The organism is Variovorax sp. 38R (genome assembly GCF_014843395.1).
Classification (GTDB): Bacteria; Pseudomonadota; Gammaproteobacteria; order Burkholderiales; family Burkholderiaceae_C; genus Variovorax; species Variovorax paradoxus_H.
The window spans coordinates 1,421,884-1,652,569 of sequence record NZ_CP062121.1 but is presented as its reverse complement, the minus strand read 5'-3'; the positions used below and the strand labels follow the sequence as shown (position 1 = coordinate 1,652,569).

The window sequence follows — 230,686 nt, the reverse complement described above, 5'->3', positions numbered from 1 at the left end:
CCGCCAGCAGCGAGTAGGCGGCGTCGATGGTGCCGCGCGCCAGGCCCAGTTCCTGGGTCAGCGCGCGCGCCGAGGGAACGCGATCGCCCGGCTTGAGCAAGCCACTGGCGATGGCGCTGCGGAAACGCTCGTAGATCTGCCGGTAGAAGGGCTCGGCCGCCGAAGGGTCCAGCGGTGAGAGGTCGTGGGTCTTGCTGGCGGTCATGGCTGTGGAGGCCCGCTCTGAATGAACGCGCCGTGGTGATGACGCCAGATTATGGCTCACCACCAATCTTCATTCATGGCTCTATGGCCTAGGCCATGTACTTCCTAGACTTCCCATTTCACAAGCACCGAAGTCGCCACCATGAAGATCCTGCATGTCGTCTGCAGCCCCCGCGGGGAAGCCTCCGAGAGCCTTCGGCTCTCTCAACAAATCATCGCGCGGCTCATGGATCAAGCGCCAGCCGCCACGCTGGTGCGCCGCGTGATCGGCGGCAACGCCCTGCCCCACATCGACGCGAACTACGCGCTGACCCAGCACTCGGCCACGGCGGACACCACGCAGGACGGCTCCGTCGCCCGGTCCGACGAACTGATCCGGGAGCTGGAAGATGCCGATGTCGTGGTCATCGGCACGCCGATGCACAACCTGGGCGTGCCCTCCGCGCTGAAGGCGTGGATCGACCACGTCGTCCGGGCGCGCCGCACATTCAACACGGGCGCGGGCGGCAAGGTCGGCACGCTGCGCGACCGCCCGGTGTTCATCGCCATCGCCTCGGGCGGCAGGTTCATGGGAGAACACGCGCGCCAGCCGGATTTCCTGACGCCCTACCTCACTGCCATCCTGGGCATGGTCGGCCTGAAGGACCTGAGTTTCTTTGCCGTGCAAGGCACCGGTCTTGGTGAGCAGGCCGTCGCCGAAGCCCGCACGCAGGCGGACCACGCGCTGCAAGCGCACTTCGCCGCGCGCGTTGGCTAGATCGCTTCCTGGATCGCCTGCTGCATGCAGCGCGTGATGCCCCGCACCGCCACCGAATCGGGCCGACCTGCAAAGCGCAGCGCGCGCACCGGCACGGGAATGTGCGGTTCCAGCGTCAGCACCTCGACCTTGGTGCGGTCGGCCGAGCGCGCCGTGCAGCCGTCGACCAGCGCCACGCCCAGCCCGTGGTGCGCCATGGCCAGTGCCGCGTGATACGTCTGCACCGTGACGACGGCCTGCTGGAAACCCACGCCGGCCTGCCGGCAGGCCTGGCTCAGGCTGGTGCCGACCGGGTCGCGGCCGTCGAGGCCGATCACCGGGCGGTCGATGAGGTCGTGCAGCGCCACCGAGCCGTTGCGCACCAGCGCGCGCGGCAGCATGCCCTTGGGCGCGACGCACACCATGCGGCTGTCGGCCAGCGTTTCCTGCGTGAGCGACGGATGCACCGCGGGGCTGAAGGCAAAGCCCACGTCGGCCTCTTGCAAGAGCAGCGCCGACATGATCTGCGGCGAGTGCAGCGACTCGACCGTGATCGCATAGCCCGGATGCATCTCGCGAAAGGCCTTGAGCGCGCGCGGCAAGATTTCGTAGCTCAGCGCGAGCACGCTGAGGATGCGCAGCTCGCCGGTGTCGTTGCCCGCGCGCAGGTTCGCCGCCAGGCGCTGCACCTCGTCGAGCTGCGCAAACAGCCGCTCGATGTGCGGGTACAGCGTGAGCGCCTCGGTGGTCGGCGTGAGCCGCCCCTTGGTGCGCTGGAACAGCGGAAAGCCCAGCTGCAGCTCGGCGTGCTGCAGCGTGCGGCTCACGGCCGGCTGCGTGATGTTGATGAGCCGCGCAGCCGCGCTCACGCTGCCCGCGAGCATGATCGCGTTGAAGACCTCGATGTGGCGCAGCCGCATGGCCAACAGTCGTCGGGGGCGGTCAGCGAACGGTGGTCTTGCCGGTGGCGATGTCCATCACCATGCGCACGCCCAGATAGAGACGCGGCTCGATCGAATCGATCAGCACGTACTCCGCGTCGGCCGAGTGCGCGCCGAAGCCCTGCAGGCCGAAGCGCTCGATGACCGGCGCCTTGGTCTTGAGCGAGGCAAACGCCGCGTCGGTGCCGCCACCGGCGGCCTTGTCGTCGGCGCCCAGCGGGCGGCCCAGCTCGTCCTTGTAGATCGCCTGCGCATGCTTGGCGAGCGCGCGCGACGCGTCGGTGGCCTCGAGCGGCGGACGGCGGCGTTCGAACTTCAGCTCGACCTTGGCCTCGGGCACCAGCTGCTTCTTCACGCGTTCGTTCACCTGCTGCTCGATGCGGTCGTAGTCGGCCACCTTGAGCACGCGCACATCGGCGCCTGCCGTGGCGCTGGCCGGGATCACGTTGCGGTTGGAGCCCGACTTCGAGATGGTCCAGTTCATCTTCAGGCCCGTGGACGGGTCGGACAGATCGCGCATCTGCAGAATTTGATGCGACAACTCGTACAGCGCGTTCACGCCCAGCTCGGGCGCCGAGCCGGCGTGCGAGGCCTTGCCCGAGACGTTCAGCGTGACCGAGGCGATGCCCGCGGTGGCCAGCGAGAGCTTGTCGTCCTTGATCGACGCGCCTTCGAACGACAGCACCGCGTCGTGCTCTCCGCCGAGCTTGGTGAGCAGCGCGCGCGAACCGGGCGAGCTGATTTCCTCGTCGCCGTTGATCAGCACGGTGAGCGTGCCGTAGTCCTTGAACTTCAGCGTCTGCAGCATCGACACCAGGTGCGTGATGACGGCCACGCCCTGCTTGTCGTCCGAAATGCCCAGGCCGTAGGCCTTGTCGCCGTCGATGCGGAACGGCTGCTTGTTGAGCATGCCGATGGTGTAGACCGTGTCCATGTGCGCGATGAGCATGATCTTCTTCGTGCCCGTGCCCTTGAAGGTGGCGCGCACCACGCGGCCGATTTTCTCGGGCGTGTCTTCCATGCGGTAGGCGTCGGCGCTCGGGTCGATGAGCTCGACCTCGCCGCCCAGCGCCTTGAGCTTGGCGGCGATGAGGTCGGAGATTTTCTCGAGGCCTTCGAGGTCGCGGCTGCCCGACTCGATGGAGACCAGCTCCTTCAGCGTCTCGAGCAGGGCCGGCTTTTCCTTGGCGGCAAGCGCGGCGATGCGGGCATCGGGCGCGGCGGAGGCGGTGCCGAGGAAGGCCGCGCAGACGGCGGCGAGCAGGAAGGTGCGGGGCTGGAGTTTCATGGACGTGCTTCTTCTTTCTGTCGTTTGTCTCGGGGGTCGTGCGAACGTGGATCGATGGGGATCAGTGGGCCTTGTCCCAGTTGGGACCGACGCCGATCTCGGCGAGCAGCGGCACCTTGAGCGCCGCCACGCCGGCCATCAGGCGCGGGATTTCGGTGCGCACCCATTCGACCTCGGCCTCGGGCACTTCGAACACCAGTTCGTCGTGCACCTGCATGATCATCTTGGTGGCGCGCTTCTCTTCGTCAAGCACGTTCTGTACCTTGACCATGCTGAGCTTGATGAGGTCGGCCGCGGTGCCCTGCATCGGCGCGTTGATGGCCTGGCGTTCGGCCGCCTTCTTGCGCGGGCCGTTACCGCCGTTGATCTCGCTCAGGTAGAGGCGCCGGCCGAACGCGGTCTCAACGTAGCCGTGCTCCCGCGCAAACTCCACGGTCTCATCCATGTACACCTTCACGCCCGGGTAGCGCGCGAAGTAGCGCTCGATGTACGAGGCCGCGGCCTTGGTCTCGATGCCCAGGTTCTTCGCCAGGCCGAAGCTGCTCATGCCGTAGATGAGGCCGAAGTTGATGACCTTGGCGTAGCGGCGCTGCTCGCTCGACACCTGCTCGGGCGTGGTGCCGAACACCTCGGCGGCCGTGGCGCGGTGCACGTCGACGCCGTCGGTGAAGGCGCGCAGCAGCGACTCGTCGCCGCTGATGTGGGCCATGATGCGCAGCTCGATCTGCGAGTAGTCGGCGCTGGCAATCACGCAGCCCGCGGGTGCCACGAAGGCCTCGCGCACGCGCCGGCCTTCGGGCGTGCGGATCGGGATGTTCTGCAGGTTAGGGTCGTTGCTGCTCAGGCGGCCCGTGACGGCCACGGCCTGCGCGTAGTGCGTGTGCACGCGGCCGGTGCGCGGGTTGGCCAGCTGGCCGAGCTTGTCGGTGTAGGTGCCCTTGAGCTTCGACAGGCCGCGGTGCTCGAGGATCTTGGCGGGCAGCGGGTAGTCTTCGGCCAGCTTCTCGAGCACTTCTTCGTCGGTACTGGGCGCGCCGCTCGGCGTCTTCTTGACCACGGGCAAGCCCAGCTTGGTGAAGAAGATTTCGCCGATCTGCTTGGGCGAACCGAGGTTGAAAGGCTGGCCCGCGATCTCGTAGGCCTCCTGCTCCAGCGCCATGATGCGCGTGCCCAGGTCATGGCTCTGCGCAGCCAGCGTGGGCGCGTCGATCAGCACGCCGTTGCGCTCGATGCGGTAGAGCGCCTCGCTCGAATCCATTTCGAGCTGGTAGATGTAGCCCAGCTTTTCTTCTTTCTGCAGCTGGGGCCAGAGGGTGCTGTGCACGTCGAGCGTCTGGTCGCTGTCTTCGCACGAGTATTCGGCGGCCTTGGCGATGTCGACCTGGCTGAACGAGATCTGGTGCGCGCCCTTGCCGCACAGGTCTTCGTACGAGATGCCGCTGCGCCCCAGGTGGCGCTCGGCCAAAGACGACAGGCCGTGCGGCTTGTTCACTTCGAGCACGTAGCTTTGCAGCATGGTGTCGTGCGCGTAGCCCTGCACCTCGATGCCGTGGTTGGCGAACACGTGGCGGTCGTACTTGATGTGCTGGCCGAGCTTCTTCTTGTCGGCGTTCTCGAGCCAGGGCTTGAGCTTGGCGAGCACCTCGTCGATCGGCAGCTGCGCGGGCGCGTCGGGGTAGTTGTGCGTGAGCGGAATGTAGGCGGCCTCGCCCGGCGTGACACTGAAGCTGATGCCCACGATCTGCGCGACCATTTCGTCGAGCGAGGTGGTCTCGGTGTCGATGGCCGTGAGTTCGGCCGCTTCGAGCTTGGCGAGCCAGGCGTCGAACTGCGCCCATTCCATGACCGTGTCGTACTTGAGGTTGCTCGCAGGCGCGGCGGCTTCTTGCGCTTCCAGCTCGGAAGGCTCGTCGAACAGGCCGCCCTGGTCGCGGTCGGCCTTGGCGGCCTTCTTCTTGAGGTTCTCTTCGATCAGCTCGGGCGGCACTTCCTGCGCTTCGAGCGACTTGACGAGGCTCTTGAAACCGAACTTCTCGTAGAAGGGCTTCAGCCCGGCCGCCTGCGGCGCGCCGACGGGCAGGCCTTCGAGCGACGGCAGGCCTTCGACATGGCCGTTCAGGTCGCAGTCGGTGCGGATGGTCACGAGGCGCTTGCTCAGCGGCAGCTTGTCGAGCGCCTGGCGCAGGTTTTCGCCGGCGGCGCCCTTCACTTCGGCAGCGCGTTCGACCAGCGCATCGAGCGAGCCGTATTCGAGCAGCCATTTCGCGGCGGTCTTGGGGCCGACCTTCGGCACGCCGGGCACGTTGTCGACCGTGTCGCCGATGAGCGTCTGGTAGTCGACCATGAGGCTGGGCGGCACGCCGAACTCGGCCGTCACGCCGGCGATGTCGCGCTTCTTGCCGTTCATCGTGTCGATGATGGTGATGTGCTCGTCGACCAGCTGGCTCAGGTCCTTGTCGCCGCTGGACACGATCACCTCGACGCCCTGCGCGGCCGCCACCTTGGCGAGCGTGCCGATCACGTCGTCGGCCTCGACCTCGGGCACGGTGATCACCGGCCAGCCGAGCAGCTTGACCACTTCGTGGATGGGGTCGATCTGGCTGCGCAGGTCGTCGGGCATCGGCGAGCGGTTGGCCTTGTACTCGGGGTACCAGTCGTCGCGGAAAGTCTTGCCGGGGGCGTCGAAGATGCAGGCCGCGTAGTCGGCGCGCACCTCGCGGCGCAGCGCGGTCATCATGTTGATCATTCCGCGAATGGCACCGGTGGCCGGGCTCTTCGGGTCGCCGGGCACGGCGCGCAGATCGGGCATCGCGTGGAAGGCCCGGTACAGGTAGCTCGAGCCATCGACGAGCAGCAGCGTTTTCTTGTCGGTCATCGGGGCATTTTGCCGTGCCCGGACCGGCGTCCGGAACGACAGTAGGGTCGGCTGGCGGCCGACACGCCGCCAGCGGGTGCACGCCTACAATCTGCGCATGCCTAGCTCCCCACTCCTGGTCGCCCGCCGCATCCTGCTGGCGCTGGCTTTCGCCACCCCCGTTGCCGCCCTTGCGCAGGCGCCGGCCGCGCCCGCCGCCCAGCCGGCACCGGCGGAACCGCTACAAAATCAGGAGCAGACCGACGGCCGGCGCAACCAGAAGGTCGAGCACCTCCACACGGAAGACAGCGGCGCCTCGGTCGACGAGGTGCGCTACGGCGGCCGCACGCAGAGCATCAACGTCAAGCCCAAGTCGAACATGCCCGGTTACGAAGTGCTGCCCAACGACGGCGGCAGCGCCCGCCCCGGCACGACCGGCGATGCGAACAGCGGCGGCAACGGCCCGCGTGTCTGGAACGTGCTGAAGTTCTGACCGTGACGTCGTCGTTCTCCTTCCCGCCCTCCCTCTTTTCTCCCGCAGCCGCCGTCCGGCGCTGAGCATCGCCATGGCAGTTTTTACCGAAGTCCAGTTCGGCGAGGCAGACGCGCTCGTCCAGCGCCTTGGCATGGGCGCCCTGCGCGAACTGCGCGGCATCGAGGGCGGCATCGAGAACACCAACTACTTCGCCACCACCGAGTCGGGCGAGTTCGTGCTGACGCTGTTCGAGCGCCTGAGCGCCGAACAGCTGCCGTACTACCTGTGCCTCATGAAGCACCTGGCCGGTGCCGGCCTGCCGGTGCCCGCGCCCGTGGCCGACCCCGCCGTGGCGCCGCCGACCGGCCATGCGCTGTCGATTCCCGCGCAGGCGCCCTGCGAGCTGCTGCACCGCGTGGCCGGCAAGCCCGCTGCGCTGGTGCAGAAGCTGTCGGGCCACAGCGAGCTGGCCCCCACGGCCGCCCATTGCGCCGAACTGGGCGCCATGCTGGCCCGCATGCACTTGGCCGGGCGCGACTACCCGCGCATCCAGCCCAACCTGCGCGGCCTGCCCTGGTGGAATGAAACCGCCCCGGTGGTGCTGCCCCACATGGACGAGGCGCAGTCGGCGCTGCTGCGCGCCGAGCTGGCCTACCAGAACCATGTCGCCGAATCGTCGGCCTACGCGGCGCTGCCGCGCGGCCCGGTGCATGCCGACATGTTCCGCGACAACGTGATGTTCGCGACCGACGGCGCGCCCGACGCGCCGCCGCGCCTCACGGGCGTGTTCGATTTCTACTTCGCCGGCACCGACACCTGGCTGTTCGACCTGGCCGTGTGCCTGAACGACTGGGCCATCGACCTGGCCAGCGGCCGGCATGACGCCGCCCGCGCCGACGCCCTGCTCGCCGCCTACGAAAGCGTGCGCGCGCTGAACGCCTCCGAACGCGCCCTGCTGCCCGCGATGCTGCGCGCCGCCGCGCTGCGCTTCTGGATCTCGCGCCTGTGGGACTTCCACCTGCCGCGCGAGGCCAGCATGCTCAAGCCCCACGACCCGACGCACTTCGAGCGCGTGCTGCGCGAGCGCGCCACCCACCCGCACGCCATCGCCCACGTCCTCGAGCCGTTGATGGCCGCCTGACCCTACCCAATGAAACTCAACCTCGTGCCGGCGCGCACCGGCTTCGTCTGGGTCCGCCTCGGACTCAAGACCTTCTGGCGCCAGCCGCTGGCCTTCATCTCGCTGTTCTTCCTGCTGATGGCGATGATCTCGACGGCGTCGATGCTGCCGGTGCTCGGCAGCGTGCTCGCGCCGATCCTGCTGCCCTTCCTGACGCTCGGCCTGATGGTCGCGAGTTCGGTGGCCGCGAACGACAACGCCGACGGCCTGGGCAACGCGGGCGACCTGCAGCGCCCCACGGGCTCGGCGATGTTCATCGCGGTGTTCGACGCCATGCGCACCGAATGGCGCTCGCTGGTGGTGCTGGGCGTGATCTCGGCCGTGTACTTCGTGCTGGCCGTCACCCTGACGGCGCTCATCGACGGCGGCCAGCTCATGCGCGCCTACCTGTTCGACGAAACGGTGACGCCCGAAGTCATGAAGAGCAGCGAGTTTCTCACGGCGCGCACGCTGCTGATGTGCCTGAACCTGCCGCTGTCGCTGGCCATGTGGCACGCGCCCGCGCTGGTCCACTGGCACCGCGTGGAGCCGGTGAAGAGCATCTTCTTCAGCATCGTCGCGCTGTTCCGCAACTTCGGCGCCTACGCGCTGTTCGGCCTGGCGTGGTTCGGCGTGTTCATGCTCGCGGGCATCGCCGTCGGCCTGCTCGCCACCGTGCTGATCGGCGTCGGCGCCATGGGCTCCGACGGCGCAGCCCTGGCGATCGGCAACATCCTGATGATCGGCACGGCGCTGGTGCTCGCGGCCATGTCGCTGGCCTCGACCTGGTTCACCTTCCGGGACAGCTTCGACGCGAACTGAACCCGGTCGGGCCGCTCAGTCGGTTGCAGCCCCGTCCTTGCGCAGGCTCGCGAACAGCGACCACGCCATGCCTGCGAGCAACAGCAGGCCCCCACCCAGCGCCCCCCAGAGCCACCACTTGCGCGACGGATCGTGCGGTGCCGCCTCGGGAACCGGCGCGAGCGCTGCGACAGCGGCCTCGACCGCCGCCACAGGCAGCGTGACCGAAGCGCCGTCCGCTGCGACGGGCTTGTCCGCGGCATAACCCGGGATCAGCGTGGACAACGCGAGCGGCGCACCCGGCACCGCCCCTTGAACCGCGCCCTTGTCGGGTGCCGCACGCCATGCGAGCGAGAACGGTGCACTGCCCTGCGCGAGAAACACCAGCGTGCGCGGCGTGGCCCCCACGGCAATCGTCGGCGGCGTTGCGCCGAGCACGCTCACCGGGCCAGCGGTGCGCAGCCGCAGACGCGAGTACACCGCACCGTCGAGCGCCAGCACCGGCGAACGCGCTTCGCCGCCGGCTTGCGCGAGGCGGTACACCACTGTGTCGAGCAGCGGCGCCTCGCCCGGGCCCGTGGGCAGCGCAGTCGTTCGGCGCTGCGAGTGCCGCAACGCGTAAAGCGGATTGCGCGGCACGAACTGCGGCGGCGTCGCCGAAGCTGGCGCGGCATCGACCAGGCCCGACACGCCGACCTGCGCCAGCGTGTTGATGTCGGCGAGGTCGATGCGCAGGCTCTGCACCGGCAGGCCGCGCGGCAGCAGGTAGTCGCAGTAATCCTCTGCGCAACGCTCCGGCTTCAGCGCGCCGGACCATTCGATCGGCGCGACCGGCTCGACCTCCTGCACGCTGTCGATCTCCACCTTGGCGAGCGGCGCGCCGTGCTGCGGATCGCTCCAGCGCAGGCGCAGGAAGCGCGTGCGCAGGTTGCCCAACTCGACCGCCATGCGCTCGATGGTCTGGCCGCCATGCGCCAGGCGCACCAGTTGCTCGTCGCCGCTGACCGGGCGCCATCGCCGCAGGTCGTCGCTGGCCTCCAGCCGGAAGGCGAACAGGCCGCGCGCATCGGGCGCGACCTCGAAGCGCGCCTGCAGCAGGCTGCCCTTGACCTGGCTCACGTCGATGAGCCACTGCGTCGCGTCGTTCGGCTTGGCGGCGGTCTTGCTGGCCAGCGCCAAAGAGCCGTCGGGGCGCACGGTGAAAGCCAGCGCGGTGTCGCTCGATGCCGTGTTGCCGGGCAGCGCGAAGATCGGCACTGCCTGCGAAGCCGTGCGCGGCGTGGCCGCTTCGTTGCGCAACCAGGCGTAGGGCACGGCATGCCCCGCGGCGTTGTGGACCCGCAGATCGCTGAGGTCGCCATAGGCGGCGCGGCCGTAGATGGCGAGCGGCAGCGTGAGCCGGTGGTACGGCCCGGCGCCCTGCAGCGCGATGGGTGCGGAAGTGATCGGCTGCCCCTGTGCAGCGCCTGCCGCGGCCATCAGCGCGACAAGGACCCCATGAATCGAACGACCGCTCATACCGCACCTCCTTCAACCGGCGCCGGCGTCGGCTCCGCATCTTCCTTCTTCGGTGGCACCGGCGCGAAGTACCCCACCAGCAACAGCAGCACACCCACGGCAATGAACGACACGATGCGGAACAGCCCGCCGCGGTCCGCCAGTTCGACGAAGAACAGCTTGAGCACCACCACGCCGAGCAGCGCGGCACCCGCCATCCACAAGGTCCGCACCCGGCGCCCGTGGCCGAGCACCATCGCGACCACGCCGCAGATCGCCCAGGTGATCGACAGCGCCGCCTGCGTGAGCCAGGAGGCGTAGAGCGCGTCGAAGCGCCATGCCACGCCCGCATAGTGGTGGCAGGTGCGCAGCACCATGCCGGTCAGCAGCGCGAGGCCGGTGAAGCCGACCGCGCCCTTGGCGACCATCGGCTGCACCCGCGCGAACGAACCCTGCGGCAGCGCGCGCCACCAGAGCACCAGCGCGAACAGCACGAGCCATTGCGCGAGTTCGAGCGGATTGAGCAGCGGCACATACGGCAGCGGCGCCGCATCGCCGGCGCTCACGGCGTTGGTGACCCACACCCATGCGAGCAGGTACGCCGCCACCGGCGTCGCGGCCAACTCCAGGTAGGCGCTGCGGTACTCGCTGAGCGGCCAGCGCTGCAGCAGCACGCGCGAGCGCAGCGCCCACAGCACGAGCACCGGCACGAGGGCCCAGCCCAGCAGTTGCCAGCTCGACCACTCGGCACCGATGCGGCCGAGTTGCCACTGGCATTCACGCGCGGCGAGCAGCAGGAAGAGCCAGAAGCCCGCAACATGGAACGGCGTCAGCGTCGAGGCGTCGAGCCAGCGCTTCTGTGCGCGCAGCAGGCGCAGGTGCCACACGAGCGCCAGCGGCCACGCGATCCAGCCGAGCGCGCTCGATGGCACGTAGAACAACGTCGGCCCGCCCGCGATGCCATAGGCAGCGATCAGGCCGAAGCCGGGCAGCGTGGCCAGCGTCGCCCGGCCGAGCTGCGACCAGTCACGCCGGTGCGCCACGAGCGCGGACAGCGCGGACGTCACAAGCACCACCGCCATCGCGGCCGCGGGCACGTAGCTCACCAACGCATGGAGGCTCAACACCCGGACGCTTTCGTCCAGCATGCCGACCAGCCACCAGCCCAGGCCCCAGACCACCGGCGCCCACAGCACCGCAGGCAGCGCGCACCACGCGTTGACCCAGCGCTTGCGCGCCGTGCCGACGACCCCTGCTTCGCGCGGCCGCGCTTCGTCGCGCAGCCAGTCGCCGCCCAGGAGCGCCGTGAGACCCAGCACCACAGGCGTCCAGAAGCCGAGATGCCCGAAGGCGGGACGCAGCACGCGCATGTCGCCGCTCGTCTCCGCCAACACGATGAAGAGGAGCGCCGAGATCGCATGCAGCACGCCCGCGAACGCCGCGAGCGGCAGGTGCGCCATGCGCAGCGCCACCCACAGCACGACGGTGGCCGTCAGCGGCCACAGCAGCGCGGCCTGGGTGAGGCTGATCTGGAACAGCATCGCCAGGTGCAACAGGCCTACGCCCGCGATCACGCCCACCACATTGCCGAGCGACCACACGGGCTGCACGCCGCGCGCCAGTGCCGCGCGGTGCGGTGCGCCTGCAGCATCGACCAGGCCGCACTGCCGAGCACGCTGAGCGCGATCAGGCACGCAGCCGCGGCGCCCTGCCAGCCGCTTTCGAGCGCCTGCTTCGCATCGAGCCCCTCGCCCGCACGGTGCAGCGTGGCAATGAAGCCCGCCACCGCCAGCGCCTGCATGCCGAAGCTCACATACGTGAGCGGCAGCAGCGCGAAGCGCACGGCAACAGCGAAGGTGACCGATGCGAGCACGGCCGTCGCCGCCGCGGCCCAGGGCGGCGTGAACCACTGCCACAACAGCAGCGTGAGCGCGGCCATGCCGAGCCACGGCAAGGCGCTGCCGACGATGGCTTCGAGGCCGTCGCCTTCATCGAGTTTGGCGCGACGGTGCATGGCCCACATCGCGAAGGCACTGACAGCGACCAGCAGCGGGCCGATCACCGAGCCCTGCAGCAGCGGATGCCCCGCCGCCCCGTCGAGTTGCGTGGCTTCGAGCAGCTTCCACACCGCGCCGGCGAACACCAGGAACGAGAAGGCGCGCGCATAGACGCGCCCTTGCCGCGCGCCCAGCCAGTACATGCCGGCCGCCTCGACCGCCCACGCCGCGCCGGTCCACTGCCCTTCGAGGCCGAGCGGAATGGCGAGCGTGCCGAAGATCACGCCGACGATGGCATACGCCTCCGCCAGCAGCGCGAGGCCCTTGGGCTGTGTGGCGAACACCAGCCGGCCCATCACGAGATAGAACGCCGCAAGCGCCATCGCCGAGAAGGCGGCGCCGTATGGCCACGGATGCATCAGCAGGTACTGCATGCCGAAGGCGACCATCGGTGTACCGAACACCAGCGAGCTGTCGACCCGGCCGGCGCGGCGCAGGGTGTCGAGCGCGCGCGTCGCGAGCGGCTGCGCGGGCTGCACCGGTGCATCGAACAGCGTGCGGCGCGCAAAGAACAGACCGATGGCGGTGAACAGCAGGAAGAACACGATCAGGAACGGCTGCACAGTGCCGTACTGGTCGTCGGTGTAGTACTTGTGCGCCCAGCCGGCCGCGAGCGTGAAGGTGCCGACGAAGCCGATCAGGTTCAGCACGCGCCAGGCCTTGAACCACGCGATCAGCACGATGCCCACGTCGAGCACGAGCAGGTACGTGAAGAGGCCCACCGGCTGGTTCGAGCCGGTCGATGCCAGCACCGGCGCCGCGAAGCCTTCGAGCGCGGCGACGATCGCGAGCACAGGCGCGTTCTGCAGCACCGCGAGCGCGGCACTCAGCACCGCCACGCCGAACAGGAAAGCGAAGCCGACACTGGCCGGCAGCAGGCCGCTGAGCTTCATGGCCGCGAGCGTCGTGAGATAGAAGACGCCGATGCCCGCGCCCTGCAAGATCAACGCATAGCCCGCGCGCTTGTGGCGCAGCAGCCAGCCCAGCACCAGCAGGCCCGCGCCCACCAGCGCGACCGCGGCGTAGCGCAGCTCGATCGGCACCGTGACGCGTTCGGCCGTGTAACGCAGCAGGAAGGCCAGGCCGAGGAACAGGATCAGCACGCCGAGCTTGACCAGCATGTTGCCGCCGAAGATCAGGTTGGCGATCGGCGCGGGCAGGCGGTCGCGCAGCGGGACCGGTGGGGGTGGCGGCGGCGGTGGCGGGCGGCGGACCAGCGGCGGCACGGCGACCGGCGGTGGGGGTGCTGCGACGGGTTTTTCAGCGACAGGAACAGCAGGAGTAAGGGGCGCGGCGGGCGTGACCGGCGCTTCCGCAAGGGACTCCTTGGGAACCACGACAGGCGGCGGGACTTGCAGGGTCGCGATGCGCGGCCGCGCCATCTCCGCGGCGCGTGCAGTGGCCGGCGGGCCCAAGGGCAGTGAAGGCGACTCCGCGAGCGGCGTGCCGGCCATGGACGTGGCGAGATCGCCGACCGACGCAGTGACCACCGGGGCCGCAGGCACCTCGCCCGTGCCCAACGCGAGCCGGCGTTCCAGCTGGCCGACACGTGCCTCGAGTTCGGTCACGCGCTGCTGCAGCTTCAGCACGGCGCCTGCCGGCGCAGACGGTGGACTGGCGACCCGGCCGTCCGACAACGCGCTTTCAGCCTCGGTGCGCTGCGGCGCGTCCTTTTTCTTCTTGCCGAACAGCTTCTGGAACGCGAGCGCGCCGACGAGCGCGAGAAGCAACGCCATGGGCAGCGATTCGAGCATCGCCCCAATGAACAGGCCGGCCATCATGCCTACGAACCACATCCCTGACTCCCCTTGTTTTGGCGAGCCCGGAGTGTACGACTGCTTCAGGCGAAAGGCGCTCCAACGCCCGCCCCGCCTTTGCAGTCAGCTACAACTTTTGTAGCAAATCTAAACAGGCGTGAGCTTCGCCACCGACAGTGCCAGCCACTTCACGCCGTGGCGCGCGAACTTCACCTGCGCCCGCGCGTCGTCGCCGGTGCCTTCGAGCGCGGTCACCGTGCCCTCGCCGAACTTGTTGTGGAACACCTGCATGCCCGAGCGCAAACCGTGCGACGGCGCGGTCTTCTGCGGCGGCACGGGCGGGCTGGCGAAGGTGTCCTTGCCGGCGCTGCTGCCGCCTCCGCTGTAGCGGTTGCCGCCGCCCCCACCACCACCGTAGCCACCGGCACCACCGCGCGTGCTGCCGTAGCCGCCGCCATAGCCGAAGGCCGAAGGCGCAAAGCCCTGGTTCTTCGGCGTGAGCCACTTGAGCGCACTTTCGGGCAGCTCGTCGAAGAAGCGGCTCTTGACGTTGTAGCGGGTCTGGCCGTGCAGCATGCGCGTCTGCGAGTGGCTCAGGTACAGGCGCTTGCGCGCGCGCGTGATCGCCACGTACATCAGGCGGCGCTCTTCCTCGAGACTCTCGAAATCGCTCATCGAGTTCTCGTGCGGGAACAGGCCCTCTTCCATGCCGGTGATGAACACGCAGTCGAACTCCAGGCCCTTGGCGGCGTGCACGGTCATGAGCTGCACCGCGTCCTGGCCGGCCTGCGCCTGGTTGTCGCCCGACTCGAGCGCCGCGTGCGTCAAAAAGGCCGCGAGCGGGCTCAGCGTTTCGCCCGTTTCGGCATCGGGTGCCAGCGGCTCGTCGAGCACGGGGCGGGTCAGGTCGATGCCCTGGCTCGCGAGCGACTGGCGCAGCTCGTCGACCGGCAGCGCCACGGCATCGCGGCCGAAGCCTTCCTGCGTGACGAAGCTTTCGGCCGCGTTCACGAGTTCGTCCAAGTTTTCGAGGCGGTCGGCGCCTTCACGGTCGGCCTTGTAGTGCTCGACAAGGCCGCTGTGGTCGAGCACCAGCTCGATGATCTCGCGCAGGCTCACGCCTTGCGTCTGCTCGCGCAGCACGTCGATCTTGGCGACGAAGGCCGTGAGGTTCGAGCCGGCCTTGCCGCCGACCGCGCTCACCGCGTCGTGCAGCGAGCGCCCGGCGGCGCGTGACGCGTCCTGCAGGCTTTCGAGCGTGCGTGCGCCGATGCCGCGCGGCGGAAAGTTGACGACGCGCAGGAAGCTGGTGTCGTCGTCCTTGTTCTCGAGCAGGCGCAGGTAGGCCAGCGCGTGCTTGATTTCGGCGCGCTCGAAGAAGCGCAGGCCGCCGTACACGCGGTACGGCACCGAGGCGTTGAACAGCGCCGTTTCAATCACCCGGCTCTGCGCATTGCTGCGGTAGAGCACGGCCATTTCCTTGCGGTCGAAGCCGTCGCGCACCAGTTGGCGCATCTCTTCGACCATCCACTGCGCCTCGGCAAGATCGGTGGGCGATTCGTACACGCGCACCGGCTCGCCCGGGCCCTGCTCGGTGCGCAGGTTCTTGCCCAGGCGCTTCTTGTTGTGGCTGATCAGCTCGTTGGCCGAATCGAGGATGTTGCTGTAGCTGCGGTAGTTCTGCTCCAGGATGATCTGGTGGCGCACATTGAACTCGCGCACGAAGTCGGTCATGTTGCCCACGCGCGCACCGCGGAAGGCATAGATGCTCTGGTCGTCATCGCCCACGGCGATCACGCTGTTGTGCTCACCGGGCGTGAAGTGGCCGCCGGCGGCGGTGTGGCCCGAGAGCATCTTCAGCCACGCGTACTGCAGGCGGTTGGTGTCCTGGAACTCGTCGACCATGATGTGGCGAAAGCGCCGCTGGTAGTGCTCGCGCACCGGGTCGTTGTCGCGCAGCAGCTCGTAGCTGCGCAGCATCAGCTCGCCGAAGTCGACCACGCCTTCGCGCTGGCACTGCTCTTCGTACAGCTGGTAGAGCTCGACCTTCTTGCGGTCGTCGTCGCTGCGCGCTTGCATGTCGCCGGGACGCAGGCCGTCTTCCTTGGCGCCGGCGATGAACCACTGCGTCTGCTTGGCCGGAAAGCGCTCGTCGTCGACGTTGAACTGCTTCATCAGGCGCTTGATGGCCGAGAGCTGGTCCTGCGTGTCGAGGATCTGGAAGGTCGAGGGCAGGTTGGCCAGCTTCCAGTGCGCGCGCAGCAGGCGGTTGCACAAGCCGTGGAAGGTGCCGATCCACATGCCGCGCACGTTGACGGGCAGCATCGAGGTCAGCCGCGTCATCATTTCCTTGGCGGCCTTGTTGGTGAAGGTGACGGCCAGGATGCCGCCGGCGGACACCTGCCCCGTCTGCAACAGCCACGCGATGCGGGTGGTAAGCACCCGCGTCTTGCCGGAGCCGGCACCAGCGAGGATGAGCGCGTTGCCCGCGGGCAGCGTGACGGCAGCAAGCTGCTCGGCGTTGAGGTTGTTCAGCAACGGCGAGGCAGGGCCGCCCGCATCGGCTGCGGACGCGCCGGAAAACAGGTCGTGAGGGAGCATGGGCTCCATTGTAGAAAGCTGCCCCGCCGCGGGCGCCGCCGGGCCGGGGTGACCTTGCGGGCATGACCTGGATCAAGGCAGCGCCTGCTGGCGGGCGCAGGCCTGCCGCGCTTGCGGCAGATCAAGCGGCGCGGCCCGACGCAGCGGGAGACTGCCTTCCAGTTGCCGGCCCTGCGCGCCGGCCGTCACTGGAAAACAGAACACATGCAAAAGAAACTCGCCCCCGCCTGCATCGCCGCCCTGCTCGCCGCCACGGCGGCCCTGCCGGCCGCGGCACAGGAAACGCAAGGCAACTGGCTGGTGCGCGCCCGCGCCGTGTACCTGAAGCCGGCGAACCATTCGGCCCCGGTGGCCGACCTGTCGATTCCGGCCGACGCCATCACCATCAACAGCAAGACCATCCCCGAGCTCGACGTCACCTACTTCTTCACGCCGAACATCGCCGCCGAGCTGGTGCTGACGGTGCCGCAGAAACAGACGGTCACCGTGCAGCAGAGCGCGCTGGGCGGCCCGGTGGACATCGGCACCTTCAAGCACCTGCCGCCCTCGTTGATGCTGCAGTACCACTTCATGCCGACCGCAAAGATCCGGCCGTACGTCGGCGCGGGCCTGAACTACACGCGCCTGAGCAGCGTCAACCTGCAGGTGCCGACGGTCGGCCGGCTTCAGCTGCAGAACGAAAGCTTCGGCTTTGCGATGGGCGCCGGCGTCGACATCGAGGTGGCGAAGAACACCTACCTCAACCTCGACGTGAAGAAGCTGCGCATCCGCAGTGCCGTGAACATGAACGGCGTGCAGCTGTCGACCGTGAAGGTCGACCCGTGGCTGTTCGGCGTGGGCGTCGGCTACCGGTTCTGACGAAGAACCGCACCCTGGTCGTCGGGTATACGCAGCAACCCATAGGGTCAATACGACCCGGCGACTTGCGCATCGCGACCATGGCCGTAAAATCAATCACCGGGCCCAAGTTTCTTGCGTCCGGTTTTTTTTGGCCGTCATTTTCATGACGCGACCGCGAGAACCGGCCGGACCAAGCGCTCATTCGTTCCACTCAACGATTCCTTTCTGGAGCCTGGTCATGCAAATCTTCGATTACGACAACATCCTTCTGCTGCCGCGCAAATGCCGCGTGGAGAGCCGCTCGGAATGCGACGCCAGCGTCACGCTGGGCGAGCGCACTTTCCGCCTGCCGGTGGTGCCAGCCAACATGAAAACGGTGGTCGACGAGTCGATCTGCCTGTGGCTCGCGCAGAACGGTTATTTCTACGTGATGCACCGCTTCGACCTGGACAACATCCAGTTCGTGAAGGACATGCAGGGCAAGGGCGTGTTCGCCTCGATCTCGCTCGGCGTGAAGAAGCCCGACTACGACACGGTCGACCAGATGGTCGCCCAAGGCCTCGTGCCCGAATACATCACGATCGACATCGCGCACGGCCATGCCGACAGCGTGAAGAACATGATCGGCTACCTCAAGGCCAAGCTGCCGAAGTCGTTCGTGATCGCCGGCAACGTCGGCACGCCCGAAGCCGTGATCGACCTGGAGAACTGGGGCGCCGACGCCACCAAGGTCGGCATCGGCCCGGGCAAGGTCTGCATCACCAAGCTCAAGACCGGCTTCGGTACGGGCGGCTGGCAGCTGTCGGCGCTCAAGTGGTGCGCGCGCGTGGCCACCAAGCCGATCATTGCCGACGGCGGCATCCGCGACCACGGCGACATCGCCAAGAGCATCCGCTTCGGCGCATCGATGGTCATGATCGGCTCGCTGTTCGCGGGCCACGAAGAGTCGCCGGGCAAGACGGTCGACGTCGACGGCGCGCTCTTCAAGGAGTACTACGGCTCGGCCAGCGACTTCAACAAGGGCGAATACAAGCACGTCGAAGGCAAGCGCATCCTCGAGCCCATCAAGGGCAAGCTGGCAGACACGCTGGTCGAGATGGAGCAGGACGTGCAGAGCTCGATCAGCTACGCGGGCGGCCGCACGCTGATGGACATCCGCAAGGTCAACTACGTCACGCTGGGCGGCGACAACGCAGGCGAACACCTGCTGATGTGAGCGCGACGGGCGGCCTGTCCGCCCGTCTCTCTTTTCAGGCCTCGAGCAACTGCACTGCGTAGCGGTGCAGCGCATGGGCCGGATCGGCCAGCGCATCGACCACGCCGAAGTGGTCGAGCCCCGGCAGCACCTCGCACACCGGCACGGTGTGGCGGCCCCAGGCCTCTCGGATCATCGCGTTGTGGCGCAGGAACTCGGCGCTCTCGTTGCCCCCCACCGCCGCATAGAGCTGGCCGCGCGCCGGCGCAGGCCACAGCGCCGGGCTTGCGCACCGCGCGTCGGCATCGGTGAGCTTCAGCGTGTGCTCGAGGAACGGCGTGCGCTGCAGCGGCCGCAGGTCGAACAACCCCGACACCGACAACGCATTGCGCACGAGCTGCGCGGGCAGATCGGGCGCGACCGCCTTCCAGTCGCAGGCCAGCAACGCCGCAGCCATGTGGCCGCCCGCGGAATGTCCGGCGACGGTGATGCGCGACGGGTCGCCGCCATGCGCCGCCACGTGGCGCCAGGTCCATTCGAGCGCCCGCACCATCTGCAGCAGGATGCCCGGCACGGTCACCGGCTGGTCGACCGGGCCCGGGCACAGCGCGTAGTTGGGCTGCACCACGCAGATGCCGCGGTCGTGGAAGGCGGGGCTGATGAACGAATGGTCCTTCTTGTCCATCGCGCGCCAGTAGCCGCCGTGAATGAAGACCAGCACCGGCGCATCGGGCACGGGCGCCGGAAAGACATCGAGCGTTTCGTTCGGACCGGTGCCGTAGGGCACATCGATGCGGCACGGCAGCGTGTCGCGCGCCGCGGCGGAATCGCGGGCCCAGCGCGCGAAGTACGCGGGGTGGTCCTTCACCCGCGCCAGGTTGTTGTACATGCCTTCCAGCCAGGCGGGATCGTGCGCTTCCATGCGGTGCTTGCTCCTAGTTTTTTCCAGCCGGCATCTTGGCACGACAGCGTGCATGGAAATGCGTGGCTGGATAAAATGCGGGGTGTGTTGGGGGGGTAGCTCAGCTGGGAGAGCGCCGCGTTCGCAATGCGGAGGTCGTGAGTTCGATCCTCATCCTCTCCACCAACCGACCCAGCAAAAAGGCCTTGGCAATCGCCAAGGCCTTTTTCGTTTGCAGCTGTGCGTTGTCGACGGGGAATATCAGGCGTCGAGCGTCAGGTGCTGGCCGTGCAGCGCTGCGGCGCCCGGCGACGCCAGGAAGCCGATGGTCTGCGCCGCGACCGTCGTGGAAACCCACTCCGCCGGATTCGCATCAGGCATCGCCTGGCGGTTGGCCGGCGTGTCGAGCACGCTGGGCGCGACGCTGTTGATGTTCACGCCGTGCGGCGCGGCCTCGGCCGCCATCGATTCCACGAGGCGCTGCAGCGCGCTCTTCGATGCGATGTAGGCCGCCATCGCCGGCAGGCCGCGCGCCGCCACCTTCGCCGTCACCGCGATGATGCGGCCCGCGCGGCGCTCGATCATCGAAGGCAGCACGGCCTGCGTCACGGCGACGAACGACCAAGCGTTGAGGTTCATCATCCGGTCCCAGCTCTCGCGCGTGAGCGCATGCGTCGCCTCGCCCATCTCGAAGCCGCCGGCGATGTGCACCAGCGCATCGACGCGGCCGAAAGCCTGCAGCACCTGGCCGGTGAGCGCGGCCATGTCGGGCGCCGAAGTCACGTCACCGGCGAGCAGCAGGTGCTGCGAGTTGTCCAGGCCCGGAAAGACTTCGGCCAGGCGACCCGCGTGGTGGTCGACCAGCGCGAGCCGCGCGCCCTGCTCAAGAAAGTGCTGGGCCACGGCCCGGCCCAGTGCGCCCGCGGCGCCGGTGATCAGGACATGGGGGGTGGTGCTTGCATCGCTCATCGAAAACTCCTCGGATAGGGGGCGGGGCCAGGCCCGACGGTCGCGCATCCTAACGCCCTCGTACAAATGTGCTGAAAGTTTTTGAAGTGCCAAAAAAATTGATATATACTCGTGGTCTTGCCAGAAAACACTAACGGTTTTCAAAGCAAGGGCTCTTAGCTCAGTTGGTAGAGCAGCGGACTCTTAATCCGTAGGTCGAGTGTTCGAGTCACTCAGGGCCCACCAACCAACATCGCGGAAACGCTGAAAAGCCTGCTACCCACAAAGTAGCAGGCTTTTTTCATGGTGCGTTCACTTGTACGTTTGCTTGCGCCAACGCTACCCTTCGCAAGCCTCTCCCCGACATCCCGTGAAGAAATCCAAACCCGCGTCATCGCCGACATCCTTCGACCTCAAGCAGCACTGGCATTGGGGCCGCGGCATGCGCCAGTTGCGCATCGCCGACTTCCTGAAAGACGGCCGCCTTCTCGTCCCCGGTGACCTCACGGGCGAAGGCCCGGCCACCGATGACGGCACCGGCGCGCTGCGCACCGTCGGCGGCGTGCAGGTCGGCAGCGCCGACTACGCCACCGGCCTCATGTGGGTCGGCCGCAAGCTGCGCGAAGGCGATCTGCCGAGCAAGAAGCCCCAGGCCTGACGTCGCTACGGCGCCATGACGCGCCGAAGAAACTGCAGCGAGCGCTCCAGTGCGAGCCGCCCCGGCGCATCGTCGAGGTTGAACTGGTACTCGTGCGGCAACGCCGGCGTCTGGTCGGCGGGGAAGAACAGGCTGTCGACCTGCACGCCCTTCGCTGTCAACGTCTCGGCCATCGAACGCGACTGCCCTTCGAGCGGATCGCCGTTGCCCGCAGTGATGAACGACGGCGGAAAAGCCCCGGTCACATAGCGGCGCACCGACGCGGTCTCGAAGGCCGGCGCATGCTGGAAATTCTTGCTGCCGCTGTACGACCAGAACACGGTCCGCAGAAAGCCGCCGAATGCACCATCGAGCTTCGCCTGCGCGGCGTCGTAGGCGCCGCAGTGCAACAGCAAGCCGCGCAGCTGCTCGCGCGCGATGACAGGTGCAAGGCCGACGGCTTTCGCGTAGCTGGGCACCGCCACGGCATTCGCAACCTGCGCAACGATGTGCGCGCCCGCCGAGTCGCCGGCAAGCACGAGCCGCGTGGGGTCCACACCGAGCCTCGCTGATTCCCGCACGAGATACCCCAGCGCCGAGTTCACCTGTCGCACCGGCACCGGGTAGCCCTGGCCGGGTGCGATCGAATAGCCGACAGCCACCACGGTGAAGCCCTGCCCCGCCAGCACGCGCGCGTAGTTGGCCACGTCGCGCCGATGGCCCGAGACCCAGGCGCCGCCGTGCACCCACACCACCGCGGGCAAGGGCCGGTCGCCCGCCGAGACCGGGCGGAACACGTCAAGGTAGGCATCGGGATCGGCCTCGTCATAGCGCTGGTCGAGCACCGCCGCGATGCCGGGCGGCACGTGCTTCTGCAGCGACTGCGATGCGGCGTCCGATCCCTTGCCGAAGGCATAACGGATCATCAGCACCGACGGCCACGGACTCCACTGGAACGCGGCATAGCCCGCGATCACGAGGCCGGTGATGACGGCGAGGACCGACAGCAGGATGTTCTTGAGCTTCACGGTGGAGCGCCTGCGCCGGTCGGTCCGGCGCTTCAGGAGCGCCCCTGCATTCTGCGTGCCGCAGGGATCACCCCGCTATGCTCGCCTCACATGCCGCCACTGCCCTTCGCTCACAGACCCACGCTGCGCTGCGCCGCACGCACGCTGTGCGTGGCCCTGGTGTTCACGGCGGCGCCCACCCTCGCATCGGCCGCCGCCGGCTGTCTTGCCACGGCCTCGCATATTCCGCCGCCGGCACGCGCCCTCGCGATGGCCGCGTTGGCCCGCCAAGAGCACACCGCCTTCGGCAGCCAGACCATGGACGCCGAAGGCCGGCTCACCGAGTCCGGCTATTCGGAAGCGGAAGACACGCGCTATCCCGCCGGCGCGCTGCCCGCATGGCAACGCGTGCTGAGCTACTGGCGCGCGGTCGATCCGTCGGGTGCGCGGCTGCCGTCTCTCGTGCGCTTCGGCGCCCTGCGCGCAGCCGATCGCACGCTGCTGACCGATGCGCTCAATCGGGCGAGCGCGGCACGCCTGCAAGGCCTCGGCGTCGGCCCCGACCAGGGGCTGGACTCATCGGACCAGCGCGCGATCGAGACGGCCCTGCAACGCGTCGCGGTGATCGACACGCCCTGGTCCGCCGCGTTCATCAGCTGGGTGGCGCGCGAGGCCGGGCTCGGCGCCGACGAGTTCGTCTTTTCCGAGGCCCACGTCGACTACGCGGGTGCCGCATGGCAGGCCGGCATCGACGAGGCGGCGGGCCGCGCAACACCGCAAGCCTTGCGCGCCTGCGACCTGATGCGCACGTCGCCGCGCCCGGGCGATCTGGTCTGCCATGCACGTGGCGCGCGTGGTGCGTCGCTCGAGCGCTTCGCACAGATCGGCGAAGTGCTCGCCGGCCGCCCCACAGGCGGCGCGCCGTTGCCGATGCACTGTGATGTGGTGGTGAGCGTGGACGATGCGGGCTTCGACGCCGTGGGCGGCAACGTGCTGCAGTCGGTCACGTGGCGGCGCCTGGCCTTTGCGCCCGGCACGCGGCTGCTGGACCCGAGCTACTTGCCCGAGGGCTGCACGACGGGCAGCGCTGCGTGCGTCGATCGCCACATGAGCCGACAGCCGTGGTCGCTGCTGCTGCAGTGGCGTTGAGAGAGGGCAACGCACCCCCAAGCGTCAGTCGCGGTAGTACACCTCGACAGCGCCCTTGAGCTTGATCAGCAGCGGATGGCCCTTGCGGTCCAGCGTGCGGCCGGCGGGCACCTTGATCCAGCCTTCGCTGATGCAGTATTCCTCGACGTCCAGGCGGTCCTTGCCGTTGAAGCGGATGCCGATGGGATGCTCGAACACGGCGGGAATGTGGTGCGGGCTGCGCGGATCGGTCGAGAGGTGATCGGGCAATGCGGGCTTGGAGGTGGCTTCGTCGGTCATGGGCAAACAGGTTTCTGAATCGACCCGAATGATAGAACCTGCCGCCCTGCCGCTCCGAGTGCTTCTAGCGGCGCTTCTTCCAGGCCTTGGGCGGTGGCTTCGGCCCGAAGCCCAGCGCGGCCCGTGCGAGCGCGTCGGCCTCGGCGTTGCGGTGGCGCGGAATCCATTGCACGTGCGCCTCGTCGAAGCCCTGCAACAGCATGCGCGCTTCATCGAACAGCGGCGCCATGCGCACGATCGGCCGCACGTCGGCACCGCCGCTCAACTGCTCGACCAGCGTGCTGTTGTCGCTGTAGGCCTGCACCGCCGTGGCGCCGCGCGCCTGCAGCTCGCGCAGCGCAAGCGTGAGCGCCCGCAGCTCGGCCTCGTTGTTGCAGCCCGTGGTGTGCGTGGCCTGCGAGAAGGTGTGGCGCGTGCCGTCGGGCTGGGTGATGACGACGCCGATGCCCATGCGCCCGGGGTTCGGCATGGCGCTGCCGTCGCAGTGGACGACCCACGGGGGAAGGCGCTCGGGCGCGGCAACGGTCATGGAGAAAAAGAAGGAAGCGAAGGAAAGCGACGAACGCGCTCAGCAGTTGCTGCGCTTGATGCCCGCGAGATTGCACGGCCGCTGGCCGGGCGGCGGCCCCGGGTCATGCGGGGGACGCGGTGGCCGGTGGTAGCCGGGGCGCGGCGCGCCGTAGTACGGATCGCCACCCCAGATGTAGGTCGGCCCCGGGTCGACCGCAGGCGCCTCGCCCACCGGATAGCGCGGAATGATGGCCGGGCCCGAGGGCGCAGGCTGCGGCGGCGGTGCGGACGGTGCCGCGTAGTTCGGCCGGCGAGGTGTGTCCTCGTCGCCCGGCGCACGCGACGGTCCAGGCGGCGGCTCGTCGATCCGCAACTGCCGCGACTGCTTGGTGCCCGACGGGCAGGCGCCGTCGGTGTAGACGATGCGGCCGTCGACGTCGGTGCAGCGCACCACCTCCGCCTGCGCGGCCGGTGCGGCCGCAACAAGCCAGAGCAGCGAAACGAAAAGGATGGAGGGCGAACGCATGGAGACGCTCTTTGTAACAGTGCGCGGGCGCGCGAACAAGCGAAAGAAGGAGCCGCAGCATCCGGCAGCCAGACGTTCCCTAGGCGACAGGCACGACCGGCGGACTTTGCCATCATCGTCCGTTCGACTGACGCCCGTCGCCGGGCACACGGAGCCCCCCACAATGACCTCGCCTTTCTCCACCACCGCCCTGGGCCTGTGCGGCCCGCTGCGCCAGCCGCGCCAGATGCTGGCCGACCAGACCTACGACGACCACAAGTCGATCCACGACGACGCCACGGCAGAAAACCTGGGCTTGCGCGCCGGGCCGATCGAGGGACCGACGCACTTCAGCCAGTTCGACCCCCTGCTGTTCCACGTGTTCGGCCAGGCCTGGTTCGAGACCGGCTGCATCAGCGCCCACTACCAGAACATGGTGGTCGAGGGTGAGTCGGTGCGCGCCTTTGTCGACCTGCCCGCGCCCGGCGCCACCTTCGTGCGCCTGCGCGCCGAGAAGGCCGACGGCACGCCGGTGCTGACCGGCACCGCATCGGTCGGCGATGCATCGCAGCATCCGCACGAGCTGCCCCAGCGCATCGCCAAGCTGCGCCCGCCCCAGGGCCTGGTCATCAACCGCGACCTGCGCGTCGGTCAGCGCGGCGCCGTCGTCGAGAAGATCCGCATGGGCTTCGACCAGCACATGGGCGACCACTACCCCTTCACGTTGGCGGACAAGCTCAAGGTCATCACCGAGCCCTGCGGCTGGTACACGCCCGAAGGCGGCAAGGGCTCGCCTTGGGGCCGGGCCATCATCCCGACCGAGATGATCAGCGTGCTGCTCGGCTCCACCAGCGCCGAGGCACAACTGAGCGGCCGCAAGCCGGCCGTGGGCCTGTTCGCCGGGCAGGAGATTCGCCTGATCAAGGGCCCGCTCTTCGTCGACCAGGACTACGAGCTGGAGCGCGAGATCGTCGCGCTGAGTGAAAGCGCGCGCACCGAGTCCGTGTGGATACGCACCCAGGTGTACGAGATGCCGTCGCGCACGCTCGTGGCCGAGATGATCCTCAATGGCGCGACGATGAAGGCGTCGTATCCCACCTACGAAGCCGAAGCCAAGGAGCTGGGGCTGGCCTGAGCGCGGCATCGGCCCCGATCCATCGGGGCAGAATCCGATCTTTTTCCGGGTGCCGTATGCCAGCTGTACTTGAAGGGGGTTGCCTCTGCGGCAAGGTCCGATTCAGCGCGACCCAGCCGCCGCTGCGCACGTTCGCCTGTCATTGCACGTTCTGCCAACGCATGACCGGCACGTCCTTCTACGCCGAGTCCCTCTTTCCGATGGACGCCGTGCGGTTCAACGAAGGCGAGCTTCGGCAGTACGAACATCGCTCGGACGGCAGTCACAAGAAAGTCTTCGTCCACTTTTGTCCCTCGTGCGGCACGACGGTGGGCCTGACCTTCGAACGCTGGCCCGACGTCCGCGCCATCTCGCGCGGGTGCTACGACGATCCGGACGCGGTCGAACTCACGAGCCACATCTGGACGCGTTCTGCGCAAAGCGGCGTGGCCTTGCCGGCCGATGTCGATTGCTTTGCCCGCGCGCGCGCCACGTCCGATGGCCGGCCGGAGGTGGCCTCGCGGCATGAAGTGCCTGTGCTGGCTCGGCAAGACGGCGAGGCCTGAATCTTGGCGTCAATCGGCCATCAGCGTCGGTTCGCTCGACGACGGCGGAACACGACCCCGAGGTAGTAGATCGGGACGCACGTCAAGAGACCGGCGAGCACGGACCACACCGCGCCTCCGCCGATGAGATTGGTTCCATCCGGTGCGATGCAGCTTGACGTCGATGCCTCGATGCAATCCCTGTGCTTGTAGTAACGCTCGTAGAACGCCCACCAGAAGAAGCCCGCCGCCGCCGCGAATGCAACGCAGAGGATGGCGGGCCGGGTGATGGAAAGGGGGCGGGTGGTCATGGGCTTGAATGGCGATGTCGCACCACATCCATAGGAGCAGCGCAGGACTCGACGCGGAGATTATTTCGGAGGAAGTCTGTAACGCCACCAAGGGCCCGCTTGAGACATTGGGCTTTCTCCGAAGCTGACGCTCGCCAGCACGAGATATGCGATGCAAGAGTCATGAATCACGGCGGTTCCAATGGAACTTGCAGGTAATCCGCATACTTGCCAGTGAGCGCATCAACTCGTTCCAGATCCAAAGGAACATGCCGGATGCCGAGCACGTCTTGCAGGAATTTCAATCGTTCCTGCTGAGCCTCATCACCCTCGTCGTCAGGCGCACTGAAGTGCTCGAGCGCCCAGTCCGGGTCATATGCAATCTGCTCGAGCGCGAACCATCCCGTGTAGAAGCCCAGGCCCAAGAACTCATCGAGCGTTTCCGCGACAACGTAGTTGAGCTGATCATTTGCGGGCAACGTCATGACGATCGGGCCGCTTTCACCGTTCAGATTCGGCAGATCCAGGTAGCTGTAGTGAACGCCGTCACCACCCGTACTCGCGAATGTGAAGGCTGTGCCAGGAGTGCACCAGTAGTAGCCTTGAAGTGGAGGACTGTTGAGAATGAGGCCGCACGGATCGAAGACGGCTTCGATTGAACTTCCGAACCGCTTTGCAGCCATCTCGGCTGCTTTGTAGAGCGCCAGAACGGCGTGAGGAATAGGGGGCATTCGTCTGACTGGCTTGTGATGGGGGAGGCAGCAGCGTCGGATATTCATTCAACGCGACTGCCGACTTCATTTTCTACACCGCATCTTCCGGCATGCCATCCACACCAAATGCCACACCGCGCGCTTCCAGCTTCTCGCGCGCTGCATGGTGCACGACGCCGCGTTTGCGGGTATCAGGCTCCAGCAGCCTGCGCAGCGTGGCCTGGCTGACATTGGCATTGCGCACCACTTCCATGCGTACACCCCAGAATTTGTCATTCGCAAAACGATCCAGGATCTCTGCGTCTGCATCCGGATTCATGGCCGCCACGGCGCGTATGGATTGATTGGTGTCCGTCACAAAGGGCTCGAGTTCAGCCGCATTGGCCGCACCACTGGCAGCGATGTAGCGAAGCTCCTCTGCGGCTTTCTGCTCAATTGACTTTTTGGCCATTGCGTTCTTGAACGTATCTGCTGGAGCGAATCCTAGCGGCACTCGTTCCAGTACCCGTCCGGATTCGCCTCCAGCGGCGTGGCGATCCGCTTGAGCGACGCGCGGCCCTGCGCGTCTTTCGCGACACCGAAGATGTGCCCGTCCTGAACCGGGAAACCGTTGCGCAGAAACTTGAAGCCACTGCGCACCGACGAAAAATGAGCTTCGTTGAGTGCGTTGCGCAAGGCGCCGCGGTCGGCGACCGAGCCCTTGGTTTCCTTCAGCGCGCTGTCGATCAAGAGCGCCGCATCGAAACCTTGCGCGGCGTACTGCGACGGGATGCGGCCGTGCTTCTTTTCAAAGGCGGCAACGAACGCCTTGCTCGTCGGGCTGGGCAGGTCGGGACCCCACACCGCGCCGGCCAGCACATCGAGCGCGGCATCCTTGAGCAACGGCAGTGTCGTGCCATCGACCGTGCCGACCGTCAGCAAGGGCACCTTGCTCAGGAGGCCCGAGCGGTTCATCTGCTGGATGAAGTTCACGCCCATCTCGCCCGGCAGAAAGGCGACCACCGCATCGGGCGCGACGCGCTTGATTTGCGCCAGCGCTGCCGCGTAGTCGGTCTGCTCGGGTTTGACGTAGATCTCGCTGACCACCTCGCCCGAGTAGTAGCGCTTGAAGCCCCGCAGCTGGTCTTTGCCCGACACGTTGTCGGGCGCCAGGAACATCGTCTTCCAGTAGCCCTTGTCGACCGCGTACCGTCCCACGATGCCGGCCTGGTACTCGTCCTGGTACGAGGCGAAGACGAACTTGTTGTTGCACTGCTTGCCGGCTATCGGCGCCGGGCCGGCATTCGAGCCGACGAACAACATGCCCGCTCTGGCCATCGGCTTGGCCATGGCCATCATCACGTCGGAGAAGGTCACGCCGGTGATGAAGCTGACCTTGTCGTTCTCGATGAGTTTTTGCGCCAGCTGCGCCCCGAGTTCGGGGTTGTGCTGGTCGTCTTCCTTGACGACCGTCACGGCAACGCCGCCGAGCATGCCTTGGCGTTGTTCGACCGCCAGCATGAAGCCGTCGTACTGTTCCTGCCCGAGCGCGGCGCCCGTTCCGGACAGCGTGCCGATGAAGCCGATTTTTACCTGCGCGGAAGCGGTCAATGCCGCGGCGCCCAGGGTGCAGGCCACGAGGGCCGTGCGGATGCGGTGGATCAAGGTGTTCCTTGTGAATGAGGGGGGCGAGTGGTCAGAAGCAGACCGGGTTCGACCCGGGTCAGTTTGCGGCCTTGGTATTCGACGGCGTTTCAGAGATGGGACTCCGAGTGACCGCTCCCGGCTGGATCAGATCCCGTTCTGTGGCCGCTTGTCATCGCTCAGCAGCCCGTCGAGTTCAGACCAGAGTTCATCGCAGAGGCCTGCCCGAAATGCGGCGGCCTTGAACACCTCGTGCTCACCGCGATAGACGCTCCACAGGTCGCGATTGGCATCGGCCACACAGGCTCGTACGTTCGAGAGACGGTCAGCCACTTTCACGACCAGCGCCAGCTCCTCCGCCCCTGTTACTTTGGCCAGCTTCGCGTAGGTCTTCGACTTGCGCTCTTTCCTGTTCGCGCCGGGTTCGTCAGTGAGGAGTGCGACGCACGCAGCCACCAGGTCGCCGAAGCGCAGGCGCACCTCATCGACTGTCGCGTCCGTGTCTTCGACCACATCGTGCAGATACCCGATGACCTGAGCCTCTTGACCGTACGGCAGAAGGACCCGCGTGACGGCATCCAGATGGTGCGAGTACGGGTGCGTTCCGTACATTTGCGCGCCGTGCATGCTGAGTGCGTAGGCGCGGGCTGCGGAAAGGTTGGAGGTGTTCATGAGGAGTTTGGACGGGGCAGATGGGTCTGGCGTAACGCCGAATTTCGCTCGCGATGTCGGGCTGTCCGACTACCCGGCTTTCAAAGCGCCGGAGACCTTGTAGGCACTGACGAGGATGCCGGACGGCATTGCTTTCGTGCTGACGAGCTCGAAGGCGCGTGGCGGCGTTCCCTGTGCGAAGAAGCGCTTTCCAGCGCCCAGCAGAACCGGATAAACGACCAGCAAGACTTCATCCACAAGACCGTGTTCGAGCAGCGTCGATGTCAGCGTGGAGCTGCCCCAGAGAATCAGGTTCGGGCCAGCCTGCGACTTGATGCGGCGAACGCCCTCGACGATGTCCGGCCCCAGGCTTTCGAACGGGCCCCACGCCAGACTTTCGGGGCGGTGGGTCACGACGTACTTGGTCGCCGCATTCAAGCCGTCCGCCATCGCGCCGCTCGGCGCCTTGGGCCAATAGCCCGACCATATGTCGTAGGTGCGGCGACCCAGCAACAGATCGAAGCGCCCGCCATGCGCGGCGAGCACTTCATCCCGGCCAGCAGGGCTGCGATAAGGCGCGGTCCAGTCTGCGTAAGGGAAAGCGTCTTCGCCAGAGGTCTGGATCACGCCATCCAGCGAGATGTGCTCCATGATTTTCAGCGTTCTCATGCGGGTCTCCGTGCTTGGATTGGAGGGTGCGGCTCTGCTGCCTTGAGCGAAGCATCGCGGTGTGCGCAGTAGGTTTCAGATGGAATGCGCTGCTCAATGGGCCTGCGCATCAAAGTATGCCGTCCATGACAGCGGCGAAGCCTGGAGCCCTTCGGCCCCACGGAATGCAGACATGGCTTTCGCGCGCGTGCCGAAGTTCATCGTTGCGACGCCGAGGTTGAAGAACGTGTTCCGATCGGTGGAGCCGAGTTCGATCGCACGCTTCAGAGCGGATGCGGCCTCTTCGTGCTTGCCTTGATCGGAAAGCACTGCACCCACGCACGTCAGGGCAAGGACATTGTCAGGGGATTCAACGAGCGCCTTCGAGAGCAACGCTTGCGCAGAGGCCAGGTTCGCTTCCCACTTGTCGGGGTTGTTCCATGCGTCCTCGACAAGCGATCGACTGATGGAGATGAAGTCCTCGCTCATAGGCTATTCAGGTTTTTTCGACTCTATTCCGTCCAGCACTCGACTGACCGGCCCCGGTCGATTCAGGTTGCAAGCAGATGTTGAAGCACCGCTCTTTGCACCGGCAAGAGGAGCTTCTTCTGCTCGTAGCCGGCGAAGTGCGGATAGCGACAAGGGTCCACCGAAAGTTCACCACCGACAGTGAACGGTGGCGTTGGCAACAGCACGGGGTTGCCCATCCGAGCCAGGTCTTCGACGGACAGCGGACGGCTCAACTGCTCCGTGCCCCGAGGCCAGCCATCGGTGATGACCACGTCCGCTGCTTCCGGCAAGGACGATGAAAAGGCTACGTTCGGAATGAACTCGTGAAAACTCTCATGGCAGACATGCACCAGCGAAAGGCCCATCACGCCGGCCAGCTCGTGCCATGAACGAAACACGTTGGTCGGCGGCCCCAAAAGGCAGATGCGCACCTTCTGGATCGGACCTATGGTTGTTTCGATGAAGTAGGCATCGGTAAGAACTTCGCATGGATGGCCAGCGTTCGACATCGCATTGACGACGGGCCTGCTGGACGAAGCAGCGAACTCCGCGAGGCGTTCGTGGTTCGATTCCCGGATGACGTAGATGTCATAGAACGGGTCGAGATAGCCTGCGAGATCGCACACGCGTTCGCCGGTTTTCAGAAGATTCGGCAGCTCGATGACGGACAGGCTCAGTTCCCGGAACGCCTTCAGGAACGTCGTGCGCGTGCGAATGCCATTTCCTTCGAACGACCAGGCGGCGGTGCCTTGAACGCTCACGTGGGGCAATGCAGCCAGGCGCCAGATCGCGCGAACATCCCCGGGGGCAAGTACTGACAGGCTGATTAGGTTCATGGCTGGGGATGCATCAGAGGTCCTTCCCACCCTATCAGGCGCGGCTATACGCATGAAGCATCGGGCCTGCACTCTCATTGCGGGCGATGTGCAGCAAGATCGCTTGAGGTAGCTCCACTATCGGATGAGTGGCAGTGCGTTTGCAGAAATCGAAAACCTCATCCAGTGGTTCACTGTCATGCCATGTTGTCACGACGAATCGATCCTCAGGAATGTCCTTGAAGGGGAATTGACCCATGTTCGCCCAGTCAACCGAGTCGTCCCACAAAGTGCAGTCCAGCCCCCACGCCATCATGTAGAGGCAGCCGGAATTCACCAACCAGTTGCTGACATCGTCGCGCCACTCAATGGAGACTTCCTCCTCGATGATCACAACAGCCCGAAAGGGGGCCAAGTATCCGATGTTGGGCAGCGTGGCGCCAGGTTGTATATGGAAGTAGACCGGAAGTTCTGGCATGAAATTTAAGAAATAGAGGACTTGAACGACAGGCCCTGCCCGCCGACGCGAACGTCCGGCTGTGGTCGTCAAGAGCCGTTCCCCCTTGATCGTACCGACCCGCCCCGGACGCCTCCCCAGCAAGCAGTGACAATCACCCAATGGCCCAAGGAAAACGAATTTCTTCCGACATTGGAGACGATGCGATCCAAGCGATCAAGGCGTTCGGTGCTGCTGCCAAGCTGGCGCGCACAACGGCTGGCGAAGGCCAGGCCGTTGCTGCCACGCGCTTGGGCGTCCACGTCCAGACGATCGCCCGGATCGAATCGGGTGAGCCGGGCGTTGCCATCGGGCACGTGCTCGGCATGCTGGCGCTCTACGGCATCTCGACCACGTTGCAGCAACCAGCGGAGAACGGCGAGCGCCCCACCGGTCGGCTCGGCTAGGTATCGCCAACGACAGCACGCAGCGACTGCAGCGTGGCCTCGGCCGTTTCGATGCGCCGCTGCAGCTCTTCATTGACCAGCCGCACGAGCGCGCCGAGTTCGATGCGCGTCGGGTACACGTCGTCGGTGTCGTTCACGTGTTGCGGCACGATGAGTTTCTCGATGCACGCATACGCGCGACGCACCGTGTGAAAACTGTCGAGGTCGTCGCAGGCCTGAAGGGCGAGCGATTCGGCACAGAGAGTTGCCTAGGATTCGGGGAGCAAGGGAGCGAGCGCCATCAGGCCTCCAGGAGGTGAGCGCAGAGGTGCTTCGGGAGACCAAGCCCGGCCGCGCCTCCTCAGGCGCAACGGCCGCAGTATAGCCACGCACCTCCACCCCCTTCGCAGCGCAAAACCGGGGATGCCCCTACGACCCGTGCCCCCTCCCCCGATGCTGGAACAATGGGCCGATCTATGGATGGTCTCGATCTCATCAAAACGTTCCGCGAAGTCGCGTTCCGGCGCAGCTTTTCCCGCGCGGCCCTGTCGCTGGGCATGTCCAAGGCGACGGTCAGCCGCTATGTGGCCGAGCTCGAATCGCGCAGCGGCGTGCGCCTGCTCAACCGCTCGACCCGCTCCCTGAGCCTCACCGACGCAGGCGAGGTGCTGCTGGAGCGCAGCACCGAGCTGGTGACGATGGCCGAGAACACGCTCAACGACCTGCAGGCGCACGGCTCGCACCCGCGCGGACGCCTGCGCATGAGCGCGCCGCACGGGCTGATTGCGGGCTGGCTTTCGGACGTGATCGCGGAGTTCATCAAGCTCTACCCCGATGTGTACGTGAGCCTGAATTTCACCAACCACGACATCGACCTGATCGAGGCGGGCATCGACATCCACCTGACGGGCGGGCGCATCGACGACATGAACCTGATCGTGCGCCGGCTGGTGCGCTTCGACATGGTGGTGTGCGCGTCGCCCGCGTACTGGGCGCAGCGCGGCATTCCGCAGGTGCCCGAGGACATGGCCCGGCACGACGTGCTGAGCTATTCGCCGATGCCCACGACGAGCCTGCCTTTTGAAACCGACGGCAAGCCGCACGAGGTGGCGGTGCACAGCCGCATGGAGGCCAACGACGCGGTCGCGCTGATCGAGCTGGCGCTGCGCGGCGTGGGCGTGGCCTACGTGCCCGAGCCGCTGGCGCAGTCGCACCTGGAACGCGGCGCGCTGGTGCCGGTGCTGCGCGACCACATGCCGCACGAGCACTGGCTGTACGCCGCCTACTCGCAGCGCCGCCACAACAGCGCGGCGATGCGCGCGATGCTCGACTTTCTCGAGAAGTCGATGGGGCCGGTGCCCGAGCCCATGCCCGCGGCAGTGCCGGTGGCGCTGCCGGCCTGTCCCGTCAACGCAGCGACCACTGCCGCCGCCATCGCGGCGCGCAACACACCCGTACCCAACGGAAAGGCCCCCTGACCTCATGACCACGCCCGCGCTCCTGATCCGCCCGCCGACACCCGACGACTTCGCCGCCTGGAAGCCGCTCTGGGACGGCTACAACGCCTTCTACGGCCGCGAGGGCCCCACGGCCCTGCCCGACGCGATCACGCAGGTCACATGGCAGCGCTTCTTCGACGCGTACGAGCCGGTGCATGCGCTGGTGGCCGAGCGCGAGGGGCAGCTGGTGGGGCTGGTGCACTACCTGTTCCACCGCAGCACGACGCGCATCGAGCCCACGTGCTACCTGCAGGACTTGTTCACGCAGTCGTCCGAACGCGGCCGGGGCGTGGGCCGCCAGCTCATCCAGGGTGTGTACGACGAGGTGCGGCGCGCAGGCGGGTACCGCGTGTACTGGCAGACGCACACGACCAATGCGGCGGGGCGGATGCTCTACGACAAGGTCGCGAAGCACGAAGGCTTCATCGTCTACGCGTCGATGGTCTGACGCCCGCGCTGAAGATCAGTACTTGATGGTGACGCCGGCCTTCACGCCGGTGTTGGCCTTGCCGTCCGAATGCGCGCCGCCCGAGAAGGAGACGTCGCCCCCGGTCTTGGCACCGACCGAATAGGTGGGCCGCTTGCCGGACGTGTCGGTGCCGGCTTCGAGGGCGCTGCCGTCCGGGCGCTGCACGCCGACCGTGGCGCCGTTGGTGCGGGCCGAGGTTTCGGTGGAGTTCACATTGGGCGCGATGTAGGCCGTGCCGTTGTCGTCGCTGTCGACGGGCACTCTCACGGGCTCCGCGATGGCCACTACGGCCGCTGCGCAGGCAGCCACCCCCAGGAACGCAAGAATCACTCTGTTCATGGGGACCGATGGTGGGTGCAGCGCGTCGTGCGGGCTGTGGGCGTGGCCTCACGGCGCGCGTAGGACGAAGACGGCATCAATGCCATGACAGGTTGAACAGGAAGAACGCCGCCAGCACCCACAAGAGCAGCACGAGGTGCGTGAGCTGCAAGCCATCCTGCCGAATCCAGTAGGCAAACCACAGGCCGCCCAGGTGCATGGCGAAGAGGAAGGCGGCAAACCCGACGAGCCCCAGGTTGAGCCATGGCCGCGCGACGGCCAGGTCACCACCGACGACCAGCGCCGCGCTGCCGGCCCAGAACGCCAGCGCCGCGCCGAACTGCAGCGCCAGCACCACGCACAGCGCCGCGCGATGCAGCGCCACCGAGCGGACGGCCCGCGTGAGCAAGGGCGTGTCGATGGCGGGCTCGACGCGCAACGGCGCCATCGACATCGTGCCGCCGACCGCGAGCACCGAGCCCGCGAGGCCGCGCCAGTTATTGCGCACGGCAATCGAAAGCCACAGCGCCATGCCCAGCGCGTGGAGGGACTGGAACAGCCAGACGGAGGTAGGGAGATTCATCGGGAAGCCTGCGGCGTTAAATATCAAAGATTATTCTTTGATATTGACGCACCCGCCGGTCGGCGGTCAAAGTCCCTCAACGAAGGTCGAACGCAATGAACACCGCCCTCACCCCACCCGGCCCGTCGCCCGAGGCGCTCGAACGCCTGCTGGCCGCGGGCCGCGACGGCGCCCTGCTGCGCATGAGCCTTGCGCTGGCGCATCACCGGCGCGACGACGCACCCACGGCGCTGATGCATGTCGAGAAAGCGCTCGCCTTCGACCCCGAGTTCACGGCCGCGTGGCGGCTGCAGGGCCTGCTCGCGCTGGCGCTCGGCGACGCCGCGAAGGCCGAGGCCTCCTTCGCGCAGGCGCTGGAGGTGGCGCAGCGGCGCGGGGAGCTTCAGCTGGTGAAGGAACTCACCGTGCGGCTGCGGCGCCTGCGCACTCCGAAGCCGCCCGCCGACTGAACGGCCTCAGGCCGCCGCCATCTTCGCCAGCGGATTGAGCCCCGGCTCGCCCACGCGCGTGAGCGTGTTGCGGTCGGTGTGGTGGAAGGGCTCGGCCTGGCCCTGGATCTGCATCACGGTGTCCTGGTCGTACGACCAGGTGCCGTCGGCGTTGATCTTCACCGTGATGTTCCACGCCAGCGTGGTGAAGGCGCGCTCGATGAACGGGTTCGACACGATGCCGTTCACCAGGCTGCCGTGCTCGGCGCTGAGCGTGAACTGCGTGTCGCCGGGGTTCACGCGCCCGCTGGCCATGGCCACCTGTCCGCGCGGAATGGCCAGCGTGTGGAACACGGTGCCGGTGGCCGGCTCCCACAGCCAGTAGCCGACCTGGTCGTGGTACATCTTGGTGAGGCCGGGCTTGTGGATGTAGGTGTGATAGCGCAGGCCGTACAGCAGCTGCGGGCCGTTGGTCTGCGCGTCGATAGGCTCCAGCTCGTAGTGCTCCACGTACACCTGCGTCTTCGGGCCCTCTTTCTTCGGCTTGACGTCGACGCCCTTCATGCCCTCCCAGATGCCCGCCATCGGCCGCAACGGACCGAGGTTGGCGAGCGTGTCGGGATCGGCCGGGGGTTCGGTGTAGATGTCTTCGGGTGTGGTCATGGTGTTGGTCGTGGGAGAAAGAAAACGGAGAGAAGCTTTTCGGTTCTGATTCTGCTTGAGCACCGCAGCGGTTAGGTCGTCAGAGCGTGTCCCACACCTGCACGAGCCCGACGAGGTGCACCACGCCGTACACGAAGCACACGAGCGAGCTCCACACCCAGAAGGCGTTGAGTCGGCGCCGGTCGAACAGCCACATCGCCACGGCGACGAGCCCGCGCAGCAGGTACACGGCAGTGATGGCAGGCAGCACCAGCGCCTGCGAGGGCAACGGCTGCAGCACGCCGGCGCCCGCGAGCGCGTAGGCGGCCCACACGCCCAACATGCCGGCGATGACCAGCGTGACGGCCACGGGGTACAGGTGGCCGGCCTCGGCGCTCGCGGCCATGCGCTCGCCCGCGCCGAAGAAGCGGTACCAGGACGGACCGCCGAAGATGACGCACACATGCAAGAGCGCGGCGATGGCGCTCAGCACGGCGCCGGCGATCAGGAAGAGGTTGGGGGTCACGCAGGCTTTCTCATGAGGTCAGAGCAGATCGTCGCGCGCGCGGACGGCCTCGCGCACCGGGCCGAACGCGCCGAAGCGCACGGGCAGGCCGCTGAGGGCTTCCACGCGCTGCACCCACTCGGATGCGCTGGCGACGGGGTGCGGGTCGTACAGGGGCTGGGCGCCTTCCAGCAGGCGGGTCAGCGCGTGCTGGTGGTCGAGGTCGGGCGCGTCGCTCAGGGGCAGCGACGACAGCGTGTGGCCGTCGGCGCTGCGGTAGCCGGTGCACCAGCGCAGATCGGCGTTCGCGACCGCGTCGAGGTGGCTGGCGAGCAGGCCGTCGAGTGGCCCGGCGGCGGCGAGCGCGTAGCGCAGCAGCACCGCATCAGGATGGCCACGGCGGAATGCGCCCTGCCAGCCCTCGTCGACGTTGTGCGGCTCGGCCAGCTGCTCATCGAGCCTATGGTCGTGCGTGGGCAGCGGACCGGCGCCATGCCGCGTGAGGTGGCTGCGCAGCACGCCCAGGTGCTGCACGGGCGCCGCGATGCCCGCATCGCGCAGCACCGCTTCGACGGCGGCGGTGGAGACGGTGCTCCAGGTCGTGTGCGGATGAAAGCCGCGCCACTCGTCGAGCAGCACACCCTGCGCGCCTTCGAACAGCACGGTGCCGGGGCGCGCGAGCCGTTCGCCGATGGTGTCGGCACTCGCAGGTGGCGACTGGCGCAGGCAGGGCTGCACAGCGTCGAGCCAACGTTGTGCGAGCGAAGCGTCGGCGAGCACGGCCAGCTCTTGCGCGGCGTCGGCCGACGAAGACCGCACGTTCGCGAACTCGCAGTGCAGCGCCAGGCGCAAGGCTTCTAGTTTGTCGAGCGTGCGCGCAGAGTGAACCAGATCGCCGTAGTGCAGCGTCGTTTCAGGCGCTGCCAGCGCTTGCCGCACGGTCTCGCCCACGCCGACGCCGCAGCTGCCATGCGCCGCCGCGCCGCGTGCCCATTCGCGCAAACGACCGGCAGCCTGATGAAACGGCGTGGTCACACAGCAGCGCGCATCGACGAACAGACGCGCGAAGGCGTCCGGCACGCCCGCGCGCTGCAGCACCTCGGCCTCGACGCGCAACGCGGTCGGGTGCACCACCACCGGGCTCGCAAGCACGGTCGCCACGCCGGCATGGAAACTGCCCGCGCCGAACTGCGAGAAGGTGTGGTGACGGCCGTCGGCCAGCACCACGTTGTGGCCGGCCTGCGCGCCGCCGTTGAAGCGCACGACGGTGTGGGCGCCCCAGGCGCCGCACAGGAAGTCGGTGAAGCGGCCCTTGCCGCAGTCGCCGAAGCCGAGGCCGAGCAGCGAGACGTAGCGCGTGGAAGTCAATGGCAAGTGGTCAGCCGAAGAGCCGCTTCCACCACGAACTGCGCGCGCCGTTGCCCGCGACGGGTGTGGCGCGGCGCGGTGCGGTCGGGTCGAGCAGCGCGGCGTAGCCGTCGAGCGCGTGCAGCACGCCGCCGACCCGCTCCTTGGCCATGCCGGTCGCGCCCATCACGCGGGCCAGCGCGTCGAGGTTGGGCACGGCCTTCTCGGTGAGTGCGACGATGCCGGCGGCCACGGCGCAGGCGTCGTCGGGCGAGTCCATGCAGATCACGTGGTCGCCGAGCAGCTCGCGCCAGCGCGGCTCGCAGCGGCGGCGGCGTTGCGCATCGGGAATCAAAAAGAACAGGTGCGTGGTCTCGGCCGCGGCAGCGATGACCTCTTCGATGGGAATGTCCTCGTCGAGCTTCTCGCCGATGAGCCCTTCGACCTGGTGGCGCGACACGGCCGGGTACGGCAACTCGTCGCCGGTCACGAACAGGTAGCCGCGCTTCTTGCGCTTCACCCAGCAGTCCATGTCGGTGTGCTGCGCCATCACGTAGAAGGCGAGCTCGTAGCTTTCTTCGCCGCTGCCCCCGCCGCCGCCTTCGAGGTAGCTCCAGGTGAGCCACTGGTCCATGAGGTTGGCGGTCGACTCGAACTGGCCCACCTGCAGCGGCGCCTGGTCGGAGGTGGCGTCGCCGATGGCCATGAACAGCAGCTGGGGGTCGGCCACGCCGCAGTCGGTCAGCAGCTTCATGAAGGTGGGCAGCTCGCGGCGCGCGAGGGTCTGCGGGATGTCGCCCATCGAGCCGGTGACGTCGAGCGCGAACACGATGCCCAGCGAGTTCGGGTGGTCGGCGTTGTCGCGCGACTCGCGCACCTTGAGCCCCTGCGGGTTCATGAGCATGTGCGTGGCGGTCTGCGTGAAGACCTCGCTGCCGGACTTGGCGGCACGGTCGGCCACGATGGCCGCGTGGGCGGCGTGCGAATAATTTCCGTAACCCATGGAGGTGCTCCTTCGTGCGGGAAAAAGTGAAAGGCTGGATGGCCGCTGGCTAGCGAACCGGCGTCGGGTCGAAATGAACAAAGCGCGGCGGCCCGAAGGCCTCGCGCGAGGCGGCCGACAACGCCTGCTCGATGCCCTGCGCGCCCAAGCGCTCGCAGGCGATGGCGTCGTCGCCGCATTCACGCAGCAAGGCTGCGAGCGGTCCGGGCACGGCGCTATCGGACAACAGCGCACGCACGCTGCGCGCCGACGCCATCAGGTCGCGCCCGATGGCACCGCCGGACACGTCCTGCTGCGCCTGTGACCAGCCGATGAGCAGCACGCCATGGTCACGCGGATGCACGAGCGCATGCGCGGGCGTGAGCGCGCGGTGCGTCCAGCCGGCGCCGTGCACGAAGGACAGCACCTCGAGCATGCGCCGCCAGAGCCAGACGGCATGGCGCGCGTCGATGCCCTGCGGGCTGTTGGCTTGCTGCACCTCTTGCAGGCTGCCCCAGAAACCGGTCGGGTGGCGCAGCACGAGCGCCTGCCGCTCGCCGTCGCCGAGGCCCTGCGTCACGCCCAGGCCCAGCGGCTGCGGCAGCCGCCGCGTGAAGTAGGCCGCGCCGGCCACCGACAGGGCTTGCAGCGCCTGCAGCACGGCGGCTTCGCGCGCCAGCACGGCGTCGCCGGCCGCGTCGCGCGCGAGCTTGATCGTCACGCGCTCGGGCAGCGCGCCGAGCCGCTCGGCGAGCAGCACCTCGCTGTGCTCGCCTTGGCCCAGCGGTGCAAGCACGCGGTAGTGCGCGCCGCGCCATTGCAGCAGGCGGCCGGTGTCGGTGAGTTGCGGCGCATTGGCGCGTCGCCACGCGGCGCGAAAGCTCTCGCGCTCGACGGTTTCGGTGCCGCGCGTGATGGTGGCGCCGCAGTAGCCGCAGTTGACGGTGCGCCAGCGCGCCGCGCGCGGCAGCGGGGCCGAGCATTGGGGGCAACTCAGTGCAAGCAGCGACAGCATGGCCGCGCCCTCCTCTTCAGTTCTCTTGCGGCGAGGCCGGGTCCGGCGAGGCCAGGATGCGGTCGATGCGGCGCCCTTCGAGCGCCACGATCTCGAAGCACCAGCCCGCGCAGTCGATGTGCTCGCCCACGGCGGGCAGGTGGCCCGACACGGACATCAGCAGGCCGGCCACGGTGTTGTAGCGCCCGCGTTCTTCATCGGGCAGCTCGCGGATGCCCAGGCGCGCGCGCAGTTCCGACACGGGCATGAGACCGTCGAGCTCCCACACGCCGTCGGCGCGCTGGTGGGCCCAGGCGTCGGCCTGCATGCCGGGCTGCAGTTCGCCGGTGATGGCTTCGAGCAGGTCGCGCGGGGTCATGAGGCCCTGCACCACGCCGTACTCGTCGACCACGAACACGAGCCGGCCGGCGCGCGTGCGGAACTGCTCGAGCAGCTCCATGCCGGTGAGCGTCTCGGGCACGAACACGGCGGGCGTGGCCTCCTGGCCCACCACGCCGTCGTGCGCGGAGCCCAGGCGCAGCAGGTGCGCCACGCTGATCACGCCGACCACGTCGTCCAGCGAGTTGCGGCACACGGGGTACCACGAGTGCACGAGGTTGAGCGCCGCGGCGTCGGCCACCTTCTGCAGCGCTTGCGCGACGGTGTTGGAGGCGTCGAGCCATTCGATGTCGGCGCGCGGAATCATGAGCGACGACAGGCGGCGGTCGTCCAGGTGGAACACGTTGCGCACCATCTGGTGCTCGTGCTGTTCGATGACGCCGGCGTCCACGCCTTCTTCGAGGCTGGCCGAAATTTCTTCTTCAGTGACCGAGCGCGCGGCGTTGGCGTCGATGCGCAGCAGCTTCAGTGTGGTGGCGGTGGCACCGGCCAGCAACCACACGAAGGGCTTGGCGCCCTTGGCCAGGCCGCGCATGGGGCGCGCCACGAAGCGCGCCACCGGCTCGGGGTACAGCTGGCCGATGCGCTTGGGCACCAGCTCGCCGAAGATGATGGTGAAGAAGGTGATGCAGGTCACCACCAGCGCGGTCGACGCGATGCTGGCGGTGCCGGCGCCCATGCCGACGCTTTCCATCCACACGGCGAGCGGCCCCGCGAAGGCGGCCTCGCCGACGATGCCGCTGAGCATGCCGATGGACGTGATGCCGATCTGCACGGTCGAGAGGAATTGCGTGGGCGATTCCATCAACTTCAGCGCGGCCTCAGCCCCAGTGTCCCCCGTTTCGGCCAAGGCCGCGAGGCGTGCGCGGCGGCTGGTGGAAAGGGCCATTTCGGACATTGCGAACACCGCATTGAGGGTGGTCAGCAAGGCCAGCAGGAAGACATCCATGAACAGGGGGAGAGAATGAGGGAATGTCACTTTACTGTATCGGCGACGTCCAGGGCTGCGATGCCCCCCTGGGCCGGCTGCTCGACAAGATCGATTTCTCCCCCAGCCGCGACACCCTCGTGGTGCTCGGCGACCTGGTCAACCGGGGCCCCGATTCGGCCGCGGTGCTGCGCCGCCTGCAGGGCTATGGCGCCTCGGCGCTGAGCGTGCTGGGCAACCACGACCTGCACCTGCTGGGGGTGGCGCACGGCGTGCGCAAGGGCGGCCGCAAGGACACGGTGGCCGACCTGCTGGCCGCACCCGACAGCGAGGCGATGCTCGACTGGCTGCGCGCGCAGCACATGGCGCTGCACATGCAGATCGGCGGTGGCGACCTGCTGATGGTCCACGCGGGCGTGCTGCCGCAGTGGACGGTCGGCGAGACGCTCGCATTGGCGTCAGAGGTCGAGTCGGTGCTGCGCGGCCCCGCGCTGGGCGACTTCCTGCACGAGATGTACGGCAACACGCCCAACCACTGGGACGACGCACTCACGGGCCATGCGCGGCTGCGCGTGATCGTCAATGCGCTGACGCGGCTGCGCTACTGCACGCCCGAGGGTGTGATGGAGTTCGAGAGCAAGGACGGCGCGATTCCCGGCCCCGAGGGCTTCCTGCCGTGGTTCGACGTGCCGGGTCGCAAGACCGCCGCGACCACCGTCGCCTTCGGCCATTGGTCGACGCTGGGCTGGCTCTCGCGGCCCGACCTGCTGTCGACCGACACGGGCTGCGTGTGGGGCGGCTGCCTGAGCGCGGTGCGCTTCGGCGCGACGCTGGATGAACGCGAGCTGATCCAGGAGAAGTGCGAACAGGCGCAGAAGCCCGGCAAAGGGTCTTGACGACCGCCCGCACGGCTCGAACTCAGAACCCGTGCGTCATCAGCGCGTAGACCGTCTGCACGCCGGTCATGTAGTTGCCCATGCGCAGGTTCTCGTTCGCCGCATGCTGGTTGTTGTCGGCGTTCACCAGCGGAATGATCGCAAACGGCACCTGCAGCACGCGCACGATTTCCGCCGTCGGCACGGTGCCGCCCATCATGCGGATGCGCACCGGCTCGGGCGTGGTGCCGAAGGTGTCGGTCAGCGCCTTGTAGGCCCACTGGCCGATCGGTGAATTGATCGGCGAGCCCGCCGCGTCGGCGCCCTCGCTGCGGTAGCTGAAGCTCGCGATCTTGTCGTAGCGGGCGCGCTCGTCGTCGGTCGGCGCACCCTTCACGAGGTGGTAGCCCTGCTTGACGATGTGCGCCTCGATGAGCTTGCCCAGGTAGGGCGCGTCGGAGTCGGGCGTGGTGCGCAGGTCCATCTCGGCCTCGGCCTTGTCGGGGACGATGTTCGCCACCTTGTCGCCCACGGCCGCCGAAGCCATGCCGCGCACGTTCAGCGACGGGTACTGCATCGCCTCCTGGTAGTTGGCGCCGACCTTGTCGGTGCGGGCGATGCCCAGGCGGCGCTTGAGCGCGGCCTCGTCGTCGGGCACGGCGGCCATGATCTGGCGGTCGGCCTCGCCGATCTTCACGCGGTCGTAGTAGCCGGGCACGGTGACGCGCCCCGTGTCGTCCTTCATCGTGGCCAGCAGGCTGGCCAGCCGCTGGGCCGGGTTGGGCGCGTAGTTGCCGTAGTGCCCGCTGTGCAGCGGCACCTTGGCGCCGTACACGGTGAGCCGCGCATCGGCCGCACCGCGGTTGCCGAACACCAGCGTGGGCCGGTTGGTGGCGTGCATGGGGCCGTCGTGGATCACGATGGCGTCGCTGCGCAGCAGCTCGCGGTGCGCCTGCATGACCTCGCTGATCGACGGCGAGCCTTTTTCTTCCTCGCTGTCGAGGATCACCTTCACGTTGACCGCCGGCTGGCCGCCGCCAGCTTTCAGCGCATCGATGGCCGCCAGCAGCATCATGATCGGGCCTTTGTCGTCCGCCGAGGCCCGGCCGAACACGCGCCACTCGGGATCGAGCGGGCCGCTGAAGAGTGGGGCCGAATCGATCTCTTCCCACTCGCCCTTGTCCGTCTTGCGCTTGAGCACGGGCGTCCACGGGCTCTTTTGAGCCCACTGCGCGGGAATCACCGGCTGGCCGTCGAGGTGCATGTAGAACAGCACCGTCTTTCGCGCGGGGTCGTTGCCCGGGAACTCGGCGTAGAGCATCGGCTTGCCGCTGTTGGGCAACTGCTTCGTCGTGAAGCCGCGCTTGCGGAAGGCCTGCTCCAGCCAGTCGACGTTCTTGCGGATGTCTTCCGGCACGGTGGCGTCGTTGGGCAGGGCCAGCAGTTCGAAGTACTCGCGGTAGGTGCCCTGCGCATGGCGCTCGGCCAGGGCCGGCGAGAGTTCGGCCGACTGCGCAAGGCCGTGGCCCAGCAGCAGGAAGGCCGTGGGCACCAGTGCGATCAGGCGACGGGGAAAGCGGGGAGAACGAGTGGGCATGGATGGCAGCGCAGAAGGGAGCAGAACGAGGAACGGGGTGTCTGCGCAGCATAAAAAGCGGGCACCTTTTCAACAATTGCTATTTTCTTGAGCTACCTTTGCGTTTCCTGCAAACCTCGCATCACCTCATCCCCTCCCCTATGCCCAGCCGCCGCCTGCAGGAAACCTCGCTGCGCTACTTCCTCGAAGTGGCCCGCACCGGCTCGCTCACCGAGGCCGCCGCGCGGCTGAGCGTCAGCATCTCGGCCGTCAGCCGCCAGGTGGCCGCGCTCGAAACCCTGGTGGGCGAGCCGCTGTTCGAGCGCCGCCCGCGCGGCATGGTGCCCAGTGCCGCGGGCGAACTGCTGGCGGCGCACGCCCTGCGCGGCGCGTTGGAGGCCGAGCGCGTGCTGTCGGACATCCAGGCGCTGCAGGGGCCGCTGAGCGGGCGCGTGCGCATCGCCTGCTCCTCGGGCTTCGCCAACGAGTTCCTGCCGCGCACCATCGCGGCGTTCCGGGTGCAGTACCCGGGCGTTCGCTTCCGGCTCGATGCCACCGGCCCGACGCAGGTGAGCGATGCCGTGCTGCTCGGCGAGGCGGACATCGGCCTCACCTACAGCCGCGCGGCCGTGCGCGGCATCCGGGTCGAGCATCGCCAGCCGGCGTCGGTGTTCGTGATCATGCGGCCCGACCATGCGCTGGCGAAGTCGCGCAGCGTGACGCTGGCGCAGATGCATCCCTTTCCCATCGCACTCAGCAGCCCCGAGAACACGGTGCGCCAGCTGTTCGACGTGGGCTGCAGCAACCGCGGCCTCGTGTTCGAACCCGTGCTGGTCAGCAACCGCTTCGAGGCGATCGCCAATTTCGTGCTGCAGGACGGCGGCCTGGGCATCACGGGCGAGATCACGGTGCGCGACCGCCTGCAGCGCGGCGACCTGGTGGCGGCCGAGATCCGCGAGCCCGGCATGCGCGGGCGATCGGTCGAGCTGCAGACGCTGGCCGACCGCACGCTGCCGGAGGTGGTGCGGACCTTCCTGGCCTACCTGCGCGAGCAGTTGCCGGCGCCGGGCGCGCGCGCGGCGGCGAAAAAAACGCGGGGCACGTCGGACGTACGGGCCCCGCGCCCCCTCACTTCGCCGCGAACGGCAGCGTGATCTCGAAGGTGATGCCGAGGCCGGTCTTGCCGACGCCGCGCTGCGAGCTGAAGTACAGGCGCGTGCCGTCGGGCGAGAGCGCCGGGCCGGTGACCTCGCTGTCGTCGTGGCCCTCCAGGCGCACCAGCGGCTGCGAGGTGCCGGCCTCGATGCGCAGCACGCCGATCTCGAGGTTGCCCGCGTCCTCTGCCACCAGGATGTCGCCGAGCGCGGAGATCGTCAGGTTGTCGGGCTCGTCGATCGAATGCGTGGCGGGGTCCTTGTCCTTGCCGTCGTAGATCACCTCGAGGGTTTCGTTCTGCGTGTCGTAGGCCCAGATGCGCGCATTGAACGAGGTCACGAAGTACACGATGCCGGCAAAGAACCAGATGCCCTCGGCCTTGGTGAAGATGGCGCCCGGCGGCGTGAAGCCCGCGGTGCGCATCCCGCTGCGCACCGTCGATTGCGCCTTGTCGGCGTTGATCACGTCCAGCCACTCCACGGGCTGCGGCTTGGTGTAGTCCTTGAGCGCCGCCTGGGCCGGTGCGGCCAGGTCGAGGTCGTTCGCGATGTCCTTGACCTTCAGCACCTGCAGCCGGCCGGCCTTCATCGCGGCGCGGTCGGCGCCCTCGGGCCAGTCGGTGGCATCGCAGACAAAGCGGTAGACGCGGCCGCCCGAGGCGTCTTCGGTGAGGTAGAGCGTCTTGTGGACCGGGTCGACGCACACGGCCTCGTGCGCGAAGAGCCCCAGCGCGGGCAGGCTCGGCGCGCTGCTGGCGTCCACCCAGGGCTTGGCGGGATCGCATTCCCAGACCTTGCCGCTGGCGTGTTCCTCGCATGACAGCCAGGTGTTCCAAGGCGTGGGACCGCCGGCGCAGTTCGTCGTCGTGCCTTTCAGGATCGGGTACGCATCGACCAACGTGCCGTTCTTGTCGAAGCGCAATGCGCCGACGCCGCCGCCGTTCGCCTTGATTTCCGAGTTGCTGACGTAGATCCAGCCGCCGTCGGAGCCCGGGTACACGGCGCCGCCGTCCGGTGCGCCGTGCCACGTGTAGCCGCTCGCGGCCACGCTGCCCGACCGGGCGACGATGCGCGAGCTGAACCCCTTGGGCAGCATGACGCCGTTGGCATCGGCGGGCTGCAGCTCGGAGAACTCGGCGAACGGGCTCTTCTTGACGGGCGGCTCGACCGGTGCGGGCGCCGGAGCCGGTGCGTCCGGCGCAGGCGGCGGACTCGGCGGCAGGCCCGCCAGGGGCGGGAAGCCGACCGCACCGCCACCACCGCCGCCGCAGGCAGCTAGAAAGGCCGGCAGCGTCACGGCGCCTGCGGTCGCAAAGGAGCGTTGCAGGAAGGCGCGGCGCTGGGGAAGGTCGAGGGGAATGGTGGGGAATGGCGAGCGGGGCTGCGTGGTGTCGGTCATGTTCTTTTCATCGGAGAAGTCAGTCGGTGGTCAGCTTGTGTGACGCAGCGATTCTTCTCAGGCCCGATGGCAGAACGGTGACAGTGGACAGGCGTGATGGCGATCACGCCGATACCGGCCGCGCGCCCTTTCGGACGCGCGCCGCGAGCGGGCCCCGCTCAGTTGCGAGCGGGGGTGGACACCGGAAACCGGATCACCCGCCGCTCCGTCGCACCCGACGGCCGCAGCAGCCCGCGCTGCGTCGCCTCGTGCACGGCCTGCGTGCGCGAATGGACCGACAACTTGCGGTAGATGCTCTTGATCTGGCTGGCGACGGTGCTGTCGGAGCGGTGCAGCGCTTCGGCCACGCGCCGGTTGCTCCAGCCCTGGGCCACGAGTTCGAGCACCTTGAGTTCGCGCGGCGAGAGCAGACCCTCGTCGCAGGGCGCTTCGCGCGCCCCGTCGAGCCCAAGCGCTTCCAGCGCAGCGTCCTCGATGCCGCAAAGAATCTGCCGCGCCGTGCGCGCGGCCGCCCACACGTCGCCGCGCTCGACCGCCGCCATCAGGTTGGCCAGCTCCAGCTGGTTGGCCTGGGCAAAGAGCCGCGCGGCGGCGTTCGCGGCCACGGCGGGGCTCAGGGGCGACCTGTCGTCCAGTTCCGAAATGGCACGCAGCTCGGCGCTTCCTTTGGACATGTCAATGCTCGCTCGGTCGGTCAACGCTCAGGGGGAAAAAGAGAAATTCGCGTCCCGACGGAATGCAATTGCCATGCGGGATGCCTGCGGTGAGCCTGAGGGCGCTTTGTAAACAGCCTTGACCATCCGTCTCAGTTCTTGGGAGAATTCCGCTAAATATGTGATTTTTTAACGCTTAGTTAGTACTAATTGGCGGAACAGACCGCCACAAGCCTTGGCGCTGCTCCGACCTCGCCCATGACATCCAGCGCCGCCACGGCCCCCGAACGCCCCCTCTCTCCCCCGGGCGTGGCGCACAGCCACTTCGATGTGCATGCGGAACCGCCCGACCGGCAGTTCCTGGCCTGGCGCGCGCGCGTCGGCCATGTGATGGACGCGCTGCCCTCGCCCGACGTGCTCGAGCGCCCGTTCCACGCCGCGATCGACCGCTACGACGTGGGCGGCCTTGTCTTCACCGAGTGCCGCTCCGACGCGCTGGTGATGGAGCGCTCGCTGGCGCGCGTGTCGACCGACAGCGTGCGCGACTTCGCCTTCCATGTGTTCGAGCACGGCGGCATGCACGACGTGCGGGTGCGCGCCGCGCCGCGCGCCCTGCGCAAGGGCGAACCACCGCCGGCACCTGCCGGCACGGCCACCATCCTCGCGCTGGACATGAATCAGCCGGTGCGCATGCGGCGCAGCGACTGTCGCGTTCACACCTTCTTCGTGCCGGGCGCGCTGGTGCAGGAAACCTTCCCCGACCCCGAGGCCCTGCACGGCCGCATGCTCGCCTGCACCACGCCGCTGGCGCGGCTGGCGGCCGCGCACGCGATCTCGCTGGCGCGCCACCTCAGCGGCATGACGCCGGCGGCGGCCCAGAGTTCGGTGCGCACGGGGGCGCAGCTGGTGGTGTCGGCCTTCGGCAAGCAGGCGGGCTTCGGCGGCAATGCGCGCGCGGCGGCACGCGCCGCCATGTTCGACCAGGTGCGCCGCCATGTGCAGACCCACCTGCACCGCGCCGACCTCACGCCCGAGAGCGTGCTCGCCGCACTGCAGCTGCCGCGCCCCACGCTGTACCGCATGTTCCAGCACGAAGGCGGGCTGGGCAGCTACATCCGCAGCCTGCGGCTGCGCCAGGCGGCGAGCGACCTGGCGCGCTATCCGCACGTGATGGTGACCGACATCGCCTACGGCGCGGGCTTTGGCAGCGCCTCGGATTTCAGCCGCGCCTTCCGCCGCACCTACGGCATCGCGCCGCAGGACTTCCGCGTGCAGGCGCTCGAAAGGCGTTTCTAGGCCGCCGTACCAAAGCCCGTGTCGAACGTGCCCTTCACGTCGAGCGGCTGCTTGATGAGCCCCACCTGACGGTAGAAATCGGCCGTGCCCTGCTGATCGGCGATGACTTGCGCGTCGATGGCAATCCACTGCTGCTGGCGGCGCTCGAACTGCAGCTTCGCCGCCTCGGGCGGAATGCCGATGATGCGTGCGAGCGTGGCCGAAAACGCATCGACATTGCGGTACGACCAGCGCTGCGCCTTCACCACGCGCTGCAGAAAGTCCTGCAGCACCGGCCGTTTGGCGGCAATGGCGGCATCGGTCGCCGCGAGGTAGCTCAGCCCCGGCAGCAGGCCGCGTCCGCTGACCAGCACGCGCGCATGGCGGCTGATTTCGGCCAGCGCGGTGTAGGGCTCCCACGTGGCCCACGCATCGACCGAGCCTTGGGTGAGCGCGAGCTTGGCGTCGGCCGGCGCAAGGAAGCGGATGTTCACGTCCTCGGGCTTCAGGCCCGCCTCGGTGATCGCCTTGAGCGTGACGTAGTGGCCGATGGAGCCGCGGTTGGTGGCGATGCTCTTGCCCTTGAGCTCGGCGGCAGTCTTGAGCGGTGAATCGGGCCGCACCAGCACCGCCGTGCCGTAGGCGTCGGAGCGGTTCGCGCCGATGGCCTTGACGCGCGTGCCGGCCGCGAGCGCGAAGATCAACGGCGCATCGCCGATCGGGCCCGAATCGACCGCGCCCGCGTTAAGCGCTTCGGCCAGCGGCGCGGCGGCCGGGAACTCCGACCACTGGATGTCGTAGCCGAGCCCTTCGAGCCCGCCCGCCGCTTCGAGCAGCGCGCGCAGCCCGCCCTTCTGGTCGCCGGCCTTGAGCACCGGGCGGCCCTGGGCGCGGACGAAGGCAGGCAAGGTGGCGGTCGTGGCAGCGGCAAGACCGCCGGCAAGCAGTTGGCGGCGCGATCGGTCGAGGTGCGAGGTCATGGTTTGTTCTCCGAGTGAAGCGATGAAAAAAGGAAATCAGTGGATGAAGCCGCCCTTGACGAAGCGCACCGGCTCGGCGTCCATGCGGGCGATGAGCGCGCCCAGGCCGTCGAGCGGCAGCACTGCCCCCTTCGCCGAGGCAGCCGGTGGGCTGTCGCTGCGGCACAGCAGGTCGTCGTCGGACCATCCGGCCTGCCCCGGCAGGCCGCGCACGCGCAACCAGCCGTCGCGGTCGGCGATGAGCTGCATGCCCGCGAGCTGGTCGGTGCCTGCAATGAGTGCCAGCGCCTCCCACGCGGCCGGTGAATCGGCGACGCAATCGGCGGTGGCGTTCGTTGCCTCCGACGCAGGCGGCAGCAGCTGCACCGTCACCAAGCGCGGGTCTTCGCTCGGCGCGACGGTGCCCGCCACGACGCGCACACGCTGCCCGCGCCAATGCGCGAGCGACCGAGGCGCCTGCGCGCCGCAGCGCACCGCGATGTCGGGCAGGCCGACAGGCTGCGGCCAGTGGCCCAGCGCGCGCAGGCTCTGACCCGCACCCTGCGCCTTCATGTAATCGATGAGCGCCCAGGCATCGGCCGCGTCGAGCGCGCCACCGAAGCCGGGCATGGTGGCCGTGCCGTGAAGCACACGCCAGAGCAGGTCGCCATCGGCGCGGCGCCACAGCAACGGGCCCGTGAGGTTCGGCGGCCACATGGCCAGCGAGGCAGCAAGCGGCCCTTCGCCCTTGCCGTCAGCGCCGTGGCAGCTCACGCAATGCTGCGCGTAGAGCACGCGCCCCTGCGCGATGGACGCGGCTGTGAAGCCCGTCGGCGACGCCTGGAAACTCGTCGGCGTCGCAGGCACGAGCACGACGTTCGCATGGGGCCACGGCGCGACGATCAACAGCATCGGCACCAGCGCGAGCAGGTACCAGCGCGGGCGCCGCCAGACCAGCGCGACCAACAGCAGCAGCACAGCAATGCCGACGCACACCAGCGTCCACGCGAGGCTGCGCGCTTGCCCCAAATCGATCAACAGGTTTTCGCCCGACAGCCGGCGCGCCCACGGCCACGCCGGCTGGCCGTGCGCCTGCTGCGCAAGGCCGAGCGCATCGAGCACGCGCAGCAGCTGCAGTTGGGCGCCCTGAAGCAGGCCGATCAGCAGGTTGAGCCAATCGGCCTCGGGCTTGCTGTTCATGTCACCAGGTGGCGTCGAGCCCCAAGTGGCGCAGCGCTTCGTGGCGCAGTTCAGCAAGACGCGCGTGCCCGCGATGGCGCGGGTACGGCAGGTCGACCACGAGTTCCGCCGCGATGCGCGCCGGCCGGTCGCTCAGCACGATCACCCGGTTCGCGAGGAACAGCGCCTCTTCCACGTCGTGCGTCACCAGCAGCGCCGAGAAGCCCGCGCGCTGCCACAGGTTGACCAGCTCGCTCTGCATCGCGATGCGCGTGAGCGAGTCGAGCTTGCCCAGCGGCTCGTCGAGCACCAGCAGCTGCGGGTCGTTGACCAGCGCACGCGCCAGCGCCACGCGCTGCGCCATGCCGCCCGAGAGCTGGTGCGGAAAGGCTTTGGCGAAGTCGGTGAGACCGACGAGCTTCAGCGCCTCGTCGACGCGCCCGCGCTGCGCCTTGAGCACGCCACGCGCCTGCAGGCCGAGCGCCACGTTGTCCCACACGCTGCGCCAGGGGTAGAGCGTCGGGTCTTGAAACACGACGATGCGCGACGGGTCGGGCCGCGTGATGGGTGCGCCGTCTTGCGTGATGCGACCGGCCGTGGCGGGCTCCAGCCCGGCCACGAGGCGCAGCAACGTCGACTTGCCGCAGCCGCTCGGCCCGAGCAGCGCGACGAACTCGCCAGGCTTCACGCCAAGGTCGATGTCGTCGAGCACCTGCAGCGGACCCGCCGGCACATCGAACCAGTGGCTCACGCCGTGGATGTCGATCTGCGCGCCGGCCTGGCGCACACCCGCTTCAGCTTCAACGGTGGCTACCATTTCACGGTCCCCTTCTGCCACGACAGCACGCGGTCGCGCACCTTGAACAGCAGCGTGATCAGGCCCGAGCACAGCAGCGCCATGACGATCAGCGCGGCGTACATGTTCGAATACGACGCCCAGCCCTGCGCCCACGAAAGATAGAAGCCCAGCCCGGCCTTCACGCCCATCATCTCGGCCGTCACCAGCACCGAGAACGCGGCGCCGAGCCCCATGAACAGGCCCACGAACACCTGCGGCAGCGCGGCGGGAATCGCCACGCGCAGCACCAGGAAGCGTTCGCTCGCGCCCATGGTGCGCGCCACGTCGTAGTAGTTGCGGTTGACGCCCGCCACGCCCGACCACGTCAGCACCGCCACCGGAAAGCCCGTCGCCAGCGCGATGAGGAACACGGCCGCCGCGTAGCTCGACGGAAAGAAGAAGAACGCCAGCGGCAGCAGCGCCGAGGCCGGCACCGGCCCCACGAAGCGCAGCACCGGGTGCACCCAGTAGCCCGCGATGCGCGACCAGCCGATGGTCACGCCCGTGAGAAAGCCCGCGAGCGCGCCCAGCACGAAGCCGTGGGCGAGCAGCCGTGCCGAATGCGCCAGGCTTTCACCGAGGCGGCGCCAGTCGTCGATGTACGTTTCGATGAGGCTCTGCGGCGGCGCGAAGAACGGCGTGGGCAGCAGCGCGAGCTTGGCCGTCGCGATCTCCCAGATGGCGAACAGCACCGGCAGCGCGACCAGCCACGGTCCGGCCGGCCGCAGCGTGCGCGCCACGCGGCCCGCGCGCGTGCCGAGCAGCGCCACGAGCAGCAGCGCTGCGCCGATGGCGATGGCAGCGATGCCGAACTCGTCGGTGTAGGCCCAGTCGTTGAAGCCCACGGCCTTGTTGGGCCAGTAGACGGTGAGCAGGCCCAGCGCGACCCAGCCCGCGCTCGCGAGTGCGCCGGTCCGCCAGAAGTCTTCAGCGGGGCGTGCGAACACCGAAGCCGGCGCGGCCTTTTCGATGCCAGGGCGACGCCAGCTTCCCGGCGCTTGCGGCGGTGCTTCCAGCACCCGATCAATGACGGCGCTCATGCCAGCGGATCGAAAGACACGTGCTCGGCGAAGCGCGCCGGGTCGGTGGTCTTCTTCAGCACGCCGACGCTGCGGAAGTCGCGCGCATAGAACTCCACCTCGTTGCGCAGGTTCTTGCCCAGCGGGTGGTGGTTGTGCGTGAGCGTGCCCAGCAGCGCGCGCAGGTCTTCGACCGGCACCTTGGGCGAGTACTTGGCGAAGAGCTTGGCCGACTCGTTCGGGTTCTCGGCCACGTAGTCGGAGGCCTGCGCGATGGCACGCACCAGCGAGGCCACCGTCGCCTTGTCCTTGCGCACCAGCTCGCCGCGCGCGCCGACGATGCAGCAGACCTTGTCCTTGTACTCGCCCGAGAGGTTGCTCGCGAGCTCGACGAAGGTGCCCTGGTTGCGCTTCTCGATGAGGTACACGTTCGGGTCGCCGTCGGCAATGGCGTGGATCTCGCCCTTCTTCACCGCGATGTCGAGCAGGTCGGCCGGGTACTGGCGCCAGGTGACGTCGCGGTCGGCGTCGATGCCGTTCTTCGCCAGCAGGATCGAGAAGAAGTTCTTGCCCGGGCTCGCGATGTCCGACACGCCGATGATCTTGCCCTTGAGGCTCGCCAGGCTGGTAGCGCCCGCGGCCTTGGCGCCCACGAGGCGCACGCAGCCGCCGTGCGAGCTGCCGACGATCTTCACGTCGAAGCCCGATTCGAGCGGCTTGAGCCAGCGGTGGATCATGCCCACGGCCGCGTCGGCCTTGGCGGTGGCCAGCGACTCCAGCAGCTGGTCGGTCGAGCCCGTGTAGTTGACGAGGTCCACCTGCAGGCCGTTGCGCTCGAAGTAGCCGCGCTCCTGCGCCACCACCACGGGCGAAAGGCAGAACGCGGCGGCGTTCCAGGCAAAGGTGAGCTTGCGCGCCTGCTGCGAGAAGGCCTGCGAGGCAATGAGGCCGCCCGAGGCGACCACGGCGGCGGCAGCGCCGGTGCGCAGCACGCTGCGGCGGGAAAGGGATGCGTTCATCGGGGAAAGGCTCCGGGGGTTCGTCGTCGTCAAAGCAGGAGTTCGGGTTCGGCCTCGACCAGGCCTTCGTACAGGCTGTCGAAGGAATGGATGGCGCCTTCGGGCCCGCCGATCTGGCCGTGCGTGTGGCGCGCGGTGGCCTCGTCGATCGGCTGCGGCGTGCCGGCGGCCTCGGCCAGCAATTGCGTGTGGCAGGCGTTGTCCAGCGCGATGTACCACCACGAGGCGGCCTCCACGGTGGGGCCCGCCGTCAGGATGCCGTGGTTCTTGAGAATCGCGCCCTTTTTGTCGCCCAGCGCGCGGGCGATGCGATCGCCCTCGCTGGTGTCGACCACCATGCCGGTGAAGTCGTCGAACAGCGCCACGTCGTCGTGGAACACGCAGGCGTCTTGCGTGAGCGTGTCGAGCTTGCGGCCCAGCGTGGACCAGGCCTTGCCGTAGGTCGAGTGCGTGTGGGCCGCGGCCACGATGTTCAGGTTGTGCTCGTGGATCGCGGCGTGGATGGCGAAGGCGGCCTTGTTGAGCGGCCGGTCGCCGACGACCGTCTCGCCTTTCGAATTGACGAGCAGCAAGTCGGACACCTTGATGCGCGAGAAGTGCACGCCCAGCGGGTTGACCCAGAAGTGATCGGTCAGCTCGGGGTCGCGCGCCGTGATGTGGCCGGCCAGGCCCTGCGCGAAGCCGAAGCGCGCGAACAGGCGGAAGGCGCCTGCGAGGCGCTCCTGCCGGTGGCGGCGCTCGGCCTGCACGGTGGGGCGCGGCGGGATGGGGTCGAACCAGTGCTTCTGCTGCGGGTTCGCGTGGAGCTTCAGCGGCTGGAGGGTGTGGCGGTCGATAGAGAGAACGGCACTCATCGGATTCCTCGTGTTCGGTTTTTGGTTTTTGCTCCTTCCCCCTCTGGGGGAAGGCTGGGATGGGGGCACGACGGCATCAAAGCCATGACGGTGTTCGAGGCCGCTTGCCCCCACCCCTGCCCTCCCCCAGAGGGGGAGGGAGAAAGACACATCAGGCCGCCTTGCGAATGGAAGCTGCGCGCTGCGCAACCAGTTCACGCGTGCGCGGAATCAGCTCACGCCCATAGTCCGTCGCGTCTTCCAGCGGATCGAAACCGCGGATCAGGAAGGTCGTCACGCCGAGGTCGTAGTAATCGAGCAGCGCATCGGCGACCTGCTCGGGCGTGCCGACCAGCGCGGTGCTGTTGGAGCGCCCGCCAATCTCTTGCGCGACCGCCGTCCACAGCCGTTTGTCGAGCCGCGAGCCCTTCTCCGCCGCAGCCAGCAGGCGCTTGGCCCCTTCACTCTGCTGCGGCCCGCCGCGGTTGTAGCCCTGCACAACGCGCAGGCGCTTCGTCTCCGCCAGGATGTTCTCGGCGCGCGCCCATGCGGCGTCTTCGGTTGCCGCGAGGATCGGCCGGAACGACACCGAGAAGCGCACGCTGCGCCCATGCTTGGCCGCCTCGGCGCGCACGCGGGTCGTGAGTTCGCGCGCCTGGTCGAGCGATTCGCCCCACAGCGCGTACACATCGGCGTACTTGCCTGCGACCGGAATCGCGGCCTCCGACGCCCCGCCGAAGTACACGGGCACATGCGGCTTGCCGTTGCGCGTCTGCACCGGCTTCACTTCGGAGAACGCGTTCTGGAAGCGGTAGTGCGCGCCTTCGTGGTCGAAGGGCTTCTCTGCCGTCCACACCTTGTGCAGCACCTCGAGGTATTCGTCGGTGCGGGCGTAGCGCTGGTCGTGGTCGAGCCAGTCGCCGTCGCGCTGCTGCTCTTCGTCGGAGCCGCCCGAGATGTAGTGCACGCCGAGCCGGCCGCCGCTGAACTGGTCGAGCGATGCGAACTGGCGCGCCGCGAGCGTCGGCGCCACGAAGCCCGGACGGTGCGCGAGCATGAAGTGGATGCGCTCGGTCACCGAGGCCGCGTAGGCCACCGTGAGCGTGGCATCGGGGCTGGTCGAATGGTGCGGCACCAGCACGCGGTCGAAGCCGGCGTTTTCGTGCGCCTGCGCGAAGGCGCGCACGTAGTCGCGGTCGAGGGCAGGGCCCTTGGCGGCGTGGATCTCCGAGACCTTCTGGCCCTGGATCATGCCGATGAATTCAACGTCGTTCTGGCTCATGGTGTCCTCGTGGATGCGGATGGAATGAAGGGGTCAGGCGGCGGGCAGCCGCAGCAGGTTTTCGAAGCGGCGGTCCCACAGCGGCTTCACATCGGCGGGGCCGTCGAGCACGCCGATCTTCTGGAAGGTGTCGGCCACGTCCTGGTGGCTGCGCACCACGGCGTCGGTGACGGGGCCGAGGCTGTAGTCGCCGCTGCGGCCGTTGAACAGCTCGACGATGTCGCCCACGGGCACGCGCGTCTCGGCCGACTGCGCACGGGCATAGGCCAGGAAGTTGCCGTTGATCCAGGCGAACGCGCGCTGCAGGCGCTGCAGCAGGTCGCCCAGCGCCGCACGGCGCAGCGTGTCGTCGAGCGCGCGCGGGTTGGCATAAATGGGGAAGTTGCCCGACAGATAACCCACGCCGGTCTTGAGCGTGCGCGCGCCGTACTGGGTGCGCGCGAGCTGGCCGTTGTAGCCGTAGATGGCCCAGGCATCGAGGTCGCCGCGTGCGAAGGCCGAGAGGCCGTCGGCCGGTGTCAGGCTCACGGGCTGGATGTCGGCGAACGACAGCCCCGCCTCGGCCAGCTGCTTGGCCAGGTAGTAGTGCGAGGTGGTGGCGCGCACATAGCCCACGCGCTTGCCCTTGAGGTCGGCAATGCTGCGGATGGCCGAGTCCTTGCGCGCCAGCGTGGCTTGGTTGTTGAGGTCTTCGTGCGTCACGGCCACGAGCCGAACGCTCGACTTCTGCCGCGCCGCGAACACCGGCGGGATCTCGCTGCCCGAGCCCAGGTCGAGCGCATCGCCGTTGATGGCCTCGATGTGCAGCACGCCGTTGTTGAGTTCGCGCCAGTCGATCTTGTAAGGAGTGTCGGCCTGGCCCGAGGCCGTGAGCAGCGGGCGCCACAGGCCCTTGTAGGTGGCCACGCGCAGTGTCACGCCCGACAGGTTGGACGGGTCACGCGACGGCGCGGCGGCCTGCGCCACGCCCGACGCAGCCACGCCCCATGCGGCGGCGGCCTGCAGCAGGCGGCGGCGGTCCAGCGGGAAATCGGGTGTCATGCCTTGTGTTCTTTCTTCTTCACTCACGCTCGAGGAGAAGCGAGACCGTACCGAGACGGGCCCCGAAAACGAACGCAGAAAAACGAATTTGGATATGCGCGATGCATCCTTCGCGTGCTGGCAGCGGGCCTTTACCGTGCGGGCACCATGAGTGCACTCCCCTTGCGCCGCGCGCCGGCCGTTCCCGAAACAGACACCCCGCCCTCCGTCGACCCCAGCGTGCTGGCCCGCCTGTCGGACCAGTTCGCGTCCACGGCGGCCGACCACGACCGCAGCGGCGCCTTTCCGCGGCAGAACTTCGAAGCGTTGCAGGCGCACGGGCTCATCGGCCTCGTCGCACCTGCCGCGTACGGCGGTGGTGGCGCCACGCTGGCCACGGCGCGCCGCGTGATCGCGGCGGTCGCGCGCGGCGAGCCCGCCACCGCGCTGATCCTCACCATGACCTACCTGCAGCACCAGGCGCTCGCGCGCCGCGAGAGCCGCTGGCCCGCGCACCTGCGCGAGCGCGTGGCACGCGATGCGGTGACGCACGGCGCGCTCATCAACGCGCTGCGCGTGGAGCCCGCGCTGGGCTCACCGGCGCGCGGCGGCCTGCCCGGCACCGTGGCGCGGCGCACGCCCGAGGGCTGGCGCATCGACGGCCACAAGCTCTACACGACGGGCATCGAGGGCCTGTCGTGGCTCGCGGTCTGGGCGCGCACCGACGAGCCCGCGCCGCGCACCGGCGTGTTCCTGGTGCCGCGCGATGCGCCCGGCATCCGCGTGATCGCGAGCTGGGACCACCTGGGCCTGCGCGCCTCGGGCAGCCACGAAGTGGTGTTCGAAGACGTCGCCATTGCCGCCGACCACGCCGTCGACCTGCGCGCACCCGCCGACTGGGCGCCCGGCGCCGGCAGCCAGACCGACATCGACGCCCATGCGGCGCAGCAGGCCTGGATGGTCGTGCTGCTGGGCAGCCTCTACGACGCCGTGGCACGCGCCGCGCGCGACTGGCTGGTCGACTTTTTGAACCGGCGCGCGCCCGGCAGCCTCGGCGCGCCGCTGGCGAGCCTGCCGCGCGTGCAGGAGCAGGTGGGCGAGATCGAGGCGCTGCTGCGCACCAACCGCGTGCTGCTCGACGACGCAGCCGCCGCGGTCGACAGCGGCCACACGCCACCCGCCGCCGACAGCGGCCTGCTCAAGCACACCGTGACCACGCACGCGATCCGCGTGGTCGAGCTGGCGCTGCAGCTGAGCGGCAACCACGGCCTCACGCGCCAGAACCCGCTCGAACGCTACTATCGCGACGTGCTGTGCAGCCGCATCCACACCCCGCAGAACGACGTGATATTGGTCGCGGCGGGCCAGCGTGCGCTGCAGGCTTTGGGAGGTGCCGCATGAGCGCGCTGCAACTCTCCCGCCGCGCCTGGCTCGCGCAAGGTGCTGCGTTGTCGCTGGCCGTGGCCAGCCCGCTGCGCGCAGTGGCGCAACCCAAGGCCACGCTGGTGCTCGGCGACCAGGCCGGTGGCCTGCGCTCGCTGTTCGAAGCCTCCAAGGCCCTCGACGACGCGCCCTTTGCCTACCGCTGGGCCAACTTCCAGGGTGCTGCGCCGCTGTTCGAGGCGCAGCGCAGTGCCGCCGTCGACACCGCGATGGCCGGCGACCTGCCCGTGCTCGCGGCGGCCGTCGGCAAGACGCCACTGAAGATCGTCGCCACGCGCGTCGGCAAGGCCGAGTCGCTGGGCATCGTGGTGCAGCCCGACTCGCCGCTGCGCAGCGTGGCCGACCTGCGCGGCAAGACAGTCATCGTCTCGTCGGCGCGCGGCAGCATCTCGCAGTACCAGCTCTACGGCGCGCTCGAAGAGGCCGGCGTGCGGCGCGACGAGGTCACGGTGAAGTTCGTGCTGCCCACCGACGCCGCCGCCGCGTTCGCCTCGAAGCAGATCGACGCCTGGGCCATCTTCGACCCCTACTACGCGATCGCGCTGCAGCAGGGTGGGCGCATCCTGCGCGACGGGCGCGGCATCAACACGGCGCTGGGCTTCATCACCGCGAGCGAGCATTCGCTGGCCGACCCCGCCAAGCGCGAGGCCATCGTGCAGTTTCTCGACCGGCTCGCGCGTGCGGGCGACTGGGCGCTGGCCAACCCCGAGGCGTATGCGCAGGCCTACAGCCAGCTCACGCGGTTGCCGATTGCGTCGGCGCGCCTCATCACGGCGCGCGCCTCGGTGGCGGGACGTCCGGTGAGCGAGGCCGACATCACCGCGCTGCAGACCGTGGCCGACCGCTCGGCGCGCGACGGTATCCTTCCTGTGCGCGTGGACGTGCGCGCCATTACCGACACCCAACTCTGGAAACGCCCCGCATGATTGCTCCGCTGCGCGATTTCGTCGGCGCCTTCGGCCGGCTGCTCGACAGCCAGCCCGACGAGCCGCGCATCCTGTCCGAAGGCGGCGCGCTGCTGCGCACGCTGGTGGCGCGCGACGACTGGCTGCCCGACGCCTTCGCCGTGGCCGACCCGACCTACTACCAGCAGTTTCTGCTGCACGCCGACAGCACCGAGCGCTTCTCGGTCGTGAGCTTTGTCTGGGGGCCGGGCCAGGCCACGCCGATCCACGACCACACGGTGTGGGGCCTCATCGGCATGCTGCGCGGCGCCGAGTACAGCCAGCCTTACGCGCTCGACGCCAGGGGCACCGCCCGGCCCCAGGGCGAACCGGTGCGGCTCGACGCGGGGCATGTCGAGGCCGTGTCGCCCACCGTAGGCGACCTGCACCGCGTGCACAACGCGCATGCCGACCGGGTGTCGATCAGCATCCATGTGTACGGCGCCAACATCGGCGCCGTGCGCCGCCACACCTATCCGACCGAAGGCGGGCGCAAGCCCTTCGTCTCCGGCTACTCCAACACGCTGCTGCCCAACTTGTGGGACCGCTCCGCCGAACTCCGAAACACTGCCGCATGACGACGACCACGACCACTGCCTCCTTTCCCCTGTTGCCTTTCGCCACGCTGCGCGAACGGCTGATCGCGCGCGAAGAAACCGCGCTGCTCGACCTGCGCGAGGAAGACCCGTTCGCGCAGGAGCACCCGCTGTGGGCCGCCAACCTGCCGCTGTCGCGCATCGAGATCGAAGCGTGGCGGCGCATTCCGCGGCGCGACACCTTCATCGTGCTGTACGGCGCGCACGACGGTGTCGATCTCGCACCCGCCGCAGCACACACCTTCGCCGCGCTCGGCTACACGAACGTGCACCTGCTCGACGGCGGCCTCGAAGGCTGGCGCGCGGCGGGCGGCGAGCTGTTCCGCGACGTCAACGTGCCGAGCAAGTCCTTCGGCGAACTGGTCGAGCACGAGCGGCACACGCCGTCGCTGTCGGCGCCCGAGGTGAAGGCGCTGATCGACAGCCGCGCCGACGTGGTCGTGCTCGACGCGCGCCGCTTCGACGAATACCAGACCATGAGCATCCCCTCGGCCACCAGCGTGCCGGGCGCGGAGCTGGTGCTGCGCGTGCGCGAACTCGCGCCCGACCCGGCCACGCGCGTGATCGTGAACTGCGCGGGCCGCACGCGCAGCATCATCGGCACGCAGTCGCTCGTGAACGCGGGCATCCCGAACCCGGTGGCGGCATTGCGCAACGGCACCATCGGCTGGAAGCTCGCGGGCCAGGTGCTCGACCACGGCGCGGGCCGGCAGGCGCCGGCCGCGGTTTCTGAGGCCAACCGTGCGCAGGCACAGGTCGACGCACGCCGCGTGGCCGACGCCGCGGGCGTGCGCCGCATCGCCATCGACGCACTCGACACGCTCGAAGCCCCGGGCCGCACCGTGTACCGCTTCGACGTGCGCACGCCCGAGGAATACACCGCCGGCCACCTGCCCGGCTTCGCGAGCGCGCCCGGCGGACAGCTCGTGCAGGAAACCGACCACCGGGTGCCGGTGCGCGGCGCACGCATCGTGCTGGCCGACGACGACGGCGTGCGCGCGTCGATGAGCGCCTCATGGCTCGCGCAGATGGGCTGGGAGGTGTACGTGCTCGAGGCGGTGCCACCGGCCACCGCGCTCAGCGAAACCGGCACGCCGACGTCGGCCTACCCGCCCGTCGCGGCCACGGTCGCCGAGATCGCACCCGAGGCACTGGCCGCGCTGCTGAAGCAGCAACCCGCCACCGCCGTCATCGACGTGACCACGAGCGCCAACTACGTGAAGCGCCACATTCCAGGCGCCTGGTACGTGATCCGTGCGCAGCTCGCGCAGGCGATCGACGACAAGGCCATCCCGTCCGCGCCACGCTACGTGCTGACTTGCGGCAGCAGCCTGCTCGCACGCTATGCCGCCGCGGACCTGCGCGCCCTGCTCGATGCACGCGGCCAGCGCGATGTGGAAGTGCAGGTGCTCACAGGCGGCAACACCGCCTGGTTCGCCGCCGGGCTGCCAGCCGAAACCGGCGAGACCCGCCTGGCCACCGCCCGCACCGACCGCTACCGCCGGCCCTACGAAGGCACCGACGCGCCCGTCGAGGCCATGCAGGGCTACCTGGACTGGGAGTACGGGCTGGTGGAACAGCTGGGGCGCGACGGCACGCACCACTTTCGCGTGGTCTGAGGCGCAGAGCGCAGACGAAAAAAAACCGGGCACTGCCCGGTTTTTTCTTTCACTGTGCGAGCCACCGGTTCAACCCGGCTCGGCCGCCTTGAACAATGCCGCGACCTTGCGCTTGCTCTTGATATTGCTCGAGATGCCGCGTGCGGGCGAGGCCTTGGCCGACGCTTCCCAGGCCGGTGCGGCTTCGCGCTCGCCCGATTCGTAGGGCTTGTCGAAGAACGGATCGCGCGGCGCCGACGGCGCGCGGTGCGGGCGTCCGCCAGCGCTGCCGCTCATGCTGCGGCGGGGTTCCACGTCGCGGCGTTCGCGCGGCTGGTCGAGCACATCGCGTGCGTCGCCGGCTTCGCCCTCTTCGCGCCAGTGGCGGCGTCCGTCGTTGATGCGACCGCGCGGGCGGTCTTCTTCGAACTCGACGGGTTCGAGCTCGATCTTCTTCTTGATCAGCTTCTCGATGTCGGCCACCAGGCGCGCATCGTTGCCGCCGCTGGCGAAGCTCACGGCCAGGCCCGAAGCGCCGGCACGACCGGTGCGGCCGATGCGGTGCACGTAGTCTTCGGCGTTGAACGGGATGTCGAAGTTGAAGACGGCGGGCACGTCCTTGATGTCGAGGCCGCGGGCCGCAACGTCGGTGCACACCAGCAGGTCGACTTCACCGGCCTTGAACGAGGCGAGCGCCTTCAGGCGTTCGTCCTGGCTCTTGTCGCCGTGCAGTGCGGTGGTACGCAGACCGTCGCGCTCCAGCGAGCGTGCGAGGCGCGCGCAGCCGAGCTTGCTGTTGACGAACACGAAGGCCTGCGTAATGCCGCGCTGCTTGACGATCTGCTTGAGCGCACGGCGCTTGTCGTCGTCGGAGACGCTGTAGAAGTGCTGTTCGACGGTGGAGGCCGTTTCGTTCGGCCGCGCCACTTCGATGGTGACCGGGTTCTGCAGGTAGCTGCTGGCCAGCCGCTTGATCTCGGGCGAGAAGGTGGCCGAGAACAGCAGCGTGGTGCGCTGCTTGGGCAGGTAGCTCAGGATGCGCTGCAGATCGGGCAGGAAGCCGATGTCGAGCATGCGGTCGGCCTCGTCGAGCACGACGTATTCGACCTGGTTGAGCACCGCGTTCTTGGCTTCGATGTGATCGAGCAGACGGCCGGGCGTGGCCACGAGCACTTCGACGCCCTTCTTCAGCTCCAGCGTCTGCGGCTTCATGTCGATGCCGCCGAACACCACCGTGCTGCGCAGGTTGGTGTACTTGGCGTACAGCTTGACCTGTTGCGCGACCTGGTCGGCCAGTTCACGCGTGGGCAGCAGCACCAGCGCACGCACCGGATGCCGCGCGGGCGAGGTGGAGGCGTTTTCGTGCTTGAGCATGCGCTGCAGCAAGGGCAGCGAAAACGCCGCCGTCTTGCCGGTACCGGTCTGCGCGGCACCCATCACGTCCTGGCCTGAAAGCACCACCGGAATGGCCTCTGCCTGGATGGGCGTCATGGTCTCGTAGCCCATTTCGGCCACGGCGCGGGCCAGCGGTTCTGCCAGCGAAAGATTGGAGAAGGACATTGTCATTGAGCCTTCTATTGTCGCATTGCCGCAAAAAACGGCAGTGACAACGAAACGACAACATCCGCGTGGGCCGAATTGCTATTTATTCAATAGCAAAAACCCCAATGAATCCGCGGCTCTCAGGACACAATCTTTACAGACTGCGCGCGTTGAAGGTGTCGCAGGACTTCATTTCACCCGTCTGATAGCCCGTGCCGAACCACCGTTGGCGCTGCGCACTGGAGCCGTGGGTGAAGCTGTCGGGCACCACGGCGCGGCCTGCGGAACGCTGCAAAGCGTCGTCGCCGATCTTCTGGGCGGCGTTCATGGCGGCCTCGATGTCGCCCGGGTCGAGCCACTTCTTCGACTCCTGCGAGTGGTGCGCCCACACGCCCGCGAAGCAGTCGGCCTGCAGCTCGACACGCACGCTGATGGCGTTGTTCTGCGCCTGGCTCAAGCGCCCGCGCATGCCGTCGACCTTGGCGGTGATGCCGATTTCGTCCTGCACGTGGTGGCCGACCTCGTGCGCAATGACGTACGCCTGCGCAAACTCGCCCGGCGCGCCGAGCTGGTTCTTGAGGGTGTCGTAGAACGCGAGGTCGATGTAGACCTTCTTGTCGCCCGGGCAGTAGAACGGCCCCATGGCCGATTGACCGGTGCCGCAGGCCGTGGGCGTGGCGCCGCGGAACAGCACGAGCCGGGGCGCCTGGTAATTGCCGCCGTTCTTGCGGAAGAGATCGGTCCAGACCACTTCGGTGTTCTTGAGCACGGTGGAGACGAAGGCCGCCTCGCGGTCGCCCGTGGGCGGCTTGGGCGCCGGGCCCTGCTGTTGCTGCTGCACCTGGACGGGGTCGCCACCGCCGCTGAGCAGGCTCAGCACGGTGAGCGGATTGATCCCGAAGATCCAGCCCGCGATGAGCGCGACCGCGATGGTGCCGATGCCGATGCTGCGGCCGCCAAACAGGCCGCCACCGCCGCCGCCGCCGCCCCCACCGTCACGGCGATCTTCGACGTTGTCGGATTGTTCGTTGCCTTCCCATCTCATCGCAGTCTCCTTGCCGGCTTGCTGATCGGAGTATTTGCCGGAACGTCGCAGGATGGTACTTGGCCTGACGGCCGGTGGCGTAACCGGCGGTCAGGAGGCGCGCAACAGTGCGTCAGTGCGCGTCAGGTCTTGGGCAGCGTGACGCCGCGCTGGCCCTGGTACTTGCCGCCGCGGTCCTTGTAGCTGGTTTCGCAGACCTCGTCGCTCTCGAAGAACAGCACCTGCGCGCAGCCTTCGCCCGCGTAGATCTTGGCGGGCAGCGGCGTGGTGTTGCTGAACTCCAGCGTCACGTAGCCTTCCCATTCGGGCTCGAACGGGGTCACGTTGACGATGATGCCGCAGCGCGCGTAGGTGCTCTTGCCCAGGCAGATGGTGAGCACGTTGCGCGGGATGCGGAAGTACTCCACCGTGCGTGCCAGCGCGAAGCTGTTCGGCGGAATGATGCAGTAGTCGCCGTGCATGTCGACGAAGCTCTTTTCGTCGAAATTCTTCGGGTCGACCACGGTGCTGTGGATGTTGGTGAAGACCTTGAATTCAGGCGCGCACCGGATGTCGTAGCCGTAGCTCGAGGTGCCGTAGCTGATGATCTTGTGGCCATTGTTCTCGCGCACCTGGCCCGGTTCGAAGGGGTCGATCATTCCTTCGTTTTCGGCCATGCGCCGGATCCATTTGTCGCTCTTGATGCTCATATGCGCTCGCTGATGCTGCTGCGGGGGAATCGGGGCCGAATTGTGGCATGGGCGCCCTGCGCGCCCTCCCCTGGTGCAGATCAGCCCGCCTGCGAAATCACCGTGCGCTCGACCAGCCGGTCGTCGCCCAGCACGATCATCGCGAACAGCAGCTCTTCGAGGTTGTTGGCCAGCGAGGTCTTGCGCGCCAGCAGCGGCGTGGCGGAGGGGTTCAGCACCAGGAAGTCGGCCTCGCAACCCGGCTGCAGGTTGCCGACCACGCCGTCGAGCCCCAGCGAGCGCGCCGCGCCGCCGGTGTGGTGCCACCACAGCCGCGAGGGCGCGATGCTCAGGCCGGGCTTGGTCTGGCCCTCACGGCCCACGTAGTACGCAGCCAGCATGGTGTGGAAGGGGCTGAAGCTGGTGCCGCCGCCCACGTCGCTGGCCAGGCCGTACGGTTGTTCGAGCCGGTCGGCCGCGCCGAAGTCGAAGAAGCCGCTGCCCAGGAACAGGTTGCTCGTGGGGCTCACGGCGGCGGCCGTCTTCGTTTCGTGCATGAGCGCACGGTCGGTGTCGTCCAGGTAGATGCAGTGGGCGTACACGGCGCGTTCGCGCAGCAGGCCGAAGTCGGCGTACACGTCCAGGTAGGAGCGCGACTTCGGGTACAGCTCGCGCGCCCACTTCACCTCGTCGCGGTTCTCGGCCACGTGCGACTGGATCCAGGTGTCGCCGTACTTTGCGGCCAGCTCGCCGGCACCGCGCATCTGCGCGTCGGTGCTGGTGGGCGCAAAGCGCGGCGTGATGGCGTAGCCCAGGCGATCGACGTTGTGCCACTTGCGGATCAGTGCCTCGGTGTCGACCAGGCTTTGCTCGGTGTCGTCACGCACGCCGTCGGGCGAGTTGCGGTCCTGCAGCACCTTGCCGGTGATCATGCGCAGTTTGCGGCGCTGCGCGCTCTCGAAGAAGGCATCGACCGAGGCGACGTGCGAGGTCGCGAAGGTCAGCGAGGTGGTCACGCCGTTGCGCAGCAGTTCGTCGAAGAACACGTCGGCCACCACGCGCGCATGCGCGGGGTCGGCGAACTTGGCTTCCGCCGGGAAGGTGTAGTTCTCGAGCCAGGGCAGCAGGCCGGCGGCGGGCGCGCCGATGATGTCGGTCTGCGGATAGTGAACGTGCATGTCCACGAAGCCCGGCGCCAGGATGCGGCCCGGCAGGTGGGTGGTGTGGGCGCCGACATGGCGCTGCGACACGTCGGCATGGCTGCCGGCGTCAAGCACGCGCTGGCGGCCGGTGCTGTCGGGGGCGACGACCAGCAGGCCGTCTTCATCGAAGACAGGCAGGCCGGCGGCGTCGAATCGCAGGAGGGAGGCGCGGTAGGCTTTTTTCATCGTGGATTCGGAGGGTAATCCAGCCCCGGACGGCGGGAATTGCCCTGCGCGTATGAGTGCTATACGCGGAACGCACTCTTCAGACGCAGAGCAAGGGGGCGGCACTCAGCGGCTCACCCGCCCCTGCACACCCTCGGCCAGCCAGTTCATCTGCAGGACCTGCTCGTCGGTCAGCTGTGCGCCCTTCGCGATCGCGACGCGGCCCTCGTTGTCGCGCACGTCGGTGGTCACCGCACGGAAGGGCTGCAGCTTGCCCGCCGCGATGTCCTGCTGGCGCGCCAGCACCTCCTGCTGCACGGCCTTGGGCACCTTGGTGCCGAAGTCGCCGACGCGGATCATTCCTTCCTTCACGCCCCCCCAGAGGTTGCCGCTCTTCCAGGTGCCGTCGAGCACCGCGCGGGCACGCTGCGTGTAGTAGCCGCCCCACTGGTGCGTGACCGCGACGATCTGCGCGTCGGGCGCGATCTTGCGCATGTCGGAGTGGTAGGCCACGGCCATCTTGCCGCGCTCCTGCGCGGCGGCCATCACGGCGGTGGAGCCCGTGTGGAAAGCGAGCACGTCGGCGTTCTGGTTGAACAGCGCCATCGCCGCGTCGCGCTCCTTCGGCGGATCGAACCACTCGTTGAGCCACACCACGACCACCTTGGCCTTCGGGTTCACCGAGCGCATGCCGAGCGTGAAGGCGTTGATGCCCTGCAGCACCTCGGGAATCGGAAAGCCCGCCACATAGCCGGCCACGTTCGTCTTCGTCATGCGCCCAGCCGCGATGCCCGCGAGGTAGCGGCCCTCGTAGTAGCGGGCGTTGGCGGTGGCGACGTTGGGCGCCGTCTTGTACCCAGTGATCGACTCGAACTTCACGCCGGGAAAGTCCTTCGCGACCTTCAGCGTCGGCTCCATGTAGCCGAAGCTGGGCGTGAAGATCAGCTGGCTGCCCTGCTGCGCCAGGTCGCGGATCACGCGCTCGGCGTCGGCGCCCTCGGGCACGTTCTCGACGAAGGTGGTGTTCACGCGGGGGCCCAGCGCCGCCTCGACGGCCTTGCGGCCCTCTTCATGCTGGCGCACCCAGCCGGCATCGGTGACCGGCGTGACGTAGACAAAGCCGATCTTCAGCGCGTCCTTCGCCAGGGGTGGCTTCGGCGGTGCGGTCTGTGAAAAGGCGGGAGATAAAAAACAGGCGGTCACCCACGCCAGAACGGCGCGGCCCGCGAGGTTTTTGTACATGGTGGTCCTCTACATGGCCCCGGTCGAACAAGAAACCCGCAGCCGGCCGGGACGCCCGGCTGCGGGGGGAAGATTTTAGTGCGCGGCGATCCGTCGGGTGCGGCGATGGGGCCCGCCGCGAATCGGCAGCGCGGCTTTGGCTCCCCGCGCCACACAATCGATTCGCCCCATGACGAACCCGATCCCCCACACCATCCACGCCGCCCACGCGCACTGGCAGCGCAACCTCGCCGTCTGCATGTTCGGCTCCTTCACCACCATCGTCGCGATGACGCTGCTGCTGCCCTTCCTGCCGCTGTACGTCGAGCAGCTGGGCGTGAAGGACCATGCGGCCATCGTGCAGTGGTCGGGCGCGGCCTACGGCGCCACCTTCTTCAGCGCGGCGCTGGTGGCACCGCTGTGGGGGCGCCTGGCCGACCGCTACGGCCGCAAGCCGATGCTGATTCGCGCGAGCCTGGGCATGGCGGTGGCGATGGCGCTCATCGGCATGGCCGGCAATGTGTGGCAGCTCGTGGGGCTGCGGCTGCTCGCGGGCCTGCTGGGCGGCTATGCCTCGGGCTCGATGGTGCTGGTCGCCACGCAGACACCGAAAGATCGCACCGGCTGGGCGCTCGGCACGATGTCGTCGGCCATCATGGCCGGCAACCTCGTGGGTCCGCTGGTGGGCGGCGTGCTGCCGCCGCTCATCGGCATCCGCGCGACCTTCTTCGCGGCGGGCGCGATGATCTTCGTGGCCTTTCTCGCGACTGCCTTCCTGATCCGCGAGGAGAAGAAAGCGCCCTCGGCCGCCAAGCAGCACGGCGCCGCCGACACCGGCTGGGCCGCCATTCCCGACAAGCGCCCGCTGGTCGCGATGCTCTTCACCGGCATGCTGCTGATGCTGGCCAACATGTCGATCGAGCCGATCATCACGGTCTACGTTGCCACGCTGGTCGACGACCCGCAGCGGGTGACGATGATGGCCGGCCTCGTGATGTCGGCCGCCGCGCTCGGCAGCATCCTCTCGGCCTCGCGGCTGGGCAAGCTGGCCGACCGTGTGGGTCACTGGAACGTGATCGTCGGGTGCCTCGCGGTGTCGGCGCTGCTGCTGGTTCCACAGGCCTTCGTCACGTCGGGCTGGCAGCTGGTGGTGCTGCGCTTTCTCATGGGGCTGTCGCTCGGCGGGCTGCTGCCGTGCATTGCGAGCGTGATCCGCCACAACGTGCCCGAGCGCGTGGCCGGCAACATGCTCGGCTACTCGACCTCGGCGCAGTACACGGGCCAGGTGGCGGGCCCGCTGCTCGGCGGCTTCGTGGGCGGGCACATCGGCATGCGCGCCGTGTTCCTCGGCACCTGCGTGCTCATGGCCGCAGGCGCCGGGTGGAACTGGCTCGCGCAACGCGCGGCCGCGTCGTCGGCTACTCGCTGACGACGGCGCTGCGGTAGGCCGCGTCGCCCTTGATCTCGGCTTCGGAGAACGGCACCTTGAGCCACTTCCCGGCGCTGTAGGCGCGGGTGTAGTCGGCGTTGTGCGCCGATGCCGGGTCGTCCGACAGCGAGAACGTCAGGAAGGTGTGGGCCTCCACGCCGCCTTCAGGGAACCGCACGATCTGCATGTAGCTGTTGCCGTTCGGGTTGCCGTCCATGGTGTAGCCGCCCTTGTCGAGACGGTTCTCCGAGCAGGCGATGGTGAAGTAGCCCGGGCCGCCGCAGCCGCCGTACAGCGGGATCTTCTGACCGCCGCGGGTGGCGAACAGGTAGTCGCCGCGCTGCGCGTTCTCGGCAAAGCCGCTGGCCTGCACCCGCGCCACGGCGGCGCCGAAGGCCTGCTGCAGCGCGGGCGCGGCGTCAGGCTTCAGGTCGCGCGGGGTACGGATCGGGTCGGCCGGGTTGAAGGCCACGCTGTACAGGTCAGCCGCAGGGATGCGCGAGGCGCGGCTCCAGAACTCGTCCCACACATGCGCACCGCGCGCACCCGCAACGCCGGTACCGCTCCAGTCCTGCAGCGCGCTGCAGGCTGCAGAGACATCGATGTCGCGGCCGATGGCCTCGCTGGTCAGCGGATCGGTGACGACGTTGATGGTCGACTTCGCGCACACCAGCGGCAGCGCCTGCATCTTGAAGAGCTCGGCCGTCAGCGCACGGCTGTCGAGCACCATGCGCTTCACGGTGTCGGGCGTGGCACCCCGTGCGCCGTGGCTGTCGGTGCCGTCGATGCGGCCTTGCGCGAGCAAGTGGCCCAGTCGCGTGCGGAAGGTCACGGGGTCGGTGCCGGCCGGCCCCATGATGTCCGGGAAGCCGGTGAGTGGCGCCTTCGGGTTCGCCAGCCAGTAGCTGTCGTTCATGTTGGCCACGTAGTCGTCGCGCAGCAGGCTCGGCAGCCGGGCCGCACCGATGGCGCCCTTCTGCGCCGAGTCGGCGTCGGTCTGCCAATCGCACTCGCTCTTCGAGCCGTCGAAGAACGGCACGCGCGGCAGCGAGGCGCCGGCCGCCGTGCCCAGCGGCGTCGTGCAACTGGCCACCTGGGTGGGCGACACGTTGGGAATCGCGCCGATGTCGGCATACCAGGCCTTGGCCGCGCCGCGGCCTACCGCCACGGTGTTGACCCACGGAATGGCCGTTTCCTCGCGCTGGATGGCGATGAACTCGTCGAGCGACTTGGCCTGGTTCCAGCGCAGCCAGTTCTTGAAGGTGCGGTAGTTCTCGCCGTTGATGTCGCGGATCGCGAAGGCCGTGGTCTGGCTCCAGGCGAAAGGCGTACCGAAGGCCGTGAGGTTGACCATCGGCCCGTACTCCGACTTGTAGAGCGTGCGCGTCACCGGCGCCACGCTGCCGTCGGCCTGCTTCACGTTGACGGTGATGTTCAGCGCCTGCATCTTCACGGGCTTGCCGTCGCGCATGTAGCTGGTCGGGTCGCCCGCCGCGAGCTTCAGCTCGTAGAAGCCGAAGCGCCGCGCGGTCGACACCGTGTGGCTCCACGCGACGTTGTCGTTGAAGCCGATGAGCATCACCGGAATGCCGAGGAACGAGGTGCCGCTGATGTTGAGCTGGCCCGGGATCGTGAGGTGCGCCTGGTAGAAGCGGTCGGGCCCGCGCCAGTACCAGTGCGGGTTGCCGAAGAGCAGCGGGCTGCTGTCGCCGGTGGCGGCCGTGCCGAAGCCGATCATGTTGCTGCCCACGCCTTCCTTGCCGCCGACCTGCAGTTCGGGCAGGGGCACATTGATCGCCGCCAGCTGCAGCGCGCCCTTCTTTGCGCCGCTGCGCGCGGCCATCTTGGTGGGCGCTGCCGGCGCGGGTGCGATCGCATTGGCGATGTTCGGCAAGAAGTTGCTGTAGCCACCCGCGAGGTTGGCCGCGTACATGCGGCGGTAGATGTCCTCGGCGGTGATGGGCTTCACCCAGGCTTCGCTGCGGCAGGCTTCGTGCGCGGTGCCGCCGGCCTTCACGTCGCGCACGTAGCGGTTGTAGCCGGCGGCGAAGCCCTCGACCAGCTGCTTCAGGTTGTCGGGCTGGGCCGCGATCATCTTCTGCAGCACATCGGCCGAGATCACCTGCTTGTGGAAGAAGTCGGAGTCGATGTTCTTCGGCAGGCCGATGGTGCTGCTGGCCACGAGCTTCGCATCGGCGCCGAAGTACTGCGAGCGCTCGCCGCGGTATGTGAGGAACGAATCGGCCATGGTGCACAGGTTGTCTTCGGCCTGCGCGTAGCCGTAGCCATAGCCGAGGTCGGGCCAGTCGGCGGCCTTGATGTGCGGCACGCCCATCGCGGTGCGGCGGATCTCGGCCTTGTAGGCATTGTTCTCGGCGGGCGGGTTGCCGCCGGCGCCGGGGAAGAACGGGAAGCTGCTGCCACCGCCTCCGCCACCACCGCAGGCAGTGAGTAGGGCCGCCGTGGCGAGCGCAAGCAAAGCCCGCGGCATGGCGCCGCGCGAGGATGTCTGTCTCATTGTTGATGTCTCCGGTTGATGCTCTCTTGATGGAGCACCACCAGCTTAGGCACGCAGACCTGCTGCGGCTTGAACGCAGCCGCTGTCCTGCGAGCGACGCACTCAGTGAACGGTCGCGTCGCCCCACGCGTGCGACGCGTGCGCGTCGGCCGTCACGCGCACCTGGTTAGCTAGGAAGGACGGCGACAGGCCGAAGTAACGCTGGAAGGTGCGGCTCATGTGCGCCGCGTCGGTGAAACCGCTGACCAGCGCCACGTCGGTCAGCGGGCGGCGTTCGGTGAACTGCTGCACCGTGCGGCGCACCTTGGTCCACAGCGCATAGCGCTTGATCGACACGCCCACCTGCTGCGCGAACAAATGTGTGAGCCGGTCGGGCGAGAGAAAGGCCAGCGCCGACAGCTCGCGCAGCGGAATCTGCCCTGCGCGTGCGCGGATGGCCTGCAGCACACGGTCGATGCGTGGGTCGATCGCGGCCTGCAGCTCGGGGCTCTCGGTGATCGACGTGACCAGCTTCGCGCTCAGCATCTGCAGGCGCCGGTCGGACAGCGCGCCGTGCTGCGCCGGTTCGAAGTCGTCGCGTGCGCGGCCGAAGCGACGCGCGTCGATCGGCTGGATGCCGTGGCCGCCCATGTGCCGCGCAAGCATGCGGTAGGCGCTGGAGGCCGGGTCGAGGTTGAGCGACAGCAGCCCGCAGCCGTCGACGTCGAGGCGACGCGACACATGCGGCCCCACCAGCGCGGCGGTGCAACGCACGCGCGTGCCGTCGACCGCCTCCAGCGTGAAAGGGTGGCCGCTCACCGAGGCCAGCAGCGTGGCCGACGAACGCGCCGTGAGCCCCGACTGGATCGCCGGTGTGATGTAGAGGAACCTGTCGTCCCACAGGTGCAGGGAGTTGTGCCGCGTAATGGTCATGCCGCCTCGCTTGGGTCTTGTCTCTTGCGCTTGTCTTGTCTCTCGCGGCGGATTCTCACGCATTGCGGCCACGGCCCCGGCAAGGGCCCGCGCTCCGCGGGGTCAGCGGGGTTGCACCGTCTGCAGCTGCGCATGCTGGCGCACCGCCTCCAGCAGCAGCGTGGCCAGCCGGCTCGCCGGCGCCTCCGCACGAGCTTGCGCGCGGTACAGCACGAGCGAGATCTGCGGTAGCGCCGGCAGCGAGAGCACCGAGCGGTCGAGCGTGCGCACATGCGAGGGCAGCCCGAACGGCGTGCGCACGGTCAGGCCCAGGCCGGCCGAGGTTGCGGCCCACAGCGCCGCCAGGCTGGCACTGCCGAAGGCCCGCCGCCACGGCAGGCCGGCGCGGTCGAGCGCAGTGATGACGATCTCGCGCAGCGGGCACGGGGCATCGAGCATGATGAGCGGCAGCGGCTCCTTGCTCTTGACCGCGCGAACGCCCGCACGGTGCTCGCGCTCGGTCCACCAGGGCGCATCGACGCGCTCGGGCGCGGTCGGGCCGATCCACAGCAGCGGCAGCCGCGCCACGCGCTCGGCATACGGCGACAGCGGCTGGTCGCCCGCGTCCCAGGCCAGCGCCAGGTCGAGCTGGCCCAGCTCGAGCCGCTCGCGCAGCTCGCCGCTGCGCGCCACGCAGGCCTCGATGCGCACCTTGGGGTGCGCGCGCGCAAAGCGGCCGAGCACGGCCGGCAGCAGCGTCTCGCCGAAGTCTTCCTGCAGGCCCAGCCGCACCCAGCCCTGAAGGTCGACGCCGCGCAGGGCGGCGCTGGCCTCGTCGTTGAGTTCGAGCATGCGGTGCGCGTAGGCCAGCAGCGTTTCGCCGGCATCGGTGAGCGCCAGGCCACGGCCCTCCTTGCGGAACAGCACGGTGCCGGCCTGCGCCTCCAGCTTCTTGAGCTGCGCGCTCACGGCCGAGGTCGAGCGGCCCAGCTTGTCGGCTGCGCGCGCATAGCTGCCGAGTGCCATGCCGGTGGAGAAGGTGCGCAGCACGTCGAGATCGAACATCACCTGGGTCATTGCGGGTCCTTGCGTCGGTTCTTTCATCGTCCCGAATTTCGGGATGGTTTGCCCATTATTTTCTGATTTTCAAAACCTTTGCAGCGGCGGACACTGCGCCGCAACATGACACATTCGACCTCCTCTTCCCCGGTGTTTTCTCGCCGGCACCGCTGGAAGGTGCTCGCCGCCGGCGTCGCCGCCAACGCGGCCTTCTCGGTCGCCTTCAGCGGCATCCCGATGACCGCCGTGCTCATGCGCACCGGCTACCAGCTCGACAACGCCGCGCTCGGCCTGGTGCTTGGCCTCATGGGCCTGGGCATCGCCGTGAGCGAGCTGCCGTGGGGCCTGCTGACCGACCGCTGGGGCGACCGCCCCGTGCTGCTGGCCGGCCTGGGCAGCACGGCGATCGCGCTGGTGGCGATGGCGCTGTGGGCCGCGCCGGGGAACGGCCACATTCCCGGTCTTGGCGTGCTCGGTGCGGGGCTGTTGCTGGTCGGTCTGCTCGGCGGCAGCGTGAACGGCGCCAGCGGGCGCGCGGTGATGACCTGGTTCGACGCCAGCGAGCGCGGACTCGCCATGAGCATCCGACAGACGGCGGTGCCGCTGGGCGGCGGCATCGGCGCGCTGGTGCTGCCTTTCGTCGCCCTGCACTTCGGCTTTGCCGCGCTGTACGGCCTGCTCGCGCTGCTGTGCGCGCTGAGCGCGGCGATGAGCTGGGCCTGGGTGCACGAGCCGCCCATCACGCCGCACCCAAAGACCACGGAGGCCGCCGCGCCGAAGACCGGCCCGCTGCGCGACGTGCGCGTGTGGCGCATCGTGGCCGGCATCGGCATCCTGTGCGCGCCGCAGTTCGCGGTGCTTTCCTTCGGCACGGTGTTCCTGCACGACTTCGGCCATGTGGGCCTGGGCACGATCACCGCCGCCATGGTCTTCGTGCAGATCGGCGCGATGGCGATGCGCGTATGGAGCGGCCGATGGACCGACCGGCGCCGCAACCGCCCGGCCTACCTGCGGGCCTGCAGCGCGCTCAGCGTGGTGCTGTTCGCGGGCCTGGCCGCCCTGGTGATGGCGGCGGGCACCGAGGCGCCGTCACCCGCGCTGCGCGGGGCGCTGATCGCGCTGCTGGCCGTGAGCGGCGTGTGCGTGTCGGCCTGGCACGGCGTGGCCTACACCGAGCTGGCCACGCTGGCCGGCGCGGCGCGCGCCGGTACTGCGCTGGGCATGGCGAACACCAGCGTGTTCCTCGTGTGCTTCGTCACGCCCTTCTCGATTCCGCACCTGCTGGCGCTGCAGGGCTGGCCGGTCGTGTGGCTGGCGGCCAGTGCGTGTGCGCTGGTGGCGGTGCCGCTGCTCGTGCCGCGCAAGGCCGGACCGCGGCCCGGCGCCTGCACAGCCGACCTCGCTCAGAAGGTCGCGAAGACGGCGTTGAGCCGGTCGACGTAGGCGCGCTTGGCCGCCGCGTCGATGAAGCTGCCCTCGAAGCTGTTCGCCGCGAGCTGCCAGGCCTGCTGCACGCCGAGCCCCGTCACTGCGAAGGTCTGCGTGAAGTTCTGGTTCATGTAGCCGCCGAAGTAGGCCGGGTCGTCCGAATTGACGGTGGCGACCAGCCCCGCCTCGAGCAGCGCGCCGAGGTTGTGCTGCGACAGGTCGGGGAACACGCACAGCTTGAGGTTCGACAGCGGGCACACGGTGAGCGGAATGCGGTCTTGCGCCAGCCGCTTCATCAGTGCCGGGTCTTTGGCGCTTTGCACGCCGTGGTCGACGCGCTCGACCTTCAGCACGTCGAGCGCGCTCCACACGTAGGCCGGCGGGCCCTCTTCGCCCGCGTGCGCGACGAGGTGAAAGCCCAGTTCGCGGCAGCGCGCGAACACGCGCGCGAACTTCTCGGGCGGGTGGCCGACTTCGCTCGAGTCGAGCCCCACGCCGATGAACTTGTCGCGGTACGGCAGCGCCTGCTCCAGCGTCTCGAAGGCTTCTTCCTCGCTCAGGTGGCGCAAAAAGCACAGGATGAGCGAGGCGCTCACGCCCAGCTTGGGCAGCGCATCGACGCACGCGCGGTGCAGGCCGTTGACCACCGTGTCCATCGCCACGCCGCGCGCCGTGTGCGTCTGCGGGTCGAAGAACATCTCGGTGTGCACCACGTGGTCGGCGGCGGCGCGCTCCAGGTAGGCCCAGGCCATGTCGTAGAAGTCCTGCTCTTTCAGCAGCACGCTGGCGCCGGCGTAGTAGATGTCGAGAAAGGTCTGCAGGTTGGTGAACGCGTAGGCCTTGCGCAGTTCTTCGACGCTGGCATACGGAATCGAAACGCCGTTTCGCTGCGCGAGCGCAAAGATCAGTTCGGGCTCGAGCGAGCCTTCGATGTGCATGTGCAGCTCGGCCTTGGGCATGGCGCGCAGCAGCTCGGGCAGGCGTTCGGCGGGAATGCGCTGCGCGAAGCTCGGGTCGAACAGGGGGCGGCTGAAATCGGTCATGGGCGTGGGAAATCGACGTTGTGATCGCGCACAGCATAAGGGCAGACACCCTGCGCGGCATTCCCGAAAACGTATACGCTGCCCACCCCTTTTCCCCCAAACTGATCTGGGTCAAATCGGGCCGCGCAGGATGCGATAGGCTTGGACCCCGGCAGGCCCGGCATCGGGTGTGTTCCCTCCAATCCGCGCGCAGCGGCATTTATGCCCTGGCGCCGTCCTTGATCGAATCGCATGACCCTACAAAACGCCTTCACCCGCGAAGACCTGCTGCGCTGCAGCCGCGGCGAACTGTTCGGCCCCGGCAACGCACAGCTGCCCGCCCCGAACATGCTGATGGTGGACCGCATCACCCACATCAGCGCCGAGGGCGGTACCTACGGCAAGGGCGAACTCACGGCCGAACTCGACATCACGCCCGACCTGTGGTTTTTCGCCTGCCACTTCGAGGGCGACCCGGTCATGCCGGGCTGCCTGGGCCTGGACGCCATGTGGCAGCTGGTCGGCTTCTTCCTCGGCTGGCAGGGCCTGCCGGGCCGCGGCCGGGCCCTGGGCTCGGGCGAAGTGAAGTTCACGGGCCAGGTTTTGCCGACCGCCAAGCTCGTCACCTACAGCATCCAGATCAAGCGCGTGCTCAAGGGCAAGCTCAACCTGGCCATCGCCGACGGCTCGGTGAGCGTCGACGGCCGCCAGATCTACACCGCCGAGGGCCTGCGGGTCGGCGTGTTCACTTCCACCGACAACTTCTGAGGGTTTCGCCATGCGACGCGTCGTCATCACCGGTCTGGGCATCGTTTCGTGCCTGGGCAACGACAAGGAGACCGTCTCCGCCAACCTGCGCGCCAGCCGCCCCGGCATCCGGTTCCAACCGGCCTATGCCGAGATGGGCCTGCGCAGCCAGGTGGCCGGCTCCATCGACCTTCCCCTCGAAGACCTCATCGACCGCAAGCTGTATCGCTTCGTCGGCCACGCGGCGGCCTACGCCTACCTGGCCATGAAGGACGCCATTGCCGATGCCGGCCTGACCGAGGAGCAGGTGTCCAACCCGCGCACCGGCCTCATCGCCGGCTCGGGCGGCGCCTCCACGCTGAACCAGATGGAAGCGCTCGACCTGCTGCGCGAAAAGGGCGTCAAGCGCGTCGGCCCGTACCGCGTGACGCGGACCATGAGCAGCACCGTGTCCGCCTGCCTGGCCACGCCGTTCAAGATCAAGGGCCTGAACTACTCCATCGCCTCGGCCTGCGCCACCAGCGCGCACTGCATCGGCAACGCCATGGAGCAGATCCAGATGGGCAAGCAGGACATCGTGTTTGCCGGCGGCGGTGAAGAAGAACACTGGACCCAGTCGTTCCTGTTCGACGCCATGGGCGCGCTGTCCACCAAGTACAACGAGACGCCCGAAAAGGCCTCCCGCGCCTACGACGCCGAGCGCGACGGCTTCGTCATCGCCGGCGGCGGCGGCATGGTCGTGGTCGAGGCGCTCGACCACGCACTGGCACGCGGCGCAAAAATCTACGCGGAAATCGTCGGCTACGGCGCCACCTCCGACGGCTACGACATGGTCGCGCCCAGCGGCGAAGGCGCCGTGCGGTGCATGCAGATGGCCATGTCCACCGTCGACACGCCCATCGACTACCTGAACACCCACGGCACCTCGACCCCCGTCGGCGACGTCATGGAAATGAAGGGCGTGCGCGAAGTCTTCGGCGACAAGGCGCCGGCCATCAGCTCCACCAAGAGCCTGTCGGGCCACTCGCTGGGCGCCGCCGGCGTGCACGAGGCGATCTACTGCCTGCTGATGATGGAAGGCAACTTCATGGCCGGCTCGGCCAACATCGAAGCGCTCGACCCCGAAGTGGCCGACATGCCGATCCTCACTGCGACGCGCGAGAACGCCACCGTCGACACGGTGATGAGCAACAGCTTCGGCTTCGGCGGCACCAACGCCACGCTGGTGCTGAAGCGCTGGCAAGGCGCATAAGCGTTCTTCCGCCTGCCGGCCCCGTCGCGCCCGCGACGATGGGCCCGCAGGCGCTTCGCTAGACTGGGTTTTCCGTGCTTCCATCCACCCCGCGAGGAGACAGACCCATGGCGATCGACACCCTTTCCACCTGGCACCGACTCGTCAAGGCACGCGACGTGGCGGGCCTGGACACCCTGCTGGCCGACGATGCCGTCTTTTTATCGCCCGTGGTGCACCGGCCGCAGGTCGGCAAGGCGATCACGAAGCAGTACCTCGCCGCGGCGTTCCAGGTCTTCTTCAACGAGAGCTTCCGCTACGTGCGCGAGCTCCAGGGCCCGAACGACGCCGTGCTCGAGTTCGAACTCGAGCTGGACGGCATCGCCATCAACGGCGTCGACATGATGAAGTGGAACGCCGACGGGCAGATCACCGAGTTCAAGGTGATGCTGCGACCGCTGAAGGCGGTGAACCTCATCCACCAGAAGATGGCGACGCAGCTGCAGGCGGCGGCGCAGTAAGCCGCACCCTGCGAGTTCAGGGGCAGGCCAGTTCCGTCTTGGCCACGGCACACAGCCGCGCCTTCTCGGCCGCAGGCAGCGTGAGCCCCGGCATCAGCCCGTCCAGCCGCAGCACCGCCGGGTAGAGGCGCGCATCCTGCGGGTTCTTGCGGTAGGCGCGCAGCACCAGTTGCTGGCCTTCCTTGCCGCAATGCTGGCGCTGCTGGCGCGCCACTTCCTTGTCGTGCGCCGACCCGTCGCCGTTGAATTCGCCGGCGAAGTGAAAGCACATTTCCGCGTCGTCGACCGCCTTGCGCAAGCGCTGCTCGTCCTTCGAGAACGTCGGCGGTGCGGCGAACGACATCGACACGGCCAGCAGTGCCGCGCCTGCAACCATGACTCCTTGCAGCTTCATGAGATGAACCTCTTGTCCGAATGAAAAAAGGGCCGTCCGCAGACGACCCTTCTCGTGGCAATCGCCGAAGCGATCGATGGTCGATTGATTACTTCTTGTCGCCGCCCGGCACCTTGCCTTCGACGCCCTTGACGTAGAAGTTCACGCCCGACAGGAACTTGTCGTCGGCGACCGCGTCCTTGGCGATCAGCTCCTTGCCGTCCTGGCCGACGATCGGGCCCTTCCAGATCGAGAAGCTGCCATCCTTCAGGCCCTTCTTGATTTCGTCGACCTTGGCCTTGGTTTCGGCCGGCACGTCTTCGGCGATCGAGACGATGTCGATCGCGCCTTCCTTCACGCCCCACCAGGTCTGGCCCGTGGCCCACTTGCCGTCCAGCGCGTCCTGCGTGGTCTTGATGTAGTACGGCGCCCAGTTGATGATGGCCGAGCCCAGGTGGGCCTTCGGGCCGTAGGCGGTCATGTCGGAGTCCCAGCCGAAGGCGCGCTTGCCCTTTTCTTGCGCGGTCTTGAGCACGGCCGGCGAGTCGGTGTTCTGGAACAGCACGTCGGCGCCGCCGTTGATGAGGGCGGTGGCGGCTTCGGTTTCCTTCGGCGGGCTGAACCACTCGTTCACCCACACGACCTTGGTCGTGATCTTCGGGTTGACCGACTGCGCGCCCAGCGTGAAGCTGTTGATGTTGCGCAGCACTTCGGGAATCGGCACCGAGCCGACCACGCCCAGCGTGTTGCTCTTGGTCATCGAGCCGGCGATCACGCCGGCCATGTACGCGCCTTCGTAGGTGCGGCTGTCGTAGGTGCGCATGTTCTCGGCGGTCTTGTAGCCGGTGGCATGCTCGAACTTCACGTCCTTGCTGTCGTTGGCGACCTTGAGCATGGGCTCCATGTAGCCGAAGGTGGTGCCGAAGATCAGCTTGTTGCCCTGGCCCACGAAGTCGCGGAACACGCGCTCGGCGTCGGCCGACTCGGGCACGCTTTCGACGAAGGTGGTCTTGATCTTGTCGCCGAATTCCTTCTCGAGCGCCTTGCGGGCGTTGTCGTGCGCGAACGACCAGCCGCCGTCGCCCACAGGGCCGACATAGGCGAAAGCGATGTTCAGCGGAGCGGCCGGTGCGGGGGCCGGAGCGGCTGCGGGCGCCGGTGCCGGCGGTGCAGCGGGAGCGGCCGCCTCTTCCTTCTTGCCGCAGCCGATGAGGGCCGCCGAAGCCACCGCGGTGAGTGCCGCGAGCTTGAGCAGGGAACGCTTGTTCAGATCATTCATTGTCGAAATCCTCAGAAGAAAAGGACGGGTTGGCAAAAAAACGAGAACGCGATTATGAGCCGGGGTAGAACGGTTTCCCCATCGACGCCGGCATGTTGATGCGGATGAAGGCGGGGTTGCGCGAGATCAGCGCCAGCACCACGATCGGCGCGATGTACTGGGCCATGCTGAGGAACTGCGAGGGCACGTCGACGCCGCTGCTCTGCAGGTGAAAACCGAGCATCGAAACGCCGCCGAACAGGTAGGCGCCGAGCAGCACGCGGATCGGGCGCCAGGTGGCGAACGTGGTCAGCGCCAGCGCGATCCAGCCGCGGCCGGCAACCATGCCCTCGACCCACAGCGGCGTGTACACGGTCGACAGGTACGCGCCCGACAGCCCGCACAGCGCACCGCCCGCGATCACCGCGAGGAAGCGGATGCGCCGCACCGGGTAGCCCAGCGCATGCGCCGACTCGGGCGACTCGCCCACCGAGCGCAGCACCAGGCCGGCGCGCGTGCGGTACAAAAACCAGATGAGCCCGATGGTCAGCAGCACGGCCACGTACACCATCGGGTGGTGACGGAACAGCGCCGGGCCGGCCAGCGGAATGTCGGCCAGCACGGGAATGGCGAAGGGCGTGCTCTCGGGCAGCTTGGCCTGCACGAAGCTGATGCCGGCAAAGGCCGAGAAGCCGACACCGAACAGGCTCAGCGCGAGCCCCGTGGCGTACTGGTTGGTGTTGAGCCAGATCACGAGCACGCCGAAGAAGGCCGCGAGCAAGGCACCGGCCGCCATGCCGGCCAGGAAGCCGAGCCAGGGGTTGTGCGTGATGACCACCGTCGCAAAGCCCGCGATGGCGGCGCACAGCATCATGCCCTCGGCACCGAGGTTGACGATGCCGGCCTTCTCGTTGATCAACAGGCCCAGCGCCGCGATGGCGAGCACGGTGCCCGCGCTCAGGGTCGAGCCCAAGAGGAGTGCGTAGCTTTCCATGGTCAGTGACCCCCTTCGGTGGTGGCTGCGGGCGCGGTGATCGGCGTGCTGGCCTGCAGCGAGGCCGTGGTCATGGTCGCGGCCTTGGCGCCGGCCTTGCGGCGGATGCGGTAGGCGATGAGCGTGTCGCAGGCCAGCAGCGTGAACAGCAGCAGGCCCTGGAACACGCCGGTGAGCGACTTGGGCAGGCCCAGGCGCGACTGCGCGAGTTCGCCGCCGATGTAGAACATGCTCATCAGGATGGCCGAGAAGATCATGCCCACCGGATGCAGCCGCCCGACGAAGGCCACGATGATGGCCGCGAAGCCGTAGCCCGCGGGCACGTACGGCGTGAGCTGGCCGATGGGGCCCGCCACTTCGAGCGCGCCCGCCAGGCCAGCCGCACCGCCCGAGGTGAGCAGCGCGATCCACACCGCGCGGCGTGCCGAGAAGCCCGCATAGCGCGCCGCCGCGGGCGCCAGCCCGCCGACCTGCTGCGCGAAGCCCGCGCGCGTGCGGAACAGGAACACCCACAGCGCGCCCGCGCCGACCAGCGCGATGATCAGCCCGATCGACACGCGCGAGCCCTTCATGAGCCGCGGAATCTGCGTCACCGCCTCGAAGGTCTTGGTCTGCGGAAAGTTGTAGCCCTGCGGGTCTTTCCAGGGGCCGAAGACCAGGTAGCTCAGCATCAGCGTGGCCACGTAGACCAGCATCAGGCTCACGAGGATTTCGTTGGCGTTGAACTTGTCGCGCAGGAACGCGACGATGCCCGCCCACACCATGCCGCCCGCGATGCCCGCCAGCAGGATGGCCGCGATGATCCAGCTGCCGGTGCTCTTGTCGGCCAGCAGCGCCACGCCGCCCGCCGCGATGGCGCCGCAGACGAACTGGCCTTCGGCGCCGATGTTCCAGACGTTGGAGCGAAAGCACACGGCCAGGCCGAGCGCAATGATGAGCAGCGGCGTGGCTTTCACCATCAGCTCGCCGATGGCGTAGCCACTCTTGATCGGTTCGTAGAAGAACACCTGCAGGCCCTTGACCGGGTCCTTGCCGAGCGCGGCGAACAGCGCCACGCCGATGAGCACGGTGATCAGCAGCGCCAGGATCGGCGAGGCAAAGCTCCAGAAGCGCGACAGCTCCGGGCGGGGTTCAAGCTTGAGCATGCGCGCCCTCCTTCTTGTCGTTCTTGTCGTTCTTGTCGGGCTGCGCCTGCGGCCACAGGCCGCTCATCCACTCGCCGATCTGCGGCAGCGTGGCCGCCGCGCGGTCGATCGAGGGCGACAGCCGCCCCTTGGCGATCACGTGCAGCCGGTCGCAGATGTTGAACAGCTCGTCGAGCTCCTCGCTGATCACGAGCACGGCGCAGCCGGCGTCGCGCAGCGCGAGGATCTCGGCATGGATGAGCGCGGCCGCGCCCACGTCCACGCCCCAGGTCGGTTGCGAGACGATGAAGAGCTTGGGGTTGGCGTCGATCTCGCGGCCGACGATGAATTTCTGCAGGTTGCCGCCCGACAGCGAACGCGCCGCCGCGTTCGGGCCGCCGGCCTTCACCTTGAAGCGTTCGATGATGGAACGCGCCTGCTTGTCGAGTTCGGCGGTGCGAATCCAGCCGCCTTTGCCCACCGCATTGCTGCGCGTAAGCAGCAGGTTGTGCGCCAGGCCCAGCGTGGGCACGGCGCCGCGCCCCAGCCGTTCCTCGGGCACGAAATGCAGGCCCAGCGCGCGCCGCGCACGCGGGCGCAGCCGGCCGGCCGGCTTGTCGAACACGCGCACCATGGCGGACTCGGCGCGCACGTCTTCGCCCGACAGCGTGTACAGCAGTTCCTTCTGGCCATTGCCCGAGACACCGGCGATGCCGACGACCTCGCCCGCGCGCACGTCGAACGAGATGCCGTCCAGGTCGACGCCGAACTGGTCTTCGCGCGCCAGCTTCAGGCCCTGCACGCGCAGCGCCACCGCGCCGGCATGCAGCGGGCGGTGCTGCAGCGGCGGCGGCTCGCTGCCGATCATGAGGCGCGAGAGCGATTCGGTGCTCTCGTTGCGCGGGTTGCACACACCTGTGACCTTGCCGCCGCGCAGCACGGTGCAGGCCGTGCACAGCTCCTGGATCTCGTGCAGCTTGTGGCTGATGTACAGGATGCTGCAGCCTTCCGAGGCCAGCTTGTTCAGCACGCCGAACAGGCGGATGACGGCCTGCGGCGTGAGCACCGAGGTCGGTTCATCCAGGATCAGCAGCTTGGGGTTGGTGAGCAGCGCGCGGATGATCTCCACCCGCTGCATCTCGCCCACCGACAGCGTGTGCACGGGGCGTGCGGGGTCGATGTCCAGGCCGTACTCGCTGGCCTTGGCCGTGATGCTGCGGGCCACTTCGGCCAGCGCGAGCGATTTGTCCAGGCCCAGCCAGACGTTCTCGGCCACGGTGAGCGTGTCGAACAGGCTGAAGTGCTGGAACACCATGCTGATGCCCAGCGCGCGCGCCTGCTGCGGGTTGCGCAGGTTGACCGTCTGGCCGTCGAAGGTGACGGTGCCTTCGTCGGGCTTGACCGAGCCGTAGATGATCTTCATCAACGTTGATTTGCCCGCGCCGTTCTCTCCGAGCACGGCATGGATTTCGCCGGGCTGCACGGCCAGGGAGATGTCGCTGTTGGCCACCACCGCGGGGTACCGCTTGGTGATGTGCGCCAGCTGGAGTCTGGGGGTTGTCATGCCGGGTTTCGTGGGTTTGTCTCGTTCAACTGCAACAAAGCGGGGACAGCTATAAGTTTAATAGCGTCCCCGCGACCATCGGCGCCCGACGGCGCTCTGCTCAGCCTCTCAGTGCCCGCCGATGTAGGCGAACTTGAACAGGAAGATCGCCGCGATCACCCACACCATCGCATGCACTTCCCGTGCCCGGCCGGTGCACAGCTTGAGCACGGCGTAGGTGATGAAGCCGAAGGCCAGGCCATTGGCGATCGAGTAGGTGAAAGGCATGGCCAGCGCAGTCACGGCGGCCGGGATCACCTCGGTCGTGTCTTCCCAGTCGAGCTCGACCAGGTCGCGCAGCATCAGGCAGCCCACGAAGAGCAGCGCCGGTGCGGTGGCGTAGGCCGGCACCGAGCCCGCCAGCGGCGAGATCATCAGGCAGGCCAGGAACAGCACCGCCACCACCACGGCCGTGAGGCCGGTGCGGCCGCCGGCTTGCACGCCGGCTGCGCTTTCCACATACGCCGTGGTGCTCGACGTGCCGAGCAGCGAGCCCGCGAAGATCGCGCCGCTGTCGGCCAAGAGCGCCTTGTTCATGCGCTCCATCTTGCCGGGCACCAGGAGGCCGGCGCGCTTGGCCACGCCCATCAGCGTGCCGGTGGCGTCGAACATCTCGACCAGGAAGAACACCAGCACCACGTTCAGGATGCCGCCCTTGAGCGCGCTCAGGATGTCCAGCTGCATGAAGGTGGGCGCGATGGACGGCGGTGCATCGAACACGCCATGGAACTTGTTGCCGCCGAAGAAGAACGACAGCACCGTCACCGTAAGGATGCCGATGAGGATGGCGCCGCGCACCTTGAGCCGGTCGAGCGCCACGATCATGAGAAAGCCGATGGTCGCCAGGACCACGGGCGCCGAGTGCAGGTCGCCCAGCGTGACGAAGGTGGCCGGCGAGGCCGCGACGATGCCCGCGCTCTTCAGCGCGATGAGCGCCAGGAACATGCCGATGCCCACGGTGATCGCTGTTCGCAGCGACTGCGGTATGCCCGCGATGAACAGCTCCCGCAACCCGGTGACCGTCACGATCAAAAAGAGGCAGCCCGAGATGAACACCGCGCCCAGCGCGACCTGCCACGTGTAGCCCATGCCGAGCACGACCACGTAGGCGAAGTAGGCGTTCAGGCCCATGCCCGGCGCCATGGCGATCGGGTAGTTGGCGTACAGGCCCATGATCAGCGTGCCGATGGCCGCGATCAGGCAGGTGGCGACGAAGACGGCGCCCTTGGGCATGCCCGCGTCCCCGAGGATCGACGGGTTCACGAAGATGATGTAGGCCATCGTCAGGAACGTCGTCAGCCCTGCGATGACTTCGGTGCGCACGGTGGTGTTGTGCTCGGTCAGCTTGAAAAAGCGTTCCAGCAGACCGGCGTTGGCCGGTGCGCCCGCAGCACGCAACGGCGCCGCCTCGGTGGCCCCGGCGGCCCGGGGAGTGGTGGCCTTGGGCACCTCTTCATACCTGTTCATTTCGCTTGTCTCCAGCTGTTGTATGTGGCGGTTCGTTCATCGTTGCCTCGGTCGCGACGCCGGCGCGACGGAGGGCTCAGGGAGGATCGGAAAGCGGTTCAGCCGGCAGGGCTCGGGCGGCAACGGCGGGCGCGGCATCGAAGCCGGGCCGCAGCGACGCCGCCACGCCCTTGATGCATTCGCGCAGCCAGCGCGCGGAGCTCGACGAATGCGTGCGTTCGTGCCAGAGCTGGTAGTACATGAGGCGCGGCAGCGCGGCCGGGCACTCGAGGATCTTCAGGGGCAGCCGTGCGGCGAAGCGCTCGCAGTACTGGCGCCCGGTGGTCAGCACCAGCAGGCTCGACGCCACCATGTCCGGAATGAGGCCGAAGTGCGCGCAGCGCGCCGTGATGTTGCGCTGCCGGCCCAGCTCGTCGAGCATCTGGTCGATGATGCCGCGCCCGCCCGGGTGCATGGGCGTGGGTGCGATGTGCTCGGCCGCCAGCCAGGTTTCCAGGTCCCAGCCGCGCCGCACGGCCGGATGGTCCTGGTTGACCAACGACACCACCTCGTCGCCAAAGAGGCGCGCCATGTGCAGGTCTTCCGGCGGCTTGAGCCAGTTGCCGATCACCAGGTCGACCTGCCCGAGCGCCAGGTGCCCGTGGTAGTCCGAGTCGGGCGAGAGCGCATGGATCTCGATCTGGCACAGCGGCGCCTCGCGCTTGACCTGCGCCACCAGCATCGGCAGGAACAGCGGGTCCATGTAGTCGCTGGCCGCGATGCGGAAGGTGGTGGCCGCCGACTGCGGCTCGAAGCCGCGCGCATCCGAGAACAGCATCTCGGCCGCCCGCAGAATGCTGGCCGCGGGCTCGATCATGCGCAGCCCCGCGTCGGTGGGCACCATGCCCGAGCCCGAGCGCACCAGCAGCGGGTCGCCCGACAGCTCGCGCAGGCGCTTCAGCGCGGCCGAGACGGCCGGCTGGTACATGCCCAGGCGGATGGCGGCGCGCGAGACGCTGCGGTCGGTCAGCACGGTATGAAGCACCCGTATGAGATGAAGATCGATCTTGTCGAAAAGCGCCTGGTCTCTCATGGCTGTTCACACCTTTCTTGTCTGTGCGAACAGTTATACAGCGCAACATTTGGAGAACGGAAGGACGCTCGGATCGTGCGAGCACGGCCGGTGCTCATTCGCCAGAGGCTGCCTGCACCGCGGTCAGGGCGCGGAGGATGGATTCGCTCGTGGCCGGCGCCTTCAGCGGCGGATCGACCCGGTGCCCGCCCGCGGCCGACACGGCATCGCGGATCGCGAAGAACACCGAGAACGGCAGCAGCAGCGGCGGCTCGCCCACGGCCTTGCTGCGGTGAATGGAGTCTTCGACGTTCTGGCCCTCGAACAGGCGCACGTTGAACACGGGCGGGCAGTCGTTGGCCGTCGGGATCTTGTAGGTGCTGGGCGCGTGCGTGGTGAGCTTGCCGCTCGCCGGATGCCACACCAGCTCTTCGGTGGTGAGCCAGCCCATGCCCTGGATGAAGGCGCCCTCGACCTGGCCGATGTCCACGGCCGGGTTCAGCGACTTGCCCGCGTCGTGCAGGATGTCGGCGCGCAGCAGCTTCCATTCGCCGGTGAGCGTGTCGACCACCACTTCGCTCACCGCCGCGCCGTAGGCGTAGTAGTAGAACGGGCGGCCCTGCATCTTGTCCTTGTCCCAACTCAGGCCGGGCGTGGCGTAGAAGCCGTCGGACCACAGCTGCTTGCGGTCGAGGTAGGCCTCGCCCACCACGGTGCTGAAGGCCAGCGTGCGGCCGTTCACTTCGACCTGGTCGTTGGCAAAGCGCACGTCGGCGGCGTTGCCGCCGTGGCGCTCGGCGGCGCAGGCGGCCAGGCGTTCGCGGATCTGGCGCGCGGCATCCTGCGCGGCCTTGCCGTTCAGGTCGGCGCCGGTCGAGGCGGCCGTGGCCGAGGTGTTGGCCACCTTCGTCGTGTCGGTCGCCGTGACGCGCACGCGCTCGAAGCTCACGCCCAGCTCGTGCGCCACCACCTGCGCCACCTTGGTGTTCAGGCCCTGGCCCATCTCGGTGCCGCCGTGGTTCACGAGGATCGAGCCGTCGGTGTACACGTGCACGAGCGCGCCGGCCTGGTTGAAGTGCTTCACGTTGAACGAGATGCCGAACTTCAGCGGCGCCAGCGCCAGGCCGCGCTTGAGCACGACGCTTTTCTTGTTGAAGGCGGCGATCTCTTCACGGCGCAGGCGGTAGTCGCTGGTTGCTTCCAGCTCGGCCACGAGTTCGTGGACGATGTTGTCGGTCACGGTCTGGCGGTACGGCGTGACGTTGTTCTCGCCCTTGCCGTAGAAGTTGACGCGCCGCACGTCGAGCGGGTCGCGCTTCAATTCGCGCGCCACCGAGTCCATGATGTTCTCGATGGCAATGGCGCCCTGCGGGCCGCCGAAGCCGCGGAAGGCCGTGTTGCTCTGCGTGTTGGTCTTGCCCGAGAAGCCGTGCATGCTCACGTTGGGCAGCCAGTAGGCGTTGTCGAAGTGGCACAGCGCGCGGGTCATCACCGGGCCCGACAGGTCGGCCGAATGGCCGGCGCGCGAGACCATGGTGATCTCGGCGCCGAGGATGCGGCCCTCGTCGTCGTAGCCCACGTCGTACTCGTACCAGAAGCAGTGGCGACGGCCGGTGATCATGAAATCGTCGTCGCGGTCCAGGCGCAGCTTCACGGGGCGCTGCAGCTGGCGCGCCGCGATGGCCGCCACGCAGGCAAAGATTGCCGACTGCGATTCCTTGCCGCCGAAGCCGCCGCCCATGCGCCGGCATTCCACATGCACTTCGTTCGAGGACAGGTGCAGCGCGTGCGCCACCAGGTGCTGCATCTCGCTCGGGTGCTGCGTCGAGCAGTGGATGTGCAGCGTGCCGCCCTCTTTCGGAATGGCGTAGCTGATCTGGCCTTCGAGGTAGAACTGTTCCTGCCCGCCGACGTCGAGCGTGGCGCTGTGGCGATGCGGTGCCTTCGCGATGGCGGCGCGCACGGCGGCCTCGTCGCCTTCGTTGGCGGCCCCGCCGCTGCGCACGATGTGCATCGGCGGCACCACGTACTGGCCACGCGCATGCGCGTCCTGCGGCGTGATGACGGGCGGCTGCGCCTCGAGGGTGATCGCGTCCTTGGCCTTGGCGGCGGCGCGGCGCGCGGCATCGCGGGTTTCAGCGATCACGGCGAACACGGGCTGGCCGAGGTAGCGGATCTGGCCGCCGTCGTTCACGGGCAGCAGGATCGGGTCGTCATGGACGATCGAACCGCAGTCGTTGGTGCCGGGGATGTCGTCGGCGGTGAGCACCGCGACCACGCCGGGCATGGCGCGGATGGCGTCGAGCGACAGCGCCGTCACGCGGCCGTTGGCCACCGGCGACAGGCCCAGCGCGCAGTGCAGCGTGCCGGCGAGTTCGGGGATGTCGTCGATGTAGGTGGCTTCGCCGGCCACGTGCAGGTGCGCCGACTCGTGCGGGCGGCTGATGCCCACGCGCATGCCGCGGTCGTGCGCCAGCGCTTCGGCGCCCACGTCGATGCGGGCGGCGGTGTTCTTCAGGTAGTCGGCAAAGGCCTCGGCGGGCTGCAGCAGGCGGGCGTCGATGGGTTTGTTCATGGTCAGAGTCCTTCCGCCGCCACCTTGGCAACGACATGGGGCATCACGCTCCAGACGCTGGTCTCCTCGAGGGACAGCGCGTCCTGCGTGCGGGTTTCGAGCCACAGGCGCTGGATCAGGTTCTGCGCCACCTGCAGGCGGTAGTCGGCCGAGGCCCGCATGTCCGACAGCGGCTTGAAGTCTTGCGCCAGCGCCAGCTTGGCGGTCGCCACGCTGGCCTGCGTCCAGGGCTTGCCGACGAGCGCGGCTTCGGCGTTGGCGGCGCGCTTGACGGTGGCGGCCATGCCGCCGAAGGCCAGGCGCACGGCCTTCACCGTGTCGCTGCCGTCGCCTTCCAGTTCAATGGCGAAGCCCGCGCACAGCGCCGAGATGTCGCAGTCGAAGCGCTTGCTGATCTTGTAGGCGCGCACCTGGCGGCGCATGGCGGCCAACGGCACGGCCAGCCCCTGCACGAACTCGCCGGGCTGCAGCTGGTTCTTCATGTAGTCGAGGTAGAACTCGGGCAGCGGCATGCGGCGCACGGTGTCGCCGCGGCGCAGCTCGATCTCGGCGTCGAGCGACATGAGCACCGGCGGCGAGTCGCCGATGGGCGAGCCGTTGGCGACGTTGCCGCCCATGGTGCCGGCGTGGCGGATCGGCGGCGAGGCAAAGCGCAGCCACACGTCGGCGAGGCTGGGCACGCGCTCGACGAGCGCGCCGAAAGCGGCTTCGAGCGAGGCGCCGGCGCCGATGTAGAGCTCGTCGGCACGCTCTTCGATCGTCTTCATCTCGGCCACGTCGCCGACATAGAGGATGTCGCCGAGGTCGCGGAACTGCTTGTTGACCCACAGGCCGACGTCGGTCGAGCCCGCGAGCAGCTGGGCGCCCGGCTTCTGCACGCGCAGTGCGGCGAGCTGGGCCAGGGTCTTGGGGGCGTGGAAGTGGTCGATGCGGGCGCCGAGCGGGGCCGCGTAGTCGAGGCCGTCGTTCTTCAGCGCGGTGAGCGCGGCCACCACGGGCGCGGTGTCCAGGCGAACGGCCGGCAGGTCGAACATGCGCTGGCCGGCATCGAGGATGGGGCGGTAGCCGGTGCAGCGGCAGAGGTTGCCCGACAGGTCGTCGGCCAGCTGCTGGCGCGTGGGCTGCGTGCCCTCGGCCTGGTGGTGTTCGTAGGTGGCCCACAGCGACATCACGAAGCCCGGCGTGCAGAAGCCGCACTGCGAGCCGTGGCAGTCGACCATGGCCTGCTGCACGGGGTGCAGCGGGTGGACGGCGTGCTTGGCGGTGGGTTCCGTCTTGGGCTTGCACTGCGATGCGCACTGGCCCTTGAGGTCTTCGACCGTGAACAGCGCCTTGCCGTGCAGCGTGGGCAGGAACTGGATGCAGGCGTTGACGGTCTGCAGCTGCAGGCCGTCGACCGCGCCGGGTGCGTGGGCGTCGGTGGCCAGCTCGCCGATGACGACGGTGCAGGCGCCGCAGTCGCCTTCGTTGCAGCCTTCCTTGGTGCCGGTGCAACGCGCGTCTTCGCGCAGCCAGTCGAGAACGGAGCGGGTCGGATGGACCCCGCTGACGTCGACGATCTTTCCGCGATGGAAGAAGCGGATCGGTTGAATCGGATGGCTGCTGCTCTCGGTGCTCATGCTTTTTTCAGGCTCGTGGGCGGCCCGTCGTGGGCCAGTCATGGACGTTAGCGGCTTGCGTGGGGTCTTGCATACGGGCACGCCCATAACGCGTATGTGAGGGTCGGTATGCCACGTCCGGGGAAACCCTTGGATTGACGCTGCAATTCCCGGGCCATGCCGGAAACCGAGGGTTTTCAGCCGTTTTCAGCTGTGTGCGATCGCGCGCCAGGCGGTGGCCAGCAGCGTCACGCCGGCCGCAAAAAGCAGGCCGGCGACCAGCCATTGCAGAGTGCGCGGTTGCAGCTTGTTGGGCAGACGGTGATGCAGCCGCGTCGCGGCGTAGACCACGGGCATGGCGCAGCCGGCGAGCAGCGCCGAGTGCCACGAGAAGTGGCCGGTCGGCACCACGATGACGAGCCGCACGAGCGAGTTGAAGGCGAACATCAGCAGCAGCGCGCGGCGCACGAGTTCGCGGTCCAGCGGCTGGCGGTACATGTGGAAGACGATGGGCGGGCCGGAGGCGGAAAACAGCCCGCCCAGCACGCCCGAAAGCCCGCCGATGAGGGCAAAGCTGGTGCGGCCCGACACCGCCGGCAGCGGCTTGCCCTGCAGCAACAGCAGCACGGCGCAGACCAGGATCGACACGCCCAGCAAGCCCCGCAGCCAGTCCACGGCACTGCCGCTGAGCCACACGAGCAGCATGAGCCCGACGATGACGCCGACGGTGCTGCCGTTGAGCGCGGGCTTCATGAGCTGCCACGGCACGGGGCCGGGGCGCGCGCGGAAGTAGGTCCAGGCGTTGATGAGGCTGAGCACGGTCGCGGCATTGGCCGCGTCGTTCACGCTGGCGATGTCGAGCACCGACACGAGGCCCAGCAGGATGAGGCTGAACGCAAAGCCCGTGAGGTTCTGCGCGTAGGTGGCCAGGCCCACGCAGGCCATGAAGATCAGGACCGGGACGGCCCCGGAAAGAATCGCTTGCACCTCGATGCCGTCAGTGCGCGCCGAGGCTGGCGGGACGGTGGAAGGAGGCGGGGGAACGGGGATGCGGGACGGACATGCGGACGGGGATCGGGGGACTTAGGCGCGAGGCGGGAACGTTTGAGAATAACGCGTGTGTTCGGGGCGCGTGCCCAGGCCACCGGGTACTTCCCTCCGCGAATGTCCCCCGGGCTTCGCCCTCCTCCTTGATTTCGCTGCGGGAAGCACCCAGTGCCCTGTGCACGGGGCACGCTGTGGGTGTGTCCCGGCTGCGGTCAGCCGCGCTCCGAGAACAACGCCACGATCACCTGCCGCAACCACCGGTTGCCCGGGTCGGCCTCGAAGCGCTTGCTCCAGTGCAGCGACACCGTGAAGTCGCGCAGCGGAAACGGCGGCTCGACGATGGCGTAGCCGCCTTCGGCCGCGAAGCCGCGCGCGATGTTGCGCGGCATCACGACCGCGAGGTCGGTGGCGCGCACGATGGCGGGCAGCACCATGAAGTGCTCGGTCGTCAGGCGCAGGCGGTCTTCGAGGTTCAGCAGCTGCAGGATGCGCAAGGTGTCGGCATGGGTGCGCACGGCCACGTAGTCGAGCTCGTGCAGCGCGGCGAGCAGCGCCTGGCCGCTGCGCCGGCGCTTCACGAAGGGATGGTCGTGGCGCAGCAGCACGATGTAGCGGTCTTTCAGCAGCTGGGTGCGCTGGGTGTCCTTCACGTGCGGCAAAAAACCGAAGGCGCAGTCGACCTTGCCGCTATCGAGCGCGGTGGCAATGTCGCCTGGGGCGAGCGGCATGGTCTCCACGCGCACGCCCGGCGCCAGCTCGCGCAGCCGCGCCATCAGCGCGGGCAAAAAACGGCCCTCGCCGATGTCGCTCATGTGGATGCGGAACAGCTTGCGCGACGCTGCGGGGTCGAAGCGCTCGGGCTCGCTCAGCGCCTGCTGCAGCATGGCCAGCGCCGACTGCACGGGCACCGCCAGCCGCTCGGCGCGCGGCGTGGGCGCGACGCCGCCGAGGCTGCGCGTGAACAGCGCGTCGCCCAGCAGCAGGCGCAAGCGCGTGAGGCCGTGGCTGGCCGCCGGCTGCGTGAGGCCCAAGGCCTCGGCGGCGCGGCTCACGTTGCGGGTGCGGTAGACGGCGTCGAACAACCGGAGCAGGTTGAGGTCGACCGCGTCGATATGCACGCCATTCATATTCGATAGCTGGCTCATTGCATTGAAGTATGACGCAGGCCCGCCCACACTCCCGCGTTCTCCCCACGACAAGAAGCACGAGACACGATGGAAGTTTCATTCAGCAAGGAAGTGGAAATGCTGCGCCTGGGCGCGGGCGACACCTTCCACGGCGAGGGCATCCTCGCGATCACCAAGGGCCTGTTGCAGTCGGGCGTGGCCTACGTCGGCGGCTACCAGGGGGCACCGGTGTCGCACCTGCTGGACGTGATGGTGCAGGGCAAGGCGTACATGGACGAACTGGGCGTGCACGTCGAGGCCTGCTCCAACGAGGCCTCGGCGGCGGCGATGCTCGGCGCGTCGATTCACTACCCGCTGCGCGGCGCCGTGACCTGGAAGTCGATCGTCGGCACCAACGTGGCGGCCGATGCGCTGTCGAACCTGTCGTCGCCGGGCGTGACGGGCGGCGTGCTGATCGTGGTGGGCGAAGACTACGGCGAAGGCGCCAGCGTGATCCAGGAGCGCACGCACGCCTACGCGCTCAAGTCGAGCATGTGCCTGCTCGACCCGCGGCCCGACCTGGGCGTGATGGTGCGCATGGTCGAGCAGGGCTTCCAGCTTTCGGAAGCGTCGAACATGCCGTGCCTGATGGAGCTGCGCATCCGCACCTGCCACGTGCGCGGCAGCTTCGACTGCAAGGACAACATCGCGCCCGCCGTGTCGACGCGCGCGCTGATGGACGAGCCCGCGGGCTTCGACTACATGAAGCTCGCGCACCCGCCCGTCACCTTCCGCCACGAGAAGCTCAAGGGCGACGAGCGCATGCCGTCGGCGCGCCGCCACATCGTGGCGAACGGCCTCAACGAGCTGATGCCCGGCCAGCGCCACCCCGACCTGGGCATCGTGGTGCAGGGCGGCCTGTACAACGCGCTGATCCGCAGCCTGCAGCAGCAAGGCCTGGCCGATGCCTTCGGCGAGACGGACATCCCGATCCTCGTGCTCAACGTGACCTACCCGCTGGTGCCCGAGCAGGTGGCCGACTTCTGCATCGGCAAGCGCGCGGTGCTGGTGGTGGAAGAAGGCCAGCCCGAGTACATCGAGCAGGACATCGCCACGCTGCTGCGCCGGCGCGACATCCAGACGCCGCTGCACGGCAAGGACCTGCTGCCGCAGGCCGGCGAGTACGGCGTGGAGGTGCTGTCGGGTGGCCTGGCGGCCTTTGCCGAGCGCTACCTCGGCGCGAGCGAAGCCGCCACATCGGCGCAGGCCTGGCTGGCCGGCAACCGCGAACGCCGCGAAGCGGTGGCGCGCCGGCTCGATGCGCCGCTGCCCAACCGCCCGCCGAGTTTTTGCGTCGGCTGCCCCGAGCGGCCAGTGTTCTCGGCGCTCAAGCTCGCGCAGCAGGAGACGGGGCCGGTGCACATCGCGGCCGACATCGGCTGCCACGCCTTCGGCACCTTCGAGCCGTTTTCGATGGGCCACTCGATCCTCGGTTACGGCATGAGCCTGGCCAGCCGCGCGGGCGTGGCGCCGATGATGAACCGCCGCACGCTGTCGATCATGGGCGACGGCGGTTTCTGGCACAACGGCCTGCTCACGGGCGTGCAGAGCGCGCTGTTCAACGACGACGACGCGGTGCTGCTGATCTTCAAGAACGGCTACACCTCGGCCACCGGCACGCAGGACATCATTTCCACGCCCGACGACGAGATCAAGGAACGCGCGGTCGACAAGCAGCAGAGCCTGGTCGACAAGAACCAGACCATCGAGGCCACGCTCACGGGCCTGGGCGTGAAGTGGATGCGCACCGTCACCACCTACGACGTGGAGCGCATGCGCAAGACGCTCACCGAGGCGCTCACGAGCGACTTCAACGGCCTGAAGGTGGTGATCGCCGAGGGCGAGTGCCAGCTGGAGCGGCAGCGCCGCATCAAGCCGTGGATCGCCGGCCTGCTGAAGAAAGGCAAGCGCGTGGTGCGCGTGAAGTACGGCGTCGACGAGGACGTGTGCAACGGCGACCACGCCTGCATTCGCCTGTCGGGCTGCCCCACGCTCACACTGAAAGACAACCCCGATCCGCTGAAGGTCGACCCCGTGGCCGTCGTCATCGACGGCTGCGTGGGCTGCGGCCTGTGCGGCGCCAACGCGCACGCGGCCACGCTGTGCCCAAGCTTCTACCGGGCCGAGGTGGTGCAGAACCCGAAGTGGCACGAACGCCTGCTGCACGGCCTGCGCGGCGCGATCGTCGGCGCGTTGCGGCCGGCATGAGAAGAAAGAACCGAGACATGGAACAGAACCGTCCCACCACGCTCCTCGTCTGCGCCCTCGGTGGCGAAGGCGGCGGCGTGCTCACCGAATGGCTGGTCGACACGGCGCGGCATGCGGGCTACGCGGCGCAGAGCACGTCGATCCCCGGCGTGGCGCAGCGCACCGGCGCCACCACCTACTACATCGAGGTGTTCCCGGTGCCGATGGCGCAGCTCGGCGGCCGGCGGCCGGTGTTCAGCCTGAGCCCGGTGCCGGGCGCGCTCGACGCGATCGTCTCGTCGGAGCTGCTGGAGACCACGCGCCAGATCGGCAACGGCATGAGCGCGCCGCTGCGCACGCTGGTCATCAGCTCGTCGGCGCGCGTGCTCACCACGGCCGAGCGCATGGTGCCCGGCGACGGCCGCGCCGACGCGCAGCGCCTGCTCGACGTGGTCAAGGCTTTCAGCCGCGAGCACCACGTGCTCGACATGGGCGGCATGGCGCGCGAGGCCGGCACGGTGGTCAGCGCCGTGATGCTGGGCGCGATCGCGGGCAGCGGCCTCTTCCCGTTCCCGCGCGAAGCCTACGAGCACGCGGTGCGCGGCGGTGACACGGCCGCGCCCGACAAGCTCGGCAAGATGGCCGCAGCCAGCCTGCGCGGCTTTGCCGCCGCCTTCGAGGCGGTGCGCGCGCCGCGCGCCCAGGCCGCGTTCGTGCAGGGCGTGCTGGCCAGCGACGACACGCGCGATGCGCCCCCGACACCGCAGGCCCTGCCCGACGACGTGGCGCGCCGCTTTCCGCCCGCCGTGCACGACATGCTCGCGCTCGGCCATGCGCGGGTGCGCGACTACCAGGACGGCGCTTACGCCGCGCTGTACGCCGAGCGCCTCGCGCGGGTGCTCGAGGCCGAGCGCGCCGCCGATCCGTCGGGCGCGCAGGGCTTCGCAATCACGCGCGAAATGGCGCGCTGGCTGGCGTTGTGGATGGCCTTCGACGACATCGTGCGCGTGGCCGCGCTGAAGGGCCGCGCCAGCCGCGCGCAGCGCGTGCGCCAGGAAGTGCGCGCGGGCGACGAAGACATCGTGAAGGTCTTCGACCACTTCAAGCCCGGCGCGCCCGAGTTCGCGGCATTGCTGCCGCCGTCGCTCGCGCGCCGCGTGACCGCCTGGGACCGTGGCCGCCAGTCGCGCGGACTTGCGCCGTGGGCGCTGCCGCTGCAGGTGGGCAGCCACTCGGTGCTCGGCATGGCCTCGCTGCGCGTGCTGGCCTCGCTCACCTGGCTGCGCCGGCGCGGCAGCCGCTTTGCCGAAGAGCAGGCGCTGATCGAACGCTGGCTCGCCGCCGTCGAGACCGGCACGCGCACGCACTGGGCGCTGGGCCGCGAGCTGGCGCTGTGCGCCCGGCTCATCAAGGGCTACGGCAGCACCAACGAACGCGGCAAGCACAACCTGCTGCACGTGATCGACGAACTCGCGGGCCGCGCCACGCTGGAGCCCACCGCGCGCGCCGAGGCGATTGCCGCGGCACGCGAGGCCGCGCTCGCGGACGAAGGCGGCAAGGCGCTCGACGCCGCGCTCACGCGCCACGGCGCCGCGCCGCGCCCGGTACAGGCGCAACCCATCCGCTGGATGAAGCGGCCCAAGACAACGACCACGACCTGAGGAGACAAAGAACCATGACCCCACGCCCCACCGCTGCCCCGTCGCCGTCACACCGCCGCCTGCTGCTGGCGCTCGCCCTGGCCGGCACCGCCTTGTGCGCGCCCGCCGTGCACGCCGACACCTGGCCGTCCAAGCCCATCAAGGTGATCGTCAACTTCCCGGCCGGCGGCGCGGCCGACCAGCTCGCGCGCGCCGTCTCGCAGCCGCTGCAGGAGGCGCTGAAGCAGCCCGTGGTGATCGAGAACCGCGGCGGTGCCAACGGCAACGTCGGCGGCGAGGCTGTGGCGCGTGCGGCGGCCGACGGCTACACGCTGCTCATGAGCTCGGGCGGCATGGTGTCGGTGAACCCGCACCTGTATGCGCGCATGAGCTTCGACCCCGCGAAGGACCTGGTGCCCGTGGCCGCGGCCGCGCGCGCCCTTCGGTCACCGCGCTGCCGCCGACCGAAAGGCATGGCCTACCTCGGCAAGCCGCGTGGCACCTGCGGGCGCTGCAAGATTTGCTGGCCGGCCAGATCGACTACGCCTTCGACCCTGGCATCGGCCTGAACCAGGTGCGCGCCGGCAAGCTCAAGCTGCTGGCCGTGGGCAGCCCGCACCGCTCCTCGCAATTCCCCGACGTGCCCACGCTCGACGAGGCCGGCCTGCGCGGCTTCGACGCCGACACGGTGTTCGGCTTCTACGCCCCGGCCGGCACGCCGCCCGAGGTGGTGCTGCAGCTCAACACGCAGATCAACCGCGCGCTCGCGCTGCCGGCGGTGAAGGAGCGCATCGCGGCCATCGGCGGCGAGCCGCTGCCGGGCACGCCGGCCGACTTCCAGCGCCGTGCGGCAGCAGACTCGCAGCGCTTCGGCGCGCTGATCCGCGAGCGCGGCATCAAGGCCGATTGAGCGCCGGGGACAATCGACGGATGAACAGCACCACGTCTTCCCCCGACGCTTCCGGCAAGGAAGTCGTCTACACCGCGCGCGTCGAGTTCGGCGACTGCGACCCGGCCGGCATCGTCTGGTTTCCCAACTTCTTCCGCTGGATCGACGCGGCCTCGCGCCACTTCTTTGCCGAGTGCGGCGTGCCGCGCTGGGAAGAAACGGCCCAGACCCTCGGCGTGATCGGCACGCCGCTGGTCGACACGCACACGCGCTTCGTCAAGGCGGCCAGCTACGGCGACACGCTGCAGATCGCGGTGCGCATCACCGAATGGCGCGACAAGAGCTTCGTGCAGACCTACCGCGTGACGCGCGGCGACGACCTGATCCTCGAATGCGAAGAGGTGCGGATCTTTGCCGCGAAGCGCGAAGGCGGCGGCATCCGCGCGGTGCCGATTCCGCCGACGATCCGCGCGCTCTGCACGGGCTGAACCCCACCGCCTGCAGGCTCAGGCTGCGTCGCGACGCAGCTGCGCGAGCAGGCCTTCCACGCCGAGGTCGATCAGGTCGAAGGCCTCGATGAAGGCCTGGTGGCCGCCGTACCACGGGTCGGGCACGTCGCCGCCGATGGCCTGCGCAAACTCCGAGAGCAGGCGCACCTTGCGCGCCGCATCGGCCGGCGCACGCCCGCGCAGCGCGGCGCAGTGCTGCTGCGTCATGCCGACGAGCCAATCGAAACGCTCGAAGTCGGACGCACGCACCTGGCGTGCGCAATGCGCGGGCATTTCGATGCCACGCCGCAGTGCCTCGGCCACCGAGCGCGGGTCGGGTGGATTGCCGCGCTCTTCGTCGGAAATGGCGGCGCTGTCGACCTCCACCGCGAAGCCTGCACGCTGTGCCTTGTGGACCAGCAATGCGTGCGCGGTCGGCGAACGGCAGATGTTCCCTGTGCAAATGAACAGGACGGCGGGGGTGCTTGGTTTCATGCGCGCCGACTATAGGCACAGGGACAGGCGTTCGGCATAGGCCGTCCTACCCATGGCATCCCCCCGTCAGGGGATGCACCATGGGCGCAGAGGCCGACAGCGCCGCCCTCTCCTGCGAAGGCTCCCATATCTTCGGTATCGCCTGACACAACTTCTTGCGCTTCACTACGGCCCTTGGTCAATGCAGAGGAGTCACGATGCCCCGACCCAGTCTTCACAGCGCGAGCATCACGCTGAAATTGCCCTTCGACATGAGCGCCGCGCAAGAAGTCGCCGCCCTGCGCGCCGCAGGCATTCCGGTGGACGACCTGGGCAACGCGATATCGGGCTTCTTGTTCGTGCGCTTCAGCGACGGATGGCGCGGCGACACGAACATCTACCGCTGGTTTCCGACCCCCATCGAACGCAGCGCGAACCAGCCCCAGCTCCACGCCACGCAACCGCGACGCAGCCTCTCGCTGCAGGCCAAGGGTTGACGCTGGCAATGATGCGGTGCAACAATCCGGAGATCATCATTTCGGAGCCCCGTGCGTGGACAGTGCCAGTTGGATCAGTGACAAGACGCGTGCCTCGGCAGGCGTGACACCCCCGGCCCTCTAGCGCAGGCAGCTCCCGCGCTTGCGGCCGCCGTGTCCGCAGCGCGAACCCCTTGCCCCTCGGGCAAGCGGCTCCCCCTACCGATTTCCGTTGTTCTTCGTCGCTGACTTTTTCAGTCAGCTTGCGTGCGTCCGTGCGCGAGGCCCTTCAGCGTGAAGGAGCCTTGTCATGCGCCAGTTTCAAATTCGCCCGTTGCATCCGCAGACGCGACCGTCGCACGGTCGCACGTCGGCGCACGCCGGTGCGCCAGCGCCTGCACGCGTGAACCCCGCGCCGCACGTCGACGACGAGCAGGCCCTGGACCGCGCCGCCGCGCTGTGGACCACGCGCCGCATCCGCAGTTTCCTGCTGCTGCTCGAACAGCCCGGCCACGGCACCACGCGCCGCTGAAGCCCGCCCCTGCCACCCCCACAGAACAGGAGGCCACCATGGACCCGGACCCTTGCTTGCGCCGCTGTGCGCCGCCTTCTTCCTTGCCCGATCGATCCCCCATTCACCTCGCAGCCTGCCGCGCTGCGGAGGAGCGCCGCCGTCTGACTGCTGAGTAAGCACGTCGTCACGGGCGTTTCTTCCTTCGCGGCGTGCCGCACCCGAAGGAAAAACTCCCATGACCCGCGAACGCCTGCGGCGTGTCGTGCGGACGGCCACGGCCGCCCGTTCCAACGCCCGCCCCCTTCCCTTCCGCCGCCCCGCACCCAGCCACGCCTGGCTCGCGACCTTGTGCGGCCTTGCCGCCACGCAGACCCACGCCGCCGGCGGACACCATTCGGTGGACGACGCCGCCATCCTCGATCCGGGCCAGTGCCAGATCGAGACCTGGGGCGGCCAGCGCCTCGTGCACCTCGGTCCGGCCTGCCGTGTCGGCCCGGTCGAGCTGGGCCTGAACCTCGAACGTGAGCACAACGCCGACGGCCGCACCGTGCGCGCCGGCCCACAGATCAAGTGGGCCTTCGCGCTCACCGACACGCTGAGCACCGGCGTGCTGGCCTCGGCCTCGTGGCAACGCAGCAACGCCGGCAATGCCTCGCTGCGCCTCACCGACCGCAGCGTGGTGATCCCCGTCACCTGGCAGTTCGACGACGCATGGCGCGCCCACCTGAACCTGGGGCGCGACTTCCATCGCGCACAGCCGAGCACCAGCCACTCGGGCGCGGCGCTCGAATGGGCCGCCCTGCCCGCGCTGTCGCTCGTGGCCGAGCGCTTCCGCGAAGGCGGACGCAACGCCTGGCGCGCCGGCCTGCGCTGGACGGCCACGCCGTCCGTCAACGTCGATCTGAGCCACGCACGCGACCTGCGCCACGACGGCCCGCGCGGCTGGACGCTGGGCCTCACCTGGGCGTTCGCTCGCTGAGCGCCCTCACACAGGAGAAGAAAAATGAAGAACGTCCTGAAGTCCTTTTTCGAAAGCTTCCTGCGCAGCCGCCACATGCTGCATCACTTCGAGCGCTGGCAGACGCTGCTGAGCGCCAAGCCCAGCAGCCTCGGCTCGGCCGCGATGCCGCCCGAGATCGCCAAGGCGCTGGCCGCCGCCTCGCACACCGACGCGGGCGAAGTGCTGGTGCGCCTGAACAGCTCGTCGCAGGGCCTGACCGAAGCGCACGCGCTCGCGCTGCGCAAGCGGCTGGGCAGCAACGAGGTGCGCCACGAGCAGCCCCTGCCGTGGTGGAACCACCTGTGGCAGTGCTACCGCAACCCTTTCAACCTGCTGCTGACGGTGCTCGCGCTGGTCTCCTACATCACCGAGGACACGAAGGCCACGGTGGTGATCGGCAGCATGGTGCTGCTGTCGACCGTGCTGCGCTTCCTGCAGGAGTCGCGCTCCAACAAGGCGGCCGACCGGCTCAAGGCGATGGTCAGCAACACGTCGACGGTGCTGCGCCCCGCACCCGGCGAGAAGGCCGGACGCGCAGGTGACGACGGCTTCGACCTCGCGCACGCCGGCACGCAGCGCATGGAAGTGCCGATGCGCGACCTCGTGCCCGGCGACGTGATCGCGCTGTCGGCCGGCGACATGATCCCGGCCGATGCACGCCTGCTCTCGGCGAAAGACCTGTTCATCAGCCAGTCGGCGCTCACCGGCGAATCGATGCCGGTGGAGAAGTTCGCCGCCACCGCCGCCGGCCACCAGGCCGGCGTGCTCGAACGCGACAACCTGCTCTTCATGGGCACCAACGTGATCAGCGGCACCGCCACCGCGGTGATCGTGCACACGGGCGAGCGCACCTTCTTCGGCGCACTGGCCCAGCGCGTGAGCGCGACCGACCGAGGCACCACCGCCTTCCAGGCCGGCATCAACCGCGTGAGCTGGCTGCTGATCCGCTTCATGCTGGTGATGGCGCCGCTGGTGCTGGTGATCAACGGCGTGACCAAGGGCGACTGGTGGGAGGCGGCGCTGTTCGCGCTGTCGATCGCGGTCGGACTCACGCCCGAGATGCTGCCGATGATCGTGACCGCCACGCTGGCCAAGGGCGCCGTCGTGATGTCGCGCCAGAAGGTGATCGTGAAGCGGCTCGAAGCCATTCACAACTTCGGCGCGATGGACGTGCTGTGCACCGACAAGACCGGCACGCTCACGCAGGACCGCATCGTGCTCGAACGCCACACCAACGCCTGGGGCGAAGACTCCGACCACGTGCTGCAGCAGGCCTACCTCAACAGCTTTCACCAGACCGGGCTGAAGAACCTGCTCGACAAAGCCGTGCTCAGCCACGCCGAAGTGCAGCTCGACGCGCAGCTGCAGACCAGCTGGCGCAAGGTCGATGAGGTGCCCTTCGACTTCTCGCGCCGCCGCATGTCGGTGGTGGTGGCGCACGGCGACGACGAGCACCTGCTGATCTGCAAGGGCGCGCTCGAAGAGATCCTGTCGGTGTGCACCTCGGTCGAACGCGGCGCCGAAGTGCTCGCGCTCGACGCCGACGTGATGGCGCGCATCCACCGCGTGGCCTCGGAGCTCAATGCCCAGGGCCTGCGCGTGGTGGCCGTGGCCAGCCGCACGCTGCACGCCGACGCGCGCAAGCCGGCCTACAGCGTGGCCGACGAGGCCGGGCTCACGCTGCTGGGCTACGTGGCCTTTCTCGATCCGCCGAAGGAATCGACCGCGCCCGCGCTGCTGGCGCTGGCCGCGCACGGCGTCGCGGTGAAGGTGCTGACCGGCGACAATGAACTGGTCACGCGCAAGGTCTGCGGCGATGTCGGCATCGACGCCGGGCGCATGGTGCTGGGCCACGAGGTCGAGCGCATGAACGAGGCCGAGCTGCGGCAGGTGGTCGAAATGCGCCAGGTGTTCGCCAAGCTCACGCCCGCGCACAAGGAGCGCATCGTGCAGGCGCTGCATGCCAACGGCCACGTGGTCGGCTTCATGGGCGATGGCATCAACGACGCACCCGCGCTGCGCGCCGCCGACATCGGCATCTCGGTGGACGGCGCGGTGGACGTGGCCAAGGAATCGGCCGACATCATCCTGCTCGAGAAGAGCCTGATGGTGCTGGAGCAAGGCGTGATCGAAGGCCGCCGCACTTTTGCCAACATGCTCAAGTACATCAAGATCACGGCCAGCTCGAACTTCGGCAACGTGTTCTCGGTGCTGGTGGCGAGTGCCTTTCTGCCCTTTTTGCCGATGCTGCCGCTGCACCTGCTGGTGCAGAACCTGCTGTACGACGTGTCGCAGATCGCGATCCCGTTCGACAACGTGGACGAGGAATTCCTGAAGACGCCGCAGCGCTGGAACCCGGCCGACCTGGGCCGCTTCATGGTGTTCTTCGGGCCGCTGAGCTCGGTGTTCGACATCCTCACCTTCACCGTGATGTGGTTCGTGTTCGCAGCCAACACGCCGGAGCACCAGACGCTGTTCCAGTCGGGCTGGTTCATCGAGGGCCTGCTGTCGCAGACGCTCATCGTGCACCTGATCCGCACGCGCAAGATTCCGTTCCTGCAAAGCCGCGCCGCCTGGCCGCTGCTGGCGATGGGCGCGGCCATTGCGGCGGTCGGCATCTGGCTGCCGATGGGGCCGCTGGCGCACTACTTCAAGCTGCAGGCGCTGCCGCTCGCGTACTTCCCGTGGCTGGTGCTGATGCTGGTCGGCTACGCGACGCTGACGCAGGCGGTGAAGGGCTGGTACGCGCGCAGGTACGGCTGGCAGTAAGACAACAAGAACCACCCGGCGGACGCAGGGTCGCGGCTGTCACACAAGGCCGCTACCCTGCTTCGCACACAGAGGATCAGGAGGATCACTCACCATGGAAGCCATCCGCAACATCAACCTGCACTCGCTGCTGAACACCTTCATCAGCGTGGGCGCGGCCTTTCTGCTCGGCTCGCTGATCGGCTTCGAACGCCAGATGCGCCAGCGCACCGCGGGGCTGCGCACCAACACACTCGTGGCCGTGGGCGCCGCCGTGTTCGTCGACATGGCGGCCCGCCTGGGCGGCCCCGACGGCTCGGTGCGCGTGGTCGCCTACGTGGTCTCGGGCATCGGTTTTCTGGGCGCGGGCGCGATCATGAAAGAAGGCGCCAACATCACGGGCTTGAACACGGCCGCCACGCTGTGGGGGTCTGCGGCGGTGGGCGCCTGCGCGGGCGCCAACCTGCTGGGCGAAGCACTGATCGCGGCGCTCTTCGTGCTCGCGAGCAACACGCTGCTCCGGCCCGTGGTGAACCGCATCAACCGCCGCCCGGTGCACGAGGAATCGAGCGAGGCGACGTACACGGTGCGCGTGATCTGCTCACGCGCGGCACGGCCCGAGGTGATGGACCAGCTGCTGGTGCAGCTGGAAGCCGCGAACTACCCGGTGCGCGACATCGACCAGCACGCCTTCGGGCAGGCCGACACGGAGATTGCAGCGACGCTCTACGCCACCGCGGTCGAGCCCGAAGAGCTCGACCAGGTGATCGCGGAGCTGGAAGCGCTTGAAGGCGTCCAGCAGGCGTTCTGGAACGCCTCCGCCGAAGACTAGTTAAACGCCGAGGATCGAAACGGCCTTGGTGTTCAGGTACGCCTCGATTGCTTCGGGGCCACCTTCCGAACCGTAGCCCGAGTCCTTCACGCCGCCGAACGGCATTTCCGGCGAGGGCGTGGCGGGCTGGTTGATCCACAGCATGCCGAGCTCGAGCTTCTGGCTCAGCAGGTGCGCGCTCTTGATCGACTTGGTGAAGGCATAACCGGCCAGGCCGAAAGGCAGGCGGTTGGCTTCGGTGATGGCTTCTTCGAGCGTGTCGAAACCGCGGATGGCGGCGATGGGGCCGAAGGGTTCGTTGTTGAACACGTCGGCGTCCAGCGGCACGTCGGTGATGACGGTGGGCGCGAAGAAGTTGCCGGTGTCGCCGACGCGGTCGCCGCCGGTGGCGATGGTGGCGCCCTTCTTGCGCGCGTCTTCCAGCACGTGGGCCATGGCCGTGAGGCGGCGGGCGTTGGCCAGCGGGCCGAGGTTGGTGCCTTCGACCAGGCCGTCGCCCATCTTCAGGCCTTCGGCGTGCTTGACCAGCAGGCTGGCGAACTCATGGCGCAGGCTGTTGTGCACCAGGAAGCGGGTCGGCGAGATGCAGACCTGGCCCGCGTTGCGGAACTTGGCGGCACCAGCGGCCTTGACGGCCAGCGCCACGTCGGCGTCTTCGGCCACGATCACCGGGGCGTGGCCGCCCAGTTCCATCGTGACGCGCTTCATGTGCGAACCGGCCAGCGCGGCCAGCTGCTTGCCGACCGGGGTGGAACCGGTGAACGTGACCTTGCGGATGATCGGGTGCGCGATCAGGTAGCTCGAGATCTCGCCCGGGTTGCCGAACACCAGGCCCACGACGCCGCCCGGAATGCCGGCGTCGACAAAGGCCTTCAGCAGTGCGGCCGGCGAGGCCGGGGTTTCCTCGGGCGCCTTCACCAGGAAGGAGCAGCCGGTGGCGAGCGCAGCGCCGAGCTTGCGCACGATCTGGTTGACGGGGAAGTTCCACGGCGTGAAGGCCGCGACCGGGCCGACCGGCTCCTTGATGACCAGCTGCTGCGCAGCCAGGTTGCGCGAGGGCACGATGCGGCCGTACACGCGGCGGCCTTCGTCGGCGAACCACTCGATGATGTCGGCGGCGGCCATCATTTCGACCTTGGCTTCGCCCAGCGGCTTGCCCTGCTCCTGCGTCAGCAGCTTGGCGATGTCCAGGGCGCGTTCGCGGATCAGGCCGGCGGCGCGGCGCATCACGGCGGCGCGCTCGTTGGCGGGCGTGTCGCGCCAGGCTTCGAAGCCGCGCTGGGCGGCAGCCAGGGCACGGTCGAGGTCGACGATGCTGGCGTGCGCCACCTTGCCGATGGCCTTGCCGGTGGCAGGGTTCAGCACGTCGAGCGTCTTGCCGTCGGCGGCGTCGACCCATTGGCCGTCGATCAGCAGGCGGGTGTCGGTGTAGGTGGCGGTCATGGCGAACTCTTTCCTTCGAGGACTGGATGGTGAAAACGAAACGGGAAATCGGGCGCGCGGCGCGGCACCCCGTGGGGGTGCGCATGCGACAACGGCGGCCAAGCGCCGCCGGGGGCCGTAGATTAACCTGAGTTCACAAAGCTTGCCCGAGCCCCCGTTGGGTGCCTGAGCGCGCCTACAGCACGAGGATCGCGCGGAAGTCGTTGACGTTGGTGTTCGTCGGACCGGTCACGAACAGGTCGCCGATGGCGTCGAAGTAGCCGTAGGCGTCGTTGCGGTCGAGGTGATCGGAGAGCTTTTTTCCCTGCGCCGTGGCGCGCGCCAGGGTGTCGGGCGTGACGAAGGCGCCGGCGTTGTCTTCCACGCCGTCGATGCCGTCGGTGTCGGCAGCCAGCGCCCACACCTGCGGCTGGCCCATGAGCGCACCCGCGAGGCCCATGCAGAACTCGCCGGCCCGCCCGCCACGGCCCTTGGCCTGGCCGGGCTGGCGCGGGCGGATGGTGACCGTGGTTTCACCGCCCGACAGGATGACGCAGGGCCGCGCAAACGGCGCGCCGCGCAGCGCCACGGCCCGCGCGAGCGCCCCGTGCACCTTGCCGACTTCGCGCGATTCGCCTTCGATCTCGTCGCTGAGGATGTGCGCCTCGAGGCCCGCGGCGCGCGCGGCCGCGGCGGCGGCTTCGAGCGACTGTTGCGGCGTGGCGATCATGTGCGTGCTGTGGCCGGTGAACGCGGCGTCGTCGGGCTTGGGGGTTTCGAGCGCGCCGCTTTCGAGCTGCGCGCGCACGGGCGCCGGCACCTCGATGCCGTAGCGGTCGAGGATGGCGAGCGCGTCGGCGCAGGTGGTGGCGTCGGGCACGGTGGGGCCGCTGGCGATCACGGCCGGGTCGTCGCCGGGCACGTCGCTGATGGTGAGCGTGACCACGCGCGCCGGCGCGCAGGCCGCCGCAAGCCGGCCGCCCTTGATGCGCGACAGGTGCTTGCGCACGCAGTTCATCTCGCCGATGTGGGCGCCGCTGTCGAGCAGCTGCTTGTTGATGCGCTGCTTGTCGGCCAGCGTGAGGCCCTCGGCCGGCAGCACCAGCAGCGACGAACCGCCGCCGGAGATGAGGCACAGCACGAGATCGTCGGCCGTGAGGCCCTGCGTGAGCGCCAGGATGCGCTCGGCCGCCTGCTGGCCGGCCGCGTCGGGCACGGGGTGCGCGGCCTCGACGAGTTCGATGCGCTGCGGCACGCCTTCGGGGCGCGGGGGAATGTGGTCATAGCGCGTGACGACCAGGCCCGACAACGGGGCGTCGGCCGGCCACAGGGCTTCGAGCGCCTGCACCATCGAACCACCGGCCTTGCCGGCGCCCAGCACCACGGTGCGACCCTTGGGCGGTTGCGGCAGATGGGCGCCCAGCGTGGACAGCGGCAGTGCGCGGTCCACCGCCACGCGGTACAGGTGTTCGAGGAAGGCGCGCGGGGCTTCGCGCGGATCGGGAGCTGTTGCTGAGGGCGAGGTCGATGCGGTCATGGCTTGCGTGTTGTCTCCATTCGGCGATTGTGCGACGACCGGCGGCCTGCCCTCGCAGGCCGCTGCGCCTCTATCTAGTTCGTCTTGGCGCCGGCCTGGAACCAGCGGCTGATGAGCGCCCGCTCTTCGTCGGTGATGTTGGTCGCGTTGTTCATCGGCATGATCTTGGTCACCACGACCTGCTGGTAGATCGCCTGGGCGTGCGCCGTCACCTGGTCGGGTGTGTCGACGCGCACGTTCTTCATCTGCACGGCCGCGCCGTGGCACATGAAGCAGCGCTGCTCCAGCACCTTCTGCACGTCCTGGTAGGCCACGGCGGGCACGGCCTGGGCGGCGCTGGCCGCGACCGGCGCCACAGGCTCGGGCTTCATCCACACGATCGTGAGGCCCAGCACCGCGATGCCGACCATGGCGTAGGGCAGCGGGTTGCCCGCGTTGCCCAGCTTGAAGCGGTGGCGCACCACGAAGAACTGCCGGATGGCCGCGCCGCCGAGCATGATCAGCAGCAGCACGATCCAGTTGTACTTGTGCGTGTAGGTGAAGCTGTAGTGGTTGCTCAGCATCGCGAACAGCACCGGCAGCGTGAAGTAGGTGTTGTGCACGCTGCGCTGCTTGCCGCGCTGGCCATGCACCGGATCGACCGGCCGGCCTTCACGCAGCGCCTTCACGTTCTTGCGCTGGCCCGGGATGATCCAGAAGAACACGTTGCCGCTCATGGTGGTGGCCATCATGGCGCCCACCAGCAGGAAGGCCGCGCGGCCCGCGAACCACTGGCAGGCCAGCCAGGTCGCGAAGACGATGAAGATCGCGATCAGCACGCCGACGATGGTGTCGCCGTTCTTGCGGCGCCCGAAGATCTGGCAGATGCCGTCGTAGACCATCCAGAACACGACGAAGAAGGCCAGCGCCACGGCAATGGCGGCGCCGGGCTGCCAGTCCATCTTGGACTTGTCGATGAGGTACGTGCTCGCGTTCCACAGGTACGACATGGTGAACAGCGCAAAGCCCGTGAGCCACGTCGAGTAGCTCTCCCAGTACGACCAGTGCAGATGGTCAGGCAGCTTCTTGGGCGCCAGCGCGTACTTCTGGCTGTTGTAGAAACCGCCGCCGTGCACGGCCCATTGCTCGCCGCCCACGCCCTTGTCGAGCGATTCCTGGTCCTGCGGCTTCTCGAGGCTGTTGTCCAGCATCACGAAGTAGAAGGAGGCGCCGATCCAGGCGATGGCGGTGATGACGTGGACCCAGCGCAGCAGCAGGTTGGCCCAGTCGAGGTAGTAACTTTCCATGTGCTCTCTCGCAACCCTCTAGACGCGTGGGGCGTCGATGAGGGGTTTCAGCCTGCTCACCACTGCGGGCGCTGTAAGCAGAGAAAGTGCCGCGAACGCAGGTCCGTTGAAAACGACCTCGCTCCGCTGCGGCTTGTTGTGGACCGAAAGTGTATACAATTTTGGCACGAGGCGGGATGCTTTTTGCGGCGTTGCCGCCAAGGGAAAACCCTGTTCAGCCCAGCGATTGCAACAACTGTGCCGCCACGGCGACCGCGATCACCTCCGGCTCTTTGCCCGTGATGCCGGGCACGCCGATCGGGCAGGTGACACGCGCCAGCTCGTCGGCCGTGAAGCCGCGCGCTTCCAGCCGGTGGCGGAAGGTGGCCCATTTGGTCTTGCTGCCGATGAGGCCGATGTAGGGCAGGTCGTTGCGCGTGCGCAAACGCTTCAGGCAGGCGATGACGATGTCCAGGTCTTCGGCATGGCTGAAGCTCATGATCAGCACGCGGCTGCCGGGCGCGAGCGCGGCCACGGCGTCCTGCACGGGCTCGGAGTGCTCGGTGTCGATCTGCGCGGGCAGCGCGTCGGGGAACACGCCGTCGCGGCTGTCGATCCAGCGCACCGAGAACGGCAGCACGGCCAGCAGGCGCGCCAATGCGGCGCCCACATGGCCGCCGCCAAACAGTGCCACGGGCTCGAGCTGCGCGACCAGCTCTTTCTGCAGCGCGGGCGCGTCGGCCGCGCCGATGCGCCGGTAGGTCAGGAACATCACGCCGCCGCAGCACTGCCCCAGGCTCGGGCCCAGCGGGTAGCGCTGCACGCCGTCGAGGCTGCGCGTGCCGGCCAGGATCTCGCGTGCTTCCTGCGTGGCCTGGAACTCGAGTTGCCCGCCGCCGATGGTGGCCGTGAGCCCGTCGGCCCACACGGCCATCCAGGTGCCGGCCTCACGCGGCGCCGAGCCCTGCGTCGATTCGACGCGCACCAGCACGGCGTCTTCATTGCACAGACGCATCAACAACTGATCGACCGCACCGTTCATGACCGATACCTTCGGTTGCCTGCACCTTGAAGACTCACGGTATAACCCCGGCGATGATGACGAACCGCCAGCTTACGCCGCGCCGCCTCGCCTGGGCCGCCACTGTTCTTTCCGCCTTGTGGCTCGCCGGCTGCGGCTCGACGGGCTCGGTGCCCGGCCAGCTGAGCGGCACCAGCAGCGCGCAGGGCAGCGGGCCCGCACCGCGCGCTTCGAGCGCAGCCACCGCGCGCGACTACCGCCGCGATGCGGCGCGCCACATCTACAACGCCAACGCCTCGCGCATCTACAAGGGCCAGATGCCGCCCCTGCTGTACGCGGTCGGCACGCTGCAGGTGAACCTCGACACCGGCGGCAAGGTGGTCTCGATGCACTGGCTGCGCGCGCCCAAGCACGCGCCCGAGGTGATCGCCGAGATCGAGCGCGCCGTACTGCAAGCCGCGCCCTTCCCGCCCGCCCAGCGCCTGGGTGCGGTCACGTGGACCGACACCTGGCTGTGGGACAAGAGCGGGCGCTTCCAGCTCGACACGCTCACCGAAGGTCAACAGCAAGGCGACTGACCTCAGGAGCCGCGGTACGTGGAGTAGCTCCACGGGCTGACCAAGAGCGGCACGTGGTAGTGCTGGTCGGTGTGCGCCACACCGAAGTCCAGCGCCACCTTGTTCAGGAAGTTCGGCTCCGGCAGCGTCACGCCGCGGGCCTTGAAATAACCCGCCACGTCGAACACCAAGCGGTAGGTGCCGACCTTGATCGAGTTGTTGTCGTAGAGCGGGCCGTCGCTGCGGCCGTCCGAATTCAGCGTGAAGCGCTTCACCAGCGTCGCGGCGTCGCCGTCGGTGGTGTACAGCGCCACCTCCATGCCGGCCGCGGGGCCGCCGTGCATCGTGTCCAGTACGTGAGTGCTCAAACCCATGGGGCGTTCCTTCAAAAAATGGTGCCGGATCGGTGAGATCGGGGAGACCAGAGGGGCGGGAAATTCCGGTGGACAAAAGTGTATACAGTTACCGGCTTTGGGTCTATCATGAAAAACATGGAGTCCTCCACCACCCGTTCGATCGTCGATGCCCTCACGAAGGCCATCGTCGAGCACCGCCTTCAGCCCGGCACCAAGCTCGCCGAGCAGAAGCTGGCCGATCACTTCGGCGTGTCGCGCACGCTGGTGCGCCAGGCGCTGTTCCAGCTCTCGCAAAACAAGCTGATCCGGCTCGAGCCGGCGCGCGGGGCCTTCGTGGCCGCGCCCGCCGTCGACGAGGCCAAGCAGGTGTTCGCCGTGCGCCGCATGCTCGAGGCCGAAATGACGCGCGCCTTCGTGCGCAGCGTCACGCCGGCCAAGATCAAGGCGCTCAAGGAGCACGTGGCGCTCGAGAAATCGGCCGTTGGCGGCGAAGACGTGTCGGGCCGCACCGAGCTGCTGGGCGACTTCCACGTGCGCATGGCCGAGCTCATGGGCAACCAGGTGCTGGCGCAAATATTGGGCGAGCTGATCTCGCGCTGCGCCCTCATCACGCTCATGTACCAGAGCACCAGCGCCGCCGAGCACTCCAACGACGAGCACGCCGACATCGTGAAGGCGCTGGCCGCGCGCGACGAAGAACTCGCCGTGCGCCTCATGACCGAGCACCTGGAACACGTCGAGGCCAACCTCACCTTCGACCGCAAGGTCCCGACCAACGACATCTCCCTCGCGTTGTCCTGATCCACACCATGACCGTCTACGACACCACCCAGCCCTACCCACGCGACCTCGTCGGCTACGGCCGCAACCCGCCCCACGCCCGCTGGCCCGGCGGCGCGCGCGTGGCGGTGCAGTTCGTCCTCAACTACGAAGAAGGCGGCGAGAACGCCACGCTGCACGGCGACGCAGGTTCGGAGCAGTTTCTTTCCGAGATGTTCAACCCGGCGAGCTTCCCCGACCGGCACATCAGCATGGAAGGCATCTACGAGTACGGCTCGCGCGCCGGCGTGTGGCGCATCCTGCGCGAGTTCGAAAAGCGCGGCCTGCCGCTCACCGTGTTCGGCGTGGGCATGGCACTGGAGCGCTACCCCGAGCTCACGGCCGCCTTCAAGGAACTCGGCCACGAAATCGCCTGCCACGGCTGGCGCTGGATTCACTACCAGAACCTGGACGAAGCCACCGAGCGCGAGCACATGCGCCTGGGCATGGAAGCGATCGAAAAGCTCACCGGCGAGCGCGCGCTCGGCTGGTACACCGGCCGCGACAGCCCGCGCACGCGCCGCCTCGTGGCCGACTACGGCGGCTTCGAGTACGACAGCGACTACTACGGCGACGACCTGCCCTTCTGGATGAAAGTGCAGAAGACCGACGGCAGCGTGGTGCCGCAGCTCATCGTGCCCTACACGCTCGACGTGAACGACATGCGCTTTGCACTGCCGCAGGGCTACTCGCACGCCGACCCGTTCTTCCAGTACATGAAGGACACCTTCGACGCGCTGTACGCCGAAGGCGATCCGAACGGCGACGACAGCCCCAAGATGATGAGCATCGGCATGCACTGCCGCCTGCTCGGCCGCCCCGGCCGCATCACCGCGCTGCAGCGCTTTCTCGATCACATCGCCACGCACGACAAGGTCTGGGTCTGCCGCCGCGTCGACATCGCGCGCCACTGGAAGCAGGCGCACCCCTTCGAAGCCGGAGCCGCATCATGAGCACCCCTCTCCTCACCCTTGCCCAACTCAACGCCGCGGGGCCGGCCTCTGCCGTCGCCATGCTCGACGGCGTGTACGAACACTCGCCCTGGATCGCGCAGCGCGCGCTGGTGCAGCGCCCCTTCCGCTCGCTCGCGCACCTCAAGCACGCACTGGTGCAAGCGCTGGCCGCCTCGTCGGCCGATGAGCAGATCGGCCTCATCCGCGCCCACCCCGAGCTCGCCGGCAAGGCCATGGTCAGCAAGACGCTCACCGCCGAGTCGACCAACGAACAGAACAAGGCCGGCCTGACCGACTGCACGCCCGAAGAGTTCGCGCAGATCCAGAAGCTCAACGCCGACTACAACGCCAAGTTCGGCTTCCCGTTCATCCTCGCCGTGCGCGGCCCGCGCGGCACGGGCCTGGCCAAGCGCGAGATCATCGAGACCTTTGCGCGCCGGCTGCACAACCACCCGAGCTTCGAACTCGGTGAAGCGCTGCGCAACATCCACCGCATCGCCGAGATCCGCCTGAACGACAAGTTCGGCGCCGACACCACGCTCGGCAACGACGTGTGGGACTGGCAGGAGCAGTTGTCGGTGCACACCGACCCCGGCTATGCCGAGAAGGGCCAGCTCACCGTGACGTACCTGACCGACGCGCACCGCGCCTGCGCCGCGAACATCTCGGGCTGGATGCGCGACTGCGGCTTCGACTCCGTGCACATCGATGCCGTGGGCAACGTGGTCGGCCGCTACGAAGGCGCCAGGCCCGATGCCAAGACCCTGCTCACCGGCTCGCACTACGACACCGTGCGCAACGGCGGCAAGTACGACGGCCGCCTGGGCATCTTCGTGCCCATGGCCTGCGTGCGCGAGCTCAAGCGCCAGAACCGCCGCCTGCCCTTCGCCTTCGAAGTCGTCGGCTTCGCCGAAGAAGAAGGCCAGCGCTACAAGGCCACCTTCCTCGGCTCGGGTGCGCTCATCGGCCACTTCGACACGCGCTGGCTCGACCAGAAAGATGCCGACGGCATCACCATGCGCGAGGCCATGCAGCACGCCGGCCTGAAGGAAGAAGACATTCCGAAGATCCAGCGCGACCCGGCGCGCTACCTCGGCTTTGTCGAAGTGCACATCGAGCAGGGCCCCGTGCTCACCGAGCTCGACCTGCCGCTGGGCATCGTCACCTCCATCAACGGCAGCGTGCGCTACGTGGGCGAAGTCATCGGCATGGCCAGCCACGCCGGCACCACGCCCATGGACCGCCGCCGCGACGCCGCCGCCGCCGTGGCCGAACTCATCCTCTACACCGAGCAACGCGCCGCCAAAGACGGCGACTCGGTCGGCACCGTCGGCATGCTCGAAGTGCCGAGCGGCTCGATCAACGTCGTGCCCGGCCGCTGCAAGTTCAGCCTCGACCTGCGCGCGCCCAACAACACGCAGCGCGACGCGCTGGCGAACGACGTGGTCGCTGCACTGAAGGACATCTGCGAACGCCGCGGCGTGCGCTACGAGCTCGAGGAAACCATGCGCGCCGCCGCCGCGCCGAGCGCACCGGCCTGGCAGCAACGCTGGGAACAGGCCGTCGATGCACTGGGCATTCCGCTCTTCCGCATGCCCAGCGGCGCCGGCCACGACGCCATGAAGCTGCACGAGGTGATGCCGCAGGCCATGCTCTTCGTGCGCGGCATCAACTCGGGCATCAGCCACAACCCGCTCGAGTCGAGCACCAACGACGACATCCAATTGGCCGTGCAAGCGTTCCAGCTCCTGCTGGACAACCTCGCCGCTGAACAAGCCCACTGACCGACTACAGAAGAACAACCACCATGACCGATTACGCCAAACTCGACGCCTGGATCGACGCCCACTTCAACGAGGAAGTGCAGTTCCTGCAGCAACTGGTGCAGGTGCCCACCGACACGCCGCCCGGCAACAACGCGCCGCACGCCGAGCGCACTGCCGAGCTGCTGAAAGACTTCGGCCTCGACGCCGAAAAGCACGCCGTGCCCGCGCAAGAGGTGAAGGACTACGGCCTCGAATCGATCACCAACCTGATCGTGCGCCGCAAATACGGCAATGGCGGCCGCACCGTCGCGCTCAACGCCCACGGCGACGTGGTGCCGCCCGGCGAAGGCTGGACGCACGACCCGTATGGCGGCGAGATCGTCGATGGCAGCCTGTACGGCCGCGCCGCCGCCGTCAGCAAGAGCGACTTCGCCAGCTTCACCTTCGCGCTGCGCGCGCTCGAAGCCGTGGCCAAGCCCACCAAGGGCAGCATCGAACTGCACTTCACCTACGACGAAGAGTTCGGCGGCATCCTCGGCCCGGGCTGGTTGCTCGAGAAGGGCCTGACCAAGCCCGACCTCATGATCGCGGCCGGCTTCAGCTACGAAGTGGTCACCGCCCACAACGGCTGCCTGCAGATGGAAGTGACCGTGCACGGCAAGATGGCGCACGCCGCCGTGCCCACCACCGGCATCGACGCGCTGCAGGGCGCCACGAAGATCTTGAATGCGCTGTACGCGCAGAACACGCTCTACCAGCAAGTCACGTCGAAGGTCGAGGGCATCACGCATCCCTACCTGAACGTGGGCCGCATCGAGGGTGGCACCAACACCAACGTCGTGCCCGGCAAGGTCGTGTTCAAGCTCGACCGCCGCATGATCCCCGAAGAGAACCCGGTCGAGGTCGAAGCCAACATCCGCCAGGTGATCGCCGATGCCGCCGCCGAGAGCGCGGGCATCACGGTCGACATCAAGCGCATGCTGCTCGCCAACTCCATGAAGCCGCTGGCCGGCAACCAACCGCTGGTCGATGCGATCCAGAAGCACGGCGGCGAACTGTTCGGCGAACCCATCAAGGCCATGGGCACGCCGCTGTACACCGACGTGCGCCTGTACGTCGAAGCCGGTATTCCCGGCGTGATCTACGGCGCCGGCCCGCGCACCGTGCTCGAGTCGCATGCCAAGCGCAGCGACGAACGCGTGGTGCTCGAAGACCTGCGCCGCGCGACCAAGGTGGTGGCGCGCACGCTGAGCGACCTGCTCGCCTGACCACTCTGAAACGCGATTGAAAGTACACGCCTTCGGGTGTGAACTTTCATCGCAGTTTCATCGAACCGTCACGACAGGATTTCAGACTCCGGGCTTCTCCGGCGGATGTGCTCTCAAGCAATCCGCCACATTGAAATCCCGAAGCGACGGCCCGCCATGCGCTGGCCGTTGCTGTTTGTGTCGCCATGAAAATCCTGCCTCCCGCACCCCGCTTTCGCACCTCCTTTTTCTCTACCCTCGCGCTCGGCGCCGCCCTGCTGACCGCGTGCGGCGGCGGCTCCGGCGGCGGTGCACCGTTCGCCGGCCTGCCCATCGCTCCGCCGGCCCCAGCACCGGCGCCCTCGCCCGCCACCCCCCCGCCGCCACCGGCCGCGCCGGCCGGCCGCTGGACCGTCGGCGACCTGCACGTCCACACCATCCAGTCGGAGGACACGCAGCAGATTTCCACGCTCGACCAGGTGCTCGCCAAGGCCTTCGACACCTTCGGCCTCGACTGGGTCGCGCTCTCGGACCACCTGCGCCTGTCTTCCTATGACAACGACGGCCGCATGCTCGCCCCGGCGATTCCGTTCTCGCGAGGCATGGCCCTCTATCAGGTGCCGCGCATCAAGGCACTGCAGGCCGGCGGCAAGTACGCCGACAAGACGATCTTTGCGTCCTTCGAATGGGACATGGCCACGCACGACCACGGCAACGTCGGCATCCTGACCGACAGCCCGATGTCCGACGCGGCGCTCAAGGCCGTGAGCCAGTTCGAATACCTGTTCACCAACCGCGACCCCGCGCTGTTCCCGGCCACCGACGTCGCGGCCTGGAACGCCAAGGACGCACGCGCCTTCACGACGCACGAAGACGTGCTCAAGGCCATCGCGTGGCTGAAGAAGAACTACCCCGACTCCAGCTACCTGCAGATCAATCACCCCTCGCGCAGCCCCGGCAAGTACACGGCCACCCAGTTGCGCGAGATGAACGACGCCGCGCCCGACATCGTGTTCTCGCTCGAGGGCATGGTCGGCAACCAGATGGAGCCCGACCGCGGCGGCTACGAAAGCGCCTACACGCCGGCCAACCTGCCCTCGCGCACCTACGGCGGCGTCGACTACCTCGTCGCCAAACTCGGTGGCACCTGGGACGCTCTGCTGTCCGAAGGCCGCCACATCTGGAACACGGCCGATTCCGACTACCACTTCACGACCTCGAAGGGCTTGTACAGCAGCGGCTACGCGCCCGGCGAGTACGCGAAGAACCACCTCTGGGGCGACATCAAGGACCCGAAGTCGCTGCTCACGGCGATGCGTTCGGGCAAGCTCTTCGCGGTCAACGGCAGCCTGATCAACGCGCTCGACTTCAAGGTGCAAAGCGCCAAGGGCGCCGGCGAGATGGGCACCGAAGTGAGCGCCAGGCCGGGCGAAGACCTGAAGATCACCATCCGCTTCAAGAGCCCCGAGCGCAACAACTTCGAGTACCAGCTCGGCAGCGGCGTGTATGCCAACGTGAAGCCCGTGGTCGACCACATCGACCTCATCGCCGGCGACGTCACCGGCCGCGAACTCCCGGGCACGCCCGGCTACGCGCGCGACACCAACCCGACGACCCGCGTGGTCAAGCGCTTCACCCGCGCCGACTGGACGCTCGACACCGAAGGCTACTTCGCAGTGACCTACACCGTGAAGGCCGGCAACAACCAGTACTTCCGCCTGCGAGGCACCAACCTCGGCACCGACGTGCCGAACGAAACCGCCGGCGGCGAACCGCTGTTCGATGCGCGCACGCCCACGCCGGCCGGTGATGACCCGGTCACGCGCTTCAACGCGATCAATGCGCGCAACTACAGCGACCTGTGGTTCTATTCGAATCCGGTGTTTGTGAAAGTGGCCGCGCAGTAGGTCAGCCGTTGCCGATGTGAAGTGCCGCATCGAAGCGGGATCAGGGCACGAGCTTGCGGATCAGATTGTTGCCGTGGTCGGCGACATAGAGGATGCCATTGCCATCGATCGTGATGCCCGCGGGTTCCGCGAACGACGCCGCAGCACCAATGCCGTCAGCTCGCCCGCTCGCCCCGTTCCCTGCCAAGGTGGTCACCACCCCAGCCGGAGTCATCTTGCGAATCATGTTGTTTCGGGGGTCGGCAATGTAGGCATTGCCGTTGCGGTCTGCGGTGATGTCGAACGGAAAGTGAAAAGAAGCTGCAGAGCCGGCACCGTTGGTCGAGCCAGGGGTCTCGCTGCCTGCAAGGGTGCTGACAACGCCAGCGGATGTGATCTTGCGGATCGAATGGTTGTCTCGATCCACGACATAGAGGTTGCCACTTCCATCGAACGCCAGGCCCAGGGGGCCGTGGAAAGATGCGGAAGAACCGGGCCCGTCGGCGCGCCCCGCGGTCCCGGAGCCTGCCAAGGTGGTCACGACACCCGCGGGAGTTATCTTGCGAATTCGATTGTTGAAGGTGTCCGTGACATACAGGTTGCGACTGCCATCCAATGCCAGGCCCACCGGGTAGTTGAACAATGCGGCCAAGCCGGGCCCGTCTGCATAGCCCGCAGTCCCGGCTCCAGCCAGGGTGGAGACGACGCCGGCCGGGGTGATCTTGCGGATCGAATTGTTTTTCGTATCGGCGACATACACATTGCCATCGCCATCCACTGCAATGCCGGCAGGATGATCGAACGATGCGGCAGAACCGAGTCCATCGGCCCTGCCAGGGGCGCCACTTCCCGCCAGGGTGGACACAAGACCCATGGGCGTGATCTTGCGGATCGAATGGTTGTAGTGGTCGGCAACATAGACATTTCCAGCGTGGTCGACCGCAGCACGGACAGGCCCATAGAACTGAGCCGAAGGACCCGTGCCGTCAGCGTTGCCATGAACGCCGCTCCCCGCCCACGTGCTGGTGTGGCCCGACGCCAGGCAAGCGACGCCTACGCCAACAATTTCAGCGCTCACACTGCTGCCGCTGCCGTGGGTGACGACACAACGCTGTCCGCCTGGTTGAGTGCTGACGGTGACCGAATAGCTGCCCATGTAGGCAACGGGCACCGCGAAGCGAAAGCTTCCGTCGGCGTGGGTCGTGAATGCATCAGTGCCGTTGTTGAGCAACGTCACCTGCTGGCCGCTCGCCAGGCCGGTCACCGTGCCGCCGATGTAGTAGATGCTGGCCGAGCAGGTGACCTGAACGTTGGTGATGTTCGCGATCGCCGCAGAACCCACACCACTGCCGTTCGAGACTGAACAGGTCTGACCAGCGGGCTGCGTACCGACGGTGACCGAATAACTGCCCATGTAGGGAACGGCTGTCGAGAAAGTGAAAGCTCCGTTGGAGGTGAGGGTGAGCGCATCACCGCCGTTGTTGAACAACGTCACCTGCCCGCCCGCCAGGCCGGTCACCGTGCCACCGACGGTGTAGGTGTCGACCGAGCAGATGACGCGGACGTTGCTGACGTCTGCAACCACCCCCGAGCCCGCGCCAGTGCCGCCCGCCAAAGAGCAGGTCTGGCCGGTCGGCTGCGTGCCGATGGTGACCGCGTAGCTGCCGTTGTGAGCCACCGGTGCCGGGAAGCTGAAGCCGCCGTCGGCGGCGATGGTGATCGCATCGCCTGCGTTGTTGAGCAGCGTCACCTGCTGCCCGCTCGCCAGGCCGGCCACTGTGCCGCCGATGCCGTAGGTGTGGGTCGAGCAGACGATGCGGACGTTGTCGATGTTCGCCGTGACGCCCGAGCCCGCACCGGTGCCGCCCGCCAGCGAGCAGGTCTGGCCGACCGGTTGCGTGCCGACGGTGACCGCGTAGCTGCCGTTGTGGGCCACCGGTACCGGGAAGCTGAAGCCGCCGTCGGCGGCGATGGTGATCGCATCGCCTGTGTTGTTGAGCAGCGCCACCTGCTGCCCGCTCGCCAAGCCAGTCACCGTGCCGCCGATGCCGTAGGTGTGGGTCGAGCAGACGATGCGGACGTTGTCGATGTTCGCCGTGACGCCCGAGCCCGCACCGGTGCCGCCCGCCAGCGAGCAGGTCTGGCCGACCGGCTGCTTGTCGACCGTCACCGAATAGCTGCCGTTCGCGGGCACCGCGGCGCCGAAGGCGAAGGCCCCTTCAGCCTTGACCGTCACCGCATCGGTCCCGTTGTTGGTGAGGGTGACTTGCGCGCCCGGTGCCAGGCCGGACACCGTGCCGGACACGCTGTAGCTGGCTGGCGTGGTGGGCGCGGGGGGTGCCATCGGAATGAACGACGCAGATCCGCCGCCGCCGCCTCCCCCGCAGGCCGCCAGGATGCCCAGGGCGAGCACGGCAGCCCCGCCTCGAAGGGCAGGCCATCGTGAAAGAAGACGAGAGAGAAGCGCGGGAGGAGGTGTGTGCGGCATGGCGGGTTCGGCTCTGCGAGTGTTATGAAAGCACCGCGAGGCTAGGGACCCGGGGCACCGGGCACATCGGACTAAAGTCCTAGAGCCGTGCAACCCGCCGCTTCGGGCGCCCGATGCGCATCGCGATGCTCGCCAGCACCAGCGATAGGCCCCACAGCGCAATGTCGAACCCCGTGAGGCCCCCACTCTCGCGAAGCCCCAAGACCACGCCGACCCACGGCAGCACCGCCAGCAAGGCAGCGCCCGCGGCGAACAGTTCAATCCACGCGCGGTGAACGGGCCTGGCGATCGCGTAGAGCAGCACCAGCGCCCAGGCGATGAAGAACAGGTGAATCTCCCATTCGCGCCGGTCCGCGAGTGCCAGCGGAAGCAGCCGGTTGCCCCAGAGGAACGCCGCCATCGCCACGGGCAGCCCCGCGATGGTGGCGACGTTGAGCCGCTCCACGAGCCGGAAACCGAACGCCGGCTTGTCAGTGCCCGTCTGCTTCGCACGCCGCTTGACTGTCCACAGGACCAGCCCGGTGGCCACCATCGCCGTTCCTGCCAGGCTCGAGAGAAAGTACAGCCAGCGCGTCGCGGCATCGGCAAAGCGCGCCACATGCAGGCCGTACAGCACGCCGCGGGTTTCGGCCGCGGGCCCGGTTTGCTCCCTGACCTGCCGCAACGTGCCGCTAGCGCCGTCGAACGCCAGGTAGTGCGGACTGACGGACACACGCCCTGCGTCGCCGCGCACGACACGCACCCGCGACGCGGCATCGCCCGGGTGATCGACGATCACCCGCGCCACGCGGTCCGGGCCCCAGCGCTGCTGCGCCTCGCGCACCATCGGGCCCACGTCGGCGAGCGCGCCTGTCGCGCCGCTCCGTGCGCCGGCCGGCAGGAGTGCCGTCATTTCGGCGCGCAGCGCAGGCCGTATCTGCGCGGCCGGAGGCGCGCTGTCGGCGCCCCAAGGCATGTACAGCGTCATGAGCGTCACCAGGCCGGTGTAGGTGATCATCAAATGAAACGGCAGCGCGGTCACCGACAGCGCGTTGTGCGCATCCAGCCACGAGCGCTGGCCCTTGCCCCGGCGGAAGGTGAAGAAGTTGGCGAAGATCTTCTTGTGCGTGATCACGCCGCTGACCAGCGCGACCAGCATGAACATGGTGGCCAGGCCCACCAGCCAGCGCGCCGCCACACGCGGCAGGTAGTGCAGCGAGAAATGAAAGTAATAGAAGAACTCACCGCCGTCGGTCGCGCGCGCGGCCAGTGGCCGGCCCGTCAGCGGGTCGAGCACGGCACGGCCGTCGATCTCGCCGACGCGCCACGACGCGGCGACGACGTTCGTGCGTGCGCCCGCCAGATCGATCACCCATCGGGAAGCATTCGGCGCGAGCACCTGCAAGGTCGCGACGGCCCTCGCGGCGCTGTCGGCCGCCGCCGGCGGTTGCGTGAGCGCCGGCAGTTCGGGGCGCATCCATTGGGAAATTTCTTCGCGGAAGTAGCTCGCCGCACCGGTCAGGAACATCGCGTAGAACAGCCAGCCGAAGAGCAGGCCGGTCCAGGTGTGCAGGCCGGCCATGGCCTGGCGCAGGCGGGGTGCGGCAGCGCTCATGCCGCAGCCTCCGCCCAGACCTTGCATGCCATGGCCAGCAGCGGCAGCGCGACCAAGGCAAGCCCCAGCCACGCCCGCCGTGCGCTGCGTGCGGCAAACACCCAGATCACCGCGCCCGCGTACACGAGGAAGCTGGCCTGCATGCCGGCGAGCACGGCCTCGACGGTGCCCATGGGCAACGCCAGCGCCGCCACGCTGGTCAGTGCGGCCAGCGCATAGCCGCCGAACAGCGCGGCCACGATGCGCGACAGCAAGGCGGCCCGGCTGCGGCGCGCGGGGGCGCGCAACACCGGCATCAGAACCGGTAGAGCGCGCTCAGGTTGGCGGTGCGCTCCGCGCTGCGATAGCAGATGCTCCCGTTGCAGTCCAGCAGCGACTGCTTGTTCAGCAGGTTGTTGAGGTTGAGCGAGACGCGCCAGGGCCCGCGGTCGAAGCCGAGCGCCAGGTCGACCATCGCGATGCTCGGGTTCGTGATGTTGGCGTTGCCGGTGTCCCAGGCCGAACGCGCCTTGCCGAGGTAGCGCACGCCGAGGGCGGCAAACGCGCGGGTCGAGTCACCCACCGGGAACGAATACTTGCCCCACACCGAGGCGCTGTGCTTCGGCGCGCTCATCTGCGGCAGGCCCAGGTCGCCGTCGTTGCTGCGCGTGATGCGGGTGTCCAGGTAGGTGTACTGGGCGATCAGGCTGATGTTGTTCGTCACATCGGCCCGGGCTTCGAGCTCGAGCCCGCGCGACCTGACCTGGCCGGTCTGGATGACTTCTCCGGGCGCCTGCGGCGCGGCCGTGGTCACGTTGCTGCGCACGATGTCGAACACCGAGGCCGTGTAGCTGGCGTTCTTTTCGGTCGGCTGGTAGCGCACGCCGGCTTCGATCTGCCGGCCCTTCGAAGGCTTCAGCAGATTGCCGTTCAGGTCCTTGCCGATCTCCGGCGAGAAGGACGTGGCGTAGTTCGCATAGGGCGCCCAGCCCGAATCGAACAGGTACACGACACCGATGCGGCCGGTGGTGGCACTGGCCGACGTGTCGTAGATCTCGCTGCTGTCGCCGGTCTTGCCGAAGGTGCGGGTGCCCGTGGCGTCCGCCTTGTCATGCCGCACGCCGGCCGTGAGCACCCAGCGGTCCCATTTGATCTGGTCCTGCAGGTAGAGGCCGACCTGCTTCGTCGGCACCCGGTCGACATACGGGTCGGCGGCCGGCGCGAACGGCTGGTGCATGTACACGGGCGCGAACAGGTTCATCGGCGACAGCAAGGGGCGGTCGTACGGAAACTCGTCGGTGGTGCGCGACTTGGCGTAGTCGACGCCGGCCAGCACGGTGTGCTTCAGCGGGCCGCTGTCGAAGCGGGCCTGCACGCGCGTGTCGAGCAGCAGGCCCTTCCAGTGCGTTTCGCGCGGCGAGAAGCTGCGGTTGAGCGTGTAGCCGTCGGCGCGCAGGCCGCGCGGGAACACGTTGGTCTCGGAACGGTCGAGCTCGCTGTAGCGCATGCTCTGCTGCACCGACCAGGTGTCGTTGAAGCTGTGCTCGAGCTCGTAGCCGAGCATCTTGTTGTCGCGGCGCCAGCGGTTGTCGTCACCGCCGACGTTCACGCGCGGGCTCGGCTGGCCGAACACGCCGGGCCGCTCCAGCTGGTTCTGCCAGGCGTAGGCCTGGTTGTCCTTCTGGTAGCGCCCGAGCAGCGTGAGCTTGGTGCTGGCGTTGGGCTGCCACGTGAGGGCGGGCGCAATGAAGAGGCGGTTGTCGCGGTCGTGGTCCAGGCGGGTGCTCGACTCGCGTCCCAGCATGGTGAGGCGGTAGGTCCAGTCGCTGTCGCTGCCGAGCGCGCCGGAAAGGTCGGCTTTCAGTTGCTTGCGGTTGTAGCTGCCGTACTCGACGCCGATCTCGCGCAGGGTGTCGGCGGTCGGCCGTTTGCTCACGGCGTTGACCATGCCGCCCGGCGGCATCTTGCCGTAGAGCACCGACGCGGGGCCGCGCAGCACTTCGAGCCGTTCGAGGCCGTAGGGCTCGATGGGCGCCGCATAGGAACGACCCGACGTGAGCAGGCCGTCCATGAAGACGCCGGCCGTGCCGAGTTCGAAGCCGCGCAGCAGCGAGAACTCGTCGACCGCCCAAGGCTTCAGGTTCGGCGTGACGCCGGCGGTGTAGCGCAGCGCCTCGTCGAGCGACTCGGCCTTGCGGTCGCCGATTTCGTCGGCGGTGATCACGGAGACCGACTGCGGGTTCTCGATCAACGCGGTGTCGGTCTTGGTGGCCGTGACGCTGCGCCGGGCGACGTAGCCGTTGACCCGGCTGGTGGGCGTTTCGCGCTCGGTCGCGGCCGTCACCGTCACGGGCGACAGCGTGGCGGCGGTGTCGCCCGCGCCGCTGCGCACTGGGGCGCTCGCCTTGCGCAGCACCGAGCCACCGCTGCCGCCGCCGACGACTTCATAACCGCTGCCGCGCAGCACCTGCTCGAAGCCTTCCTGCGCGGTATAGCGCCCGCGCAAGCCCGGGCTGCGCAGCCCGGCGAGCGTGCCGGGTTCGAAGATCAGCTGCACGCCGGCGGCGGCCGCGTACTGCGCCAGCACATCGGCGAGCGGGCCGGCGGCAATCGCGAACTGGCGTGCACCGGTGCCCGCCGGCTCGGCCGCGAACACGGGGGTTGCCGCCAGCGCAGCAATGCCGACGGCGCCGCCCAATGCCACGCGAACGGCCGCGTGAACTGCGGTGGTGGTGAGGGCGACCGTGAAGGTCCCGAGGTGCCGGTGCCGGCGCGCGTGCTGCGATCCCATGTGTCTGCGTCCTTTGGTGTCTGTGATGGCGGGAGAGCGCATCGACATCGATGCGTCGTTCCCCTTCACACCGGACGAGACGGAAAAAGTGATCACCCGCGCACGAAATTTTTTCGACCAGCGAGGCGGTCGTGCAGAAAGGCCGCGAACGCCACTAGCGTGGCGCCACGGTGACCCAGTACCGGGTCGTCTGCTCGATGCGCAACGGCAGCGAGCGCGCCAGCAGCGCGAGCCCGGCGTCGGTGTCGGCCAACGACACGGCGCCCGACACCCGCAGTTCGGCGACCGCCGGATGGCAACGCAGCACGCCGCTGCGGTAGCGGCCCATTTCAGCGACGACGTCTTCGAGCCGCATGTTCCGCGCGAGCAGCATGCCCTGCTCCCACAGCGTGGCGCTGTTCTCCACGGCGGCCTCGGGGCCGATGCGACCGGCCTCGAAATCGGCCTGCGTGCCGGCCCGCAGCACGCGCGACGCGCCGTCCACCGGACGGAGGTCGACGGCCTGCTCGATCACCGCGACACGGGTGGTGTGCTCGTCGAGGCGGCGCACGCTGAAGCGCGTGCCCAGGGCCCGCACCGTGCCCTGCGGCGTCTGCACCACGAACGGCCGGTAGGTGGGCGACGGGTCGGCATGCGTGGTGACGAGGATCTCGCCCGCCTGCAGGCGAATGCGCCGTTCGGCGGCGGTGAACACGATGTCGACCGCGCTGGCGGTGTTGAGCACCAGCTGCGAGCCATCCGCCAGCACCATCGACTTGCGCTCGCCCGTGGCCGTGGCGACGTCGGCGCTCCATTCGCGCCAGGGCATGTGCCGCCATGCGAGCCAGCCGGCCGGCGCGGCCAGCAGCAATGCGCCCAGCATGCCCATGCCGCGCCGACGGCTGGGTCTCTGCAGAGCCTGAAAGGTGTCCTTGCCGATGTCGGGCGGCACTTGCGCGAACACGCCCAGCATCGCCTCGGCCCGCGCCCAGGCCTGGCCGTGCGCGGGGCTTTGCTGGCGCCAGCGCTCGAAGTTGGCCTGCGCACGCGCGGCGTCGTCGCCGTAGCGCAGGGTCAGGAGCCAATCGGCGGCTTCGCTGAGCAGCGCCGGGTCGGGCGCGGCGTGGGCCTGCAGCGGCGGCTGGCGGTTCATTGCGCTCGAGCCGTGTGCCGCTCAGGCCACGGACATGCAGGCGACGAGCGCCTTGTGGATGTGGCGGCGCACCGTGATCACGGGCATGGCCACGCGCTCGGCGATCTGCGCGAGCGTGAGCTCGTCGAACTGCGCGAGCAGGAAGACCTGCCGCGTGCGCGCCGGAAGGCTGGCGAGCATCGCCTCGATGCGCAGCAGCGATTCGATGATGAGCATGCGGGCTTCGGGCGAAGGCGCCTGCGGCTCGGGCAGGTGCGCAATCGCCTCGAGGTAGGCGCGCTCCACCTCGCGCCGGCGCCAATGGTCGGCCACCAGCCCCTTGGCGACGTGCGTCAGGAACGCGCGCGGCTCGTCGCCGAGCGGGGCGGTGCGCGAGGACACCATGAGCCGCACGAAGGTGTCGTGCGCCAGATCGGCCGCATCGCAGGCGTCGCCCAGGCGGCGGCGCAGCCACGCCAGCAACCAGCCGTGGTGGTCGCTGTAGAGCGCTTCGATGGGGGTGACGGAAGGTCCGGCCGCGGGCATGGAGGGCAGTTCTGGAGAGCGGGCTTGGAACGACTGAAATGCGAACCGTTCGCAATTGTAATGGTTTAGTTCCTCCGTGGGGGTCGCTCGGGCCCCACCTGCGCGCTGCATGCATCAGGGAATCTACGGATATATGATTCCCCGCATGGTCTTGATTGAGTTCAATTTTTGTATACAAATAACGCACCCATAAAGACGGCGCGAAATTTGCGTCAAAAAGCCCCTCATCCCAACCATGCACGAGGAAAGACCATGAGCACAGTCGCCAGCCATGCCCCCGCCGGGGCCAGCGAAGCCGGCATCGCGCCGCACGCGGAATCGAATGCCCTCATCAAGCCGGGCTACGACCCGCGCCTGACCAACGAGGACCTCGCGCCGCTCAAGAAGCAGACCTGGGGTCAATACAACATCTTTGCGTTCTGGATGTCCGACGTGCACAGCGTGGGCGGCTACATCACGGCCGGCAGCCTGTTCGCGCTGGGCCTGTCGAGCTGGCAGGTGCTGGTGTCGCTGCTGGTGGGCATCGTGATCGTGCAGTTCTTCTGCAACCTCGTGGCCAAGCCCAGCCAGGTAACGGGCGTGCCCTACCCCGTGGTGTGCCGCGCCTCCTTCGGCGTGCTGGGCGCCAACATTCCGGCCATCATCCGCGGGCTGATCGCGGTGGCCTGGTACGGCGTGCAAACGTACCTGGCGTCGGCGGCCTTCATGGTGCTGGCGCTGCACATGGCGCCGAGCCTGGCGCCGTATGCCGATGTCGCGCAGCACGGCTTCGTCGGCCTCTCGGCCCTGGGCTGGGTGGCGTTCATGGTCATGTGGGTGCTGCAGGCCTTCGTGTTCTGGCACGGCATGGAAGCCATTCGCAAGTTCATCGACTGGGCCGGCCCGGCGGTGTACGTGGTGATGGCCGTGCTGTGCGGCTGGCTGGTGTGGAAGGCCGGCTGGAGCAACATCGACCTGAACCTGGGCGGCATCAAGTTCCAGGGCTGGGACGCGCTGCCCGTGATGCTCTCGGCCATCGCGTTGGTGGTGAGCTACTTCAGCGGCCCGATGCTCAACTTCGGCGACTTCTCGCGCTACGGCAAGAGCTTCGACGCGGTGAAGAAGGGCAACTTCTGGGGCCTGCCGATCAACTTCGTGTTCTTCTCGCTGCTGACCGTGATCACCACGGCCGCCACGTTGCCCGTTTTTGGTGAACTGATCACCGACCCGGTGCACACCGTGGGCAAGATCGACAGCACCACCGCCGTCGTGCTGGGCGCGCTGACCTTCATGATCGCCACCATCGGCATCAACATCGTGGCCAACTTCGTGTCGCCGGCCTTCGACTTCTCGAACGTGGCGCCGCAGCACATCAGCTGGCGCACGGGCGGCATGATCGCCGCGGTGGGCTCGGTGTTTCTCACGCCCTGGAACCTTTACAACAGCCCCGAGGTCATTCACTACACGCTCGACGTGCTGGGCTCGTTCATCGGTCCGCTGTTCGGCATTCTGATTGCCGACTACTACATCGTGCGCAAGCAACAAATCGACGTCGACTCGCTCTACACCATGAGCAAGCAGGGCAAGTACTGGTACAGCGGCGGCTACAACCCGAAGGCGATCCAGGCGCTGGTGCCCTCGGCCCTCGTGCCCATCCTGTGCGTGATGGTGCCGACGCTGCGCGGCGCCGCCAACTATGCGTGGTTCATCGGCATGGCCCTGGGCTTCGTGCTGTACGTGCTGCTGAACCGCAACAACAAGACTTGAAACTGTAGAGAGTAAGAAAGGGACCGCGCCGTGCGCATCAAGATCATCAACCCCAACACCACCTGGAGCATGACCGAGAAGATCGGTGCCTGCGCCCGCGCGGTGGCGCACGCCGGCACCGAGATCGTGGCCGTGAGCCCGGCCATGGGGCCGGTCTCCATCGAGAGCCATTACGACGAGGCGCTGGCCGTGCCGGGGTTGCTGCAGGAGATTGCGGCGGGCGAGCGCGACGGCATCGACGGCTACGTGATCGCCTGCTTCGGCGACCCGGGCCTGAAGGCCGCACGCGAACTCGCGCGCGGCCCGGTGGTGGGCATCGCCGAGGCGGCGATGCATCTGGCCAGCATGATCGGCAGCCGCTTCAGCGTGGTCACGACGCTGGGCCGCACCATGGGCCAGGCCTGGCACCTGGCCGAGATCTACGGCATGGAGCGCTTCTGCGCCAACGTGCGCGCCTGCGAGCTGCCGGTGCTCGAGCTGGAAGAGCCGGGCTCCAACGCGCGCGAGCGCATCGTCGACGAGTGCCGGCGCGCGCTCGAAGAAGACGGCGCCGACTGCATCGTGCTCGGCTGCGCCGGCATGACCGACCTGTGCGCGCACATCGAGCAGGTGCTCGGCGTGCCGGTGATCGACGGTGTGGCCGCGGGCACCAAGCTCATCGAATCGCTGGTGGCGCTGAAGCTGCGCACCAGCAAGCGTGGCGAACTCGCAAAGCCTTTGCCCAAGCCGATCATTGGCGCGCTCGAAGGCTTCACGCTCACGCGCTGAGCCACAATCGACGGATGCCCCGCGCCAGTTCCAAACCATCCGCCTCCTCCGCCGCCCCCGTTGCCGCACCGGCCGAGAACGGCGCGGCGCCGGCCGACAAGAACAGTTCCATCGAAAGCATCGCCAACGACATCGCCACCGCGATCGTCGAGAAGCGCCTGCCGCCGGGCACCTGGCTGCGCGAAGAGGCGCTGGGCCGCGTCTATTCGGTGAGCCGCACCAAGGTGCGCGCGGCGCTGCTGATGCTGTCGAAGGACAAGCTCATCGAGATGATTCCCGACAAGGGCGCCTTCGTCTGCCAGCCCACGGTGGACGAGGCGCGCGAGGTGTTCGCGGTGCGCCGCATCCTCGAGCGCGAGGTGGTGCGCCTGTTCATCGCCAATGCGCGGCCACGCGACTACCAGACGCTTGAGCAGCACATCAAGTTCGAACGCGCGGCGCTGCGCCAGAGCACGATGGGCACTGTGCGCGAGAAATTGCTGGGCGACTTCCACGTGGCGCTGGCCGAAGCCACCGGCAACCACACGCTGGCCGAGATGGTGCGCGAGCTGGTGGCGCGCAGCTCGCTGATCGCCATGCTTTATCACTCGTCGAACGACCCGCACTGCTCGTCCGACGAGCACTCCGACTTCCTGCGCCTGTGCCGCAAGGGCGACGTGGAAGCGGCCGCGACCTGCATGATCGAGCACCTCGAACGCATCGAGGCGAGTCTTGAACTGGGCACCGAGAAGCCTGATCGCCAGCTCGACCTGGTGAAGGCGCTGCTGGCCTGAAACGGCCCCTCCCTCGACTCAGCGCTTGGCTTTCGCCGGGCGCTTCTTGGGCTCGCGCGGAGCGGGGTCATCCGGTGCGACGGCGACCTCTTCCAGGCGTTCCGCACTTGCAATCAGTCCGCGCAGGAACACCATGATCAGCCGCCCCGAGGGATCGGGGCGCGTGCTCATCCGCTGCAATGCCAGCCCGTGCGACAGGGCCATGAAGGCTGCGGCCAATTCTTCCGGTGCGGCGGGCAGCGTGCGCCCGAGCTTGTTGAACAACTGGCCGATCACGCCGCCGATTTCGGACCGGTGCCGGTCCCACACCTTCTTGTATTCCTGCGCGAAGCTGCGACTGCGGTTGGCATGCAGCTGAAGCTCGATGGACAGCATGCACCAGTCGGCATCGTGATTGAGTGTGGAAGCCCAGGCTTCCAGCTCGGCAAGCATCTGCTCGGGCTCTTGCCGCTCGTCGCCCATGGCCTTGAAAAGCTGCAGCGCTTCCGCTTCCATGTGCCGCCGCAGCAACTCCAGCAGGACGTCTTCCTTGCTCGAAAAGTTCGAATAGAAGGCGCCTTGGGAGTAGCCCGCCTTGTCCGCGATGTCGCGGATCGACGCGCCGCCATAGCCGTTCGACACAAACAGCTGCTGCGCGGTTTCGATCAGGCGCTCGCGCGTCTGCGCCCTGCTTTCCTCGCGGGTCAGGCGCGTCTTGGCGGTCGTCGGGGTCATGGCCGAAAAGATATCACATGAACTTTGGATAGCAGATGCGTGCCCCCGCCCGCTCGGCGCGCAGCCCGGAATCCACTTTCGAATATCACTTGATATTTAGGAACAGCAACGCTACATTCAAAACTCATTTGATTTTTGAAATTCGATTGATATGGAAAAATCCAAGGCCTTGAGAACCGCGTTCGTCACCGGCGCGACCGGCCTTCTCGGCAACAACCTCGTGCGCGAACTCGTCGCGCGCGGCGTCTTCGTCAAGGCCCTTGTTCGCTCGAAGGCCAAGGGCCAGCAGCAGTTTGCGGGGATGAAGGGCGTCGAGCTGGTGCAGGGCGACATGGCCAATGTGGGCGCGTTCTCCAGCACGCTGCAAGGATGCGACGTGGTGTTCCACACCGCCGCGTTCTTCCGCGACAACTTCAAGGGCGGCAGCCACTGGGCAGAGCTCAAGCGCATCAACGTGGACGGCACCCGGCAGCTCATCGAACGGGCTTACGGTGCTGGCATCCGGCGCTTCGTGCAGACCTCGTCCATCGCGGTGCTGAACGGCGAGCCGGGTGTGCCCATGGACGAGACCTGCCTGCGCGACCTGGCGGATGCCAGTGACGACTACTACCGCAGCAAGATCATGGCCGACCAGGTCGTGCTCGCCTTTCTGGGCACGCACCCGGACATGCATGCGAGTTTTGTCCTGCCCGGATGGATGTGGGGGCCGGCCGACATCGGACCCACCTCGTCAGGACAGTTCGTCAACGATGTGGTGCTCGGAAAACTGCCCGGGCTGGTGCCCGGCAGCTTTTCCGTGGTCGATGCCCGCGACGTGGCACAGGCGCAAATTTCGGCCGCGGAACACGGCCAGCGCGGCGAGCGCTATCTGGCAGCCGGCCGCCACATGACGATGCAGGAATTGGTGCCCCTGGTGGGAAAGATCGCGGGCATCCGCACGCCGACACGCAACCTGCCCTTTCCGCTCCTGTACCTGCTGGCAGCCGTGCAGGAACTCTATGCGCGGGCCACGGGCAAGCCCATCTTGCTCAGCCTGGCCACCGTGCGGCTCATGCGCAAAGAGGCGGGCCGCAGCCATTTCAACCACACGAAGAGCGAGCAGAAGCTTCAACTGAAGTTTCGCCCGGTCGAGCAAACCGTGGCCGACACGCTCGCCTGGTACCGCGGCAATGGCTGGCTGCCCGGTGTGCCGGCCCGAACCGAATCCTGAACGAAAAAAAAAGACCATGACAAACAGATTGATCCTCAAACTCTCGGCGGCCTTCGCGACTGTTCTTTGCATCGCGGCAGCGCCGCAAGCATCCGCGGCCCCAAGCCCTCCGGCCGCCAAGGCCGCGCCCAGCATGGCCGAGTTCTGCAACAAGGGGCAGGCCGAGTATCCGGACGGCGTCGCCCGCATGCACCCTTCGTTCAAATTCAACATCTGCTGGTGGCTCGAGGATGCCGGCATCGAAGCACGCACCTTCGACGACATCGCCGCAGCGTTGCCGGAACACACCGGGCCGTCGCAGGCGGTCTGGCAGGCGACGTTCAACAAGCCCGCCCAACTGCATCTGGAACGCGCCCGCGCATTCGAAGCACAAGCCAACAACCCCGCCGCATCGGCCGAGTACAAGAAAGCCGCTTTCTACCTGCGGATGAACCGGCTTCCCAAGCGTGTGCCCACGCCCGATCTGCAGGCGACCGAACGCGCCCATGCGCTGCTGGGAAAGCCGCTGCAACGCATCGCATTCAAGGCCGGCGCGAAAGAGTTCACCGGCTACTTCCGTGCGCCGCCCGCACGGCCGGGCCGCAACGAGAAGCTGCCGGTGCTGGTGATTCTGGGTGGCCTCGACAACCTGAAGACCGAGATGATCCGGCACAGCGATTACTTCATGGGTCGGGGCTTCGCCACCTTCATCGTGGAGAACCCGGACACCGGCGAGAACCCGCTGGCGTTCCGTCCGGAGTCGCACGTCATGTTCGACGCCGTGGCCGACTACATCAAGACCCGCAGCGACCTGGACACGAGCCGGGTGGCCGTGTACGGCTGGAGCATGGGCGGTTACCTGGGAACGCTCGGCGGGCTGAGCAACGACTTTTACAAAGCCGTCGTCAACGTGGGCGGGCCCAGCGATGTGAGCTTTGGACAAGCGCATTGCAAGGTGGCGCCTGCCTGGATCGTCGCGCCCTACACCGTGTTCGCGAACATGAATCCGCAGACCACGCCGCGCGAAGCGATGTGCGCGTACTACGAAGCCTTCCAGCTCTCACGCCAGTTGAAGAACCCCACCGCGGCGCAGCTGCGCAAACCCATCCTCATGGTGAACGGCGCGCTCGAAGACCTTGTTTCCAGGGACGAGCCCGCCGCGCTTGCGGCGCTCGGCTTCAACGTGACGCAACTGGTCTTCGGGGAAGACGGCCACACGGCGGAATCGAACATGAGCGAGCACTTCGAGTTCACGGCGAACTGGCTCATGCGGCGACTGAAGATGGGAGACTGATTCGGGTTTACCTGAATCTGGATTGCCGCATAAATTGTATACAGTTTCGCGTACACAACTGGTGTGCGCGACGGATCTCCGGCGCGCATCACTGCTCCCGTTCCCCTCGCCGCGCCAGGAGACAACGATGACGGCAGATTCCCTTTCCAGCAACGTCCATCCCGTGGACCAGCGCCTGCCTTCGGGCAAGCTCGCGGCCCTCGGCCTGCAGCACGTGCTCGTGATGTACGCAGGCGCCGTCGCGGTGCCGCTCATCGTGGGCCGTGCGCTCAAGCTCTCGCCCGACGAGGTCGCGCTGCTGATCTCGGCCGACCTGTTCTGCTGCGGCATCGCCACGCTGATCCAGGCGCTGGGCGCCACGCAGTGGTTCGGCATCAAGCTGCCCGTGATGATGGGCGTGACCTTCGCCTCGGTGGCGCCCATGGTCGCCATCGCCAACGCCAACCCCGGGCAGAACGGGGCGCAGCTGCTGTTCGGCGCCATCATCGGCGCGGGGGTCATATCGATACTGATCGCGCCCTTGGTGAGCCGCATGCTGCGGTTCTTTCCGCCGGTGGTGACGGGCACGATCATCGCGGTCATCGGCATCAGCCTGATGCGCGTGGGCATCAACTGGATCTTCGGCAACCCCGTGGGCCCGACGGCGCCCGCGCTGGTCGACCCGGTGTACGCCAAGTGGCTGGCCGAGGTCACCTCGCCGGGCAGCTCGATTCCTGCGGTGCCCAAGGGCTTCGCGATCATGCCCACCGTGCCCAATCCCAAGTACGCCGATCTCTCGGGCTTCGGCGTGGCCGCGCTGGTGCTGGTGTCGATCTTGCTGATCGTGAAGTACGCCAAGGGCTTCATCGCCAACATCTCGGTGCTGCTGGGCATTGTGATCGGCGCGGTGGTGGCGTCGATCACCGGCCTCATGACCTACGAGAAGGTCGGCAAGGCCGCCTGGGTCGACATCGTGCTGCCCTTCCATTTCGGCATGCCGCTGTTCGACCCCATCCTCATCCTCACGATGACGCTCATCATGATCGTCGTGATGATCGAATCGACCGGCATGTTCCTCGCACTCGGTGAAATGACCGACCGCAAGATCAGCCAGAAAGATTTGGCCAAGGGCCTGCGCACCGATGGCCTGGGCACGCTCATCGGCGGCATCTTCAACACCTTCCCGTACACCAGCTTCTCGCAGAACGTGGGCCTCGTGGCCGTCACCGGCATCAAGAGCCGGTACGTCTGCGTGGCCGGCGGCGTGATCCTGATCGTGCTGGGCCTGCTGCCCAAGATGGCCGCGCTGATCGAGTCGCTGCCCACCGTGGTGCTCGGCGGCGCCGGCCTCGTGATGTTCGGCATGGTGGCCGCCACCGGCATCCGCATCCTCTCGGGCGTGGACTTCAAGACCAACCGCCACAACGCCATGATCGTCGCCGTGGCCATCGGCGTCGGCATGATTCCGCTGATCGCCCCCAACTTCAAGCAGTGGATGCCGCATGCCATCCACTCGCTGATCGAGTCGGGCATTCTGCTGGCGTCAATTACCGCCGTGCTGCTGAACCTGTTCCTCAACGGTGCGAAGCACGACGAAGAGGCGGTGATCGCGGCGGCCAAGCACGCTGACGCGCACTGAGCCAGACCGCGCGCTCTAACTAGATCATCGCCAACGGCGTCTTGCGCTTCGGCACCGGATAAATCTGGTCCAGCGCCGCCAGGGTCGCCGCATCGAGCTGCAGCTCGGCGGCGGCCCTGTTTTCTTTCAGGTGCGCGCTGCGCACCGCCTTCGGAATCGCCGCCACGCCGGGCCGCGCGATGACCGCGGCCAGCGCGAGTTGCGCGGCGCTCACGCCGAGTTCCGCCGCCAGCGCACCCAGCGCCTCGTCGCCTGCCAACGCGCCCTGGTCGATCGGGCTGTAGGCCATCAGCGGCATGCCGCGTTCGCGCTGCCAGGGCAGCAGGTCGAACTCGGGGCCGCGCTCGCCGAGCGACAGGTACACCTGGTTGGCCGCACAGGCCGGGCCTTGGCCGATGACCTGCGCCAGCTCCTGCATGTCGTCCGTGTCGAAGTTGCTCACGCCCCAGTGCGCGATGCGGCCGGCCGCCACCAGTTCGTGCATGGCCTCGGCCGTGTGCGCCAGCGGGTGGTTGCCGCGCCAGTGCAGCAGGTACAGGTCGATGCGGTCCAGCCCGAGCCGCGCCAGGCTGCGTTCGCAAGCCTGCCCCGTGCCGCGGCGGCTCGCGTTGTACGGGTAGACCTTGCTGACGACGAAGAGCTCGTCGCGCCGCACATCGCCCGCGCGCAGCGCCTCGGCCACGGCCTGGCCGACGACCGTTTCAGCGCCGCCCTCGCCGTACATCTCGGCCGTGTCGATCAGGCGGTAGCCCAGGCCGATGGCCTCGCGCACCGCGGCCACCTCGGCCGCGTGGCGCGTGGCGTCTTCGCCCATGCGCCAGGTACCGAGACCAAGAACCGGCATCTCGCCGCCGGTGGGAAGTGAAAGTGTTCGCATGGACACGATCGTACGCAGGGCCTCATGGCGGCTGCCCGGGTGCGGGTTTTCCGCCCCGATGCCTTCTAATTTTTCGAAGATCAAGTCAGTTTGATGACCATCAATCGCTTATCTTCCGTCGTGATTCGATGTTTTTGCCTTCTCATATTGTCAACACCCCGTGGGTGCCAACCCCCATCACGCGCACCCCACCCGCTCCTAGAATTTTTTGACGGCCCGGTGTCACAAGCGTCGGCGCTTTTTCGAAACGGTTCAGGAACAGGTTGAGTCAATGCAGCAGAAGCAAAAGCACAGGATTGCCGTCATTCCCGGAGACGGCATCGGCGTCGAAGTCATGCCCGAGGGCCTTCGGGTGCTCGACGCGGTCGGTCGGCGCTTCGGCATCGATTTCGCGTACGACCATTTCGACTGGGGCTCCGACCACTACGTGCGCACCGGCCTGATGATGCCGGCCGACTGGGCCGACAAGATCCAGGGCCACGACGCCATCTACTTCGGCGCCGTGGGCGACCCCGCCAAGGTGCCCGACCACATCGCCGTGTGGGGCCTGCTCATCAAGATCCGCCGCGACTTCGACCAGTACGTCAACCTGCGCCCCGTGCGCCTGATGCCCGGCGTGCCCGGCCCGCTGGCGCACCGCAAGCCCGGCGACATCGACTTCCTCGTCGTGCGCGAGAACACCGAAGGCGAATACACCTCGGTGGGCGGGCGCCTGTTCGAAGGCACGCCGCGCGAAATGGCGATCCAGGAAGCCGTGTTCACCCGCGTGGGCGTGGACCGCATCATCGACTACGCGTTCCAGCTCGCCAGCCGCCGCAAGCGCAAGAACCTGGTGGCCGCCACCAAGTCGAACGGCATCTCCATCACCATGCCCTACTGGGACGAGCGCCTGGCCGAGATCGCCACGCGCTACCCCGACGTGGCCACCAGCAAGTACCACATCGACATTTTGTGCGCGCACTTCGTGCAGCACCCCGACTGGTTCGACGTGGTCGTGGCCTCCAACCTGTTCGGCGACATCCTCTCCGACCTGGGCCCGGCCTGCACCGGCACCATCGGCATCGCGCCCTCGGCCAACCTGAACCCCGAACGCAAGTTCCCCTCGCTGTTCGAACCCGTGCACGGCTCGGCCCCTGACATCGCAGGCAAGGGCATCGCCAACCCCATCGGCCAGATCTGGTCGGCCGCACTGATGCTCGACCACCTGGGCAACGACGACCCCGTGTACGCACAGGCCTCGGCCGCCGTGCTCTCGGCGATCGAGACCGTGCTGAGCGAAGGTCCGCGCACGCGCGACATGGGCGGCACCGCCAACACGGTGGACGTGGGGCGTGCGATTGCCGAGTGCATCGCTTCGGCATGACGCCGCCCGGCCTTCCTTGTCGCAGGGAGCGCAAAGCACAGCGGTCGTTGATCGGCCGCACCCCAGCCGCGTGCCCCGTGCGCAGGGCACTGGGTGCTTCCCGCAGCGAAATTAAGGAGGAGCCGAAGGCGGGGGACATTCGCGGAGGGAAGTACCCGGTGTCCTGTGCACGCCCCCCGAACAGCAACGCCAACCGGAGTCACTGAACCATGGGCCTCTTCCTGCTCAAGCGCACCTTGACGCTCCTCGGCACGCTGATCGGCGCATCCGTCATCGTGTTCCTCGTGCTCGAAATCCTCCCGGGCAACGCTGCGCAGATGCTCATGGGCCCCGACGCCTCGCCCGATGCCGTCGCGGCCCTGGCCACCAAGCTCGGCCTGGACCAGCCCGCGTGGACCCGCTACTGGCACTGGATCGCCGGCATGCTCACCGGCAACCTCGGCGACAGCTACGCCTACAGCTCGCCCGTCATCGACCTGATCCTCGAACGCCTCGCCCTCACCGTGCCACTGGCCGTGATGGCGATGAGCCTGACCGTCGTCATCGCATTGCTCGTGGGCGTGACAGCCGCCGCACGCCACAACAAGCTCGGCGACGTCGGCCTCATGAGCATGGCGCAAGTCGGCATCGCCATTCCCAATTTCTGGTTCGCGATTCTGCTGATCCTTGTGTTCTCGGTGCAGCTGCAGTGGTTCTCCGCGGGCGGCTTCGAGGGCTGGGGTGAAGGCATCTTCGCGGGATTGAAATCGCTGCTGCTGCCGGCCTTGTCGCTCGCGGTGGTGCAGGCAGCGATCCTCGCGCGCATCACACGCTCGGCCGTGCTCGAGGTGATGCGCGAAGATTTTGTTCGCACCGCGCGCGCCAAGGGCGTGTCGCAGCGCATGGTGCTGTGGACCCATGTGCTGCGCAACGCAATGATCCCCGTCATCACCGTCATGGGCATGCAGTTCTCGGAGCTGCTGGCCGGCACCATCGTGGTGGAGAACGTGTTCTACCTGCCGGGCCTGGGCCGCCTCATCTTCCAGGCCATCAGCAACCGCGACCTCATCGTGGTGCGCAACTGCGTGATGCTGCTCGCGGCGATGGTCGTCATCGTGAACTTCGTGGTCGACGTGCTGTACGCCGTCATCGACCCGCGCATCAAGGCGAGCGACATATGAGCGCCATCCTCTCCCCTTCCGTGCCCGCGTCTGCTGCGCCCCTCGCGCCCGGCTTCTGGCGCCGCGCGGTCAAGCACCGCAGCTTCGTCATCGGCGGCGTGTTCGCGCTGCTGCTGTTGCTGGCCGCCTTGATCTCCTTCGTCTGGACGCCCTGGTCGCCGTATGCCATGGACATGGCGAACAAGATGCAAGGCCCTTCGGCCACGCACTGGCTCGGCACCGATGCCTTCGGGCGCGACGTGGCTTCGCTGCTGCTGGTGGGCGCACGCGCGTCCATCCTCGTGGGCGTGATCGCCGTGGGCATCGGCCTCGTCGTCGGCACCGCACTGGGCCTGCTCGCTGCTGCGAGGCGCGGCTGGGTCGAAGAGGCGGTGATGCGCCTGTCGGACTTCACGCTCGCCTTCCCCGCGATCCTCTCGGCCATCATGATGACCGCCGTGTTCGGCGCAGGCATCGTCAACGCGATCGTCGCGATCGGCATCTACAACATCCCGACCTTCGCGCGCATCACGCGCGCTTCGGCCAACGCCATCTGGTCGCGCGAGTACGTCGCCGCGGCGCGCGCCTGCGGCAAGGGATCGTTCGCGATCACGATGCAGCACGTGCTGCCCAACATCTCGGCCGTGCTGATCGTGCAGATCACCATCCGCTTCGCCATCGCCATCCTGGCCGAGGCCGCCCTCTCCTACCTCGGCCTCGGCACGCAGCCACCGCAACCCTCGTGGGGTCGCATGCTCAGCGAAGCCCAGACCCTCATGTTCCAGCAGCCGCTGCTGGCGGTGTTCCCAGGCATGGCCATCGCCTTCGCGGTGCTCGGCCTCAACCTGCTGGGCGACGGTCTGCGCGACCTGCTCGATCCGCGCCTGGCCCGCGCAAGGTAGACCGCCATGCCCCTTCTCGAAGTCAACGACCTCCACATCGGCCTGCAGACGCAGCGCGGCCCGGCCGAAGCCGTGCGCGGCATTTCCTTCTCGCTGGAGCGCGGCGAAACGCTGGGCATCGTCGGCGAGTCGGGCTGCGGCAAGTCGATCACCGTGATGTCGCTCATGGGCCTGCTGCCCTCCACCGCCAAGGTCACGGGCAGCATCAAGCTCGACGGCCAGGAACTCGTCGGCTTGCCCGAAAAGCAGCTGTGCCAGCTGCGCGGCAACCGCATCGGCATGATCTTCCAGGAGCCGATGACAGCCCTGAATCCGGTGCACACCATCGCGCGCCAGGTCGGCGAGCCGCTGATGCTGCACCGCGGCTTCACCAAGGCGCAGGCACGCAAGGAAGCATTGAGCCTGCTCGACCGCGTCGGCATTCCCGACGCCGCCTCGCGCCTCGACGCGTATCCACACCAGTTTTCCGGCGGACAGCGACAGCGCATCGGCATCGCCATGGCACTGGCCTGCGGGCCCGACCTGCTGATCGCCGACGAGCCCACCACCGCGCTCGACGTGACGATCCAGAAGCAGGTGCTCGACCTGATCCAGAGCCTGGTCAAGGAGATGGGCATGGCGCTGATCCTCATCTCGCACGACCTCGGAGTGATCGCCAGCAGCGTGCAGCGCATGCTCGTGATGTACGGCGGCAGCGCGGTGGAAAGCGGTCCGACCGACGCGGTCTTTGCCGACCGCGCCCACCCCTACACACGCGGCCTGTTCGCGGCGCGCCCCGCGCTCGGCGCCGTGCGCGCGGGCCGGCTGCCCACCATCCGCGGCAGCGTGCCCGAGCTGGTCGACATTCCCAGAGGCTGCGGCTTCGCGGGCCGCTGCGACTTCACCACGGACGCCTGCCACACCACGAAGCCGCCGGTGGCCCGCCAACCCAACGGCCATGCAGTGAGCTGCCTGCACCTCGACGCCGTCGCCGCGCACGCCACGCTGGCCGCCGCATGAGCACCCCGATGACTTCGACGCCCCCTTCTTCGCCCCCGCTGCTGCAGGTGACCGACCTCGTGCGGCACTACGCATTGCCGCGCGAAAAGCTCTTCGGCCCACCGCCCACCGTGAAGGCGCTCAACGGCGTGAGCTTCGAGGTGCAGGCCGGCAAGAGCCTGGGCATCGTCGGTGAATCGGGCTCGGGCAAGTCGACCATCGCACGCCTCGTGATGGCGCTGGACACGCCGACCTCGGGCAGCGTCGCGCTCGAAGGCCGCAACCTGCACACGCTCTCGAAGACCGACCTGCGCACCGCGCGGCGCGACTTCCAGATGGTGTTCCAGGACCCGTACGGCTCGCTCGATCCGCGCCAGACCGTCGCGCGCATCGTCGCCGAGCCGCTCGAAGCGCTGGCCGAAACGCGCCGTGCCGAGCAGCGCGAACGCGCCGCCGAAGCGCTCGCGGCTGTCGGCCTTCGCACCACCGACCTGGACAAGTACCCGCACGAGTTCTCGGGCGGACAGCGCCAGCGCATCGCGATTGCACGTGCGCTCATCACGCGCCCCAAGCTCATCGTGGCCGACGAACCGGTGAGCGCACTCGACGTGTCCGTGCAGGCCCAGGTGCTCAACCTCATGCAGGACCTGCAGCAGCAGTTCGGCATCAGCTACCTGCTCATCAGCCACGACCTCGCGGTGGTCAACCACCTGTGCGACGACGTGTGCGTGGTGTTCAAGGGCCAGATCGTGGAACGCGGCGAGCCCGCCGAACTTTTTGCCCACGCGCAACACCCATACACACGCACCTTGCTGTCGGCCGTGCTGCACACGCCGTCCCGATAGGCCCGATCGGTCTGAACCGATCGCCCTGCTTTTGTCTTCCAGGAGAACCACAGAATGTTGAAGCGTCGCACCCTCATGGGCACCGCCATCGCCGCCGCGATCCCCGGCGCCTTTCCGCTGTTCGCGCAGGCCCAGACCGGCAAGAACATGCTGACCATCGGCATGCCGCTGGAACCGCCGGGCCTCGACCCGACGACCGCCGCCGCCTCGGCCATTGCCGAGATCGCGCACTACAACATCTTCGAGACGCTGACCAAGATCAACGCCGACGGCAGCGTCACGCCGCTGCTGGCCGAGAGCTGGACCGCGTCGCCCGACCTCAAGACCCACACCTTCAAGCTGCGCAAGGGCGTGAAGTTCGAAAACGGCGAGGCCTTCGATGCGGCTGCCGTCAAGTTCAGCTTCGAGCGCGCCGCCGGCGACAAGAGCACCAACAAGGACAAGCGCTTCTTCAGCGAGATCAGCCTGAAGACGCCCGACGCCGACACCGTGGTCATCAGCACCGCGCAGCCCAACCCCGACCTGCTGTTCATGCTCGGCCAGGCCACCGCCTGCATCGTCGAGCCCAAGAGCGCCGACACCAACGCCACCAAGCCCGTGGGCACCGGCCCCTACAAGCTCGACAGCTGGCAGCGCGGCTCGGCGTGCGCGCTGGTCAAGTCGCCGACGTACCGCAATCCGGCGCTGGCCAAGGTCAACAAGTTCGTCTTCAAGTTCATGTCCGACTCGGCCGCACAGACCGCGGCGCTGATGGCCGGCGACATCGACATCTTCCCGCGCGCCGGCACGCGCAGCGTGGGCCAGTTCCGCGCCAACCCGCGCTTCCGCGTGCTCGAAGTGGGCACGCGCAGCAAGGTGATCCTGGCGATCAACAACAAGCGCAAGCCGCTGGACGACGTGCGCGTGCGCCGCGCCATCCTGGCCGCGGTGGACCGCAACGTGGTGATCCAGGGCGCGGCCGACGGCTTCGGCAAGGCCATCGGCAGCCACTACCCGATCGGCGCGCCGGGCTATGTCGACACCACCGCCATCAACCCCTTCGACATCGCCAAGGCGAAGAAGCTGCTGGCCGACGCGGGCGTGAAGACGCCGCTCGAACTGCGCATGACGCTGCCACCGCCTTCGTACGCACGCCAGGGCGGCGAGGTGATCGCGGCCCAGCTCGCGGCCATCGGCATCAACGTGAAGATCCAGAACGTCGAATGGGCGCAATGGCTCAGCGGCACCTTCGGTGGCGGGCACGACTTCGACCTGAGCATCGTTGCGCACGTCGAACCCTTCGACCTCGTGAAGTACACCGAGCCCGACTACTACTGGGGCTACGACTCGAAGAAATTCCGCGACCTGTACGCCTCGGTGCAGAGCGAGCCTGACGAGAAGAAGCGCAACGCGCTGCTCGGCGAGGCGCAGAAGATGCTCGCGAACGACGCCGTCAACGGCTTCCTGTTCCAGGCCGTGTTCCCCACGGTCGCTCGCAAGGAAGTGAAGGGCCTGTGGCCGAACATGCCGATCGTCGCGAACGACCTGGCTGCGATTTCGTGGGGTTGATGCAGCCATGACGAAGCCTTTGTATGCCCTGGGCGTGCATGAACTGCACGCGGCCTACGCCGCCAAGGAACTCTCGCCGGTCGAGGTAACGCGCGCGGTCAACGAACGCATCGCGGCCTGCGAGCCGCAGCTGCGCGCCACCTGGCTGTTCCGCCCCGAGGCCGCGCTCGAACAGGCGCGCGCCTCCGAGGCGCGCTGGCTCGCCGGCACGCCGCGCGGCACGCTCGACGGCGTGCCCGTGACCATCAAGGAAAACCTCGCGACCGAGGGCGACCCGATGCCGCTGGGCACCGCCGCCTACGAACTCGTGCCGATGACCTACGACTCGCCCCCCGCCGCGCGCCTGAAGGCCGACGGCACGGTGATGGTCGCCAAGACCACGATGCCCGACCTGGGCATGCTGTCGTCGGGCCTGTCGAGCTTTCACGACCTCTCGCGCAACCCGTGGGACACCTCGCGCACGCCGGGCGGTTCCAGCGCGGGCGCCGGCGCGGCCGCCGCCGCAGGCTACGGCCCGCTGCACGTGGGCACCGACATCGGCGGCTCGCTGCGCCTGCCGGCCAGCTGGTGCGGCATCTTCACGCTCAAGCCCAGCTTCGGCCGCATTCCGCTGAGCTCGCCCTACATGGGGCGCTGCGCCGGCCCGATGACGCGCACCGTGGCCGACGCGGCGCTGATGATGGCCTCGGTCGCGCAGCCCGACGACCGCGACTATTCCGAGCTACCGGCACCGGGTATCGACTGGGCCGCCTTCGAGGTCGATCCGTCGTTCCTCAAGGGCAAGCGCGTGGCGCTGCACATGGACGCCGGCTGCGGCCTGCCGCTCGATCCGCAGATCGACCAAGCCATTCGCGATGCAGCAAAGCGCATCGAGGCCGCTGGCGCACACGTCGAAGAAATCCCGGCCTTCATGACGCCGCAGATGCTGGAGGGCATGGACCACTTCTGGCGCATGCGCTCCTGCCTCGACATGCAGGCCATGAGCGCCGAGCAGCGCGCGAAGATCCTGCCGTACATCCGCGAATGGGCCGAGAGCGCGGCCGGTTTCTCGGGTGCGCACGTGTTCGACGGCTACAGCCAGTTCGTCGCCACGCGCGCGGCCACGATCGCCGCCACCAAGGCGTACGACTTCGTGATCTCGCCGGTGTCGCCGAACATGCCCGCGCCCGCGGACCATGCCTCGCCCACCAACGACCCGATGCGGCCGCTGGAGCACATCGGCTTCACGGTGCCCTACAACATGTCGGAGCAGCCGGCAGCATCGGTCAACTGCGGCTACTCGGCCGAAGGCCTGCCTATCGGGCTGCAGGTGGCCGGTCGCCGCTTCGACGACCTGGGCGTGCTGCAGTTCAGCCGCGCCTTCGAGCAAATTCGCGACGCACAAAAACCCTGGCCGGAACCCAACTGATCCGCCACACGGAGACACACCTTCCATGAACGCCACCCACTACATCGACGGCCGCCGCGTGGCGTCCGAAGCCGACGCCACCATCGACGTGATCGACCCGAGCGACGGCCAGAAATTCGGCGAGATCGCACGCGGCACCGCCGCCGACATCGACGCCGCCGTGCGCGCTGCGCGCCAGGCCATGGGCGAGCACTTCGACGGCCCCTGGGGCTCCACCACCGCGCTCGAACGCGGCCGGCTGCTTGCCAAGCTCGGCGCCGCCGTGCTGCAGCACCACGAAGAGCTGGCCCAGCTCGAGGCGCGCGACACCGGCAAGGCGCTGCGCGTGGCGCGCAACGACGCGACCGCGCTGGCGCGCTACTTCGAGTACTACGCCGGCGCCTGCGACAAACTGCACGGCGACACCCTGCCCTACGAGCGCGGCTACACCGTGCTGACCGTGCGCATTCCGCACGGCGTGACGGGCCACATCATTCCCTGGAACTACCCGATGCAGATCGCGGGCCGCAGCGTGGGCGCCTCGCTCGCCGCGGGCAACGCCTGCGTGGTCAAGCCGGCCGAAGACGCGAGCCTGTCGCTGCTGCGCCTGGCCGAAATCGCGACCGAAGTCGGCTTTCCGGCCGGTGCGCTCAACGTGGTGACGGGCTACGGCAAGGAAGCCGGCGCCGCGCTGTGCGCGCACCCGGGCATCGACCACATCTCGTTCACCGGCTCGACCATGACCGGCCGCAGCGTCGGCCTGGCCGCGGCCGAGCGCCACTGCCCGGTGACGCTGGAGCTGGGCGGCAAGTCGCCGCAGATCGTGTTCGCCGACGCCGACCTCGACGCGGCCGAGCCCGTGCTGCTCAACGCCATCATCCAGAACGCCGGCCAGACCTGCTCCGCGGGCAGCCGCGTGCTGGTCGAGCAATCGATCTACGAGGAAGTGGTGCAACGCCTCGCGAAACGCTTCACGGCCGTGCGCGCGGGCACGCCCGCCGAAGACCTCGACATGGGCCCGCTCATCAACGAAAAGCAGTTCCGCCAGGTGCGCGACATGGTCGCGACCGCCGAGGCAAGCGGCATGAAGGTGGCAGCGCGCGGCACGGTGTCGCCGCAGGCGCCGTCCACCGGCTACTACCAGGAGGCCGTGCTGTTCCGCGATGTGCCGCACGACAGCGACCTGGCCCAGCGCGAGGTCTTCGGCCCCGTGCTGGCCGTGATGCCCTTCGCCGACGAGGCCGAGGCGGTGCGCCTGGCCAACGGCACCGACTTCGGCCTCGTGGCCGGCGTGTGGACGCGCGACGGCGCGCGCCAGCTGCGCATGGCGCACAAGCTGCATTGCGGCCAGGTCTTCGTCAACAATTACGGCGCGGCGGGTGGTGTAGAACTGCCGTTCGGCGGCGTGAAATCGAGTGGCTTCGGCCGCGAGAAGGGCTTCGAGGCCCTGCTCGGCTTCACGACCCTCAAGACCATCGCCATCAAGCACGGATGAAGACAACCCATGACCACCACTGAACAACAGCAACAACAAACCTCGCGCAAAGTCGGCCTCGTCGGCGTCGGCCTCATGGGCCACGGCATCGCCAGCAACATCGTCAAGCACGGCCACCAGCTCACGGTGCTGGAGCACGCGGGCAACCAGCCGATCGACGACCTGCTGAAGGCCGGCGCCACCTCGGTGAAAGACGTGGCCTCGCTGGCCGCGCAAGTCGACGTGCTGATCCTGTGCGTCACCGGCACGCCGCAGGTCGAGGCCGTGATGCTCGGCGACCAGGGCGCACTGACCACCCTGCGCCCCGGCACCGTGGTGATCGACTGCTCCACCGCCGTGCCCGCCTCCACCGCCAAGGTGGCGCAGGCCGTGCACGCCAAGGGCGGCCGCTTCCTCGACACGCCGATGACCCGCACCGCCAAGGAGGCCGCCGAAGGCCGCCTGAACCTGCTGGTGGGCGGCGACGCCGAAGTGCTGGCCTCGTGCCTGCCGCTGCTGCGCTGCTTTGCCGAGAACGTCACGCACGTCGGCGATGTCGGCGCGGGCCATGCGATGAAGCTGCTGCACAACTTCGTGTCGCTGGGCACCGTGGCGCTGCTGTGCGAGGCCGCGGCGTGCGCGCAACGCGCCGGTGTGAAGCCCGAGGTGTTCGTGGACGTGCTCGCCAAGGGCGGCGGCAACGGCGTGGCGCTGGAACGCCTCAAGCCCAAGCTGCTGACGGGCAGCACCGATTCGCTGAAGTTCTCGATGGCGAATGCGAAGAAGGACCTGGGGTACTACAACGACATGGCGGAGCAGTCTTCTTCGAGCCATGGCATTGCGCAGGCTGTGGATGCGCTGCTGACGCAGGGTGTCGAGAAGTTCGGTGGCGATCGGATGGTGCTGGATCTGGTCGAAGCGCTGCGCTGAAGTTCTTCGGGGCGCCAGGCGGCAATTGCCGCCAGCCGCCCCACACACCAGAGGCACGATCCGGACGCTTTGCGCCACACCCCGCTCACTGGCTAAACTCCGCGGCTTTTCCTTTTCGCAAAGGAGCGACCCGCGATGGCTGTGTTGGACACCGGTCCCTACTTCCACGGAACGCGGGCGGACCTCCAGGTGGGCGACCTGCTCACCGCAGGCTTCCGCTCGAACTACGACGGCCGCGTCGTCATGAACCACATCTACTTCACCGCATGGCCCAAGGGCGCCGGGCTGGCGGCCGAAATAGCGAAGGGCGACGGTCGTGGCCGCGTCTACATCGTCGAACCCACGGGCGTGTTCGAGGACGACCCCAACGTCACCGACAAGAAGTTTCCAGGCAACCCCACGCGCTCGTACCGCAGCCGCGAGCCGCTTCGGATCGTCGGCGAGCTGGAGACATGGGAGCCGTTCGATGCGGCGTACATCCAGCAGCTGAGGGAGCGCATACGCGTTGGCATGGGGGAGATCATCAATTGAATCGCGCCCGCCATGCTGCGCCGGCGAACGCATCGCAGCGAACGCACAGTGTCCCCTTCCGTTTGATCGAGCAGGCATTCGGCCGCGATGAAGTTGATTCGGCCTGCGACGAGATTCTGGCCACTGCACGCACCGCTTGCAGCGCTCCGCGGCTAAGTTGCAGCTTCTCTTTTGAGTGCGAACACCCCAACCCGTGGTATCACGCCGTGGCTGTCGTCATCGAAGGCATGCAGGATCAAGAGTACGAGCAATTTTTGTTGGCACTCGCCAGGCTCGGCCTGGTCGAAGCGGCCCAGGGCGGCCGGCCGTAGTCGGCTAGAACCGTAGACACAGGAGGAAATGCAATGGGATTACTTTCCGATTTCTTCGTTGCGAGCGAAGAAGAAGCCACGCGCTACGCGGACAGGATGAGCGAGGACGATCAGGGCAAGGCCACTGCATCGCATGTGCGCCCGGCTGCATACAAGGGCCTCACCGACCTTGAAGTAGGCACTCTGTGGGCCATCCTGGAAGGGAAGGAATGGGATGCAGACCTGCACGAGTTGGAAAGCGACGAAGGTGGCGACGACGAAGGCGACTCCTGGCTCTTTCGGTTCCCAGATCGGCTGGTCCAGCTTCTTGCTCACGCCGAGCACTCGGCACTTGAGGCCGCATTGCATCAGTGGGCCGAAACCGAGGAGCTTCAGGTCGATGCGGACGAACTGCGACCTGTGGTGTTGGATCTTCAAAGACTCGCCAAGCAGGCGATTGCCGAACAGAAATCGGTGTATCTGTGGGGTAGCTTGTGAACACCTCCCGGGTCGCTCGCACCATCACTCGAACCGTATCTCAGCCACGGTCGGCGCATTCGGCTCCCTGGTCTTGGCGTTCGCAATGGCGCCGTCTTTTTCGTTCCTGAACCAGTAGCGGCACCCGGTTCGGGAAATCATCGTCACGCACATCGAGCCGTCGGCGTTGAGAACCCACTTGCCCGACGCCTTGCCGGGCCCGCTTTGATTGGCAAAGTCGACGCGGCCGTCCGAATAGAACTGCCAGCGCGAGACCATGCCGGTCGACAGATTGCTTGAAACGATGGGCTTGCCGATCAAGGTGGTCTCGATCTCGGCTTTGCTCAGAAACATGCGGCCATGGATGGGTGCGGGCTCCTCGGAAATGGCGGGCACGGCGGCAATGCACAGCAGCGTGCGGATGGCGTAGCGGGTGAACATGACATTCCCCTCTGACGTCGCGCAGTCGGCATGCGTTCAGCCGTGCGCGTGCGTCCAAGCGCTGGGTTGGCCTGTCGGTAACGCCCGATGGCGTTACATGGCATTAACTAAAAAGCGCTACTTTTCTGCGCGCCAGATCCGGCCGGTGTCCGCGAACGAGGCCTGCTTCTTCCTGCGCTCCACAGCCACGCCGGGAGGCGGTGGCCCGAGATCCAGACGCGGAAGGCGGCGTTCTTTTTCTGTGACGACACGACTTGTGCTCCGAGACCCCTCGGCAAGGTGACCGAAGGGCGTTGTGGGGTGGCCTGCGCGAACACCGTAGCAACGGCGCCGGCGACGGCGGAAGAGCACTGTGAAGGCAACTGTGCAGTTGCTTGTATGGCGCTGTGTCGTGCGTACGGCGCTTGTAAGCGGCCGGTTGATTTCCGCGCAGATGTGACCCACGTTTCCGCTGAAGCTCCTGGCCGCTTCAGCGTTGCGGGATGGCGGTGGCCAGCTCAGCGCGCACGGCCGCGAACACGGCGGCGGGATTCAAGGCACGCGATATGGGGCGGCCGATGACCACGTGCGTCGCGCCAGCCTCGATGGCCTGCGCGGGAGTCGCAGCTCGTGCGTGGTCATTCTGTTCGTTGCCTGAGAGCTGCGTGCCTGGCGTCACGACAAGGGCACCAGGTGGCAGGACCTCACGAAGCAGCCTCGCCTCCAACGGCGACGAGACGACGCCATGGCAACCGGCTGCGGCTGCAAGACGGCCCAGTCGCACGACCTGCTCCGGAACCGTCGAGGCGACGCCGACTTCTGCCAAGTCCTGGTCACTCATGCTGGTGATGACGGTGAGCGCAAGAATCTTCAGTCGAGGGAACTGGCTCGCGGCCTGAACTGCCGAGCGAAGCACGGCGGAACCGCCGGAGGCGTGCACAGTCACCATCGAAGCACCCAGATGTCCGGCTGCGGTGACCGCGCCAGCCACCGAGCTTGGAATTTCCAGCAGTTTGAGGTCCAGGAAAACACTTTTCCCTGCATCCACGAGCTCGCGGACGACCGAAGGTCCTGCCGCCGTCAGCAGCTGCAGGCCTACCTTGTAGAACGTCGTCGCTGCGCCCAGTTGCTTCACGAGGTTTGCCGCCAATGCGGCGGTAGGGAAGTCGAGCGAAACGATGATGCGGCTGTCCGTACTCATTGACTTGTCCTCGATGCTGGCGCCTCGGGCTCGCAGGAATAGCGAGAGTCGTGCGCGCTTTCATTCTTGATACTGCGCTCCGCTGAACGCAACCGATATCATGCGAAACCTCGACTCTGTACCCCCAGGGGAATATCGTGCTCGAACAGAACAAGGCAGTTGTGAAAGAGTTCCTCTACCGGGTACTCTCGCTCGGCGACATTGCCGCGACCGGCGACTACTTTCACACCGACATGGTGGAAGAGGCCCCGTTGCCAGGGCAAGGTCCTGGCCTTGCCGGCCTCAAGGAAACGTTGGTTGCGCTGCGACTGGCGTTTCCCGATATGCGCTGGGATGTTGAAGAGCAGATGGCAGAAGACAACCGGGTCCTGACGCGCTTTGTGTGGCACGGAACGCATCAGGGCGCATTCTTTGGAATTCCTCCTACGCAGAGGTCGGTCCATGTCTCGGGCATGGTCATCGACCGCTTCGAGGGAGCGAAGGTCAAATCCACTCGAATTCTCATGGACACGCTGGGTCTCATGCAGCAGCTCGGTGCGTTGCCGGGAAGTCCGACGTAATTTGGCGGGCCTTCATTTGTGGCCAATCAGAAGCGCTGGCTACAGTCGGCCATGACCAGACATTCGCGCAGTCGCCGCAGTGCACCAAGGCCATCGGACGTTCGGCCCGCCTCTTGTCATTTGCCTTGCTCAAACTGGCGAACGGCTTAGCTTCTCGCCACGCTCCTGAACGCCGCAGAAAGGGCGTCCACGGCATCGCGTGGTCGACCCTCCCGGACCCTGGAGTGCAGCAGAACAGGCAAGCGCGGCAAGTCGGGCAGACCGAGTTTGGTGCCCACGTCGACGCAGCCCAGGGGCAGCATGCGCGGTGCCAACGCCGCGACCCCCAGTCCGGCCATCACCGCCGCTGCGACGGCTGCGACGCCGCCCCCCACAAAAACCTCGGTCCACGGGATGCCGGCCGCATCCAGGAGCTGCCCCGCCAGCGCGCGCACCCCGCAGGGCTCCGCCATCGTGGCCAGCGGCAGTGGCTCACCCCCACGGTGCTGCCAGCCCGCCGCGGCGAACCAACCGAAGCGCTCCTCTGTCAGAAGCTCCCCGTCAGTGCGCCCGGCATGCAGCCGGACGATGACGGTATCGAGTTCCCGTCGGTCGAAGCTCTGGAGCAGATCGCCCGACGAGCCGATCCGAATGTCGATCAGCAGCTGCGCGTCTTGCGCGTTCATGCGGGCGATCAGCGCGGGCAACTCCGGTCCCGCCACGTGGTCGCTGATGCCGATGGTCAGTCGCTGGCGGGCGCTCGCAAAGGCCACCAGCGCGCGATCGTGGACCGCCAGGAGTTCTCGGGCATGCCCAAGGAAGGCGGCACCCCGCGCCGACAGCTCCACGTGCCGGGGGGTTCGCTCCAGAAGCCGGCAGCCCAACCTGTCTTCAAGACGTTTCAGTTTTTGGCTGATCCCTGCCTGCGTGGTCTGCATGACTTCGGCAGCGCGCGTGAAGCTGCCCAGTTCGGTGATGCGAACGAAGGCCTGAACAGCGTCGAGATCCAGCGGGCGATCAATCATGACGAAAGATTGTTATTGAGATAAGTATCAATAGCAAATCAGAATACATAACATCCGTTGTTCCCCCATGACCTGGAGTAGCGATGCCGATCATTCACATCTCAATGCGCGCGGGAAAGCCAGAGGCCTACCGGCAGGCGATCTTCGACAGCCTCTATCGCGCCCTACGTGACGCGTTGAACGTGCCGCAAGACGATCAGTTCATGACGATCACCGAGCACGACGCGGCCAACTTTCGATATGGAGGGGCCTTTGACGTCGCGCGCAGCGACGATCTCCTTTACGTCCAGATCACCGTCTTCAACACGCGTACCGCGCAGCAGAAGAAGGCACTGTTCCAGCGCATCGCGCAGTTGCTGGCCGAGAGTCCGGGGATACGTCCGGAGGATATTTTTGTGACCATCGCCGATGCCCCCAAAGAGAACTGGTCCGTCGGGCACGGGTTGGCGCAATTTGCCTGAGGAACGGCTGCTTTCGGCGGGCAGCGGGCGCGCTCATGACAGTGGCGCAACCGGTATTGACCACAGCGCAGTGATGCCCTGCAGACTTCATGGAGACAATGGACCCGATCGAAACCGACCATGAGGGGATCAAGATGTCAGGCGACGACTGGTGGAAGCGCGGAATCGTCTATCAGGTCTATCCGCGCTCGTTTCAGGACAGCAACGGCGATGGCATCGGAGACCTGGGCGGAATTCGCGCCCGGCTGGATCACCTGGTCTCGCTCGGCGTCGATGCCGTCTGGATCTCGCCGATCTATCCCTCGCCGATGGCCGACTTCGGCTACGACATCTCCGATTTTTGCGACATCGATCCGCGCTTCGGCACGCTGGACGGCTTCGATGCGCTGGTGCAGGAGGCGCACGCGAGAGGGCTCAAGCTCATCCTGGACTTCGTGCCCAACCACACGTCGGACCGGCATCCGTGGTTTGTGCGCAGCCGCAGCGCACGCGGCGATCCGCGACGCGACTGGTACATCTGGCGCGACCCGGCGCCGGACGGCGGGCCGCCCAACAACTGGCTCGGCAATTTCGGCGGCCCGGCCTGGACCCTCGATGCGACCACCGGCCAGTACTACGGCCATTCGTTCCTGAAGGAGCAGCCCGACCTCAACTGGCGCAACCCCGAAGTGCGGGCCGCGATGTACGAGGTGTTGCGCTTCTGGCTTCGGCGCGGCGTCGACGGATTCCGCGTCGACGTGCTCTCTCAGATCATCAAGGACGCGCAGTTCCGCGACAACCCGCCGAACCCCGACTTCGTCGAAGGCCAAGACCCGTTTTTTCGCTGGCTGATGCTCTACAACACCGACCTGCCGGAGGTGCAGCCGATCGTGGCCGAGATGCGCCGCGTGGTCGACGCATTCAGCGACACACGCTCGTCGCGCGTGCTGATCGGCGAGCTCTACCTGCCGCTCCCGCGCCTGGTCGCCTACTACGGACTCAACGCCGCAGGTGTGCTCGAAGGCGTGCAACTTCCCTTCAACTTCCAGCTGATCGCGACCGAGTGGCAGGCGGCGCGCATCGACCGCTTCGTGCGCGACTACGAAGCCGCCTTGCCCGCCGGCGCCCAGCCGAACTGGGTGCTGGGCAACCACGACAGATCCCGCATTGCGAGCCGCGTCGGGCCGCAGATGGCGCGGCTCGCGGCCATGCTGCTGCTCACGCTGCGCGGCACGCCGACGCTCTACTACGGCGACGAGATCGGCATGGCGGACGTCCCCATTCCCGTCGATGAAGTGCAGGACCCGTTCGAGAAGAACAAGCCCGGCATGGGCCTGGGGCGCGACCCGGAGCGAACACCGATGCAGTGGAGCGCAGCAGAGCACGCGGGCTTCACGACCGGTACGCCGTGGCTGCGCCTGGCAGCCGACTGGCCCACGAACCATGTGGAAGCGCAATCGCACGACGCGGGATCGATGCTGGCGCTCTACCGGCGCCTCATCGCATTGCGCCGCGCGCACCCTGCGCTGAACCGGGGCAACTACGAAGCGCTCGAAGCCGAGGGCGAGGTGCTCGCCTATGCGCGCAACGGCGAAGGACAGCGGCTGGTGGTGCTCCTCAACTTCGGCGCCACCCCGGCGCCGATTTCACCGGCGTTGATGCCGCGCCAGTCGATCGTGCTGGCATCGACCGATGCTGCGCGCGCCGAGTTCATCGAGGGGCCCCTGGTGCTGGCACCTTGCGAAGGTGTCGTCATCGGTGCCGTGAACGACAAAGGTCCGACGCCACGATGAGCCATCAAGACTTGCCGGTCTGGATCTCGACGTAGCTGCGCGCATGCCAGCGCACTCGGACGGGCCACTTCGCGTCGGCAATGGTTTCCGAATTCACGTCCTTGCCGCTGCCGTAGTTGATCTGCCGGTCGGGGCGCCTGTTGAGGCTGATCATCAGCACGATGCGACTGCCTGCCGCAAGCCTGCAAGCCGTCACGCGTTCGGCGGTGAACGCAAGCAACTGCCGCTCGCCGGCCCGAAGAAGCCGGCGACGCACGCGATGGCCTGCGTAGCTGGCGCGGAAGTCGTAGGGATCGAACAGCAGCTGGTATTCGCCGCTTGCCGTCTGTTCGTACAACGAGATGTTGAAGTCCACGTCCTGCCGCGAAGGCGTGATGTCGAACACGCCGCGCAGGCTGCCGACGATCTCGGTGTCCTCCGGCAGCGGATCACTGACAAAGCTGATGCTGTTGCGCGCCGGCAGTTGGTTCACGCGCAGCGTGTCCGGCCACGGAGTGCGCACGTCGCGTCGATCGGCGAGATCGACCGAGAGCCGCACGTTACCACCGCCTTCGGACGGCGACGGCAACAGGCGGTGCGGGTCGTCGCGCTCGCGGGTGTCGAGGTAGAAGCGCAGCCGGGTGCGCTGCGGCGCGTCCAGCGTCGGCGCATGGCGCCATTGGTCCGCGCCCATCACCTGGTAGTTGACGCGATCCATCAGCAGGGAAGGCTTGTTCGCGCCCTTCAGGATGTGGTCGAGCCATTGGTAGCGCAGCTCGGGCAGGTCGACGCGTGCGACGGGGTCGAGCGTGTAGCCGCGCAGCGTCGGCGCCGTGCCGCGCCGGATCGAAGCCGTGTCGTAGGGGCCGAGCAGCAGCGTCGTGTCGGCCTGCGGCCGGTTGCGACGATGCTCGTGGTGGAAGTAGAGCGCGCCGGCGTCGGCGCCGTAGTAGCCGGCGAAGCTGAGCACCGGGATGTCGATGCGCGCAAACTGCTCCGCCGACGGCAAGAACTTCTGCCAGTAGCGATCATGGCTCGGGTGCGTCAGCCAGGTCCGGATCAGCCTGCTGCGCTTGCCCAGCAAGACGCGGTCTATGTCCCAGTAGGGGCGATTGCCACGGTGCCAGCGCGCGTCGAGTGCCTGCCACACGGCGTCCGGGCTGGCGTCGGCGTCGACGCCAACCCGCAGGGGCTCGGCCGTCGCGTGCGCCTGCGCCCAGCGGACCATGGCGTTGCGGAAGATTTGTCCGGCCATCGGAAAGTCGATGCCCGGCGCCATCGGCGCGATCGTGGCGATGGCCTTGAGGGCAGCCGGTCTCCTGCGGGCGGCGGCCCAGGCCGCGTAGCCGGAGTAGCCGTCGCCGAGCATGGCGACGCGGCCGTCGCTCCACGCCTGCCGGGCAATCCAGTCGATGACGGCGGCGGCGTCTTCGCCGTCGCGAACGAACGGCCATACGGCGCCCTTGCCGTCGGGCGTGCGGCCGCGTACGTACGCCGTGACGCCGACGTAGCCTTTGGCGGCGCTGTGCTGTGCGTCGTCTTCGGCGGGGTCGAGCGTGAAGCGCAGCAGCGTCGGCAAGGCTGCGTTCGCGCGGCCGGGCCGGACCAGGCTGGCATGGATGACACCCCCGCGCACGGAAATCCTGACGTCAGCTTCCGCCACGTAGCGGTTGCGGTTTTCCGCCGCGAACAATTCGGGCAGCAGCGCACGGAAGCTGCGACGCGACTGGTACGACAGCCAGGTTCGCACGAGCGCCAGCGCATCGGCCTGGGGGAGGCTGCCCTTCGCGCGCCAGAGATCGAACGCCTGACGCAGCGGCTCCCTGTACACCGCCAGCGGGGTTTCGAGCCGCGCCATGATGGCCTGGGCTTGCGCGTTGTCGAGCGGCGACACCAGCTCGCGGAACGAGCGCGCATAGGTTTCGGCGAAGCCGAGGCGCTGGTCCACTTCGAGCATCCGCGCATGCGCATAGATGCCGTCGAGGATCGCACGCTCGACCAGCCCGTCGAACGGCTTGCCCTGGCGGCGACCGCGCAGGGCCGCGCTGCTGTCGTAGGCCGCACGGTAGGCGCCACTGACGATCTGCAGGGCGGTCAGGTTGGCCAGGAAGACATCGGTGTCCGCCTCCTGGTACACCGGCAAGATGCGCTCGGCCAGATCACGCATCAGGTCCGCCGCGGTGGCATCGTCAGGATCGCGCGGTGGCCGGAAGCCGAAATCCGCCGCCCAGGACCAGGTGGGCCACGCGGGCAGCGCAAGAACCAGCCGCATGAGGGCGCGACGCGCACGACTGACGGTTGACCCGGGGTGTCTCATGGTCGCGGCTCCTCGGGCACTGCGTTCGGCGCTTTGACCAGATGCACCACCTGCGTGAACAGCCGGTCGTGCGCCTCGCCGGCCGAGCCTATGTGGATGATCCCCGTCTGCGTGAGCTTGCCCAGCAGGTTGATGATGAGTTCGAGCGTGTCGTCGTCGAATGCGCCGAAGGCCTCGTCCATCACCAGCCAGGGCGGTGCCTGCAGCACCACGCGGGCGAAGCCCAGCCGCAACTGCTCGTCCATGCTGAGCTCGCTTTCCCAGCGACCCGTCTTGTTCAGCAATGGTTCCAGACGCTGGAGGCCCACGCTCGCCAGTGCGGCCACCATGGCTTCTCTCGGGTAGGTCGACGGCTCCATCGCATACGACAGCACTTCGGCCAGCGTGCCGCGGGGAATGTAGGGCGTGCCGCGCGGCATGTAGTGGATCGTCTCGCCGACGGGCCGGCGCACGGTGCCGCAGCCCCAGGGCCAGAGGCCCGCGAGCGCCCGGAACAGCAAGGTCTTCTCGGTGCCCGGTGTGCCGAGGATCAAGACGCGCTGACCGCGGTGCACGACCAGACTCGGGACATCCAGCCGATCGTGGCCGGTCCAGGAGCGAACCTCGAGCGCTTCGATCGCAAGCGCCCCGGCATCGCCCTCCTCGTAGGCGATGCGGCTGCCGCCTGCCTGTGCCTCCAGATCAGAGGCCAGCATCCGGCGCAGGTCGGTGACACGCAGCAGCGTGGCGCGCCAGTCGGCAATGATGCTGAAGTTGTCGACGAACCAGCGCAGCGACGACTGCGCCTGCGTGAAGGCCGCGGCAGCCATCATCAAGCCACCGAACGAAACCTTCCCCGAGAAGTAGAGGGGGGCGGCCACCAGCGTCGGCGCGATGATGGTGACCCAGCCGAAGCCCGCGGTGACCCAGGTCAGGTTGGTCAGCCCGAGCACCACACGCGACGTGGCGCGCAGGACGTCGCCGAAATGCATGGCGACGCGACGCTTCTCGTCGGCCTCGCCGCCCGCCAGGGAGATGCCGTCGAGATGCTCGTTGATGCGCGTCAGCGAGAAGCGCAATTCGCCTTCACGTGCATAGCGCTCGGCGTTGCGCGAGATCAGGCCGCTGCCGACCCAGTAGGTGAGCAGCGAGCCGGCGATCGCATAGACAATCGCCGCCCACAACATGAAGCCTGGCAACACGTGGTCCTTGCCGTCGAAGAAGAGGCTGAAGTCCTTGGAGATGACCCACAGCACGCTCGCAAAGCTGCCGAACAGCATCGTGGCCTGCAGCAGGCCCACGCCGAGGGTGACCGACAGATCGCACAGCTTCAGCGTGTCGTCGTGCATGCGCTGATCCGGATGGGCCCCCATCGGGCCGCTGGCCTGCAGCCAGAACGCCCGGCGCGGCTGCAGCCACAGCCCCACGACGTCATTGACCACGGCCTCGCGCAGCTTCAACTGCAAGGTTTCGCCCAGCCACCTCTGCGCGACGTTCAAGACCAGCAGCACGCCCGCAATGACCGCGAAGACGCCGACCTGCACGACGAATTCGCTCAGGTCGCGGCGCGAGATCGCATCGTAGAACGGCTTGTTCCAGCTGTTGAGCTCGATCTGCCCATACGCCGTGAGCGCGACGACCACGACGATCGCGGCCATCAGCGCGACAAGCGTTTTCGCGACCGGGGACACGCGCAAGGCACCGAGCAACTCGCTGGCCTGACGGAAGACACCCGCCTTTGCAACCGGCTCGACGCGGGTCTCCGGCCTCGTGCTCATCGCCCTCGCGGCGCCTGACAGGCGGCACCCGCGATGCGGCGCGCCGAGGCACACGAAATGAATGCGGCGTGGCTCCAGGCCAGTTGCTTGGCCGAGGTCTGCGCGCCGCTGCGCTGGTCGAACTGTTCCGACAGATCGCCGCTGTCCGGCGTGTACGCGCGCACGGTGGCGAGGTAGGCATCACCGCGTTCGAGCCACTGGCGTGCATCGCCGCCCATCGCCGCGGCGCGGAAACAGAACTCGGCGGCGCCGAGCGTCGAGAAGTAGTACGCGCCGCCCGAGCAATACACGTCGCCCGCGTACCGCCCCATCGCCGCGCCACGGCCTGCTGCACGGCCGTGGTTGATGGGATAGGCCGCATCGAAGAGCGCATCGAGTCGCGCCAGCGTGGCCTGCATGCGCGGATCGGCCGGTCCATGGGCAGCCTCGGTGCCGAGGCTGTGGATTGCCGAGAGGATCACCGCGATGTCCAGCGCCTTCGGACTGGGCCGGTCGTCCGCCAGCACGCGTGAACGGTAATAGCCGCGCGTCGCGTCGCGATCATCTTGCTCGTCTCGTTCATCTACCCAGTAGTCGTCGAGCAGGCGCAGCACGGCCTGCGATTCCTCCCGGCAGCGCTGCGCCTGCGTCGTGTCGCCCAGGCCCTCCAGCCATGCCGCGCCTTCGGCCAGCGCGGCCCCCGCGACGCGCAGCGTGTAGTAGTGATGGCCGCTTTCCTCCTCCCAGATGTCATACGACGGCTCGCGCCAGTGACGCAGCGTGAAGTCGATGTCGAAGCGGATCAACGGCGTGACTTCCGCCAGCAGGGCCGCGTCGAGGTGCCCTGCGGCCGCCCAGCGCAGCAGCGACAGCGCGCGCAATGGCGGCCCGTCGTGCTGGGGGCGCGCCCACCGGAGGGTGTCGAGCGTGCCGTCGGGGTTCACCCGCGTCTCGGCAACGACCGCATCGCCGTGGATGCGCGCGAGGTCATGGTCCTCGCGCAGGTACTGCAGGAGTTCGGGAGCCACGCGCGCTCTGCGGCCCTGCACCGCGGCAACTGCGCGGCCATCGAGTCCATTCAAGGCAAGGCTGAAGCGGGTGAAATCGCGCAGATGCTGCAGGGCTTCGTCGCCGATGCGTCGCTCCACGTAGAGCAGGCGCAGTGCATCGATGACGACCGCAGAGTCGCGGAACCAATGAAAGAAGTAGTCCGGGTCCGGGTCGTAATTGCCAAGCACCGGCGAGGCGACGACAGCGCCGACCAGCGGCCGTAGGGTCTGACCGAAGCCCGGGCGATGCTTGACGAGCGACACCGGCGAGATGCTGGCCAGCATCGCGCTCGCCGAATGGGACAGCTGCCTTTCGAGCCATGGCTCGAAAGCCGGGTCTTGCTGGCTCGCCACGCTGAAGGTCACGGTGCGGGCGACCCGAGATGCGGGCTGCTGAAGTCCAGGCGGCGCAGCCCGGCCTGCACTTCGGGCACGCTCATGAACAGTTTCCACAGAAGGCCCGTGCGATGGTTCTCCATCATCACGACGATCGGGCCCTGGTCAATGGCAAGGTAGGTGTCCGCGAACCAGCCGCGCGCCTCGCAGAAGGCATCGACGAAGCCATAGTCCCTCCACACCCGCTCGCCATGCACGGTGAGGAAATGCCGCAGCACCCGCATCACCTCGGCGGGCGCATACGGCAGGCTGGCCAGCGCGGCCGTCGGCGAGATGGTGCCGTTGTCATTGCTCGGGTCGTGCGCGAGATAGCCGTCGGGGTCGTCGCTCGCGGTCAGGCCCCAGCACGATTCGCCGTAGCCCGGAAAGCCCCGGGGATTGGCAACGCAGTGGGCACGGTTGATCTGCACGTGGCGGCTGTTGAGATCCCAGTAGTCGGCGTAGCGGTCCTTCAGGCCGCGCGGATCGAGGCCGCAGAACGAGTAGTGCGTGAAGAACAGCGGGCCGGCGTACGGCATGCCCAGCGGGATCTCGATGCCGTAGTACGAACTGCCGTTGAGGAAACCGGGCCCCGCCGCGAAGCCGCGGTGGTACACCCGCGGATCGATCGCATGGTGCGGCGCGGCCGCGGCCAGCAGGTAGGTGATGAGGCACTCGTTCCAGCCGCGCACTTCATGGTTCATCGCCCAGCCGTGGTTCGGGCTCCAGTGCCAGTACAGCACGTCCCGACCGCCCTGGGTGAACCAGTTCCATTCGACCTCGTGCCACAGCGTGTCGATGTCGGCGCGCAACCGGCGCGCCATGGCCGTGTCGTCGTTGAAATACTGGCGCGCGCAGAGCAGGCCCATGCAGAGAAACGAGGTCTCGACCAGATCGCCCGCGTCGTCCTTGGGGCTCATCGGGATCGTCTCGCCGCTCGCTGCGTCCATGAAGTGGGGAAAGGCGCCGTGGTAGCGCCTGGCGCGAAAGAGGGCGTCCCGCATGCGGCCCAGGCGCTCCAGCGCGGCGTCCCGCGTGACCCAGCCGCGCTCCACCGCGACGATCAGGGCCATGATGCCGAAGCCCGTGCCGCCGATCGCGACCCTGTCGTCGGCCAGGTCCTCGCCCGTGGCGCCGACGAGCGTGCGGCGGTCGAGCGCCAGGCCGCTGTCGGCCTCCGCACCGTCCCAGAAATAACGGAAGGTCTGCCGCTGCACGGCGTCGATCAAGGCTTCATCGGACAGGGCAGCCAGTGCCCTCGGACTCTTGTCATCCTTCAACACGAATGGCTCCTTTCGTGGTTGTCCTGGCGTGTCACTTCTGGTTTCATCCAGTCATCGACGCCACGCGGCCGATGGCCTTCCCCCGCAGCATGCCATCATTAAGGCCCTTGGGTTCTATTCGAAATCCCTGATGAGTCGCATCGACACCCTCATGGCCCGGATGACGCTTGCCGAAAAGCTGGGTCAACTGACGATGACTGCCTCCAGCTACACGGTCACCGGGCCGGTGCTCGCGGGGGACTCCACGCAGTCGATCATTGACGGCACCGTCGGCAATCTGCTGAACATGGTCGGCGCCGGCCCCACGCACGAGATGCAGCGGCTGGCCGTCGAGAAGTCGCGGCTCGGCATTCCGCTGCTGATCGGCCTGGACATCATTCATGGCCATCGCACGCTCTTTCCGATCCCGCTTGCGGAGGCCGGCACCTTCGACGAAGAGCTCTGGGAGCGCACGGCGCGCGAGGCCGCGCGCGAAGGCGCTGCCGACGGCCTGGCGATGACCTTCGCGCCGATGCTCGATGTATCGCGCGATCCCCGCTGGGGCCGCACCGCGGAAGGACCTGGCGAAGACCCCTGGCTGAACGCACGCATCGCGCAGGCCAAGGTGCGCGGCTTCCAGGGGGCCGATCTGTCGTCGGCCGAATCGCTGGCCGCCTGTGCGAAGCATTTCGTCGCATACGGCGCAGTCAATGCGGGGCGGGAGTACGCCTCGGTCGACATCTCCGAGCGCACCTTGCGCGAGGTGCATCTGCCGGGCTTCGCGGCAGCGGTGCGCGCCGGCGTCGCGACGCTGATGCCCGCCTTCACCGATCTCAACGGCGTGCCGATGACGGCGCACATCCCCCTGCTGCGCGACTGGTTGCGCGGCGAGATGGGCTGGGACGGCGTCATCGTCAGCGACTACAACGCGATCGCGGAATTGATCAAGCACGGCGTCGCGGCCGATCTCGTCGATGCCGCGGTGCTGGCGCTGAAGGCCGGCGTCGACATCGACATGATGGCCGACGCGTACCGCAAGGGCCTGCCCATCGCGCTCGCGCAGGGACGAGTGACGATCGAAGAGATCGACGCGAGCGTGCGCCGCGTGTTGCGGCTCAAGGAGCAGCTCGGCCTGTTCGACGACCCCTACCGCCGCGGCGCGACACCGGAACCCGCGGCAGTTGTCGCTGAGCGGCACGCGGTGGCGCGCGACGCCGCGCGCAAAGCCATCGTCATGCTGAAGAATGAGCGCGACACCCTGCCCTTGCCTGCGGCGGCGAAGGCACTGTGTGTCATCGGCCCGCTGGCCGACGCGAGCACCGAGATGAAAGGCCCGTGGTGGGGTGCCGGTGGAGACGAGCCGGCCGTCAGCGTGCTTGCCGGTTTGCGCGCGGCGCTGCCGCAGACCGACATACGCCATGCACCCGGCGTCGCCATCGAGAACGATGACGACAGCGGCATCGACGCTGCCGCCCTGCTGTGCGACGGCGTCGACGCCGTTGTGCTGTGCCTGGGCGAGCGTGCCACGATGAGTGGCGAGGCGGCGAGCCGTGCCACGCCCGCGCTTCCCGGCCGGCAGCAGGCTCTGGCCGAAGCGGCGGTGGCACGTGCACACGCGCTCGGCATCCCCGTCATCGCCATCTTGTTCTCGGGTCGCCCGCTCGTCGTCCCCTGGCTGGCCGAACACGCCGATGCGCTGCTGGCTGCGTGGTTCCTCGGCGTCGAAGCCGGCCACGCGATCGCCGACGTGGTCACAGGCCGGGTCACCCCCTGCGGTCGCACGCCGATGAGCTGGCCGCGCGCCGTCGGGCAGCTGCCGATCTACTTCGGCCAGCGTCCCACCGGCCGGCCGATGAATCCCGCCGACTACTTCACGAGCAGGTACCAGGACGTCGACAACACGCCGTTGTATGCCTTCGGCCACGGCTTGACCTACGGCCAATTTGTCTACGACGAGCTTCAGGTCGAGCCGCTGCGCGTGCGCGAGCAGGACGCGTTGAAGATCAGCGTCAGGCTGCGCAACGTGGGCGCGCGCGAGGCTGAAGAGACGGTCTTCCTGTTCATCCGCAGCAAGCTGAGCCGTGTCACCCGGCCGTTGCTGGAACTCAAGGGCTGCGCGAAGCTGCGATTGACGCCGGGCGAAGCTGGCTCGGTGAACCTGGAACTGCCGGCGGCCGAGCTGCGCTACCTCGGGCCGGACCTGCAGCCCTTGTTCGAGGCGGGAGAAGTCGAGATCTTCGTCGGGCCGAGTGCCGAGCCATCGGGGTTGCTGCGCCAGACTATCGAGTTGTGTTGAGGCCCTAGGGCATTGCCTGCGGCTTTGTCGTTCGTGCCTCCAGTTTTGACGGCTCAATGGGCGGGTGCGAGCCCGGCCGGTTTCACGCAAGTGGTTTTCCGGTAGTCCAACCCGTCGAGCCGCAGGAGCCTGTTAGCCCATTCGATTTCGATGTCCGGTTGTGGCCGGATTTTTCCCAAGGTGATGCGGAGCACTGTGTGCCTGCGATGGCGCCGAGCACGCGATGGCTATCGCTGCGAACTGGACATTCGCGGCGGTCGAATGTATGACGGCTTAGGGCCCTAAGCGGCCGGTCATCCGTATTGGAAAGAAGCCATATAAACAGATCACGCGAGTCGGGTCGTTTTGGGTTCTTCACGCCGATCGCATCTCATGCGTCTCGGACCACCCGCGAACACTCTCTCGCACTATCTCGACGCAACCGGTACTAACTGAGTAGGAATTTCCACCCCAGTTCGTTTGTTGACGATCTGTGGCCGCCATTGATAGGTCGTGCTGGGATAACCGAACTCCACCACCTTAGCCATGTAGCGGAGTTCGTAGGTCTCTCCTGCTGCGACATCGAATCGGATGGTTGGAGGCGTACCACGTGCGCCAATACCGACGTAAAGGTCGATCTTTAGCGTGTGCGATCCGGGCGTGAGCTCGTATCGATTGAAGAATCCGTTTCCGCGATGCCGCCCGTCGACCTCGATGATGTTTGTCTTCATGTGGTCGTTGTTCTCCAGCACCGCCAGGGATGCGACAGGAAGTGCCTCGGTACCCAGACCCTTATAAGTGGATGTTGCACACCCTGAAAGACAAGCTATAGAGATGCCTATCGGCAGTGCAAAATTCAGGAGGCGCGGTTGAATTTTCATGAGGAATTATTGTCTGCTCACGGCCGCACCCGGTCTTGACGGTGCGGGCGAATGCCCGAACTAACGGACGCCGCTTCGAAGCACCGAACTTGGCCATGACACCCCACAGCGCCGTGATAACGCCGATCACCACCCCACCGAACAACAGGTGCGGCGAGTGCAGGGCTACAGCACCGATGAGAAAGAAAGCGGTTGCGATGACACCGCAGGCGACGACGAAGAACGTGACCATTGATCCCTTTCGGTTAGGCGTGGCCGCCGACTGCATTCTGTTATTCCCACGAACGACTGCTTCCGAACAAAGAAGGTCGAGGCAACGAAGGACGGCTCTTGGCCGACTGTAGCCTGTCGCCACGTCGGCGCATTGGGGCCCTAAGCCGTCACTCGCGCTTCTACAAAGCGGCCGTTCACCCGTGCGCATTTACTCATCTTGGGAATTCGTCAGGTGTCTTGGAGCCCCAGCCCTTGGTGGACTTCAAAACCTCTCCACATGTAGAGACAGCGAGCCACTGCGTGTAGAACCGCTCGACACTCCAGTTTGGATCGCCTCGATTGCGTTCGTAGGTCACTTGCACTTCTGGTGCGTTCCATCCAGACACAACGTCCAAGATGTTTCTGTAGTAAGGGTCCCTGTCTACAGAACAGCAGTCCGGATGCCTTTTCAGAAAATCTGTCACCGCCTCCGGCGATGCTTCAATCTGCGTAGTCCTCCATCTACGGCCCTTGATGTCTTGGAGTGACTCGGCCGCCAGATGCGTCACGGCCGCCTCGATCAACTGTGAGTCGGTCCAATAGCGCCGTTCCTTGACGCACACTCCTCCGGCCTGAAAGGCAAGAAACGTCGCCAGAGCGCACAGAGGGATGGCAATGAACAGGACTTTGATTTTCACGCTGAGAGCTTCTCGCGGAGGTTCGCTCCTGGCCGACTGTAGCCGGTCGCGCCGCGGTCGTGAATGGCCCAAAGCAGTCCCACGTTTTTCTCCGAAGCAGACGTAGAGAGATACGGCTAATGGAGAGCAGAGTCTCCGCTTTCCATATGTGGAAAGTTCTGATTCACGAATGACTTCACGAACTCGCCGGGTACGGCTGGGAGTCCCTGCACCCTCGCGGCTTCGATGTAACCGAGCCAAAAAGCACGAATCTTGTCGGGAACGGTATCGACGAAACCCATCTATGTCGCGACTACCTCATGCCATGAACCGCTCGCACCAAATGTTTGATGGAGCTTGGGCTCAAGAGCGACAAGGACCTCTCGTTGGTCTTCGTCGAGTTCTCCAATAGCATTCAGGATGTAGCAGTCCAAGAGCCTCAAAAATGGGTTGTCGTCGTATCTACTCATCACGTTTAGTATGCTTTGCAAGCGACCGCTTCTGGCCGAGGCTGTGTGAAAAGACTTCCAGTCCCGCCCATCAAAAAATAAAATCGATGCACCGTTCCAAGCGAGGTGCCCATGAAGCGATTCATCGAAGGCGAAGACCGACAGCAGGTCGCGCTGTTGCCGGAATGTCTTGATGACTATATCGGTGAAGACAACCCGGTGCGAGTCGTCGACGCCTTCGTCGAGGAACTTGATCTTCAGGCACTCGGCTTCAAAGGCGCGGACCCCGCTGCTACCGGTCGGCCTGCGTACCACCCGGCGGTGCTTCTCAAGCTCTACATCTACGGCTACCTGAACCGTATCCAGTCCAGCCGGCGCCTGGAACGCGAAGCCCAACGCAACGTCGAGTTGATGTGGCTCACGGGCCGGCTGGCTCCGGACTTCAAGACCATCGCCGACTTCCGCCACGACAACGGCGCGGGCATCCGCAATGTCTGCCGTCGCTTCATCGGTCTGTGCCGCGAGCTCAAACTCTTCACGCAAGCCATCGTGGCTATCGATGGCAGCAAGTTCAAGGCCGTCAACAGCCGCGACCGCAACGTCACGCCCGCCAAGATCGATGCGCGCCAGCGCCAGATCGAGCAGAGCATCCAGCGCTACCTGGACGCGCTGGAGACGGCGGATCGCACGCAGCCTGCTGAGGTGGAAGCGAAGACCGAACGCCTGCAGGACAAGATCCGAACCCTGCGCGCGCAGATGCGCCAGCTCGACGAGACCCAGGAGCAATTGAAGAAGCTGCCCGACGGGCAGATCTCCACCACCGACACCGATGCCCGCTCGATGAACTCGCAGGCCAAGGGCTCGGGCCTGGTGGGCTACAACGTGCAGACAGCGGTCGATGCCAAACACCATCTCATCGTGGTGCACGAGGTGACGAACATCGGCAACGACCGGGCGCAGTTGAGCAAGATGGCCAAGGCTGCACGTGAGGCCATGGACACGAAGAAGCTGCAGGCCTTCGCCGACCGTGGCTACTTCAACGGCACAGAGCTCAAGGCCTGCGAGGACGCGGGCATCACGGCCTTCGTGCCCAAGCCCATGACCTCGGGCGCCAAGGCTGCGGGCCGCTTCGACAAGAGCGACTTCATCTACATCGCGAAGGACGATGAGTACCAGTGCCCTGCGGGCGAGCGGGCCATCTACCGGTTCAGCACGCTGGAGAAGAACGGGCTCAACGCCCATGTCTACTGGACCAGTGCCTGCCCCACATGCGCGATCAAAGACCAATGCACGACAGGCGACTACCGACGCATCCGCCGATGGGAACATGAAGAAGTGCTCGAGCGTGTGCAGCAGCGGCTGGACAGGAAGCCCGAGGCCATGACCTTGCGACGGCGCACCGTGGAGCATGTCTTCGGGACGTTGAAGCACTGGATGGGCTCGACGCACTTCCTGACGAAGACGCTGGCGCATGTGAGCACCGAGATGAGCCTGCATGTGCTGGCCTACAACCTCAAGCGGGTGATCGCCATCCTCGGTATGACGAAAACAATGAAGGCGATGCGGCTGGTGGGGGCGTGAGCCTCTTTACGGTGCTTCAACGGCGCGCAGTGGGCCCGCTGGGCTTCGAATCTGTTCGTGCCCGCCTACGACTACTGGATGGCCTGCGAGGCTGGCGATTGCCCTCGTGACGCGGATGCTCGGCATACTGGAGCGCCGAAAGCGTTTCCACACAGCCTCGGCCGCGTGCAGACCGTCGTCAGTCGGCACCCAAGGTCCAACGCTGGAGTTAACCGACAAACAACCGCACAGCGGCTATTTGTCTGGTTGAACGATTGGTGAGCCCTTGCTCAAACTTCATATGCATAGGTGCAACTGAGCTCAGCCCCTTTCAGAGCTGATTTAAAGGGTTCAGGCGCATCCTTGAGGACGGCGCCAAAGCTGGCGTTGAGCTTGCCGCCACCCATGCTGCCTTTGTACTTGATGCTCTTGGGCTTGGCTTGAAGCTGGAGCCTGTTTGAACCGGAGAGCGCAGCCTCTACCCTGTAGATGCCACGACGGAAATCAGTGGACTCAGAGGTCTCTGCCTGTGGTGAAGCCAAGCGGATGGTTTGCCCGCGGTAGGAGAGTTTCAGATCGACCTCGACAATGGAGGCGGGCACATCACCCACCAAGGTGAGTGCCTGCCCCGTGTGACTCCCTGTGCAGTTCAGTTGCGCCGTATTTGCACCTGCGATGGCCTGACCCGAGAGGGCGAACAACGACACGAGGGTGCAGAGAGGCAAGGTTTTTCTCATAGGGCTTCCATGTGACTCATGCAATGTATGACGCACGACCTGAGAGACAAGCTGAGCAGCGCGGAACTTCCGGTCACGGCCTCCTCGACAAGAACGTTTCTGATCATAGGCTGAGCGATTCAGCCGCTGCATTTTTCAGCTCCGCAGCCCGCAGACCCGCCGCTAACCGCCAGCCTCAGCCACCCCACTCCGCGCCCTCTCACTCGCCTGAAACAACGCCCCCGCCTTGCGCGCCAGTTCTGCCGCAAGCCACAGCAGGTTGTCCAGTTGCCGAGGCCCATCGCCGCTGCACCAGTCGATGCCTTCCCCGTGGCAGACCCACAGCAGGGCTTCGAGTTGGGCGAGGGTGTTTTCGAGGAGGTTCGCCGGGTCTTCGTGAGCATTTCCGGCGGAGAGTACCGGCGTGCGAGGCCGGGCTATAGTCTTGGTAGCCATTTTTGTGCGTTCCTTCCAAGGTGATTGCACGTCTTTGGTTAGACGGCTGGGGTGCTCGTAACACCCCGGCCGTCGCCTTTTGATACCTCGCATTTGCATCGCTGCTTTCGCACCGACAACCTGCCGCGAGGCAAGCAGCCTTCCAACATTTCAATGGCTGTGTGTGGCGTCTTCCGAGTCCCCTTGGTGGGGTTTTGAGTGGCAGGGGCAGCTACTTTAGAGAAGAGCACAGCGCCGTGCCGATTTCGCGCGGCACGAAGTCTCGAAGCACGCCAACAAATGCAGCTTCCGCCGTGCGCCCTGCCGATCCGCAGCTGCGCTCAACACGCTCACGTCGATGGGGTGCCTTGCGCAGCGAAATCAAGGAGGAGGCCGCAGGCCGGGGGACATTCGCGGAGCAAGGCTCCCCGTCGGCGGGAGCGTCGCCCTGAAGGACTTTTACGGCATGCCCCGTGCCAGCAAATGATCGACCAACCGACGCTGCGGAAAACTCAATGCCTCCTGCCGCGTGCACAGGTACATGCGACGTGAAGCCCACGCATCGGTGAGGTTGATGAAGCGCAGCTTCATCTCCTTGCGGTAAGTCACCGCCGCCCCCTCGGGCAGGATGCCCACGCCCATTCCCGCTTCGATCATCCGGCACACGGCCTCGAAGCTCTTCACGCGCACACGCAGCCGCAGCACTTTGCGCGCGCTCATCGCGGCGTCTTCCATGGTGCGGGAGATGGCCGAGTCGTCTTCGAGCCCCACGAAATCGAAGTCGAGCAGTTCTTCGAACGACACCTCGCGCCCGCGCCACGGATGCTTCTGGCGCACGATGGCCACGAGCCGGTCGGTGCGGTACGGAATGAAGTGCAGCGCCGGGTCGACCGCCTCGCTGGTGATCACGCCCACGTCGGCCTGGCGGTCGCGGATGGCCTGCACGATGTACACGCTGCGGTGCTCTTCAACGCTCACGCGGATCTCGGGGTAGCGCAGACGAAAGCTCGCCACGTCGTCGGGCAGGAACTGCCCCATTGCCGACGCGTTGGCGTGCAGCCGCACACGGCCGGTGGCGCCCTGCGCGTAGTCCGACAGGTCGGCGCGCATGCGGTCCACGTCGCGCAGGATCTGGCGCGCATGCATGGCCAGCGACTCGCCCGCGCCCGTGGGCGTCACGCCCTTCGAGGTGCGGTTGAGCAGCCCCACGCCGAGCTGGCTCTCGAGGATGGCCAGGCGCCGGCTCGCGGCCGACAGCACCATGTGGCTCTCGGCGGCGGCCTTCGACAGGCTGCCGTGCTCAATGGCGCGCAGGAACAGCGCCAGCGAATCCAGGTCGGGTCTCATCGGGTCCTCGGTCGATCGGGCGGACATTGTCGGGCCTGCGCGCTGGCGCATGCGCAGCCGAAGGCCTTTCGGCGAATCGACTTCGGCGGCGATGGTTCTTCCGGAATGCGGGTTTCTCCCTCGAAACGAAGAAGCACTTTCGGGCCGAGGTGCGAAAGAATCGTCGCTGTCTCGGCGGCAACCCCGGCGAGGCGTTTCGCGGGCCGGCCCTCTACCGGGGCCACGCCCGCATTCCACGAGTCCTACCCGGAGTCTTTTCTCTCATGGCAACCCACGAACTCGCCAGCGTTGCGCTGGACGACAAATACACGGCCACCGAAGGCCGGATCTACCTGAGCGGCATCCAGGCGCTGGTGCGCCTCATGCTCGTGCAGAAATGGCGCGACCAGCAGGCCGGCCTGAACACCGCGGGCTTTGTCTCGGGCTACCGCGGCTCGCCGCTCGGTGGCCTGGACGAAGCGCTGTGGAAAGCCCAGCCCCAGCTCGAAGCCAACGCCGTCAAGTTCCTGCCCGGCGTGAACGAAGAGCTGGCCGCCACCGCCGTGTGGGGCACGCAGCAAGTGCACCTGACCGGCGAGAGCGCGGTCGATGGCGTGTTTGCCATGTGGTACGGCAAGGCGCCCGGCGTGGACCGCTGCGGCGACGTGTTCAAGCACATGAGCCACGCAGGCACCTCGCCGAAGGGCGGCATCCTGCTGGTGGCGGGCGACGACCATGGCGCGTCTTCTTCCACCCTGCCCAACCAGAGCGACCACCTGTTCGCCGCGTCGATGATCCCCATGCTCTACCCGCAGAGCGTGGAGGAATACATCGAGCTGGGCCTGCACGGCTTTGCGATGTCGCGCTTTGCCGGGCTGCCGGTCGGCTTCAAGGCGCTGGCCGATACGGTGGAGTCGTCGAGCTCGATTGCCGCCGGCGCGCTCGACGTGCACATGCGCCTGCCGAAAGACTTCGTGTTCCCGCCCGGCGGCGTGCATGCGCGACTGTCGACCGACACGCTCGGCGTGCAGGCGCGCAAGCAGGAAGCGCTGATGCAGGACTACAAGATCTACGCCGCCATCGCCTACGCGCGCGAGAACCGCCTGAACCGCGTGACCATCGATTCGCCTCAGGCGCGCCTGGGCATCGTGGCCTCGGGCAAGTCGTACCGCGACGTGCTCGAAGCGCTCGAAGAGCTGGGCATCGATGCCGACGAGGCCGCGCGCATCGGCATCCGCCTGTTCAAGGTGTCGATGCCCTGGCCGCTGGAGCCCGATTCGATCCGCGAGTTTGCCGACGGGCTCGAAGAGATTCTGGTGGTCGAAGAGAAGCGCCAGATCGTCGAGTACCAGCTCAAGGAGCACCTGTACAACTGGCGCGAAAACGTGCGCCCGCGCGTGATCGGCAAGTTCGACGAACAGGGCGAATGGGGCGCGCACCCGCGCGGCCAGTGGCTGCTGCCGGCCACGGCCGACTTCTCGGTGGCGCAGATCGCGCGTGTCATTGCCGGGCGCGTGGCGCGCTTTCACACCAGTGACCGCATCCGCATGCGGCTGGCGATTCTCGACGCGAAGGACGTGGTGCTCGGCAAGGCCGTGGCCACGCCCTCGCGCCCGGCCTGGTACTGCGCGGGCTGCCCGCACAACACCTCGACCAAGGTGCCCGAAGGCAGCCTCGCGCTCGCGGGCATCGGCTGCCACGTGATGGCCACGGCGATCTACCCCGAGCACAACCGCACCACCACGCACATGGGCGGCGAAGGCGCGCCGTGGTTGGGGCAGGCGTGGTTCTCCAAGCGCAAGCACGTGTTCGCGAACCTCGGCGACGGCACTTACTACCACTCGGGTTCGCTCGCCATTCGCGCGGCCGTGGCGGCGGGCGTGAACATCACCTACAAGATCCTCTACAACGACGCGGTCGCGATGACGGGCGGCCAGCCGGTCGACGGACCGATCACCGTGCCGCGCATCGCGCACCAGGTCGCGGCCGAAGGCGTGAAGCGCCTCGCGCTGGTGGCCGAAGACCCGACGCGCTGGGCCGACCGCAGCCTGCTGCCGCCCGAGCGCGACGGTTTGTTTTCGCTGAGCGTGCACCACCGCGACGACATGGATGCGGTGCAGCGCGAGCTGCGCGGCTTCGAGGGCGTGTCGGTGCTGATCTACGACCAGGTGTGCGCGGCCGAGAAGCGCCGTCGCCGCAAGAAGGGCGAGTTCCCGCAAGCCGCGCGGCGCGTGTTCATCAACGACGCGGTGTGCGAAGGCTGTGGCGACTGCGGTGAGCAGTCGAACTGCACCGCCCTGCTACCGAAGCAGACTGACCTGGGCCTCAAGCGCAGCGTGGACCAGAGCGCATGCAACGCCGACGAGTCGTGCATCAAGGGCTTCTGCCCGAGCTTCGTGACGGTCGAAGGCGTGAAGCCGCGCAAGCACGCGCCCGTGGCCGTGAAGGCCGCCGAAGAACCTGCCCTGCCCGCGCCCGCTCCACTCGCGCTGGACGGCATGCACAACATCCTGATCACCGGCATCGGCGGCACGGGCGTGATCACCATCGGCGCGCTGATCGGCATGGCGGCGCACCTCGAAGGCAAGGGCGTGAGCGTGCTCGACATGACGGGCATGTCGCAGAAGAACGGCTCGGTCACGTCGCACGTGCGCATTGCGCGCGACGCGGCGCAGCTGAAGGCGCAACGCATTCCCACCGGCGAGGCCGACCTGATCCTGGGCTGCGACATGCTCACGGCCGGCGCGCCCGACGCCATCGCGCGCATGCGGCCGGGTCGCACCTACGCGCTGGTCAACACCTTCGAGCAACCGACGGGGCACTTCGCGCAGCAGCCCGACTGGGAGTTCCCGGCCGCGCAGGTGCGCGCGCTCATCGAGGAATCGGTCGACGGCCGCGCGGACTTCATCGACGCGACGCAGCTGGCCACGCGCCTCATGGGCGACGCCATCGCGGCCAACCTGTTCCTGCTGGGCTTCGCGTTCCAGAAGGGGTTTGTGCCGCTGTCGGCCGAAGCGCTCGACAAGGCCATCGAGATCAACGGCGTGGCCGTGAAGGCCAACCAGGCCGCGTTCCGCTGGGGCCGCAAAGCCGCGCTCGACCTCGCGGCCGTCACGCGCCAGGCCACGCCGGCGCAGGCGGTGTCGCTGCAGAAGCCGCAGAGCTTCGAGGCGCTGGTGGCCGACCGCACCGCGTTCCTGACGTCGTACCAGAACGCCGCCTACGCACGCAGCTACGCGGACCTCGTCGAACGCGTGCGCGACGCCGAGCAACGCACGCGCGGCAGCACCGTGCTGGCCAAGGCCGTCGCCTCGGGCCTCTTCAAGCTCATGGCCTACAAGGACGAGTACGAAGTGGCGCGCCTGTACGCCGACCCGCGCTTCATGGAGAAGCTCGGCGAGCAGTTCGAAGGCAAGCCGGTGCTGCGCTTTCACCTCGCGCCGCCCGTGCTGGGCCGTCGCGACGCCGAAGGCCGCGCGCTGAAGACCAGCTTCGGCCCGTGGATGCTCGGCGCCTTCCGCGTGCTTGCGAAGCTGCGCGGCCTGCGCGGCACGGCGCTCGATCCGTTCGGCCGCACCGCCGAGCGCCGCATGGAGCGCCAGCTCGTTGCCGACTACCGCGCGATGGTCGAAGACCTGCTTGCGCGCTTCGAGCGCATCGACTTCGACACCGCGCTGTCTCTCGCGCGTTTGCCCGAACAGATCCGCGGCTTCGGGCATGTGAAGGAAGAAAGCATCGTGTCGGCGCGCGTGCGGTGGGAGATGCTGCGTGGGCAGCTCGATGCCGTGGCGCCTGGGCGGGCGGCTCGGGCGGAGCCTATGGCCGCTTGACCGATGGGGCGGCCGCCCGCTACAGCAAGCCTCTGGCAGAGGCTTTCAGCGTGGCGGCCGCGCGGGTCGAGCAACCGAGTTTGCGGAACACGCGTTCGACATGCGTGCGCACCGTGCTCGCGCTGATGTTCAACGCACGCGCGACCTGCTTCGTGTTGTCGCCCTGGCTGATGCAGCGCAGCACGTCCAGTTCGCGCTGGGACAGCGATGCATCGTTCTGCGCGGGGGCCGCAGGCTTCACAGGCGCGCCCGAGAGCGCGCAGGCGAGCAGCGCGGCGACGACCTCCGCGTCGAAGCGACCGGCCTCGGCGTCCGCCTGCATGCGATCGCGCGCCTGGGCGTCGCTCAGTTCGGCTCGCCACGGCCGGCGGGTGCGGTGCGACACCCACTGCTCGGCCGCCGCGACGACCTGCCCTTCGAGCGGCATCGACGCACCGGAGCGGCCACGAAAGTAGCCCGAGCCATCGCGCCGCTCGAAGGCGAACGAGGCGATTTCTGCTTCTGCCGCGAGACCGTCGATCTGCCCTGCCGCGCGGGACGTCCAGTACGGCACGAGCCGCAGGCGTTCCATCGACGCGGCCGGCAGCGGTTCGGGCGCATTCCAGATGGCGTTGGGAACCGCGGCCCGCCCGATGGCGTGGATCAGGCCGGCCCTGTAGATGCGATGGCGCAACGCCTCGCTCATTCCCAGTTGGGCGCTGCAGTCGCGCGCCAGCTTGGCCACGCGCCGCGAGTAGCCCGTCATCCAGGGCAGCTTGAGGTCGCTCACGTCGCCGACGAGTTCCAGGCCGACGCGCTGGCGCATCGACGCCGACGTGTCTGCGGCATCGGTCCACGGCGGGGCAGGCGCATCCAACTGCTTCATCCACGCCGGGGCGTGCGGTGCGCAGGCGTCGACCAGGAAGCCGGGGTAGAGGCTGTCGGCGCGTCCCCGCGTGAGCGTGAGGGCTTCGTCGAGCCCATAGAGCCGGCTGAAGATTTCGAGATCGCTCGCGAGGGCCACGACATAGGTCGCAAGCGGCACGCCATCGCCCTGCAGCAGGCCGGGCACGCCGCTGCCATCGAACGCCTCGAAGATGGCGCGCAGGGCGGCCTCGGCATCGGGACCCAGGCCGAGCATGTTCGCGATGTCGCCGGCAATCTCGCAGTGGATGTGGGCCATCTCCACCACGGCCCCTGGGATGGCCGCGCGGTTGGATTGCCGCATGCGCGGCTGCGACGAGGCGAGAAGGGCTCGCCGGCCCAGCACGTCGTCTTCGAGAAAGTCCGCGAACTCCTGCGCATTCGCCGTGCAACCCGACCAGCGCAGCAGCGCCACGTGTTGCGCGACCTCGACCTGCGCCGCGTTGCAGCCGGCCTGCGTCGCGATCATTCCGGCCAGCCAGGCGGTGCGCAGCGAATGGTCGATCGGTTGGCCCATGCTGAGGTCGCCGATGAAGGCAAGCGCGCGGGCCGCGTCGAAAGCGGTGAGGGTGGAGTCTTCGGGCATGGGATCAGGGGCGGGTGCACAGCATCGCACAGCCGTCGGATCGGTGCCTGTCGGTCATTCGACCGATACCGCTGGCGGGGGGAACGCAGAAGAATCGTTGCAACCGCCTCGTTCGAGGCGCCCCCTCTCCTCCTCCCCCCTTATGTCCGACACCATCCAAACCCCTCTGCAGCCAGCCGCCTGGCTGCGCAAGCTCTACCTCACCCGTGCGGCCTTTTCCTTCGTGTGGGTCGCGCTGGCCTTCACCGTGGCCAAGCAGTCGCCCATGCTGACGACGATCTTGCTGGTCATCTATCCGGCGTGGGACGCGCTGGCGAATCTGGTGGATGCCCGGATGGCGGGCGGCACCCAAGCCAACCCGACCCAGATGCTGAACACGTGGATCAGCGCGCTGGTCACCGCTGCCGTCGCGGGCTCTTTGGTATTCGGGCTCCAGATCGGCCTGGCCATCTTCGGGGTCTGGGCCATCGTGTCGGGCCTTCTGCAGCTGGCGACGGCCCTTCGCCGCCGAAAGAGCCACCGGGGGCAGTGGGTGATGATGCTGAGCGGCGCGCAGTCTGCGCTGGCCGGCGGCTTCTTCGTTGCACAGCAAGGGACCGGTGCGCCGGTCCTCGAGACGCTCGCAGGCTATGCAGCAGTGGGCGCGGTGTACTTCCTGATCTCCGGGCTTGTGATCCTGCTTCGCAAGCCGAATGGAGGGGCCGTGAACCCGCGCCCCATCACGCCTACAGCATCTTCCACTTCTTCCGGTCGATGACGCGGCGGCGCGTGTCCATGTGCAGCTGCGACAGCTCGATGGTCACCTGGTCCTTCGTGATGTCGACGAGCCCCCAGTTGCACTGCAGCGCGCCGATGGTGACGGCCGTGCGCAACGCAGCGCCGGACGAGGTGGCCTCGAACAGGCTCCAGGGGCCGGTCGGCCATGGCACGGCGAAGCGGTTCTCGTGGACATCGCCGCTGAGGATGAGGATGCGGCGCGTCGCTGCGAGCGCCAGGATGGCGGCGTGCTCGGCCTCGCAGTCCATCCAGGTCTCGCCGTGGCGGGCTTCGAAGGTGAGGCCGCTGGCGATGAGGTGCACCGTCTTGTCGTCCGAGTTCTTGATGGCCGTCGTCAGTTTCTTCATCTGCGCGCTGCCGAGCACGGCCTTCTCTCCGCCCTTGGTCTTGTAGCTGCGACCGTCGGTGAGGTGAAGCATCACCGCGCCATCCGGGTCGCCGGCGTTGCTCAGCATGAGGGTCCGGTAGCCGGGTTCGGGAACGCCCAGGTTCCAGCCATCGGCGGGCTTGGGAAAGGTCTTCGGGTCGTGTGAATCCAGCGCGTCGCGATAGGCCTGGAACGCCGCACGGGTCGGGTCCAGCAGATGCCGGTACGAAGGCTGCCCCTCGATTTGCGCACCACAGGCGCCGTTCCACAGAAAGTCGTGGTCGTCCCAGATCGGATGGATGCGCAATTTCGTGTCGCGCACCAGCTTGGCAAACTCCTTCTGGTTGAGCTGGTCGCGCAGCCGGCCGAAGGCATGCAGCGCGAAGTCGTGAGCGCCCATCCCCTTGACCGCGCCGATGTCGGAACCGTCCGCGTCGTAATAGGCCGAGTCGCCGAGCAGCACCAGGTGCGTGGCGCCGGAGGCGCCGACCTGGGTCCAGACAGGCTGTTGTTTGAAGCTCTGGGCACTGAAGCAGGAAGTAAAGGCGATCTTCATCAGGGGCTCTCCTCGTTGTGGGTGGCGGATGCTAGGAGCCGCCCCGAAACGCCGCCTCCCCCATCCATGGGAGCCTCATGCCGCGGGCCGGACGCCCGCACGAGATCGATGGCGCGCGCCTTCCGAACGCCGCGCCCCTGGTCTCCCGCCGCCCTGCGTCTGGCGAGACCTGCGAAATACGCGATTGGCCGACTGCGCTTGAGCCTGAAATTCGCTAGGCTTTGCTGGCGAGCGATTCCATCGAGCGCGGAGACACGCGATGAGCCAGGGCGCATCTCTTCGTCTGCATGTGCCGGAGCCCACGGGGCGGCCGGGGCATGAAACCGACTTTTCCTACCTGCATCTGTCGCGTGCCGGCGAGGTGCGAAAACCGCCGGTCGACGCATCGCCGGCCGACACCAGTGACCTGGCCTACACGCTGGTGCGCGTGCTCGACGACGAAGGCCGCGCCGTCGGCCCGTGGGTGCCGCAGGCCGACCCCGAACTGCTGCGCCGCGGCCTGCGCGCGATGATGAAGACGCGCGCCTTCGACGCCCGCATGCTGATCGCGCAGCGGCAGAAGAAGATCTCGTTCTATATCCAGTGCCTCGGCGAGGAGGCGATCGCCACCGGACACGCGCTGGTGCTGCAACAAGGCGACATGTGCTTTCCCACCTACCGCCAGCAAGGCCTGCTGCTGGCGCGCGACGACGTGACGCTGGTGGAATTGATCTGCGAGCTGATGTCCAACGAGCGCGACCCGCTCAAGGGGCGGCAGCTGCCGGTGTGCTACTCGATGAAGCGGGCCGGCTTCTTCTCGATCTCGGGCAACCTGGCCACGCAGTTCATCCAGGCGGTGGGCTGGGGCATGGCCTCGGCGATCAAGGGCGACACGCGCATCGCCTCGGGCTGGATCGGCGACGGCGCCACCGCCGAGTCCGACTTCCACACGGCGCTGACTTTCGCGCACGTGTACCGCGCGCCGGTGATCCTCAACGTGGTCAACAACCAGTGGGCGATCTCCACCTTCCAGGCCATCGCGGGCGGCGAGGCCACCACCTTCGCGGCGCGCGGCGTCGGCTGCGGCATCGCCTCGCTGCGCGTCGACGGCAACGACTTCCTCGCGGTGCTGGCGGCCTCGCGCTGGGCGGCCGAGCGCGCCCGCAGCAACCTGGGGCCGACGCTGATCGAGTGGGTCACCTACCGCGCGGGCGCGCATTCGACCTCGGACGATCCGTCGAGGTACCGTCCGGCCGACGACTGGGCGCATTTCCCGCTGGGCGATCCGATTCCGCGCCTGGCGCAGCACCTGACGGCGATCGGCGCGTGGTCGCCGCAGGAGCACGACCAGACGCAGGCAGACCTGCAGGCGCAGGTGAACGCCGCAGTGAAGGAGGCCGAGCGCTTCGGCTCCATGGCCGACGGTCATGTCGCCGACGCCGCCACCCTGTTCGAGGACGTCTACAAGGACATGCCCGAACACCTGAAGCGGCAGCGCGAACAGCTGTCGTCCGAGGGCTGACGCCATGGCCTCGATGACCATGATCCAGGCCCTGCGTTCCGCCATGGACGTGATGCTCGCGCGCGACGACAACGTGATCATCTACGGCCAGGACGTGGGCTACTTCGGCGGCGTGTTCCGCTGCACCGAAGGCCTGCAGGCCAAGTACGGCCGCTCGCGCGTGTTCGATGCACCGATCAACGAGGGCGGCATCGTCGGCTCTGCCATCGGCATGGGTGCCTACGGATTGCGCCCGGTGGTGGAAGTGCAGTTTGCCGACTACGTCTATCCGGCCTACGACCAGATCGTGTCGGAGGCGGCGCGCCTGCGCTATCGCTCGGCGGGCGATTTCACCGCGCCGATCACCATCCGCATGCCCTGTGGCGGCGGCATCTACGGCGGCCAGACGCACAGCCAGAGCCCGGAGGCGTTGTTCACGCACGTCTGCGGGCTGCGCACGGTGATGCCCTCCAATCCGCGCGATGCCAAGGGCCTCTTGATCGCCTCCATCGAGAACGACGACCCCGTGGTCTTTCTCGAGCCCAAGCGGCTGTACAACGGCCCCTTCGACGGCCACCACGACCGGCCGCTGGTGTCCTGGTCGGCCCATCCGTTGGGCGAGGTGCCCGAGGGCTACTACACGGTGCCGCTGGAATCGGCCGCGGTGTTCCGCCCCGGCGCCGACCTGACGGTGATCACCTACGGCACCATGGTCTTCGTCTCGGAAGCGGCCGCGCAAGAGACCGGCATCGATGCCGAGATCATCGACCTGCGCAGCCTGTGGCCGCTGGACCTGCAGACGCTGTCCGCCTCGGTGAAGAAGACCGGCCGCTGCGTGATCGTGCACGAGGCCACGCGGACCAGCGGCTTCGGCGCCGAGCTGGCGGCGCTGGTGCAGGAGCATTGCTTTCACCACCTGGAAGCGCCGATCGGGCGCGTGGCCGGCTGGGACACGCCCTATCCGCATGCGCAGGAGTGGGCCTACTTTCCGGGCCCGGCGCGCGTCGGCGCCGCCTTCCGGCGCGCCATGGAGAACTGAATGGCCACGCATGCGATCAAGGTGCCGGACCTCGGCGAAGGCATCGCCGAGGTGGAGCTGGTGGCGTGGCGCGTGCAGCCCGGCGACACGGTGGCCGAAGACCAGGTGCTGGCCGACGTGATGACCGACAAGGCCACGGTCGAGATTCCCTCGCCGGTCGCAGGCAAGGTGCTCGCGCTCGGCGGCGAAGTGGGCCAGCAGATCGCGGTGGGCGCAGAGCTGATCCGGATCGACGTGGGGGCCGGCGGCGAGACACAAGCGCAGGCGCAGGCGCAGGTGGTACAGACTGCGCCCGCAAGCGCACCGGCGCCTGCACCGGCCGAGCGCGCGCGCCCCTCGGCCGGCAAGCCGCTCGCCGCGCCCGCGGTGCGCCACCGGGCCGCGGTCCTCGGCATCGATCTCCGGCAGGTGCCGAGCAGCGCCGCGGACGGCCGCGTCCTGCACGAGGACCTCGACGCCTGGCTGGTCCGCAGGCCCGGTCCGCAGGCGCCGGATGCGGCACGCTATGCAGAACGCAACGACGAAGAGGCCGTGCCCGTGACCGGCGTGCGCCGCCGCATCGCGCAACGCATGCAGGACGCGATGCGCCGCATCCCGCACTTCACCTACGTCGAGGAGGTCGACGTGACCGAGCTGGAGCTGCTGCGCGCGCAAATCAACGAACGCTGGGGCGGCGAGCGGGCGCACCTGACGCTGCTGCCGCTGCTGGTGCGTGCCATCGTGCTGGCGGTGCCCCGCTTTCCGCAGATCAATGCCCGCTTCGACGACGAGGCGGGCGTGCTCACGCGCCACGGCGCGGTGCACGTCGGCATCGCCACCCAGACCGCGGCCGGCCTCATGGTGCCGGTGCTGCGCCACGCGGAAGCACGCGACCTCTGGTCTTGCGCAACCGAGATCGCGCGCCTGGCCGATGCCGCGCGCGCGGGCCGGGCCACGCGCGACGAACTGAGCGGCTCGACCCTCACCGTCACCAGCCTCGGCGCGCTGGGCGGCATCGCTTCCACGCCGATCATCAACGCGCCCGAGGTGGCGATCGTCGGCGTCAACCGCATCGTGCAGCGCCCGGTGATGTTGGGCGGCGCGGTGGTCGCGCGCCGCCTGATGAACCTGTCTTCCTCCTTCGACCACCGCGTGGTCGACGGCCAGCTGGCGGCCGAATTCGTGCAGGCCGTGCGGGCTTCGCTCGAGTGCCCGGCCCTGCTTTTTATCGCGTAGCGGCAGGCCTCAAAGGCGCGGGCTCAGGGGACAGAAACGCCCCGGGAATACCCTCTGAACCCCCTGAAGTCTTCTTGCCTACAGTTCTTGTATGCAAGAAGAAGCGATCCTTGCATGCAAAACCTCGACACGACAACGACAGGAGATTTCCATGCCTCGCTTTGCCAAATCGCTCTTCGGACAGGTGGTCATCGCACTGGTGGTGGGCGTGCTCGTCGGCCTCTTTGCGCCCGAGTTCGCCGCCAAGCTCAAGCCGCTCGGTGACGGCTTCATCAAGCTGATCAAGATGATCATTCCCGTGCTGGTGTTCTGCGTGGTGGTGCATGGCATCGCCGGCGCGGGCGACCTCAAGCGCGTGGGCCGGGTCGGCGTGAAGGCGCTGATCTATTTCGAGGTGCTGACCACCATCGCGCTGGCGATGGGCCTGGTGCTGGCCTTCGTGTTCGAGCCGGGCGTGGGCATGAACGTCGACCCCAAGGCGCTCGACGCGAGCGCCATGAGCGCCTACGCCTCCAACGCCGACAAGCTCACGAGCGGCGGCACGGTCGAGTTTCTGATGAAGCTCATTCCGACCACGGTGGTCGCCGCCTTCGCCACGGGCGACGTGCTGCAGGTGCTGCTGTTCGCGGTGCTGTTCGGCTGCGCGCTCTCGCTGCTGGGCAACCGCGGTGCGCCGGTGGCCGCAGTGGTCGACGCGCTCTCGCTGGTGCTGTTCAAGATCATGGGGATCATCATCAAGCTGGCGCCGCTCGGCGTGCTGGGCGCCATTGCGTTCACGGTCGGCAAGTACGGCATCGGCTCGCTGAAGCAGCTGGGCATGCTGGTCGCCCTCTTCTACGGCGCGGTGCTGATCTTCGTGTTCGTGGTGCTGGGGCTGGTGATGCGCTTCTCGGGCTTCAGCCTGTGGAAGCTGCTGCGCTACCTGCGTGAAGAGCTGGCCATCGTCTTCGCCACCACCTCGTCGGACAGCGTGCTGCCGCAGATCATGGCCAAGCTGCGCCGCATGGGCATCCGCGACTCGACGGTGGGCCTGGTGATTCCGACCGGCTACTCGTTCAACCTCGACGCGTTCTCGATCTACATCACGCTGGCGGCGGTGTTCATTGCGCAGGCGACCAACACGCCGATCTCGATGGCCGACCTGCTGACCATTCTGGCGATTGCGCTGGTCACTTCGAAGGGCGCACACGGCGTGCCGGGCTCGGCCATCGTGGTGCTGGCCGCCACGCTGCACGCGATTCCGGCGATTCCCGCCATCGGCCTGGTGCTGGTGCTGTCGGTCGACTGGTTCATGGGCATCGCCCGCGCGCTGGGCAACCTGATCGGCAACTGCGTGGCCACCGTCGCCATCGCGGCCTGGGAAGGCGACATCGACCGCGAGCGTGCGCATGCGGTGCTCGACGGCACCTACTCGCCCGACGACGAGCCTTTGGCTGAAGCGCCCGTGGTAAACACCGGCACCGCCGCTTCCACCGCCCACTGAAAAACATGCCCGCCGACGTCAGCCCCACCGCCATCGCCGAACGCGTCGTCGAGGCCATCCTCGCGCAGAAGCTCGCGCCCGGCGACCGGCTCGGCGAGCAGGCGCTGGCCGAGAACTTCTCGGTGAGCCGCACCATGGTGCGCGAGGCGCTGATGCAGTTGCAGGCGCGCGGTTTCGTCGAGGTGCAGTCGCGCCGCGGCTGGTACGTGGTGGAGCCCTCGGCCGAAGAAGCGCGCGACGCCTTCTCGGCGCGCCGCATCGTCGAGGCCGGCATCCTGGCCGCGAGCGAGGGCCGGCCGCTGGGCCAGGTGATCCGCAAACTGCGCGACCACATCGCCGACGAGCAGCGCGCCATCGAAGGCGCCGACGCCGCCACGCGCGCCTTCCTGCTGGCCGACTTTCATGTCTGCCTGGCCGAGCAGATGGGCCACCAGCTGCTGGTCGACGTGCTGCGCGACCTCACGGCCCGCACCACGCTGGCCGCCACGCTCTACCAGTCGAAGCACGAGGCCGGGCAGTCGTGCGCGGAGCACGGCGCGATCGTCGAAGCGCTCGAGGCCGGCAACATCGAACAGGCGCGCCAGCTCATGCTCGACCACATCGGCAATGTCGAACGGGCGCTGGAGGTCGACGCGACCACCGAGCCCGACGCACCGAGCCGGCTGCGCGCCACACTGGCGCCCGTGGCGCTGCCGCGCGCAGCCAAGCGTTAGTGCTGTGCTGCTGTGCATTTGTGCCAGCCTCAGCTATCAATTGAGTAGCTGACACACGCCGCCGGCCTTGCGCCCGCGGCGTTTTTCTTGGGCAAGCCTGCTGCATCGCACAAGGGCGCGCCGGCTGACACGGCGACGGGTTCCGGCTCGGCTACAGTCCGAGACACTTATGAACTCTCCCCAACTTCAGCGCGGCGTCTTCCTCGCCCTGCTTGCTGCTGTCACCGTCGCCTTTCTGTGGGTGCTGATGCCGTTCTTCGGCGCGGTGCTCTGGGGGGTGGCGCTGGCGATCCTGTTCACGCCGCTGTTCAAGTGGCTGCTCAGGAAGATGCCCGGCCGGCGCAACGTGGCCGCGCTCTCCACGCTGGCGATCTGCCTGTTCATCGTGATCCTGCCGCTGGCGATGGTGGGCGTGTCGCTGGTGCAGGAGGTGGCGCTGATCACGCAGAGCATCCGCTCGGGCCAGATCAACTTCGCGGCCTACTTCCAGCAGATTCTCGATGCCGCGCCGCAGTGGCTGCTGAGCCTCGTGGAACGCTTCAACCTGGGCGACATGGCGGCCTGGCAGGCGCGCGTTTCGGCCATCGCGGGCCAGGCCAGCCAGCTCATCGCGAGCCAGGCACTGGCCATCGGGCAGAACACCTTCGATTTCGTCATCAGCTTCTTCGTGATGCTGTACCTGCTTTACTTCCTGGTGCGCGACGGCTCGACGCTCTCGAAAACCATGCGCGACGCCGTGCCGCTGGCCAAGCCGCACACGCACTACCTGCTGAACAAGTTCACCACCGTGATCCGCGCCACCGTGAAGGGCAATGTGGCCGTGGCCATTGCGCAGGGCACCATCGGCGGGCTGGCGTTCTGGTTCCTCGGCGTGCAGGGCGCGCTGCTGTGGGCCGTGCTGATGGCCTTCCTGTCGCTGCTGCCGGCCGTGGGCGCGGCGCTCATCTGGGGGCCGGTGGCCATCTACTACCTGGCCACGGGACACTTCTGGCAGGGCGGCGTGCTGATCTTCATCGGCGTGTTCGTGATCGGCCTGGTCGACAACATCCTGCGCCCCGTGCTGGTGGGCAAGGACACGCAGATGCCCGACTACATCGTGCTGATGTCGACCATCGGCGGCATGGCGATCTTCGGCATCAACGGCTTCGTGATCGGGCCGGTGATTGCGGCGCTGTTCATGGCCGCCTGGAGCCTGTTCGCGGACGCCGGCCATGTGGGCAACGGGCACGCGATCGAAGAAGCCGCAGAAGCCCCGAAGAACGGGCAGGACAAGGCCTGACAGCGCGCCGGGCCTCACTCAGGCTGCGGCGTTCGCTCCTTCTGCGCGCATTTCGCGCGCGCATTCACGCATTCCGTCGCATGACGCTGGGCACCGCCCGGCGACTGCGGGATCGTCGGGCCCTCCATCCACCACGAGGCCTGCCATGCACTTTACCGCTTTGCTCTCCCGCCCCGCCGTGCGCGCCCTTCTTACGGCTGCCGCGCTCGCCCCCCTCGGCGCCCTGGCCGCCGACCTGAACCTCAGCATCGCCGACGGCCCGGCCGCCGGCGCCACGCTCTACGTCGCGCTGTACAACGACGCCGCCAGCTACACCGAGAGCAAGCCCGTGGCTTCGCAGACCGGTCCGGCACGCGACGGCAAGGCCCGCTTCGTCTTCACCGACCTGGCACCGGGGCGCTACGCGCTGCGCGTGTTCGCCGACGAGAACGGCAACGGCAAGCTCGACACCAACCTGGTGGGCATGCCGATCGAACGCTACGGCTTCTCGAACGACGCCAAGGGCAACCGCGGCGCGCCCGACTTCGAGGCCGCCGCCTTCCGCGTCGAGGCCGACGCGCAGGCCGTCATTCACCTGCGCTGAGGAGCACCGCCATGGAACGACGCGAACTCCTGCGCCTGCTGGCCACAGCCGGCGCCCTGCCCCTCTTCAGCCCGCTGGCACGTGCCGCCGGCACCCCCGATGACAACTGGCAAGCCCAGTTCGAAGCCGCCGACGCCCCATGGAAGATCGGCTTCGCCACGCCCCCGGGCGACCTGCCGCTGACCCGCGCCACCGTGCGCGGTCGCTTTCCCGACGCCGTCGCCGGCACGCTGTTCCGCGTCGGCCCGGCCGGCCACGACCTGGGCGGCGAGCGCTACCACCACTGGTTCGACGGCGACGGCATGGTCCACCGCTTCGTGATCGAGGGCGCCGACGTGCGGCACCAGGGCCGCTACGTCGCCACGCCCAAGCGCGTGGCCGAAGCGAAGGCCGGCCGCCACCTCACCGAGGCCTTCGGCACCATGCCGCCGGGCGTGGAGCCACCCACCTCGGCCGACGCCATCAACGTCGCCAACACCAGCGTGCTGCCGATGCAGGGCGAGGTGCTCGCGCTGTGGGAAGGCGGCTCGGCCACGCGCATCGATGCGCGCACGCTCGACACGCTGGGCGTGAAGACCTGGCGCGCCGACCTCGCGGGCATGCCCTTCTCGGCGCACCCCAAGGTCGACCCGGACGGCACGGTGTGGAACTTCGGCGTGAGCTCCGGCCAAAGCCTGCTGGCGCTGTACGAGATCGCGCCCGGTGGCACGCTGCGCCGCGCGGCCGTCGTGCCGGTGCCCGAGCTGCCCATGGTCCACGACTTCGCCGTCACCGCGCGGCACCTGGTGTTCCTCATGCCGCCGCTGGTCTACGACAGCAAGCGCAAGGAGGCCGGCGCGAGCTTTCTCGACGCCCACGTCTGGCGGCCCGAACTCGGCATGCGCGCGCTGGTGGTCGACAAGCAGAACTGGGAGAAGCGCCAGCTGTTCGAGCTGCCCGCCGGCTTCCTGTTCCACGTCGGCAATGCATGGGAAGAAGACACGCCGCGCGGCGCGCGCATCCACGTCGACTACGTGCGCTCGGAGAACGCCGAGTCAGTGTTCACCAGCAATCGCGAGGTGATGCGCGCACGCCGCGTGCGCCGCAACGAACCGCGCCTGACCGTCGCCACGCTCGACCTGGGCACCGGCAAGGCCACGCAGCGCGAACTGCCGCTGGAGGCCGAGTTCCCGCGCATCGATCCGCGCCGCGTCGGCCTGCGCCACCGCCAGGTGGTCCACGCCACGCAGACGCGCGCCGACGTGCCCGGCTTCGGCGCTGTCGCGCGCACCGACATCGAGACCGGACGCAGCCAGCGTTTCAGCTACGGCGCGCAGGCGATCGTGGAAGAGCACGTCTTCGTGCCGGATGGCGCGAAGCCGGGTTGGGTGTTGGGTACGGCGCTGGACTTTGGGCGGCAGCGGACGGTGTTGTCGTGCTTTGCTGCGGACCACCTTGCTGCAGGACCAGTGGCGCAGGCGACGCTGCCTTACGCGCTGCCGCTGGGGCTGCACGGGGCGTTTGTGAAGGCCTGAGCGTTGTCGTTCAGGGCGACACTCCCGCCGACGGGGAACCTTGCTCCGCGAATGTCCCCCGGGGCTGCGCCCCTCCTCCTTGATTTCGCTGCGCAAGGCACCCCATCGACGTGAGCGTCATCAGAGCAGTGGTTGATCGGACCAGCACACCGACAGCGCTCGGTGGGCCCAGGACATTGGGTGCTTCCCGCAGCGAAATCAAGGAGGAGCCGAAGGCGGGGGACATTCGCGGAGGGAAGTACCCGGTGGCCTGGGCTCGCGCCCTGAATCAACCGCCGTACAACCAGGGCTGATCGAGCAGCCGAGAGCCCAACACCCGCATCGCCATGTCGCGCCCGAAGCGCACGGCACCGGTGGCGTGAAAGATCTCGCCATTGCGACGCGCCCGTGCCTGCACCTGCGCATTGCGTTCCCAGCGCGACTCGGCATAGCGTGCGAACGCAGCCGGCACGCCCAGCGCAGAGGTATCGCCCAACGCGTGCGCCAATGCGACCGCATCCTCGATCGCCATGCCTGCACCTTGAGCGAGGTACGGCACCATCGGATGTGCTGCATCGCCCACCAGCGCGACACGCTCATGCGCCATGTCGGCAGGACCAGCGACCGGCGCGCGATCGCTCAGCGTCCAGGCGCGCCAGCTCGGCATCGCATCGAGCAGCGCCTGCAGACCCGCACAACTGCGACCCATCGCCTGCTTCAACGCAACAAGGCTGCTGGCCTGATCCCAATCGCGTGCATCGCCAGCGGGTGCAGATTCGGCAATCACAACGACGTTGAGCGCATCACCCGCGCGCACCGGGTACGCGACCGCATGCAAACGCGGCCCGAGCCACACATCGACGCGCGAACGACGCAGCGCCGCAGGCAGATCGGCCTGACGCACCAGCGCACGCCACGCCGTGTGGCCGGTCACGCGCGGCGGTGCTTCGGCGGATTCGGATTCGAGCTGCGCGCGCACCAGGCTCCACAGACCGTCGGCGCCCACCAGCGCCTCACCTTCCCACGCGCGCGCGTCGGTGCTCGATACGCAGACCAAGTCGTCGCTGGTCTCGACCTGCCGGATGCGCGCGGCCGTGACCAGCGAGCCCGTGCCCTGTGCGCGCACGGCATCGAGCAACAGCGTGTGCAGATCGGCGCGGTGCACGCAGCAGTACGGCGCACCGTAGCGCTGCTGCATGGCGTCGCCCAGCGGCATGCGGGCCAGTTCGGCGCCGCTGCCGGCGCTGTGGACCACGAGCGCATCGGGGCGCGCCGCGATGGCTGCGAGGCCGCGGCCGAGGTCGAGTTGCTGAAGGCGGCGGGTGGCGTTGGGGCCGAGCTGCACGCCGGCGCCGATTTCGCCGAAGTCGGCGGCCTGTTCGAAAACGTCGGCGCGGTGCTTGGCGCGGGACAGGGCCAGCGCCGTGGCCAGCCCTCCGATCCCGCCTCCTGCGACGAGGATGTGCGCGGGCATCGGACTCAGCGTCCGGTGCTGGGCGTGGGGCTGTGGCTGTCGACGGGGTCGGCGCCGGCGGGTTTCTTGGGACCACAGCTGCCGCAACTGTCGCACGAGCCGCAGCCCGAGGTCTTGGCCAGCGAGGCGGCGAGCTGATCGGCGCGGGACTGATCGATGAGGCCCGTGCGCTGCGTGCCGGCCGCGAGCTTGCGGGCAGCGCCGCGGCGCCAGCCGGCGGGCATCCAGCGCCAGACCGCGTAGAGCGCGGCGGCCGCGACGATCAATCCGACGATCAGTTGCTGTGTCATGTCTTCTTCAACCCTTTCCCTGTGGTTTTACCCCGCTCCGAAAGCGAGTGCAATGCGATAGGTCAAGAAGCATGCCACGTATGCAAGGGCGAATAAGTAGCCCGCCATGATCCACACGTATTTCCACGAGCCGGTTTCGCGCTTGACGGCCGCCAGCGTTGACAAACATTGCGGCGCGAACACGTACCAGACCAGCAGCGACAGCGCAGTCGCGAGCGACCAGCTGCCGGCGATGAGCGGCTCCAGCGCGGTGGCCACGTCGTCGCCGGTGGCCGAGAGCGCGTACACCGTGCCCAGCGCACCCACCGCGACTTCGCGTGCGGCCATGCCCGGCACCAGCGCGATGGAAATCTGCCAGTTGAAACCGATGGGCGCAAAGATGTGCTCCAGCCCGCGGCCGATGATGCCAGCCAGGCTGTACTGGATGGCGGGGCCGGTCGCGCCTTCGGGCGGCGACGGGAAGGTCGACAGGAACCACAGAAGGATCGTGAGCGTCAGGATGATCGTGCCGACGCGCTGAAGGAAGATCCATGCTCGTTCATAGAGTCCCACGACCAGGTTTCGAGGGCTAGGCCAGCGGTAGGCCGGCAGTTCCATCAACAGTGGCGAGTGCTTCGTGCTGTCGCGGAAGCGCTTCATGACCCAGGCCACGGCCATCGCCGAGACGATGCCGAACACATACAGCGCGAACAGCACCACGCCTTGCAGGTTGAAGATGCCGCCCACGTCGCGCGCCGGAATGAAGGCCGCGATCAGCAGCGCATACACCGGCAGCCGCGCCGAGCAGGTCATGAGCGGCGCGATCATGATGGTCGTGATGCGGTCGCGCCAGTTGCTGATGGTGCGCGTGGCCATCACGCCCGGAATGGCGCAGGCAAAGCTCGACAGCAGCGGAATGAACGAGCGGCCCGACAGGCCCACGGTGCCCATCATGCGGTCGAGCAGGAAGGCCGCGCGCGGCAGGTAGCCGGAATCTTCCAGCGCCAGGATGAACAGGAACAGGATCAGGATCTGCGGCAGGAACACGATCACGCCGCCCACACCGGCAATGACACCGTCGACCAGCAGGCTCTGCAGCATGCCTTCGGGCATGTGCGTCTTGATGAGGTTGCCCAGCCCTTCGGTGCCGGCCTTGATGGCGTCCATCGGCACGTTGGCCCAGCTGAACACGGCCTGGAACATCAGGAACATGGTGACGGCCAGCACCAGCATGCCCCACACGGGGTGCATGACGACGCGGTCGATGCGGTCGCTGGTGTCCAGGCTGCCCACGGGCTCCTTCACGGCCAGGCCGAGGATGCGGCGCACTTCGCGCTGCGTGGCGAGCACGTCGTCCAGGCCGGGCGCCTTCCAGGGCTGGGGCGCAGCGGCGGCGACCGGTGCGTCGAGCGCTTCGAGCAGGTTCTTCGCGCCGCCGCTGTGGACACCCACGGTCTCGATCACCGGCACGCCGAGTTCGCGCGAGAGCACGGCGGTGTCGACCGTGATGCCCTGCTTCTTGGCCATGTCGGTCATGTTGAGCGCCACCACCATCGGCAGGCCCAGCTGGCGCGCTTCGAGCACCAGGCGCAGGTTCAGGCGCAGGTTGGTGGCGTCGGTCACGCACACGAGCAGGTCGGGCAGGTCCTCTTTGCTTTGGCCGGTGACGATGTCGCGCGTGACGGCCTCGTCGGCGCTCAGTGCGTTCAGGCTGTAGGCGCCCGGCAGGTCGAGCACGAACACGCGGCGACCGGTCGGCGTGCGCAGCGTGCCTTCCTTGCGCTCGACGGTCACGCCGGCGTAGTTGGCCACCTTCTGGCGGCTGCCGGTCAGCAGGTTGAAGAGCGCGGTCTTGCCGCAGTTCGGATTGCCCAGCAGCGCGATGCGCCCGGGCTGTGCGGTGGCGCCCAGGCGGCCCGGCCCCTGGATGACGGCTTCAACCATGGTTCGCGGCTCCCGGCGTGACGTGGATCAGCGCGGCCTCGTGGCGGCGCAGCGCGAAGGTGGTGTGGCCCAGGCGCACGGCCAGCGGCTCGCGGCCCGGCGTGCCGGTGGCGACGATGCGCACGGCCTCGCCCGGCACGAAGCCGATTTCGGTCAGGCGCAGCACCAGCTCGCGGTCATCCGCGCTGTCGGGGCGGGCCACGTCGAGCACGGTGGCCCACTGATGGGACGGAAGCTGGTCGAGGCTCAGCGCGGTGGTGGTCGGCGCTGCGCCGAGGTCGTTGTTTCGCACGGTGGGGGTGCGCCCCCCGGAAACCCCGGGGCACGCCAGTAAGCAAAAGCCAGATGCTAGCAATTCTCACTCGCGAAAACCTGACCAACCCCAAAAAGTGGTGGGTCAGGCGGAAATGAGTGCCTCCCTCTGGGCCGGACTCAGTTCAATCCGAGCATCCCGCGCAGCTTCGACAGGTCTTCGGCCAGCGTGTTCACCCGCCCGGCCAGCATCTTGCGGTCGCGCTCGGTGAGCTTCGAATAGGTTTCGAAGCCGCCGTCGGCCGTGCGGTACTTGGCCAGCGTGTCGAACACCACCTTGAAGTTGGCGTCGGCCTTCTCGGCGAAGGGCTTGTCCTGCTTCACGACCAGCGGGCGCAGCAGCTCGACGATCTTGTAGGCGCCCTCGAAGTTCGACTGGAAATCCCACAGGTCGGTGTGGCTGTAGCGGTTTTCTTCGCCGGAGATCTTGGTGGCGGCCACCTCTTCCATCAGCACGGCGGCGCCGCCCACGACCTTCTCGGGCGGGAAGGTCAGCGCGCCCAGGCGCTTTTGCAACTCGAGCACATCGGCCAGCAGCTTGTCGGCCACGGGGTTCAGGTCCTTGGTGCTCTTGAGCGTCCACAGGCCGTACTCGATGCGGTGAAAGCCGATGAAGGCCGGGTCTTTCTCGGCCTTTTCATGGTCGTCCGCGCGCGAGTCGATCGACTGGTCGAGGTCGGTGAACAGCTCGGCCACGGGCTCGACGCGTTCGTAGCTGGTGCGCGTGGGCGCGTAGAGCTTCTTGGCCTTCTCGATGTCGCCGGCCTTCACGGCGGCGGTGAACACGCGCACGTCGGCGGCCAGCTTGCGCACGTTCTGCGTCACGTAGATCTTGTAGTCCGAGATCGGACCGACCAGCTCGAGCGGCGACACGGCGGCCTGCGCGCCCACGGCATGAAGGCCGGCAAAGCCTGCGACGAAAGCGGCGAGGAAGCGGCGGCGGAACTGCACGGTCATGGATCTCCTTGGGTGCGATGCGGTGAGGGTGATGAAAAAGGAAAGCAAGGCTCAGGCGGCCAGCAGGCTGCGCCCGAGCCAGTCGTCGGCGCCCTGCACGCCGGGCAGCGTGAAGAAGAAGCCGCCGCCGATGGGCTTGATGTATTCCTCGAGCGGCTCGCCGTCGAGGCGGCTCTGCACGGCGACAAAGCCCTTCTCGAGGTCGGCCTGGTAGCAGATGAAAAGCAGCCCCATTTCGAGCTGGCCCGACTTGGTGACGCCGTTCGAATAGTTGAAAGGCCGGCGCAGCATCAGGTTGGCGTCCGAGGCCTTGGTGCGCGGGTTCGCCAGGCGGATGTGCGCGTCCATCGGCGTCGCCTTGCCTTCGGGGTCTTTCGTGTAGTCGGGCACGTCGTGCTCGGTCTTGCCGCCGTCCAGCGGCGCGCCGCTGGGCTTCAGGCGGCCCATGATGGCCTCCTGCTCCTGCAGCGGCGTGCGGTCCCAGCGCTCGACGAAGTTGCGGATGATCCGCACCGCCTGGTAGCTGCCGCCCACGGCCCAGGCGGGCTCGTCGCCGTTCGGCTGCACCCAGACGTGCTTGTTCATGAGCGTGTCGTCCGCGGAGTCGGGGTTGGCCGAGCCGTCGCGAAAACCGAGGAAGTTGCGCGCGCTCTCCGCGGGCTGGCCCGCCACCGCGGGAATCGGCGGCACCGAGCCTTCCTGCTTCCAGTGCAGCACCAGCAGGTCGGGCGTGTTCTTGATGATGTCGCGCAGCGCGTGGATGTTGGTGTCGGGCGTGTTGGCGCAGAACTGGATCGACAGGTCGCCATGGCACAGCGCGGCGTCGAGCGCGTCGTTCGGGTGGCGCTGCATCGGGTTCAGGCGCAGCGGCTTCTTCTTGACGAGGCCGAAGCGCTCGTCGAACAGCGACGCACCGACCGACACGGTCACGGTGAGCCCGTCGGGCTGCACCACCGGGCCGAGGATGCCGGAGCCCGCGGGCGGCAGCTTGGGGTCGGGGTCGGTCTGCGGGCCGCCCTGCGTGAGAAAGGCGATGCGCTCGGTGAGCGTGCGCATCAGCCGCTCCAGGTCGGCGCGGTTCTCGGCCAGCACGTAGAACGAGGCGATCATGCCGGCCGTCGGGCGCGGCGTGACGACGCCTGCCTGGTGCTTGCCGCGGAAGGGCACACGGTCTTGCGTGTGGGTGCTTTGCGGCGCGTCGGTGACTTGCGCGCCCGCGTCGGGCGTGCCCGGCGTAGCAGCGCCGGCACGCGCGGCGGCGGCGAGCCCGGCAAAGGCCACGCCTGCGGCGCCGAGCATGCGGCGGCGGTGCGGCGAGGCGGGGTGTCCCGCGACGGGGACGGCGTCGTTCTTCTTCGTCGGTTCCATGGGGTTCGTTCTCAACTCATTCCAACCCGAGCGCGGCGTTCACCTTGCCCAGTTCCTCGGCCAGCGCACGCACCGACACAGCCAACGCCTGGCGCTGCGCCTCGTCCAGCGGCGCGGGCTTGAAGCCTTCGCCTTCGCGGTACGGCGCCAGCGCGGCGTCGAAGGCGGCAAAGCGCTCGTCCACGGCCTTCTGCTGCGCAGGCGCGGCCTTCACGAGCAGCGGCTGCAGCAGGTCGGCGATCTTCTTCGTGCCTTCGTAGCTGCCCTGCAGGTTCACCAACTCGGCGTGGCCGTAGTGGTCTTCGCCGCCGGCCGGCAGGTTGTCGGCCACGCGGCGCAGCAGCTTGGAGGCGGCGCTCGCGAGCCGTTCGGGCGGCACGCTCAGTGCGCGCAGGCGCGTCTGCAGCGTCTCGACGTCGGCCAGCAACTGGTCGAGGACCGGTGCCAGCGCCTTCGGATCGCCCTGCCCGTACAGCGCGTACTCGATGCGGTGGAAGCCGCTGAAGCCCGGGTCGGCCTCGCGCTTCTCGAAGTAGTCGGCGCGGGCGTTGATGCGCGCGTCGAGGTCGGCGAACAACTCGGCCATCGGCTCGATGCGCTTGTAGGCCTGGTGGGCCGGCGCGTAGAGCGCGCGCGCCTGCGCCAGGTCGCCGGCCTTGACGGCATCGGCCAGCGCGCGCACCGCGTCGTCGAGCGTGGCCGCCTCCAACCGCAGGAACACCTGGTACTCGGCCAGCGCGCCCACGTAGTTGACGAGCGACGGCCGCGCCTCCTCGGCCAGCGAGGCCGCCGACGGCGTGACGTGCAGCTTGCCGCGCGGGTTGCTCAGCAGGCCGCAGGTGATGGCGAAGTCGCCCGGCGAGAGCTTGACCGTCATGGTCTGCGAGAAGCCAGGCGCGATGTTCTCGCGCTCTTCGACCACCATCACGCCGTCGAGAATTTCCCACTCGAGCGCGCGGTTCGACTGGTTCACGATGGTGAAGGTCGTGCGGCCCGCGGGCACGGTGATCTCGTTCGGGTCGCAGGCGTTGCCGCGAATGGTGACCGTGACGGCGTGGTCGGTCGCCTTGGGCGGCGCCTTGCGCGCCTGGTTCGAGGCGTACCAGAAGGCCGCGAGGCCGGCGACGACCAGCAGCGCCGAGGCGCCCACGGCGACGCGCATGAGCGTCGATGACGAAGAAGAAGAGGAGGAAGACATGAAGGAAAAAGATCAGCCGGCGGTGGCCGTGCGCGGCGCCGCAGCAGCAGCCGGGCGCAGGAAGAAGAACAGGGCCACGGCCAGGAAGGCCAGGTAGACGATCACCTCGCCCACCACAGGCGCGGCCTGGTAGCCCAGCAGGCCCGACAGCACGGCGCCCACGGGGCTGTCCATCGGCAGGGTTTCGCTCATGTCGAAGACCACGGTCTGCAGCTGGTTCCACACGCCGGCCTCGTGCAGCTTGCGCAGCACGCCGGCCAGCAACCCGGCCGCGACCAGCAGGATGAACAGGCCCGTGAAGCGGAAGAAGCGGCGCAAGTCGAGCCGCACGCCGCCCGAATAGATGCCCCAGCCGACCACCACCGACACGGCGATGCCCGCGAGCGCGCCCACGGGGGCTTCCCAACCGGTGCTCTGCTGGAACACGGCCAGCAGGAAGAAGACCGACTCCAGCCCCTCGCGCGCGACCGCGAGAAACACCATGCCGATGAGCGCCCAGCCCTGCCCGTCGGCATGCTGCGCCAGCGCTTTGTCGATCGACGCGTGCAGCTCGCCCTTGATGGAGCGCGCCGCCTTGCGCATCCAGAACACCATCGTGGTCAACATGACCACGGCGATGAGCCCCACCACGCCTTCGAACAGCTCCTGCTGCTTCTGCGGAAACTCGGCCGCCAGCAGTTGCAGGCCGGCGCCGGCAAACAGCGACAGCGCAGTGGCCAGCAGCACGCCGACCCACACCGCGGGCATCAGCACCCCACGACCGCTTTGTTTGAGGTAACTGGCAACGATGCCGACGATCAGCGCGGCTTCGATGCCTTCGCGCAGCATGATGAGAAAGGGAATGAGCATCTCGGAGCAGAAGAATGTCCTTTGAAAATGCCCCGATGTGGTGCATTTTTCAACGAACGGCCCGAGGATACCCCATCAAATAAGATTTATTCTCAATTATGGGTATTCGACCCCGCCCCGCTCACAGGGGCAGTTCGACGATGCGTGCGCTGACGGTGTCGCCGTCGACGATCAGCTCGGCCACGGCGATAGGCAGCTTGAATCGGCGTGGGCCGGCGCTGCCCGGGTTGACGTAGAGCACGCCGCCGCGTTCTTCGACCTTGGGTTGGTGCGAGTGGCCGGACACGACCACGCGAACGCCCTCGCCCGCCGGGTCACCGCTCAGTTCGGAAAGATCATGGATCGCCAGCAGCCGCACGCCGCCGAGCTGCAGCACGGCGGTCTCGGGAATGGCCTCGGCCCACGCCTCGCGGTCGTTGTTGCCGCGCACCACCGTCAGCGGCGCGATCGCGGCGAGTGCGTCGAGGATGCCGGCGTCGCCGATGTCCCCGCCGTGCACGATGAAGTCGCTGCCCTGCAAGGCCGCCACGGCCTGCGGACGCAGCAGGCCGTGGGTGTCGGAGATGAGTCCGACGCGGATCAAACCCAACCCGTCAGGCCGCCAGCAGCTGCCGCAGCACGAACGGCAGGATGCCGCCGTGCTTGTAGTAATCGACCTCGATCGGCGTGTCGATGCGCAGGCGCACCGTCACCTCCTGGTGCGTGCCGTCGGCGCGGTGCACGACCAGCTTCACGTCCATCTGCGGCTTGAGTTCGCCGCCGATCACGACGTCGATCTTTTCCTCGCCCGTGAGGCCCAGCGTCTGCCACGAGTCGGCGCCACGGAACTGCAGCGGCAGCACGCCCATGCCGACCAGGTTGGCGCGGTGGATGCGCTCGAAGCTGCGCGCCACCACGGCCTTGATGCCCAGCAACTGCGTGCCCTTCGCGGCCCAGTCGCGCGACGAGCCGGTGCCGTACTCCTCGCCGCCGAACACGATGGTCGGCGTGCCGGCTTCCATGTACTTCATGGCGGCGTCGTAGATGAACATCTTCTCGCCGCCCGGCTGGAACAGCGTGACGCCGCCCTCTTCCTGCGTGCCGTTGGCGTCCGGCGGAATCATCAGGTTCTTGATGCGCACGTTGGCGAAGGTGCCGCGCACCATCACGTCGTGGTTGCCGCGGCGCGAGCCGTAGCTGTTGAAGTCGGCCTTGGGCACGCCGTTCGCCTTGAGCCAGATGCCCGCGGGCGAGCTTTCCTTGATGGAGCCGGCCGGCGAGATGTGGTCGGTGGTGATCGAGTCGCCGAACAGCGCCATGACGCGCGCGCCCTGGATGCCCGCGTCGGACGCGTGCGGCTGCATCTGGAAGCCTTCGAAGAACGGCGGCTCGGCGATGTAGGTCGACGTTGGCCAGTCGTACACCTGGCCGGTCGTGCCCTTGATGCTCGTCCAGAACTTGCCCGGATCGGTCTTCACCTTCTCGTAGTTCGCGCGGAACGACTTGGCGTTCATGGCGAAGCGCAGGTTGTCGTCGATTTCCTTCGGCGTGGGCCAGATGTCGCCCAGGTACACGTCCTTGCCGCCCTTGCCCTTGCCCACGGGCTGGGTCATGAGGTCGGTCAGCACGTTGCCCGCGATGGCAAAAGCCACCACCAGCGGCGGCGAGGCCAGGAAGTTGGCCTTCAGGTTCGGGTGGATGCGCGCCTCGAAGTTGCGGTTGCCCGACAGCACGGCCGCGCCGATGAGGTCGTTCTTGGTGATGGCTTCGTTGATCTCGGGCGTGAGGTCGCCGGCGTTGCCGATGCAGGTGGTGCAGCCGTAGCCCGCGAGGTAGAAGCCCAGCTTCTCCAGGTACGTCAGCAGGCCCGCCTTCTCGAGGTACTCGGTGACGATGCGCGAGCCCGGGGCCAGCGAGGTCTTGATGTGCGGCTGCACCTTCAGGCCCGCTTCCACCGCCTTCTTGGCCAAGAGGCCGGCCGCGAGCATCACGCTCGGGTTGGAGGTGTTGGTGCACGAGGTGATGGCCGCGATGAGCACGTCGCCGTTGCCGATCGTGATCTGGCCCTTGGGCGCGGGCGGTGCCGTGGCGCTGGTGTGGGCCGCGGCCTTGGTGGAACGGTTGGCGACCATCTCGACCAGTTCGCGCGGCGAACCAGCGGGCGGCGGCGCCACCTCTTCGTCGCCGCCCTGCCCGGCGCTGACCAGCGGGTAGCGCTGCTTGAGCTTCTCGGCCGGCTGGTTGAAGCCGTTGGCGTCGTTGGGCTTGCTGTACAGCTCGGCGAACTTGGTCGACAGGTGGCCCAGGTCGATGCGGTCCTGCGGGCGCTTGGGACCGGCCAGGCTGGGCGACACGGTGCCCAGGTCGAGCTTGACGATCTTGGTGTAGTCGATGTCGCCCGGCGCGGGCATGCCGAACAGGCCCTGCGCCTTGTAGTAGGCGGCGAAGCGCTCGACCTCTTCCTTGGTGCGGCCCGTGCCTTCGAAGTACGCCACGGTCATCTCGTCGACCGGGAAGAAGCCCATGGTGGCGCCGTACTCGGGCGCCATGTTGCCGATGGTCGCGCGGTCGGGCACGGCGATGGAGGCCGCGCCAGGGCCGAAGAATTCGACGAACTTGCCCACCACCTTTTCACCGCGCAGGATGGCCGTGACGTACAGCACCAGGTCGGTGGCCGTGACGCCTTCGCGCAGCTTGCCGGTGAGCTCGAAGCCCACCACGTCGGGCGTGAGCATGTAGACCGGCTGGCCCAGCATGGCGGCCTCGGCCTCGATGCCGCCCACGCCCCAGCCGACCACGCCGACGCCGTTGATCATGGTGGTGTGGCTGTCGGTGCCCACGAGCGAGTCGGGGTAGTACACCGGTGTGTCGCTCTTGTCGGCCGGGCTCTTGTAGACGCCGCGCGCAAAGTACTCGAGGTTGACCTGGTGCACGATGCCAAAGCCCGGCGGCACAACGCCGAAGGTGTCGAAGGCCTGCATGCCCCATTTCATGAACTGGTAGCGCTCGTTGTTGCGCTGGAACTCCAGCTTCATGTTGAGGTCGAGCGCCTTGGGCGTGCCGTAGTAGTCGACCATCACCGAGTGGTCGACCACGAGGTCGACAGGCACCAGCGGCTCGATGGTCTTGGGCGACTTGCCCAGCTTGGCGGCCACGCTGCGCATGGCGGCAAGGTCGGCCAGCAGCGGCACGCCGGTGAAGTCCTGCAGCACCACGCGGGTGACGACGAACGGGATTTCGTCGGTGCGCTCGGCATTGGGCGCCCAGTGGGCCAGCTCTTCGACGTGCTTGGCCGACACCTTCTGGCCGTCGCAGTTGCGCAGCACCGATTCGAGCACGATGCGGATCGACACCGGCAGGCGCTCCACGGACGGGTACTGCTTGGCCAGTTCCTTCAGCGACCAGTACTTGCCGGACTTTCCCGACGCGGTCTTGAAGGTCTTGAGGGTGGACGCAAACGCGTGCGCCGGGGCTTTGGCCATGAGAGGACTCCTGTGTGTTCGTGGAAGCCTCTCAAGGATAGCGAGGTTCAATGTCAGTCGTTGTAGTCAGTCTTCCTTGTCGGGCTCTCTCAAAACTATGGTTCTCATAGCAAAAACGCCCGCCGCACGGGGTGCGGCGGGCGTGCAGCGGACGTATGGCGGACGGTCAAGCGCTCAGGCCATCGCCATCTGCGCACCGCCCCGGGTGCGGCGCAGCCCCGTCCATTGCAGCTCGGCCAGCACGACCACGCACAGCGCCTGCGCCAGCACCCAGGCCATGCCGAGCGCGGTGACCGCGAACACGCCGCTGACCAGCAGCGCCACGCAGGCCACGGCCCAGGCGAAGTTGCCGACGACCACAAGGCCGATCAGCGTGCGCGGCGGCGTGGCGCGGCTGGCCATGAAGGCGGCGGCGGCTGCGTAGGCCAGCAGGAACACGCCGGTGCCCATAAGCAGCCAGGCCGGCAGGCCGGTCAGGCTGGCAAGAACGTCGGTGAACGCCACCTGCAGCGCGCCGGTCGCGGCGCACGAAGCGGCATCGGCCCACATCACGTTCGACAGGAAGCGGGGGGAAGCGAAAACAGACATGTGAATCTCCTGGGTGGGTACGCTGCAGGCCAGTCCTGCTGCGTTGGGGTCGATGATTCCGCCGGGCGTGGATCGCGTCGATGACCTGGGAGGTCATGGCGCGGCGCCGCCGTCGCGCCAGAATGCGGCTCCATGAACACCCCCCGCCCCCATTCGTCCAAGGCCGCCGCCGCCGGCCTTCCCGGCGCGCGTGATCCGTTCGGCGCCCACCTGCGGCACTGGCGCACCCACCGCCGCCTGAGCCAGCTCGACCTGGCGCAGGAGGCCGAGGTCTCGACCCGCCACCTGAGCTACGTGGAAACCGGCCGCGCCGCGCCCAGCCGCGAGATGGTGCTGCGCCTGGCCGAACGGCTCGACGTGCCGCTGCGCGAGCGCAACGCGCTGCTGGTGGCCGCCGGCTTCGCGCCCATGTACCGCCAGCGCTCGCTCGACGACCCCGCCATGGCCTCGGCGCGCCGCGCCATCGACCTGGTGCTGAAGGGCCACGAGCCCTTCCCCGCGCTGGCCGTGGACCGGCACTGGAACCTGGTGGCGCACAACGCGCTGGTGCCGCTGCTCATGGAAGGCTGCTCGGCCGAGTTGCTGAAGCCGCCCATCAACGTGCTGCGGCTGAGCCTGCACCCCGAGGGCGTGGCGCCGCGTATCGCGAACCTCGCGCAATGGCGCACGCACCTGCTCGAACGGCTGCAGCAGCAGATCGCCGCCACCGGCGACACCGTGCTGCAGGCGCTGCACGACGAGCTGGAGGGCTACCCGCCGCCGGCCGTGAGCCACGACGCGCCGCTGCTCGACACCGCGCTGTCGGCGGTGGCCGTGCCGTTCCAGGTGGTCATGCCGAGCGGCGTGCTGAGCTTCATCAGCACCATCACGATCTTCGGCACGCCGGTGGACGTCACGTTGCAGGAACTCGCGGTGGAGTCGTTCTTTCCGGCGGACGAGCAGACGGCGGCTGCCCTGACGGCGCTGGCTGCTGCGCAGCAGGCGCGCGGTTGAGATCGGCGACGGTGCCGTCCGCATTGCGCGCCGGCCCCTCGAAGTCGTCGACCTGGATCACCTTGTCGGCCGCCTGCAGATAAGCCAGCGCCAGCGCAGGGTCGGTGGCCGAGCGCGCGGCCTCGTCGAGCGAGCGCGTGCGGCGCAGCACCTTGTTGAGCGCGGCGGTCTCGTCACCCAGTTGCGCGCCGAGCGCCATCGCCTGCATCAGGTCGCGCAGGCCGCCCGGGCCAGGCTCGGCCAGATCGGGCACGAGACGCGCGACCACCTCCGGCCGCGTGCGCAGCAGCTCGGCCAGCGCCATCAGCTGCACATCGCGCAGCGGCGCCAGGTGTGCGGTGCGGCGCAGCACCAGCGCGCCGAGCAGGCGCCGCCCCGGCGTCGGCAGGTTGGCGTACAGGTCGCGCAGGATCTTGCCGGCCTCGTCCAGTTGCAGCCGGATCGCCGCCTGCGCAAAGGGCAGCAGCTCGGGCGCCGCATCGACGCGGAAGCGCCACACGCAGGCGCTCGCCAGGTACAGGTGGGCCAGCACGTCGCCCAGCCGCGCCGACAGCAGCTCCATGCGCTTGAGCTTGCCGCCGAGCAGCCCCATCGCCAGGTCGGCGGTGAGCGCGTACTTGGCGCTCATGCGCGCGATGAGCCGTGCTTCGGCCGCCAGCGCCTCGGGCGGATCGCCGAGCACCGGCGCACCGAAGAGGCTGTGCCACAGGTTGCGCGCCACATGCTTGCCGTGCGCGATGAGCGCCTGGCCCAGTGCCGTTTCGTCTTTGGCCTGCACCGCCGCCATTTCATCGAGCACGTGCGGGTGGCAGCGCACCGCGCCTTGGCCGAACACGATGAGCGCGCGCGTGAGGATGTTCGCGCCCTCCACCGTGATCGCGATCGGCGCCTGCCGGTAGGCCACGCCGAGCAGGTTCGACGGGCCCGAGATGATCCCCTTGCCGCCGAGGATGTCCATGCCGTGGTTGACCGCGCGCCGCCCGGCCTCGGTGAGCTGCACCTTGAGAATTGCGCTGGCCACGCTGGGCCGCTCGCCGTTGTCGAGCGCGGCGGCCGTGAAGCGGCGCGCCGCATCGGTCGCGTACAGCTGCGCCGACATCTGCGCGACCAGCCCCGCCACCGCATGGAACTTGCCCACCGGCAGGCCGAACTGCTCGCGGATCTGGCCGTAGGCGTTGCTCACGTACAGCGCGGTCTGCTGCATGGCCGAGCCCAACGCGGGCAGCGAGATGGCGCGGCCCGCGGCCAGGCATTCCATCAGCATGCGCCAGCCCTGCCCCACCTGCGGCTCGCCGCCGATGACCCAGTCCATCGGCACGAACACCTGCCGGCCGCGGATCGGGCCGTTCATGAAGGCGCTGTCCATCGGGCGGTGGCGCCGGCCAATCTCCATGCCCTCGTGCGGCACCGGAATCAGCGCGCAGGTGATGCCGAGTTCGCGATGGCCTTCGGGCCGGCTCTCGTCGATGGCATGGAACGCGAGGCCGACCACGGTGGCGACCGGCGCGAGCGTGATGTAGCGCTTGTCGAAATCGACCAGGAAGCCGCGCGTGCGCCGGCCCTGGAACTCGCACTCGACGAGCACGCCGCGATCAGGAATCGCGGCTGCGTCGGAGCCCGCATAGGGCGAGGTCAGGCCGAAGCACGGCAGCTCGCGGCCATCGGCCAGGCGCGGCAGGTAGTGGTCTTTCTGCGCGTCGGTGCCGTAGCGCAGCAGCAACTCGGCCGGCCCGAGCGAGTTGGGCACCATCACCGTCACGGCGGTCGCGACGTTGACGCTCGCGATGCGCGCCACCACCGAGGCATGTGCGAAGTGGCCGAAGCCCAGGCCGCCGAATGCCTCGGGAATGATCATTCCGAAGAAGCGCTTCTCGCGCAGGAAGCGCCACACCTCGGGCGGCAGGTCGCGCGCCTGGTCGATGGCGTGGTCGTCGAGCATGCGGCACAGCGCGGGCACTTCGTTCGACAAAAAGGCTTCTTCGCGCGCGCTGAGCTGGTTGGGGCCGGCGGCCGTCAGCGCGTCGAAATCGGGGCGCCCGGCAAAGAGCTGGCCTTCGAACCCGACCGTGCCGGCCTCGAGCGCGGCGCGCTCGGTGTCGCCCAGCGGTGGCAGGGCTTTGGAGAAAGGCTGCATCGCCCATCGGCCGATCAGGGTCGCCAGTGGCATGGGGTCTCCTTGTGCCGCACCGGAGCGCGCGGCGTCCGTCCATTCTTGGGCGGATGCGGCCCGCGCCGGGGCCGGTCAAGGGCGTTCGCGCGTGTCGGAGATGGGCCCGCGCAAGCCCTTGAATCAGGCCCGGATCAGCGGCGCTTGGGCGCCTGCCCGGCCGGCGCGGCGGCCGGCATCGGCGCATTCGGATCGCGCCAGCCGTACTCGACGTAGCGGCGGATCACGAGGCAGCCCGGCGGCGAATCGATCAGCGAGACCGACGAGGTCGGCTCCTTGTCGTCGGTGTAGACCGTGTAGATCGGCAGCAGCGGCGTGCGCTTGTAGTTCTTCAGTTCCTGCTCGGCCACGCTGGCGCAGGTGAAAGGCGCGACCGAGATGCGCTCGGCCGCCACGGTGCAGGCACCGCTGTCGTCAGGAATCGCGGTGATCGACGCGGCCACGCCCGCGTTCGGGTACTGGATGCCGACCAGCGAGAACACCGGGCCGGCGTCGGGGCGCTTGCGGTCCCAGTCGAGCAGCACGTCGTGCGCGCGGCTGCCCTGCACGGTGAGCGAGGCCAGTCGCGTGATGGCGGGCAGGCAGCGCTGGATGCCGACGCTGGCGGCGGCGCGCGTGAGCGTGTCTTGCGGCGCCGCGGGCGGGGCCAGCACGCCTTGCGCGAGCGCGCTGCCGGCCATCGCGAGCGCCCAGGCTGCAGCGGTGAATCGGGCAAGGACGTTCATCGGTGTCGCCTTCACGCGTAGAGGCTCTCGATGGCCGCGGAGTAGAGGCGCACGTTCTCCTCGCCTTCCGGGTCGAGCTTCGCGATGAGTGCGCGGGCGCGTTCGCGGTAGGCCGGCAGGTTGGCGTCGTGCTCGGCGAACGCGCGCCGCAGCGCCTGCCCGCCCTCCTCGCAGTCGAAGCCGTGGTAGCGGTAGCCGCAGTCGCCGATCAGGTGCGAGTTGTGGATGAGCGGCCAGCCGCCGTACAGCGCCTCGTAATAAAGGTAGTTCTGCGCGTTCTCCCAGTGGTGCGCAAAGACCGCGTCGATCGCGCCCGGCAGCACCTGGTACAGCGGAAAGCGCCCTTCGAAAGTCGCCAGGCCGTGCCGCACGAGGTCGAGGCTCTGGGCGAAGGCGACGAAGTTCGGCTTGTCCTTCAGGTGGAAGCTGTTGTAGACCCACATCTTCTCGATGAGGCGCGGCTGCGCGCGGTGCGCCGACTCGCAGCCCAGCATCGGGATGAAGCTGGTCTTCACCATGCAGATGTTGGGCTCGAAGATGGCGACGCGCCACTGCTTGCGGCCCGGCTCGTAGGCGAAGCGCTTGCCGTCGGTGCCGCGCGCCATCGCCTTCTCGACCACCATCGGGCTCCACAGGTGCGGCATGAGCTTGGTGGGCGCGCGGAAGGTGCTCGCGAAGTACGGCTTGCAGGAGGTTTCGTACTCGGGCAGCGTCCACACCTCGTCGTACGGCGCACCGCTGACCAGCATGCCGTGCGGCTTGTTGAAGATCATCCGTTCGATGTCGATCACGTAGTCGTTGCCCACGCGCATCGAAACGATCTTGCCGCCGCGTTCACGAAACGCCACCGACCAGTCGCGCCCCAGCTGCGCACTCATCTCGATCATGAGGTCGAGCTCGTGCGCGGCGGTGGCCATGTCGATGATCGGCACCGGCGAATCGGCGAGGAAGTTGGTCGCATCAGCCGGGCCGCCGTCGCCGCCGCCGGCCACCAGCACCGTGCGCTCGACGCAGGGCGAACGCAGCAGCAGCATCACGAGGAACAGGCAGTTCTGGTAGACGCCGTTCTCCCACAGGCTCTGCTCGCCCTTGCGGATGAAGATGGAGACGCCGACCTTCAGGCGGGTCGGTGAAGCGGCTGCGCGCGGACCTGCGGTGTGGTTCTGCACGTCGCTCATACCGCCACCTTCGCGTTGCCGGCACGGAACGCCGGGTCGCCGCCGACCAGGTGCAGCAACCGCTGCGCGTAGCCGTCGATGTTGGCGGGGTGCATCGGATCGATCGCGTCGAACACGCGCTGGCTGCGCGCGCGGTAGTCGTCGAGCTGCGTGTCGTGGCCGCGCACGGCGGCGGCGAGTTGCTCGGCACCGACGGCGATGTCGAAGTCGGGGTAGTAATAGCCGGCGTCGCGCAGCCAGGGCGAGTTGTGCACCAGCGGGTAGTTGCCGTACAGCGCGTCGAGGTAGCTGTAGTTCTGGTCGTTCTGCCACTGGTGCGACACCACCGCGTCGGCGTGCTGCACCATGAAGCCCGCGAAGTCGTGCCGCCCGTGGAAGGTGGCCTTGTGCTGGCGCACGAGGTCCAGCGAGTTCGCCAGGTAGAGCATCGTCGGATGGTCTTTCAGGTGCAGCGTGTTGAGCACGTGCATCGCCGCGACGTGCTCCGGGTTGGCGCGGCAGGCCTCGTCGGTGATCAGCATCGGGATGCTGCACGACTTCACGACCGAGATGTTCGGCTCGAAGATCGCCACCCGAAAACCCGGTTGTTCCGCCGTGCGCGGCTGGTAGCCGAAGCGGAAGCCCTGCGCCTGCACCTCGTCGACGCGCTGCGCCAGGAACTGCGGCGACCAGAGGTACGGCACCTCGTGCACCGGGCAGCGGTGCAGCGTGCGCATCATCGGCGCAAAGCCCGCGTCCTTGGGCAGCAGCCAGATCTCGTCGCAGCGGTCGGTGGCGCCGAAGTGCCCCTTGTCGGCAAAGACGATCGGCTCGGCCAGCGCCACGAAGGGCTGCCCCACGCCGTGGAAGGCCACGCGCCCGCCGCAGGCGCGGAAGTACGACAGCCACTGCAGGTCGAGGGCGCCCGCCATTTCGATGACCACGTCGAGCGCGTCGGTCAGCTCGCGGGCGCGGCCCAGCGTGAGCCCCATGCCAGACAGGTCGACCTGCGGCGGCATGGCGTGCTGGTCGCCCGCGTCGATGAGCGTGACGGACTCGACGAATTCGATGCGTTGCAGCAGCCGGGCCAGGAACAGGACGTTCTGTCCCATGCCGTTTTCCCAGATGTTCTGCCCCGCGTGGGAGAGGACTGAAATACCGATGCGCATGGCCGAAGTGTGTACCAAAAAACAAGGGCTCCCGCGCACTGGGCGCGGGAGCCACCGGGGCCGGGCGTCAGCCTGGCGCTTGCTCGCTCAGCGACTTACTTCCACTTCCAGCCGATACCCGCGTTCACGCCCCACTCCTTGCCGGTGGAGGTCAGGCCCGCACCCCAGGACATCTTGCCGTCGTCCGACAGGGCCTTGAAGGTCAGCGCCACGGCGCTGTAGCCCTGGTACGAGCCCAGGCCGACGCCGATCGTCTTCTCGCCAGGGTACAGCGTGGGCAGGTAGGTGCCCGACATCGCGAAGGCCATCGCCGTGCCCGAGTAGGCGATGCGCGCCACGTCGCCCACCTGCTTTTGCACCTGCTGCAACTGCCCCAGGTTGACCGCATCGCCCGGCAGCACGCCTGGCGCCACGTTGCTGATGCGCGTGCCGCCTGCCGCTTCGCCGGCGCCCAGCGTGATCTGGTTGTAGTTCACCGACCCGTCGGGGTTGGTGGCGTACTGCACGCTGCCGGCCTTCGAGGCCGCCGAGGCTGCCTTCAGCTGCGCCACGTTGGTCGCGTCGCTGTCGGCCGTGCCGGCTGCCACCCCCGTGATCTGGCGGAACTGGCCGTTGGCCGCATCGCCCACCGACACCGCGCCCTGCGTGCTGGTCGTCGCCCGGATGGCCGCGGCCTGCTCCGCGTTCGCGCTGCCCGGCACGTAGCCGACCATGCCCGCCGCCGTCGAGGCCACCGAGTTCGCACCCAGCGCCACGCCGCCGGTCTGCTGCACCACCGCGCCGAAGCCGATGGCCGTGCCTTGCGAGATGTTCTGTGCCTTGCTCAGCGGCGTGCCGCCGGCATCGGCCCGGTCGCCCAGGGCCACACCGCCGCCGCCCGCGCGGGAGTTGGCACCGATCGCCTGCGAACCGGTAGCCAGCGCCCCCGTGCCGATGGCGATCGCGTTGGTGCCCGTGGCCTGCGCCCCGAAGCCCACCGCCACCGCGCCGTCGGCCGTGGCCTTCGCGCCGTTGCCGGCGGCGAAGGAGTTGGCGCCGCTGGCTTCGGTACGCGGCCCGATCGCCACCGCTTCCTGGCCGCTGGCAATGGAGTCGGTGTTGGTCGAGTTGGCGTGGAAGTACTTCGTGCCCTTGTCGTTGATCGTGTTGACCGTCGTGCTCAGGCTGCTGATGCTGCTCGTGGCCGTGCTCAGGCCGGTCGACGTCGAGGTCGACAGGCTGGCCAGGCCGCTGGCCGCACCACCCACGCTGGTAGACAGGCTGTCCAGGTTGCTGTTGGTGGTGCTCAGGCCGGTGGACAGGCTGCTGACGTTGCTGTTGGTCGTGCTCAGGCCGGTCGACAGGCTGCTCACGTTGCTGTTCGTCGTGCTCAGGCCGGTCGACAGGCTGCCGACGTTGCTGTTGGTGGTGCTCAGGCCCGTCGACAGGCTGCTGACGTTGCTGTTGGTCGTGCTCAGGCCCGTCGACAGGCTGTCGACGTTGCTGTTGGTCGTGCTCAGGCCGGTCGACAGGCTGCTCACGTTGCTGTTCGTCGTGCTCAAGCCGGTGGACAAGCTGCCGACATTGCTGTTGGTCGTGCTCAGGCCGGTGGACAAGCTGCCGACGCTGCTGGTGACCGTGCTCAGGCCCGACGACAGGCTGCTCACGTTGCTGTTCGTCGTGCTCAGGCCGGTCGAGAGGCTGGAGATGCCGCTGTTGGCGGTGCTCAAGCCACTGGACAGGCTGCCGATGCCGCTGTTCGCCGTGCTCAGGCCGCTCGACGTGGACGTCGACAGGCTGCTCACGTTGCTGTTCGTCGTGCTCAGGCCCGTCGACAGGCTGAAGATGCCGCTGGTGGCGGTGCTCAGGCCCGACGAGAACGAGGTCGAGAGGCTGCTGACGTTGCTGTTGGTCGAGCTCAGGCCGGTCGACAGGCTGTCGATGCTGCTGGTCGTGGTGCTCAAGCCCGACGAGGTCGAGGTGGAGAGGCTGTCGACGTTGCTGTTGGTGGTGCTCAGGCCGGTCGACAGGCTGCCGACATTGCTGTTGGTGGTGCTGAGACCAGTCGACAGGCTGGAGATGCCACTGGTTGCAGAACTCAGACCGGTGGACAGGCTGCCCACGTTGCTGTTGGTGGTGCTCAGGCCCGTCGACAGACTAGAAATACCACTGGTCGCGGTGCTCAGGCCGGTCGACAAGCTATCGATGCTGCTCGTGGTCGTGCTCAACCCGGTCGACGTAGACGTCGACAAGCTGCTCACATTGCCATTCGTCGTGCTGAGACCAGTCGACAAGCTGGAGATGCCACTGGTGGCAGAGCTCAGCCCCGTCGACAGGCTGCTCACGTTGCTGTTCGTGGTGCTCAAGCCGGTGGACAGGCTCGAGATACCGCTGGTCGCCGTGCTCAGGCCGGACGACGTGGACGTCGACAAGCTGCTGACGTTGCTGTTCGTGGTGCTGAGACCAGTCGACAGGCTGGAGATGCCACTGGTGGCGGTGCTCAGACCAGTCGACAGGCTGCCGACATTGCTATTGGTGGTGCTGAGACCAGTCGACAGACTGGAGATACCGCTGGTTGCAGAGCTTAGACCGGTGGACAGGCTGCCCACGTTGCTGTTGGTGGTGCTCAGGCCCGTCGACAGACTGGAAATACCACTGGTCGCGGTGCTCAAGCCGGTCGACAAGCTATCGATGCTGCTCGTGGTCGTGCTCAACCCGGTCGACGTGGACGTCGACAGGCTGCTCACGTTGCTGTTCGTCGTGCTCAAACCCGTGGACAGGCTGGAGATGCCGCTGGTTGCGGTGCTCAGGCCAGTGGACAGGCTGGAGATGCCGCTGGTGGCAGTGCTCAGGCCACTCGAAGTAGACGTCGACAGACTGTCGATGCTGCTCGTGGCTGTGCTCAGACCCGACGACGTGGAAGTCGACAGACTGCTGACGTTGCTGTTGGTGGTGCTCAGGCCAGTGGACAAGCTGGAGATGCCACTGGTGGCGGTGCTCAGACCTGACGACGTGGAAGTCGACAGACTGCTGACGTTGCTGTTGGTGGTGCTCAGGCCAGTGGACAAGCTGGAGATGCCGCTGGTGGCGGTGCTCAGACCACTCGAAGTAGATGTCGACAGGCTGTCCAGGCTGCTGTTGGTGGTGCTCAGGCCCGTGGACAGGCTCGAGATCCCACTGGTCGCAGTGCTCAGACCGGAGGACGTGGACGTCGACAGGCTGCTCACGTTGCTGTTCGTGGTGCTCAAGCCCGTGGACAGACTCGAGATCCCACTGGTCGCCGTGCTCAGGCCACTCGAAGTGGACGTCGACAGGCTGTCGATGCTTCTCGTCGCCGTGCTCAGACCTGACGACGTGGAAGTCGAGAGACTGCTGACGTTACTGTTGGTCGTGCTCAAGCCCGTGGACAGGCTGGAGATCCCGCTGGTAGCCGTGCTCAGACCGGACGACGTCGAAGTCGACAGGCTGCTGACATTGCTATTCGTGGTGCTCAGGCCGGTGGACAAGCTCGAGATACCGCTGGTCGCGGTGCTCAACCCACTCGATGTGGATGTCGACAGGCTGTCGATGCTGCTCGTGGCTGTACTCAGACCCGACGACGTCGAGGTCGACAAGCTGCTCACATTGCTGTTCGTGGTGCTCAGGCCAGTCGACAGGCTGGAGATACCGCTAGTCGCCGTGCTCAGGCCGCTCGACGTAGACGTCGACAAACTGTCGATGCTGCTCGTGGCCGTGCTCAAGCCGGACGACGTGGACGTCGACAGGCTGCTCACGTTGCTGTTCGTGGTGCTCAAGCCCGTGGACAGGCTCGAGATTCCACTGGTCGCAGTGCTCAGGCCACTCGACGTAGACGTCGACAAGCTATCGATGCTGCTCGTAGCGGTGCTCAGACCCGACGACGTCGAGGTCGAGAGACTGCTGACGTTGCTGTTGGTCGTGCTCAGGCCCGTGGACAGGCTGGAGATACCGCTCGTTGCAGTGCTCAGGCCGGATGAGGTTGACGTCGACAAGCTGTCGATACTGCTCGTCGCCGTGCTCAAACCAGACGACGTAGAAGTCGAGAGACTGCTGACATTACTGTTGGTCGTGCTCAAACCCGTGGACAAGCTGGAGATCCCGCTGGTAGCCGTGCTGAGGCCAGACGATGTCGAGGTCGACAGACTGTCGATACTGCTCGTAGCCGTGCTCAGACCGGACGACGTCGAAGTCGACAGGCTGCTGACATTGCTATTCGTGGTGCTCAGGCCGGTGGACAAGCTCGAGATACCGCTGGTCGTGGTGCTCAACCCACTCGATGTGGATGTCGACAGGCTGTCGATGCTGCTCGTGGCTGTACTCAGACCCGACGACGTCGAGGTCGACAAGCTGCTCACATTGCTGTTCGTGGTGCTCAGGCCAGTCGACAGGCTGGAGATACCGCTAGTCGCCGTGCTCAGGCCGCTCGACGTAGACGTCGACAAACTGTCGATGCTGCTTGTGGCCGTGCTCAAGCCCGACGACGTCGAGGTCGACAAGCTGCTGACGTTGCTATTGGTGGTGCTCAGTCCAGTCGACAGGCTGGAAATGCCGCTGGTGGCGGTGCTCAAGCCGGACGACGTGGACGTCGAGAGACTGTCCAGGTTGCTGTTGGTGGTGCTCAGTCCCGTCGACAGGCTGGAGATTCCGCTGGTTGCGGTACTGAGGCCGCTCGACGTCGAGGTCGACAGGCTGCTGACGTTGCTGTTGGTGGTGCTCAGGCCCGTGGACAGGCTCGAGATATTACTGGTGGCAGTGCTCAGGCCGGACGACGTCGACGTCGACAGGCTGTCAATGCTGCTCGCGGCCGTGCTCAAACCCGACGACGTGGAAGTCGACAGGCTGTTGACGTTGCTGTTGGTGGTGCTCAGGCCGGTCGACAGGCTGGAGATACCACTGGTCGCCGTGCTCAGACCGCTCGAAGTAGACGTCGACAAGCTGTCGATGCTGCTCGTGGCCGTGCTCAGACCCGACGAAGTCGAGGTCGACAGGCTGCTCACATTGCTGTTGGTCGTGCTCAGGCCCGTGGACAGACTCGAGATGCCGCTGGTCGCAGTGCTCAGACCCGAAGAAGTCGAGGTCGACAAGCTGCTCACATTGCTGTTCGTGGTGCTCAGGCCCGTGGAAAGGCTGGAGATACCACTCGTTGCGGTGCTCAGACCAGACGAGGTCGACGTCGACAGGCTATCGATGCTGCTCGTGGCCGTGCTCAGACCCGACGACGTAGAAGTCGACAAGCTGCTGACGTTGCTGTTGGTCGTGCTCAGACCGGTAGACAAGCTCGAGATACCGCTGGTCGCGGTGCTCAGTCCCGAGGACGTAGAGGTCGAGAGACTATCGATGTTGCTTGTAGCCGTGCTCAGAGCCGAGGACGTCGAGGTCGACAAGCTGCTCACATTGCTGTTCGTGGTGCTGAGACCCGTGGACAGACTGGAGATGCCACTGGTCGCAGTGCTCAGACCGCTCGACGTAGACGTCGACAAACTGTCGATGCTGCTTGTGGCCGTGCTCAGACCCGAGGACGTAGAAGTCGACAGGCTGCTGACATTGCTGTTCGTGGTGCTGAGACCCGTGGACAGACTGGAGATGCCACTGGTCGCAGTGCTCAGCCCACTCGAAGTAGACGTCGACAAGCTATCGATGCTGCTCGTGGCGGTGCTCAGGCCAGACGACGTCGAGGTCGAGAGGCTGCTGACATTGCTGTTCGTGGTGCTCAGGCCGGTGGACAAGCTGGAGATGCCGCTGGTCGCGGTGCTCAGACCACTCGAAGTAGAGGTCGACAAGCTATCGATGCTGCTCGTAGCGGTGCTCAGGCCAGACGACGTGGAGGTCGACAGACTATCGATGCTGCTCGTGGCTGTACTCAGGCCCGAAGACGTCGAAGTCGACAGGCTACTGACGTTGCTGTTCGTCGTGCTCAGTCCGGTGGACAGGCTGGAGATACCGCTGGTCGCGGTGCTCAGACCGGACGAGGTGGACGTCGACAGACTGTCGATGCTGCTGGTAGCCGTACTCAGACCCGAGGACGTGGACGTCGACAGGCTACTCACGTTGCTGTTCGTGGTGCTCAGACCAGTCGAGAGGCTGGAGATACCGCTGGTCGCCGTGCTCAAGCCCGATGACGTGGACGTCGACAGGCTGTCCAGGTTGCTGTTGGTCGAGCTCAGGCCGGTAGACAGGCTGGAGATGCCACTGGTAGCAGTGCTCAGACCAGTGGACAGGCTGGAGATGCCGCTGGTCGCGGTGCTCAAACCGGATGACGTCGATGTCGAAAGACTGTCGATGCTGCTCGTGGCGGTGCTCAGACCCGACGACGTGGAAGTAGACAGGCTGGAGATGCCGCTGGTCGCAGTGCTCAGGCCCGACGACGTCGAAGTCGACAGGCTGCTCACATTGCTGTTCGTGGTGCTCAGACCGGTCGACAGGCTCGAGATACCGCTGGTCGCCGTGCTCAGGCCGCTCGAAGTGGACGTCGACAGACTGTCGATGCTGCTCGTGGCAGTGCTCAGACCCGATGACGTCGAAGTCGACAAGCTGCTGACGTTGCTGTTGGTCGTGCTCAGGCCAGTAGACAGGCTCGAGATGCCGCTGGTCGCGGTGCTCAGACCAGACGAGGTCGACGTCGACAGGCTATCGATGCTGCTCGTGGCCGTGCTCAGACCCGACGACGTGGAAGTCGACAAGCTGCTGACGTTGCTGTTGGTCGTGCTCAAGCCAGTCGACAGACTCGAGATGCCACTGGTCGCCGTGCTCAGACCAGACGAGGTCGACGTCGACAGGCTATCGATGCTGCTCGTGGCCGTGCTCAGACCCGACGACGTGGAAGTCGACAAGCTGCTGACGTTGCTGTTGGTCGTGCTCAAGCCAGTCGACAGACTCGAGATGCCACTGGTCGCCGTGCTCAGGCCGCTCGATGTAGACGTCGACAAGCTGTCAATGCTGCTCGTAGCCGTGCTCAGACCCGACGACGTGGAAGTCGACAAGCTGCTCACATTGCTGTTGGTCGTGCTCAGGCCGGTAGACAAGCTCGAGATGCCGCTGGTCGCGGTGCTCAGGCCAGACGAGGTCGACGTCGAAAGACTGTCGATGCTGCTCGTAGCAGTGCTCAGACCCGACGACGTAGAAGTCGACAGGCTACTGACGTTGCTGTTCGTCGTGCTCAGGCCGGTCGACAGGCTGGAGATACCACTGGTCGCAGTGCTCAGACCGCTCGAAGTAGACGTCGACAAACTGTCGATGCTGCTCGTGGCCGTGCTGAGACCGGACGATGTCGAGGTCGACAGGCTGCTGACGTTGCTGTTCGTCGTGCTCAGTCCGGTAGACAGACTGCCGATGTCGGTCGAGAGACCGTCGATGCGGCTATTGGTCGTGCTCAGACCCGACGACGTCGAGGTCGACAGGCTGCTCACATTGCTGTTGGTCGTGCTCAAGCCGGTGGACAGACTGGAGATGCCACTGGTCGCCGTGCTCAGACCGCTCGAAGTCGACGTCGACAAGCTGTCGATGCTGCTTGTAGCCGTGCTCAACCCGGACGACGTCGAGGTCGAAAGACTATTGACGTTGCTGTTCGTGGTGCTCAGACCAGTGGACAGGCTCGAGATGCCGCTGGTCGCGGTGCTCAGGCCGCTCGAGGTAGACGTCGACAGACTGTCGATGTTGCTCGTGGCTGTGCTCAAACCCGACGACGTCGAGGTCGACAGGCTGCTCACGTTGCTGTTCGTCGTGCTCAGGCCGGTGGACAAACTAGAGATACCACTGGCCGCAGTGCTCAGGCCGCTCGAGGTAGACGTCGACAGACTGTCAATGCTGCTCGTAGCTGTGCTCAGACCCGACGACGTCGAAGTCGACAGGCTACTGACGTTGCTGTTCGTCGTGCTCAGTCCGGTGGACAGGCTGGAGATACCGCTGGTCGCGGTGCTCAGACCGGACGAGGTGGACGTCGACAGACTGTCGATGCTGCTGGTAGCCGTACTCAGACCCGAGGACGTGGACGTCGACAGGCTACTCACGTTGCTGTTCGTGGTGCTCAGACCAGTCGAGAGGCTGGAGATACCGCTGGTCGCCGTGCTCAAGCCCGATGACGTGGACGTCGACAGGCTGTCCAGGTTGCTGTTGGTCGAGCTCAGGCCGGTAGACAGGCTGGAGATGCCACTGGTAGCAGTGCTCAGACCAGTGGACAGGCTGGAGATGCCGCTGGTCGCGGTGCTCAAACCGGATGACGTCGATGTCGAAAGACTGTCGATGCTGCTCGTGGCGGTGCTCAGACCCGACGACGTGGAAGTAGACAGGCTGGAGATGCCGCTGGTCGCAGTGCTCAGGCCCGACGACGTCGAAGTCGACAGGCTGCTCACATTGCTGTTCGTGGTGCTCAGACCGGTCGACAGGCTCGAGATACCGCTGGTCGCCGTGCTCAGGCCGCTCGAAGTGGACGTCGACAGACTGTCGATGCTGCTCGTGGCGGTGCTCAGACCCGACGACGTGGAAGTAGACAGGCTCGAGATACCGCTGGTCGCCGTGCTCAGGCCGCTCGAAGTGGACGTCGACAGACTGTCGATGCTGCTCGTGGCAGTGCTCAGACCCGATGACGTCGAAGTCGACAAGCTGCTGACGTTGCTGTTGGTCGTGCTCAGGCCAGTAGACAGGCTCGAGATGCCGCTGGTCGCGGTGCTCAACCCGGACGACGTAGAAGTCGACAGACTATCGATGCTGCTCGTAGCCGTGCTCAAGCCCGACGAGGTAGAAGTCGAGAGGCTGCTGACGTTGCTGTTCGTCGTGCTCAGGCCAGTAGACAGGCTCGAGATGCCGCTGGTCGCGGTGCTCAGGCCGCTCGAAGTGGACGTCGACAGGCTGTCGATGTTGCTCGTGGCCGTGCTCAAACCGCTCGACGTCGAGGTCGACAGGCTGCTGACGTTGCTGTTCGTGGTGCTCAAACCCGTGGACAGGCTGGAGATACCGCTGGTCGCCGTGCTCAGGCCGCTCGAAGTGGACGTCGACAGGCTGTCGATGTTGCTCGTGGCGGTACTCAGACCCGACGATGTCGAAGTCGACAGACTTTCGATGCTGCTCGTGGCCGTACTCAACCCCGACGACGTCGAGGTCGAAAGGCTGCTCACATTGCTGTTCGTCGTGCTCAAGCCAGTGGACAGGCTGGAGATGCCGCTGGTCGCCGTGCTCAGACCCGACGACGTCGAGGTCGACAGGCTGCTGACATTGCTGTTCGTGGTGCTCAGGCCAGTCGAAAGACTGGAGATGCCGCTGGTGGCAGTGCTTAGCCCGGAAGACGTCGATGTCGAAAGACTATCGATGCTGCTCGTGGCCGTGCTCAGGCCCGACGACGTCGAGGTCGACAGGCTGCTGACATTGCTGTTGGCCGTGCTCAGGCCAGTCGACAGGCTGGAGATGCCACTGGTCGCCGTGCTCAAGCCGCTCGAAGTAGAAGTCGACAAGCTGTCGATGCTGCTCGTGGCCGTGCTCAGACCAGACGACGTCGAAGTCGAAAGACTTCCCACATTGCTGTTGGTGGTGCTCAGCCCAGAGGACGTGGATGTCGAGAGGCTGCTGACGCTGCTGTTCGTCGTGCTCAGGCCAGTGGACAGGCTCGAGATTCCACTGGTCGCCGTGCTCAGACCGCTCGAAGTAGACGTCGACAAGCTATCGATGCTGCTCGTAGCCGTGCTCAGGCCGCTCGACGTGGAAGTCGACAGGCTGCTGACGTTGCTGTTGGTCGTGCTCAGGCCTGTGGACAGGCTCGAGATCCCGCTGGTCGCGGTGCTCAGACCGCTCGACGTAGACGTCGACAGACTGTCGATGCTGCTCGTAGCCGTGCTCAAGCCGGACGACGTGGACGTCGACAGACTGCTCACGTTGCTGTTCGTGGTGCTCAGGCCCGTGGACAGGCTCGAGATCCCGCTGGTCGCGGTGCTCAGACCGCTCGACGTAGACGTCGACAGGCTGTCGATGCTGCTCGTGGCCGTACTCAAACCCGACGACGTCGAGGTCGAGAGGCTGCTGACGTTGCTGTTCGTCGTGCTCAGGCCAGTCGACAGGCTGGAGATGCCACTGGTCGCCGTGCTCAGACCGCTCGACGTGGACGTCGACAGGCTGTCGACTCGGCTATTGGTCGTGCTCAGACCCGACGACGTCGAAGTCGACAAGCTGCTCACGTTGCTGTTCGTCGTGCTCAATCCGGTGGACAGGCTCGAGATACCGCTGGTCGCGGTGCTCAGGCCAGACGAGGTCGACGTCGACAGACTGCTCACATTGCTGTTCGTCGTGCTCAGACCGGTGGACAGACTCGAAATACCACTGGTCGCCGTGCTCAGGCCCGATGACGTGGACGTCGACAGGCTGCTGACATTGCTGTTGGTGGTGCTCAGGCCAGTCGACAGGCTAGAGATTCCGCTGGTCGCGGTGCTCAGACCCGACGACGTCGACGTCGACAGGCTGCTCACATTGCTGTTGGTCGTGCTCAGGCCTGACGACGTGGACGTCGAAAGGCTATCGATACGGCTGTTGGTCGTACTCAAGCCGCTCGACGTCGAAGTCGAAAGACTGGAAATTCCGCTTGTGGCCGTGCTCAGACCCGACGACGTAGAGGTCGACAGGCTGCTCACGTTGCTATTCGTGGTGCTTAGGCCGGTGGACAAGCTCGAGATGCCGCTCGTGGCCGTGCTCAGGCCCGAGGACGCCGAGGTCGAAAGACTGCTGACATTGCTGTTCGTGGTGCTCAGACCGGTCGACAGACTGGAGATGCCGCTGTTCGCTGTGCTCAGACCCGACGACGTCGAGGTCGAGAGACTGCTGACGTTACTGTTCGTCGTGCTCAAGCCAGTAGACAGGCTGGAGATTCCGCTGGTGGCGGTGCTCAATCCGCTCGAGGTGGAGGTCGACAAGCTGCCGACGTTGCTGTTCGTCGTGCTGAGGCCAGTCGACAGGCTGGAGATGCCACTGGTCGCCGTGCTCAAACCGGACGAAGTCGAGCTCGACAGGCTGTCCAGGTTGCTGTTTGTCGTGCTCAGCCCCGTAGACAAGCCGTCGATGCGGCTGTTGGTCGTACTCAAACCACTCGACGTCGAGGTCGACAGGCTGGAGATGCCGCTGGTTGCCGTACTCAGGCCGGACGAAGTCGAAGTCGACAGGCTGCTGACGTTGCTGTTGGACGTGCTCAAGCCGGTGGACAGGCTCGAGATACCACTGCTCGCCGTACTCAGACCGCTCGACGTCGAGGTCGAGAGGCTGGACACATTGCTGTTTGTCGTGCTCAGGCCTGTCGACAAGCTGGAGATGCCGCTGGTAGCCGTGCTCAAACCCGACGACGTGGAAGTCGACAGGCTGCTGACATTGCTGTTCGTTGTGCTCAGGCCGGTGGACAGGCTCGATATACCGCTCGTGGCGGTGCTCAGACCGCTCGACGTCGACGTCGACAGGCTGTCGATGCGGCTGTTGGTCGTGCTGAGGCCGGTCGACGTGGACGTCGACAGACTGCCCACGTTGCTGTTCGTGGTGCTCAAGCCCGTGGACAGGCTCGAGATACCGCTGGTGGCTGTACTGAGGCCCGACGACGTCGAGGTCGACAGGCTGCTGACGTTGCTGTTCGTGGTGCTCAGGCCAGTGGACAGGCTGGAGATGCCACTGGTCGCCGTGCTCAAGCCGCTCGACGTGGACGTCGACAGGCTGCTGACGTTGCTATTGGTGGTGCTCAGCCCCGTGGACAGGCTCGAAATGCCACTGGTCGCCGTGCTCAACCCGCTCGAAGTCGACGTCGAGAGACTGTCAATGCGGCTGCTGCTGGTGCTCAGGCCAGACGACGTGGACGTCGACAGGCTGCTCACGTTGCTGTTCGTGGTGCTCAGACCTGTGGACAGGCTCGAGATGCCGCTGGTTGCCGTGCTCAGGCCGCTCGAGGTGGAGGTCGAAAGACTGCTGACGTTGCTGTTGGTCGTGCTCAGGCCCGACGATGTGGACGTCGACAAGCTGCCGACGTTGCTGTTCGTAGTGCTTAGTCCCGTGGACAGGCTCGAGATACCGCTCGTGGCCGTGCTCAAACCGGACGACGTCGAAGTCGACAGGCTGTTGATGCGACTGCTTGCCGTGCTCAGACCCGACGATGTGGAGGTCGACAGACTGCCGACGTTGCTGTTCGTCGTGCTCAGGCCGGTCGACAGGCTGGAAATGCCGCTGGTCGCCGTGCTCAACCCGCTCGAAGTCGACGTCGAGAGACTGTCGATACGGCTGCTGCTGGTGCTCAGGCCAGACGACGTGGACGTCGACAGACTGCTCACGTTGCTATTCGTGGTGCTCAGGCCAGTGGACAGGCTGGAGATGCCACTGGTCGCCGTGCTCAGACCCGACGACGTTGACGTCGAAAGGCTGCTCACGTTGCTGTTCGTGGTGCTCAGCCCCGTGGACAGGCTCGAAATTCCGCTCGTGGCCGTACTCAAGCCGGACGACGTTGATGTCGAGAGGCTGTCGATGCGACTGTTGGTCGTGCTCAGACCCGACGATGCGGACGTCGAAAGACTGCTGACATTGCTGTTGGTGGTGCTCAAGCCCGCAGACAGGCTGGAGATACCGCTCGTGGCCGTGCTCAGACCCGAAGACGTCGAAGTCGACAGGCTGTTGATGCGGCTGCTTGCCGTGCTCAGACCCGAAGAGGTAGACGTCGACAGGCTGCCGACGTTGCTGTTCGTAGTGCTCAGGCCGGTGGAAAGGCTCGATATGCCGCTGGAGGCTGTGCTCAGCCCTGAAGACGTCGACGTCGACAGGCTGCTGATGCTGCTGTTGGTCGTGCTCAGCGTCGAAAACAACTGACTGCCGTTGATGGCATCCGTGCTGGCCGCGGTGATCCGTCCTGCCGCGACGTTGGCAATCTGACGCTCGTTGTTGAGCGAGCCCACACTGACCACGCCAATGGGCGCAGCGCCGGCGAAACCCGAGTAGGTCACCGAGCCGATCGTCGCGCTGGACGTCGCAGTTGCAGTGCTGGCAATCGCATTGGCACCGATGGCAATCGCGTTGGCTGAAATCGCCTGCGCGTTCAAGCCCAATGCCATCGCGCCGGCAACGTTGGCCTTGGCTCCCGTGCCCATGGCGAACGCGTCAGAGGCCGTGGCCTGAGCGTTGGCGCCCATGGCTACGGCACCAGACGTACCTGTATTCGTTGTGGCGCCCGCCCCGAAAGCCAGGGAATTGGTGCCAGCCGCGACCGCGGCACTGGTGGCGTCGCCGCCAAGCGCGACAGCCCCGGACCCTGTCGCCTGAGCTGCTGCACCGATGGCGACGGCATACGTATTGGTGGCGCGGGAGCCACCGGCTGTGCCGCCCAGGCCACCGAACGCCACCGCCCCAATTCCCGTGGCTTGCGCGCCTGAACCCACCGCGAGGGCGCCGGCACCGTTCGCCGACGTGGCCGTCGCGCCGGCATTGCCCCCGATGGCAATGGCGTTGGTCCCCGTGGCGTTGGAGCGATCTCCGATGGCTATGCCTGAGGCCGATCCAGTCGCATTCGCGCCCCATCCAATGGCAACAGCGGCATCCTGCGGTGCCTGGGCGTTGTATCCAAGGGCGACGCCGCCACTGACCGCGTTGGCCTGTTGCCCGATGGCAATGGCGTGGGTGCCGTTGGCAAGCGCAGATTGCCCCATCGCGACAGCCCCTGTGCCAAAGGCGTTGGCACTGCCGCCTATGGCGACGCCACCGGTTGCTTTCGCGTTTTGTCCTATCGCGACAGCCCCGTTGCCCGATGCAGTGGCCCGGTCACCATTAGCGTTACTGCTGCCGATAGCTATCGATTCATCTGTTGCCGTACTCCCGTTGAGCGCGTATTGAGCCAACGCCCCGCCCCCATACCCCGCCGCCGCTCCCGCCACCACCAAAGCAGCCACAGTCGCCACGCGCGACTTGCTCTTCTTCCCTCGCGCCGAAGTCAGTTCAGACGCCGCAACCCAGGCCCCCAGGGCTTCATTCCAGATACTTCGGTAAGACTTGTTCATATTCTTCGAGCTCGGTTCACAGAGGGCGGGCGCGGTATCAACGGCGGAGGAAGGCAACGACCGCCCGTGGTCGTCGCCCCAGCCAGGGTCGTAGTTACCCTGACGTTCACAATGGACGCGGTAATGTACTCAGTCGTTTACATTTGCGGCCATTCGCACTCATATGAAGCCGAGAAATGATGATTTAGTTCACAAACTTTCACGTTTGGAGACAATTTCAGGGCCACCGACCTCGCCATGGAACGTCGAGCCAAAGGCCGCGCCTAGAATCGCCGCCGCTGTCCGTTCCCGCGGTTTTCCGCACAAAGATTGCCAAAATGAAGCCGTTCCTCTCCCGTTTCCTGGCCGCATGCACGCTAGCCCTGGCCAGTTCCTGCGCCCTGGCACAGGACGGCTCTTCCGCCGACGAGCTCGTGCAGGCGGGCCTCACCGCCCTGAAGCAAATCGACGAAGGCCGGGCAGGGGAAATCTGGGACACCGCTTCGGCTTTCATCAAAACCCGGTACCCACGAGCTGACTTTGTCGCCAATACACAACGCGCCCGTCAGACCGTGGGCACCGTCGCTCGGCGTGATTGGGCCGGCATCACGCGGATCCGCAACCCGGACGGCAGCGCCGGCATTCCGGCCGGCCTGTATGCCAACGTCGACTTCTCCACGCGACTGGAGAACAACAAGACGGTCTTCGAAAAGGTCAGCTTCCGCCTCGAACCCACCGGCTGGCGGCTGACCGGCTACGTCCCGCGCGAAAACCAATGACCACCGGCTCGGGTGCGGGCCTGCGCATCGGCATCACGATCGGCCTTCACCATGAGGCCGAGACCCTCTGGAACAACGGCATCAAGCAGAACGCCGTGTTCCTGGCGGAGGCGCTGAAGCACTGCCCCAGCGTCGCCTCGGTGGTGCTGGTCAACACCACCGCCACACCCATCACATCCGCCCTGCCCTGGGACCAGGCCCGTTGGCCGACCGTGACCTTCGAGGGGGCCAAGGACAGCGTGGACGTGCTGATCGAGCTGGGCGGGCAGATCGACGCCGACCAGACCGAGCACCTGAAGCGCCGCGGCGCGCGGCTGGTGTCGTACTGCTGCGGCTTCGAGTACGTGCACGCGATGGAGTCGATGCTGTTCGGCAAGCCGCTGTGGGGCCGCAACCTGTTCGTCAACCAGCGCTACGACGACATCTGGATGGTTCCGCAGGTGGCCCACATCAGCCAGCCGTACTTCGAGGTGCTGCGCCGCGCCGAAGCGCGTGCCGTGCCCTTCGTCTGGAGCCCGGTGTTCCTCGAAGAGCGCTCCCGCGCGCTGCCCGAGGGCGGCGCATACCAGCCGCGCAGCGGCCCGCGGCGGCTCAGCGTGATGGAGCCGAACATCAACGTGGTGAAGTTCTGCGTCTACCCGATCCTGATCGCCGAACTGGCGTACCGCGCCCGGCCTGACGCCATTGCGCTGCTGCAGGTGACGAACGCGGAGCGCATGGCCAAGGACAGCATGGAGTTCATCACGCTGATGAACCAGCTCGACCTGGTGCGTCAGCACAAGGCGGTCTTCCTGGGCCGGCACGAAACCCCGGTGTTCCTCGCGCAGAACACCGACATCGTGGTCTCGCACCAGTGGGAGAACCCGCTCAACTACTTCTACCTGGAGACCTGCTGGCAAGGCTATCCGCTGGTCCACAACGCGCACCTGTGCGCGGACCTGGGCTACTACTACGCCGAGAACGACGTGGCCGCAGGCAGCGCGCGCGTGCTCGAGGCGATCGACGGGCATGACGCCCAGGCAGGCGCTTATCGCGAGCGGCAGCGCGCACTCATCGCGCGCTATCTGCCCGGCGACGCAGCGGCCACGCAGACCTACGACACGCTGCTGCAGGGCCTGATGCAGCGCCCTGCTCGCTAGACCCACGGAGTCCTCTCGCATGCTCGACCCGTCCGAACTCCGGCACTTCTATCCCGTGATCGTGACGCCGAGCCACGACGGCAAGTTCTTCCAGAACTACGTGGCGTCGCTGCTGAACTTCACCATCAACGCCGAACGCGCCGGCATGAAGATGCAGGTGCTGATGCACCAGGGCGAAAGCTTGGTCACGCGCGCGCGCAACAACTGCGTGGCCCAGTTCCTGGCCAACACGGAGTGGACCCACCTGTTCTGGGTCGATGCCGACATCGGCTTTTCGGCCGAGGCAGCGTTCCGCCTGCTGCTGTCGGGCTACGACATCGCCGCCGGCGTCTACCCGCTGAAGCGCGAAAACTGGCCAGAGGACGGCGTGGTCGCAGGCACCACGCAGCAGCAGTTCGAGGCCGGCTTCACGCGCTATACAGTGAATGCCGCGCCCGCTGAAGGGTCGACGCAGATCGAGCTCGAGGTGCAGCCCGACGGCTTCATGAAGATGACCGAAGCGCCGACCGGTTTCATGTCGATCCGGCGCAACGTGTTCGAACGGCTCATGGCCGCCTACCCGGACCTGCAGTACGTGCCCGACAGCATCGGCGAGGCTGACCGCGGGCTGCATTACCGCTTCTTCGACGTGATGGTCGACCCGCTCACACGGCGCTATCTGTCGGAAGACTACGGCTTCTGCCGCTTGTGGTCGGGGCTGGGTGAGTCTGTCTACATCGATGCCAACTCGAACCTGACCCATCAGGGCGCCAAGCTGTATCGGGGAGACTTCGCCCATTCGCTGCAGGCATCACTGTCCCAGGCGGTCGGTGGCCCGACCGGCATGGCGATGGTGCTGAAGGGCTGGGAACACCTGAAGTCCAACCCGCCGCCGGGCTGATACCGAACCCGCCGAACGCCCATGAAAAAAGCCCCGCTGAAGCGGGGCTCGTTTCATGGGGCCGGCGAATCAATCGCTCGCCGGCCGTCGCCCTCTCAGGCCGCGACCGTGTCCGCCACGCCCTTGTAGTCTTCGATCTTGTCGAAGTTCAGGTACTGGTAGATCTGGCTGCTCGAGGCATCGAGCACGCCCGTGGCGGCCATGTACTCCTCGCGCGTCGGGATGCGGCCCAGACGCGAGCAGATGGCGGCCAGTTCGGCCGAGCCCAGGTACACGTTCGTGTTCTTGCCCAGACGGTTCGGGAAGTTGCGGGTGCTGGTCGACATCACCGTGGCGCCTTCGCGCACTTGTGCCTGGTTGCCCATGCACAGCGAGCAGCCCGGCATTTCGGTACGGGCGCCGGCGTTGCCGAACACGCCGTAGTGACCTTCTTCGGTGAGTTGCTGCGCGTCCATCTTGGTCGGCGGTGCGATCCACAGCTTGACCGGGATGTCGCGCTTGCCTTCGAGCAGCTTCGATGCGGCGCGGAAGTGACCGATGTTGGTCATGCACGAGCCGATGAACACTTCGTCGATCACGGCACCGGCCACGTCGCTCAGCGTCTTCACGTCGTCGGGGTCGTTCGGGCATGCCACGATGGGTTCGTGGATCTCAGCCAGGTCGATCTCGATCACGGCGGCGTACTCGGCGTCGGCGTCACCCTTGAGCAGCTGCGGGTCCGCGAGCCAGGCTTCCTGCGCGGCGATGCGGCGTGCCAGCGTGCGGGCGTCTGCGTAGCCTTCGGCAATCATCCACTTCATCAGCGTGATGTTGCTGTTGATGTACTCCTGGATCGGTTCCTTGTTCAGGTGCACCGTGCAGCCGGCGGCCGAGCGTTCTGCGGAAGCGTCGCTCAGTTCAAAGGCTTGTTCGACCTTCAGGTCGGGCAGGCCTTCGATTTCGAGGATGCGGCCCGAGAAGATGTTCTTCTTGCCTTGCTTGGCCACGGTCAGCAGGCCCGACTTGATGGCGTACAGCGGAATGGCGTTGACCAGGTCACGCAGCGTGACGCCGGGCTGCATCTTGCCCTTGAAGCGCACGAGCACCGACTCGGGCATGTCCAGCGGCATCACGCCGGTGGCAGCCGCGAAGGCCACGAGGCCGGAGCCCGCGGGGAAGCTGATGCCGATGGGGAAGCGGGTGTGGCTGTCGCCGCCCGTGCCCACGGTGTCGGGGGTCAGCAGGCGGTTGAGCCAGCTGTGGATCACGCCGTCGCCCGGACGCAGCGAGACGCCGCCGCGGTTGGCCATGAACTCGGGGAGTTCGTGGTGCATCTTGACGTCGACCTTCTTCGGGTACGCCGCCGTGTGGCAGAACGACTGCATCACGAGGTCGGCCGAGAAGCCCAGGCAGGCCAGGTCTTTCAGCTCGTCGCGGGTCATCGGGCCGGTGGTGTCTTGCGAGCCGACCGAGGTCATCTTGGGTTCGCAGTACGTGCCTGGGCGCACGCCCGTGCCTTCGGGCAGGCCGCAGGCGCGGCCGACCATCTTCTGTGCGAGCGAGTAGCCCTTCTTGGTGTCGACCGGGCTGGTCGGCAGGCGGAACAGCGTGGACACGGGCAGGCCCAGGGCCTCGCGCGCCTTGGTGGTGAGGCCGCGGCCGATGATCAGCGGAATGCGGCCGCCGGCGCGCACTTCGTCGAACAGCACGTCGCTCTTGACGGTGAACTCGGCAATGACCTTGCCGTCCTTCAGCGCCTTGCCTTCGTAGGGACGCAGCTCGACCACGTCGCCCATGTTCATCTGCGTCACGTCGAGCTCGATGGGCAGTGCGCCCGAGTCTTCCATCGTGTTGTAGAAGATGGGAGCGATCTTGCCGCCGAGGCAGACGCCGCCGAAACGCTTGTTCGGCACGAAGGGAATGTCTTCGCCGGTGAACCACAGCACCGAGTTGGTGGCGCTCTTGCGCGACGAACCCGTGCCGACCACGTCGCCGGCGTAGGCCACGAGGTGGCCGCGTGCGCGCAGGTCTTCGATGAACTTCACCGGGCCGCGCTTGCCGTCTTCTTCAGGAACGATGCCGGGGCGCGCGTTCTTGTGCATCGCCAGGGCGTGCATTGGAATGTCGGGACGCGTGGTGGCGTCAGGTGCTGGCGACAGGTCGTCGGTGTTGATTTCGCCAGCGACCTTGAAGATGCTGACGGTGATGCTTTGCGGCACTTCCGGGCGGCTCGTGAACCACTCGGCATCGGCCCAGCTTTGCAGCACGCCCTTGGCGTGGGCGTTGCCCTTGTCGGCCTTTTCCTTGACGTCGTGGAACTGGTCGAACATCAGCAGGGTTTTCTTCAGGCCTTCGGCTGCGACGGCGCCGACTTCGGCGTCGTCCAGCAGGTCGATCATGGGGCTGATGTTGTAGCCGCCGAGCATGGTGCCGAGCAGTTCAGTGGCGCGGGCGCGCGTGATGAACGCATTCTTCTCGGTGCCGTGGGCCACGGCCGCGAGGTAGCTCGCCTTGACCTTGGCGGCGTCGTCGACGCCGGCGGGCACACGGTAGGTGAGCAGGTCCAGCAGGAAGGCGCCGTCCTTGGCATTCGCGCTCTTCAGGAGCTCGATCGCTTCGGCGGTCTGCTTCGCGCTCAGGGGCAGCGGCGGGATACCGAGCGCGGCGCGTTCGGCAACATGATCAACGTAGGCTTGCAACATCTTCTTTTCTCCGGAAACTAGGCTATCGGGCGTGCGGAACGGTCTCGAGCGGCCAAGCAAGAGCCGCGCCGCACCCCGGGTTCGGTGCTCTTCTTACTTCTTGGCTGCGTCGGCACCTTCGAAAAGGGCCTTCGGGGGGTTCTTCTTCATCTCGTCGGCGAAGGCGACCTGGGCAGCGGTCTGGCATTCGTCGGCGATGCGCAGGCCGGCCTTCTGGTTCATCAGCATCGACTTGTTGCCGAGCTGGAGCCACATGGCGCCGGCACGCGGGTCTTCGAGGCGGATGGCGCCGGTGCGGCTTTCGACCGGGTGCATGCGGTACTTCAGGCCCTTGGTGGTCACGTTGAAGAAGCCGGGCTTCTTCTCGTCGGCCGTCACGGTGACGTCGGCGCCGAGTTCGCACTGGGCCTTGCCGGTGGACACGCGCTGTGCCACGGCCAGGTCGGCGTCGTTGAGCACGATGTTGGTTTCGTCGGCGATCGGCGTCACTTCCTCGACGGCCTTGGCGGCCTTGCGGGTCACCTGACGCTTCGGCGGGGCCTTCTTGGCTTCGGACTTGGCGGCGGCCGGCTTGGTGGCGGTGGCGTTTTGCGCTACGGCGGCGAACGGCAGGGCCAGGGCAACGGCGGCGATCAGGGCAATTTTCTTCATGTGCGGGGTTCCTTGAGGCTGGATTCAGTGGGTTTCAGGAGACCGCGATGCAAACCAGGCTTTCGCCTCGGAGGGCAACGCGCGCCCTGTTGCGTGGGCACGCGTCAGGACCTGCCAGAAGTGGCGGTAGCTCGCGCGGTCGTGCAATGTGCCATCAATTTGTGTCGGTGCCCAATCCGCGTCGGCGGCTTTTGTAATGATTTTTGTGGCAATTTGAATCTGCGCCTCGTCGGGCGCGAAGGCCTCGAGGATCGGGCGGATCTGGTTCGGGTGGATGCTCCACATCCGCGTGTAGCCGAATTCGGTGGCCGCCTTGCGGGCCGCGGTGCGCATCGCATCCATGTCGTTGAACTCGGTGACCACGCAATGCGAAGGCACCTTGCCGTAGGCATGTGCGGCCGAGGCCAGTGCCAGCTTGGCACGCACGACCAGCGGATGGCTGAACTGCCCCGCCGCGCCCATGCCGTCGGCGGGAATGGCGCCGGCATGCGCCGACACGAAATCCATGAGACCGAAGCTCAGCGACTGCACGCGCGGATGCGCGGCGATCTCGAAGGCGTTGTGGATCGCCAGGGGCGATTCGATGAGCACGTGCAGCGGCAGCGCGGCGGCATCGGCCGCGTCGAGCGCGGCAACAGCCTGAAACACATCGGCCACGGATTCGACCTTGGGCACCATCAGGTGGCTCAGTCGATCGCCCGCACGACCGGCGATGGTGACCACGTCGCCGGCAAAGGCGGGGTGATCGACCGGGTGCACGCGCACACCGACACGCATGCCGGGCTTCGCGGCCAGCGCGAGCTCGGTGACGAGCGCGGCATGCTCCGCCTCGCCGCCGACCGGGGCGCCGTCTTCGCAGTCGAGGGTGACGTCGAACACGCAGGCGCCGAACTCCTCGGCCATCTCGGCCTGGAGCGCGAGGCTCTTCTTCATGCGGGCTTCGACGCCGCTGTAGTGGTCGCACACCGGCAGGGTCACGGCGCCGGCCTGTGCGCCGAGCAGCACGTCCGCGGGATGGGCGGCATTCTTGGTGGTCATGCGTCTTTTTTCTTGTGCGCCACGATGAACATGCGCGGGAAAGCGAGCAGGCGCTTGCCGTCGGTGCGCACCGGGTAGGCCTCGGCCACCCGGCGTTCGTATTCGGCGAGATAGCTCGCCTGCAGGTCGGGCGGCAGCCGGTCGACGAAGGGCTTCAGCCCGGTGCTGCGCACCCATTCGACGATGGCCGCGGCGTCTGCCATCGGGTGCTGGTAGATGGTGTGCCAGACATCGACATGGGCCGCACGTGCGGCCAACAGGTCGTAATAACCGCCAAGCGGCAGCAGCAAGGTGCGCAGCTTGTCTGCGTCGCCGATGGGCTCGGCCCAGGGCGCTTCGGCCGCCACCGCCCGCATCAGGCGGTGCGTAGGCTCTTGCCGGTTGTCGGGCATCTGGACGGCGAGCAGGCCGCCCGGGGCCAGCGCGTCGAACAGGCGGGGGATCAGCGCTTCGTGATCCGGCACCCATTGCAGGGACGCGTTGGCATAAATGAGATCGGGCGCTTCTGTTTCACGCGGCGCCCAGGTCGCGATGTCGCTCAACGCGAAGCGCGCCGCCGGCAGGCGCTCGCGCGCACTGACCAGCATGGCTTCGGAGTTGTCGGTGCCCGTGACTTGCGCCGAGGGGAACCGATGTGCCAGCAGCTCGGTGGAATTGCCCGGTCCGCATCCGAGGTCGACCACATGGGCGGCCTCGGCAAGCGGGACCCGCGCCAGGAGTTCCTGTGCGGGCCGGGTGCGCTCGTCCTCGTAGCGACGGTAGAGCGCGGGGTTCCAGTCGAGCATGCGGGCGATTTGCTTGACTTACAGCAGGTGGGCGACGCCGGCGCGTTCGCCCTCGAGCTCTTCGAGCGTCTTGTTGATGCGTTCCTGGCTGAATGCGTCGATGTCGAGACCTTCGACCAGCTTGTACTCACCGTTTTCGCAGGTGACCGGGAAGCCGAACATCACGTCCTTCGGAATGCCGTACTGGCCGTCCGACGGGATGCCCATCGTGACCCACTTGCCGTTGGTGCCCAGGGCCCAGTCGCGCATGTGGTCGATGGCGGCGTTGGCAGCCGAGGCAGCCGACGACAGGCCGCGTGCTTCGATGATGGCCGCGCCGCGCTTGCCGACGGTCGGCAGGAAGGTGTTGGCGTTCCATTCCTGGTCGTTGATCATCTTGGCGACGCTTTCGCCGTTGATGGTCGCAAAGCGGTAGTCGGCGTACATCGTGGGCGAGTGGTTGCCCCAGACGGTGAGCTTCTCGATGTCGGCCACGGCCTTGCCGGTCTTGGCGGCGATCTGGCTGGCAGCGCGGTTGTGGTCCAGGCGCAGCATGGCGGTGAAGTTCTTGCGCGGCAGGTCCGGTGCCGACTTCATGGCGATGTAGGCGTTGGTGTTGGCGGGGTTGCCGACGACCAGCACCTTCACGTTGCGCGAGGCCACGGCGTTCAGCGCCTTGCCTTGTGCCGTGAAGATGGCGCCGTTGACGGCCAGCAGTTCGGCACGTTCCATGCCGGGGCCGCGGGGGCGCGAGCCGACCAGCAGGGCGTAGTCGGCGTCCTTGAAGGCGGTCATCGGGTCGCCGTGGGCTTCCATGCCGGCCAGCAGCGGGAAGGCGCAGTCGTCGAGCTCCATCATCACGCCCTTGAGCGCCTTCTGGGCCTTCTCGTCGGGGATTTCGAGCAGTTGCAGGATGACCGGCTGGTCTTTGCCGAGCATTTCGCCGGAAGCGATACGGAACAACAGGGCATAACCGATTTGACCGGCGGCACCGGTAACGGCAACGCGGACAGGCTTTTTGCTCATGGGAAGACTCCAGAAGGTAGTGAAACGGGGCTGCGCTCTCGTGGGGCGCCAGCGGTCCTGCGGGGGGAAGCTTTCCCGCGGCGCGGGACCGGCCCGCATTTTAAGCCGAATCGACAAAGGCCGTCTTATGTCTTATATAAGATATCCTCTGGGGGTCCGCCACGGCGCACCCCACCGCTGCCATGAACACGCCCTCCACCCTCGACGAGCCCACGACGCCGTCCTTCAGTCCGCTCTACCAGCAGATCAAGACCCTGATCCTGCAGAGCCTGCAGGCCGGCGAGTGGAAGCCGGGCGAGCCCATCCCCAGCGAGATGGACCTGGCCGTGCGGTACCGCGTGAGCCAGGGCACGGTGCGCAAGGCGATCGACGAACTGTCGGCCGAAAACCTGGTGGTGCGCCGCCAGGGCAAGGGCACCTTCGTCGCCACGCATGCCGAGCAGCATGTGCAGTACCGATTTCTGAAGCTCGTGCCCGACGCCGGCAGCCCGAGCGCCGAAGGCCCGGCCGAGCGCACCATCGTCGACTGCAAGCGCCTGCGCGCCTCGGCCGACGTGGCGCGTGCATTGAGCCTGCGCACCGGCGACGCCGTGCTGCAGGTGCGCCGCGTGCTCGCCTACGCGGGCGTGCCGACCATCCTCGAAGACCTCTGGCTGCCCGGCGCGCCCTTCAAGGGCCTCACGGCCGACCGGCTGCGCGCCTGGCCCGGCCCGATGTACGCCATGTTCGAAACCGAGTTCGGCGTGCGCATGGTGCGCGCCGAAGAAAAGATCCGCGCCGTGCTGCCCGATGCCGAACAGGCCCAGCTGCTCGACGTGCCGCTGCAGATGCCGCTGCTGAGCGTGGAGCGCGTGGCGCACACGTACCACGACATGCCGATGGAACTGCGACGCGGCCTGTACCGCACCGACACCCACCACTACCGCAACCAGCTGGGCTGACCCGATGGCGCCGAAGAACCTCGCCCGCGCGGGCACAAACGCGCACACTCAGCCCGCGCAACGCAGCCTCGAGCCCCGAGCATCCGACTGCCGCAGTGCGTTGACTCCTGTGCGTCCGATGCGCGATGGTGCATTGCAATAGAATTTTGCGTTGTTTGCATTCCGCAGAAGAAACAAAAGCGTTCGCTCTCAGAACAAGCCAACAAGTCACAAAAGCCACGAAAGCCATCTCCCTATGACAGAGCTTGCAACTCCCCCCCGGCCGCCGCGTCGCGAATTCCGGAACATCAATGCCTTCACCGATCTCACGACCTACCGGCTGCCGCCGGCCGGCATCGTGTCGATCCTGCACCGCGTGAGCGGCGTGATCATGTTCCTGCTGATGCCCTTCATCATCTGGATGTTCGACACCTCGCTGTCATCTGACTATTCGTTCGCGAAATTCAAGTCTGTTTTCAACATCGGTGTCGGCTTCGCTCCGGGATGGTTCTTCAAGCTCATCGCACTGGCGCTCATCTGGGCCTACCTGCACCACTTCATCGCCGGCCTGCGTCACCTCTGGATGGACGTGAGCCACTCCGCCGTGACCAAGGAATTCGGTCACAGCTCGGCCATCTTCACGCTGGCCGCAAGCATCATCCTCACGCTGGCGCTCGGCGCCAAGCTGTTCGGCCTGTACTGAGAAGGAGCCCCCCATGTCTGTGAATTACGGCTCCAAGCGCATCGTCGTCGGTGCGCACTACGGTCTGCGCGACTGGCTCAGCCAACGCATCACCGGCGCCCTGATGGCGCTCTTCACGATCATCCTGCTCGCGCAGGTGGTCTTCTCGCGCGGCCCCATCGGCTACGACCTGTGGGCCGGCATCTTCGCCGCACAGTGGATGAAGGTCCTGACCTTCTCCGTGATCGTTGCCCTGCTCTATCACGTGTGGGTCGGCATGCGCGACGTGTGGATGGACTACGTCCAGCCTGTCGCCATCCGTCTCGTGCTGCAAGTTTTCACCATCGTCTGGCTTGTCGGTTGTGCGGGTTGGGCTATTCAAGTGCTTTGGAAGATCTGACCCACCATGACCTACACAAAAGAAAACATCACCAAGCGCAAGTTCGACGTCGTCATCGTCGGTGCCGGCGGCTCCGGCATGCGCGCCTCGCTGCAACTCGCCCGTGCCGGCCTCAACGTGGCCGTGCTCTCCAAGGTGTTCCCGACCCGTTCGCACACCGTGGCTGCCCAGGGCGGCGTGGGCGCCTCGCTCGGCAACATGAGCGAAGACAACTGGCACTACCACTTCTACGACACGATCAAGGGTTCCGACTGGCTCGGCGACCAGGACGCGATCGAGTTCATGTGCCGTGAAGCCCCGAAGGTCGTGTACGAGCTCGAACACTTCGGCATGCCCTTCGACCGCAACCCCGACGGCACCATCTACCAGCGCCCGTTCGGCGGCCACACCGCCAACTACGGCGAGAAGGCCGTGCAACGCGCCTGCGCCGCGGCCGACCGCACCGGCCACGCGATGCTGCACACGCTCTATCAGAAGAACGTGGAAGCCCGCACCCAGTTCTTCGTCGAATGGATGGCGCTCGACCTCATCCGTGACGACGAAGGCGACGTGGTCGGCGTGACCGCTCTCGAAATGGAAACCGGCGACCTGCACATCCTGCAGGCCAAGACCGTGCTGCTGGCCACCGGCGGTGCAGGCCGCATCTTCGGTGCGTCCACCAACGCGTTCATCAACACCGGCGACGGCCTGGGCATGGCCGCACGTTCGGGCATCCCGCTGCAGGACATGGAGTTCTGGCAGTTCCACCCCACCGGCGTGGCCGGCGCGGGCGTGCTGCTGACCGAAGGCTGCCGCGGCGAAGGCGCCATCCTGCTGAACAGCAACGGCGAACGCTTCATGGAGCGCTACGCGCCCACCCTGAAGGACCTGGCACCGCGCGACTTCGTGTCGCGCTCGATGGACCAGGAAATCAAGGAAGGCCGTGGCTGTGGTCCCAACAAGGACTACATCCACATGAAGCTGGACCACCTGGGTGCCGACACCATCCACAAGCGGCTGCCGTCGGTCTACGAGATCGGCATCAACTTCGCCAACGTCGACGTCACCAAGGAACCGATTCCTGTGGTGCCGACCATCCACTACCAGATGGGCGGCATTCCGACGAACATCAACGGCCAGGTCGTCATCCAGAAGGGTGAAGACAACAGCGCCATCGTGAACGGCCTCTACGCCGTGGGCGAATGCTCCTGCGTGAGCGTGCACGGCGCCAACCGCCTGGGCACCAACTCGCTGCTCGACCTCTTGGTGTTCGGCCGCGCGGCCGGCAACCACATCGTCGAGTTCAACGACAAGCTCAAGGAACACAAGGAACTGCCCAAGGATGCGGCCGACCGCACCCTGCAGCGCCTGAACGAACTCGAAGCCGCCACCGGCGGCGAGTACGCACAGGACGTGGCCGGCGAGATCCGCGCCGTCATGCAGCAGCATGCCGCCGTGTTCCGCAAGCAGGCCTCGATGGACGAAGGCGTGGTCAAGATCGCCGCCGTGCGCGAGCGCGTCAAGAGCATCGGCCTCAAGGACAAGTCCAAGGTGTTCAACACCGCCCGCATCGAAGCGCTGGAAGTCGACAACCTGATCGAAGTGGCGCAGGCCACCATGGTCTCGGCCGCCGCCCGCAAGGAATGCCGCGGCGCCCACACGGTGGAAGACTACGAGCGTCCCGCAGACGACCCGGTCGCACCGCTGGGCCGCGACGACGCCAACTGGATGAAGCACACGCTCTGGTACAGCGCGGACAACCGCCTCTCGTACAAGCCCGTCAAGCTGCAGCCGCTGACGGTGGCATCCGTGCCACCCAAGGTCCGCACGTTCTAAGAATATTTACAAGGTCCATACGATGAAGCGCACATTCCAGATCTACCGCTACGACCCGGACAAGGACGCCAAGCCCTACATGCAGACGATCGAGGTCGAACTCGACGGCCACGAACGCATGCTGCTGGACGCCCTGATGAAGCTCAAGGCGCAGGATCCCACGCTGTCGTTCCGCCGCTCGTGCCGCGAAGGCGTCTGCGGCTCCGACGCGATGAACATCAACGGCAAGAACGGTCTGGCCTGCCTGACCAACATGAACACGCTCAAGGGCACCGTCGTGCTCAAGCCGCTGCCGGGCCTGCCCGTCATCCGCGACCTGATCGTCGACATGACCCAGTTCTTCAAGCAGTACAACTCGATCAAGCCGTACCTGCAGAACGACACCGTGCCGCCCGAGAAGGAACGCCTGCAGTCGCCCGAAGAGCGCGAAGAGCTCGACGGCCTGTACGAGTGCATCCTGTGCGCGAGCTGCTCCACGAGCTGCCCGAGCTTCTGGTGGAACCCCGACAAGTTCGTGGGCCCGGCCGGCCTGCTGCAGGCCTACCGCTTCATCGCCGACAGCCGCGACGAAGCCACCGCCGAGCGCCTGGACAACCTGGAAGACCCGTACCGCCTGTTCCGCTGCCACACGATCATGAACTGCGTCGACGTGTGCCCGAAGAACCTGAACCCCACCAAGGCCATCGGCAAGATCAAGGAACTGATGGTGCGTCGCGCCATCTGACCTTCTTTCAAGACACCACCATGCAAACCGCCGACGAACTCCAGCAGCCGCTCAGCGAACGTGCGCTGAGCAAACTGAAATGGCGTTGCCGGCGCGGCCTGCTCGAGAACGACCTGTTCATCGCCCGCTTCTTCGAGCGGCACGAATCCCACATGACCAACGGTCAGGCGGGAGCGATGGAGACATTGATGGACCTGTCGGACAACGACCTCCTCGACCTTTTGCTGCGCAGAAAGGAGCCCGAGCCCGAATGGGCCGGCGCCGAGGTGGTCGCATTGCTGCATCTGATGCGTACCGATGGCGCGCAGCGTCCCGCAATCTCTCCTTCGTCCTGAATCCTCCTCTGAAAGTAAACCGAAATGAAAGCATCCGATACCAAGGCCACGCTGTCGTTCAGCAATGGCGGCGACAACGTCGAACTGCCGATCTACAAGGGCACCATCGGCCCTGACGTGATCGACATCCGCAAGCTGTATGCACAGACCGGCATGTTCACGTACGACCCGGGCTTCATGTCGACCGCCGCCTGCCAGTCGGCCATCACCTACATCGACGGTGACAAGGGCGAGCTGCTGTATCGCGGCTACCCCATCGAGCAGCTCGCGACCAACTGCGACTTCATGGAGACCTGCCACCTGCTGCTGTACGGTGAACTGCCGGACGCAGGCAAGAAGGCCAGCTTCACCAAGCTCGTGACCAACCACACGATGGTCAACGAGCAGATGCAGTTCTTCCTGCGCGGCTTCCGCCGTGATGCCCATCCGATGGCCATCATGACCGGCCTCGTGGGCGCCCTGTCGGCCTTCTATCACGACAGCACGGACATCAACAATCCCGAGCACCGCGAGATCGCCGCGATCCGCCTGATCGCGAAGATGCCCACGCTCGTGGCCATGGCCTACAAGTACACCGTCGGCCAGCCGTACATGTACCCGAAGAACGAACTCAGCTATGCAGGCAACTTCCTGCACATGATGTTCGCCACGCCGTGCGAAGAGTACAAGGTGAACCCGGTGCTCGAGCGCGCGCTCGACCGCATCTTCATCCTGCACGCAGACCACGAGCAGAACGCATCGACCTCGACCGTGCGCCTGTGCGGCTCGTCGGGCACCAACCCCTTCGCGGCCATTGCAGCCGGCGTGGCGTGCCTGTGGGGCCCGGCCCACGGCGGTGCCAACGAAGCGGCACTGAACATGCTGTACGACATCCAGCGCGAAGGCGGTGTGGAAAAGATCGGCGAGTTCATCAAGAAGGTCAAGGACAAGAACTCGAACGTCAAGCTGATGGGCTTCGGCCATCGCGTGTACAAGAACTACGACCCGCGCGCCAAGCTGATGCAGGAAACCTGCAACGAAGTGCTGACCGAGCTGGGCCTGGAAAACGACCCGCTGTTCAAGCTCGCCAAGGAACTCGAAAAGATCGCTCTGGAAGACGAGTACTTCGTGTCGCGCAAGCTGTACCCGAATGTCGACTTCTACTCGGGCATCGTGCAACGCGCCATCGGCATCCCGGTGCCGCTGTTCACCGCGATCTTCGCGCTGGCCCGCACGGTCGGCTGGATCGCCCAGCTGAACGAAATGATCGGCGACCCCGAGTACAAGATCGGCCGCCCGCGCCAGCTGTTCGAAGGCTCGCCCAAGCGTGACGTGAAGCCGATCTCGGCCCGCTGATCGATCTAGCGCGGAACTTCCGCCCCCTGAAAAAGCTGCCTCCGGGCAGCTTTTTTATTGCCCGTTCGGCATGCCCCTCCTCGCCAGCCGGCAGCGAGGTCATCGCGCATCGCGATGGCAATGGCTTAAAAACAGGAAGAAAATAGCCAACTCATCGCAAAACGCGATGCCCAATCCCCCATGAGCACATCCGAACGCAACTTCGCCCGCCGCATCGACCTCACGTCGCTGCAGCTGTTCGTGGCCGTGTGCGAGCTGGGCAGCATCGGGCGCGCGGCGGAGCGCGAGTTCATTGCAGCCTCGGCCGTCAGCAAGCGGCTGTCCGACCTGGAAGCCACGCTCGGCACCGCCCTGCTCTACCGCCATGCGCGCGGCGTCGACCTCACGCCGGCCGGCGAAAGCCTGCTGCACCACGCACGCTCGGTGCTCTACAGCCTCGAGAAGATGCAGGGCGAGCTCAGCGAGTACGCCGACGGCGTGCGCGGCCACGTGCGGGTGCACGCCAACATCTCGGCCATCGTGCAGTTCCTGCCGGAAGACCTGGGCGTGTTCTCGCGCGCGCACGAGGCCATCAAGATCGATCTCGAGGAGCACCTGAGCAGCGAAGTGATCCGCGCGGTGCAGGAAGGCGCGGCCGACCTCGGCGTGTGCCACGTGGCCGGCGGCGCGGGCGAATTGCAAAGCCTCTCTTACCGGCACGACCGCCTCG

General features: G+C 67.3%; 197 protein-coding genes, 2 tRNA genes and 3 pseudogenes (2 of these 202 running past the window's edge). 88 read left to right on the top strand and 114 right to left on the bottom strand.

The window, feature by feature from the left end:
* Positions 1-205, bottom strand: partial view of a PLP-dependent aminotransferase family protein gene (locus IG196_RS07300; RefSeq protein WP_192195603.1) — the beginning only. Its footprint begins 1,217 nt before the window's first position; only the first 205 of its 1,422 coding nucleotides appear in the window; the start codon lies at positions 203-205; its stop codon lies off the left edge, out of view.
* Between the two features lie 141 nt (positions 206-346).
* Here IG196_RS07300 and IG196_RS07295 point away from each other — a divergent pair, with 141 nt between their 5' ends.
* Complete coding sequence (locus IG196_RS07295; protein ID WP_192195602.1) at positions 347-961, top strand: FMN-dependent NADH-azoreductase; 615 nt, start codon at positions 347-349, stop codon at positions 959-961.
* Here the strand turns inward: IG196_RS07295 and IG196_RS07290 are convergent.
* The 3 genes from IG196_RS07290 to polA all read right to left on the bottom strand — a co-directional run bounded on the left by IG196_RS07290 (position 958) and on the right by polA (position 6,044).
* The gene (locus IG196_RS07290; RefSeq protein WP_192195601.1) at positions 958-1,860 is read right to left on the bottom strand and encodes a LysR family transcriptional regulator; all 903 of its coding nucleotides are present in this window, start codon (positions 1,858-1,860) and stop codon (positions 958-960) included. The two genes, IG196_RS07295 and IG196_RS07290, sit on opposite strands and share 4 nt — an antisense overlap.
* 22 nt (positions 1,861-1,882) lie before the next feature.
* On the bottom strand, positions 1,883-3,169 hold the full coding sequence (locus tag IG196_RS07285; protein WP_192195600.1) for a M20/M25/M40 family metallo-hydrolase: 1,287 nt from the start codon (positions 3,167-3,169) through the stop codon (positions 1,883-1,885).
* Positions 3,170-3,230: 61 nt separating this feature from the next.
* On the bottom strand, positions 3,231-6,044 hold the full coding sequence (gene polA, locus IG196_RS07280) for a DNA polymerase I (RefSeq protein WP_192195599.1): 2,814 nt from the start codon (positions 6,042-6,044) through the stop codon (positions 3,231-3,233).
* Positions 6,045-6,141: 97 nt separating this feature from the next.
* Between polA and IG196_RS07275 the strand changes: the two genes are divergently transcribed.
* The 3 genes from IG196_RS07275 (at position 6,142) to IG196_RS07265 (ending at position 8,479) form a co-directional block, all read left to right on the top strand.
* Positions 6,142-6,516 (top strand): hypothetical protein, encoded by a 375-nt coding sequence (locus IG196_RS07275; protein WP_192195598.1) that lies wholly within the window; start codon positions 6,142-6,144, stop codon positions 6,514-6,516.
* A 73-nt stretch (positions 6,517-6,589) separates the two neighbouring features.
* Positions 6,590-7,639 carry a homoserine kinase gene (locus IG196_RS07270; protein ID WP_192195597.1) on the top strand — a complete coding sequence of 350 codons (1,050 nt, stop codon included), beginning with the start codon at positions 6,590-6,592 and terminating at the stop codon, positions 7,637-7,639.
* 9 nt (positions 7,640-7,648) lie between these two features.
* Positions 7,649-8,479 (top strand): BPSS1780 family membrane protein, encoded by an 831-nt coding sequence (locus tag IG196_RS07265; RefSeq protein ID WP_192195596.1) that lies wholly within the window; start codon positions 7,649-7,651, stop codon positions 8,477-8,479.
* A gap of 15 nt (positions 8,480-8,494) precedes the next feature.
* On the opposite strand, the gene IG196_RS07260 is transcribed toward IG196_RS07265, so the two are convergent.
* From IG196_RS07260 to IG196_RS07250, 4 genes are all read right to left on the bottom strand, one after another.
* Complete coding sequence (locus tag IG196_RS07260; RefSeq protein ID WP_192195595.1) at positions 8,495-9,976, bottom strand: DUF3999 domain-containing protein; 1,482 nt, start codon at positions 9,974-9,976, stop codon at positions 8,495-8,497.
* Positions 9,973-11,496, bottom strand: a complete 1,524-nt coding sequence (locus IG196_RS31980; RefSeq protein WP_263864238.1) for a DUF2339 domain-containing protein — start codon at positions 11,494-11,496, stop codon at positions 9,973-9,975. The genes IG196_RS07260 and IG196_RS31980 overlap by 4 nt, the downstream gene beginning before the upstream one ends.
* 29 nt (positions 11,497-11,525) lie before the next feature.
* On the bottom strand, positions 11,526-13,808 hold the full coding sequence (locus tag IG196_RS31975; RefSeq protein WP_225616950.1) for a DUF2339 domain-containing protein: 2,283 nt from the start codon (positions 13,806-13,808) through the stop codon (positions 11,526-11,528).
* 108 nt (positions 13,809-13,916) lie between these two features.
* A complete protein-coding gene (locus IG196_RS07250) occupies positions 13,917-16,370 on the bottom strand; it encodes a UvrD-helicase domain-containing protein (protein WP_101492600.1) in 2,454 nt (817 codons plus the stop codon).
* 204 nt (positions 16,371-16,574) lie between these two features.
* On the opposite strand from IG196_RS07250, the gene IG196_RS07245 reads away from it, so the two are divergent.
* Positions 16,575-17,228, top strand: coding sequence for an OmpW/AlkL family protein (locus tag IG196_RS07245; RefSeq protein ID WP_192195594.1), 654 nt, complete (start codon positions 16,575-16,577; stop codon positions 17,226-17,228).
* A 220-nt stretch (positions 17,229-17,448) separates the two neighbouring features.
* Complete coding sequence (locus IG196_RS07240) at positions 17,449-18,426, top strand: GMP reductase (RefSeq protein ID WP_101492602.1); 978 nt, start codon at positions 17,449-17,451, stop codon at positions 18,424-18,426.
* Positions 18,427-18,460: 34 nt separating this feature from the next.
* Here the strand turns inward: IG196_RS07240 and IG196_RS07235 are convergent, their stop codons facing one another.
* Positions 18,461-19,327 (bottom strand): alpha/beta hydrolase, encoded by an 867-nt coding sequence (locus IG196_RS07235; RefSeq protein ID WP_192195593.1) that lies wholly within the window; start codon positions 19,325-19,327, stop codon positions 18,461-18,463.
* A gap of 89 nt (positions 19,328-19,416) precedes the next feature.
* On the opposite strand from IG196_RS07235, the gene IG196_RS07230 reads away from it, so the two are divergent.
* A tRNA-Ala gene (locus IG196_RS07230) sits at positions 19,417-19,492 on the top strand.
* 75 nt (positions 19,493-19,567) lie between these two features.
* Here IG196_RS07230 and IG196_RS07225 read toward each other — a convergent pair.
* Positions 19,568-20,275 (bottom strand): SDR family NAD(P)-dependent oxidoreductase, encoded by a 708-nt coding sequence (locus IG196_RS07225; protein WP_192195592.1) that lies wholly within the window; start codon positions 20,273-20,275, stop codon positions 19,568-19,570.
* 149 nt (positions 20,276-20,424) lie between these two features.
* Between IG196_RS07225 and IG196_RS07220 the strand changes: the two genes are divergently transcribed.
* Positions 20,425-20,500: transfer RNA gene (locus IG196_RS07220), tRNA-Lys, on the top strand.
* A 124-nt stretch (positions 20,501-20,624) separates the two neighbouring features.
* Positions 20,625-20,912 carry a hypothetical protein gene (locus tag IG196_RS07215; protein ID WP_192195591.1) on the top strand — a complete coding sequence of 96 codons (288 nt, stop codon included), beginning with the start codon at positions 20,625-20,627 and terminating at the stop codon, positions 20,910-20,912.
* A 5-nt stretch (positions 20,913-20,917) separates the two neighbouring features.
* On the opposite strand, the gene IG196_RS07210 is transcribed toward IG196_RS07215, so the two are convergent.
* Positions 20,918-21,919, bottom strand: coding sequence for an alpha/beta hydrolase (locus IG196_RS07210; RefSeq protein ID WP_192195590.1), 1,002 nt, complete (start codon positions 21,917-21,919; stop codon positions 20,918-20,920).
* 90 nt (positions 21,920-22,009) lie between these two features.
* On the opposite strand from IG196_RS07210, the gene IG196_RS07205 reads away from it, so the two are divergent.
* Positions 22,010-23,047, top strand: a complete 1,038-nt coding sequence (locus IG196_RS07205; RefSeq protein ID WP_192195589.1) for a DUF2272 domain-containing protein — start codon at positions 22,010-22,012, stop codon at positions 23,045-23,047.
* A 24-nt stretch (positions 23,048-23,071) separates the two neighbouring features.
* Here the strand turns inward: IG196_RS07205 and IG196_RS07200 are convergent, their stop codons facing one another.
* From IG196_RS07200 to IG196_RS07190, 3 genes are all read right to left on the bottom strand, one after another.
* On the bottom strand, positions 23,072-23,326 hold the full coding sequence (locus tag IG196_RS07200; RefSeq protein WP_101492608.1) for a DUF3297 family protein: 255 nt from the start codon (positions 23,324-23,326) through the stop codon (positions 23,072-23,074).
* A 64-nt stretch (positions 23,327-23,390) separates the two neighbouring features.
* Positions 23,391-23,855 (bottom strand): ribonuclease HI family protein, encoded by a 465-nt coding sequence (locus tag IG196_RS07195; RefSeq protein WP_192195588.1) that lies wholly within the window; start codon positions 23,853-23,855, stop codon positions 23,391-23,393.
* Between the two features lie 39 nt (positions 23,856-23,894).
* Positions 23,895-24,362: a DUF4124 domain-containing protein gene (locus IG196_RS07190; protein ID WP_192195587.1), complete on the bottom strand. Its 468-nt coding sequence runs from the start codon at positions 24,360-24,362 to the stop codon at positions 23,895-23,897.
* A 163-nt stretch (positions 24,363-24,525) separates the two neighbouring features.
* Between IG196_RS07190 and IG196_RS07185 the strand changes: the two genes are divergently transcribed.
* Entirely contained in the window at positions 24,526-25,476 is a 951-nt protein-coding gene (locus tag IG196_RS07185) for a hypothetical protein (protein WP_192195586.1), read from the top strand.
* Positions 25,477-25,532: 56 nt separating this feature from the next.
* Positions 25,533-26,021 (top strand): GFA family protein, encoded by a 489-nt coding sequence (locus tag IG196_RS07180; RefSeq protein ID WP_192195585.1) that lies wholly within the window; start codon positions 25,533-25,535, stop codon positions 26,019-26,021.
* 20 nt (positions 26,022-26,041) lie between these two features.
* Here the strand turns inward: IG196_RS07180 and IG196_RS07175 are convergent, their stop codons facing one another.
* The 9 genes from IG196_RS07175 to IG196_RS07135 form a co-directional block, all read right to left on the bottom strand.
* Positions 26,042-26,311, bottom strand: a complete 270-nt coding sequence (locus IG196_RS07175; RefSeq protein ID WP_192195584.1) for a hypothetical protein — start codon at positions 26,309-26,311, stop codon at positions 26,042-26,044.
* 167 nt (positions 26,312-26,478) lie between these two features.
* Positions 26,479-27,021 carry a hypothetical protein gene (locus tag IG196_RS07170; protein WP_192195583.1) on the bottom strand — a complete coding sequence of 181 codons (543 nt, stop codon included), beginning with the start codon at positions 27,019-27,021 and terminating at the stop codon, positions 26,479-26,481.
* A 73-nt stretch (positions 27,022-27,094) separates the two neighbouring features.
* A complete protein-coding gene (locus tag IG196_RS07165; protein WP_192195582.1) occupies positions 27,095-27,454 on the bottom strand; it encodes a hypothetical protein in 360 nt (119 codons plus the stop codon).
* A 32-nt stretch (positions 27,455-27,486) separates the two neighbouring features.
* Positions 27,487-28,647, bottom strand: coding sequence for an ABC transporter substrate-binding protein (locus tag IG196_RS07160; protein WP_192195581.1), 1,161 nt, complete (start codon positions 28,645-28,647; stop codon positions 27,487-27,489).
* 126 nt (positions 28,648-28,773) lie between these two features.
* Positions 28,774-29,298, bottom strand: coding sequence for an HD domain-containing protein (locus IG196_RS07155; RefSeq protein WP_192195580.1), 525 nt, complete (start codon positions 29,296-29,298; stop codon positions 28,774-28,776).
* A 69-nt stretch (positions 29,299-29,367) separates the two neighbouring features.
* Positions 29,368-29,946 (bottom strand): dihydrofolate reductase family protein, encoded by a 579-nt coding sequence (locus IG196_RS07150; RefSeq protein ID WP_192195579.1) that lies wholly within the window; start codon positions 29,944-29,946, stop codon positions 29,368-29,370.
* Between the two features lie 93 nt (positions 29,947-30,039).
* Positions 30,040-30,414, bottom strand: a complete 375-nt coding sequence (locus IG196_RS07145; RefSeq protein WP_192195578.1) for a tetratricopeptide repeat protein — start codon at positions 30,412-30,414, stop codon at positions 30,040-30,042.
* Positions 30,415-30,476: 62 nt separating this feature from the next.
* Positions 30,477-31,271, bottom strand: a complete 795-nt coding sequence (locus IG196_RS07140; RefSeq protein WP_192195577.1) for an ornithine carbamoyltransferase — start codon at positions 31,269-31,271, stop codon at positions 30,477-30,479.
* Between the two features lie 34 nt (positions 31,272-31,305).
* Entirely contained in the window at positions 31,306-31,800 is a 495-nt protein-coding gene (locus IG196_RS07135) for a hypothetical protein (RefSeq protein ID WP_225616949.1), read from the bottom strand.
* A 68-nt stretch (positions 31,801-31,868) separates the two neighbouring features.
* Here IG196_RS07135 and IG196_RS07130 point away from each other — a divergent pair, with 68 nt between their 5' ends.
* Positions 31,869-32,153, top strand: coding sequence for a helix-turn-helix domain-containing protein (locus IG196_RS07130; RefSeq protein ID WP_192195576.1), 285 nt, complete (start codon positions 31,869-31,871; stop codon positions 32,151-32,153).
* On the opposite strand, the gene IG196_RS07125 is transcribed toward IG196_RS07130, so the two are convergent.
* Entirely contained in the window at positions 32,150-32,302 is a 153-nt protein-coding gene (locus IG196_RS07125) for a hypothetical protein (protein WP_225616948.1), read from the bottom strand. The two genes, IG196_RS07130 and IG196_RS07125, sit on opposite strands and share 4 nt — an antisense overlap.
* Positions 32,303-32,608: 306 nt before the next feature.
* On the opposite strand from IG196_RS07125, the gene IG196_RS07120 reads away from it, so the two are divergent.
* Together IG196_RS07120 and IG196_RS07115 are read left to right on the top strand one after the other, a co-directional pair.
* Positions 32,609-33,610: a LysR family transcriptional regulator gene (locus IG196_RS07120; protein ID WP_192195574.1), complete on the top strand. Its 1,002-nt coding sequence runs from the start codon at positions 32,609-32,611 to the stop codon at positions 33,608-33,610.
* A 4-nt stretch (positions 33,611-33,614) separates the two neighbouring features.
* Positions 33,615-34,079, top strand: a complete 465-nt coding sequence (locus IG196_RS07115; protein ID WP_192195573.1) for a GNAT family N-acetyltransferase — start codon at positions 33,615-33,617, stop codon at positions 34,077-34,079.
* 15 nt (positions 34,080-34,094) lie between these two features.
* Here IG196_RS07115 and IG196_RS07110 read toward each other — a convergent pair whose 3' ends face one another.
* Complete coding sequence (locus IG196_RS07110) at positions 34,095-34,439, bottom strand: hypothetical protein (RefSeq protein WP_192195572.1); 345 nt, start codon at positions 34,437-34,439, stop codon at positions 34,095-34,097.
* A gap of 76 nt (positions 34,440-34,515) precedes the next feature.
* A complete protein-coding gene (locus tag IG196_RS07105; protein ID WP_192195571.1) occupies positions 34,516-35,001 on the bottom strand; it encodes a DUF2165 family protein in 486 nt (161 codons plus the stop codon).
* A gap of 95 nt (positions 35,002-35,096) precedes the next feature.
* Between IG196_RS07105 and IG196_RS07100 the strand changes: the two genes are divergently transcribed.
* A complete protein-coding gene (locus IG196_RS07100; protein WP_192195570.1) occupies positions 35,097-35,450 on the top strand; it encodes a hypothetical protein in 354 nt (117 codons plus the stop codon).
* 6 nt (positions 35,451-35,456) lie between these two features.
* Here the strand turns inward: IG196_RS07100 and IG196_RS07095 are convergent, their stop codons facing one another.
* The 6 genes from IG196_RS07095 to IG196_RS07070 form a co-directional block, all read right to left on the bottom strand.
* On the bottom strand, positions 35,457-36,092 hold the full coding sequence (locus tag IG196_RS07095) for an FABP family protein (RefSeq protein ID WP_192195569.1): 636 nt from the start codon (positions 36,090-36,092) through the stop codon (positions 35,457-35,459).
* A 79-nt stretch (positions 36,093-36,171) separates the two neighbouring features.
* Entirely contained in the window at positions 36,172-36,597 is a 426-nt protein-coding gene (locus tag IG196_RS07090) for a hypothetical protein (protein WP_192195568.1), read from the bottom strand.
* Between the two features lie 18 nt (positions 36,598-36,615).
* Positions 36,616-37,950: an adenylosuccinate synthetase gene (locus IG196_RS07085; protein WP_225616947.1), complete on the bottom strand. Its 1,335-nt coding sequence runs from the start codon at positions 37,948-37,950 to the stop codon at positions 36,616-36,618.
* A gap of 4 nt (positions 37,951-37,954) precedes the next feature.
* A complete protein-coding gene (locus IG196_RS07080) occupies positions 37,955-38,926 on the bottom strand; it encodes a hypothetical protein (RefSeq protein ID WP_101492639.1) in 972 nt (323 codons plus the stop codon).
* Between the two features lie 49 nt (positions 38,927-38,975).
* Complete coding sequence (locus IG196_RS07075; protein WP_192195567.1) at positions 38,976-39,920, bottom strand: protein kinase family protein; 945 nt, start codon at positions 39,918-39,920, stop codon at positions 38,976-38,978.
* 16 nt (positions 39,921-39,936) lie between these two features.
* Complete coding sequence (locus IG196_RS07070; protein WP_101492641.1) at positions 39,937-41,247, bottom strand: hemolysin family protein; 1,311 nt, start codon at positions 41,245-41,247, stop codon at positions 39,937-39,939.
* Positions 41,248-41,270: 23 nt separating this feature from the next.
* Between IG196_RS07070 and IG196_RS07065 the strand changes: the two genes are divergently transcribed.
* Positions 41,271-42,122, top strand: a complete 852-nt coding sequence (locus IG196_RS07065) for a symmetrical bis(5'-nucleosyl)-tetraphosphatase (protein WP_192195566.1) — start codon at positions 41,271-41,273, stop codon at positions 42,120-42,122.
* Between the two features lie 22 nt (positions 42,123-42,144).
* Here IG196_RS07065 and IG196_RS07060 read toward each other — a convergent pair whose 3' ends face one another.
* Entirely contained in the window at positions 42,145-43,698 is a 1,554-nt protein-coding gene (locus IG196_RS07060; RefSeq protein WP_192195565.1) for a M20/M25/M40 family metallo-hydrolase, read from the bottom strand.
* Between the two features lie 140 nt (positions 43,699-43,838).
* On the opposite strand from IG196_RS07060, the gene IG196_RS07055 reads away from it, so the two are divergent.
* Positions 43,839-44,831: a LysR family transcriptional regulator gene (locus IG196_RS07055; RefSeq protein WP_192195564.1), complete on the top strand. Its 993-nt coding sequence runs from the start codon at positions 43,839-43,841 to the stop codon at positions 44,829-44,831.
* Here the strand turns inward: IG196_RS07055 and IG196_RS07050 are convergent.
* Positions 44,806-46,230 (bottom strand): alkaline phosphatase PhoX, encoded by a 1,425-nt coding sequence (locus IG196_RS07050; protein WP_192195563.1) that lies wholly within the window; start codon positions 46,228-46,230, stop codon positions 44,806-44,808. The two genes, IG196_RS07055 and IG196_RS07050, sit on opposite strands and share 26 nt — an antisense overlap.
* Before the next feature lie 158 nt (positions 46,231-46,388).
* Positions 46,389-46,904 (bottom strand): response regulator transcription factor, encoded by a 516-nt coding sequence (locus IG196_RS07045; protein WP_192195562.1) that lies wholly within the window; start codon positions 46,902-46,904, stop codon positions 46,389-46,391.
* A gap of 237 nt (positions 46,905-47,141) precedes the next feature.
* Between IG196_RS07045 and IG196_RS07040 the strand changes: the two genes are divergently transcribed.
* Complete coding sequence (locus tag IG196_RS07040; protein ID WP_192195561.1) at positions 47,142-48,179, top strand: AraC family transcriptional regulator; 1,038 nt, start codon at positions 47,142-47,144, stop codon at positions 48,177-48,179.
* On the opposite strand, the gene IG196_RS07035 is transcribed toward IG196_RS07040, so the two are convergent.
* The 8 genes from IG196_RS07035 to IG196_RS07000 all read right to left on the bottom strand — a co-directional run bounded on the left by IG196_RS07035 (position 48,176) and on the right by IG196_RS07000 (position 56,328).
* On the bottom strand, positions 48,176-49,138 hold the full coding sequence (locus tag IG196_RS07035) for an ABC transporter substrate-binding protein (protein WP_192195560.1): 963 nt from the start codon (positions 49,136-49,138) through the stop codon (positions 48,176-48,178). The genes IG196_RS07040 and IG196_RS07035 overlap by 4 nt on opposite strands.
* Before the next feature lie 36 nt (positions 49,139-49,174).
* Positions 49,175-50,317 (bottom strand): c-type cytochrome, encoded by a 1,143-nt coding sequence (locus IG196_RS07030; protein ID WP_192195559.1) that lies wholly within the window; start codon positions 50,315-50,317, stop codon positions 49,175-49,177.
* Between the two features lies 1 nt (position 50,318).
* A complete protein-coding gene (locus tag IG196_RS07025; protein WP_192195558.1) occupies positions 50,319-51,113 on the bottom strand; it encodes an ABC transporter ATP-binding protein in 795 nt (264 codons plus the stop codon).
* On the bottom strand, positions 51,107-52,174 hold the full coding sequence (locus IG196_RS07020; protein WP_192195557.1) for an ABC transporter permease: 1,068 nt from the start codon (positions 52,172-52,174) through the stop codon (positions 51,107-51,109). The genes IG196_RS07025 and IG196_RS07020 overlap by 7 nt, the downstream gene beginning before the upstream one ends.
* Positions 52,171-53,172, bottom strand: coding sequence for an ABC transporter substrate-binding protein (locus tag IG196_RS07015; protein WP_192195556.1), 1,002 nt, complete (start codon positions 53,170-53,172; stop codon positions 52,171-52,173). The genes IG196_RS07020 and IG196_RS07015 overlap by 4 nt, the downstream gene beginning before the upstream one ends.
* A gap of 29 nt (positions 53,173-53,201) precedes the next feature.
* Positions 53,202-54,026, bottom strand: a complete 825-nt coding sequence (locus IG196_RS07010) for a class II aldolase/adducin family protein (protein ID WP_192195555.1) — start codon at positions 54,024-54,026, stop codon at positions 53,202-53,204.
* Positions 54,027-54,177: 151 nt separating this feature from the next.
* Complete coding sequence (locus IG196_RS07005; RefSeq protein ID WP_192195554.1) at positions 54,178-55,287, bottom strand: LLM class flavin-dependent oxidoreductase; 1,110 nt, start codon at positions 55,285-55,287, stop codon at positions 54,178-54,180.
* Between the two features lie 33 nt (positions 55,288-55,320).
* Complete coding sequence (locus IG196_RS07000) at positions 55,321-56,328, bottom strand: ABC transporter substrate-binding protein (RefSeq protein WP_192195553.1); 1,008 nt, start codon at positions 56,326-56,328, stop codon at positions 55,321-55,323.
* A 147-nt stretch (positions 56,329-56,475) separates the two neighbouring features.
* On the opposite strand from IG196_RS07000, the gene IG196_RS06995 reads away from it, so the two are divergent.
* From IG196_RS06995 to IG196_RS06980, 4 genes are read left to right on the top strand one after another with little or no spacing between them, the layout of a single operon-like run.
* Positions 56,476-57,708 (top strand): acyl-CoA dehydrogenase family protein, encoded by a 1,233-nt coding sequence (locus IG196_RS06995; RefSeq protein ID WP_192195552.1) that lies wholly within the window; start codon positions 56,476-56,478, stop codon positions 57,706-57,708.
* A complete protein-coding gene (locus tag IG196_RS06990; protein WP_192195551.1) occupies positions 57,705-58,676 on the top strand; it encodes an ABC transporter substrate-binding protein in 972 nt (323 codons plus the stop codon). The genes IG196_RS06995 and IG196_RS06990 overlap by 4 nt, the downstream gene beginning before the upstream one ends.
* Positions 58,673-59,272 carry a cysteine dioxygenase gene (locus tag IG196_RS06985; RefSeq protein WP_192195550.1) on the top strand — a complete coding sequence of 200 codons (600 nt, stop codon included), beginning with the start codon at positions 58,673-58,675 and terminating at the stop codon, positions 59,270-59,272. The genes IG196_RS06990 and IG196_RS06985 overlap by 4 nt, the downstream gene beginning before the upstream one ends.
* On the top strand, positions 59,269-60,909 hold the full coding sequence (locus IG196_RS06980) for a rhodanese-related sulfurtransferase (protein WP_192195549.1): 1,641 nt from the start codon (positions 59,269-59,271) through the stop codon (positions 60,907-60,909). Before IG196_RS06985 ends, IG196_RS06980 begins: the two co-directional genes overlap by 4 nt.
* Positions 60,910-60,978: 69 nt before the next feature.
* On the opposite strand, the gene IG196_RS06975 is transcribed toward IG196_RS06980, so the two are convergent.
* The 5 genes from IG196_RS06975 to IG196_RS06955 form a co-directional block, all read right to left on the bottom strand.
* The gene (locus tag IG196_RS06975) at positions 60,979-62,454 is read right to left on the bottom strand and encodes a DEAD/DEAH box helicase (RefSeq protein WP_101492660.1); all 1,476 of its coding nucleotides are present in this window, start codon (positions 62,452-62,454) and stop codon (positions 60,979-60,981) included.
* A gap of 130 nt (positions 62,455-62,584) precedes the next feature.
* Positions 62,585-63,475, bottom strand: a complete 891-nt coding sequence (locus tag IG196_RS06970; RefSeq protein WP_192195548.1) for a neutral zinc metallopeptidase — start codon at positions 63,473-63,475, stop codon at positions 62,585-62,587.
* A gap of 122 nt (positions 63,476-63,597) precedes the next feature.
* Positions 63,598-64,164, bottom strand: a complete 567-nt coding sequence (gene dcd, locus IG196_RS06965; protein WP_099795730.1) for a dCTP deaminase — start codon at positions 64,162-64,164, stop codon at positions 63,598-63,600.
* Positions 64,165-64,244: 80 nt separating this feature from the next.
* Complete coding sequence (gene guaD, locus IG196_RS06960; RefSeq protein WP_192195547.1) at positions 64,245-65,531, bottom strand: guanine deaminase; 1,287 nt, start codon at positions 65,529-65,531, stop codon at positions 64,245-64,247.
* 105 nt (positions 65,532-65,636) lie between these two features.
* A complete protein-coding gene (locus IG196_RS06955; protein WP_192195546.1) occupies positions 65,637-66,752 on the bottom strand; it encodes a BMP family ABC transporter substrate-binding protein in 1,116 nt (371 codons plus the stop codon).
* Positions 66,753-66,921: 169 nt separating this feature from the next.
* Here IG196_RS06955 and IG196_RS06950 point away from each other — a divergent pair, with 169 nt between their 5' ends.
* Positions 66,922-68,160: an MFS transporter gene (locus IG196_RS06950; RefSeq protein WP_192195545.1), complete on the top strand. Its 1,239-nt coding sequence runs from the start codon at positions 66,922-66,924 to the stop codon at positions 68,158-68,160.
* Here the strand turns inward: IG196_RS06950 and IG196_RS06945 are convergent.
* The 3 genes from IG196_RS06945 to IG196_RS06935 form a co-directional block, all read right to left on the bottom strand.
* A complete protein-coding gene (locus IG196_RS06945) occupies positions 68,150-70,678 on the bottom strand; it encodes a penicillin acylase family protein (protein ID WP_192195544.1) in 2,529 nt (842 codons plus the stop codon). The two genes, IG196_RS06950 and IG196_RS06945, sit on opposite strands and share 11 nt — an antisense overlap.
* A gap of 102 nt (positions 70,679-70,780) precedes the next feature.
* Positions 70,781-71,590 carry a helix-turn-helix domain-containing protein gene (locus IG196_RS06940; protein WP_192195543.1) on the bottom strand — a complete coding sequence of 270 codons (810 nt, stop codon included), beginning with the start codon at positions 71,588-71,590 and terminating at the stop codon, positions 70,781-70,783.
* A 102-nt stretch (positions 71,591-71,692) separates the two neighbouring features.
* A complete protein-coding gene (locus IG196_RS06935; protein WP_153285478.1) occupies positions 71,693-72,646 on the bottom strand; it encodes a LysR substrate-binding domain-containing protein in 954 nt (317 codons plus the stop codon).
* 105 nt (positions 72,647-72,751) lie between these two features.
* On the opposite strand from IG196_RS06935, the gene IG196_RS06930 reads away from it, so the two are divergent.
* Positions 72,752-74,071, top strand: coding sequence for an MFS transporter (locus IG196_RS06930; protein WP_192195542.1), 1,320 nt, complete (start codon positions 72,752-72,754; stop codon positions 74,069-74,071).
* Here IG196_RS06930 and IG196_RS06925 read toward each other — a convergent pair.
* Positions 74,032-75,099 (bottom strand): adenosine deaminase, encoded by a 1,068-nt coding sequence (locus IG196_RS06925; protein ID WP_192195541.1) that lies wholly within the window; start codon positions 75,097-75,099, stop codon positions 74,032-74,034. The genes IG196_RS06930 and IG196_RS06925 overlap by 40 nt on opposite strands.
* A 231-nt stretch (positions 75,100-75,330) precedes the next feature.
* Here IG196_RS06925 and fabA point away from each other — a divergent pair, with 231 nt between their 5' ends.
* The 3 genes from fabA (at position 75,331) to IG196_RS06910 (ending at position 77,577) form a co-directional block, all read left to right on the top strand.
* Positions 75,331-75,846, top strand: a complete 516-nt coding sequence (gene fabA / locus IG196_RS06920) for a 3-hydroxyacyl-[acyl-carrier-protein] dehydratase FabA (RefSeq protein ID WP_056574156.1) — start codon at positions 75,331-75,333, stop codon at positions 75,844-75,846.
* A gap of 10 nt (positions 75,847-75,856) precedes the next feature.
* On the top strand, positions 75,857-77,077 hold the full coding sequence (fabB, locus tag IG196_RS06915; protein WP_101492671.1) for a beta-ketoacyl-ACP synthase I: 1,221 nt from the start codon (positions 75,857-75,859) through the stop codon (positions 77,075-77,077).
* A gap of 107 nt (positions 77,078-77,184) precedes the next feature.
* Positions 77,185-77,577: a nuclear transport factor 2 family protein gene (locus IG196_RS06910; RefSeq protein ID WP_192195540.1), complete on the top strand. Its 393-nt coding sequence runs from the start codon at positions 77,185-77,187 to the stop codon at positions 77,575-77,577.
* Positions 77,578-77,593: 16 nt separating this feature from the next.
* On the opposite strand, the gene IG196_RS06905 is transcribed toward IG196_RS06910, so the two are convergent.
* The 11 genes from IG196_RS06905 to IG196_RS06855 all read right to left on the bottom strand — a co-directional run bounded on the left by IG196_RS06905 (position 77,594) and on the right by IG196_RS06855 (position 91,794).
* Positions 77,594-77,971, bottom strand: a complete 378-nt coding sequence (locus IG196_RS06905) for a hypothetical protein (RefSeq protein WP_192195539.1) — start codon at positions 77,969-77,971, stop codon at positions 77,594-77,596.
* Between the two features lie 88 nt (positions 77,972-78,059).
* Positions 78,060-79,229: a BMP family ABC transporter substrate-binding protein gene (locus IG196_RS06900; protein ID WP_101492674.1), complete on the bottom strand. Its 1,170-nt coding sequence runs from the start codon at positions 79,227-79,229 to the stop codon at positions 78,060-78,062.
* 52 nt (positions 79,230-79,281) lie between these two features.
* Positions 79,282-80,202, bottom strand: a complete 921-nt coding sequence (locus tag IG196_RS06895) for an ABC transporter permease (protein ID WP_101492675.1) — start codon at positions 80,200-80,202, stop codon at positions 79,282-79,284.
* A gap of 2 nt (positions 80,203-80,204) precedes the next feature.
* The gene (locus tag IG196_RS06890) at positions 80,205-81,347 is read right to left on the bottom strand and encodes an ABC transporter permease (protein ID WP_101492676.1); all 1,143 of its coding nucleotides are present in this window, start codon (positions 81,345-81,347) and stop codon (positions 80,205-80,207) included.
* The gene (locus tag IG196_RS06885; RefSeq protein WP_192195538.1) at positions 81,334-82,890 is read right to left on the bottom strand and encodes an ABC transporter ATP-binding protein; all 1,557 of its coding nucleotides are present in this window, start codon (positions 82,888-82,890) and stop codon (positions 81,334-81,336) included. Before IG196_RS06885 ends, IG196_RS06890 begins: the two co-directional genes overlap by 14 nt.
* A 108-nt stretch (positions 82,891-82,998) precedes the next feature.
* Positions 82,999-84,396: an NCS2 family permease gene (locus IG196_RS06880; protein ID WP_225616946.1), complete on the bottom strand. Its 1,398-nt coding sequence runs from the start codon at positions 84,394-84,396 to the stop codon at positions 82,999-83,001.
* A 76-nt stretch (positions 84,397-84,472) separates the two neighbouring features.
* The gene (locus IG196_RS06875; protein WP_192195537.1) at positions 84,473-85,468 is read right to left on the bottom strand and encodes a LysR family transcriptional regulator; all 996 of its coding nucleotides are present in this window, start codon (positions 85,466-85,468) and stop codon (positions 84,473-84,475) included.
* A gap of 94 nt (positions 85,469-85,562) precedes the next feature.
* Positions 85,563-88,022: a xanthine dehydrogenase molybdopterin binding subunit gene (gene xdhB, locus IG196_RS06870; protein WP_153285488.1), complete on the bottom strand. Its 2,460-nt coding sequence runs from the start codon at positions 88,020-88,022 to the stop codon at positions 85,563-85,565.
* A 2-nt stretch (positions 88,023-88,024) separates the two neighbouring features.
* Positions 88,025-89,641, bottom strand: coding sequence for a xanthine dehydrogenase small subunit (gene xdhA / locus IG196_RS06865; protein ID WP_192195536.1), 1,617 nt, complete (start codon positions 89,639-89,641; stop codon positions 88,025-88,027).
* Between the two features lie 186 nt (positions 89,642-89,827).
* A complete protein-coding gene (locus IG196_RS06860) occupies positions 89,828-90,607 on the bottom strand; it encodes a sulfite exporter TauE/SafE family protein (protein WP_192195535.1) in 780 nt (259 codons plus the stop codon).
* 272 nt (positions 90,608-90,879) lie between these two features.
* Positions 90,880-91,794, bottom strand: a complete 915-nt coding sequence (locus IG196_RS06855; RefSeq protein WP_101492683.1) for a LysR family transcriptional regulator — start codon at positions 91,792-91,794, stop codon at positions 90,880-90,882.
* A gap of 87 nt (positions 91,795-91,881) precedes the next feature.
* On the opposite strand from IG196_RS06855, the gene IG196_RS06850 reads away from it, so the two are divergent.
* From IG196_RS06850 to IG196_RS06835, 4 genes and pseudogenes are all read left to right on the top strand, one after another.
* Entirely contained in the window at positions 91,882-94,041 is a 2,160-nt protein-coding gene (locus tag IG196_RS06850) for an indolepyruvate ferredoxin oxidoreductase subunit alpha (RefSeq protein WP_192195534.1), read from the top strand.
* A gap of 17 nt (positions 94,042-94,058) precedes the next feature.
* Positions 94,059-95,681, top strand: a complete 1,623-nt coding sequence (locus tag IG196_RS06845; protein WP_192195533.1) for an indolepyruvate oxidoreductase subunit beta family protein — start codon at positions 94,059-94,061, stop codon at positions 95,679-95,681.
* A gap of 14 nt (positions 95,682-95,695) precedes the next feature.
* A pseudogene (locus tag IG196_RS32335) lies at positions 95,696-96,570 on the top strand (Bug family tripartite tricarboxylate transporter substrate binding protein).
* Between the two features lie 20 nt (positions 96,571-96,590).
* A complete protein-coding gene (locus tag IG196_RS06835; RefSeq protein ID WP_153285495.1) occupies positions 96,591-97,037 on the top strand; it encodes an acyl-CoA thioesterase in 447 nt (148 codons plus the stop codon).
* A gap of 18 nt (positions 97,038-97,055) precedes the next feature.
* Here IG196_RS06835 and IG196_RS06830 read toward each other — a convergent pair whose 3' ends face one another.
* Positions 97,056-97,532, bottom strand: a complete 477-nt coding sequence (locus IG196_RS06830; RefSeq protein WP_192195532.1) for a low molecular weight protein-tyrosine-phosphatase — start codon at positions 97,530-97,532, stop codon at positions 97,056-97,058.
* A 197-nt stretch (positions 97,533-97,729) separates the two neighbouring features.
* Between IG196_RS06830 and IG196_RS06825 the strand changes: the two genes are divergently transcribed.
* The 5 genes from IG196_RS06825 (at position 97,730) to IG196_RS06805 (ending at position 103,081) form a co-directional block, all read left to right on the top strand.
* Positions 97,730-98,008 carry a hypothetical protein gene (locus tag IG196_RS06825; RefSeq protein WP_192195531.1) on the top strand — a complete coding sequence of 93 codons (279 nt, stop codon included), beginning with the start codon at positions 97,730-97,732 and terminating at the stop codon, positions 98,006-98,008.
* A gap of 289 nt (positions 98,009-98,297) precedes the next feature.
* Positions 98,298-98,519, top strand: coding sequence for a hypothetical protein (locus IG196_RS06820; protein ID WP_192197217.1), 222 nt, complete (start codon positions 98,298-98,300; stop codon positions 98,517-98,519).
* Positions 98,520-98,736: 217 nt separating this feature from the next.
* Complete coding sequence (locus IG196_RS06815; RefSeq protein WP_192195530.1) at positions 98,737-99,480, top strand: hypothetical protein; 744 nt, start codon at positions 98,737-98,739, stop codon at positions 99,478-99,480.
* Between the two features lie 24 nt (positions 99,481-99,504).
* Positions 99,505-102,270 carry a magnesium-translocating P-type ATPase gene (gene mgtA / locus IG196_RS06810; RefSeq protein WP_192195529.1) on the top strand — a complete coding sequence of 922 codons (2,766 nt, stop codon included), beginning with the start codon at positions 99,505-99,507 and terminating at the stop codon, positions 102,268-102,270.
* A gap of 94 nt (positions 102,271-102,364) precedes the next feature.
* Positions 102,365-103,081 carry an MgtC/SapB family protein gene (locus tag IG196_RS06805; RefSeq protein WP_192195528.1) on the top strand — a complete coding sequence of 239 codons (717 nt, stop codon included), beginning with the start codon at positions 102,365-102,367 and terminating at the stop codon, positions 103,079-103,081.
* Here IG196_RS06805 and IG196_RS06800 read toward each other — a convergent pair whose 3' ends face one another.
* From IG196_RS06800 to xdhC, 4 genes are all read right to left on the bottom strand, one after another.
* The gene (locus tag IG196_RS06800; RefSeq protein WP_101492693.1) at positions 103,082-104,524 is read right to left on the bottom strand and encodes an NAD-dependent succinate-semialdehyde dehydrogenase; all 1,443 of its coding nucleotides are present in this window, start codon (positions 104,522-104,524) and stop codon (positions 103,082-103,084) included.
* Positions 104,525-104,699: 175 nt separating this feature from the next.
* Positions 104,700-106,040, bottom strand: a complete 1,341-nt coding sequence (locus IG196_RS06795) for a glycerate kinase (RefSeq protein ID WP_192195527.1) — start codon at positions 106,038-106,040, stop codon at positions 104,700-104,702.
* A gap of 74 nt (positions 106,041-106,114) precedes the next feature.
* Positions 106,115-107,326, bottom strand: a complete 1,212-nt coding sequence (locus IG196_RS06790) for a urate hydroxylase PuuD (RefSeq protein WP_192195526.1) — start codon at positions 107,324-107,326, stop codon at positions 106,115-106,117.
* A gap of 214 nt (positions 107,327-107,540) precedes the next feature.
* Positions 107,541-108,347 carry a xanthine dehydrogenase accessory protein XdhC gene (xdhC, locus tag IG196_RS06785; RefSeq protein WP_192195525.1) on the bottom strand — a complete coding sequence of 269 codons (807 nt, stop codon included), beginning with the start codon at positions 108,345-108,347 and terminating at the stop codon, positions 107,541-107,543.
* A gap of 53 nt (positions 108,348-108,400) precedes the next feature.
* On the opposite strand from xdhC, the gene IG196_RS06780 reads away from it, so the two are divergent.
* Positions 108,401-108,904, top strand: a complete 504-nt coding sequence (locus IG196_RS06780; RefSeq protein WP_192195524.1) for a hypothetical protein — start codon at positions 108,401-108,403, stop codon at positions 108,902-108,904.
* A gap of 2 nt (positions 108,905-108,906) precedes the next feature.
* On the opposite strand, the gene uraH is transcribed toward IG196_RS06780, so the two are convergent.
* A complete protein-coding gene (uraH, locus tag IG196_RS06775; RefSeq protein WP_070061690.1) occupies positions 108,907-109,257 on the bottom strand; it encodes a hydroxyisourate hydrolase in 351 nt (116 codons plus the stop codon).
* 108 nt (positions 109,258-109,365) lie between these two features.
* On the opposite strand from uraH, the gene IG196_RS06770 reads away from it, so the two are divergent.
* From IG196_RS06770 to IG196_RS06750, 5 genes are all read left to right on the top strand, one after another.
* Entirely contained in the window at positions 109,366-110,040 is a 675-nt protein-coding gene (locus tag IG196_RS06770) for a GntR family transcriptional regulator (RefSeq protein ID WP_056574067.1), read from the top strand.
* Between the two features lie 8 nt (positions 110,041-110,048).
* Positions 110,049-111,011, top strand: a complete 963-nt coding sequence (puuE, locus tag IG196_RS06765) for an allantoinase PuuE (protein WP_099795694.1) — start codon at positions 110,049-110,051, stop codon at positions 111,009-111,011.
* Entirely contained in the window at positions 111,008-112,795 is a 1,788-nt protein-coding gene (uraD, locus tag IG196_RS06760; protein WP_192195523.1) for a 2-oxo-4-hydroxy-4-carboxy-5-ureidoimidazoline decarboxylase, read from the top strand. Before puuE ends, uraD begins: the two co-directional genes overlap by 4 nt.
* Positions 112,796-112,818: 23 nt before the next feature.
* On the top strand, positions 112,819-114,045 hold the full coding sequence (locus IG196_RS06755) for a M20 family metallopeptidase (protein WP_192195522.1): 1,227 nt from the start codon (positions 112,819-112,821) through the stop codon (positions 114,043-114,045).
* Positions 114,046-114,230: 185 nt separating this feature from the next.
* The gene (locus IG196_RS06750; RefSeq protein ID WP_192195521.1) at positions 114,231-115,931 is read left to right on the top strand and encodes an S-layer protein; all 1,701 of its coding nucleotides are present in this window, start codon (positions 114,231-114,233) and stop codon (positions 115,929-115,931) included.
* Positions 115,932-115,971: 40 nt separating this feature from the next.
* Here IG196_RS06750 and IG196_RS06745 read toward each other — a convergent pair whose 3' ends face one another.
* The 6 genes from IG196_RS06745 to IG196_RS06720 form a co-directional block, all read right to left on the bottom strand.
* Entirely contained in the window at positions 115,972-118,323 is a 2,352-nt protein-coding gene (locus tag IG196_RS06745) for an NHL repeat-containing protein (protein WP_192195520.1), read from the bottom strand.
* Positions 118,324-118,477: 154 nt separating this feature from the next.
* Entirely contained in the window at positions 118,478-119,992 is a 1,515-nt protein-coding gene (locus tag IG196_RS06740; RefSeq protein WP_192195519.1) for a PepSY-associated TM helix domain-containing protein, read from the bottom strand.
* A complete protein-coding gene (locus IG196_RS06735) occupies positions 119,989-120,288 on the bottom strand; it encodes a DUF3649 domain-containing protein (protein WP_192195518.1) in 300 nt (99 codons plus the stop codon). The genes IG196_RS06740 and IG196_RS06735 overlap by 4 nt, the downstream gene beginning before the upstream one ends.
* The gene (locus IG196_RS06730; RefSeq protein WP_192195517.1) at positions 120,288-122,762 is read right to left on the bottom strand and encodes a TonB-dependent siderophore receptor; all 2,475 of its coding nucleotides are present in this window, start codon (positions 122,760-122,762) and stop codon (positions 120,288-120,290) included. Before IG196_RS06730 ends, IG196_RS06735 begins: the two co-directional genes overlap by 1 nt.
* A gap of 154 nt (positions 122,763-122,916) precedes the next feature.
* On the bottom strand, positions 122,917-123,894 hold the full coding sequence (locus IG196_RS06725; protein WP_192195516.1) for a FecR domain-containing protein: 978 nt from the start codon (positions 123,892-123,894) through the stop codon (positions 122,917-122,919).
* Positions 123,895-123,915: 21 nt separating this feature from the next.
* Complete coding sequence (locus IG196_RS06720) at positions 123,916-124,419, bottom strand: sigma-70 family RNA polymerase sigma factor (protein WP_101492708.1); 504 nt, start codon at positions 124,417-124,419, stop codon at positions 123,916-123,918.
* A gap of 252 nt (positions 124,420-124,671) precedes the next feature.
* Here IG196_RS06720 and IG196_RS06715 point away from each other — a divergent pair, with 252 nt between their 5' ends.
* Genes IG196_RS06715 through IG196_RS06705 form a run of 3 tightly spaced genes read left to right on the top strand, consistent with a single transcriptional unit; the run spans position 124,672 to position 127,706 of the window.
* Positions 124,672-126,165, top strand: coding sequence for an NCS1 family nucleobase:cation symporter-1 (locus tag IG196_RS06715; protein ID WP_101492709.1), 1,494 nt, complete (start codon positions 124,672-124,674; stop codon positions 126,163-126,165).
* A gap of 30 nt (positions 126,166-126,195) precedes the next feature.
* Entirely contained in the window at positions 126,196-126,933 is a 738-nt protein-coding gene (locus tag IG196_RS06710) for an aspartate/glutamate racemase family protein (RefSeq protein WP_101492710.1), read from the top strand.
* Positions 126,934-126,947: 14 nt separating this feature from the next.
* Positions 126,948-127,706 carry a GntR family transcriptional regulator gene (locus tag IG196_RS06705; protein WP_192195515.1) on the top strand — a complete coding sequence of 253 codons (759 nt, stop codon included), beginning with the start codon at positions 126,948-126,950 and terminating at the stop codon, positions 127,704-127,706.
* A gap of 18 nt (positions 127,707-127,724) precedes the next feature.
* Here the strand turns inward: IG196_RS06705 and IG196_RS06700 are convergent, their stop codons facing one another.
* On the bottom strand, positions 127,725-128,420 hold the full coding sequence (locus tag IG196_RS06700) for a TetR/AcrR family transcriptional regulator (protein ID WP_192195514.1): 696 nt from the start codon (positions 128,418-128,420) through the stop codon (positions 127,725-127,727).
* Between the two features lie 169 nt (positions 128,421-128,589).
* Between IG196_RS06700 and IG196_RS06695 the strand changes: the two genes are divergently transcribed.
* The 3 genes from IG196_RS06695 to IG196_RS06685 all read left to right on the top strand — a co-directional run bounded on the left by IG196_RS06695 (position 128,590) and on the right by IG196_RS06685 (position 132,521).
* On the top strand, positions 128,590-129,630 hold the full coding sequence (locus IG196_RS06695) for an SDR family oxidoreductase (RefSeq protein ID WP_225616943.1): 1,041 nt from the start codon (positions 128,590-128,592) through the stop codon (positions 129,628-129,630).
* Positions 129,631-129,646: 16 nt separating this feature from the next.
* Positions 129,647-130,903 carry an alpha/beta hydrolase family protein gene (locus IG196_RS06690; RefSeq protein ID WP_192195512.1) on the top strand — a complete coding sequence of 419 codons (1,257 nt, stop codon included), beginning with the start codon at positions 129,647-129,649 and terminating at the stop codon, positions 130,901-130,903.
* Positions 130,904-131,030: 127 nt separating this feature from the next.
* Positions 131,031-132,521: a nucleobase:cation symporter-2 family protein gene (locus tag IG196_RS06685; RefSeq protein WP_101492715.1), complete on the top strand. Its 1,491-nt coding sequence runs from the start codon at positions 131,031-131,033 to the stop codon at positions 132,519-132,521.
* Positions 132,522-132,540: 19 nt separating this feature from the next.
* Here IG196_RS06685 and IG196_RS06680 read toward each other — a convergent pair whose 3' ends face one another.
* Positions 132,541-133,398, bottom strand: coding sequence for an aldo/keto reductase (locus IG196_RS06680; RefSeq protein WP_192195511.1), 858 nt, complete (start codon positions 133,396-133,398; stop codon positions 132,541-132,543).
* 271 nt (positions 133,399-133,669) lie between these two features.
* Between IG196_RS06680 and IG196_RS06675 the strand changes: the two genes are divergently transcribed.
* The 12 genes from IG196_RS06675 to IG196_RS06620 all read left to right on the top strand — a co-directional run bounded on the left by IG196_RS06675 (position 133,670) and on the right by IG196_RS06620 (position 145,283).
* A complete protein-coding gene (locus IG196_RS06675; protein ID WP_192195510.1) occupies positions 133,670-134,761 on the top strand; it encodes a tartrate dehydrogenase in 1,092 nt (363 codons plus the stop codon).
* Positions 134,762-134,970: 209 nt separating this feature from the next.
* Positions 134,971-135,921 carry an ABC transporter permease gene (locus IG196_RS06670; RefSeq protein ID WP_099795676.1) on the top strand — a complete coding sequence of 317 codons (951 nt, stop codon included), beginning with the start codon at positions 134,971-134,973 and terminating at the stop codon, positions 135,919-135,921.
* The gene (locus IG196_RS06665; protein ID WP_192195509.1) at positions 135,918-136,802 is read left to right on the top strand and encodes an ABC transporter permease; all 885 of its coding nucleotides are present in this window, start codon (positions 135,918-135,920) and stop codon (positions 136,800-136,802) included. Before IG196_RS06670 ends, IG196_RS06665 begins: the two co-directional genes overlap by 4 nt.
* Positions 136,803-136,808: 6 nt before the next feature.
* On the top strand, positions 136,809-137,801 hold the full coding sequence (locus IG196_RS06660) for an ABC transporter ATP-binding protein (protein ID WP_192195508.1): 993 nt from the start codon (positions 136,809-136,811) through the stop codon (positions 137,799-137,801).
* A gap of 8 nt (positions 137,802-137,809) precedes the next feature.
* Positions 137,810-138,625 carry an ATP-binding cassette domain-containing protein gene (locus tag IG196_RS06655; RefSeq protein WP_192195507.1) on the top strand — a complete coding sequence of 272 codons (816 nt, stop codon included), beginning with the start codon at positions 137,810-137,812 and terminating at the stop codon, positions 138,623-138,625.
* A 54-nt stretch (positions 138,626-138,679) separates the two neighbouring features.
* Complete coding sequence (locus tag IG196_RS06650; RefSeq protein WP_192195506.1) at positions 138,680-140,173, top strand: ABC transporter substrate-binding protein; 1,494 nt, start codon at positions 138,680-138,682, stop codon at positions 140,171-140,173.
* Between the two features lie 7 nt (positions 140,174-140,180).
* Entirely contained in the window at positions 140,181-141,581 is a 1,401-nt protein-coding gene (locus IG196_RS06645) for an amidase (protein ID WP_192195505.1), read from the top strand.
* 25 nt (positions 141,582-141,606) lie between these two features.
* Entirely contained in the window at positions 141,607-143,055 is a 1,449-nt protein-coding gene (locus tag IG196_RS06640) for an aldehyde dehydrogenase family protein (protein ID WP_192195504.1), read from the top strand.
* Between the two features lie 9 nt (positions 143,056-143,064).
* Positions 143,065-143,964 (top strand): NAD(P)-dependent oxidoreductase, encoded by a 900-nt coding sequence (locus IG196_RS06635; protein ID WP_192195503.1) that lies wholly within the window; start codon positions 143,065-143,067, stop codon positions 143,962-143,964.
* 135 nt (positions 143,965-144,099) lie between these two features.
* On the top strand, positions 144,100-144,495 hold the full coding sequence (arr, locus tag IG196_RS06630; RefSeq protein ID WP_192195502.1) for an NAD(+)--rifampin ADP-ribosyltransferase: 396 nt from the start codon (positions 144,100-144,102) through the stop codon (positions 144,493-144,495).
* On the top strand, positions 144,492-144,806 hold the full coding sequence (locus IG196_RS06625) for a hypothetical protein (RefSeq protein ID WP_192195501.1): 315 nt from the start codon (positions 144,492-144,494) through the stop codon (positions 144,804-144,806). The genes arr and IG196_RS06625 overlap by 4 nt, the downstream gene beginning before the upstream one ends.
* Positions 144,807-144,839: 33 nt before the next feature.
* Positions 144,840-145,283: a hypothetical protein gene (locus IG196_RS06620; RefSeq protein ID WP_192195500.1), complete on the top strand. Its 444-nt coding sequence runs from the start codon at positions 144,840-144,842 to the stop codon at positions 145,281-145,283.
* Between the two features lie 24 nt (positions 145,284-145,307).
* Here IG196_RS06620 and IG196_RS06615 read toward each other — a convergent pair whose 3' ends face one another.
* Positions 145,308-145,703 carry a hypothetical protein gene (locus tag IG196_RS06615; RefSeq protein WP_101492727.1) on the bottom strand — a complete coding sequence of 132 codons (396 nt, stop codon included), beginning with the start codon at positions 145,701-145,703 and terminating at the stop codon, positions 145,308-145,310.
* A 469-nt stretch (positions 145,704-146,172) separates the two neighbouring features.
* Positions 146,173-146,883, bottom strand: a complete 711-nt coding sequence (pyrF, locus tag IG196_RS06610; RefSeq protein WP_192195499.1) for an orotidine-5'-phosphate decarboxylase — start codon at positions 146,881-146,883, stop codon at positions 146,173-146,175.
* Between the two features lie 137 nt (positions 146,884-147,020).
* On the opposite strand from pyrF, the gene IG196_RS06605 reads away from it, so the two are divergent.
* On the top strand, positions 147,021-147,443 hold the full coding sequence (locus IG196_RS06605) for an ester cyclase (RefSeq protein WP_192195498.1): 423 nt from the start codon (positions 147,021-147,023) through the stop codon (positions 147,441-147,443).
* Positions 147,444-147,589: 146 nt separating this feature from the next.
* Here IG196_RS06605 and IG196_RS06600 read toward each other — a convergent pair whose 3' ends face one another.
* Entirely contained in the window at positions 147,590-148,447 is an 858-nt protein-coding gene (locus IG196_RS06600; RefSeq protein ID WP_192195497.1) for a LysR family transcriptional regulator, read from the bottom strand.
* 83 nt (positions 148,448-148,530) lie between these two features.
* On the opposite strand from IG196_RS06600, the gene IG196_RS06595 reads away from it, so the two are divergent.
* A complete protein-coding gene (locus IG196_RS06595; RefSeq protein ID WP_192195496.1) occupies positions 148,531-148,908 on the top strand; it encodes a tautomerase family protein in 378 nt (125 codons plus the stop codon).
* A gap of 134 nt (positions 148,909-149,042) precedes the next feature.
* Positions 149,043-150,680, top strand: coding sequence for an alpha-amylase family glycosyl hydrolase (locus tag IG196_RS06590; protein ID WP_192196930.1), 1,638 nt, complete (start codon positions 149,043-149,045; stop codon positions 150,678-150,680).
* Positions 150,681-150,684: 4 nt separating this feature from the next.
* Here the strand turns inward: IG196_RS06590 and IG196_RS06585 are convergent, their stop codons facing one another.
* From IG196_RS06585 to IG196_RS06570, 4 genes are read right to left on the bottom strand one after another with little or no spacing between them, the layout of a single operon-like run.
* A complete protein-coding gene (locus IG196_RS06585; protein ID WP_225616942.1) occupies positions 150,685-152,931 on the bottom strand; it encodes a CocE/NonD family hydrolase in 2,247 nt (748 codons plus the stop codon).
* A 41-nt stretch (positions 152,932-152,972) separates the two neighbouring features.
* On the bottom strand, positions 152,973-154,787 hold the full coding sequence (locus IG196_RS06580) for an ABC transporter ATP-binding protein/permease (RefSeq protein WP_225616941.1): 1,815 nt from the start codon (positions 154,785-154,787) through the stop codon (positions 152,973-152,975).
* Entirely contained in the window at positions 154,730-156,127 is a 1,398-nt protein-coding gene (locus IG196_RS06575) for a glycoside hydrolase family 15 protein (RefSeq protein WP_192195494.1), read from the bottom strand. The genes IG196_RS06580 and IG196_RS06575 overlap by 58 nt, the downstream gene beginning before the upstream one ends.
* A complete protein-coding gene (locus tag IG196_RS06570) occupies positions 156,124-157,419 on the bottom strand; it encodes a glucoamylase family protein (protein WP_192195493.1) in 1,296 nt (431 codons plus the stop codon). The genes IG196_RS06575 and IG196_RS06570 overlap by 4 nt, the downstream gene beginning before the upstream one ends.
* A 130-nt stretch (positions 157,420-157,549) precedes the next feature.
* Here IG196_RS06570 and IG196_RS06565 point away from each other — a divergent pair, with 130 nt between their 5' ends.
* Entirely contained in the window at positions 157,550-159,694 is a 2,145-nt protein-coding gene (locus IG196_RS06565) for a glycoside hydrolase family 3 N-terminal domain-containing protein (RefSeq protein ID WP_192195492.1), read from the top strand.
* Positions 159,695-160,101: 407 nt separating this feature from the next.
* On the opposite strand, the gene IG196_RS06560 is transcribed toward IG196_RS06565, so the two are convergent.
* The gene (locus IG196_RS06560) at positions 160,102-160,554 is read right to left on the bottom strand and encodes a hypothetical protein (RefSeq protein ID WP_192195491.1); all 453 of its coding nucleotides are present in this window, start codon (positions 160,552-160,554) and stop codon (positions 160,102-160,104) included.
* Positions 160,555-160,979: 425 nt separating this feature from the next.
* Positions 160,980-161,444: a hypothetical protein gene (locus tag IG196_RS06555; RefSeq protein ID WP_192195490.1), complete on the bottom strand. Its 465-nt coding sequence runs from the start codon at positions 161,442-161,444 to the stop codon at positions 160,980-160,982.
* Between the two features lie 560 nt (positions 161,445-162,004).
* Between IG196_RS06555 and IG196_RS06550 the strand changes: the two genes are divergently transcribed.
* Positions 162,005-163,453 carry an IS1182 family transposase gene (locus tag IG196_RS06550; RefSeq protein ID WP_192195489.1) on the top strand — a complete coding sequence of 483 codons (1,449 nt, stop codon included), beginning with the start codon at positions 162,005-162,007 and terminating at the stop codon, positions 163,451-163,453.
* 269 nt (positions 163,454-163,722) lie between these two features.
* Here the strand turns inward: IG196_RS06550 and IG196_RS06545 are convergent, their stop codons facing one another.
* The 3 genes from IG196_RS06545 to IG196_RS06535 form a co-directional block, all read right to left on the bottom strand.
* Positions 163,723-164,169 (bottom strand): hypothetical protein, encoded by a 447-nt coding sequence (locus IG196_RS06545; RefSeq protein WP_192195488.1) that lies wholly within the window; start codon positions 164,167-164,169, stop codon positions 163,723-163,725.
* Positions 164,170-164,331: 162 nt separating this feature from the next.
* The gene (locus IG196_RS06540; protein ID WP_192195487.1) at positions 164,332-164,604 is read right to left on the bottom strand and encodes a hypothetical protein; all 273 of its coding nucleotides are present in this window, start codon (positions 164,602-164,604) and stop codon (positions 164,332-164,334) included.
* A gap of 438 nt (positions 164,605-165,042) precedes the next feature.
* Positions 165,043-165,930, bottom strand: coding sequence for a LysR family transcriptional regulator (locus IG196_RS06535; protein WP_062472076.1), 888 nt, complete (start codon positions 165,928-165,930; stop codon positions 165,043-165,045).
* Between the two features lie 263 nt (positions 165,931-166,193).
* Here IG196_RS06535 and IG196_RS06530 point away from each other — a divergent pair, with 263 nt between their 5' ends.
* The gene (locus IG196_RS06530; protein WP_192195486.1) at positions 166,194-169,739 is read left to right on the top strand and encodes an indolepyruvate ferredoxin oxidoreductase family protein; all 3,546 of its coding nucleotides are present in this window, start codon (positions 166,194-166,196) and stop codon (positions 169,737-169,739) included.
* 19 nt (positions 169,740-169,758) lie between these two features.
* On the opposite strand, the gene IG196_RS06525 is transcribed toward IG196_RS06530, so the two are convergent.
* Complete coding sequence (locus IG196_RS06525; protein ID WP_192195485.1) at positions 169,759-171,228, bottom strand: HD domain-containing phosphohydrolase; 1,470 nt, start codon at positions 171,226-171,228, stop codon at positions 169,759-169,761.
* A gap of 142 nt (positions 171,229-171,370) precedes the next feature.
* Here IG196_RS06525 and IG196_RS06520 point away from each other — a divergent pair, with 142 nt between their 5' ends.
* Positions 171,371-171,985, top strand: a complete 615-nt coding sequence (locus IG196_RS06520; protein WP_192195484.1) for a DUF308 domain-containing protein — start codon at positions 171,371-171,373, stop codon at positions 171,983-171,985.
* On the opposite strand, the gene IG196_RS06515 is transcribed toward IG196_RS06520, so the two are convergent.
* Positions 171,954-172,928: a hypothetical protein gene (locus tag IG196_RS06515; protein WP_192195483.1), complete on the bottom strand. Its 975-nt coding sequence runs from the start codon at positions 172,926-172,928 to the stop codon at positions 171,954-171,956. The genes IG196_RS06520 and IG196_RS06515 overlap by 32 nt on opposite strands.
* Positions 172,929-173,187: 259 nt before the next feature.
* Between IG196_RS06515 and IG196_RS06510 the strand changes: the two genes are divergently transcribed.
* The 8 genes from IG196_RS06510 (at position 173,188) to IG196_RS06475 (ending at position 182,234) form a co-directional block, all read left to right on the top strand.
* Positions 173,188-174,429, top strand: a complete 1,242-nt coding sequence (locus IG196_RS06510) for a 3-methyl-2-oxobutanoate dehydrogenase (2-methylpropanoyl-transferring) subunit alpha (RefSeq protein ID WP_192195482.1) — start codon at positions 173,188-173,190, stop codon at positions 174,427-174,429.
* Between the two features lie 4 nt (positions 174,430-174,433).
* The gene (locus tag IG196_RS06505) at positions 174,434-175,447 is read left to right on the top strand and encodes an alpha-ketoacid dehydrogenase subunit beta (protein WP_192195481.1); all 1,014 of its coding nucleotides are present in this window, start codon (positions 174,434-174,436) and stop codon (positions 175,445-175,447) included.
* Positions 175,448-176,662 (top strand): dihydrolipoamide acetyltransferase family protein, encoded by a 1,215-nt coding sequence (locus IG196_RS06500; protein WP_192195480.1) that lies wholly within the window; start codon positions 175,448-175,450, stop codon positions 176,660-176,662.
* Between the two features lie 151 nt (positions 176,663-176,813).
* Positions 176,814-178,145: a C4-dicarboxylate transporter DctA gene (locus IG196_RS06495; protein WP_101492742.1), complete on the top strand. Its 1,332-nt coding sequence runs from the start codon at positions 176,814-176,816 to the stop codon at positions 178,143-178,145.
* Positions 178,146-178,150: 5 nt separating this feature from the next.
* Positions 178,151-178,858, top strand: coding sequence for a GntR family transcriptional regulator (locus IG196_RS06490; RefSeq protein WP_192195479.1), 708 nt, complete (start codon positions 178,151-178,153; stop codon positions 178,856-178,858).
* 169 nt (positions 178,859-179,027) lie between these two features.
* Positions 179,028-180,137 carry an AI-2E family transporter gene (locus IG196_RS06485; protein ID WP_192195478.1) on the top strand — a complete coding sequence of 370 codons (1,110 nt, stop codon included), beginning with the start codon at positions 179,028-179,030 and terminating at the stop codon, positions 180,135-180,137.
* Between the two features lie 145 nt (positions 180,138-180,282).
* Entirely contained in the window at positions 180,283-180,720 is a 438-nt protein-coding gene (locus tag IG196_RS06480; protein WP_192195477.1) for a DUF2141 domain-containing protein, read from the top strand.
* Positions 180,721-180,731: 11 nt separating this feature from the next.
* Entirely contained in the window at positions 180,732-182,234 is a 1,503-nt protein-coding gene (locus IG196_RS06475) for a carotenoid oxygenase family protein (RefSeq protein WP_192195476.1), read from the top strand.
* 268 nt (positions 182,235-182,502) lie between these two features.
* Here the strand turns inward: IG196_RS06475 and IG196_RS06470 are convergent, their stop codons facing one another.
* The 11 genes from IG196_RS06470 to IG196_RS06420 form a co-directional block, all read right to left on the bottom strand.
* Complete coding sequence (locus IG196_RS06470; protein WP_192195475.1) at positions 182,503-183,687, bottom strand: FAD-dependent monooxygenase; 1,185 nt, start codon at positions 183,685-183,687, stop codon at positions 182,503-182,505.
* Positions 183,688-183,692: 5 nt separating this feature from the next.
* On the bottom strand, positions 183,693-183,977 hold the full coding sequence (locus tag IG196_RS06465; RefSeq protein ID WP_192195474.1) for a DUF6587 family protein: 285 nt from the start codon (positions 183,975-183,977) through the stop codon (positions 183,693-183,695).
* A 27-nt stretch (positions 183,978-184,004) separates the two neighbouring features.
* Positions 184,005-185,900 (bottom strand): ferrous iron transporter B, encoded by a 1,896-nt coding sequence (gene feoB / locus IG196_RS06460; protein WP_192195473.1) that lies wholly within the window; start codon positions 185,898-185,900, stop codon positions 184,005-184,007.
* Positions 185,893-186,192: a FeoA family protein gene (locus IG196_RS06455; protein WP_070062301.1), complete on the bottom strand. Its 300-nt coding sequence runs from the start codon at positions 186,190-186,192 to the stop codon at positions 185,893-185,895. Before IG196_RS06455 ends, feoB begins: the two co-directional genes overlap by 8 nt.
* Positions 186,193-186,332: 140 nt before the next feature.
* Positions 186,333-187,169 (bottom strand): iron uptake system protein EfeO, encoded by an 837-nt coding sequence (gene efeO, locus IG196_RS06450; protein WP_099795615.1) that lies wholly within the window; start codon positions 187,167-187,169, stop codon positions 186,333-186,335.
* 51 nt (positions 187,170-187,220) lie between these two features.
* On the bottom strand, positions 187,221-188,537 hold the full coding sequence (gene efeB, locus IG196_RS06445) for an iron uptake transporter deferrochelatase/peroxidase subunit (protein ID WP_192195472.1): 1,317 nt from the start codon (positions 188,535-188,537) through the stop codon (positions 187,221-187,223).
* A gap of 16 nt (positions 188,538-188,553) precedes the next feature.
* Entirely contained in the window at positions 188,554-189,735 is a 1,182-nt protein-coding gene (gene efeO / locus IG196_RS06440; protein WP_192195471.1) for an iron uptake system protein EfeO, read from the bottom strand.
* A gap of 12 nt (positions 189,736-189,747) precedes the next feature.
* Entirely contained in the window at positions 189,748-190,584 is an 837-nt protein-coding gene (efeU, locus tag IG196_RS06435) for an iron uptake transporter permease EfeU (protein WP_099795612.1), read from the bottom strand.
* 121 nt (positions 190,585-190,705) lie between these two features.
* Positions 190,706-191,167 (bottom strand): metallophosphoesterase family protein, encoded by a 462-nt coding sequence (locus IG196_RS06430; protein WP_192195470.1) that lies wholly within the window; start codon positions 191,165-191,167, stop codon positions 190,706-190,708.
* Between the two features lie 10 nt (positions 191,168-191,177).
* A complete protein-coding gene (locus IG196_RS06425; protein ID WP_192195469.1) occupies positions 191,178-194,045 on the bottom strand; it encodes an aconitate hydratase in 2,868 nt (955 codons plus the stop codon).
* Positions 194,046-194,219: 174 nt separating this feature from the next.
* Positions 194,220-194,633 carry a hypothetical protein gene (locus tag IG196_RS06420; RefSeq protein ID WP_192195468.1) on the bottom strand — a complete coding sequence of 138 codons (414 nt, stop codon included), beginning with the start codon at positions 194,631-194,633 and terminating at the stop codon, positions 194,220-194,222.
* Positions 194,634-194,765: 132 nt separating this feature from the next.
* Here IG196_RS06420 and IG196_RS06415 point away from each other — a divergent pair, with 132 nt between their 5' ends.
* Positions 194,766-195,626, top strand: coding sequence for a helix-turn-helix domain-containing protein (locus IG196_RS06415; protein WP_192195467.1), 861 nt, complete (start codon positions 194,766-194,768; stop codon positions 195,624-195,626).
* Here IG196_RS06415 and IG196_RS06410 read toward each other — a convergent pair.
* From IG196_RS06410 to IG196_RS32320, 7 genes and pseudogenes are all read right to left on the bottom strand, one after another.
* Positions 195,526-197,793, bottom strand: coding sequence for an acyl-CoA dehydrogenase (locus IG196_RS06410; RefSeq protein WP_192195466.1), 2,268 nt, complete (start codon positions 197,791-197,793; stop codon positions 195,526-195,528). The genes IG196_RS06415 and IG196_RS06410 overlap by 101 nt on opposite strands.
* 134 nt (positions 197,794-197,927) lie before the next feature.
* The gene (locus IG196_RS06405; RefSeq protein WP_192195465.1) at positions 197,928-198,518 is read right to left on the bottom strand and encodes a hypothetical protein; all 591 of its coding nucleotides are present in this window, start codon (positions 198,516-198,518) and stop codon (positions 197,928-197,930) included.
* Positions 198,519-198,529: 11 nt separating this feature from the next.
* Positions 198,530-199,696, bottom strand: a complete 1,167-nt coding sequence (locus tag IG196_RS06400) for a DUF2827 domain-containing protein (RefSeq protein ID WP_192195464.1) — start codon at positions 199,694-199,696, stop codon at positions 198,530-198,532.
* Positions 199,693-200,844 (bottom strand): DUF2827 domain-containing protein, encoded by a 1,152-nt coding sequence (locus IG196_RS06395; protein WP_192195463.1) that lies wholly within the window; start codon positions 200,842-200,844, stop codon positions 199,693-199,695. The genes IG196_RS06400 and IG196_RS06395 overlap by 4 nt, the downstream gene beginning before the upstream one ends.
* 95 nt (positions 200,845-200,939) lie before the next feature.
* On the bottom strand, positions 200,940-202,787 hold the full coding sequence (locus tag IG196_RS32330; RefSeq protein ID WP_412556386.1) for a YadA family autotransporter adhesin: 1,848 nt from the start codon (positions 202,785-202,787) through the stop codon (positions 200,940-200,942).
* Between the two features lie 3,207 nt (positions 202,788-205,994).
* Positions 205,995-214,481 (bottom strand): annotated as a pseudogene (locus IG196_RS32325) (beta strand repeat-containing protein); the annotation flags it as partial.
* 267 nt (positions 214,482-214,748) lie between these two features.
* Positions 214,749-214,829 (bottom strand): annotated as a pseudogene (locus tag IG196_RS32320) (ESPR domain-containing protein); the annotation flags it as partial.
* A 317-nt stretch (positions 214,830-215,146) separates the two neighbouring features.
* Between IG196_RS32320 and IG196_RS06385 the strand changes: the two are divergent.
* From IG196_RS06385 to IG196_RS06375, 3 genes are read left to right on the top strand one after another with little or no spacing between them, the layout of a single operon-like run.
* A complete protein-coding gene (locus IG196_RS06385) occupies positions 215,147-215,587 on the top strand; it encodes a DUF4019 domain-containing protein (protein WP_192195462.1) in 441 nt (146 codons plus the stop codon).
* Entirely contained in the window at positions 215,584-216,726 is a 1,143-nt protein-coding gene (locus IG196_RS06380) for a DUF2827 domain-containing protein (RefSeq protein ID WP_192195461.1), read from the top strand. The genes IG196_RS06385 and IG196_RS06380 overlap by 4 nt, the downstream gene beginning before the upstream one ends.
* 19 nt (positions 216,727-216,745) lie before the next feature.
* Positions 216,746-217,606, top strand: a complete 861-nt coding sequence (locus IG196_RS06375; RefSeq protein WP_192195460.1) for a hypothetical protein — start codon at positions 216,746-216,748, stop codon at positions 217,604-217,606.
* A gap of 95 nt (positions 217,607-217,701) precedes the next feature.
* Here the strand turns inward: IG196_RS06375 and IG196_RS06370 are convergent, their stop codons facing one another.
* From IG196_RS06370 to IG196_RS06350, 5 genes are all read right to left on the bottom strand, one after another.
* The gene (locus IG196_RS06370; protein WP_192195459.1) at positions 217,702-220,287 is read right to left on the bottom strand and encodes a bifunctional aconitate hydratase 2/2-methylisocitrate dehydratase; all 2,586 of its coding nucleotides are present in this window, start codon (positions 220,285-220,287) and stop codon (positions 217,702-217,704) included.
* A gap of 93 nt (positions 220,288-220,380) precedes the next feature.
* Complete coding sequence (locus tag IG196_RS06365) at positions 220,381-220,938, bottom strand: hypothetical protein (protein WP_192195458.1); 558 nt, start codon at positions 220,936-220,938, stop codon at positions 220,381-220,383.
* Positions 220,939-220,962: 24 nt separating this feature from the next.
* Entirely contained in the window at positions 220,963-221,976 is a 1,014-nt protein-coding gene (locus IG196_RS06360) for an HpcH/HpaI aldolase/citrate lyase family protein (protein WP_192195457.1), read from the bottom strand.
* Complete coding sequence (gene tam, locus IG196_RS06355; RefSeq protein WP_192195456.1) at positions 221,973-222,761, bottom strand: trans-aconitate 2-methyltransferase; 789 nt, start codon at positions 222,759-222,761, stop codon at positions 221,973-221,975. The genes IG196_RS06360 and tam overlap by 4 nt, the downstream gene beginning before the upstream one ends.
* 18 nt (positions 222,762-222,779) lie before the next feature.
* Positions 222,780-223,766 (bottom strand): malate dehydrogenase, encoded by a 987-nt coding sequence (locus tag IG196_RS06350; protein ID WP_093124159.1) that lies wholly within the window; start codon positions 223,764-223,766, stop codon positions 222,780-222,782.
* Positions 223,767-223,948: 182 nt separating this feature from the next.
* Between IG196_RS06350 and IG196_RS06345 the strand changes: the two genes are divergently transcribed.
* The 8 genes from IG196_RS06345 to IG196_RS06310 all read left to right on the top strand — a co-directional run.
* The gene (locus tag IG196_RS06345; RefSeq protein ID WP_099795598.1) at positions 223,949-224,707 is read left to right on the top strand and encodes a GntR family transcriptional regulator; all 759 of its coding nucleotides are present in this window, start codon (positions 223,949-223,951) and stop codon (positions 224,705-224,707) included.
* A gap of 235 nt (positions 224,708-224,942) precedes the next feature.
* Positions 224,943-225,389, top strand: coding sequence for a succinate dehydrogenase, cytochrome b556 subunit (gene sdhC / locus IG196_RS06340; protein ID WP_192195455.1), 447 nt, complete (start codon positions 224,943-224,945; stop codon positions 225,387-225,389).
* 13 nt (positions 225,390-225,402) lie between these two features.
* On the top strand, positions 225,403-225,768 hold the full coding sequence (sdhD, locus tag IG196_RS06335; RefSeq protein ID WP_099795596.1) for a succinate dehydrogenase, hydrophobic membrane anchor protein: 366 nt from the start codon (positions 225,403-225,405) through the stop codon (positions 225,766-225,768).
* 6 nt (positions 225,769-225,774) lie between these two features.
* Positions 225,775-227,583, top strand: coding sequence for a succinate dehydrogenase flavoprotein subunit (gene sdhA, locus IG196_RS06330; RefSeq protein ID WP_099795595.1), 1,809 nt, complete (start codon positions 225,775-225,777; stop codon positions 227,581-227,583).
* Between the two features lie 22 nt (positions 227,584-227,605).
* A complete protein-coding gene (locus IG196_RS06325; protein WP_099795594.1) occupies positions 227,606-228,307 on the top strand; it encodes a succinate dehydrogenase iron-sulfur subunit in 702 nt (233 codons plus the stop codon).
* A 20-nt stretch (positions 228,308-228,327) separates the two neighbouring features.
* Complete coding sequence (locus IG196_RS06320) at positions 228,328-228,642, top strand: succinate dehydrogenase assembly factor 2 (RefSeq protein WP_099795593.1); 315 nt, start codon at positions 228,328-228,330, stop codon at positions 228,640-228,642.
* 24 nt (positions 228,643-228,666) lie between these two features.
* A complete protein-coding gene (gene gltA / locus IG196_RS06315) occupies positions 228,667-229,977 on the top strand; it encodes a citrate synthase (protein ID WP_062479703.1) in 1,311 nt (436 codons plus the stop codon).
* A 180-nt stretch (positions 229,978-230,157) separates the two neighbouring features.
* Positions 230,158-230,686 carry the 5' portion of a LysR substrate-binding domain-containing protein gene (locus tag IG196_RS06310; protein WP_192195454.1) on the top strand. It continues 425 nt past the right edge of the window, so 529 of the gene's 954 nt are visible here — the first part of the coding sequence; the start codon lies at positions 230,158-230,160; the stop codon falls past the right edge of the window.

Coding starts and splice junctions, on each gene's coding strand:
- IG196_RS07295 (WP_192195602.1), top strand. CDS start 347: ATGAAGATCCTGCATGTCGTCTGCAGCCCCCGCGGGGAAGCCTCCGAG.
- IG196_RS07290 (WP_192195601.1), bottom strand. CDS start 1,860: ATGCGGCTGCGCCACATCGAGGTCTTCAACGCGATCATGCTCGCGGGC.
- IG196_RS07285 (WP_192195600.1), bottom strand. CDS start 3,169: ATGAAACTCCAGCCCCGCACCTTCCTGCTCGCCGCCGTCTGCGCGGCC.
- polA (WP_192195599.1), bottom strand. CDS start 6,044: ATGACCGACAAGAAAACGCTGCTGCTCGTCGATGGCTCGAGCTACCTG.
- IG196_RS07275 (WP_192195598.1), top strand. CDS start 6,142: ATGCCTAGCTCCCCACTCCTGGTCGCCCGCCGCATCCTGCTGGCGCTG.
- IG196_RS07270 (WP_192195597.1), top strand. CDS start 6,590: ATGGCAGTTTTTACCGAAGTCCAGTTCGGCGAGGCAGACGCGCTCGTC.
- IG196_RS07265 (WP_192195596.1), top strand. CDS start 7,649: ATGAAACTCAACCTCGTGCCGGCGCGCACCGGCTTCGTCTGGGTCCGC.
- IG196_RS07260 (WP_192195595.1), bottom strand. CDS start 9,976: ATGAGCGGTCGTTCGATTCATGGGGTCCTTGTCGCGCTGATGGCCGCG.
- IG196_RS31980 (WP_263864238.1), bottom strand. CDS start 11,496: ATGCTGTTCCAGATCAGCCTCACCCAGGCCGCGCTGCTGTGGCCGCTG.
- IG196_RS31975 (WP_225616950.1), bottom strand. CDS start 13,808: ATGTGGTTCGTAGGCATGATGGCCGGCCTGTTCATTGGGGCGATGCTC.
- IG196_RS07250 (WP_101492600.1), bottom strand. CDS start 16,370: ATGCTCCCTCACGACCTGTTTTCCGGCGCGTCCGCAGCCGATGCGGGC.
- IG196_RS07245 (WP_192195594.1), top strand. CDS start 16,575: ATGCAAAAGAAACTCGCCCCCGCCTGCATCGCCGCCCTGCTCGCCGCC.
- IG196_RS07240 (WP_101492602.1), top strand. CDS start 17,449: ATGCAAATCTTCGATTACGACAACATCCTTCTGCTGCCGCGCAAATGC.
- IG196_RS07235 (WP_192195593.1), bottom strand. CDS start 19,327: ATGGAAGCGCACGATCCCGCCTGGCTGGAAGGCATGTACAACAACCTG.
- IG196_RS07225 (WP_192195592.1), bottom strand. CDS start 20,275: ATGAGCGATGCAAGCACCACCCCCCATGTCCTGATCACCGGCGCCGCG.
- IG196_RS07205 (WP_192195589.1), top strand. CDS start 22,010: ATGCCGCCACTGCCCTTCGCTCACAGACCCACGCTGCGCTGCGCCGCA.
- IG196_RS07200 (WP_101492608.1), bottom strand. CDS start 23,326: ATGACCGACGAAGCCACCTCCAAGCCCGCATTGCCCGATCACCTCTCG.
- IG196_RS07195 (WP_192195588.1), bottom strand. CDS start 23,855: ATGACCGTTGCCGCGCCCGAGCGCCTTCCCCCGTGGGTCGTCCACTGC.
- IG196_RS07190 (WP_192195587.1), bottom strand. CDS start 24,362: ATGCGTTCGCCCTCCATCCTTTTCGTTTCGCTGCTCTGGCTTGTTGCG.
- IG196_RS07185 (WP_192195586.1), top strand. CDS start 24,526: ATGACCTCGCCTTTCTCCACCACCGCCCTGGGCCTGTGCGGCCCGCTG.
- IG196_RS07180 (WP_192195585.1), top strand. CDS start 25,533: ATGCCAGCTGTACTTGAAGGGGGTTGCCTCTGCGGCAAGGTCCGATTC.
- IG196_RS07175 (WP_192195584.1), bottom strand. CDS start 26,311: ATGACCACCCGCCCCCTTTCCATCACCCGGCCCGCCATCCTCTGCGTT.
- IG196_RS07170 (WP_192195583.1), bottom strand. CDS start 27,021: ATGCCCCCTATTCCTCACGCCGTTCTGGCGCTCTACAAAGCAGCCGAG.
- IG196_RS07165 (WP_192195582.1), bottom strand. CDS start 27,454: ATGGCCAAAAAGTCAATTGAGCAGAAAGCCGCAGAGGAGCTTCGCTAC.
- IG196_RS07155 (WP_192195580.1), bottom strand. CDS start 29,298: ATGAACACCTCCAACCTTTCCGCAGCCCGCGCCTACGCACTCAGCATG.
- IG196_RS07150 (WP_192195579.1), bottom strand. CDS start 29,946: ATGAGAACGCTGAAAATCATGGAGCACATCTCGCTGGATGGCGTGATC.
- IG196_RS07145 (WP_192195578.1), bottom strand. CDS start 30,414: ATGAGCGAGGACTTCATCTCCATCAGTCGATCGCTTGTCGAGGACGCA.
- IG196_RS07140 (WP_192195577.1), bottom strand. CDS start 31,271: ATGAACCTAATCAGCCTGTCAGTACTTGCCCCCGGGGATGTTCGCGCG.
- IG196_RS07130 (WP_192195576.1), top strand. CDS start 31,869: ATGGCCCAAGGAAAACGAATTTCTTCCGACATTGGAGACGATGCGATC.
- IG196_RS07120 (WP_192195574.1), top strand. CDS start 32,609: ATGGATGGTCTCGATCTCATCAAAACGTTCCGCGAAGTCGCGTTCCGG.
- IG196_RS07115 (WP_192195573.1), top strand. CDS start 33,615: ATGACCACGCCCGCGCTCCTGATCCGCCCGCCGACACCCGACGACTTC.
- IG196_RS07110 (WP_192195572.1), bottom strand. CDS start 34,439: ATGAACAGAGTGATTCTTGCGTTCCTGGGGGTGGCTGCCTGCGCAGCG.
- IG196_RS07105 (WP_192195571.1), bottom strand. CDS start 35,001: ATGAATCTCCCTACCTCCGTCTGGCTGTTCCAGTCCCTCCACGCGCTG.
- IG196_RS07100 (WP_192195570.1), top strand. CDS start 35,097: ATGAACACCGCCCTCACCCCACCCGGCCCGTCGCCCGAGGCGCTCGAA.
- IG196_RS07095 (WP_192195569.1), bottom strand. CDS start 36,092: ATGACCACACCCGAAGACATCTACACCGAACCCCCGGCCGATCCCGAC.
- IG196_RS07080 (WP_101492639.1), bottom strand. CDS start 38,926: ATGGGTTACGGAAATTATTCGCACGCCGCCCACGCGGCCATCGTGGCC.
- IG196_RS07075 (WP_192195567.1), bottom strand. CDS start 39,920: ATGCTGTCGCTGCTTGCACTGAGTTGCCCCCAATGCTCGGCCCCGCTG.
- IG196_RS07070 (WP_101492641.1), bottom strand. CDS start 41,247: ATGGATGTCTTCCTGCTGGCCTTGCTGACCACCCTCAATGCGGTGTTC.
- IG196_RS07065 (WP_192195566.1), top strand. CDS start 41,271: ATGTCACTTTACTGTATCGGCGACGTCCAGGGCTGCGATGCCCCCCTG.
- IG196_RS07060 (WP_192195565.1), bottom strand. CDS start 43,698: ATGCCCACTCGTTCTCCCCGCTTTCCCCGTCGCCTGATCGCACTGGTG.
- IG196_RS07055 (WP_192195564.1), top strand. CDS start 43,839: ATGCCCAGCCGCCGCCTGCAGGAAACCTCGCTGCGCTACTTCCTCGAA.
- IG196_RS07050 (WP_192195563.1), bottom strand. CDS start 46,230: ATGACCGACACCACGCAGCCCCGCTCGCCATTCCCCACCATTCCCCTC.
- IG196_RS07045 (WP_192195562.1), bottom strand. CDS start 46,904: ATGTCCAAAGGAAGCGCCGAGCTGCGTGCCATTTCGGAACTGGACGAC.
- IG196_RS07040 (WP_192195561.1), top strand. CDS start 47,142: ATGACATCCAGCGCCGCCACGGCCCCCGAACGCCCCCTCTCTCCCCCG.
- IG196_RS07035 (WP_192195560.1), bottom strand. CDS start 49,138: ATGACCTCGCACCTCGACCGATCGCGCCGCCAACTGCTTGCCGGCGGT.
- IG196_RS07030 (WP_192195559.1), bottom strand. CDS start 50,317: ATGAACAGCAAGCCCGAGGCCGATTGGCTCAACCTGCTGATCGGCCTG.
- IG196_RS07025 (WP_192195558.1), bottom strand. CDS start 51,113: ATGGTAGCCACCGTTGAAGCTGAAGCGGGTGTGCGCCAGGCCGGCGCG.
- IG196_RS07020 (WP_192195557.1), bottom strand. CDS start 52,174: ATGAGCGCCGTCATTGATCGGGTGCTGGAAGCACCGCCGCAAGCGCCG.
- IG196_RS07015 (WP_192195556.1), bottom strand. CDS start 53,172: ATGAACGCATCCCTTTCCCGCCGCAGCGTGCTGCGCACCGGCGCTGCC.
- IG196_RS07010 (WP_192195555.1), bottom strand. CDS start 54,026: ATGAGTGCCGTTCTCTCTATCGACCGCCACACCCTCCAGCCGCTGAAG.
- IG196_RS07005 (WP_192195554.1), bottom strand. CDS start 55,287: ATGAGCCAGAACGACGTTGAATTCATCGGCATGATCCAGGGCCAGAAG.
- IG196_RS07000 (WP_192195553.1), bottom strand. CDS start 56,328: ATGACACCCGATTTCCCGCTGGACCGCCGCCGCCTGCTGCAGGCCGCC.
- IG196_RS06995 (WP_192195552.1), top strand. CDS start 56,476: ATGAGTGCACTCCCCTTGCGCCGCGCGCCGGCCGTTCCCGAAACAGAC.
- IG196_RS06990 (WP_192195551.1), top strand. CDS start 57,705: ATGAGCGCGCTGCAACTCTCCCGCCGCGCCTGGCTCGCGCAAGGTGCT.
- IG196_RS06985 (WP_192195550.1), top strand. CDS start 58,673: ATGATTGCTCCGCTGCGCGATTTCGTCGGCGCCTTCGGCCGGCTGCTC.
- IG196_RS06980 (WP_192195549.1), top strand. CDS start 59,269: ATGACGACGACCACGACCACTGCCTCCTTTCCCCTGTTGCCTTTCGCC.
- IG196_RS06975 (WP_101492660.1), bottom strand. CDS start 62,454: ATGACAATGTCCTTCTCCAATCTTTCGCTGGCAGAACCGCTGGCCCGC.
- IG196_RS06970 (WP_192195548.1), bottom strand. CDS start 63,475: ATGAGATGGGAAGGCAACGAACAATCCGACAACGTCGAAGATCGCCGT.
- dcd (WP_099795730.1), bottom strand. CDS start 64,164: ATGAGCATCAAGAGCGACAAATGGATCCGGCGCATGGCCGAAAACGAA.
- guaD (WP_192195547.1), bottom strand. CDS start 65,531: ATGAAAAAAGCCTACCGCGCCTCCCTCCTGCGATTCGACGCCGCCGGC.
- IG196_RS06955 (WP_192195546.1), bottom strand. CDS start 66,752: ATGTACAAAAACCTCGCGGGCCGCGCCGTTCTGGCGTGGGTGACCGCC.
- IG196_RS06950 (WP_192195545.1), top strand. CDS start 66,922: ATGACGAACCCGATCCCCCACACCATCCACGCCGCCCACGCGCACTGG.
- IG196_RS06945 (WP_192195544.1), bottom strand. CDS start 70,678: ATGAGACAGACATCCTCGCGCGGCGCCATGCCGCGGGCTTTGCTTGCG.
- IG196_RS06940 (WP_192195543.1), bottom strand. CDS start 71,590: ATGACCATTACGCGGCACAACTCCCTGCACCTGTGGGACGACAGGTTC.
- IG196_RS06935 (WP_153285478.1), bottom strand. CDS start 72,646: ATGACCCAGGTGATGTTCGATCTCGACGTGCTGCGCACCTTCTCCACC.
- IG196_RS06930 (WP_192195542.1), top strand. CDS start 72,752: ATGACACATTCGACCTCCTCTTCCCCGGTGTTTTCTCGCCGGCACCGC.
- IG196_RS06925 (WP_192195541.1), bottom strand. CDS start 75,099: ATGACCGATTTCAGCCGCCCCCTGTTCGACCCGAGCTTCGCGCAGCGC.
- fabA (WP_056574156.1), top strand. CDS start 75,331: ATGACCCTACAAAACGCCTTCACCCGCGAAGACCTGCTGCGCTGCAGC.
- fabB (WP_101492671.1), top strand. CDS start 75,857: ATGCGACGCGTCGTCATCACCGGTCTGGGCATCGTTTCGTGCCTGGGC.
- IG196_RS06910 (WP_192195540.1), top strand. CDS start 77,185: ATGGCGATCGACACCCTTTCCACCTGGCACCGACTCGTCAAGGCACGC.
- IG196_RS06905 (WP_192195539.1), bottom strand. CDS start 77,971: ATGAAGCTGCAAGGAGTCATGGTTGCAGGCGCGGCACTGCTGGCCGTG.
- IG196_RS06900 (WP_101492674.1), bottom strand. CDS start 79,229: ATGAATGATCTGAACAAGCGTTCCCTGCTCAAGCTCGCGGCACTCACC.
- IG196_RS06895 (WP_101492675.1), bottom strand. CDS start 80,202: ATGGAAAGCTACGCACTCCTCTTGGGCTCGACCCTGAGCGCGGGCACC.
- IG196_RS06890 (WP_101492676.1), bottom strand. CDS start 81,347: ATGCTCAAGCTTGAACCCCGCCCGGAGCTGTCGCGCTTCTGGAGCTTT.
- IG196_RS06885 (WP_192195538.1), bottom strand. CDS start 82,890: ATGACAACCCCCAGACTCCAGCTGGCGCACATCACCAAGCGGTACCCC.
- IG196_RS06880 (WP_225616946.1), bottom strand. CDS start 84,396: ATGAACAGGTATGAAGAGGTGCCCAAGGCCACCACTCCCCGGGCCGCC.
- IG196_RS06875 (WP_192195537.1), bottom strand. CDS start 85,468: ATGAGAGACCAGGCGCTTTTCGACAAGATCGATCTTCATCTCATACGG.
- xdhB (WP_153285488.1), bottom strand. CDS start 88,022: ATGAACAAACCCATCGACGCCCGCCTGCTGCAGCCCGCCGAGGCCTTT.
- xdhA (WP_192195536.1), bottom strand. CDS start 89,641: ATGAGCACCGAGAGCAGCAGCCATCCGATTCAACCGATCCGCTTCTTC.
- IG196_RS06855 (WP_101492683.1), bottom strand. CDS start 91,794: ATGAATGGCGTGCATATCGACGCGGTCGACCTCAACCTGCTCCGGTTG.
- IG196_RS06850 (WP_192195534.1), top strand. CDS start 91,882: ATGGAAGTTTCATTCAGCAAGGAAGTGGAAATGCTGCGCCTGGGCGCG.
- IG196_RS06845 (WP_192195533.1), top strand. CDS start 94,059: ATGGAACAGAACCGTCCCACCACGCTCCTCGTCTGCGCCCTCGGTGGC.
- IG196_RS06835 (WP_153285495.1), top strand. CDS start 96,591: ATGAACAGCACCACGTCTTCCCCCGACGCTTCCGGCAAGGAAGTCGTC.
- IG196_RS06830 (WP_192195532.1), bottom strand. CDS start 97,532: ATGAAACCAAGCACCCCCGCCGTCCTGTTCATTTGCACAGGGAACATC.
- IG196_RS06825 (WP_192195531.1), top strand. CDS start 97,730: ATGCCCCGACCCAGTCTTCACAGCGCGAGCATCACGCTGAAATTGCCC.
- IG196_RS06820 (WP_192197217.1), top strand. CDS start 98,298: ATGCGCCAGTTTCAAATTCGCCCGTTGCATCCGCAGACGCGACCGTCG.
- IG196_RS06815 (WP_192195530.1), top strand. CDS start 98,737: ATGACCCGCGAACGCCTGCGGCGTGTCGTGCGGACGGCCACGGCCGCC.
- mgtA (WP_192195529.1), top strand. CDS start 99,505: ATGAAGAACGTCCTGAAGTCCTTTTTCGAAAGCTTCCTGCGCAGCCGC.
- IG196_RS06805 (WP_192195528.1), top strand. CDS start 102,365: ATGGAAGCCATCCGCAACATCAACCTGCACTCGCTGCTGAACACCTTC.
- IG196_RS06800 (WP_101492693.1), bottom strand. CDS start 104,524: ATGACCGCCACCTACACCGACACCCGCCTGCTGATCGACGGCCAATGG.
- IG196_RS06795 (WP_192195527.1), bottom strand. CDS start 106,040: ATGACCGCATCGACCTCGCCCTCAGCAACAGCTCCCGATCCGCGCGAA.
- IG196_RS06790 (WP_192195526.1), bottom strand. CDS start 107,326: ATGGAAAGTTACTACCTCGACTGGGCCAACCTGCTGCTGCGCTGGGTC.
- xdhC (WP_192195525.1), bottom strand. CDS start 108,347: ATGAACGGTGCGGTCGATCAGTTGTTGATGCGTCTGTGCAATGAAGAC.
- IG196_RS06780 (WP_192195524.1), top strand. CDS start 108,401: ATGATGACGAACCGCCAGCTTACGCCGCGCCGCCTCGCCTGGGCCGCC.
- uraH (WP_070061690.1), bottom strand. CDS start 109,257: ATGGGTTTGAGCACTCACGTACTGGACACGATGCACGGCGGCCCCGCG.
- IG196_RS06770 (WP_056574067.1), top strand. CDS start 109,366: ATGAAAAACATGGAGTCCTCCACCACCCGTTCGATCGTCGATGCCCTC.
- puuE (WP_099795694.1), top strand. CDS start 110,049: ATGACCGTCTACGACACCACCCAGCCCTACCCACGCGACCTCGTCGGC.
- uraD (WP_192195523.1), top strand. CDS start 111,008: ATGAGCACCCCTCTCCTCACCCTTGCCCAACTCAACGCCGCGGGGCCG.
- IG196_RS06755 (WP_192195522.1), top strand. CDS start 112,819: ATGACCGATTACGCCAAACTCGACGCCTGGATCGACGCCCACTTCAAC.
- IG196_RS06750 (WP_192195521.1), top strand. CDS start 114,231: ATGAAAATCCTGCCTCCCGCACCCCGCTTTCGCACCTCCTTTTTCTCT.
- IG196_RS06740 (WP_192195519.1), bottom strand. CDS start 119,992: ATGAGCGCTGCCGCACCCCGCCTGCGCCAGGCCATGGCCGGCCTGCAC.
- IG196_RS06735 (WP_192195518.1), bottom strand. CDS start 120,288: ATGCCGGTGTTGCGCGCCCCCGCGCGCCGCAGCCGGGCCGCCTTGCTG.
- IG196_RS06730 (WP_192195517.1), bottom strand. CDS start 122,762: ATGGGATCGCAGCACGCGCGCCGGCACCGGCACCTCGGGACCTTCACG.
- IG196_RS06725 (WP_192195516.1), bottom strand. CDS start 123,894: ATGAACCGCCAGCCGCCGCTGCAGGCCCACGCCGCGCCCGACCCGGCG.
- IG196_RS06720 (WP_101492708.1), bottom strand. CDS start 124,419: ATGCCCGCGGCCGGACCTTCCGTCACCCCCATCGAAGCGCTCTACAGC.
- IG196_RS06715 (WP_101492709.1), top strand. CDS start 124,672: ATGAGCACAGTCGCCAGCCATGCCCCCGCCGGGGCCAGCGAAGCCGGC.
- IG196_RS06705 (WP_192195515.1), top strand. CDS start 126,948: ATGCCCCGCGCCAGTTCCAAACCATCCGCCTCCTCCGCCGCCCCCGTT.
- IG196_RS06700 (WP_192195514.1), bottom strand. CDS start 128,420: ATGACCCCGACGACCGCCAAGACGCGCCTGACCCGCGAGGAAAGCAGG.
- IG196_RS06690 (WP_192195512.1), top strand. CDS start 129,647: ATGACAAACAGATTGATCCTCAAACTCTCGGCGGCCTTCGCGACTGTT.
- IG196_RS06685 (WP_101492715.1), top strand. CDS start 131,031: ATGACGGCAGATTCCCTTTCCAGCAACGTCCATCCCGTGGACCAGCGC.
- IG196_RS06680 (WP_192195511.1), bottom strand. CDS start 133,398: ATGCGAACACTTTCACTTCCCACCGGCGGCGAGATGCCGGTTCTTGGT.
- IG196_RS06675 (WP_192195510.1), top strand. CDS start 133,670: ATGCAGCAGAAGCAAAAGCACAGGATTGCCGTCATTCCCGGAGACGGC.
- IG196_RS06670 (WP_099795676.1), top strand. CDS start 134,971: ATGGGCCTCTTCCTGCTCAAGCGCACCTTGACGCTCCTCGGCACGCTG.
- IG196_RS06665 (WP_192195509.1), top strand. CDS start 135,918: ATGAGCGCCATCCTCTCCCCTTCCGTGCCCGCGTCTGCTGCGCCCCTC.
- IG196_RS06660 (WP_192195508.1), top strand. CDS start 136,809: ATGCCCCTTCTCGAAGTCAACGACCTCCACATCGGCCTGCAGACGCAG.
- IG196_RS06655 (WP_192195507.1), top strand. CDS start 137,810: ATGACTTCGACGCCCCCTTCTTCGCCCCCGCTGCTGCAGGTGACCGAC.
- IG196_RS06650 (WP_192195506.1), top strand. CDS start 138,680: ATGTTGAAGCGTCGCACCCTCATGGGCACCGCCATCGCCGCCGCGATC.
- IG196_RS06645 (WP_192195505.1), top strand. CDS start 140,181: ATGACGAAGCCTTTGTATGCCCTGGGCGTGCATGAACTGCACGCGGCC.
- IG196_RS06640 (WP_192195504.1), top strand. CDS start 141,607: ATGAACGCCACCCACTACATCGACGGCCGCCGCGTGGCGTCCGAAGCC.
- IG196_RS06635 (WP_192195503.1), top strand. CDS start 143,065: ATGACCACCACTGAACAACAGCAACAACAAACCTCGCGCAAAGTCGGC.
- arr (WP_192195502.1), top strand. CDS start 144,100: ATGGCTGTGTTGGACACCGGTCCCTACTTCCACGGAACGCGGGCGGAC.
- IG196_RS06620 (WP_192195500.1), top strand. CDS start 144,840: ATGGGATTACTTTCCGATTTCTTCGTTGCGAGCGAAGAAGAAGCCACG.
- IG196_RS06615 (WP_101492727.1), bottom strand. CDS start 145,703: ATGTTCACCCGCTACGCCATCCGCACGCTGCTGTGCATTGCCGCCGTG.
- pyrF (WP_192195499.1), bottom strand. CDS start 146,883: ATGAGTACGGACAGCCGCATCATCGTTTCGCTCGACTTCCCTACCGCC.
- IG196_RS06600 (WP_192195497.1), bottom strand. CDS start 148,447: ATGATTGATCGCCCGCTGGATCTCGACGCTGTTCAGGCCTTCGTTCGC.
- IG196_RS06595 (WP_192195496.1), top strand. CDS start 148,531: ATGCCGATCATTCACATCTCAATGCGCGCGGGAAAGCCAGAGGCCTAC.
- IG196_RS06590 (WP_192196930.1), top strand. CDS start 149,043: ATGTCAGGCGACGACTGGTGGAAGCGCGGAATCGTCTATCAGGTCTAT.
- IG196_RS06585 (WP_225616942.1), bottom strand. CDS start 152,931: ATGCGGCTGGTTCTTGCGCTGCCCGCGTGGCCCACCTGGTCCTGGGCG.
- IG196_RS06565 (WP_192195492.1), top strand. CDS start 157,550: ATGAGTCGCATCGACACCCTCATGGCCCGGATGACGCTTGCCGAAAAG.
- IG196_RS06560 (WP_192195491.1), bottom strand. CDS start 160,554: ATGAAAATTCAACCGCGCCTCCTGAATTTTGCACTGCCGATAGGCATC.
- IG196_RS06550 (WP_192195489.1), top strand. CDS start 162,005: ATGAAGCGATTCATCGAAGGCGAAGACCGACAGCAGGTCGCGCTGTTG.
- IG196_RS06545 (WP_192195488.1), bottom strand. CDS start 164,169: ATGAGAAAAACCTTGCCTCTCTGCACCCTCGTGTCGTTGTTCGCCCTC.
- IG196_RS06540 (WP_192195487.1), bottom strand. CDS start 164,604: ATGGCTACCAAGACTATAGCCCGGCCTCGCACGCCGGTACTCTCCGCC.
- IG196_RS06535 (WP_062472076.1), bottom strand. CDS start 165,930: ATGAGACCCGACCTGGATTCGCTGGCGCTGTTCCTGCGCGCCATTGAG.
- IG196_RS06530 (WP_192195486.1), top strand. CDS start 166,194: ATGGCAACCCACGAACTCGCCAGCGTTGCGCTGGACGACAAATACACG.
- IG196_RS06525 (WP_192195485.1), bottom strand. CDS start 171,228: ATGCCCGAAGACTCCACCCTCACCGCTTTCGACGCGGCCCGCGCGCTT.
- IG196_RS06520 (WP_192195484.1), top strand. CDS start 171,371: ATGTCCGACACCATCCAAACCCCTCTGCAGCCAGCCGCCTGGCTGCGC.
- IG196_RS06515 (WP_192195483.1), bottom strand. CDS start 172,928: ATGAAGATCGCCTTTACTTCCTGCTTCAGTGCCCAGAGCTTCAAACAA.
- IG196_RS06510 (WP_192195482.1), top strand. CDS start 173,188: ATGAGCCAGGGCGCATCTCTTCGTCTGCATGTGCCGGAGCCCACGGGG.
- IG196_RS06505 (WP_192195481.1), top strand. CDS start 174,434: ATGGCCTCGATGACCATGATCCAGGCCCTGCGTTCCGCCATGGACGTG.
- IG196_RS06500 (WP_192195480.1), top strand. CDS start 175,448: ATGGCCACGCATGCGATCAAGGTGCCGGACCTCGGCGAAGGCATCGCC.
- IG196_RS06495 (WP_101492742.1), top strand. CDS start 176,814: ATGCCTCGCTTTGCCAAATCGCTCTTCGGACAGGTGGTCATCGCACTG.
- IG196_RS06490 (WP_192195479.1), top strand. CDS start 178,151: ATGCCCGCCGACGTCAGCCCCACCGCCATCGCCGAACGCGTCGTCGAG.
- IG196_RS06485 (WP_192195478.1), top strand. CDS start 179,028: ATGAACTCTCCCCAACTTCAGCGCGGCGTCTTCCTCGCCCTGCTTGCT.
- IG196_RS06480 (WP_192195477.1), top strand. CDS start 180,283: ATGCACTTTACCGCTTTGCTCTCCCGCCCCGCCGTGCGCGCCCTTCTT.
- IG196_RS06475 (WP_192195476.1), top strand. CDS start 180,732: ATGGAACGACGCGAACTCCTGCGCCTGCTGGCCACAGCCGGCGCCCTG.
- IG196_RS06470 (WP_192195475.1), bottom strand. CDS start 183,687: ATGCCCGCGCACATCCTCGTCGCAGGAGGCGGGATCGGAGGGCTGGCC.
- IG196_RS06465 (WP_192195474.1), bottom strand. CDS start 183,977: ATGACACAGCAACTGATCGTCGGATTGATCGTCGCGGCCGCCGCGCTC.
- feoB (WP_192195473.1), bottom strand. CDS start 185,900: ATGGTTGAAGCCGTCATCCAGGGGCCGGGCCGCCTGGGCGCCACCGCA.
- efeO (WP_099795615.1), bottom strand. CDS start 187,169: ATGACCGTGCAGTTCCGCCGCCGCTTCCTCGCCGCTTTCGTCGCAGGC.
- efeB (WP_192195472.1), bottom strand. CDS start 188,537: ATGGAACCGACGAAGAAGAACGACGCCGTCCCCGTCGCGGGACACCCC.
- efeO (WP_192195471.1), bottom strand. CDS start 189,735: ATGTCTTCCTCCTCTTCTTCTTCGTCATCGACGCTCATGCGCGTCGCC.
- efeU (WP_099795612.1), bottom strand. CDS start 190,584: ATGCTCATTCCCTTTCTCATCATGCTGCGCGAAGGCATCGAAGCCGCG.
- IG196_RS06425 (WP_192195469.1), bottom strand. CDS start 194,045: ATGGCCAAAGCCCCGGCGCACGCGTTTGCGTCCACCCTCAAGACCTTC.
- IG196_RS06420 (WP_192195468.1), bottom strand. CDS start 194,633: ATGTCTGTTTTCGCTTCCCCCCGCTTCCTGTCGAACGTGATGTGGGCC.
- IG196_RS06415 (WP_192195467.1), top strand. CDS start 194,766: ATGAACACCCCCCGCCCCCATTCGTCCAAGGCCGCCGCCGCCGGCCTT.
- IG196_RS06410 (WP_192195466.1), bottom strand. CDS start 197,793: ATGCCACTGGCGACCCTGATCGGCCGATGGGCGATGCAGCCTTTCTCC.
- IG196_RS06405 (WP_192195465.1), bottom strand. CDS start 198,518: ATGAACGTCCTTGCCCGATTCACCGCTGCAGCCTGGGCGCTCGCGATG.
- IG196_RS06400 (WP_192195464.1), bottom strand. CDS start 199,696: ATGAGCGACGTGCAGAACCACACCGCAGGTCCGCGCGCAGCCGCTTCA.
- IG196_RS06395 (WP_192195463.1), bottom strand. CDS start 200,844: ATGCGCATCGGTATTTCAGTCCTCTCCCACGCGGGGCAGAACATCTGG.
- IG196_RS06385 (WP_192195462.1), top strand. CDS start 215,147: ATGAAGCCGTTCCTCTCCCGTTTCCTGGCCGCATGCACGCTAGCCCTG.
- IG196_RS06380 (WP_192195461.1), top strand. CDS start 215,584: ATGACCACCGGCTCGGGTGCGGGCCTGCGCATCGGCATCACGATCGGC.
- IG196_RS06375 (WP_192195460.1), top strand. CDS start 216,746: ATGCTCGACCCGTCCGAACTCCGGCACTTCTATCCCGTGATCGTGACG.
- IG196_RS06370 (WP_192195459.1), bottom strand. CDS start 220,287: ATGTTGCAAGCCTACGTTGATCATGTTGCCGAACGCGCCGCGCTCGGT.
- IG196_RS06365 (WP_192195458.1), bottom strand. CDS start 220,938: ATGAAGAAAATTGCCCTGATCGCCGCCGTTGCCCTGGCCCTGCCGTTC.
- IG196_RS06360 (WP_192195457.1), bottom strand. CDS start 221,976: ATGACCACCAAGAATGCCGCCCATCCCGCGGACGTGCTGCTCGGCGCA.
- tam (WP_192195456.1), bottom strand. CDS start 222,761: ATGCTCGACTGGAACCCCGCGCTCTACCGTCGCTACGAGGACGAGCGC.
- IG196_RS06350 (WP_093124159.1), bottom strand. CDS start 223,766: ATGAGCAAAAAGCCTGTCCGCGTTGCCGTTACCGGTGCCGCCGGTCAA.
- IG196_RS06345 (WP_099795598.1), top strand. CDS start 223,949: ATGAACACGCCCTCCACCCTCGACGAGCCCACGACGCCGTCCTTCAGT.
- sdhC (WP_192195455.1), top strand. CDS start 224,943: ATGACAGAGCTTGCAACTCCCCCCCGGCCGCCGCGTCGCGAATTCCGG.
- sdhD (WP_099795596.1), top strand. CDS start 225,403: ATGTCTGTGAATTACGGCTCCAAGCGCATCGTCGTCGGTGCGCACTAC.
- sdhA (WP_099795595.1), top strand. CDS start 225,775: ATGACCTACACAAAAGAAAACATCACCAAGCGCAAGTTCGACGTCGTC.
- IG196_RS06325 (WP_099795594.1), top strand. CDS start 227,606: ATGAAGCGCACATTCCAGATCTACCGCTACGACCCGGACAAGGACGCC.
- IG196_RS06320 (WP_099795593.1), top strand. CDS start 228,328: ATGCAAACCGCCGACGAACTCCAGCAGCCGCTCAGCGAACGTGCGCTG.
- gltA (WP_062479703.1), top strand. CDS start 228,667: ATGAAAGCATCCGATACCAAGGCCACGCTGTCGTTCAGCAATGGCGGC.